Below are 230686 nucleotides of genomic sequence, written 5' to 3' on the forward strand. Positions count from 1 at the left end.
AGGAACCACCAGCTTTTTTGTGTGCCATGGTTGTTCTCCTTTAATCTCTCTTACTTTTCCGACTTTTTAGCGGCTGCCTTTTTCGGCGCTGCTTTTTTTTCGGTTGTTTCTGTTTTGGCTTTCTTTGCAGCCGGTTTTTCAGCCTTTGGTGCTGCCTCTTTGGCGGCTACCGGTTTTGCTGCTTTTTCAGCCGGCTTTGTTGCAGCCTTGGAAGGCTTTGCACCACCTGTAAGAATTTCGGAAATGCGAATTGTGGTGAATTCCTGACGATGACCACGAATGCGCTTCGAATTCTGGCGGCGGCGCTTTTTGAAAGCAATAACTTTGCGTGCACGTGCCTGTTCAACAACCTCTGCTGTTACCAACGCATCGGCAACCACAGGAGTTCCGATTGTTGCTGTTTCACCTTCGCCGACAACGAGAACCTGATTGAACTCCACAATATCGCCGGCATTGCCAGCGACCTTTTCAACTTTCACAAGTTGGCTGGGGGAAACACGGTATTGTTTACCACCCGTCTTGATGACTGCGAACATTTTTTACCCTTTCGTTCCATCCGGATCTTGTCCAACACTTCAAAGCGATAAGACAGCCCGTCTTTTTATCAGTCGTTAAAATTATCAGTCTTTAAAATTTGCCAGCCCTAAAAACCGACCGGCATAATTTTAAACAAGTGCAGATACATTTTTTCACATAAATGTAGACACACTACACCTTTCACCGATTTATGCAGAAGTTTTCTTCACTTGTCAATCGACCAGCTTTAAAAAACCGGAAGGCTTTTTGTGAATTAACCGGCAATCATGGCAAAAAACCGGAAGCTCTCTAAAACAAATAATTTTTTGTCGGGCAAACAGCAATGAACTGGAAAAACTCTGATGCGTTTTTTTAAAATGCGCCTATGGCCCCGCGCAAAAATGAACAAAACAAAGTTGAAATGGTGAGCGGAATTTTCCAAAAAATCAAAAAAGGGGCTTGTGTCAAAGCCAATTGCCAGCTATTTAGCCGCTAACGCGCTCGGATGTTTGTTTAACAAACAAAGTTCGCCTTTTATGGAGAGGTGGCTGAGTGGTTGAAAGCACCGCACTCGAAATGCGGCATAGGGGCAACTCTATCGGGGGTTCAAATCCCTCCCTCTCCGCCATGATTTTGCTTTTCTTTGAAACGACTTCTTTAGTTATGCGCCCGTTCGGAATGGCCGCGCTTGACCGCTTGTTCCAATCTGATAGACTATTAGCTGTTAGTTTATTGACACTTTTAGTTGCGGCTTGACCGCATTTTTTAATCTGTTGTGTTCAGGCTGCAATAATGGCTTTCTTGACCATGCTTGCAGCCTGATCGCGTTTTATATAGGCTGATACATCTGGCCAAGTTCTGATCTCTGAAGTCGTTTGTTGCGGCTTGACCGCATTTTCTAATCTGTTACAACGCTTTCGTGCTTTCGCGTTCATAACGGTTCGTTGCGGCTTGACCGCATTTTCTAATCTGTTACAACTTGATTGTTCTGCAAATGACTCCCGTGTGGTTGCGGCTTGACCGCATTTTCTAATCTGTTACAACAAAAGATAATAATATCAAAGCATTTTACGTGTTGCGGCTTGACCGCATTTTCTAATCTGTTACAACAAAGAAAATATCGTGACGAAATTGTTAGATTGTTGCGGCTTGACCGCATTTTCTAATCTGTTACAACCGATATCCACTTAACCCTTTGTTTTATAAGGTTTAAGTGGATATTTTTTTTAAAAAAATGCTGTTTTTCATTAAAATAACACCGGTAAATTTCGATTTTTTTGACGTGCCTTTCACGTTTTTCCTAAAAATCTAACAAGATTTTCACATAAGCGCACGATCAATTTGCTTGTCCCTTAAGGCAAAAAAATATCGAACTTTCATCGTTCAGGCAAAGGTGTTTTAATCCGTAAACGTAAGCATCATATCAAAGCGACATCGGAAATTTATTCCTCAATCACTGAACACGCAATTCCGGATGCCGACTTTTTAAAAATCAAAATGGCTATGTTTCCGCATTCAATTATTATGGCAGTAAACATTGGCTAAGCGATCTGCAAAAGACACGCTCGGAAGTAATATTTATAACGACTTTACTTCAAGCGATGCCGGAAATTTTGAGAAAGCAAAAAAAGAAAAAATTGACGACACCGTTGGGTCGGAAACCCCCAACACCAAAAAGGTGGCGCTCCGGATGGCTCGGTGTCCAAGAAAAATATAATGGGATTGAAAAGTATAATCAACGAACAACCTAATTAAGGAAGTAAAGATTGAGTATAGCGACGTTTTACCAGCGTTCTATTGCGGCTTGACCGCATTTTCCAATCTGTTACAACCTCTCCTTTATTTTATCCGCGTTGTCCACGGTTGCGGCTTGACCGCATTTTCTAATCTGTTACAACATTTGATTTGGTCGAGCGTTCGCAAGCCTAGTTGCGGCTTGACCGCATTTTCTAATCTGTTACAACTCTTCCGGAGCGCCCATGAGTGCCGCATTAGTTGCGGCTTGACCGCATTTTCTAATCTGTTACAACCGATATCCACTTAACCCTTTGTTTTATAAGGTTTAAGTGGATATTTTTTTTAAAAAAATGCCGTTTTTCATTAAAATAACACTGGTAATTTTCGATTTTTTTGACGTGTCTTTCACGTTTTCCCTGAAAATCTAACCATATTTTCACATTGCTTGGCAATTCTGAAAGGTGGTTAAATCTCTCACCGTTTGAAACACCTTGGAACACCTTTAAAATTAGCATTTGCTAACAACGAACAACCTATAATCAGGCCTTATAGTCTCTGCTGTTCCAGAAGACACTTATATTCCCGATGAAACCGGAAGATTGACGATGATGAGCCAGTATCAAAGCAAAAAACGGGTAACCGATATTCGATAGAGAAAAAACCTGCCGCAAGCCACGACAATTCACGAAGTATAAAACGCACAAATCACGGTAAAGGCAAGCAAAAGAAGTATATCACAGAAAGGAAAGTAACACGCCGGGGGGCCGGAAATGCAATCCCCACATCGCTAAAAGCCATGGCGTTCCTTACTCGGCGCATCTTAAATATAACAGCATAAGAGGAACAAATCGACGAATAACATAATGAGGTAAGTAAAGATTGAGTATAGCGACGTTTTACCAGCGTTCTATTGCGGCTTGACCGCATTTTCCAATCTGTTACAACCTCTCCTTTATTTTATCCGCGTTGTCCACGGTTGCGGCTTGACCGCATTTTCTAATCTGTTACAACTCAGTTGCAAATAGTGTCTTTGTAAAATTCGTTGCGGCTTGACCGCATTTTCTAATCTGTTACAACAAACAATACAACAAAATCGCACGGAAACTTAGTTGCGGCTTGACCACATTTTCTAATCTGTTACAACCGGCCGCGCCACTCAAATGGCTGTTGTTGCGTTGCGGCTTGACCGCATTTTCTAATCTGTTACAACAACTACGACGAACATGTCGCAGGTCTTTTTGTTGCGGCTTGACCGCATTTTCTAATCTGTTACAACTGAGCGAATTTCAATTGCTTGCAAAGCATAGTTGCGGCTTGACCGCATTCTCTAATCTGTTACAACCGATGTCCACTTAACCCTTTGTTTTATAAGGTTTAAGTGGATATTTTTTTTTAAAAAAAATGCTGTTTTTCATTAAAATAACACCAGTTGGGCGGGATTTTTTTGACGTTTCCTACGTGCCTGATCGGAAAATCTTACGATATTTTCATATTGCTTGTCGGTAAATTGGAAAATATAGATGTTCCCTCGTTCAGGCAAGGAGGATTCGATCTTCCTGACATAAGATTCGAATTGTTCTTTTCCATTACAGAAACGCAGATAATTCGAGAACTGGCTCATCTCGAAGCCAATATCCAACAAAAATTGTCTGAATTTCGTTGCGTCGTGGCGCTGTTTTCTTGTCTCTACCGGTAAGTCGAAAGTAACTCATATCCACATTAATCGATACCCGCTTAAATGTTTAGGACCCGATGTTGCACGCTCAAGATAGGCTGTCATAATTGTCATTTTCTCCCCATGCGTCATCAATTTGGACCGGATCGTTTTGCAAAGAAAAAATTGAACGTTCATCGGGTAAAGCCAACTTGACCTTTCCCGTTTCAAAACTTTCCGCAACCGAATGTACAAATTATTGAACTTGCTGGCTGACAGGCGACGTTCCCACATGACTTTTCAAATCAAGTGTTGAAAGTGAAGCAAGATAAGTTTTTACCTCGGCATCAACTTTTGTTTTTCCTTTAAGTAAGCAGGCGGAAGACCATGCGGTCAACGAAAGGACGATAAGGTTCCATCAAATCATCAGCAAGCGCGAAGGCATTGGCACGATGTGAATGAAAAACGCCCAATGTTGGATGGAGACCACCAGCACAAATGGCGCGTGAAACAAGTGCACGTAGAACGATGTAACCATAATTTAAAAGGCTGTTGATACCTTCATGTGCTATGTCACGCTTGAAGGCGGTTCCGAACAATGCTTTCCAATATTTGCGGGCGGCCTGTGCTTCCTTATTTTCAGGGTCACCGCTACGCACCTGACGGGCAATGGAGACAAAATCCGCCCCCTCTTTGCCACAAGCTTTGAGCACTGCGCCTTGTAGCCTGATTTTACAACGAACGATTTCTGCCCAAATCTGTTTTTGTATCGGCTTTGGTGCCGATGCCTGCGCTTTCATCCGCACAGCTTGAACAGAAGGCCTTCTACTGGCCAAACAATAGCAACCGGACGGTGGTTATTTCCACATAAACGATTGGAATAGAGCGTTCGGACAATTCGATAAAGACGTGATTTGTTGAGCTCAAACCATAAGAATGAGTAATTAAGGCTCCAATATCATCAAGCGCAACCCGCCCCACTTCCGCTTCTCGACCGGAAATGGTTAAAAAACCTCTTTTTATGGCAAGGTGCTTTTTATGGCAAGGTGTAAGCCATCAGCAGGTATGTCAACTATTCTTTCCATGAAAAGAGCATGCCGCAAAACGGCATGCTCTCAACAGTTTTTTATAAACAGGGTTAATTTCCTATGACCTTGCCTGTTTGGACTCTCTGTCCTGCGCACCGGGGTCGAAAACGCGCCCCATTTCATCCACACGAATTTGCCGGAATTGCATTTTTTTCAACCCTGATGCTTTTCTGGAGGTCAATTTAAAGGGGTCATTTTTGTCTGAATCCCTACCCGATACATCCGCTTCATTATGGGGAGCAAAAAATATCTGGCCGTTTTGACCGAATTTGACAATGCGGGCAATCACATACCCTTTTTCCGGATCATTATAAGCGACCATATCATTTTGTTGCAGGCTCAACACTTTGCGCGCTGTCGGGTTATTTTTATGAAATTGCGAACGCCATTTTGGTTGGTGCGCGTCAAACGTTGAAATAACTTCGCTATTCCATTTGCCATCCAAAGTTTCCCAAACATCATAGCGATAGTTTGAATTACCCTTATAAGCTTTATAAGCTTTTCCATTTTTGTCTTTTATTTCAATGACATGAAGTAAATCAAGTACTCTGACATGGCGGATACCCTTATAAAGCTTATGGTCACGTGCGAAACTAACTAGCACTTTCTGAAATTCTTTCTTTTTCTGCGCTTTCGTCATTTTACCGAAATCTGGCGGCAAACTCTGTTTCGCTGCACTATCAAGCTCGGCTCGTAAATTCTTGTCACGAATTTTTGGAATATCTGTACTTTCAAGCGACAAGAAATTCTCTCTCGTGACAACAAATTTTTTGCCCTCGTCATCCGTTTCACCGGTTAAGCCTAAAGCTGTTGCATCATGCAATTGTCCGGCGGTTTTACCCTTGCCTTGAGCGTAACCGGCACGGCTTATTGTGCCATGGTCCTGCTTATGGCTTATGATGATTTTATCAATCGCATCTTTAACCGCCTTTCTAAAATCCTCGAATGGGAATTCTTCAGAAAATGCTCGCTTTAAAATCGTCTCAATATCGTCCAACTCTCCTTTGCCATATTTCTTAGCTATCTTATTTAACAGAGAACGTGTTGTCATGCCGATCACGATGGCATCAATGGCATGATGACGGTGATCCTTACGGTTTTTAGGACTGTTTGAGCTTTTATCTCCAGCAGGAGAGAGTAACTCGTTCAAGCCCCAATTGCGGCGAAGAAGTTCTGTTAATTTGCCGGGAATCGCCCACACATGTTGAACTTTTTTGAACTCGTCATCCGCATTCACCTCTTCCCCCGGATAAAGGCTATCAAAATATTCGCGAGCAAGCTTTGCCAGATATTGGGTATCTGTCAATTGACGGGCAATAAATTCACTCTTGTCCTCGAACTTATCCATTGCACCGAGTGCAAAACGCCATTGCTTATTTTTTGGCAATATTTTTGCCCGCTCAAGGATTTCATTATAGTGATCTTGCCACTTTCCGACATCTGCCGGCGCAAAGTTGCTTTTCAATCTGTTTTCTTCACGCAGACAGAGAATTTTATTAGCATAACTATCATCAAGCGTACTTGAAAAAGGCAAGATATGATCGATTTCAACTTCGCCGTTAAATAGTTGATCTTGTTCGATCACTTTTCCCGAATAGATGGACTTTCTATCGTTCGGGTCATCTCCGAGTTCTTCCCAAAGTTTCAGTAATAGCCGGTTATAACCATTGTCTCTTTTGCCGATTTCCCCAAGTTGTTCGGACCGTCTTATAGCTGCATCAGTATTATTTTTGATCGTTTTATTAACTTTACGTTTTTGCTCTTGCGACAAGGGTAGATCGCGCGCAAGCTCCACCACAATTTGCCACGGCTTGCCATAAGCCTTGATGAGCCGGTTGGTGAGGCGACGAACCTGATTGAGCCCGATATGAACTGTGGGATTGGTGAGCCTGCCCTTATAAATGTCATAAATATCATTCTTGTCGCCGGTTCCAGGAACGATATGGCGTTCCAGAACCTCCTGATAGCGTGGCAACTCGTCCAATCCCTTCCAATTGCGATTTGCCAATGAATGATCGAAACCGCAACGATGGGCGGCTTCGGCTTCGCTAATTACATCCTTCTTCAATTGTTCCAGAATTTTCGATGTTGCTGTAATGCCAAAACGCCCATAACCGTCAGGCAGATTGGCATTGATAATTTCAGCCCGCTGTTCATCCGACAATTTCGAGAATTTGTTCTTCAACCATTCTTCGAGTTTATCGGGATTTTCTTCATTCTCCAGTTGGTCAATAACTTCGCACTGTTGCTTTATTGAAAATTTGGCCCAATCACCCCCGAAAAGTTCCGGTTTTGAAAAGACCGAATAGACTTCGTCACCCGTTAGCTGCTTGCGATTTTCGGTTTCTTTATTGAAACGCCCGCCAGCGGGAATTTTCAACGCTTTGCGAAGTGCCGCAAATGTTTTTGTTTTGGCCGGTCGCATCAATGTGATGAGCGTATCGCGCTCTTCCATGGTCAATTTGCGTTGTGACAAATCGGGAAGGATAATCGCCAATTCATTGATTTCTTTATAGAGGCGGAATTGTTGAAAAAGCGGGTCGGATTTGGGAAGTCTCAATTCGCCTTCAACCAAGGTGCAGAAGCCCACCTTCTGTTCTTTAAGCGGGCGCTGGAAGAACATGACATGGAACAATTCTTCTTCCCGTTCTTTTGTTAAAACATCGGGATAATATTCTGCCTGCGCTTGCCAGATTTTGCGGAACTCGTCTTCAAGCATGGAACGTTCGGGATAAAAGGCGTAAGCCTTATCCGTTAACGCTTCGGAATTGGCCCGAAGGCGCACAACATGCCCCTCATCCCGCCGTTTGGCAAGATAAGCGCCCAAAGTCGATGCGTGGCTTTGGTGCATCAAGCCTGACAATTCTTCAATACCGACAGCAATTTTGCCTTTTTCATTGCTTTTACGGTCGGCTTTACGGTTGGATTTGAAGCCGCGCCTTTGCCCGATATGGAAAAGCGCGCGCGCCACATAGGCCAAGGGTAATTTTTCTTCAAGTGCCCGTGCTCTTAACGAATAGGGGTCGGTCTTTTTATCTCTAGAACCGGATGGTTTGTCATTTGTTTCAAGGAGTATTTTATCACGTGCGGCTTTATCTTCAGGCAAAAGGCCATAGCCTATCAATTTATCCAATGTTCTTTTCCTGCGACGAAGATAACGGTCGCGCATGCGGGAAGCCGAACGAACGGTACGCCGCCTTACCGCCAACGGGTCGCCACTTTGCGGATCCCGACCATCGCTAAAAATACGTGCACCGGCATTGAGAATTTTTACCGCTTCCTGCTTGTTATTTAATTGAAAAACGGCCCAGCCGATAGAATTGGTGCCGATATCGAAAGAAAAACGAACATTGGAATAATTTTCTGCAGTCATAACCGCTCCCCTCACGCAAAATTCTTGAAAAATTTAAACAAGAGGAAAAAATAAGCAAGAATAAAAAAATATTGACAACTGGTTATTTTCATATAATTTAATGTTCACAGATTAGAAAATGCGGTCTGGCTGTTAACAAGCTAGATATGCACCAAATAAGACAGCTCCTGCGGGAGCTGTTTTTTATTGTACTTTCATTTATTTTCCCGGATTTATCCTCGCACGGGTTTCGTGCTTATTGGTGTATTATTCGTTTAGAAGACCTGTCATCATTCCGGCCACTTTGTGCTTGGTGGAAAAGAAAAAAGATGCGATTTTTTAAAAGCATAATGTGTTTTTGCTGAAATAGCGGCGGGAAATATTCGGCTTGTTTTTGCGTTTTTCCTGTCAAAAAAGCGCGTAATGACTATTTGTGAAATTGACGACATTCTTTCGAGAGGAACGACGATTTTTGAAGCCGGAGCTTGAAGGCGATTAGCACATGAAAAAATCAACCGACATGTCTATTGCGACAATCCGTTTTTTGCGGGTTCAAATATGCCGCTTGATGGCGGTTTTCATTGTCGTTCTGTTGTTGAGTTTGTCTATATCAAAGCCGGAGGCGATAGCCGGTGATGATTTTTCCGATTACACATTGGACAAGGTGGTGATTTTGATGCGCCATGGCGTGCGCCCGCAAAACGACACCGCAAAACTCGATCAAGCAACCGGCAAGAAATGGCCGCAATGGTTAGTTCCCGACGGCAATTTGAGCGGCCATGGCTATGCGGGAATTGTTGACCAATCCCGCTATATGTTTGAAAACTGGAAAAGCGAAGGCCTTGCACTCTCCTCCCCTTGCCCGAAAAAAAATGAAGTCTTCATCTGGGCAAGCCCTATCGAGCGGACTGTTGCAACAGCGCAAGCTTTAACCGACGGTATGTTTGCCGGATGCGATATAACGCCAAGCCATTTGCCGCTTCAAAAAAAAGACCCGCTTTTTCAATCTGTGGAAATGGGGCTGGCGCACCCCGACCCGAAAAAGGTTGACAATGAAGTGCTGGAAGCTATGGGGGGCTCGCCTGAAAAAGCCGCACAAAAATATGCCGATGATGTGGAGTGGTTGCGCCAAACCGTGTGTGGCAAAAACCCGAAAGACTGCAAATTTCTGGATGAAAAATGGGGCTTCAAAAAAGCAAAATCCGGAAAATACAAATTGACCGGCCCTGTCTCGTCTGCCAGTGCAATTTCGGAAACAATCCGCTTGCAATATAGTGAAGGATTACCCCTTCAGAATGTGGCATTCGGGCACGTAAAAAATGCGGACGACGTGTTGAAGCTAATGAGCCTTCATGCAGCAAAATATGATCTTCTCGACAATACAATGGAAATTGCAAGAACCGGCGGCAATATTTTAATGCATGAAATAACCGATAGCCTCCTTGCTAATAGAACGTCGGGAGGCGAACCGAGCTTTCCGGAACTGGGCGCACCCCTTGTTATATTTGTCGGCCATGACACCAATATTTCACAAATCAAAACCATATTGGATTTTCATTGGAAACTTGCTTCCTATCCGGCAGATGATATTCCCCCCGGTGGTATGCTGATATTCAAGCGTTATAAGAATAACAAAACCGGCCGCTTGGCCGTGCAATTGTCATTTGCTGCCCGAACACTTGACGAATGGCGGTTTTTAACGCCACTTTCAGAGGAAAAACCGATTGCCCGCGAAATTTATACCAATCCGGAATGCAGTTTATCCGGAAAAGACGAAAACAGCAGAAGGGACGAGAAAGGGGATAAAACGCCGGAAAAAGCAAAGAATGCTGAAACGCCCGAAAAACAGGATGGCACCAAAACAACGCAAAAAAAGGATAGAGCAAAAACAGCAGAAAAAAATGAAAGCGCGAAAAGTGGTGCTTATGATCTTGGAACGCTTTGTGACCTTGAAACTTTTATCAGTCTCTATCGTGATAAACTTGACGATATTCCCGATAATCTTCCGCTATTCAAATGAGGCTTGATTAGTTTGAAGATAGTTTTACAATTTTTTTTGAAGAGTCATTGCACGCTTGGCAAAAAGGAGCGGATATGGCTCACGGTCATTTTGGTTTCAGATTTTCTAGATTAAATCAATCAAAACAATCGCAAAACAATTGACAGTGTTTGAAAGACTTTTGCAGTGCAATTTTCCAGTGGCTTTTCCGGAAAGATTTTGCCCCCCCAATCAAAAAGATTGGATTGTTCTGACTAACATTTCCCGCTTTCAAAATTGGCGGGGTTGGCAGAATTTCGGGCTCTTGAAAAGAGGTGACTATTGATTACTCTTATTTGCACGGGCTTTTCGCGGTTGTTTTTTATGATAGAGCAGATTTTTAAGGGCAGAGCGTGCGGCTACAACATCAATATTTGCCTTGATCACCTCTTCAAGTTTGCTGCCTTCGGAATAATTTGCCGGTAAGACACATTGGACACGACCATCCGCTATATATTTCGATGCCGTTTCGTGTGCACCATTTTTATTGGCTTTATAAACCGCTACCGAGAGCCCGCCCTGATCTTTGACAAGGCGAAAACAGGGAACATCTGTTGTTCCGTCGCCAATATAGACCATATTTTCAAAGGGAACGGGACGGTCTGCCTTGTTCACATATTGATTGACCTTGACATCGTCGCTCAGATCGAACGCGCCTTTATTGATGCGAAAAAGATATTGTGTTTTGGTTGTGTAATTGACAGCCAAGGCCGGAGAAAAAGCAACACCATTTGCGTCGAACAAGAATTTGGATGCGTAAATTTCAGTAAACTCTTTTGCGATCGGTGTTCCGGCAATAATTTCATAATTTCCTGAAGAAAGCAGGTAATGTTTGACATCCACACCTTTTGATTTTCCGTAAATGTTGATGCGTTGAAACCAGCTTTCCACGCCTTTGAACAATTTGACTGCTTCGCCAAGTTTCTTGAAATCTTCGCGCCGCACCGGAACTTCGGCGGCATCGGCTTTGCGGAGCATCCGGCTCATATAGATGAGCACGTTATCGCCCTGATTTTCCTTTGCCAGTTGATTGACCTCTTCCCAGAAATCTTTCGGTTTCATACCGATATTGGGCAAAAATTGCGCTTCTTGCATGTTACCGTCGGCCAATGTGCCATCAAAGTCATAGGCGATTGCCATTTCTGTGTTTTTATTTGTCATCGACCTTGCCTTTCAGATTGCCTTTATGGCTAGCGTTTTGAGAAGCGTTTAAAAAAGCCCGCCACGGTGCGCGCCAATTAATAAAATCTCTCACCGGAAAAAAAGCAAGTAAAGGCAATGTATTTATTGCACGTCTTTATCGAACAGCGTTTCCACAATTCAAGATTATAAAATCAACAGCGTTGTCACCGCTCAAGATAAAGACCGGATATTTTTAATGCCGGTCATAAACGCTCGCATCCCAATTTTAAAAAACAAAATGAATTGGGGGGAGCGCGTATTTTTGGCTTACCAAATGAAAGTTTTGAAACTTTTTTCTGATAAGCTGTTCTACTTGATTAGCGCCGAAATGCCAGATTTCATTGTGGCCAATTGAAAGCAAGTTTGAAGGGGGCAAGGGCAATGAGCGTCGCACCGGCGAGGCGTTTTTTCCCAACAAAGCTTTTCCGGTTTTGTGACCTCAAACCCCAAGCGAAATTTTGCAAAACTCACTTCATTTTGAAAAGCTCGTTTTAGTCAATCACTTTCCGCATGAAATCACTTTCCGCATGAAATCGCTTTCTGCATGAAACCACTTTCCGCCATAAAATCCTATGGCGGAAAGGAATGCGTGCCGTTCAGGCCTTTTTTTCTGCCGCAACAAGCGGTTGTTTCAAAAGCCCGAGAACAATTGTGGTAACAATTGTACCAATAATAAGGGCTGCAAAATAACCGATATAATTGATAACGACACCCGGAATAAAGGCAAGGAATACGCCGCCATGGGGAGCGCGGAGACCCGTGCCGAGCCCCATAGCAATGGAACCGGCAACAGCAGACCCCACAACAAGTGCGGGAATGACACGGAACGGGTCGCGTGCGGCAAAAGGAATGGACCCTTCGCTGATGAAAGCAAGCCCCAGAATGAAGGTTGAAACTTTCGAGGAGCGTTCGTCGGTTGTAAAGCGGTTGGGAAAAATCCATGCGGCAAGTGCCAAGGCCATAGGCGGTGTCATACCGGCAATCATAGTTGCAGCAATCGGCCCGTAAACGCCAGATGAAATGAGTGCAACCGAAGTTGCATAGGCTGCCTTGTTGACCGGCCCGCCCATATCAACCGCCATCATGCCGCCGATAATGGCGCCAAGGAGATAGGCATTGGTGCCTTGCAAGCCTTTGAGCCATTCGGTGAGGAAATTAAGCAGTGCTGCGACCGGCGTTCCGATAGCAAACATCATCAACAGGCCGGTTATCAATGTGGCAATGAGTGGCAAAACTAGAACCGGCATCAAGCCTTGCAAGCTTTTCGGCAATTTGATCCATTTGATGGCAAGGCGAACCGAATAACCGGCAATGAAACCGGCAAAAATGCCGCCAATGAAACCGGCGCCGATATTTTGCGACAATAACCCGCCGATCATCCCCGGTGCAATGCCCGGCCGGTCGGCAATCGAATAGGCAATAAAGCCCGCAAGTGCCGGCACCATCAGCGCAAAACCGCCCTTGGAGCCGATGACAAAAAGCACATTGGCAAATGTGCCTTCCTGACTGGTGACACCAACGCCGCCAATGGCAAAGGACAACGCAATCAAAAGCCCGCCCGCAACAACAAAGGGAAGCATGAAAGAAACACCGGTCATCAAATGTTTGTAGACACCACCGGCAGTTTCACTCATTTCAGCACTTTCCCCGTCCTGAGCCGCTTTCTGCTTTTGCACTTCAGCACTTTCAATGGCTTTCTGTATCAAAGCTTGGCCATTATTGATAGCCGGTTTTGTCGGGCAGGAATAAACGCGTTTTCCGGCAAAACGGGTGCGGTCAACCTCACGGTCTGCGGCAATAATGACAAGATCGGCTGCGGCTATTTCGGCCGCCGTCAAAGGTGTGCCGGCACCGACCGACCCTTGCGTTTCAACCCTGATTTCATGACCTAAAGCTTTGGCCGCTTCTGTAAGCCCTTCGGCCGCCATGAATGTGTGGGCAATGCCGGTCGGGCAGGATGTAACGGCAACAATTTTAAGACTGCGATTGGCGCCATTCAAATCCTGATGAAGTTGATCGGAACCGGCTGTTTTTTCTGTCCCGTTTTTTGCCGGAATATTTTCGCTTGCTCCCCCGAAAATAATAGCAGAAGGGTTTTTGAGAAGCTCTTCAAATGTGACCCTTTGCAATTGCCCTTTGAAGCTTTTCACATGATCGCTTTGCCAATCATGATTGTTGCTGACAAGCAGCAAACTGTCGGCACCGGCATCTTTGGGAATGCGCGGCAAAGTTCCCGTCTCGACGATTTCAAGGCTTAAAAGTACGCCCCTTTCGCTTGCGGCTTTTTGAAGAACTTCACGGGCAAGCAAACTATGCACACCACCGCCCGCACCATCTATCAAGGCTATCAAAGTCATGTTCTTCTCCTCGTTCAAATGCGGCGATCAACCGACCCGCCGACATTCTACCTTTTGAGCCAAATTTTCGATTATCGTCTTTTCCGGCAAAGCCGGTCCGAATTTTTGAAGTTTGCCAACCGCAAAGGCTGTGCCAAGGCGTGCAATATCTTCAAGTTTTGCATTGTCGGAAATGCTTTTTGCAATGCCTGCAACCATGGCATCGCCCGCCCCGACAGTGCTTTTGACACCCGAAAGCAAATATTGCGCGTGAATAGCTCCTTCACGAGAAACAAAAAGCCCGCCTTTTTCGCCCATAGAGACGGCAACAAGCTTCATTCCACGGTCAATCAACGAGCGGGCAATGTTTAAAACCTCGCCTTCATTTTCAAGCTTTTGACCTGAAAAGGCCGAAAGCTCGTCAATATTGGGTTTGATAGCAAGGGGAAGTTTTTCCGCTTTCAACACTTCCTGAAGCGCTTTTCCGCTGCAATCGACAATAATTTTTGCGCTTCTCCCCGCCCTTTCAACCTCGTTTCTATAAAAACGCGGATCCATTTTCGGGGGAAGGCTGCCGCTCATAACAATAAGCGCGCCTTCGGCGACAAAATCATCGACAATATTTTGCAATTTTGCGATTTCTTCCACCGTCGGGCTGACCCCTTGCAAATTGATGTCGGTGGTTTCGCCCTCGTCAACGATTTTGATATTGGTGCGCGTTTCCCCCTCATAGCGGATAAAGCGGTCTTCGATATGATGGCTTTGAAAGAGCTCTTCAAAAAGCCGGCTATTGGCATTTCCAAGAAACCCTGTGACCGCCGTTTCAACAGAAAAATCGGCAAGGCAGGCCGCCACATTGATACCCTTGCCGCCCGCATTGAAACGCGCCTCTTCTGCACGGTGGACATGCCCGCGTTCAAGCTTTTTTAAATGGATTGTTTCATCAATTGCCGGATTGACGGTGAGTGTTGCAATTTTCATGACTTGGCCTCGTCAAGAGCGCGAACCTCTTCGGCTGTTTCACATTGCAAAGCCTTGTTGGCAAGCTTGCGCATATCGGCAAGGCTTTTTGCCCTGAGCCTTGCCTTGACGGTTGCAATATCGCGCGGGGTCATCGACAATTCATTGACACCAAGGCCGGAAAGCAGCATCGCGCCAAACGGGTCACCGGCAATGCCGCCACAAACGCCCACCCATTTTCCTGCTTTTTCAGCCCCTGCAACCGTTCTTTCCACCATCCGCAAAACCGCCGGGTCGAGGCTGTCAGCCTCGGCTGCAAGGTCGGGATTTTGCCGGTCAACCGCCATAGTATATTGGGTGAGATCATTGGTGCCGATTGAAAAGAAATCGACATGGGGGGCAAAAATATCGGCCATAATGGCAGCCGCCGGTACTTCGATCATAATGCCGATTTTCAAAACCGGCGCGGCAAGATCTTTGCGGATTTCTTCGGCAAGCGTTTTCAATTCTCTAATTTCGTTCACCGACATGATCATCGGAAACATAATCCACGGATCCCCGCCTTCTTTGGCGGCGCGATAAATTGCGCGCATTTGCGGCACCAGCAGGTCTTTTCTGCGCAATAGGAGCCGCGCACCTCTGACGCCTAAAAACGGATTATCTTCTTTCGGTAAATCAAGATGGGCAACCTGTTTATCGCCACCAATGTCGAGCGCCCTGATAATAAGCGATTTGCCATTTAATGCCGAAAGCATATCGCGATAGACTTTATATTGCGTCTCCTCGTCGGGCGTTTCTGTGCTTTCCAGAAACAAAAATTCCGTGCGCATCAGCCCCACACCTTCACCCCCTTCATCCAATGCAAAGGCAACCTGATCGGGCCGGTTGATATTGGCGGCAATGTCGATTACATGGCCATCGGTGGTTTTTGCGGGCTTGGCACGTTCGGCAACTTCCTTTTCACGCTCTTCTGCCAATTTGACGATTTGCTTTTGTGCAGCCTCGACATCTTCTTTCGTGGGCGAAAGATATAAAATGCCGTTATAGCCGTCGACAATTGCGCTCTCGCCATTCTTTGCTTCAAAAACCTTGTTTCCTGCTGCAACCAGCGCAGGAATTCCCAAAGTGCGTGCAAGAATGGCGGTGTGCGAGGTTGGCCCGCCCGATGCGGTGATGAGACCGTGGACTTTTTCAGGGTCAAGATTGGCGGTGTCGGAGGGTGTTAAATCTTCCGCAACAATAATTGCCCCGTTACCAATATTCTCGAAGGAGCCTTTGGCATAAAGCGGGTCGATCTCGGCAAGGACACGCCCGCCGACATCGCGCAAATCCACTGCGCGGGCGGCAAGCAAAGGATTATCCATATGTTGAAGGGCATTGGCCGCCTCTTCGACCGCCTTGTTCCAGCTCCATGCCACGCCATGGCCTTCCGCCATCAAATGGCAGGCAGAAGCGATAAGGTTATCATCATCAAGAAGGGTGGCCTGTGCCTTGAAAATGGCAGCATCCGACGCGCCGATGCGACGGGTTACATCATCAACAATCGCTTTCATCTTGTCTTTGGTGCGCCCCAAAGCGTTTTCAAGCCGTGCGGCATCTTCAGAAAGTTTCTCCGGCTTATCTTCGACTTCACCCGCACCGTTTTCCAGAATAAAAATTGTACCGACAGAAAGACCGGGGCTTGCCGAAAGGCCGCCAATTCCCGCTTTTCCTGAAGGTGGCCGGAAGCCATAGATTTTCTTCGGTTTTACGTCCGCTTTTTCGGCCGCTTCCCGCTCGCTTAACGTGATTTTTCTTGCCATTAAAACCGCTTCACCCAGAAGCTGTTCACCATTTTCCGCATCGGTTGAAAAAATGAGCGTGTCACCATTTTTCCCGCCCAGTTGCAAGAGGCCGGCAAGGCTTGTCATATCGGCCTGACTATTGCCATTACGAACCAGAATTTTCTGCCCGCTTTTTTTGGCAAATTCCACCCAGATCGACGCCGGACGCGCATGAAGACCGGACGGATAATCAAGAACCCATTCCTTGGTCACTCGAAGATCGGCAGCCTCACTTTGCGGTGCATCGTCATTTTCGACAAGGGCTGCCATAATGACCGATTTGTCGCCCGTGGTTTCAAGTTTTTGCAAAGCATCGGGATGACCAAGAAGGCGTGTCAATCTTTTTAAAATTTCGATATGTCCATCGGAATTGGCGGCGATGGCAAAAATCAGTTTTGCCTTTTCGCCATTTTGCCAATCCACCCCGTTTGGAACCTGAATAACCGAAATGGCATCACGATTGACAAGGTTGCGGTCTTCCACCATGCCATGGGGAATGACAACGCCTGAACCAAGCCACGTATTGGCAACCTTTTCACGCGCCAACATGCTTTTTCCATAAGCCGGTTCAATTGCGCCTTCATCAACGAGAAGTTGAGCGGCGGCAAGAATGGCCGACTCCTTGTCGGGAAAATCCGCATTCAACAAAATTGCATTTTCGGAAAGAATTGCTGTCTTTTCAGATGCTGCTGCCACGGGTTTCCTCCCTCGGGCTTTTTCAAAATGAATTGAAAACGTTTTCTTGAAAAATATCAAGCAAACGTTTAATTCTGTCATATAATTTTACAGCAAATTCTGGAAACGTTTTCAAGGAAAAAACGCCTATTTATCGTGTTCAGGCACGAAGAAAGAAAGAAAAATCGAATGGCTGCCACAATTAAGGATGTTGCAAAACTTGCCGGTGTTTCGGTTGCCACCGTTTCGCGTGCTGTTTCCGGCAAAGTTGTGAGCCATGAATTGAAAAGCAAAGTGGAAGAGGCAATCCTTGCCACCGGTTACCGGCCGAACCTTGCCGCCCGCCGGTTGCGCGGACATAGCAATGATATGATAGGCCTTATCATTGCCGACATCAGAAACCCGTTTTTTACCCGCTTTGCCCGCGCAATCGACGACATTGCAAAAACGAAAAACCAGCATGTGATCTTATGCAATACGGATGAAAATTTCGAGCAGGAAAAGGCCTATCTCGACCTGATGGAGGAAGAAAACGTTGCCGGCATCATTCTTTCTCCCACGCTTTTAAGAAGCCGCAAACACGTAACAAGCCGCAAAGAAAAGCCGGCAAAACTCCAACGCCCGCTTGTTCTTGTTGATCGCACGCCCGATGAAATGATTTATGATTCAGTGCTGATCGATAATCATGCTGCTGCCAAAAAACTTGTGCACCACCTTTATGAAAACGGCAGAAAACACATTCTTTGCCTTTACGGAGCGGATAGCCGAACCGGTTTTGAACGGCAAAAAGGCTTTGATGAAGCAATCAAGGCGCTTCACCTTTCCGGTCAAAGTGTGGCCGTAAAACACGGAAAAGATAATTTGGCGAAATCTTTAAAAAATGCGCTTGCAAAAAATCCCGATAGCGATGCGCTCATCCTCACCAACGGGGTTCTCGCTTTAAAAGCGGCGGCATTTTTAAAAAAAGCCGGTATTGTTGTGCCCGATCAACTGGCTTTTGCCGCCTTTGATGACGAACCATGGATGGAACTTGTCTTTAACGGCATTACAACCATTGCCCAGCCGGTTGGCGACATTGCCCGCGAAGCCTATCATTGTTTGATGGAAAGACTTGAAAACCCGTTAAAACCTGTGCGGCAAACCGTTTTGAAAAGCAAATTGATTGTTCGCGGTTCAACTTTGAAAGCCCGCACACCCCCGATATAAAATAAGGCACGAGTTTTCTTGTTTTGGCACATTTGGAGCTTCCGGAATTGGGTTCACGCCCCGGATTCTTCTCTTCGACCCACGCTTTCAATGAACTACGCATGGGTGTTGAACCGGCCGATTTTGCCGCGCGGGTTCAAACGGCGAATAAAGCCGCCGCTTGCAAGAATGGTTCAGAGAAAGCAGGCGGCTTGTTATTTGACCGGCAATGAAAGCGCAGCGCATTCACCGGAATGCCTCGCAGCCAATTGCAGCAGATGAATGACTGTCACGAGACTATTGCGGGAGCCGCTTGATAAGGCTTGATGTATCAAGATTATTGCGGGAGCCGTTTGATAAGGCTTGACGTATCAAGCCGGCCGCCATTTTCTGCCTGAATATCGGCATAAAACTGGTCGATCAGAGCGGTGACGGGCAAAACCGCGCCGTTAGCGCGCGCTTCATCAAGGCAGATGCCGAGATCTTTTCTCATCCAGTCGACAGCAAAACCGAAATCGAATTTGCCTTCAACCATCGTGGTGCCGCGGTTCGACATTTGCCATGAACCGGCCGCCCCCTTGGAAATGACATCAAGAACCTCGTTCATATCAAGACCGGCCTTTTTACCGAAAGCAAGCCCTTCGGCAAGCCCCTGAACAGCACCGGCAAGGCAAATCTGGTTGACCATTTTGCACAATTGCCCGCTACCGCTTTTTCCCAGCCGCTTTACCGAAATACCATAGGCTTTCATAACATCGGCAATTTTTTCAAATATATCCTTCTCACCACCGCACATAATGGTGAGTTTGCCGTTTTCTGCACCGGCCTGACCACCTGAAACCGGCGCGTCGATAAAACCGATGCCGCATTTTTTGGCTTCCTCTTCAAGCTCGCGGGCAACCTTTGCCGAATCTGTCGTATGGTCGACAAAAACGCTTCCCCTTGCCATTGTCTTGAATGCGCCATTTTTGCCGGTTGTGACTTCTCTTATGTCATTGTCATTGCCGACACAGGCAAAAACAATATCCTGCCCCTTTGCTGCTTCGGCCGGTGTATCGGCTTTTTTACCGTGAAATTCCTCTACCCATTTTTCCGCCTTTTTTGCCGTGCGGTTATAAACCGTTACATCATGACCGGCTTTTTTCAAATGCCCTGCCATAGGATAGCCCATTACACCCAAACCGATAAAAGCCACTTTTGCCATTTTTCCACTTTCTGTTTTGCCGCACGATCGTTTTCTATTTGTCGGCTTTTATGAAAAAAATTCATAAGCCCAATGATCTTGATAGAGTTTATCAAAATCGTCTTGAAGAATATAGTTGTTATTAACAGGAAAAAGAATTGAACCCGAAACAACCGGAAATAGAATTGACGCTTTCTATTTGCGGTTAGACCGTTTCATTCTTGACCGTCATTTTCTTGGGGAAACCGGATTTAAAAAGAGCGGAATTTTTTAAACAAGAATTGCGCTTATAAAACCGCTAGAAAAAGCGAATAATTGCTTGAGCAAGGAAAGAGGATAAAACCGGATGATTTCAATTTCGGATGAAATACCGCCGCTTGAGCTTTTTAAAAAACCGGAGAAGTAAAAAACGATATTAAAAACCGGAAAACAAAAAAGTAAAAAAACAAAAAAGCAACATGAAGAAAAACCGATAGTAAAACGACTATTCAAAAGGAAATTCCCTATATGTTTACATGTGATGCATTTGCCGTTGACGGCCCTGATAAGACATTCCACCCTTTCACATTCGAGCGGCGTGACCCGCTTGACCATGATGTAGATATTGAAATTCTCTATTGCGGCGTTTGCCATTCCGACCTTCACACCGCGCGCAGTGACTGGGCGGGCACACTTTATCCTTGTGTGCCAGGTCATGAAATTATCGGTAAGGTGCGCCGCGTGGGCAAAAAAGTAACCCGTTTCAAAGAAGGTGACACGGTGGGTGTGGGCTGCATGGTCAATTCCTGCGGGACGTGCGATTGCTGCCGTGCGGGACTTGAACAATATTGCGAAAAGGGCAACACCCTTACCTATAACAGCCCAGACCCTGAGACCGGAAAAGACCGTTATACTTTCGGCGGCTATTCCAAACGCATTGTGGTGAACGACAACTTTGTTTTGTCGGTACCGGAAAATCTTGATCTTGCAGGAGCAGCACCGCTTCTTTGCGCAGGCATTACCACCTATTCGCCCTTGCGCCACTGGAAAGCGGGAAAAGGTATGAAAGTGGGTGTTGCCGGTCTTGGCGGTTTGGGGCATATGGCGGTGAAACTTGCCCACGCTATGGGGGCTGACGTGACGATGCTCACCACCTCGCCTTCCAAAGAAGCCGATGCGCGTCGTCTTGGTGCCCATCATGTGGTTTTGACACGCGACAGCGAAAACCTCGCAAAAGCTGCAAAAACGCTTGATTTGATTATCGACACCATTGCGGCCAAGCACAATATCGACGCTTATCTCGACCTTCTTAAAGTCAATGGCACATTGGTGCAGGTCGGTGCACCGGCCGAACCTTTGCCGGTTGGCGTTTTCAACCTCATTATGGCACGTCGTTCGTTTGCCGGTTCGTGCATTGGCGGCATTGCCGAAACACAGGAAATGCTCGATTTTTGTGGCAAACACAACATTACCGCCGATATCGAGCTCATCAAAGCTCAGGAAATCGACAAGGCTTATGAACGCATGCTCAAAAGCGATGTGAAATACCGCTTTGTCATCGACATGGCCTCATTCTGAAAAACGCTTGTGTTCTAAAAATTTTATTCCGGAAAACGGTTTTAAGTCGAGAAAGCGGGGCGAGCAACAAGCCCCGCTCACAACAAGCAACGCTCACAACAAACCCCTTTTCACAACAAACCCCGTTGGCGCTTGGCTTGACCGAGCGAGCAAAAGCGCGAACCGGCAAAGCCCCTGCTCTTTCAGCCAATCATGTTTATGCGCTTTCAAAGACTGTTTGGAAGAGTGTTTTTGCAAGTACTGTTTATGCGCTTTCAAAGAGCGTTCGGGAAAAATGTTTGGGAGAATGTTTTTGTTGGCAGCGCGCTGAAACAACCATTCCAAAGCAAAGCCGGAATTCATAACCAACCACATTTCAGGGAAGAAAAACAATGGAAATCAAAAGAAGTGGCAGCCGCCCTTCCGGCAAAGTTCCGGAAGAGTTTTTTACCGGTCGGGTGAGACTTGATCCGGCAATCGACCCGCATCAAGGGTCAAACCTTCTTGCCGGTCATGTCACCTTCGAGCCGGGAGCACGCACACATTGGCACACGCACCCGAAGGGGCAGGCTCTGATTATCACTTTCGGGCGCGGGTTTATCGGCCGCGAAGGTGGAGAAGTCAAGGAAGTTTTTGCCGGCGATATTGTCTGGTTTGAAGCGGGTGAAAAACATTGGCATGGTGCTTCCCCTGACACCGCAATGTCACATTATGCAATACAGGAAACAGTTGATGGCAAAAGTGCCGACTGGATGGAAGAAGTGACCGATGAGCAATATAAGGGAAAGTAAAGAAAGCTGAATTCCAAAACCTTGCACGTCATCACACCTCTGCATTTCATAAAGTGCTGAAATTATAAAATGCTAAAAAGACCGGCAAGAAACTTGATTGCTCCCTTTGGGCAAATGGTGGGCAAGTTTTGTTGAAAAGTGTGACAAAGTTTCTTGTTTTCCTTGGAAACTGTTACAAAGTTTCTTGCCGAAAATGAAAATCACCCATCAAGAGCCTATTGCCTTCAACGTGGCGCACCCCGAACCAAAGTCGGTTTTTTGAACGCGTTTTTTTGAAAATTCGGGGTTTTTGAAAATTCGGGCTTTTTGGAAATTCAAACTTTGAAAAGCCGCTTTCCATTTTGTTTTTCTGCCTGTTTTTTTAAAGCCAAATCGTAGCCGGTTCAATCAATTGTCGTGTTGCAAACTTGCGGCAAGCAAAGCCCTGATTTTTGGCTGACAAGAACGGGAAAGAACGGATCATGCCGGATTATAGAGGTTTAAATTCTTCGGCTCTTTTCATGGACTTTCTTTAAATTTATCTCCGATTTTCTCGCCCTTTTTTGCTATTTTTCCTGATTGTCGTTCATAATATTTCAACAAGATAACAGTTATTCTGTCGACTGAATTTCGTGTCTGATCAAAATTATAACGATCGTTCCCTTAGCGATTCGAAAATATATTTTATTTCACCCCTATAAATAAATAGTAGAACGATAAATGAAAAACTATCCACATGCCGATAGTTGCATTCTATATTTTAGAATTTTATTTTTTTTCGTTTCTAAGTGATTATTATTCAACACGTTTTACTGAAATTTTGAACTATTCTAAAACTTGAGTGTTGACATTAGGTTTAAATATTTTTTTAACTGTTTCTCAATTCTATACCTTTTTTATCAACTTTAAAAATTCGAGGGATTGCGTATGTCGATCGGGTACGGTGAAGGAGAACATTTTTCAAATGATCAGGAATTTTTGGCCTGTCAGAATGCGATGACGGCCGGAAAAATTTTGAAAAGCCACCGAGACATGGCTGCCCAAAGTTTCAGAGCGGAAAACGAAAGCGGTCGGGGGAAAGAATTCAGTGCGAGTGAAAGCCTCTCGGGGGCAAAAGGTTTCAGCGCAAGCCGGAAAATGTTGGTTGCACTTGCTTGCAGCAGTTTTTTTCAACGAGCCTATTTTTTAATGGCACAGCCTTTGCCGAGACCGTCAATAACGAAGTAAAAATTGCCAAAAATGGCAAACAGAGCAAACCCTCTCTTGCGAAAAAAAAGCAAAACGTGACGGGGGAAAAGGCGGAAAGTGAAAATAGTGAAGCCACTTCGAATTCTGCCGCTCCGGCTTCAGCTGATAATCAGGCGCCACTTGCCGATGAAGGTACAATGTTACGCCAAGTGGTGGTGAGTGCGACCGGCTTCGAGCAGAATGTGAAAGATGCACCGGCCAGTATTTCGGTGATCCCGCGCGAGGAAATCGAAAAAGGTTCGTTCCGTGATTTGACCGATGCCTTGAGGAATGTTCAAGGTGTTGCTGTGACGGGGACAGCGGCCGAACAGGATATCTTCATTCGCGGGCTTCCCGGTGCCTATACGCTTATTCTGGTTGACGGCAAACGTCAGAGTACGCGTGAAGCACGCACCAATGGCAATTCCGGTTTCGAGCAAAGTTTCATTCCGCCGGCTGCCGCAATCGAGCGGATTGAAGTTGTGCGCGGGCCGATGTCGTCGCTTTACGGTTCGGATGCAATGGGTGGTGTTATCAATATTATCACCCGCAAAGTGCCGCACAAATGGACCGGTTCCTTTACCATTGACGGTACGGCAAACCAGTACAGCAAATTTGGTAATACCGCTCAAGGAAGCTATTATGTCGGCGGCCCTCTGGCGCCCGATGTTGTGGGAATGCAGCTTTGGGGAAGAGGTTTGGGACGCGAGGAAGATGATATTATTTCCGGTACGCCGAAGAAAAAGGAAATCGACATTACCGGCAAAGTTACCGTAACACCGGACGAAAACAATGATCTCACCTTTGAAGCCGGTCACACAAGGCTGCGCCGCTATAGTTCGGTGGGCCACAATATCGAGAGAACCGAAAATATCAGCCGCGCACCTGTTGACACCTATAACAAGAATGATCGTGACCATTGGGTTGTCGGCTATACCGGCCGTTACGGCTTTACCACTGCCGATTTTTCGGTGTTGCAGGAAACCGCAAGCCGCACCAATTACACATGGGACAGCCCGACCCATGATTATGTTGCCAATTTGCGTTCGCCGGAAATACGAAACACCGTTGTCGATGGCAAATTTACCACCCCGTTCGACATTTTTGGCCGCCACACATTGGTAACCGGCGGGCAATTCAACCGAGGGGCATTGACCGACCAGAACCCCGGTATGCGCACCGGACTTGATGAAGAATTTACCATCGAACAATGGGCCGGTTTTGCCGAAGATGAATGGTGGCTCACCGATACATTCTCGCTAACCGGCGGGGTGCGTATGGACCACCACCAGATTTATGGCGAACATTGGAGCCCGCGCGGTTATGCTGTTTGGCATGCCACCGACAATCTGGTTTTCAAAGGCGGTGTTTCAACCGGCTTCAAAGCACCGGAAATTCGTGAAATTGCACCCGGATATGCTTATACAACCGGAGGTGGTAATTGCTTTTACGGGCGCAATCCCCCGAAAGGGCGCAACCGCTGCGGTGTGATTGTCGGTGCCGACAATCTGGAAGCGGAAAAAAGTACCTCTTATGAATTTTCTGCCATTTGGGACAATCTTGATAATCTCGAACTGGGGGCAACCTATTTCTACACCGATTTCAAAGACAAAATCACCAACCGGCAGGTTCTGGATAGCAATGGCAAGCCGGTTGAATGGTCGGTTGACCCGAATTATGTGCTTTATGAAAACCTCAATATCGACGATGCTGTGATGCAAGGGGTGGAGCTTACCGGTTCGTGGAAACCGATTGATGTTTTGACCTTCCGTTCCAACTACACCTACACCCATTCCGAACAAAAGAGCGGCGATTATGAGGGGCTGCCTTTGGCAAGAACGCCAAAACACATAGCCAATCTGCGCGCCGAATGGCAAACACCGATTGAAAAGCTCGAAAGTTTTGCTGCCGCAACCTATCACGGCAAGGAAACCAATGCGGGTTTTAGAACCGGTACTGCCGGTAAGGCGGTTTACAAAAACGGCAAAATTGTCGGCCGTGAATATGACGATTATGTCACCTTCGATATTGGCGGTTCTTACGCTTTTTCCGAAAATGTCAAACTGAATGCCGCAATCTACAACCTGTTTGACAAAAGTGTCGGTGTTGACCAGTTCAATGATGTGGTGGAAGGCCGCCGCCTCTGGTTGAGCATGAACTCGCAATTTTAGGGCCAGAATGAATGGCGTGATGAACTCTTGAAGGACAGGATCAATTTTGAAAGTTCGCGTTTGATGAAAAACATCAAAAACATCATGTGCCGGTTTTTTAAAAACCGGCCTTCCCTGTTTCCGGAAAATGGTCTTTTTACAAAGAATGTTTTTGCTCCGGCAAATTCTTTAAATCTGGAAAACTCTCCTTTTCAGGCAATTGTTTTTGTTCGTGAAAAATCTTTGGCTTTGGCAAAACTTGAAAATTTGGCGGAAGCCCGAAGTTTGGAAAGCTGCTTCTCCGGAACACGCCGGTTTATTTCAAGCCCCCGCTTTGTGAGGGAAAAACAGGGGGTAAATGTTCGGGTAGAAAGAATGGGAATTGTTCCGGCTGAACGGGCAGGAGATATTCGGGCAGAACAGGCAGAAAATGTTCCGGCTGAACGGGCGGGAATTGTTACGGTTGAAAGGACGGGAATTGTTCCGGCTGAAAGGACAGGAATTGTTACGGCTGAAAAGGCAGGAGATATTCGGGCAGAACAGGCGGGCGTTTGCCGCTTGCAAGCCCCGCCATTTTCCCGCTTTTCATTTTCCCGCTTGAAGATGTCTGCTCTTTTTGTTGCCAGTCTTTTTTTCGGCCTTTTTTTCGGCCTTTCCTGTGGTTTTGCAAATGCGGAAGACGACAATACAGAAAAAATGCGCATCCTCACCAAAGATATAGACGTTTCTTTTGTGGATGGACATATTGCTTTGTTAGTACCTGAAGAAGCGCAAAATTCGGCTGGCAACCAAGAAGATGAAAAGAAAAACAAAGCAGAAAGCCCGACAAAAACCGGCGGGGAAAATTCGGGTAAAATGAATCCAAGCGTCGGGTTTCATGGCGCCGGGAGTAACGGTTCTGAGAGCGCCGTGCTTGAAAATGCTGATGAAAAAAGTGATCAAGGGATAAACACCGCACAGCCAAGAAACGAAGAAACAATCAAGGCCGGAAAGAGGCACGAAAACGGCGAGATAAGGCGCTATCGCCTGTTTATTGCTGTGCCGGAAAAGCCGGCACCAAGAGAGGGCTTTCCGCTTGTTTTACTCCTTGATGGCAACACGACATTCAAGCCCGCAATCAGGCAAGCACCCGATGCCGTAATTGTGGCAATCGGCTATTCCACCGACGAGAAAAAAGAGATTGTAAAACGCCGCTTTTATGACCTCACCTCTTATGCACCTGCCGATAAAATTCCGCTTCGAGAAGGCATGGAAGCGCCAAAAACCGGCGGTGAAGAAGAATTTCGCAGCCTTATCGAAAAAAAGATTTTACCAGAAATACTGATGGAATTGCCGGTCAATCGCGCCAATGTCACGCTCTTTGGCCATTCGCTTGGCGGGCTTTTTGTGATGAAGAGTTTTTTATCAGCCGAAAGTCACGGTTTTTCTACCTATTGCGCTGCCGACCCGTCAATCTGGTGGAACGGCCATGAATTTATGGAAAAACTTGCCGCCTATCATAAGCCGGAGGGTTTTAAATCACGACTATTGATTGAAACATCGGGCATTAAAACCCATCATAAGAATGTGACTGAATCGAATAAAAAGCCGGTTAAGGATTTACATTCCGGCCCGAATGGCAAAGATGTTTCAGAGATTTTGAGAAAGGCAAAGGCAGTTGACAACACGTTTTACAGCTTTTCCGATAAAAACCACGGCACAATGCTTGCGCCTGCGATCAAAGACTGTCTGCACTTCGCGTTGAATGCAAAAAATTTCAAACAACAAAAATTTCCCCACAAACTCCCTTCAACCAGTCGAAAAGAAATGAGGTAAAAATGATTAATAGACGTAATACTCTCGCCGCACTGCTCTTTGGTGCACTGGCTTCCGTTTTGTCATTTCAATCACCGGCAAGTGCCGATGTTGTCATCAAACATGCCGCCGGTGAAACCTCTATTCCCGATAGTCCGAAACGGGTTGTGGTGTTCGACCTTGCCACGCTCGACAATATGAACCGGTTAAAAATTGATAATATTGTGGGTGTGCCGGAAGGGATAAAGCCGAAATATCTCGAGCAATATAATGATGCAAAATACACCAAGGTCGGAACCTTGTTTGAACCCAATTACGAGACAGTGGCAAGCCTGAAACCTGATCTTATCATTATTGCCGACCGTTCGGCAGCGAAATTCAACGATCTTGCAAAAATTGCTCCGACAATCGATTTGTCCGTCAACAACAATCATTATCTTGCCGATGTTGACCGCAATGTGACAATTTTGGGCCAGATTTTTAATAAGCAGAAAGAAGCAAAAGACGAAATCGACAGCCTTAACAAAAAGCTTGAAGAGGTAAGGAAAGTTTCGGCTGACAAAGGAACAGGCCTTCTTGTTCTGACCACCGGTGGCAAAATTTCGGCCTTCGGGCCGGGATCGCGTTTCGGCCTGTTGCACTCCGGTTTTGGTGTCAAACCGGCGAACGACAAACTGGAAGTGGGCAATCACGGGCAGATGATTTCACCCGAATTCATTTTGGAAACCAATCCGGACTGGCTCTTTGTGATTGACCGTGATGCAGCCATTGGCCGCGAAGGGGAATCGGCTGCAAAATTGCTTGATAATGCCCTTATCAACAAAACCAAAGCGGCCGAGAACAAGCATATCGTTTATCTCGACCCGCAAAACTGGTATCTTATCGGTGGTGGGCTTTCGGGTCTTCATGAGACAGCCGATCAACTTGATGACGTATTTTCAAAAGCAAAATAAGCATTTAGCCTGTTGTTGACTGAAAAAGTCATGAAACGGGTTGATTGTTTTCAGCTTTAACGCTTAAACATCGGAAGCAGCAGATTGGTCTGCCGGCTTCTGATGTTTTTTAATCGGGTAAAGATTGAAGTGCGCTCTCTTATTATTGGCATAACGGTTATTATCGTCCTGTCGATTATCAGTATGTTTCTGGGGTTTTCCAGTGTTACCCTCTCCGGCCTTCTTGCCGGTGACGAGCACAGCTTCCTTGTATTTTTCCAAACCCGTGTTCCGCGCACCATTGCGCTTATTCTTTCAGGCGCTTCTCTTGCCCTTGCCGGCATGATTATGCAAATGCTAACAAGGAACCGTTTTGTTGAACCTTCAACAGCGGGAACCGTTGAATCGGCCTCGCTCGGCATCCTTGTGGTGATGATATTTGCCCCCGGTCTTGATGTGATTTTGAAAATGCTGGTGGCCGCCTTGTTTGCTCTTTTCGGCTCGCTCATTTTCATGTTTTTGTTGCGGCAAATCCCGCTTAAATCCGTACTGATTGTGCCCTTGACGGGTATCATGCTCGGCTATGTGATTGGCGCGCTCACAAATGGCATTGCCGATCAGGAAATGCTGTTGCCTTCGCTGCAATCCTACCTTTTCGGCAGCTTTTCCATGGTGGTTGAAGGCAAATATGAATTATTATGGCTGTCGCTGCCACTTTGCCTTGTTGCCTATCTTGCGGCCGACCGTTTTACCGTTGCCGGTTTTGGAGAGGATTTTTCCAGTAATCTCGGCCTTGATTATAAAAAAGTGATGCTTTTCGGCCTTGTCATTATTTCCATGATAACGGCAACCGTTATCTGCACCGTCGGGCGGATTCCCTTTATCGGCCTTGTTGTGCCCAATATCGTTTCCATTGTCATGGGCGACAATATGCGCCGCACAGCACCTTTTGTCATGATAACAGGTGCGGGACTGGTTTTGACCTGCGACATTCTCGGCCGGTTGATGAGCAAATCGGCAGAAATACCGGTTGGAACCATTATGGGCGTGCTTGGTAGTGTGCTTTTTATCGCACTTCTCTTGAAATGGAGAAAGCGCCTTGGTTAGAAAAACACCGAAAAATAACAAGCCCGCTTTAAAAGGTGAGAAGCCAGAAAATGCGGCCGGAAAAGACGTTGCCGGAACAAATGCGGTTGAGCCCGGCATTGCTACAGCCGGCCTTCTTGAAACCGATAATATCGAAACTGCAATTGGCGAGGATAATTTTACAAAAACAGAAATTATCGAAACGGATGCCAGCACGCCGGATGAACAAAAAAATGCTTCTGTTCAAGCAGATATTGTCGAAGCAGAAATTGACGAAAAAGATATTGGCGAAGCCGGAATTGGCGAGGCAGGCCTTGACGAAGTCAACATCCTGAACAAGAAAGCCGAAGTCAAAATCCCGACCGAGAATTTAGACAAGGAAACCGACAGGGATTTAGGCAAGAATTTAGAAAAAGACGCGGGCAAGGAAACAGACGGGCAAGCAAGAAAGAAAGCAAATAGGGAAAATGCCGCAGCTCTATCCGGCTTTATCAGCACGGATGACGCAAATTCTTTCAAAACGGCTATTACCGGCAGTGGCTCCGCAGATTTGAGCTTCAGCAAGCCCGAACAATCAAAAAAAATCCGCTCGACACTGCCTCTTCTTATCGGCCTTGGTGTTGTTGCTGCCATTTTTATTGCGCTTTATCTTTCATGGAATATGTCGGTTGTGATCTGGCCGTTCCGTTTGGGAAAACTCGTTTCGCTTATTCTGATTGCCTATACCATTGCTGTCTCGACGGTGCTTTTCCAGACGGTTTCCAACAACCGCATTCTTACCCCCTCGATTATGGGCTTTGACCAGCTTTATATTCTCATCCAGACGGTGGTGGTTTATTTTGTCGGCTCGACCGTTATTTACGGGGTAAGCGACGAGGTGCGCTTCATCGCTGTGGCACTTATTCTCACACTGTTTTCGACAAGCCTTTTCACATGGCTCTTTTCTGGAACCATCAAGGGACTGCACATGACGCTTTTGATCGGCGTTGTGTTTGGCGGCCTGTTTTTCAGCTTGCGCATGTTGTTGCAATTGCAATTGAACCCCGACGAGGCGGTCAATCTCACCGATGTAATGTTTGCCAATTTCAACCGCTTCAACACCAATCTCATTGGCATTGCAGTGATTATTGTTGTGATTGTTTCCCTGATCGGCTGGCGTATGCGCTATCTTTTCGATGTGCTGGCACTGGGGCGCGATATGGCAATTAATCTCGGTGTCGATTATAAACAGGCCGTCTCACGCATTCTTGTGCTGGTTTCGATTATGGTTGCCGTTTCAACTGCACTTGTGGGGCCGGTCACCTTTTTCGGCCTTCTGGTTGCAAGCCTTGCCTACCAGTTTACGCCGACAGCCAAACATATGAGCGTGTTACCGGTTGCCATTCTGCTTTCGATTATTTTCCTTGTCGGCGGCCAATTCATTCTCGAACAGCTTTTCAATATGGCAAGCCGGTTGAGCTTTATTATCGAATTTGTCGGCGGCATTGTGTTTTTGACCCTGCTCATCAAGGGGAAATTGAGATGATTGAAATTAGCCATGTATCCAAAAGCTATGACGACAATAGCATTATCGAGGATTTGTCGCTTCAAATCCCGAAAGGCGGAATGGTTTCGATTATCGGCCCCAATGGTGCGGGTAAATCCACACTTCTAACTATGATAAGCCGCCTGCTGCCGATCACAAAGGGGAAAATTACGGTTGACGGGATTGATGTGACAAAGGCAAAAGGAGCCGATTTTGCCAAACGGCTTTCTATTTTGCGACAGGAAAACACGCTTACAGCGCGCATTACCGTGGAAGATCTTGTAAGCTTCGGCCGCTACCCCTATTCGCATGGTGTCTTGACAAAAGAAGACAAGACATTTGTCGATAATGCCATAAGCTATCTGGGGCTTGACCCTTATCGCAAACGTTTTCTTGATGAATTGTCGGGCGGGCAGAGACAACGCGCTTTTGTTGCCATGGTGATTTCGCAAAACACCGATTATATCCTGCTTGACGAGCCATTGAACAATCTTGATATGCGCCATGCCGTTTCAATGATGAAGCGGCTTCGTAATGCTGCCGACGAATTGGGAAAAACCATTATTATGGTGATGCATGATCTCAATTTCGCCTCCTGCTATTCCGATCTCATCATTGCTTTGAAAGAAGGAAAACTCGTTTATTCCGGTGCACCCGAAAATATCATGAAAGATGAAATCCTTTCGGCAATTTATGACATCGACATCAAGGTCAAAGATATAGACGGGCAGAAAATCGCCGTTTATTACCGCTAGATCGACCTCAAAAAACTCTGCCCCCGAAAACTTTTAAGGGTGAAAAAGATCAAAAATCTTTAAAAAGCGACCGGTCAAACAATTCAGAAACATTGTAGGCGAAAAGACGGGTAAAAAAGAATAAATAGGGAAAAATCAATAAAACGGTCGAAGAACAATAAAACGTAAGAAAATAAGGGCAAAAAACAATTGCCTGAAAAATGTGTTGGAATGATTTTCTTCACAAAAATATTCTTATGCTTTTAGAGCCTATTCATGTTTATAGTCGTGGGGGGCAAAAAGCTTGGCCGGAAAGACGGCTGACACAAGGTTGAAGTTCGCATTGTTAAAGAGACATGGCACGTGAATAGAAATGCAGACATAACGAAATCCTATAAATTGGCCGCTATTTTTGCGATTTGCCTCGGCGTTATTATGGCAATGATCGACACCGGCATTACCAATACCGCCCTTCCCACAATTGCACAGGAATTCAAAACCAGCGAAGCTTCAACTGTTTGGGCGGTGACAGCCTATCTTCTCGCCATGGTTGCAATGACTCTTCCCTTCGCAAGCCTTGGCGAAGTGACCGGTTTTCGCATTATTTTCATTGTCGGGCTCATGGTTTTCACCCTTGCTTCGCTTCTTTGCGGGCTTTCATGGTCGCTTCCAACGCTGGTTGGTGCACGCATTTTGCAAGGTATTGGTGCGGCCGGAATATTGAGTACCAACCTTCCTCTTATCCGCTTTACCTTTCCGCCGCAGAAACTGGGTGTCGGGCTTGGTATCAATGCCATTTGCATGGGGGTGGGCTTTTCTTTGGGGCCGACACTCGCCTCGCTTATTTTGTGGTTTACCACCTGGCACTGGTTGTTTTTGATGAATGTTCCGCTTGGCCTTGTGGCGCTTGCTATTTCCTTCCATTCACTCCCTAAAACGCCTTTGAGCCACTATCGTTTTGACAATCTTGCCGCCTGTTTTTGCGGTATCGGTTTTGCCGCTCTCATTTTCGGCATTGGTGAATGTGCGCACCGCCAGCCGCTTTCCATGATTATTCCAACCTTTGTCATTTCATTTGTGGCAATTGCCGCCCTTATCATCCGCCAGAAAAACCACCCTGCCCCGTTTCTCGCCTTTGATCTTTTTTCCTCGCGGATTTTTACCCTTTCCATTCTTGCCGTCCTTTTTGCCTTTATCGCGCAAGGGATTGCTTTTGTAGCGCTTCCCTTTTCGTTCCAGATGTTGATGCATAAAAGCCAGTTTGCCACCGGCTTTCTCATTGCGCCGTGGCCTGCTTGTGCGGCACTCACTTCAACCTTTACCGGCCGGCTTTCCGACCATTTTTCACCGGTTCTGCTTGTGGCTATCGGTATGCTCTTATGTGCAAGCGGCATGTTTTCGTTAAGCCTTCTTGGCGAGGGAACGCCGGTTCTTGTGATTGTGATCTGCATGATGGTGTGTGGTTGCGGCATGGGCTTTTTCAATGCGCCGAACCAGCGCGTTATCATGCTTTCCGCCCCTGCCGACAGAAGTGGCGCTGCCGGTGGTATTATGGGCATAGCAAGGCTTATTGGCCAATCGGTGGGAAGTACACTTGTTGCATTCTTCCTGATTGTCTCTTCCCATTACGGCTCGCGCTATGCTTTGTGGTGCGGCACAATCTGTTTTTTACTCGCTGTGTTGACAGGCGGCTTGCGGCTAACAAGCGGAAAAGCCAAAAAATCTTAAACGCTGCTATCTGTTTTTGGCTGTTCTTTTTTGGCTAGTCTTTTCTACCATTTAGGCCGCACACTTCCGCCCTACCGGTTTGGAGAGGCCGGGCAATAAGCCGGTTCCAAAATGTGTTCCTTAGCCATTTGAAAAACGTGTTTCCAGAAGATCGACTTCGCGGATCAATTTTGCGGTTGTTTCTTCCGAAAGCTGGTGACGACGGCCAAAAGCAAAATAGGTTTGGCGTTCGGCTTTCAAAGCTTCGAGGCGCAAACGCCGTTCGATTTCGGCAATCTTGTGCGTGTTGATCGCATCGGCATCCGAAATATTCTGGTCGGCCAATCTATCACGATAGTTCGCCATGACACGCGCACCCGCACTTGTATAAAGGTCGGCATCGCTGCGGCCTTCACCCCAATTGTGCACCGCCTGTTCAACCGCTTTGATAGCCGCTTCGGCAGCCGCAATATGGGCGCGCTCTTCTTCCTTCTGATGGGAAGGTTCGGGCGGCAATTCCAGACCTTTGAGGAGGAATGGCAAAGACACACTTGCCATGACAAGCGAAATCAGAATAACGCCGGTGGCAAGGAATATTGCAAGGTCGCGGGCGGGAAAAGGCGAACCGTCGGGGAGAAAAAGCGGCAAGGTCAAAACACCGGCAAGGGTTACCGTGCCGCGAACACCGGCAAGCGATGTCACAGCAACGAGCCGCCAGCTTGGCACGAAAGGTTTGAAACCGCGCCGATAGGCACGGGCAAGCGTAAAACGCAGAGAAACCCAAACCCAGATAAATCTGAGTACGGCGAGTGCCAGATTGATTAAAATGACATAGGCCACAAGCCAGACCGGTTCATGGTGTCCGGTTTCCTGAACCACGATTGCCGCGCCGCTTACAATATGGGGAAGCTGTTCACCCAAAATGACGAAAATGACACCATTGGCAACAAATTGCACTGTGTCCCAGACAGCAAGCCTGCGAATGCGCGTCAAAGCAAGATTGCGCAGACTGTCTTCGGTAAAGCTCATGGAAATACCGGCAGCAACGGCGGCAAGGATTCCCGATGCATCCACCTGTTCGGCGGCAAGATAGGCGGCAAAAGGAATAAGCAGGCTTATGAGAATATGTGAACCTGTTTCCTCGCCGAATTTATTGTTCCAGAAATTGCTCACCCAAGTGACGCAGAAGGTGGTTGCCGCCCCGATAATAAGACCGGCAACGGCGGTCCACAAAAAGGTTCCGAAAGCCGCAATGAGCGAAAAGGAGCCGGTCATGGCGGCTGCCACAGCAAAGCGCATACTGACAAGACCGGACGCATCATTCAACAGGGATTCACCTTCCAGAATATGCATCAGGCGCTTCGGGATAGGAGAGCGTTTGGCAATTGCTGTAACGGCCACAGGGTCGGTTGGCGAAACAATGGCAGCAAGCGCAAAAGCGACCGAAAGCGGCATGGCCGGAATCATCCAATAGGTGAAAAAGCCGACTCCCAGAACGGTAAAGACAACAAGCCCCAGTGCCATTTCAAGCACTGTCCAGCGGTCGCGCTTCAAACCATCTTTCGGGATGCGCCAACCGTCAAGAAATAAAAGCGGCGGTAAAAACAGCAGGAAAAACATTTCCGGCCGCAATTTTACGCCCATGTCGCCAGCAAGAGAAACCACTGCACCGACAGCAATCTGGATAAGCGGTAGCGGAATGGGCAATGGAAGCGCGCGCGATATTGCGCCGCTGATGATAACAGCGACCAGCAATATCAATATCACGACAACCGATTCCACTCTTGATAACCCTTCAGAGAAAACTATGCCATGCCATTTAAGCAATGAACAGTTTCAATAAGATAAACAAAAAACGAACTTCTGAAAAATTCCTGCCAAATTTATGACGATCGACTTCTGCTCATGTCATGTGCGGTAAAAATGGTAAATTGTGGGCAGTTTTTCTTCTATTCAATGAAAAATAATTGTGCTCCATCAAAATTGTGTAACCGGATGAAATCTGCCCGTGAGCTGACACGGTTTCGCCCATAAAACTGTGCTCTGGAAGCCTATCTCTCCTTTGAAGACCGCTCCGGCTTTCACAAAAAGGACTTCCCTTTAAAGCGCAAGTATTACCTAACATTTTGTTTTTAGTTGATATTCTCGAAATTATCCTATTGCTTTTGAAAAGCGGCTTTTTGGCTGCCTGCTTTTATTCAAAATAAATAGTGTCATTTGGAATTTTGGCAAAATAGATTTTCGCAATCTTCCAACAGAGTTAAACATTTCTCTCGATATGTTGTTTTTAACTTCAATGCCGGCGCAGGAATTTCATGTTTTATATTGAAACTTTACTTTCAAAAAATTAACGTGTAAAATAATAATCTAATAATACATGATCTATTAAGAGATTGATGTAGCCCGACTACTGTAACACGAGTAAATTGTGGGAGAGACTATCATGGCACTGACGCCGGTCCAGAATTTGAAATTCGCTTCTGTCAAAATCTTGCAAGAGAGAATTGATCAGGTCGAACAACAGGCCAAACGCGCTCCCACGACCACGGAACAGATTTTTAAAGCCAAAGAAACAGGCTCTCCTTTGAAAGCGGAAGAAAAATCGACCTATGACAAAATCCGCAGCAAGATAGCAGGCGCTACGGTATTTGATAATAGCCGTATGAGCAAAACCGAATTCAAAGCAAAAATACTGAGAGAAATAGCAAGGAGCGTTGGCGTTGATCTTGATAAAGGTGGAGCAGATCTCAAACGTCTGGCCAATTTTATCCGCGGCAAATTGGCTTACATGAAATCTCAAGACCCGGTAGGTTATGAAGAATTTATGGAAGGCATCACTAAAAGGCTCGGCCTTGATAAATTAGGCTTGAAGGCGGAAGACATTGTCGAGGCAATGGCTGACCCATCTTCAAAAAAGGCGGAAGAAGTTGACCAAAAGCTTGATGTCTATTTCGGGAAAGATGGTGAAGCCTCTTCCGAGGTTGACAGTGAACTCAACGATATCAAAGAAATTCTGAACCGGAACGGCGGCACTTCCACAAACGGAAAAGCTGCCGAACAACTTGCCACTGCTCAATCCAATGCTTCACGGCAAAACGAGATTTTGACCGATCAGCCGACTGCCACTTATATGCCGAAAAGCTTCCCGCCAGCGCGGAGATAATTGCTTCTGGCATAGACCGCACGACTGCTTATTTTTCTAAAAACTGCATTTTCCGAATGCTTGTGTTTTCGGATGAGAAATCGGAGTGAGGAATGGCAGCAGCTCTGCGTTTAACATGAAGCGCAATGGCCGAAACCTATAAAGTCGGAAAACGGTGGGAGTGAACTTTTAAAACGGATTTGGGGAATAGCGGCAGCTCGGCATTCAAGACAAAGCGGATTAGCCGAAACAGGTAAAACCGGAAACCAGTGGAAACGAACTTTTAAAACCGGAACACAAAACGTTAAAAGCAGCAAACCATCAGCATCATGGGAAACCGGTACGGGTTTGAACGACAGAGTTTTTATGCAAGCTCTATGACCTTTTCTGCCCAAGAATGGTTCTTCAGACTTTTCAAAAAAGGCTTTACCCCCTCAAGCAAAACGATTTTCCGGAAACATTGGCAGATTTTGTGAAGCTTCTCATGGCGCTAACAAATAACTCATTGTCTCCGTTCATTGCATATATTCTCATCGCCCAAGTAATGACGGATCGGCTCTTGCTTCTTCGTGACATTCAATCAAGTTTACGTAAACTATGTGCACATTCAAACTGTTCATCAACCAAAAGCAAAAATTATTTTTCGGATATTTTTTCTTGTAGGATAGCTCTTACAATGCGGCGACGGTTGTATTTTGATGACAGGGAAATGAATTGGATACTCAAAATAAAATGGATTTGGAAAATAAAATAAAATCGTGGGTGAAAGACCAATTAGTTACTATGCCCCGAGGCGCCAAGAAAAAGCTGGCAGATTATTTAAAGATAACCCCTACCCAATTAACGCGCTTGTTGAACCTGGAGGCTGGCAAAGAACCCCGTTCAATGCGGGTGGAAGAGTTTTTGAAGATAGTCGATTTTTTTGGTAAATGGCCAGACAATATGATGCCGTCGATTTTCCCTGATAGCAGGAAACAGCATTTAATAACTATGTTTGACGCTGTTTCGCCCGAATGGCAACGAGCGATCATTGCGATGGTTGAGGCGTTAGTCCAGAGCCACAAAAGCCCTGAGAACTGACCACAACCGCCTCGTTCATTCTTCGATCGTTTTTTACAGAAAAGTGCCGAAGAGAGACCAGATATTTTATTCATTTTGCGCCGGTTATTGCGCGCAAAAGCGTCAAGATTGCAGCTCGCATGTCAGGTGAGGCCTGTGAAAAAAGCTTGATGAATTTCTCATCCTCGGCAGAAATATCGAAGCCATATAACACAAAAGACAAGCTTGTGCCGACTTCTGTACATATTTCCGCGAGTGTCTCGGCCGTAGGGTTCTTCCTGTCTTTCATAATTGTAAAGACATAGCCGGGACCTCTGCCGATAGCGAGAGAAATCGCGCGCATCGATTTGCCGCTCTCTTCGATTTTTTGTGCCAAACGCACACGCCAGTCGTCCAAAGTTTGTGGTTGTGACAAAATTTCCTCCTACACATTCATAACAGAGTGTCGGCAAGGGTTGTGCTCTACACCCATTTTTTAAACCGCCCTGTAGCCTACATTTTTATCAACATGGCGCAACGCCGCGCGCATTAGCGACCGAATAATTCCCTCATTTCCAATATTTTATGAATAGACACAATATTCGCATTATCAAAACTGATGATTTTTTCGGAGTTGTATTTCTTTAGAAACACTTCGTGCGATGTTCGTTTCGCCAAAACGGCAATCATGGCCTTGATTGGTTCATCTATAGTTTTGGCAATCTGCACCACAACTGAATCGCCAATACGCACCGGTTTATGCGGGTGGACAAAAACCAGATCACCAGCATTAAAACGTGGTTCCATAGTGTCCCCTTCGACGTATAAGGCATATAGACCCTTGGTCATCAACAGAGCGGGGGGCCTATGAACGTAATCAATGATTGATGAATCGAGTTTGAATGAACCGTTGTCAGTGTTACAAGCGGCAGTTCCCATCACCGGAACGTCCTGCAGCATGTATTGGCGCGGCGGTAAAGTACTATTATTGAACTTCACATCGCTCATTTTGCTATTTGTTCGGGTCGTTTCAATTCCAGCAACATTCGGAGTGTTACCGGTAAGAAGCCAATCAATTGAGACATTAAGTGCTCCGGCAATATCTTCTAGGGTATTCGGGCGCGGGTGAGCCGCCCCAGACTCCCATTGGGCTACAGCGTTACGTGTCTTGCCAACGGCTCTTGCTAACTCTTCTTGCGTCATCTTCGCTGCAATGCGCGAATTTTTTATACGTTCTTTCAAATCCATAGTTTTGTTTAGAAAAAGTACATTTTGCACCATCAGTTTTATTTATATCGTGTAGAATGTCATTACACTACTAAAATATCCATTGAAAGCGATTGGCGTTGTTGGCTTTTATAAAAGCAATCAAGCAAAATGACGTTGTTGGTCATCATTCGATAAAATCGGTACCCCCCCCTTCGCGAGTAACGAAGCGTTAGGTGATTAAGATACCGGTAGAACGCATAATAAACCTATGATAGAAGTCGGGAGACTATATATATTTCATTCATTTTTAAGCCGGTTCAGGGTGGCTTTATCAGTGAACCTACTATGCGATGAAACAATGCAATCTCTTTAGAGAAGTCTATTTAACGCTATTTTGCTTCATCCGTTGAGAAAAAAGAAAGGCGCTGCCAATTAGCATTCGTCCGGTCTGGTGGCGCAGTCGGAACCGATAAAGAGGATTTCTTCACGGCTCATGGTAATTGGCGGGTCGTTTTCGTGGTCTACTTCTACTTGAGCCGTGCGCATGAAAAGAGCAAACCGCAACTGGTCGAATGTCTCATCCGTCATCGGGCTTGAACGATAAAGTTTCCATGCCAGTGCCATGACTTTTTCTGCCCGCGAATGGTTTTTCAGGCTTTTCAAAAAAGGCTTTATATCACCCCACGAGAAGTGTTCTTTTTCCTTGCGCTTTTTTCCTGCATTTTCGGCTTGGTTAACCCGATTTTTTTGATGTAGCCCTGCGGATTTTAGACCATTCAAAGTTTTACTTGTTACATTGACAAGTTTGCTTTTCTCTTGATCTATTTCTGCGCGACTTGTTTCTTTGCAAGAAAGGTCAGTTTTACCGAATGGCGGTTGTATTTCTTCGTCAGTGCTTGAACCATTGTCGGGCGAGCCTTTTTGGTCATCAGCGGGTCGAAGAAATCCGGTTTGCGGCTTTAGAGTTTTTCGATGATTTTTAGGCTTTTTCATCCCGCCCACCCCTCGCCTGTTTTGACAGAAACGCCATAAGCTTCAACACACTTAATGAGGAATCGTAAAAAAATGACATGAATAATGTCAACACTTTTCATGTTGACATATACGGGATTTATGAGGATAGCGAATCGTTTGATGATTAAGAGTTGGTTGTTTTAATGGTTTTTCTTTGGACTTTTATATTTTTTAAAAAAACCGGATGGTTGCCGCATAACATGAAAGTTGAACCGGACAATTAATTGGAAAAGACGAAAAATACCGCCGAAATTCCCCGCGAAATAATGGATTTTTAAATGAAAGTTACTTCCAATTGGAGCGACAAGCCAATCAGAACAACAAAAAGTCTTATAGGCTCTGTTGTTTTGGAGTTGATCGAAAATGAACTGCATATGGGGAGAAGTGAAAATAGCGGTCAACAAAGCATTTTAAACATAAGTCTTCCGGTTTATCCGGCAACGGAAGCTCGAACATCTACAAGTTGAGCGTGAAAGCAACCGATGTTTAAAAAAATCGGGAGATAAAAATAAAGCGTGATGCCATTGACAAAGGATAATTTATCACCCCGTTTTCAATAACGTGATCGAGCAAAAGCAATTTTGACAACGGCAATATGGATTTAAAATTATTGCGCTTCGAACGATCGCATTGCCAATTTGACATTGGAAAATTATGCGCCCGACCGGCTCCATCCGGTGTGAGGGAATCCGGCGGACTTTTGTTTGACTTTTTCCGACAGCAATAAATAGCGCATCAAGAAACACGATGTTGGAAAATCAGATATTGAAAAATCAGACTGGGGAAAATCTGCCAATGGAAAGCTGTGTTTGAAATAATCTGGTAGCTTCAAAACTCACATCAAGACATGCAGTGTGAGAAAATCGACTTGTTAAAAATTCTGCCTCATCAGATGAAGCCCGACAATTATCGCACCGTTAAATCGGGTGCTAAAATATCGGGCTTAAAAATATCGGCCTTTAAATGAATGATCGGGTGCACGAAAACTTTTGGTCTTGGATATGTTCTTGTGACGATATTTCCTCGACTATAAGGCTCGGATGCCAGCCTTGGATAAACATAAGCTTTGACATGCCGATGCTTTTGGCGCCAATTTTATGCCAATTTTTTTAGCGCGTAAAACGGCCGATATAGCGGCCAAGAATGGTGATTTCGCTTAAATTCAGAATGCGCGGTTTGTGGTGGGGATTATCCGATATGACCTCGACCTCGATTTCATCCGCACCGGGACGGGAGACAATTTCCAGCCGCTTGATAATAACGCCGCCAAGCTCGTCTGCCAGTGCATAAATTCCCGGAGGTGACGGAACACGGTGCGATATGTCGATAAACACCGCATCGCCATCATGAATGGTGGGCGACATGCTATCGCCATAAGCGGGAAGGACTGCAACATTCGACGCAACAACATTGAGTTTTGCCAAGAGGCTTTCCGGCAAACGCCAAAAATCCCTTATTACTTCAGTTGAAATTTGAACAGCATTCTTGGCACCGTTGACGATCATAATTTCCCCGCCGGCCCCCATGCCCGCCTTGACATCAATTTCGGGAATTTCACCATCTTTCAATTGCAACCTTGTTTTAACATCACTATCAATCCGGTCAGGAATATCAGGGTCAAAACTCGATACAATCTTGTGTTTTGCGGCATTCTCACCTGTCAAAAGATAAGAAGCGCTTACGCCGAATTTTCGGCCATAAATTGCCGCGTCCTCAGGGCTAAAATCATTCTGCCCGTTTTCGTGTGCCCGATAGGTCGAATGGCTCACGCCAATTGCATCCGCAGCTTTCGTCGCAGATGAAAAGCCCGCTTTCAGCCGTGCTTCTCGCAATCTTTGTCCCATCGTGTCCATAACATACATTATGTCAGAATAATAAACATAAATCATGTTGACAATCTGCTATAAATGATGTTGTTATACAACTATCCGCTACTTTTGGGTGTATTATAACATTATTAGTGTTTAAAAGTGGCGGGTAAGAGATCGAAGGTGCAGTGTGCGCTTTCCTACAAGTTTTTTAGACGGCGTATTTGCCATGTTTCGGGGTGGAACAAATGGACAAATCAGATATTTGCGTGTTGTCAGATATTGGCGTGTCGCGATTATTCGACACTGATGTTTTGCATGAAAAACAGCTGGTGAACTGCTTTAGCCGCAAGACCGCCTTGTTGACTTGGCCTTTAGAAGCTTCAACCGAGAATAAAGTGGCAGACAATGAAGCCGCATGGAAAAGTGTTCTTAAAAGCGAAGAGGCCTTGAAGTGCGGCTTTTGCGTTGCGCTTTTTTCCCACAAGCTTCAAAGCGTATTTAAACTTCAAAGCGTATTTCAAACTGCTAGGGGAAGCACTTGTTGCGGGCTGACGATGCTTGCGCCCCGTTCATTATGCCGAACGCTTTTATGCAGCTCGTCTTCTTTAGCCCGATTTCTTCTCCCAAAAAGCAAATTATGCTTATTCGGCTTTGTCACTCCCGGAAACACTGTCTGGCGAGCCTGCACCTTCTGCGGGCGTTTTTCTGGCATTGGTGTTTTCGAGTGTCACATCATATTTCTGCGGCTCGGCAAGGATATTTTCCGGTTTGCCGACAGCAATCATACATTTGGCAAAAAGCGGCAGAACATCCTTGCTATCAATCGTATTTTCGGAAGCACCGGCAATAATACTGAACAAACGGAATGCGACTTCTTCCGGTGTGGCTGCTGCATTGACAGTTGCAGATCGTATCGGGTTAATAACGGGCATTCTCTTTCCTTTGTCTTTCATCAATCACTTGATGAAATAGTTAAACAACTTGTTGTTTTTATCAAGGCAATAGCAACCGCCATTTTTAAACCGGTGAGCCTTTCCATTTTTGTCAAAAGGCTTTGTTTCAACGCGCCAATTTTTGCCCGCGCAGGAAAACAAAAATCAAACCGAATTTTTGAGAGCACTGTTTTAAGCGCAGCAAAAGTCTGCTGGTCAGCAAAAAGCGTACACGAAAAAATCAAATCTGTGACACGAAAAAGCAAGGCTTTGGCACTTCATGGTGGAAGCGTTTTCAAAACCGTTTTTTCTCCGGAATTATCAGAATTTTTTGCGCGTCAATTGTGCGGCCGACCAACATTTTTCAAGGCAGAGAAGAGAGTTTTATAAAATGGATTCGTCAACATTACGCCGCCTTGCCGGTTTGAACCTTTCTACCGAACAAATGTCGGCTATTCTTGAACTTCTTGCCGATATAGACGAGCGGGAAGACCAGCGCCGTGCCCGTACACGCGAGCGTGTGCGCCGTTTCAGGCTGACACGGAAAAACAATGTAACGTTACAAGAGGAAAATTGTAACGGCGAGGAAACGTTACCCCTTTCCCCTAAAAGAAAGGTTCCCCCACACCCCCTTAAAGAAAATAACCCCTTTCCCGCTTTCTCTGAAACATCGTCTGATGCGCTTGTCGAAGAGCAAACAGACAAAAAAGGCGGGCACGGTTTTCCTCTTTGCGGGATTAAAAATTTACCGGAAATCCCTACGGGGTGCGAGCAGAACAAAGCTTGTTCTTTTGCCGTGAGTTGGCCTAAAGCCAAGGCTTGCTCCTTTTCTGAAAATTCCGCTTTGCCGCAAGCGGAAAGTGCACCACTTTCGGAAATCACGGGAACGATGTCTGCGGCTGAAAACGGCACGGCTTCGGGCGCAATGTCAGCTTCCAGCGAAAGCGGAGGCGTGCCGCTTTTGCCTTCACCTTCGGGAATTTTTTCAAGCCGGAATTTTGGAAAAAACGAAGTTTCAGAGCTTGCAACGAGCCACCCTGACAAAAGGGGTTTTGAAGCCGAATTTCATGAAATTTTCTGGCCTGCTTTCCCGAACAAATGTGGCAAGCCGAAGGCACTAACGGCGTTTTTGAAAGCGCGCAAAAAAGACAGTCTTGCCGCCATTATGGCGGGGCTTCAACGCTATATCGCAGACAAACCGCCCGACCGCCCCTGGCTTAACCCGACGACGTTTCTCAATCAGGAACGCTGGAATGACCAACCTGCCCCCGTTCTGGAGCGAAAAAATGCAAAATTTAAATATGATAAAAGATCAACTGCCAGAAAAGTTACCGATGCGATGGCCCGCCTCGCACCTCGATTTGACGCTTACCAAACTCGTTTCCCTCACGACAGGTGAAGGCTTTCCACCCCGCTTCAAAGCGGGAAAGAAACCGACAAACGCCCAAATCGCAACAATCAGGCACACGCTTGAGGACGCAAAAAACACACTTTTAAAAAAAGCACGAAGCGACGAAATCATGGACCAGTTTTTGCTGCTTTCGGGCGGTATGCGACTGCCGCGCGATATAGACGGGGAAAGTGCTGCCAAATCCTATATGATTGCGCTTTCCGGCTTTTGCAGCTTTGCCATTATGCAATCGGTGCTTTTGATTATTCGCGGCAAGGCGGAAGGCTTCAACAAAACCTTCATGCCGTCAGCGCCGGAACTTGCCGCTTTTTGCGAACATATCGAAAAAACCGAATGGTTGAAAATCGACACTGTGGAGCGGCTTTTAAGAGCCGGTGAAGAAGAACAAAACGACGTTTTAATTCCGGAGGCGCGGGAAGACAAACCGGCTTGTGACCACAAAACCACGACCGCAAGCGAACATGAAACAACAGAACATGAAACAGCGCGACGCGTTTCCCGCCCGCAAAAGAAATGCGCGCTCAATGAAGCTGAATGAAACGGAATGGGACAATGTGGGACGAGATAGGACGAGATGGGACGATGTGAGACAGTGTGGGACGATAAGAGACGACATCGAACATCTATGAAAAGCCCAATGTTTTTTTCAAAAACGCGAACCACAAGATTTCAAACAACAACAGTTCAAACTCAAGACTTCAAACAACAACCCGATAATAAGCGATCATGAAAGGCTTTAACCATGCAGGAAGTTGAAATTATCAGATTGAAAGCCCGTTCAAAGGCAGGCAAACTCCGGCTCAAGCGCGGGCGCGGACGGCCGCGTATCGAAGGTATTGCGCGCGAACCGAATGGCAGGCGCAGCCGAGCAAAAAAACCGCGTGAAGCGATTGACCGTCTTGCTATTTTGATGCGTGCAAAGCACACCGGCCTTTCCGAAAAACAGGCAAAAGACCCGCGCGCTTCCACCTATATCGGCAGACTTTTTTTGGCAGGCCCCGAATGCGGCGGCATTAGCGAAGACCAGTACAATGCGGCGCTGAAATTTATCGAGGTTGATAATAACTATAAAAAGGCATTGCTTTCACCTGCCGCCTATTACGACGATTTTAACAGCACGCCCAATCCCGAACTTTATGAAGCGTTTTGCAAGCGTGCCAAAAAGCAATATCTTGCCGCGAGGGAAGCCATTCAGGAAGCGCAATTTGATAACAGAATTGATAACCTTTACGCCGCCTTGCAATATATCGTGCTGGAAGATCTCGAATTGCCGCACCTTGTCGGCGCAACAAGGCTCGTGCTCAATGCGTTAAACAGGCATTTTTTCCTTGCCAATAAAGGTCATTAAATTTTTAATGACCCTTATGGCGCAACGGGAATTCTATTTTCCAAAAAGATTTTCTTTGAGTGGCGGGAAATTTATATTGCGAGAAGGAATTTAATATTTGATTTTAATTCTGTTACACCGGCAGAAAGACCATTTTTAGAGAAGATTATTTGTAGCAAGGACTATCGCTTGAAAGAGCAAACTCGGCTTGCAATTTATGAGAGGGGTTACCCCCGTAAATTTATAAAAGAGGTCACCCCCGTAAAGCGGAAGTCCAGCCCGCCGCTTTTATTCCGACCAAAAACACAATTTCTAAAAGGCAGGCACTCCCCTGCCTTTTCTTTTACACCTCGCACAATTTATCATCGGACAATGACGGGGAAAGCTAAAATAGACAAGATAACTGCCCCACTTGGGTTGATAGAGATAGCAGAGATTTAAAAGTTAAAGGATAATCATTTATTTTTACGCGCACGTGATTGTTTGCTCTTATTTTTTATTGGCAGGTAGATGAATAAAGCGTGAATTTTTTGTTTCAACCTGCCTGTAAAACTATTTTTTTAATTTTAGTTATAATTTTAAAAATATAAATAAAATTAATTATCATTTAAAATGTTATTTTTCCTCACTTTTTTATTCTAACCATAATATCAGGATCATATGTCTTCGGTCTTTTTTCGGCAGGTAATTTTATAAGGACCCCTTTATCCATTGTTTCTTCATCATACCCAGTAGGCGGTCTATCGGCAAAAAAATAACAATTTGAAAAGCTCTCTTTTTTTCTATGACTATTACGCAAATGGCTCCAATTTGGACAACCACTAAAATCACAATCTTTAAATTTGCATGTTTCTTCTTGTGTATTTTGGATAATTAACGGAATCACGGAAGAGCCTTCTACCTTTGCATATGGCGATATCAAAAAAATTTTACATCTCTCAAAAACACAATTGGATACGTTCAAAATTTTCAAGCAACGATCTTCACTAGAAGAGTCAAAATCAGAAAACCTACAGTTCTTGTAAACATTAGGATTATAAAAAAACCATTCTTTTGATTCGTCTGAAGTAAAAATAGGAAACTTAAAATCACAATATATTGGAGTGAAAAAAAAGTTCTCATAACTAATAAGCAAGTTGTTAAATTGATAACTCATAGTGCATCGTTCTAATTTATTTATATCATTACTTGAACCACTTAGAGAAATGAATTCGTCAATTGTAAATTTATGACATTTGTTGCCAATTTGATCATCTAAATACATTAACGCGCGCATTCGAACTTTATTTTCTGTTGTGATGTCGCTGGCACTGGTTATGAAATCTGCGATTAAATCGAATGCTTCTTTTCTGAAAGGACCTTCAGGGTCACTAGCAACTGCATTCAAAAAGGAAAGGCCTGCATATTTTTGCGCATCGCTTTCACTGCTTAAAAGTTTCGATGCTTCTGCGATAAGCTGGGCGGTATCACGCTGTTTTGCCATAGCAATTTCATCGTCATGACGTTTGCCATCCCGCTTCTTTTCTTCAAACTCAAGCTTCTTTTGTTCAAATTCTTGCTTTTTTTGTACAAACTCTTTTTTCTTTTGCTCAAGGTCGATTGATTTGTTTTTTGTCGCTTTGGCAGCCCAGAAGAAGGTAACAAGACCGGCAGTGGCCAGCGCTACATTTTTTATGTCAATGCCGCCGAAAAAGGTTGAATTGTCTTGACCCGGATAAAAATACAGAAAAGCAATTGTCCCGAACAGTGTGCCGAGAATTAAAGTGACGTTCAAAACATCAACGGCAAAACGGTTGCTGGCAAAATCGACACTTTGGCGAGTATACGCATTCTTCGACGGGAAAAAGGCTGCATTAATCCAGCCATTCAAAAGCACAAATAAAAGCGTTGCAACAATCGCAACCAAGGAAATAACTTTCAATCTATATTGAAAGTGCTGAAAGGGGTAAAAAACAGATAGACAAAGGAAAACAATACATAGAATAGTCGAGCCGAGAAGCGCAGGCCAGCTTGTTTCTTTCGTAATGATTGCGGGAAGCAAGATCAGTATGTCTGCCGCAACGACAAATAAGAAAATGACCGCACCAACAACATTGTCACCTTTTTCACACGCAAAATAATTCAGGAGAGAGAGAGCTATCGCCGCAATTAAGGGGACAACACCAGACCTGAACATGCACTTTTTAAAAGCAATGAATTTTTTATCTGCTTCAGTTGCTTGTTCAAGATTATCAATCTGTTTATCGGTATTGGTATCTGAAGGCATTCTTCGCTTCTTCCCCCTCTCTTTCACCCTAGCGATTTATGCCAAGAATTCAGATAAAAGCAATGTTAGGATGTGGTTTTCCCCTTTTTACAACCACTATTTGTGTGATGTGTTTGCTTGTCTATTGTTTCAAGGTTCATCAAGAATGACGAAGGGAATAACTGACGGCTATTTACGGCATTATTTCGTGGCACGAGTTTTTCATGGTCAAAGCCGGAATTGTCGGTTCCGTTTAGGATGTCGTTTAAGTGCAAGAAAAAAGCGGTATATTTTGTGAAGTGATAAAAGGCGAAGCTATTTTTGAACCACAGAATCTGTTAATCTTTGGATATTTCTTCGGCATTATATTTTCACAATTCAAAAGAACGTATGACCTTTTAATTATGAGTGATTCTACTGACGATCTTCCGTTTTCCCAGCGCTACGGCTATGCGCCGGTTGTTCAACAGCTTGCTTTGGGAGAAATAACAACACCTTTTAAAGAAGAATTAAAAGCACTTCTGGACTGGGCTATTCCGGATTACGGTGATGAAATTATTGATATTTCCTGCACAGACATGTTTAAAGATATTTTCATAAATATTTGCGGAGGTAGTTATCAGGAGTATTACGTAAACAATGATGAGTTTTCATTAAAAAAGAGTTTTGTAAATAAATCTTTTTCCAGTTTTATTAATAATTGTGAATTTTTTAAATTATTTGATTTATTAGAAGAACTGATGAAAAATAATAAAAAATTAAATAAAGATAATATTGATCATAAAAAAAATAATAAAAATTTTGAATTTAAATTAAAGAAACTCTTTAAAAAGCACCACTTAGCCTACACTATTTACAATGGGAAGATCGAACCTATCAGTAGTGAATTTGAAGGCAAGACCTATGTTGCTGCACTCGATGAGACCAAGGACACAGGCCAGCTTGGTGCCCATAGTCATTTGATTAAAGCCGGAGAACAGATAAATCACGAGAAGTGGGCAGATAGTGTTCGGGAAAGCATCAGCGCTGTGGAAGCAGTTTGCCGCCAAATTGTCGGGGGGGAAAAAAGTAACTCTCGGTTCGGCACTAAAGGAAATTGAAAAGAACTATCCTCTACATCCGGCTTTTAAAAAAGCGTTGAGCGAACTTTACGGCTTTACCTCTGATGAAAACGGAATTCGGCATTCACTTTTGGACAAGTCGAATGCAGCAGTTGACGAGGCGGATGCACTTTTCATGTTGGGGGCTTGCGCATCCTTTGTTTCTTATTTGCTTTCCCGAACAAGGTCGAAAGACGATAAATAAATTTGTTCAAAATGGTTGAGATAAACCTTCGGGTGTCCATAAATGCAAAGGACTTTGCCACAACATAGATGTACCCAGACGTAAGATGGCAATTCCTTGTCGACTTACCAAAAAAATCCGGCAACGTGCGTTCATTTTCAAGAGGGATAGAAAATGCGGGAAAGGTGTTTTGCTTTTCAGTTGACGGAAGAAATTCCAAGAAACACCAGAACGATAGTTAATTAAAAAGCTGGCATAGCGCGATGCCGCCAGCTTTTAAACTTTAAACTAACCGATTAGGGAATTTGATAAATGTGCCTGCGAAACGGCAGGCGAATATTCAGGCTTTCAGATTTCCTCAACCGGTGCGTGAGATGAGGATTTCACCAGATCAATTGCATGAAGAGCATCAGCCTTGTTTTTATAGCCTTCGCCGCTAGTTGCGATCTTTTCGTGGTTAGCTGCTTTCAAATGCCAACGCCATTCGCCGTTTTTATCTTTATAAATTTCAAATTTCATGATTTTTTCCTGTTTTAAGTGGATTATTCATAATTCAGAAACATTACGCCAAACACTTTAGACGAATTGGGGATTTTATTTTATTATTTCAAGATAATTAGTAGATATAATCATGTTTATTTATGAATTTTATTTTGACGAGTAAAACTCTTTTACACTAAAAGAGAACTTCCCCCTCTTTATTAAAAATTCTCTTTTTAAGTTTAAAGGCATCTGCATTTTTCAAAATGGAAATGATCTATTCGGCAATTGAAAAACATGTGTCGATTGGTTTTGAACAGAAGCGACCAATAAAAATTCACGCGTCTTCCGACCACCTGATTTTTAGAAAAATAATTTTTTAAAATTTCCGATAATTTTTTTCTTGCAAAAATGTGTCACTAAATATTAACTGACAAATACGGCACAACAAGAATTGTAGCTATGGTTTGGTTGACGTTTATAAATATAAAAAATGGTTTGTTCTTTTTTATATTTTGAATATTCGATTGTTTGTTGAATTGAGTTGATATTTAAAAATATATTATTTGGAATTATCGAATTTTATCCATGAATATTGACATTTGCTGTTCATAGCGGTTTCTGAATGCTTTTAAAAAACTGGATGAAAGAGTTCGAGCTACAAAAAAGAGTAGCCGATGCGTTCAAGCTCATGGCGCATTTGGCAGTTAAAATTTTTATCCTTGAAAAGGAAAAGGGACGTGGTCGGAACCAAAAAGCGAACATCCCTCAAAACAGAAAAATCCCCGAAAAAAACACCGTTAAAAAGGTGTGCCAACAGAAAAAAGCCACGCCTTTAACGGAAAAAATTGAAAAAGAAACTGTACGGGTTGCTGATGGATTTTTGGAAAAAGCTGCACGTTCAAGTGTGAAGCATGAAAAGGAAGTTGAGCGGCAAGTGCTTGGCAATGAGGGGATGGCCGCACGTTCAAGCGCAGAGTTCAAAAAAGAAACGCTGGAAAATGTGCCTAAAGGCAAGGAAAAGGCAGTAACTCTATCCGCAGGGTTTGGAAAGCAGGCGTTACAAAAAGTGACTGATCTCAAGGAAAAGGCAGCACGTTCGAGAGTGAGGCGTGTAAAGGAAGTTGAGCAGCAATTACTCGGCAATGAGAAAATGGCCGCACGTTCAAGCGTAGAGTTCAAAAAAGAAATGCTGGAAAATGTGTCTGGAGACAAGGAAAAGGCTGCAACTCTATCCGCAGGGTTTGGAAAGCAGGCGTTACAAAAAGTGACTGATCTCAAGGAAAAGGCAGCACGTTCGAGAGTGAGGCGTGTAAAGGAAGTTGAGCAGCAAGTGCTTGGCAATGAGAAAATGGCCGCACGTTCAAGCATAGAGTTCAAAAAAGAAACGCTGGAAAATGTGTCTTGAAGCAAGGAAAAAGAGATAACTCTAACCACGGGAATTCGAAAGCAGACGCTGCAAAAAATGCTTGGCAACGAGACAATGGCAGCGCCTTTAATAGAAGAGGTTAAAAAGAAAACTGTGCAGGATGAGTGCAAGGGAAAATTGCCGCTAGAGAGTAATGCAGTTTTGAAAACAATTCCGACTGTAGCAAAAACGACAAAGAAAGCCGCGCAAAAAAAGCGGGAAGCTGTGCGAGAAAAGAAAGCTTCCGGAATTTTGAAAGAGGCTATTTTAAAAGCTGCAATAAAAGCCGGTAATCAATTGGGAGAAGACGGGCTTGTTTCCTATCTTGAAGCACAGGCTTTAAAAAATGCTTCTTCCTTTTTGACACTGCTTGGCAAGGTGCTGCCTGCCGAACTTAATTCAGACGGACAAGAATTCAAAACCGTGACAAAAATCGAACTGGTTGCATTATCACCCTCACCGAAAGATTTGACAGTTGCAAAATCACCGACCGGAAAAAAGCGTACGACTTCTAAAAAACGCATGAGCCGAAATCAACAACTTGGCATAAATCAGGAACTTTCGGAAATCCTTAAAAAAGACAATTGACGAGCTTTGCGATAAAAAAGGTTTGCAAAGAAGTGAACCGATTTTGCAATTGTTCAACGAATTTGTTTGCCATGCGAAATGAAGAGAGAGTTTCACTGTTTTTCGTGTCTTAAAAGTTTTTCAAAAAACGTCGTGCCGTTTTGAAATGGTGGGCTTTTTGAAATGACGGGCTTTTTAAAAAGCTTGACGTGCTGTTTCTCTTATATTGGCCTTATCGTGATGGGATATATTATTTTCCGACAACATAGTTCTTTGCGGGTGGCGATGCTTGTTTAAAACAAGTGTTTTCCTTGCATATCTGTCAAGGTAGTGAGAGCGGCTTTCAGAATAGTTTTTCAAGCTTTTTTAGGCTTCCGGATTTGGTTTGGAACGTCATAAACGTCTTGTCCGGTCGTTTTGTTTCGGTGGTTTTGTGGTGGTTCATGACAACAGAAAAAATAGAATTGCCGGAAAAGCTGATTAGCCTTTTCGATGGGCCTGCCGATATCAGGGCGGCCTATGGCGGGCGCGGTTCGGGAAAAACCCGCTCTTTTGCCACAATGAGCGCAGTGGTCGGCTATTGTTTAGGAAAAAGAGGAATTCGCGGCATTATTCTTTGTGCCCGCCAGTTCCAGAATTCTTTGGCTGACAGCTCACTGGAGGAAATCAAAAGGGCTATTGCCGATTACCCGTTTTTACAAAATTATTATACCATTGGTGAAACCTATATTCGCTCGAAAGACGGGCGCATTACTTATGCCTTTTCCGGACTTGACCGGAATATTGCCAGTATCAAATCGAAGGGGCGGTTGCTTCTCTGTTGGGTGGATGAAGCCGAACCTGTGACTTCTCACGCATGGAACACATTGATACCGACTTTGCGCGAAGAAGGTGACGGTTGGAACACCGAACTCTGGGTAACATGGAACCCGCTCAGAAAAGAGGCAGCCGTTGAAAAGCGTTTTCGCGACAGTAAAAATGCGCGTATCAAATCTGTTCAACTGAATTGGCGTGATAATCCGAGATTTCCCGATCTGTTAAACCGCGCCCGCCTTGATGATTTGAAGAACCGGCCAGAAAGTTATGACCATATATGGGAAGGGGGATTTCTTTCCCGGATGGAGGGAGCCTATTTTGCAACGGGTCTTGCAATTGCCAAAGAAGAAGGGCGCATTTCCAACGTTCCGGCCGACCCGTTAATGACATTTCAAGCTTTTTTCGACATTGGGGGAACAGGCGCCAAAGCCGATGCAACCGCTATCTGGATTGCGCAATTTATCGGAAAAGAAATCCGCGTTCTTGATTATTATGAAGCGCAAGGGCAGCCTTTGAGCGCCCATATCAACTGGTTGCGCGAAAAAGGTTATGGGCGGGCAAAAATTACATTGCCGCATGATGGTGCAACCAAAGATCGCGTGCGGGATGTGAGTTTTGAAAGTGCGCTTCAAGAAGCCGGTTTCGAGGTGGACATTATTCCCAATCAGGGAAAAGGGGCAGCACGCGCCCGCATTGAAGCGGCAAGACGGCTTTTCCCCTCTATCTGGTTTAATGAAAAAACTACAGAAGCAGGACGCGATGCTTTGGGCTGGTATCACGAAAAACGTGACGACAAACGCGATATAGGACTTGGGCCGGAACATGACTGGGCAAGCCACGGGGCTGATGCTTTCGGCCTGATGTGTATTGCCTATGAAGCACCGAAAATCTTTAAAAACCGGCAGCGCAATTTCATGAGACATGATTTCAATACGTCATGGATGGCAGGATAAAAAAAAGCAAAATTGTCGACTATTGAACCAATATTCAAGTGAAAGAACCGCGCGTGTCCAAATTAAAGCGGATAGCAATTGCATTTTGCTTTTCTTTCAAAGCTTGAAAGCGACGTTTCAAAAACAAAAGACGCTGCCAAGGGTGCGGCACAATATGCGAAACCGCAGACTTTCTTGGACGAGAGCTTCCAAAACGGGCAAAAGAGCAAGAAAACGAGGGGCGAAGCTCAAACAAGCTTTATGCGCGGCAGGCGTGAATTTGGCGGCGTTCGCAATGTTTGCGATAAGAGCTTTCAAAACGGGCAAAAGAGCGAGAAAAACCCGGTGCGAAGCTCAAACAAGCTTTATGCGCGGCAGGCGTGAATTTGGCGACGTTCGTAATGTTTGCGATGTTTGCATCGTTTAAGGCATGGGAAATGTTTGCGGGACGCATAATATTGGCGGCGTTCGCCGCATGAGTGATATTCGCTGTGTTTGCAGGCTTTCCACGAGGAGCACTATTCGGAACAATAGAACCGGATGCGCAACAAGTCGGCTTTTGTTTTTCCGGCAAAGGCCTTTGCTTTATGTGACCTGACCTTTTTGTTTCTTTATGATGATTGCCTTGTGCTTGCCCGCCTGCCCGCTTGCGCGTTTTGCTTGTGTTTTTTTTCGGGGCTTTTCGGCTTTTCAGAAATGAACTTTCAAGTTGTGCGGGCTGCGGCACGACCAATTTTAACCAATAATTTTACGGGCTGATGATGATGCAAGAAAACGAGAGTTTAGACCATGGGGCTTCGGATGACTTTGACAGTGCAAAAAGAGATATTTTGTTCCAGTCATTGTTAAAGCTTTTCCGGCAGGATATGGCGCATGTTGCCGAATGGCGCAAAAATGCCCGCGAAGATTATGCCTTTTATAATGGCGAACAGTGGGAAGCCCAAGACAAGGCGGCGCTTTTCGAGCAAAAACGCCCTGTCATGACGTTCAATCGCATTGCGCCGCTTGTCAATGCTGTTATCGGCTCGGAGCGCAACAACAAACGCGAAGTGCAATTTATTCCGCGTGAAATCGGAGATGCGAGAGCCAATGAAATATTGACCGGTGCGGCGGAATGGTTTCGCGATCAGGCCGAAGCGGAATATGAGGATTCGGAAGCTTTTACCGATACCGTCATTTGCGGCATGGGGTGGACAGATACACGCCTTGACTTTGACGATGATGAAGCGGGTAAACCTGTTGTGTGCCGCCTTGACCCGTTAAAAATGGTGTGGGATGCCTCGGCGGTGAAAGCCAATCTGGTAGATGCGGAGCGCCTCTGGTATATCGACGAAAAGCCGCTTGCCGAAGCGCGCCGCATGTTTCCCGATATTGACCCGTCACTGCTTGATGCGCGTTGGGCAAAAAATGGTGTTTTTGATAGTGGCGACCCTCTTTCCCATGTGAATTCCGACACATTCTATGGTGAAGACCTGACGGATGCTTCGGAGAGGCAAGGCTTGGGGCTTTCTTCCGCTTCCAGCTCTCTGGTGACACTTGTCGAATGCCGCTGGTTCGAGCGTGAGGCTTTTTACAAGGTTTTTGACCCGCTGACAGGTGAAACGCAGGATTATTCGCTTCGCGACTATGAAGAGAAAAAGAAAATTTCGCCTGAAATACAATCGGTAAGGCTTACAAGAAAGATTGTGAAAAGGGCTTTTCTAGGAGAGGTTTTGCTTGCTGAACCGGATCAGCCGATGGTGCCGAACGGGCAACTTGGCTGGGAATGCATTACCGGCTATTTCGACAAGATGAAAAAGCATTATTATGGCATTGTGCGCCCCACAAAAGACCCGCAGCGTTGGGCGAACAAATTTTTCAGCCAGGTGATGTATCTTTTAAACAGCCAATCGAAGGGCGGCATTCTTGCCGAACGCGGTGCTTTTGATGATGACAGGCAGGCAGAAGAAAGCTGGGCGCGCGCCGATGCCATTACCTGGACAAAACAGAATGCGCTCGCCGGACAAAATGCCCGCATTCAACCCAAACCCGTGGCACAATTTCCTGTTGGTTTTTTTCAGCTTTTCAACGAAGCCAAAGAAGCAATTTCGGACGTGACGGGCTTATCTTCAGAATTTATCGGCACGAGAGAAGTAAACCAGCCCGGTGTTTTGGAAAGCCAGCGCCGGCAATCTTCTTTGAATTTGCTTGCCTCGCTTTTTGATGCGCTGCGCCGTTATCGGAAAAGACAGGGGCAAATTATGCTTTACCTCATACAGAACTATCTTTCCGATGGAAGGCTTATCCGTATTGTGGGGGATGACAACAAAAAATATGTGCCATTGACACATGAAGCGGTCGCCAACCGCCAATATGACATTATTGTTGATGATGCGCCGACAAGCCCCAATGAAAAAGAACGGACATTTGCGATTATTCAACAGATGCTGCCGATGTTGAAAGATTATCTCACACCGGAAATAGGACTGGAAATTCTGCGCTATTCGCCGCTTCCTGCCTCGCTTGTTGAAAAATGGACGGCCAAGGCACAAGAAGCGGCTCAACAAAAAGCAGAACAGGAAATAGCCAGAGAACAGATGGCCAGAGAACAGATGGCCAGAGAACAGATGACGAGCCAAGAAGCGGCAATGGAAAGAAATGCATTGCCGGAACAGTCTACAGGGCAACAGGCCGACCAATTGAAGTTGCAAGCTCTGGCAAACGAGCTTGATATGAAAGCCAAAGCCCGTGAACTCGACCTTAATGCCAAAGCGGCCGATCTTTTTTTAAAAAATCAGAAAGCAAGGCTTGAGACCGAAACAGCCAAAAACCGCGCGCTCATTGAACAATTGAAAATTGAACAATCGCAAACGGGGCGAACCAATTCCTGAAACAAGCGCCCCGAAAGCTTGGACGGAATGGGTTTTAAATTTGGCAAAGCGGCATTTCAGATTGTCGCCGCTTTTCAACTCCCGCAATTGCAACTTTTGTTTTTCCTGCCGGATGAACCGGCTTCGCCTCAAGCATCGGCGTTTTGATGCTCTGCTGCCCGTTTTTTTCAAAGGGCATGTTTAAAGGATAAATTTATGGATATTGCACCCGATTTTTCACCGGAAGAACAGGATGTTCTCGGCCACCAAAACACCGACAATGAAAGCTTTGACGATGAGACAGCCTTACCGGAAAATTTTTCCGACAGTAATACTATGACCGGGCCTTCTTTTAGCCAAGAAGGGGAACATGAAAAAAAGGCGGGCGAAGAAGACGAAAGAACAGCAAAAGCGCGAAATCATATGGTTCCGCATGGTGCACTTCACGCTGAAAGGGAAGAACGCAAAAAAGCGCAAGCCGAGGCAGCGGAAGCAAAAGCCAAACTTGCCCGCATTGAAGAACGTTTCAAAATTGCACGCGAATTCACAGAAAATCATGCCGGAAACGAAAGCTTTTCACTGTTAAAACAGCAGCAGCAGATGGAAGCGCCTGATCCGGAAAAAGATTTTGTCGGCTATGTCAAATGGATTGGCGCCAGATTGCAAAACGAGGAAACCGAAAGACAAAAAAGAGAAGCCGAAGAGCGGCAATCTATCAAAGCCGCAAGAGAACAGGAAGCGGTGAAGGATTATTTTGCCACGTCTGTAACGGCACTTAAAGCCGAACTGCCGGATTTCGACGAAGCGGCCGATTTTCTTTATGAAGCACGGGTGAACCAGTTGAAGGCGCTCGCCGATGCTTACCCTGCTTTTAAAAATGCCGATGCGATCAACGCGCAGATTGGAAACGAGCTTGCAGCCATTGTCAAAGGTGCTTTGGAAAGCGGCACCAATCCTGCGCAAACAATTTATAATTATGCAAAAAATATCGGCTTCAAGGCGAAATCTATAGCGGGGGGTGACATTGCCGCAATGCGCGCCAAAAAAAACGCTGCGCGGACACTCACCGCATCGAACGGGCGCGCTATTGCCGACCCTATTAGCCTTGAAGCCATAGATGCCATGAGCGATCGGCAATTTGCCGAGTGGATTTCCAATCCGAGAAATGAAAGAGCCTTCAACATTCTGATGAAAGGGGAATAAGGCTTTTTGCACAAGCCTGTTTTTTAAAGCTGATTTGAGAGACTTCTGTTTCAGAAGCTTGAACTTTAAAAACCACCGCTTGCAAAAGATGGGGCTTCTAAAACTTTGAAGTAGGTTCGTGTAGGTTCGTTTTAAAACTTTCACCTTTTTCTTTTGCGGATTTTCGTTTGAAATGGACGTTATCATTTTCACCCACCGGAGGTTTTCCGGTTTCGTTGGTTCGCTCGCGTTAAAGCGACAAAAAGCTTGAAAATCAATTGAATTTTAGGAGGCCATAATGGCTATTACATCCATCGGGGTGAACGACCCTCTGGCTGTTCGTGCCTGGTCGAAGAAACTTGCCGTCGAAGTATCGAAAGCTACCGAGATTGCGCCTTTGATCGGAACCGACACCAACAGCATTATCCAGCTTAAAGACGAAACCCAGAAAGGCGCGGGTGATACTGTCCGTTTCGGCTTGCGCACCCAGCTGATCGGCGAAGGCGTTTCGGAAGGGGTTAAACTGGAGGGCAATGAAGAAGCCCTTTCAACCTTGAATGATGCTGTTATCATCAATGAACTTGCCCATGCTGTGAGGGTAAAAAACGAGGGCACAATCGACCAGCAGCGCGTGCTTTTCGATTTGCGCAGCGAAGCCAAGGACGGTTTGACCGACTGGTATGCCGACCGTTTGTCGCTTATGTTTTTTACCCATGTTTGCGGCTATACCGCTAAACAAATGAACTTTGAAGGGCGCACCATTTCATTGTCGCCGGTGCATTACGGTTTCAATGAGCCGACAGCCCCGACCGACAAGCGCGTTATTCGCCCGAATGGCAAAACCACTGACGAAAGCCTTGACGAAAAAGATGTGTTCAATCTTTCTCTGGTTGATAAAGCGGTGGAGCGGGCAAAACTTGCCAATCCGCGTTTGCGCCCTGTGCGTGTCGAGGGCGATAGTGTTTATGTGCTTTACCTTCACCCGACACAGGTGACGGCGCTGCGCACCAACACGGCAACCGGCCAATGGCTTGATATACAAAAAGCGGCCTATCAGGGCTCGCGCGCCAAAAACCCGATTTTTGACGGCTCGCTCGGCATGTATAACGGGGTGGTTCTGCGTGAAGCCGAACATATTACCGAAGGTGTCAATTCTGCCGACCCGACCACGCCTGTTTCAAACACCCGCCGTGCGGTGCTTTTGGGTGCACAGGCTTCCATTGTGGCTTTCGGCAAGGACCGCGGACCAACGCGCTACAAACTGGTTGAAGAATTCTTTGACTATGAACGCGAACTCGGTGTTGCGGCAAAAACCCTGATCGGTATGAAGAAAACAAATTTCAAACTGAAAGACAGCACGATCGGCGAACAGGATTTCGCAACCATCGTTATTTCAACCTATGCCGAGCCGCTTTAAAACGGCATTTCAAACAACAGGAAAAGGGGCAAGTGCTCCTTTTTCTTTTTATGCGACGAGCTGTCTAAGGCGCAATTTTCCCCTTTCCCGATTTTTTAAAAAACCGGTGATTTTGCCAGAGATGAAAAAAATGACCCATGCTTATTCTATAGACATGCCTTCAAGCGATGATACCGACTGGATACTTCTCGATTTTGAGGAGCCTGCGGCAGAAAAACCGAATGTGCGAGATAAAAAGACCACACCCCTTTCCCGAAAACCGGTGAAGAAAGCGAAAGTGAAAAAACCGCAATCGGAAACCGGAAAGACATCTCGAAACACTGCCGAAAAAGCCGGAAAGTTGAAAGCCGCCAATTTGAAGACCGCAAGCGGAAAGAAGCGGCAAAGAACACGCAACCCGAACTCAAAGCAAAACCGGAAAACAAAGGTTTAATACCATGGCCATTATCATTTCCACGACAGGGCCGATTACAAGTCTTCCCACGCCTCTCCAGCCGAAAAACAAAACCTTTTCGGATATGATTGCCGTTATTCAGGATGAAATTGACGACACGACAAATGAATATTTCAGCCAGATTCAGGAAGCAATCTATTCGGCCATCCGCTTTTCGGCACGTGAGCCGCTTTATTTCAATGAAACGCGCGATATTACCTTTTTGACGACTAAAAATCAGGACTGGTATGGCGCAACAACCGAAAAGGCGATTGCAAGTGCGGCCGGTATACGCTTTGTTTTTCTTGAAAAATCTCACGGAAACGCAAAACGGCTTCATCTCAATTCCCCGCAGGAACTTGAAAGCGCAGGTTCAGCCCATGGCGAACCTTATGCCTATTGTTATTTCGGGAAAAAACTGCGGCTTTTTCCCTGCCCTGACAAGGTTTACAAAATAAGGCTGATGATCGAGCCCTACCGGCTTGAAGAAGTTTTGAAAGCCGACGAGGAATCCCCTTGGTTTCTCGATGCGTTCGACCTCATCAAAGCGCGGGCAAAATACGAGCTTTATAAAGATATTTTAAAAGATGCCGATAGCGCTCGAACAGCCTTTAACGATTTTAACGAGCAGCTTTCAGCGTTAAAAGTGGAAACCTCGCGGCGCAATGGTAGCGGCAAAATCAAAGCGACGGTGTTTTAAATGACATTTTTATCGATAGCCGAATATCGCCCCGACATTGCCGACATCAATAGCGACTATAGCGATGATATATTGAACGTTTTGCCGGCAGACGGCAGTTATATTCCAATGCCCGGCTTCAAAGCCTTTTCCAAGCCGTTTCCGGAAAAGCCTTATGGAGCCTATGCCGCGCGGTCGCTTGACGGAACAACCTCGGTTTTTGCGGGAACTGCAACCAAACTTTTTGTCCTCGACAATACCGATCTTTCCTGGCGCGACATTACTCAAACCGGAAAAATCTATTCCGCTTCCGATGAGGCACGCTGGTCTTTTGCTTCTTTCGGCAATTATATTATTGCGGTCAACAAAAACGACCCGCCGCAGGTTTTCGAGCTCAACCGTTCGGCAAAATTCCGCAATCTTGGCGGCAATCCGCCACGGGCGGGAGCTGTCAAAGTGTGGGGCGATTTTGTTTGCCTCATGCAATTGCCGGATAATCCCAACCGTGTTTACTGGTCGGGCCTTAATGATGCGGAATTCTGGACGGTGGGCGAAAAGTCCTGCGACTATCAGGATTTTCCGGATGGGGGCAGTGTTCAAGGCTCGAGCGAAGCAACCAACCCGATTATTTTTCTGCAATCGGCGATTTATCGCGGCACATTCATTCCCGGTTCCGACATTATATTTTCTTTCCAGAAAATTCATGACAAACGCGGTGCAAAATCATCAAACGCAATCAGCAGTCGCGGTGAATTTTCCTTTTATGCCGATGAAGGCGGATTTTTCCAGATTACCAGCGATGGCGCGGTGACACCTATCGGCTTTGAAAAAATCGACCGCTCGGTCTTTACCCGTATGAATGCCAATAACCTTGCCGAAATGTTCTGCGCGATCGACCCTTTCTATAACCGCGTTTATTGGGCGATGGATTATAACGGTTCGGGCGTGATGAACGAATTGATGGTTTATGACTGGGGCCTGCAGAAATGGACGGTTATCAACATTGCGGCAAGCAGCATCATGCCGATTTATACAAGCGGTTACACGCTGGACGGGCTTGATAATATTTCCACTATTCTGGAAAATTTGCCGTTTTCGCTGGATAGCAAAATCTGGCAAGGTGGTGCGCCCATTCTCGGCGCTTTTTCCATGGATTACCGTTTGGGCTCCTTTTCGGGAGAGGCGATGGAAGCAATCGTTTCCTCGCAGGAAATTGCAGCCACCAATGGTGATATAAACCGGCTGGAAAATGTTATTGCACAAATAGACACGAATGAAGCCTTGCTTGCCATCGGTGCAAGAATGCGAAGAAACCCGCAAGAACCGGTAAAATGGTCAGGTGAAAAAAGCCCCTCTTATAATACCGGCCGTTACCATGGCCGCTCGCGGGCGCGGTTTCACAAATTCCGCCTGCGTGTTCCGGCGGGTGCAAAATGGTCGCATATTGCAGGCTTCAATGTCGATTTTACAAGAGCCGGAAAAAGATGAACTATCAAATCTATCTCACCGAAAATTGGCCTTATGAACGGATGAAACGCTATAGCGGCGATCTTACAGAGGCGATGAAAAAAATCGCCCGTCGTTTTCCCGATGACATTTCGTTTCAAACAATGGCCGAAGAAATTGCAAGTGGCGAGCGGCAATTGTGGATCATTGTTGACGAGAAAGAAAACTTTGTCGCCTTCGTTACCTCGCATATCGAAATTCTGGCGAGCGGGAAAAAACGTGTCGAACTCCTCGAACTTGCCGGTCACGGCGGCGAAAAAATAGCCGATATGATCGAACCGATAGAAGAATGGGCAAAAACCATCGGCGCATCCGAAATTTGCCCGATCGGTCGCATCGGCTGGTCAAAAATCATGCGCGCACATGGCTATCGGCCAAGCGTGGTCAAATATCGAAAGGAATTGAACAATGGGCGGAAGTAGCGGAAAAGGCGGAAAAACCACACAAACGAAGACCGAGACATCAGCCCCGCCGGAATGGGCAGCACCACTCTTCAAGCGCTCGGCAAAGGATGCCATGGACCTTTATAATTCCGGTCAGGGTGGCAATGTTTATCAAGGCTCGCGGGTGGCCGATTTAAGTGACACAACAAAAAATGCCATTAGCGGGCTTGGAAACGCCACCGCCAATTATGGCAACAGCTATTTGCAAGGCCTTGCAGGCGGCAAAAATGCAAGTGGCCAGAACCTTGCCGATATGGCTTCGGGAAAAATGGTGGGGGCAAACACAGCCTATAATCAGGCTTTACAAAACACACTTGATAACACCGCCAATACCATCAACAGTCAAATGAGCGGGGCTGGCCGTTACGGTTCGGGCGCCCATAGCGGTGTTTTGTCTCGACAATTGGGACAGGCTGCAACAACTGCCCTTTCCAACCAGTATAATCAGGATGTTGGAAATATGCTCAATGCCAATGAACTTATCGACAGGGCAAACAATAACCAGCTTTCGGCCGCAAGCAATTATTTTCAAGGGCAAGGCAATAATCTTCTTAATGCTTTGAAAGGCGGCACAATCCTTGACCAGAACAACCAGCAAAAGCTTGATGCAGCGCGTGACCAATGGAATGAAGAAGATAATCGTGGCTGGAACCGGCTTGCCATGCTTTTAAGTGCGGCTCAAGGTGCGGCCGGAAATTACGGAACGTCAAGCGGAACGCAAACAACAAAACAACAGAATGGTGCGCTCACCACAATAGGAAACGGTTTGGGTGCGCTCTCATCGCTTTTTGGCTTGTCGGACCAACGCACAAAAGAAAATATCCGCTATGCGGGCAAACGCAACGGCTACAATGTCTATGATTTCAACTATATCGGAAGAGCTGAACGCTATCGCGGTGTTATCGCGCAAGAAATCCTTAAAACCGACCCCGATAAAGTTGTGATCCACCCCGAAAGCGGGTTGTTAATGGTCAATTACAACAAGCTCGGATTTCCTATGGAAAGGCTTCTGTGAAGAAAAGCCATTCGGCTGTTTCAAACGCCTTTCCGTGACATGGGAGGCCAAATAGCTTAACGCCCTGCCGCTTGAGCATGAGCCTCATAAATTTAACGACAAATCAGTCAAAAGACATTGCGTGACCATTCCAGAAAAAACCGGAAGCGCGAAGGAAAAATTGCACCCGAATGGAGGCCAATTCATGAATTCACATTCTTTTTTTAATTTTTGGGCTAACCGCCCATCCAATAACAATGCGCCTGTGTTCGGCTCGATTGGCCCCTTGGGTTTTGCCGGCCAAAACTTTAAAACCGGCCTATCTGCCCCTTCCCCCATTGAGGGGGATAACAATAGAGGAACCCCTTCCAGCCCCACCACCGCTTACGGATTACTGGAAGACGGGCAAACGCAAAAAGGCCTTGAAAAAGGCGCTGCTTCACTTGCCAATGCATTGATCGCTTTAGGCAATGTTGACGCACCACAGACAAGCTCGATGCAACTAAAACCGGTGCGCGGCCCCTCGGCCGAGCAATCGCAGGCACTTTTACGGCTTCTTCAAAACATGCAGCAGAAAACCAATAACGGGGGCACATTATGAGTTCTATTTATGATTGGTCACTTTCGGCGGCAAGCAATGCCAATGCCGACAATATTATCAACTGGACAGAGGGGCAGCCGCCAAGCACGGTCAATAATTCCGCCCGTTCGATGATGCAGCGTGTGCGCGAATATATGTGCGATATTGGCGGCGATGTTATTGTTGAAGGGTCTTCTTCACGCATTGCCATACAGTCGAAAACACCGGTAACTGCTTATATCAACGGCATAACATTGCGGTTTCGCGCGCTCGGTATGAATGTCGAGCAACCGATGATCAGCCTCAACAATATTGATTATAAGCCGGTTTTCAAGGCAACCTATCAGGGGGTAAAACCCTTGGAAAGCGGGGACATTCAGGCTGGCGCTCTCTATGAAATCGTCTTTTGCAGTTTATTGAACAACGGGAGCGGAGGCTGGTTTTTGTCGTCACCCACTCCTCAACAATCAACACCGCCCGGTGTTATTTCAATGTTCGGTGCGCCGACAGCGCCTTCCGGATGGATACCCTGCGACGGACGCTTATTATCAAGAACACAATATGGCGCACTTTTTTCGGCTATCGGCGAATGGTGGGGAAAAGGCGACGGGCAAACAACCTTTGCCGTGCCGGATTTGCGCGGTGTGTTTCTGCGCGGCTCCGATGCCGGTAAGAATATCGACCCCAACCGTGCTTTTGCCTCTTTTCAGGATAGCCAGAACAAATCGCACAGCCATTCGGGCTCGGTCGGTGAAGCTGGCGAACATAACCACAGCTATACCCGTTGGGTGCATAGAGGCGAAGGGCCAGACGGCAAAAATGGCTGGGACTGGTTTGCAGAAACAACCGATTTTACCTCGATGGCCGGAAAACACAGCCATAGTCTCAACATCAATGCCGATGGCGGCAATGAAGCGCGCCCGGTCAATATTGCCATTCAATATATTATCAAGGCTTGAACAATGGATGAACACCCTTTTGCAATATCCGGCATAAAAGAGCCGGAGAAAATCCGCATATTGATTTACGCGAATAATCAAATGGCGCATGTTGCCCTTTCCGCACTTCTTATGCCGTTACAGAACAAAATTACCGAACTTGACAACCGTTTGAAGAAACTGGGGGTTTAAATGGCTGTACCCTATCATACACACACTTTCGAAATTCCGACTGCAACGCCGCAGGATATGGCAGCACGTGCTTCCAATGACAAAGCCGTAACGCCTTCGGTTCTGGGCACGGCTGCAACAGCCGATAGAAGCGAATTTGCAACGGCCGAACAGGGCAAACGAGCCGATAGTGCCGTTCAACCGGAAACGCTCGGCACTTTGGCCAGAAAAGACAAAGTCGTTTTAACTGAAATTGAAACAAATGGCGCGCCTTCAAACACGACTTTTCTATCCGGCAATGGTTGGCAGACCCTTACCGGTGGCGGCGACATGACAGTTGCACTCTATGACCCGTCGGGTAAGCGAACCGACGCGTTCGATATGGGCAATATGAGAGAAGCGTCAAATGCCAAAATTATGACAGCCGACGAACGCGACAAAATTGCAAAACTGGACAAGACCTATCTTCCCAAAACCGGCGGCACGATTACCGGCAATCTCGATGTCAGCCAGGATTTGAAGGGGTCTCGATCACTTAAAACCAACGGATGGGTTTTGATAGAAAATGATGGAACAGACGATGTCAATCATTACGGCATAAGGCTGACTGTTCCCGAAAAAAAATCCGATCATACTGCGGAAATAACCTTGGGAGCGGCAGGAGAACTCCGCTTCGGAATGGCAAGTTCGCCTTCGGATTATGTGCTTCAATGTTATCAAAATGGTTACGTCCGTGTTCAAAGCGGTTTGATTGTTGGTGACAAGACAAATGTGAGGACTGATGGCAACATCCTTGGTTCAACCTGGACAAACGGAGACCTCTCCAGTCATATCGAAAGCCGCTGCGCTGCGTTTCAAAACGCATGTGTCACCAACAGCCGGATTTCGGCTGGGGTAATGCTGCGAACCTCAACAAATGTATTGGCGGAGATGCCGTCCGGATACTTTGTTACAACCGGTTATTGGATTAACGGGCAATTATGCATGAGCGGCAGGCAGCCGCAGCTTTATATCAAAGATATCGGTTGGTTTCCTTTAGGGGCGTGGTAAAAAAATGAAAAATTTTGGTAAACTTTCAATAACTCTGGAAGAAATCAAGCTTGGTGAAGATATCAAGGATGAAAAAGGTAATATTATCCAGAAAGCCGCAACTGTCATCATTCACGTGTTGAAAGATAAAGACGGAATTGAGTGGCACGATCTTTTCGAAAAATATCCGCATAAATTCTATATCGCTATCGACGACACAAAACACATTATTTCCATGGCGGATGACCCGGAACAGTCGCAAATTGCAGGTTTTGATATTATCGGCATTGACGGGAATTATGGCGAAACTTTCGGTCCGGGCGGCAGTGTCTATGGCAAGCTATGGGACGGAGAAAAGATTGTTGCAGCTCCCCCTGTATTTCCGCCTTTAACAGCGCGGCAATTCTGGCAGGCAGCTCTTGTCATCGGTGTCAGAGAAGAAAACCTCACCACCGGTATAGCCAATAAGGATAGCCCTTTTTACATTGAAGATGAAGAGGAACGCGAAAGCGTACTCATTGATATTACCAAAGCGACAAGCTTTACCCGTGATTTTCCGCTTTTGAAAAAAATGGCCGAAGTCAACAAAATTCCGGATACGCAGCTCGATACTTTATGGAATTGGGCTGCCAATATCCGGTAAATGCTGCCGTAAAACCGACTAAAAACCCCGCATCTTTTGCTTCGGTTTTATGGCCTCTTGGAAATAAGCGGAGATGTTTTATGATTGAAGCCGTGCTTTGGCTTTATTTATTTCTTCCCGGTTAAAAAGCGGATGCCATTTTTCGTTGTTTGCAACAAGCGATTCAACCGTCAAATCAAGCCGGTTCTTCTCGAATAGCTTAAAATAACCGGAAGGAATAGTTTTGGCGTTGATCAACTTTTTAGCAGCGACAACGCCACCTTCCCGATCAACCATTTGTCTGAAGATGGGAAATTTTATTCCAACTTCATGAAGAGCTTTATCATAAATAGCCAGCATTTCTTTATGAAATTCATCTTCCAGACTTGCCATTAAATTCCCCTCCCGAATGAAACTGAACCAAAGCTTACAATATCATAAGCTGCCACCTTTTTTAAAAGAAAAACGTGAACAATTTTCGTGTTTTTCACAAGCGATTGCGGTTTAAAGCAAACGGAACACGCTTCTAAATGAATTTATGGTTGCAGCGCATGAGCCGCGCCCACCTTATCCGGTTTTTTAACAAAAGCAAAAATTTACTTCATTGAATATTGAACCACCACCCCGCTTTGCGCGGGGTTTTTTATTGCCTTCATTTATCATTGATAGGAAACACCATGACACGACAAATAAGCCCCCACGGCCTTGAAAAACTGAAACAATGGGAAGGCCTCAAAACCAAAGCTTATAAGGATGCTGGCGGGGTGTGGACTATCGGCTATGGGCATACGGCCATGGCCGGTTCTCCAGTGCCATATCAGGGCCAAGTTATTACCGCAGCAGAAGCGGAAAGCATTCTTTTGAAAGATCTTGTACAGTATGAAGCGGCGGTCGAGAACAACGTAAAAGTCAAGCTCAACGACAACCAGTTTGCCGCTCTCGTATCTTTTGCTTTCAATGTCGGCATTGGTGCTTTCAAAAATTCGACACTGCTCAAGAAATTGAACCAAGGCAATTTCAACGCGGTTCCGACCGAATTGATGAAATGGACAAAAGCGGGGGGCAAAAAAATTCAAGGCCTTGTCAACCGGCGGCGGGCCGAAGGGTATCTGTGGATGGAAGGCGCGTTCGTGACGTCCAAAGATGTCGTGCCCGAACAAAACACTGTTCATCCGGTGTTGAAACCGGAAGTCATCGGGCCGGTTATCAGTGCCGCTTCCGGCTTGACCGGTTTTGTTACCGGTTCGGGACCGTTCCAATGGGCGTTAGCAGCCGTCATGGTGATCGGCGTTGCAATTGGCAGTTTCTATTTTCTCAAACGATTTAGAGAGGCGGAATTATGACAACATTCGAACGCCTGACTATCACCATTGCCATCATCATTGTCGTCATTTTTGCCGCCGTGTCCGGCGGTATTTTTATCGGTCAAGAGTTGCAAAAACAAAAGTCGCTAAAGGCTGCGATCACAGCTTTTGAAAATTCTCACGAGGTTGAAAATGAAGTTGAAGCTCTTACTCCCTATCAGCGCTGCCTTGCTGTTGGCGGGGTGCCAGACCAATGCAAAATTCTCCTGCGCGGGTTGGACAAAACCACCCAAGGTAAATGATGCCGCACGCCTTGTCGAAAATGAGCCGGCAATCACCAAATGGATTATCTCGACCGACCGGTTTGGACAGAAACAGAAATGCTGGAAATGAAAAAGCTGATTATCACAATGCCAAGTGGCATTTATTAAAAGTCGATAAATTGGCGGCGCGTTGACGCCAATGTTTTAGGCGAATTTTCTGAACAATCGGCAAGAAACACTGTGACAGAAAACCGAATGCCGTTTTCCGGCCAAGCCCTATCACCTGTTTTATAACATATGAAATGTGGTGGTCTTCCAATAAATATCATTGTTAAAAAATCCTGCCGGCATCCTATCTCTCGCAAAATTACAAACATTTTCGACTTATCAATGTTCTTCTTAGCCTTCCTGTCGACACAGCTTTCGCCCGCTTGTCGTAACATTAGCCGATCAACTTATGAGAGCAAATAATATTTTAATAGCGGCTCGCGCTTATCATGGACTAATCAAATGTCAGAAAACAATCCCTCACCCGACTGGCTTGCCTATCTTGTCAGGTTAGGGCTTCTTGCTCTTGCCGGTGCTTGCGGCAGTTTTTTAAGCCAGCTTAACGACGCTCCAAAAAAATGGCCGCAACGCGTAATGGAATGGGTTGGCGGTGCTTTATGTGCCATTTACGGAGCCGAGCTTGCCGCCAACACCCTTTCTCATCTGCTTGATAAATTCGACCTGATCGATGGTTCCTATGTTGTGCCGGAAAAATTTCTCGGCCTTGCCGGTTTTTTATGTGGTGCCTTGGGTGTCGCAATTATCGATAGTGTCATAAGCCTCTTGAGAAGAAAATTCAGTTCATAACCAAGTCTTCGCAACCAATCCTCATGCACTCGCTAAACCTGCTTTTTTGCACATCAGATCAATAAAGGAAGGAACATGTTGACGCACGGACAAAAAGAACTTTCAAACTTTGTCACAACCGGTTTGCTACCCTATTGAATATCGCTTATTGATTGGCGGCAGAAAAAGGCAAACAGAAACCAATTTCATCTAAATTACCGCCGCTTTACCCCCTCATGAAACTTTGAATTATCGAATGGTAACCCTACTATCTCCTATTTTGCCTTTATAAAGCTACGAAACCCATTCTTACAGAAATATGCTCGAACACAGGTAGCGTCGGTTTAGATTACGTTCAATTTTCTTCCCATCCCTTGCTTGAGAAACTTATAAGCAAAGCTATCGCTTTGAGCTCCAAGCCTTGGGTGTTCAACATTAAAATCCCGCTTAAACCTTAAATTGGCAGGTTTGCAGCAAAGGTCTCATCGGTTTTTAAGTTCGTTTGACCGGCCCTTGAAACAAACCCGAAACAGAATGAAAGGCGAAACTCCAAAGCGGGGCTTAAGCGCCGTGGAGATGAAAAACAGCCGATCTATTCAATCGGCAATTTCGGCTTCCACCCCCGACCATAGCCAACAGACATAGCAGAAGCCGCAACTGCGATTTGGTGGATGAGCATTTTCCGTTCTTCAAGCAAAGCTCTAATGAGGGCTTTTGCATCCCCATCATAGGCTGCAATGAGGCCATCAATATCGTCTTCACAACTATCGTTTGAAACAGCTTTGCTCACTTTGCGCGACTCCATTTTTGTTCTCGTATTGTTCTTATTTTTCTAAAAAGAGTCAATTAAAAAATTGTTCAGGCTAATGGCCTAAACGAACCCCTTACCCAAATTATATGCGGTTGGCAAACTGCCTTTTCAAGCAGCACTTCCTTTTCTGTGCAATTGCAAAGTCCGCTTTCCTCGGAGCAAATTGATTTCTGATTATCAAGAATTTTTGCACTTATTTTTCAAGAACTTGCCGGCCTAAAGACCACCGAAATCACGAAATATAATACTGGCTCACGCTTGGTTCCGGTTTGCTTAAAACCGCTTTGTTTTCCCGATTTTTCAGATAACCAAATGTGGAAAAAGAAAAATAATTAAACCTATTTTCCGTTACGAAAGGCATGAAGCAATTAGCTAACAGCAATCTCTGTCATGACAAGCTTCCACGGATGATTTTAGAATATCGGCGATAGAAAGAACAAGTTTCATGTCCATTCCTTTTATTTGAATAAATCCGGAATGTTCATAAAACCTCTTGGCGTTTTCACCCATCCCCGCAACGACAACAGCACGGAAAGCAACAAGCCCTGAAGCGGAGATGACCAAAAGAAGGGCATTGCGCAAAAGCGCAGCCCTTACCTTGGTGATTTCTATCAACCGCCATGTATACCAAGAAGTGCTATCGGAATTTCATCCAGGCGCGTGAGCCTCTTTGGTTTTACGCGAGCGCAATAAAAGTTTTTAATTAACAGATTAGCCGTGTTTTGAGCCAGAGGTTTGGAAGCGCCTCCGAAAAAAGAGGCGCTTCCGGTTTTTTAGTGTTCTACGGGAAAATCAACAGGAAGTGACTTTGCCATTTCAACTCCCTTTCCAATTCTCCCCTTTGTCACGTCCGATATTCGCCCCTGATTTATTTTAAAATAGGAGGAAATAATATGACATTTTATGCCTTTTGAACGTGCCAACTTAATTACTGAAGCCATATGGTCATTTACTAAGTTCATAGGAATGTCCTGTTGAAAGAACCGTCGCAAAGGAAGAAAATCTACGATTACGCGTTTCTTCTCATTTCACACATTGATATTTTCAAAAATGAAAGATAAAATGTGTGATGACCAATAAGAATAACCCGTAATCGTGAATCTCCAATTCGCAATGGTTTATTTTATTTTCAAATCAAGCCTTGGCGCTACCCAAGGCTTGATTGTTAATGGCGGAATTGTCATTAACAGTTTTAGTGTAAATTATAATCTGTAAAAGTGTCAATTACCAATATTAAACGGGTTCTATTCTTTAAATTTAGTAAACCGGCTAACTATTACTTTTTGTACTATTGAAGGAATAATAAATATTTGAAAATGCTATAGAAACTTCATTTTTAAAAAAACGAAAAAGAGTTTGATTACTCGAAAACAATGTATTCTTTCGCTGAAATTTTTGAAATTTAAAAACATTAATTTTTAAGAAAAATAGAATGAATTCTATATTTTTACCGAATCACTTCTTTTTTAGGCTGTAAGTGCAACTAACCGGAAACATTTTATTATAAGCTCCGCGTGTCGCCTTCAGCCTGTGTTTTTCCGTCAAAGATATAGATAAAATATCCGGTTGTTCTGGCAATCTTTTCATTGAACGGGGGCATTTCATTTGAACGGGGACATTTCATTCGAGCGCGAGCATTTCGTTCACGCGCGGGCATTTTAATTGACACGATTGAGACTTATGAACCCTAACTTTTCAAACAATGATAGACGATAAAATCCGGCGCAAAACAGCATTGCTTTTTCGATGTTTTGAACTTTGGAAATTGGGCGGTTTGCCGCTTAAATAACAAATTTTGATGAAAAATGGTCGGAGTGAGAGGATTTGAACCTCCGACCCCCTCGTCCCGAACGAGGTGCGCTACCAGTCTGCGCTACACTCCGACTAACTGGTGTTGGCGGGCTTATACCGTTATGACAGACTTCTCGCAAGTGTTTTTTAAAAAAACCCGCTCAACAATTATTCATTTCCTGTCTGTTTCCCCCTTCTTCCTTCAATTACAATCGCCTTCTCCGGATTTGTTTCCCCTATATTGGCTCCCTTCCCCTCGTACAACAGAGCCTTTGTTATAGTTTGCTTGAATTTTTTCACCGAAGCACGAGATTTTGCTGGTAGTGCGGGAGGTTGTTGCCGCTTCAAAATGCTTTTCCCACCTCTCGACATTTCTGTTACAAGTTTGGCCTATTTTTTCTTTCTTGACGTTTTTTTCTTTTCCTGTTTTGTGAGCGTTCAGACGCTTTTCCCGTTTATCCAATCTGGCAAAGATCACGCCGACAAGTTGTCCCCAAAGACCAGTTTAAAATTATCTGCCGGTTCTCACAGCCATAAAACAATCGCTTGGAGAAGCGCTCAACTATTATCGGTCTTCATTCTATTGGTTTTATTATTTTTTATGCGGCGGGCGGCATTGACTTGACCTAAGCCAATGAAAAGCGATAGCAAGAATATGCTTTTTAAGTTCAAGCCGGAAAAGAAAAAATGGCCGAAAAAATCATCAGTTTTATCATGAGTGGCGGCGTTGGCACCCGCCTTTGGCCATTATCGCGTGAAGATTTTCCAAAACAGTTTCATGACCTTTCCGGCAAAGGCTCGATGGTCTCCGGCACTGTCAAGCGCATGAATGCCCGGCCAAGCGGCCACGGGCCGATTTTTCTGATTGCTTCGGAAGCTCATGAATACCGTTTGCGCCATGATATTGCCGGTTTGCCATTAAATGGCGGGCGCCCGATTTTTGAACCTTTGGGGCGAAATACGGCGGCGGCTGTTGCTTTGGCAACAGCCATCACCCTTGCCGAATATGGCGACAGTCTCATTCTGGTTGCCCCGTCAGACCATGAAATTTCAACCGATGACGATTTTTGGAAAACCATTCACGAAGGGGAAGAAGCCGCAAGAAGCGGGCGCATTGTGGTTTTCGGAATTCATCCGGATAAGCCGGAAACCGGCTATGGCTATGTCGAAACAGGACAGGAAAAAAACGGCGTTTATGACGTTATCCGCTTTGTTGAAAAGCCGGATGTTGAAACGGCCAAAAAATATTTGCAATCGGGCAATTTTTTATGGAATTCGGGAATATTCCTTTTTTCTGCGGAAACCATGAAAAAAGCCTTTCTCGAGTTCCAGCCGGAAATCTGGAAGAAGACAGTCGAGGCACTTAAAAGCGCTCATACCGATATATCGGGCACATGGCTAAATTACGAGCATTATGCGGCTATTCCTTCCGATTCAGTCGATTATGCCATTATGGAGCATGTCAAGGACATTGCGCTTGTGCCCGCCCGCTTTCACTGGAATGATCTCGGCTCGTGGCAATCGCTTTTGAACCAGCAATCAAGCCCCACACCGCCTGATGAAAATGGTAATGTGATTATGGGCGATGTTGTGGCGATTAATTGCCATGGCAGCTATCTGCGCTCGGAAGCGGGGTTACTATCGGCTGTCGGGCTTCACAATATGGCGGTTGTCGCAACGACAGACGCAACTTTTGTGGCTCCCGTCAAAGAAAGCCAGAATGTGCGCGACGTGGTGGCAACACTTGAAAAAGCCGGAAGGCTTGAAACCAAATTCACCCCTGCCGCCGATAAAATACCGCAAAGCGGTGCCTATCTCACCCGTGTCGAGCATTGGCTTTTTGACGAGGCGCTGCCGCTTTGGTCAACCCGCGGGGTTGATGAAAAAGGCGGCTTTTATGAAGCCTTGGGTTTTGGCGGAATGCCGGTATTGCGCGCCAAACGCATGCGCACAATGGCACGCCAGATTTATGCTTTTGCCATGGCCGGTGAAATGGGCTGGGACGGCCCTTATAAAGAGCTGATCGACCACGGCCTCGAATTTATCGGCAAAAATGGCAGAACAGACCGTGGCGGGTGGGTTTTGCAGCTTTCACAAGATGGCAACGTTCTCAACGCAACCGAAGACAGTTACGATCAGGCTTGTGTGTTGTTGGCACTTGCGCACGCCCATCGTGTCGGCAATAAAAAAGCCTTGCCGCTTGCTATGGAAACCTTTTCTTTTATCGACCTTCATCTTGCCGATAAAGAAGGCAAGGGCTTTTTTGAAAATGCCAAAGCCGACGGAGAGAAAACATTCCGCCGTTCCAACCCGCATATGCATTTGTTTGAAAGTTTCATGGCCTGGTATGACGTGACAGGTGACAGAGATTATCTTGAACGGGCAGAACGCATTGTCGACCTGTTCAAGGAACATTTCTTTGATGAAGATAGCTGGACCCTTGCCGAATATTATGACAAGGACTGGCAGAGAGCTCCCGCTCCCGATGGTGACATTTGCGAACCCGGTCACCATTTTGAATGGTCGTCGCTGCTTGTCGATTTTTCCCAAAAAACCAATGACCGCAGCGTTATAAAACTTGCCAAAAAGCTTTATGCCTCGGCCATTGCCAACGGTTTGAACCGCAAGACGGGACTTGCCTATAACACGATTTCGCGCCACGGTATGCCAATCGACACCAATTCGAGAAGCTGGCCGCAAACCGAAGCGATCAAAGCAGCCCTTGCGCTTGATGGCAATGACGGGCCGGATTTGAAACCTGAAATCGAAGCGCGTGTGGGAAGGCTTTTCCGGTGGCATATCGACGCCGCCCCCAAAGGTTTATGGATTGACCTTATATCGGAAAACGGCCGCGCCATTGCCGAAGATGTTCCGGCTTCCATTTTTTATCATATGATAACGGCTTTAACGCAATATCGGAAATTTGCCCAACATTGGAAGGTAGCTTGAAACCTCGCCGGTCATTTCATTTAAATCTGCCCTGCCCCATTCAATCACCCGCACGGTCTTTTCATGTCACCCTTCAAAACAGGGACAAGAATTGCCACGTTTAAAACCGGACGATCCGGGCTCACGCGGAAAAGTGTAAGATGCAAAATTCAGGAAAACAATAAAAAACCCGTCCGGCATGTGTTGCCAAACGGGCTTTTATCGGGGTTCCGGTTTATGATTATCTTACGACAACCTATCAATACCAATGAGGATGCGGATGCCAGGGCCGCGGACCATAATGGGGACCATGTGGTCCGAAATGCGGGCCATAATAGGGCGGCGGTGGCGGCGGAGCCGGATAGAAGTGCCGGTGCTCGAAATAGCGCCGATGCGGCGGATAGTGGTGATGATAGCGGTCATAATGATGACGATGGCCGTTATCGATGATGATGACAGGATAAACATCAGCCTTAGCAGAAAGTGCACCAAAAAGCGGCACTGTCATTGCAAGGCTTAAAAGAAGAACAATCAGTTTTCTCATGTGAGATACCCTTTTAACGATTCTTGAGAATCATCTTATGCTTTGTTAGCTGAACTTATCCTGAACTTTTTGTTAATCTTCTGTTCATCTTCGCTTTGATGAGAATCGACCGACAACCAGCTTCCCGAAAAATGCTATAAGCGACTGCCCCAAAAAGTGTCTCGAGCGGCCACCCCGAAAAGGCACATTACTTCCCGAAAAGTGGCTCAAGCGGCCACCCCGAAAAGGCACATATGCTTCCCGAAAAGTGGTTCAAGCGGTTGCCCCAAAAAGTTCCACATGCTTCCCGAAAAGTGTGAAACGGTTTTTGGTGAAGAAGCATGTGATAAAGAAGTATGGTTTTCGGTAAAGAGCTGCGATAATGAAAGACCACGATTTTCGATGGAGAGCCATAGCAAACAACCGGTAATACCTTTTTAAAACCGGTTTCAACAACCGGCCAACTTTCGGACAAACACTTAAAGAACAAATGATTGCGGCCAAAAAAATTTAAAAAAACCGGAACGGGTAAATAGTCCAGATAGCATTTGATAGCCACAACTATCTCGCGCACTATTGAAAAACTTCTGGCGATAGTCCCGCTTTTCTCCCGTCAAACTCGAAATTGATTGTAAAAAAATTATTTCGAGTATTACGATGATCGCACGGGGAATCTCGATATGAGATATATTTTGCTGATTTTCATTTTTTTCACAGCCTCATTTCCGGAACTTGCTGCGGCAAATACACCTTGTTCAGGCCGGAAAGGCGGCATTTCCCATTGTGTTGGCAGAACCTTTATCTGTAATGACGGTTCAACCAGCGCATCGACCAAAGATTGTTCGGCCTATATGGGCGGCCGTGCAACAAACCGCCAATCTTTGGAAAGCAGCCCGTCTTTTATGGAACCATCATCGGGAAATTGTTCTTGCCGGTCGGGAACCTATTGCGTTGGCCCCAGAGGCGGACATTATTGTTATTCCGATAGCGGGCAGAAAAACTACCTTCCCCACTGAAAGCAATTCCTGAAAATGTAATCAATCCCGAAAACCGGTCGCAAAAATTGCGGATACGTCAAACCAAATGCTTTTTAAAAAGGTCGTCCGGCAACCAAGCCGATTGTTTTAGATTATTCACCGACCGCATCCGATATGTTCGAGGTTTTCTCACGCCGTCATTGCTTTGAAGCTTTGCAACCCTCCCGAACCGCGCAAATTTTCTGTCAGGTGCCCGACCGCCTTTTCTATGCCCGCAGAGTTTTATTGCTCGGGTATTGTTGATTTAAAACCGTTCACAAATGGCGCGCGATCGGTTGCAAGCACCTCCCTTGCCTTTTCTATGCCCGCGAGGCTTTAACGCACTGGCATTGTTATGAACCTGCTTTCGCACAGAAACGGAGCTTGATTGCTTTTAAGCGCCTCACTCGCCCTTGATACGTTTGAACGCTTCATCAAGGCCGCCGGTGAGCGCTTCTCTGCCGCCATGATCGGTAAAATATTCCGAGACCAGCTCGTTTGTGCCCTTCTTGGTCGAATATTCGGCTTCCAAAGCGGTAAAATCGGGCTTATTGGCTTTCCTTGCCTCGTCGGCAAGATTGCCAAACATAGAGGCAAGAAACGGTGCCGACTGGCTTTCATCAAGCCCGTTTTTCTCTAACCACCGGTTTGCTGTTTCGATGAAATTGAAATAGACGCCCATCAGAGAACCGGCCGTCATCATCAAGGCAAACTGGCTTTCAGCCTTGACAGCAATTGCCCCACCCATCGCATTGAAAATTTTCTTCAATTCCGGATTATCGGGATAAATTGCTGTCATCCCTTTGGCTTCCGCAACAAAGGGAAGCGGCACGGCGCGAAAAACCTTTTTGCCAATCCATTTTTCAGTTTCACTTGCCGTTGCCATGGCAATAACCGAAATAACTGTTTTTGCTTTAGTAAAATCGAGTTTTTTCAATTCTTCCTCGGCAATCTGGCTTCTTAAACAAATGAAAACATCATCGCTCTGGTCGATTACATCCTGATTGTCTTTGCCGATTTTGACCTTGTCAAAACGCTTTGAAAGCTCTGCCGCGCGGTTTGCATTTCGGGGAGAAATCGTAATTTGTTCCACCGGAAGATTGCTCTTCATCAAGCCTGCCACCATGGCCGAGGCAATGGTTCCCGTACCGATAAAACCTAGTTTCATTTGTCTCTTTTAACCTCGTAATTCAAGATCGGGCCAAGCCAGCGTTCGACTTCGCTCACCGGCATTGCTTTTCTTTCGGCATAATCTTCAACCTGATCGCGTTCGACCTTGGCAACGCCGAAATAATAGCTGTCGGGATGGGAAAAATAAAGTCCGGCAACCGACGAGCCGGGCCACATGGCGTAACTTTCGGTCAGTTTCACACCGGTATTTTTTGTCGCATCGAGAAGCTCGAACAATGTGCCTTTTTCGGTATGATCGGGCTGTGCGGGATAGCCGGGAGCCGGACGTATGCCGCGATAATGTTCAACAATCAGATCTTCTTTTGTCGAATTTTCATCGGCTGCATAACCCCAATAGACTTTGCGAACGCGTTCATGCAGACATTCGGCAAAAGCTTCGGCAAAACGGTCGGCCAAAGCTTTGACCAGAATGGAAGAATAATCGTCGTTTTCGCGTTTGAAACGCTCGGCAATTTTTTCCTCTCCAAAGCCACTTGTCACCACAAAACCGCCAAGATAATCGGGCGTGCCGACAGGAGCAACAAAATCGGCAAGAGCAAGATTGGGCTTTCCCTCGCGCCGCTGCAATTGCTGGCGCAAAGTGAAGAAGGTTGCCCGCTCGTGTTTTCTTGTTTCATCAGTGTAAATGCGGATGTCGTCACCAACGCGATTTGCCGGCCAAAAGCCGATTACCGCCTTTGGATGGAACCATTTTTCGGCAATGATTTTTTTCAGCATTTTTTGCGCGTCGTCATAAAGCTGGCGGGCCGTTGCCCCCTGCTTTTCATCATCAAGAATTGCCGGAAAACGCCCGCGCAATTCCCAGCTCTGGAAAAACGGTGTCCAGTCAAAATAGGTCGAAAGTTCGGCAAGATCCCAATCGTCGAATTTTTTGACACCAAGAAATGTCGGCTTGACCGGTTTATAATTCTTGAAATCGAGTTTCAGTGCATTTGCGCGCGCTTCACTTAATGAAACGCGGGTCTTTTGTTGTTCGCCCCTTTCATGGGCGGCGGCAAGTTTCGCATATTCCTGACGGATTTTTTTGATTGTTTCGGTTTTTGTTTGCGGGGAAAGGAGCGATGAAACAACCCCCACCGCCCGACTTGCATCAAGCACATAGACACTCTGCCCGCGGTGATATTGCGGGTTGATCTTGACGGCCGTGTGAACGCGGCTTGTCGTTGCCCCGCCGATCAACAAGGGAATGTCGAAGCCCTGACTTTCCATTTCGTGGGCAACATTGACCATTTCATCAAGTGAAGGTGTAATGAGGCCGGAAAGACCGATTGCATCGGCTTTTTCACGCCGTGCCGCATCAAGAATGGTTTGTGCCGGAACCATCACACCAAGGTCGATAATCTCGTAATTATTGCAGGCAAGCACAACGCCGACAATGTTTTTGCCAATATCGTGAACATCGCCTTTGACTGTTGCGAGAATAATTTTACCTGCACTCTGATGGCCTTCGCCACCATTTTTACGCTTTTCCTCTTCCATATAGGGAAGAAGAATGGCGACAGCCTGCTTCATCACGCGGGCGGATTTGACCACCTGCGGCAAAAACATTTTGCCGGATCCGAAAAGGTCGCCCACCACATTCATGCCGGCCATAAGCGGCCCTTCAATGACATCAAGCGGGCGTTCGGCTTTTTGGCGTGCTTCTTCCGTATCGGCGTCGATATATTCGGTAATGCCGTTCACAAGAGCATGTTCAAGGCGCTTTTCCACCGGCAATTGTCGCCAGCTCAGGTCTTTTTCTTTCTTCACGCCGCCACCGGCCTTGCCGCGATATTCTTCCGCTAGTGCAAGCAGGCGCTCGGTTGCGCCAGCGTCTTTATTCAGGATCACATCTTCACATGCTTTTTTAAGCTTGGGTTCAATTGTATCGTAAACGGCCAATTGTCCGGCATTGACAATGCCCATATCCATACCGGCGGCAATTGCCCGATAAAGGAAGACCGAATGCATCGCCTCGCGAACTGGCTCATTGCCACGGAACGAGAATGACAGATTGGAGACCCCGCCGGAAATATGGCAATAAGGCAATTTTTTGCGAATTTCCTTGGTCGCTTCGATAAAATCGACGGCGTAATTGTTGTGCTCGTCAATACCGGTGGCAATGGCAAAAATATTGGGGTCGAAAATAATATCTTCAGGCGGGAAACCGACCTTGTCGACAAGAATTCTATAAGCCCGCTCGCAGATTGAAACCTTGCGTTGTTCGGTGTCGGCCTGGCCTTTTTCATCAAAAGCCATCACCACAACCGCCGCCCCGTAACGGGAGGCAAGTTTTGCGTGTTCGATAAACTTTTCCTCGCCCTCTTTCAAGGAAATGGAATTGACGATGGATTTACCCTGCACACATTGAAGACCGGCTTCAATAACTTCCCATTTGGATGAATCAATCATGACGGGGACACGGGAAATATCAGGCTCGGCGGCAAGAAGATTTAAAAATTTGCGCATGGCCGCAATGGAATCAATCAAGCCTTCATCCATATTGATGTCGATGACCTGCGCACCGTTTTCCACCTGATTGCGCGCAACATCAAGAGCGGCGGTATAATCATTATTGGTTATGAGTTTGCGAAACCGTGCCGACCCTGTGACGTTGGTACGCTCGCCAATATTGACGAAAGGAATGTCGTGGGTGAGTGTAAACGGTTCAAGACCCGACAAATGCAAAAGCTTTTCCTGCGGCTTGGGCTTCCTCGGTTTGAACGGTTTGACCGCCTCGGCAATGGCGCGAATATGGTCGGGCGTGGTCCCGCAACAACCGCCGACAATATTGATGACACCTTCACGCGCATATTCTCCAAGCTCTTTTGCCATAATTTCCGGCGTTTCATCATAACCGCCAAAAGCATTGGGCAAACCGGCATTGGGATAAACACAAATCAGTTCTTCTGTATTGGCGGCCATTTCCTTGACGAGTGGCAGCATGGCTTTTGCGCCTAACGCACAATTAAGCCCGACGGAAAACGGCTTGGCATGGGCAACCGAATAAAGAAAGGCAGTCGGCGTTTGTCCGGAAAGTGTGCGCCCCGACATATCGGTAATTGTGCCGGAAATCATAATCGGCAATTCGATATTTTTTTTGGCAAAAACTTCTTTTGCGGCAAAAATAGCCGCTTTGGCATTGAGCGTATCGAAGATCGTTTCAATGAGAAGCAGGTCAACACCGCCATCAATCAGTGCATTGATCTGCTCGCCATAGGCAATGCGCAATTCATCAAAGGTAATGGCACGAAAACCGGGATTGTTGACATCGGGCGAAATCGACGCGGTCTTATTGGTCGGGCCAATGGAACCGGCAACAAAGCGCGGCTTGCCATCTTTCTCTTCTGCCCGTAAAGCCGCACGGCGCGCAAGACGGGCGCCGTCACGGTTAAGCTCGTAAACCATATTTTCCATGCCATAATCGGCCTGTGCAATGGTGGTTGAGGAAAATGTGTTGGTTTCCAGAATGTCGGCACCAGCCAAAGCATAGCGCAAATGGATGTCTTCAATGGCTTTCGGCTGGGTCAATGTCAAAAGGTCGTTATTGCCTTGAAGAGCACAGCTACAGGCCACAAACCGTTCACCACGAAAATGTTCTTCGTCAAAATGGAAAGACTGGATTTGCGTTCCCATCGCGCCATCAAGAATAAGAATGCGCTCGCGTGCCAATTGGCGCAATTCTTCCGTGCGGTTTTTCGGCTTTTCTGTTTGACCGAACAATTGTTCTACAGGATTTTGCGTTTTGCCCGAGGCTTTCTCTTCACCGGAAGATGACTTTTCGACAATATGTGACATAGCAGGGGAACCTTTCATATCAGCCGGTCATGAGTGACATAAAGATTTCTTTATGTCAATAAATTGCAAGAATAGAAATAAAAAACGCCGGTATAAACCGGCGCCTTTTTAATAAAACTTTTTGTGATCGTCACCGGACAAAAATACCGATTGAACATGCGACACACAAAACTGACAGAATTATCAAAATAAGATAGGCTTTTTTCTTGTCGAACAGAATTGCGAAAGCAGAAAACCAGCCCATAATACCGGCGCTTAATGCAAACATAAAACCGGCGCGGTTCATGGCGACAAGATGGGCAGCCAAGAGGCCACCGATAATCAGCGCACCAAAAACTATTATAAGACCGGTTGCGAACTTCTCATAATCGTCCATAATCAATCCTCTTCAAGCGGGCTTGCAATTCTTCATAAATCAAAGTCCGGCTACTTGATGTTACTTTTCCTTCTAGCGCATGAAAGACAAAAACGAAATGTTTTTTTCGTTCAGGCGGGAAAGAAGGTTGACACGGACGGTTTTTGGTTTTCGTTGATGCGCTTTAAAGCAACAACACCCCGCGATGATTGGCAACCATTCGCCTTTTGTAGAGACATCCGCCTTATGGCACTCGTCCGCTTTTGTCAAAGCATTTGCCCTTTAGCACTCTTCGCCTCCAAAAACACATCCGCGTTACGAGCGTCTTTGCCTTCCGTTACAGCATCTGCACCAGTTGCTCCACTTGCAAAGAGCCGGACGATGAAACATAATCATTGTCGCTTTGACAACCTGACATCACCAAATTGCTCTTTTTCAAAAATTTTCAGGATGAAAAAACCCCTCTATATGGCGGGGCAATTTCCACGGGCTGATCGCAATCAAATCATAGCGCAGTCGCAATTTTTTGCGGTCAGGCTGACGCGCGAGAAATATATTGGCTGCATTGTCAAAACGTTTTTCACTTGGCTGTTTAACCGCTTCCATCGCCTCTTCAATGGTGGGGCGCGCTTTCACTTCAACAATGGCAATAACATGCCCACGCCGCGCTATAATATCAATTTCGCCGAAACGGGTTTCAAACCGGCGTGCCGCAATATGATAGCCCTTCATTTGCAGCCATAAGCCCGCAAGCCTTTCAGCATAAATGCCGCGTGAATAGGTTTTCTGCTTGCGTTTTTTGTTCATGATCTCTCTTCATGAAAGGGGAAGACAAATGACACATCTATCTACTCATAAGAATAAAGATTTATACAGAAATATTTTTGAAAAAACACAATGCTTTGACCGTACCTCCCGAATATTTCAAAGGCGAGAGGGCCGAAAATTTAAAAATTGACGGAAAAGAAATTTAACGGATTTGTTGAGCCCCTCATCTTTTTCAGTTACTTGGGCTTTTTTAGCCACCTTAAGCTTTTTCATCCTCTTATCTTTTTCGGTTAGGCGGGCTTCTTATCCTCTGGCCTTCTTGAGCCCCTCATCTTTTTCAGTTACTTGAACCTTTCGAGCCACCTTAACCTTTTTTTTAAAGCCCCTGATCCGCTTCAAAAAGCTTAATCCTTCAGCGATAAAAGGCGTTTGTAGAGTTCCGGTTTTTTGTGTCCTGTGATTTTCGCCGCTTCTGCGGCGGCTTTTGCTGCGGGAAAATCTTTCGCAAGGTCGATCAGAAGCTTGTCGATTTCTTCCGCACTGAATTTTTCTTCCTGTTTTGACGGTGGTTCAACAATGATAACAATTTCGCCGCGTATCTTTTCGCTATCATTATAGCGTTCTTTCAATTCCAAAAGTGGCGCGACATCGACTGTCTCGAATTTTTTGGTCATTTCGCGACAAATTGCGCCACGGCGGTCTTTCCCGAAAACATCAACCATATCGGCCAAAGTTGTAGACACGCGATGCGGGGATTCGTAAAAAATCAATGAAGCAGGAATTGAGCCCAGTTCTTCAAGGCGGGCTTTTCTTTGCATGGACTTTGTTGGAAGGAAGCCGGAAAAGAAAAAGCTGTCGGTCGGTAGCCCCGTTGCGATCAATGCTGTCAAAGCGGCCGAAGCACCCGGCACCGGCACGATTTTGATTTTTTTTTCGCGCGCTTCGGCAACCAGCCGGAAACCGGGGTCAGAAATTAGCGGCATACCGGCATCACTCACCAGTGCGACCGACTGGTTATCTTCGAGAGCGCCGAGAAGTTTTCTGCCTGCTTCCTCGACATTATGTTCCTGATAGACAATTGCCTTCTGGTGAATGCCATAGCGATCAAGCAATATGCGAGTCACTCTGGTATCTTCGCAGGCAAGCAAATCGGCAGCGGCAATTGTTTCTATTGCCCGCAAGGTGATATCGCCAAGATTTCCTATCGGTGTTGCCACAAGGTAGAGCGCCGGTTCAAGTGCCGGTGCTTCATAAGCATTCGCCCCGATGATATATTTCCTGTCTGCCAAAACTCATCCTAACATTGAACCCGTTTTCTTGAACTTTTCATGCAATGAAAAGGCTTCTTCAAGAATATGCGGGGTCTGGCCGCCAACCGTTTTGCAAGCACGATCGAAATAATCGCGCAATACATCGTGATAATCGGGATGGGCACATTTTTCAATGATAAGCGGTGCACGTTCACGTGGTGCAAGACCGCGCAAATCGGCATAACCCAATTCTGTCACCAGAACATCGACATCATGCTCTGTATGGTCGACATGGGCAACCATCGGCACAACGGAAGAAATCTTGCCACCTTTGGCAACCGATTTCGTTACAAAAACCGAAATATAGGCATTTCTCGCAAAATCGCCCGAACCGCCAATGCCGTTCATCATATGGGTGCCACCGACATGGGTCGAGTTGACATTGCCGTAAATGTCGCATTCAAGCGCGGTATTGATTGCAATAATACCGAGGCGGCGGATAATTTCCGGATAATTCGAAATTTCCTGCGGCCGCAGGATCAACCGGTCCTTATAGCGTCCGATATTCGGGAAAACACGTGCAGCACAGGCTTCACTCAAAGTAATGGACGAGGCCGATGCAAAATCGAGCTTGCCGGCATCAAAAAGTTCGAAGGTCGAATCCTGCAACACTTCGCTATACATCTGCAAATTATGGAACGGACTATTCACAAAGCCTGTCAGAACCGCATTGGCAATGGTGCCGATACCGGCCTGAATGGGGCTTAATGTCATATCCATACGCCCTTTATCGACCTCTTTTAAGAAAAATTCGGTCAAATGGCGGGCAATGGCATTGGTTGCATCATCGGCTGGCGAAATCAATGACGGGCTATCCGGCACATCCGAAATGACAATGGCCGCAATTTTGTTTTTATCCACCTTGATTGATGTCGTGCCGATGCGCGTATCGGGTTTTACAACCCCGACGGGCTTGCGGTTTGGCCGTGCTTCGGGAATATAGATATCATGTATGCCTTCAAAATCCGGATTGATACTGGTATTGAGTTCGATAATAATTTTATCTGCCCCCAAGGCAAAGCTTGCCGAATTGCCGACAGATGTCGTCGGCACGATCGAACCATCTTCATGAATCATCATCGCTTCGATAATGGCAATATTGACCGGCGGTAATTGGTGGGCGCGCAATTGCTCGACCATTTCCGACAAATGTTCGTCAATAAACATAACCTCGCCGCGATTGATTGCCGCTCTTAAAGCAGTGTCAACCTGAAACGGCATACGGCGGGCAAGAACACCCGCCTCGCTCAATATCTTGTCGGTGTCATGACCAAGAGAAGCGCCCGTCAACAGGCTGATTTTAAAGGGGTGTTTTTTCGCCCGTTTTGCCATTGCATGAGGAACAAGTTTGGCATCGCCCGCACGGGTAAAACCGCTCATGCCGACAACCATACCATCTTTTACCAGACTTGCCGCCTCGTCCGCCGAGACGATTTTTGCTCTCAATTCCTCACTTTGAATTCGATCTTCAAACATTCCATACTCCCATTCTCAACAACATTTCAGCCAGCCTCCCTGCGAAACTTTTGAAAATCCAGGTAACGTTTGCTGGGCTTATGCTATCAAGCCTCTTCCATTTCAGTTAAAATCAGCTTGGCCGCCTGTAACGGATTGTCCGCTTTGACAATCGGTCGGGCGACAACAAGATGACTTGCACCGGCTTGAATCGCTTCTTTCGGGCTCATAACACGTTTCTGGTCGCCTTTATCTGCCCCTTTGGGGCGAATACCGGGGGTGACCAGAGCCATATCAGGGCCAATAACATTTCTTAATGCTTGGGCTTCCGCAGCCGAAGCGACAATTCCACCCATTCCTGCCAAACGCGCGTCTTTCGCCCGCTTTAGCACCAATGTTTTGGCATCGTCTGAATAACCTGCCGCTTTAAGATCAGCGTCATCCATAGAGGTGAGCACCGTCACACCGAGGAGACAAAGATTGCTCCCTTTGGCCGCTTCTACCGCTGCCCGCATGGCTTTCGGATAGGCATGAACAGTCAACATATCGACACCGAGCTTGACGACATTTTGAACCGCACTCGCAATCGTATTGTCGATATCGAGGAGTTTCATATCAAGGAAAACTTTTTTGTTTGCCGCTTTGAGTTCACGGGCAAATTCAAGCCCGCCTGCAAACAATAATTGATAGCCAATTTTATAAAAGCCGACTGTATCACCTAATTGTTCAACCAGCTTTTCTGCCTGCCGAATATCAGCCACGTCCAATCCGACGATTAACCGATCTCGCATAACACTTGCCATCAATCAAACTCCATTCCCATGACCCTTTTAACAAACCTCAACCCTTTTAACAATCCTGACCTATTTTAACGATCTGGAATTGACTCCAAGTGGTATAAATCCTGTTCCGGTCCTGTTCCGACTTCCTTAATTTTTGAAATCAAACTGTTCTTGAACAGAATAGGTTCCATTAAAAAGCTCATTATCAGGCATAGGCCGAAAGTACAACTTTCCACTCATCCTTATCATGCAATTGTACCCTGTTATCAAGCAATTATCGTCTCTTATCAAGTAATTGTGCTTCAAGACCAAACAATTGTGCACCTTTTGTCCGACAATTTTGACGAGGCTCAAAACAATCAGGCTTAAACCGGTTCACGTCTGTCAGTTACGGGCAAAAACTTTCAAAACAGCATTCACTTCTTCGGGGCGCTTATTCTCATTGTTGGACAAACAGTGCTCTTTGAAATGACAATCGGGAAATTGTAACAAAACGACAATCAAGAAACTGTATCAAAACCTGTTTTTGTGAAAAAACTTAAGTGCTGTTTTTAGAAAGCTGGTCAATGTATTCCGGTCTTCGATGCTATCGGTTTCCCATGATGGTCAGATCATCACCAAAGCGAAGCACCAAGGCCAGATCATCAAAGTCAGATCATGATGGCCGGATTATTATGGATAGATTATTATGATGAGATCACTCGACCTTGGAGCGCAGTGAACATATGCAACCGGTCAGTTTTTTCCGGAAAGCCACTCTGTTACACTCGATGAAATCTCTATTATTGTTGAACAGCTTGTCGAGTGACACGCCAAACAGCATTCATTCACCGGCATTTTTTTTGAAAGCTTGAATGGATTATGCTTAATCTTGCTTTGCTTAATAGTGCTTGCTTCGCTTGATACCGGTTTTAATATTGGTAAGTGTCGCGCCCCATAAAACCGGCCGCTTGCCCGTAAGTGATCTTTATGTGCTTTTCTTTTGGCAAAAGCATAACAATCAAAGAGGTGAACCCGACTTTTTTAAAAATCAGGTCCCGCTACTTTTCATTTGTGGTATCGGAATATTGACCGTGCCGTTACCGGTGCTGGCATCGGTTTTCGGTCTGGTAACCGATTCGACAGCATTTCTTGCGTCATCCGAAATGCCGGAATTGTCGCCAAGCCCTGTCTCGCCTAAAAGTCCTTTAGCCTTGGCATCATAATAATAACCGCGGGCATAAAGACGCACGGCCTGCGTCTCGTCGCCTTCTGCCACTTTATAGGCTCCTGCCAGATATTTCACGGCAAAACGCAAATTCGTTTCTGCGTCAAGAAGCCCTTTCGGATCTCCTTGGTAGCCCATACCTTTGGCGGTCGGATGACTGATTTGCATGAGACCGAGATAGGGCCCGTTACGACTATTGGGGTTACCATTGCTTTCGCGTTTGACAACGCGTCTTACGAGACTTTCCGGCACATTATAGGCCATTGAATATTTGGAAATGAGCTGTTCGACTTCCGGGCTTGCATGGGCAAGTTCAACGGGCCCCGACGAGGATTTGAGGGCATCGGGATTGGCGGCATTTTCTCTAGCGAGAGCTGCAGGATTGGCTTCTTTTCCATTATATGCCAATTCCTTGAACACCGGAACCGGAATTTTTTTGTCAATCAGATAACCGTATGATAACGGCGTTGTCATTGTTCCGACACGTGCAAACGACGCGGTTTCATCAGCGAGTTCGGCTTTGGGCTTATTTTGCTGGGTACATGCTCCCAGAAAACCCGTTAGTACGACAATACTGCCACTGACTATCAAACGTCGTTTAGTCATACACCACCCGTTTTTAATACAAACTTTTTCTTAAAACCTGTCCAAGCCCCATTCAACTTGTTCAGGCTTTCATAAAATATTCAGGAAAGCCAAATATTTTGGCCATCAAAAACGCACATACGCTGTACTCTTTGCCGCTGTACACTTTGCCGCCGTACTCTTTGCGCGACAACTCCCGATGAGCCAATTTCATGGCAATCCTGTGACCAAAATGTCATTTTTCAGTCATTTATGTGGATAACCTCGTGAAAAACCGATGTTCGACATGAAAGCGCACCACACTCAATGAAGCTCCGGAACGTTATCCAATGTTGTGAAAAGGCATTGAACAGCGTTCGAAAACGACATTTAGGCACCTAAGTTGCAAAGTCAACCTAACACAACTTTTAAAGAATCGCAAAACATGGTTTACAAAGGGTTAAATTTCGCCTTTTCGTTTACAAAAGGTTACTTTTTAGCCGATCGGCTATTTCGCTATAAAGTTTGGCAAAAGTGCTTTGCGGTTTGGCAATATAGACCGGTGTACCGGCATCCGACAAAGCGCGCACATCCGGATCAAGCGGAATTTCGCCCAAAAAAGGCACCTGCCGGTGGTGGGCTTCATTGCGTGCCCCGCCATGGCCGAATATGTCATAGCGCTTGCCTGTGTCGGGAGCGATAAAATAGCTCATATTCTCTATCACGCCCAGAATCGGCACGCCGACCTTGGTAAACATCTCTATGCCCTTGCGCGCATCAACCAACGCCAAATCCTGAGGGGTGGACACAATCACCGCGCCGGTCATCGGCACTTGCTGGGCAAGTGTCAATTGTGCGTCACCGGTGCCGGGCGGCATATCGACAACCAATACATCAAGCGGCCCCCATAAAACATCGCGCAAAAATTGGGTGACAGCCGACATCACCATGGGACCACGCCAAACCATTGGCCGGTCTTCATCCACGAGAAAGCCCATCGACATCAATTTCAGGCCGAATTTTTCCAGCGTTTCAAGCTTGTTGCCTTCAACCGCACGCGGGCGCTGGTTGATAAGGCCGGTGAGCCTTGGCAAGGACGGCCCGTAAATATCGGCATCCAAGAGCCCAACTTTAAGCCCCTTGTCGGCAAGTGCCAAAGCCAGATTGATTGCAGTTGTCGATTTGCCAACGCCACCCTTTCCGGATGCAACAGCAATAATATGTTTAACCCCGTCAATCGGCTTTTTTTCACCAATGCCATGGCTTGCACGCGCAATTTTCGGGTTCGCGTGCCCCGGTTCGACAACAATTCTTTTTGCCGGTCCCTTATGGGGCGCAGCGTTATTTGCCGTTTCAGTAGCATTGGCCGAACCCTTTTTCTCGGCAGTCAATGTGACAATTGCGGCTTTAACGCCATCCATTGCCTCGACAACCTTCTGCGCGGCCTGTCGCAACGGCTCCAGTTCTTGTGCCCTTTCATCCGGCACAGTTATCGAAAAAAATACCTTGCCATCGGAAATAAATATTTCCGAAACAAGCCCGAGCGAAACAATATCGCTTTCAAAATCGGGCCCTTTGACCTTACGCAATTCATCAACAACATCATCGCTTGTGATATTGGACACGAAATTTTCCTTCCTGCAAATTTGCTGGATTTTTTTCCTTTCCTATCGCGGTGACAAGCCGTTGGTCAACCGGCTAATGAGCAGTTTTTCCGGTTTTTGTATTGGCCAAAATGCGGCTTGAATTTTGGTTGCCCAACCATTTCACAATCATCTCGCGATCTTTTTCACCAATCATATGGTCACTGTTCACGATTTCACTATCGACCTTGGCACCGTTTTTAGTAAGCATCGCCGACAAAGCCGGTTGAAAAGGCGAATAAAGGGAATCTTTTTTCCCCGAAATAATCAGCACATTGGTTTTTGACAAATTTTTATGCGGGTAAGTATCCAGAACCGGCATGGAACGCAAAAGAACTGCACGCCGGACAAGTTCGGGATGGCGCATCATAATGACCGCCAGCAAATTGGCGCCGTTCGAATAACCGACAAAGGTCGCCCGTGACAAATCATATTGATCCTCTTTACCAGAATTGGTCAAAAACTCGACAAAGGCTTCCGCCTCGTCAACCGCATCTTTCTGATCGAATTTTGTCGGTGTAATTTTTTTAAACCAGCGCGTTTCGCCATTTTGCACAATGCGCCCGCGAATGCCCAAAAGTGTTGCCTGTGGCCAAATCGGGCGGGCAAAGGATAACAATGTGGTTTCATCACCCCCCGACCCATGCAAGAGAATAATGACTTCGCCTGACGGGTTGGCAGCGCGGTCAATGCGATAACGGAAATTATCAAGACGAACAATATCGGCACGGTCATCATTATTTTTTTGCATAAAAATTCCTTTATCCGGAGTTTTGTTGGCGGTGTCGGCTTCAGGATTGGCCCTCAAATTTCCCGGCAATTTTGCCAAACCGGATTTAAGCGGCACAACGCTGTTTTGAACTGTGCCGTTCGCCATGGTTGCATTGATCTTCATGACATTGTCAGGGCTTTTTACACCATCGTTTATATTTTTATTGGCGTTTATTTTTATATCGGCGTTTATTTTTATATTGGCGCGGCTTTTTACAATTTCGCGGCTTTTTATAAGATTACCGCTTTCGGTGAAATTGCGTGCTATGCTTGAACGCTTGGCTCCGGCGTCGGCTTTCAACACATTGGCGGCGCGATAATTGGCGCTGTCCGGCACTATCAACGGCCGGATAGCGGATGTGCCCTCGTTTTCTTCCGCTCCGGTTGTTTTACCCGCAAAATCGTCATTCATGAAATGGCCGCACATATCCTTGACAGATGGCTGAGTGAAAGCCACGGCATCACAAACAAAATTTGCCAATGCCAGAACAATAAACGCAAGAAAAAAAACGGACTTTTTTGTCATAACTCCATTATGCCGATGAACCTTTTAACAATTCTTCAATATAAGGGTTAAAGGCTGTTTAACCAAAACAATTCGCAGTGAAGAGCCGATAGCGCCTCCCTTAAGCTGTCAGAAAAACTTAAAGACAAACACATCGAAAAACGGCACATGGAAAAACGGCACATGAAAAAACAGCACATGAAAAAACAACACATGAAAAAACAGCGAGGGGCTTTTGCCACCCGTCATCAAATGAAATATCCAATATCGAAATAGAATATCGACTTTCAATGAGCAAATTTGCCGAAACGGAAAATCCGATTTGCTTGTTGGCGATATGCTTGTTGGCCATGCGCTTATTGCCGATGTGCTTGTTGCAAAGATTTGCAGCAGACCCGTACGCCCCTCTCTCCTCGCACATTTTCGCATAAGTTTTGGGGTAAGGCGGCGCTTTTTCCCAAAAACATTTTTAAACAAGCGTTTTTAAACAAGCGTTTTCGGAAAAGCCCTTATCTTTTTGCGAAATTCCGGTAATCATCGCCGAAATACAAAATCATCCCCAGTCTCAAAGCCTCGATACACAATAGCCGACGCAGAATTTCATCGGGAGTAGTACAGCTGTTATCAAAGGAACGAAATTCTCTCAACGATCGTTCAACCTCGAAAACACTGTTGACCGGCTCTTCGATCGAACGATTTTGCTTTGAAAGATATTGACGAATCATCAAGATCAGTCGTTGCATATCTGTGCAATGTTCGTTCATCTTTCCACCCGATACACTTACGCTACAATTAACAATCATAGGTTGTTTTCTGGTTGAATACAACATTATTCTTTGAAAGGACTACATCAGGCCAATATTTTTTAATAAAAAGGCATTTTCTGATTGATCGGGTCATTATGAATTCGGGTAGTTATGAATAAAGTTATTTTACATCGGGAAAGCACTCTGTCACATTTTCTATTGCGTATTCTTGCAAAAATTGCGCGTATAGTGTGGGTCTGTTTTGCCTTTTTCATGCTGGTATGGAGCCTCTTTGCGTTTTTCTACCAGTTACCGTTCAATATGGCGGGCTTTGTCTTTATTGCCGCTTTATGGGTGGTCGTCGGCATTTATGCGCTTATCCTCGAATTCAAAGCCCCATGGAAATCGCGTATTCTTTTAGCACTTATGTTTATCGGCGTGATCACATGGTGGTCGACAATCAGGCCGACACTGCACCGTGATTGGGCACCCGAGCTTGCGCGCAGTGTGGAAGCCACATTCGACCCGATCAATCCCGATATTGTCCATCTTCAAAACATTCGCAATTTCGAATGGATCGCGCCTTACGAGGGAAAGGAAAACTGGGAAAACGGGACTTATAATATCAATGATCTTATCGGGCTTGATGTCTATTTATCCTACTGGATGGGTCCCTATATTGCCCACACACTTGTGGGCTTTACCTTCAAGGACGGGCGCCATCTGGTGTTTTCTGCCGAAATCCGGCGCACAAAAGAACAAAGCTTTTCGGCTATTGGCGGTTTTTTCAAAGAATTCGAATTGATCATGATAGCCGCACCTGAAGAAGACATCATAAAATTGCGCACCGATATCAGGCATGAAGACGTTTATCGCTATCCGATCAATGTGCGTCAGGAAAAGATAAAAGAACTCTTTGTGAACTATCTCGAAACAGCCGATAAACTTGCCCATAAAGCACGCTTTTATAACACGGTTACGGCTAATTGCACGACAGTCGTTTTCGATATGGCTCGCGTACTCGACCCCGGTATTCCGCTTGACTGGCGCATTCTCTTTTCAGGACAGCTCCCCTCCTATCTTTATGACCTCAAAGTGGTCGATACGAAAAAAACGTTAAAAGAGCTTGTTGACGAAGCCCATATAAAGCCCCAGATAAAAGGCCGCCGCGACCAATATTCTGTTGAAATTAGACAGGGGCGAAATACGAACGGCAATTGACTCGATGAAAACTAAACCGTATAAGCGCAAAAATTGCCTTGTGCTTTATTTAAAAAGGTACAGGGTTTGAAAACTGTTCAACCGGCGGAAAACCGCACATAGAACCAAGAAGGGCCGCACGCCGCGGTATGTTAAATAAATGAAACGTACATATCAACCGTCCAAACTCGTCCGTAAACGCCGCCACGGCTTCCGTGCGCGCATGGCAACCCTTGGTGGCCGCAAAGTCGTCGCTGCTCGCCGCAACCGCGGTCGCAAGCGCCTTTCAGCCTGATTTTTCGGTTTTTTCCGGCTTTCCAATTTTTCCGGTTTTCTTTTTCCGGTTTTTCAGGGATTTTACAACCACGGGAAAGATAGGCATTATGACCGGTTTTCCCATTTTTGTTGTAAAAAGGCCAGTGTCGAGACGTCCGTTAAAACCCGCTCTTTCAAGGCAGAGTTTTGTCAGAGGTTTTTCCGATGAGTGACAAATCCTTCCTCCGCCTTCGTAAAAGGGCGGATTTTTTGGCATTAAGAAACGGCGAAAAACGGCGCGGTCCGTTTTTTCTTCTCGAATCGAAAAGCCGGAATTTGCCGGAAGAAATCAGGGCAATAACGCCGCCGCGTGTCGGTTTTACTGTCACACGCAAAAATGGTAATGCAGTCAAGCGTAATCGCATCAAACGGCGTTTACGCGAGGCTTTCCGGCTTTCATTAAAGCGTGACATTGCCGCCGGGACAGATTATGTCATTATTGCGCGGCCCGATGCGCTTCTAGCATCATTCGACAGTCTGACCGGAGAAATGGAACGCCGGTTCAGGCAAAAATTACAAAACTCGAAACGGTAACAGGACAATCGCTCATGGAATATAATCGTAATTTTTTCATTGCTATTGGATTGTCGCTCCTTATCATTCTTGCATGGCAGTATTTTTATGTTGCGCCGAAAAATGCCGACCAGCAAAAGGCTCAAGAAATTGCCCGCCAGATCGAGAAAGATGAAAACGCGCAAAATCAGGCCGTTCCGACTGCCGAAAATGGCACTGTAACACCGCCGCAAAACAAAGAAGAAACAAACCCCGCCGGTTTCGAAATGACACCGGACGCACGGGATGCGGCGCTTAAAAAATCCAAACGTGTTGCAATCGACACGCCCGAGCTTCAAGGGTCGATCAATCTTGTCGGTGCCCAGTTCGATGACCTGTTTTTGAAAAATTACCGCTTGACGGTTGACAAAAATTCGCCGGAAATTGCCCTTCTTAACCCGAACGGTTTCAACACAACCTATATTGCCGAATTCGGTTTTACCGGCAAGGGATTGCCTGCCGGAAGCCTGCCGCAATTCAATACCGAATGGAAGGTTGATGGCGAAAACACAACCTTGACCCCCAAGACACCTGTCCATCTTGTCTATGATAATGGTCAGGGTCAGGTCTTCCACCGTGTCATCTCGGTTGACGAAAATTATATGTTCACCATTTCCGACAGTGTCACCAATAATGCCTCTTCGGTTGTAAGCCTTCTGCCTTATGCGCGCGTTGCCCGCGCTGCTCCTCCCGAACACGCAAGTGCCACCTATCTTCTTCATGAAGGCATGATCGGCGTTGCCGGTGATGACGGCCTCAAGGAAGAAAAATATTCCGCATTGAAAGATTTGAAACCCGATGCGTCGAACGAAAAGAAAATGGTTTTCGACAAGGTCAAAGGCGGCTTTATCGGCATCACCGACAAATATTGGGCCGTTGCTGCCATTCCTCCGCAGGATGAGGAATATACCAGCCGTTTTGTCTATTTCGACCGTCTTTCCACCCATTATCAGTCAGATTTGACCGGCAAGGTCATCACCGTTGCTTCCGGTGCAACCGAAACTGTTACCAATCATTTGTTTGCCGGTGCAAAACGCGTTGAAACCATCAATGCCTATCAGGACAATCTCAAAATTTTAAAATTCGAATTGTTGATTGACTGGGGCTGGTTCTCGATCATCACCAAGCCGATGTTTGCTTTGATCGACATTCTCTTTAAGCTCACCAACAATTTCGGCGTTGCCATTCTGCTTGTCACTGTCATTTTGAAGGCAGTTCTGTTCCCGCTTGCCAACAAGTCGTACAAGTCCATGGCCCGCATGAAGGTCGTACAACCGGCAATGATGGAAATCCGCACCAAATATGCCGATGACAAGGTCAAGCAGCAACAAGCCATTATGGAGCTTTACAGAACCGAGAAAATCAATCCGCTCGCCGGTTGCTGGCCGCTACTTGTGCAGTTCCCGATTTTCTTTGCCCTTTATAAGGTCCTCTACATCACCATTGAAATGCGCCATGCGCCGTTCTTTGGCTGGATTCAGGACCTTGCAGCTCCCGACCCGACCTCGCTCTTTAACCTGTTCGGTTGGCTTCCCTATAATGTTCCGGCATTTTTGATGATTGGCGCGTGGCCAGTCATTATGGGTATCACCATGTTCTTGCAAATGCGCATGAACCCGACACCGCCCGACCCGACACAGGCCATGATTTTCACATGGATGCCGATTGTCTTTACCTTCATGCTCGCCTCGTTTCCTGCCGGTCTTGTTATTTACTGGGCATGGAACAACACGCTGTCGATCTGCCAGCAGGCAATCATCATGAAAAGTCAGGGTGCAAAGATCGAACTTTGGGACAATCTCAAAGCCATCTTCAAAAAGAAACCGAAGAAAGAGACCAAATAAGTGACAGACAGTCCTGCATTGGCGGGACTTTTTGCCCGTAACTGGATTTTTATCCGCGGTGTACCGGCAATGAAGTTTCTGCCGCCCGAAGGGCCCGCCGAAATTGCCTTTGCCGGCCGTTCCAATGTCGGCAAATCCTCGCTCATCAATGCGTTGGTCGGACATAAAAGTCTCGCCCGCACGTCGAACACCCCCGGCCGCACACAGGAGCTCAATTATTTTGTGCCTGATGGCTTTGCCGGCACTGTGGACGATTTGCCGCCACTCGCACTTGTCGATATGCCGGGCTATGGCTTTGCCGAAGCACCGAAAGCACAGGTCGACCAATGGACAAAGCTCATTTTCGACTATCTGCGCGGCCGCACCACTTTAAAACGCGTTTATGTGCTGATTGATTCCCGCCATGGCATTAAAAAGAATGACGGGGATGTGTTGACGCTTCTTGATAAAGCTGCTGTTTCCTATCAGATTGTTCTCACCAAGATCGACAAAATCAAACCGGCCGAGCTTCAAAAATTGATTGATAATACCCATAAGGTGATCGTCAAACGCCCTGCCGCTTTTCCCCATATCATCGCCACCTCTTCGGAAAAAGGCATTGGCCTTGATGATTTGAGGGAAACGATTTTAGAGGCCGCCAATCCGCTTGCCCGATAAGTTTTTGCCCGATAAATTTTTGTTCATTGAATTTTGCCCCGTTCAAGTTTTGCCCCGTCAAATTTTACGCGGTTGAAGTTTCGCCCCTTCCAAGTTAAGCCCCTTCCAAGTTAAGCCCCTCCAAGTTTTGACCCGTTCAAGTTGTGCCCGATTTCGTTTTCAAAACTGGCGGCTGAAAATGCGCGCCACAACGAACAAACAAAACCGTTTTGGCACGCCCGACACCGTTTGCACTCAAGGGCTCATCATTGAAACACTGTTGGCAAAGACCGGCTTTTGGAAAATCACTTCCTGTTTTTTAAAAAATCCTGCCTGCATTTTTAAGAATTCTCCCTTTTCGAGAGCTATCTTTTTAAAAACAGGCTCTGGTACTTCTCCGAAAAACGTCTTCACGGGAAAGCCATCGGTTTACAATTGAACTCTCAAGTGAATTCTCAAGGAAATTTTGAAGGGGGAAGATGAAACAACCCGAACGTCAAAACAATGGATGAATACATCTTTTCAACGTCACCGGTTTATACATTCCGTTTTCAAATTATTAACGTTGAGAGACAATTTTTTGCCGCGTTTTACAATTGGTTAAGCATGAGTGTTGCAACAGGGGAAGCACCGTGGTTCCCTTTCTTGTTCTTCGGGCGAATGGGTTCTATAAGGTCTTTTGAAGTTTTTTAAAAACCAGAGTAGTCATGCTAACGCTTTTTCATCATCCGATGTCTTCTTCGTCCCGTTTTGTAAGGCTCATCCTTAATGAATATGATGTTGCCACCAATCTTATCGAAGAGCATGAATGGGCACGCCGGCGCGAATTTCTTGCGCTCAATCCGGCCGGCAGCGTGCCGGTATTGTTAGCCGAGCGGGAAGTGCCGCTTTGCGGTGCCTATGTCATTTATGAATATCTTGATGAAACGCGCGGCGGCTTGCGTCGTGACCAGCGCTTCTTTCCCGAAAACCCGCTTGAACGCGCAGAGGTTCGCCGCTTGACCGAATGGTTTTTATCGAAGCTTGAAAGCGAAGTAACCCGTCACATTGTGCGCGAACGTATTTATAAACGCGAAATACCGCTCGCTCAGGGTGGTGGAGCACCCGATTCACAAACTTTGCGCTATGCCCGTGCCAATATCCGCCCGCACATGAAATATCTCGAATGGCTTGCCGCCTCGCGTGACTGGCTTGCCGGAACGTCCATTTCTTATGCCGATCTTGCCGCTGCTGCGGCTCTTTCTGTTCTTGATTTTATGGGAGAAATCGACTGGAAAACTTTTCCTGCCTCGCGCGACTGGTATATGCGCATCAAATCGAGACCCTCGTTCCGTCCGCTTTTGAATGACCGCATAAGAGGCATTGCTCCGAGCACGCATTATGCCGATCTCGACTTCTAAGGACAAAGCAAAACTCAAGGATTTTCTGGTCCTCAGGGAATTTCTTGTCAAAGAAGCCGCAGCGCAAGGTTTCGATGCGATAGCCATCACCGGTTGTAACAATCAAAAAGCTGCCCATCACCTTGTCGAAGCCTTGCACCAAGGCTATCACGGCACCATGGAATGGATGGTTGAAACCGCCAAACGGCGTATGGAACCTGTGAATTTATGGCCGGACGTCAAGTCGGTCATTATGCTTGCAATGAATTACGGGCCGGACGCGCATGAATTCCACCAGAGACCCGACAAAAGCTCCGGCAATATTTCCTATTATGCGCGCCATCGTGATTATCATGAATTGATAAAGGGGCGTCTCAAGCAGATGGCCTCGCGCTTTGTTTCGCGTTTCGGTGGTGATGTCAAAGTGTTTGTCGATACCGCACCCGTTATGGAAAAGCCGCTTGCCCAACTTGCCGGACTTGGCTGGCAGGGGAAGCACACAAATCTTGTAAGCCGCGAATTCGGCTCATGGCTTTTTCTCGGTTCCATTTTTACCGATGTGGAACTTCCCTTTAATGAGCCTGAAGTCGACCATTGCGGTTCCTGCCACGCCTGTCTTTCCGCCTGCCCTACCCATGCCTTTCCTGCCCCTTATCAGCTTGATGCACGCCGCTGCATTTCCTATCTGACCATCGAACTTAAAGAGCAAATCCCGCTTTCATTCCGTAAAGCCATCGGCAATCGTATTTATGGCTGTGATGATTGCCTTTCCGCCTGCCCGTGGAACAAATTTGCCCGAACGACACGAGAAATCAAACTCAAAGCACGAGAAGATCTGATTGCTCCGAAACTCGATTTTCTTTTGAAACTCGATGATGCAGCCTTCCGCTCATTTTTCACCGCTTCTCCGGTCAAACGCATCGGGCGCAACCGCTTCATCCGCAATTGTCTGATTGCTGCGGGAAACAGCGCCGACCGAAAACTCGTCAGTGTGGTCAAGCCGCATTTGAAGGATCCCGACCCGCTTGTTGCCGGTATGGCCGTCTGGGCCTTGAAACAACTCCTCACAAAAGCCGAATTTGATGAATTGGCAAAGCGTTCTATAACATTCTCTTCAAACCCCGATGTATTAAAGGAATGGGAAGATTGAAACAGGATAGAGCAAAGGGAAAAGCAGCGGAACAATTCATGATGCTTGGAGCGGGCTTCTCTGCTCGCGCCTTTGGTTTGCTTTACGGCAACCCCGTTGCCAACACATCAGACACCGCGCCTTCTGCCACAAAAAGCCGGATTTGCGGCACCACACGCACAAAAGAAAAATTCGCCACTCTCGAAAGCGCCAATATCGAACCATTTCTTTTTGACGAGCCGAGCCGAACTTTTTTTGAAAGGCTTCAAACAACAACACATCTTGTTATTTCGGTTTCACCCGATGATAAAATGAGCGACGCGGTTTTGAACCGGCCCGACATTCTTGGATCTATGCCGGAGTTAAAATGGATAGGCTATCTTTCCACCATTGGCGTTTATGGCAATCATGATGGCCGGTGGATTGACGAGGAAGCCCCCTGTCACCCCTCGCTTAAACGCAATATTTCCCGCCTTGAAGTGGAAAAGAAATGGCAGGCTTTCGGGGAAAAACGCAATATTCCCGTTGCCATTTTGCGCCTTGGCGGCATTTATGGCCCTTCGCGCAATCCTTTCATGAAATTGAGTCAGGGCAACAAAACGCTTGTTATCAAAAAGGGGCAGTTTTTCAACCGCATTCATGTTGATGATATTGCCGGTGTCATCAAGGCATTTTCTTCGGCAAAATGTGAAGGCATTTTCAATATTGTCGATAATGAACCGGCAGCGCCTGAAGCCGTCATGCATTATGCCGCAAAATTGATGGGGGTAATGGATCTTGAAGAAGTTCCCTTTGAAAAAGCCGATATGTCGCCCATGGCACGTTCTTTTTATGGTGATAATAAAAGAATATTGAATCATAAACTTTTAAAAACAGGATATAATCTGAAATATCCCGATTATCGAACCGCATTGGAGGCAATGTGGAAAGATAAACTTTGGGATAAAAAGATCTAAGCTCGCACGCAAATCCGAAAGGCGGGCGGGTGCTTGCGACGAGTGACAAGTTTTTAAATTGTGACAAGTTTTTAAATTATTGTGCTTTTGAAAAAAGTTTGCGCGTTCGAAAGGCGTTAGGGATGTCTTCAAAGTTCAAGTCATTCAACCGGATTTTGGCAACAACATTGGCAGCGGTTTTTTTGCCTATCGCGGCTGCCCATGCTGACGAACCGGCAAAACAGGCTTTTGGCGCCGTCAAATTGCCCTCGACCGGTCAAGCGCAATCCATCGGTTTTTATTCCAAAGGCTGTCTTAATGGCGCGGTAGCGCTACCGATTGACGGGCCGAACTGGCAAGTCATGCGGCTTTCGCGTAACCGCAATTGGGGGCATCCGGCAACCATACGCTTTATCGAGCAATTGTCGCGGCAGGCCGCCAAAGATGGCTGGTCGGGCCTCCTCATTGGCGACATTTCGCAACCACGCGGCGGGCCGATGCTGAACGGGCACGCCTCCCACCAGATCGGGCTTGATGCGGATATCTGGCTCACCCCCATGCCCGACCACCGTTTAAGTCGGGAAGAAAGAGAAAATATGCAAGGCGTATCTATGCTTAAAAAAGATTCGCTTTATGCCGACCCGAAAAAATGGACACCCGAGCGCACCGCACTTATTCGCGACGCAGCTGAAAGCCCTGAAGTCGAGCGCATTTTTGTGCATCCGGGCATAAAAAAACAATTATGCGATACAGTGACCGGCGACCGTTCGTGGCTCCAAAAAGTGCGCCCCTATTGGGGGCATTTCTGGCACTTCCATGTCCGGCTAAAATGCCAGGCGGGTTCTGAAAATTGCAAACCACAACCAAAAGTGACAGGTGGTGACGGTTGCGACAAATCGCTTGCCTGGTGGTTTACCGACGAGCCATGGGCCGATAAAAAGCCGAAGAAACCCGTAACCACCACACCGCCGAAGCCGCATATCATGATGGTTTCGGAATTGCCGAAGGAATGCACGGCGGTTTTGGACGCACCGGAAAAATCGGCTAAATAAACTATATTTTGCAATTTTTCATCAATGATATAATTGCAATGAAATACCCAACCACCAAACCGGGGAATGGTTCATGCAAAATCAAAATCTGGAATTTCCTGTTCTTATCGGCGATATTGGTGGCACCAATATGCGGTTTTCGCTCATCCTCAATCAGGCCGGCGAACAAATGGCCATTGCCACCCGCAAAGTGAATGATTTTCCAACTATTGAAGAAGCCATTCACCAGACCATTCTGCCATTGATAAAAGCGCCCTTAAAATCGCTCTTTCTCGCCATTGCCGGTCCGGTAACGGGAGAGGTTATCAAGCTTACCAATTGCAACTGGGTCATCAATCCTCGCCACCTCATGGAAGAATTCGGCTTCAATGAAGTTTTCATTATCAACGATTTCGAGGCGCAGGCACTTTCCACGATTGTATTGCCGCAAAAATATCTTGAGCCAATCGGCCCGATAAACACCGCCACAGATGATACAAAAGTTATCATCGGTGCCGGTTCGGGGCTTGGCATTGCCGGTCTTACCTATCTGAACGGGCACTATATCCCGATTGAAGGTGAAGGCGGGCATATCGACTTTGCCCCGCAAAGCGAAGAAGACTTTGCGCTCTACCCGTTTTTGAAAAAGATCGTCGGGCGTGTGAGTGCCGAGGAATTGTTGAGCGGGCGCGGACTTTTAAATATCTATCGTGCCATTTGCGATATGCGCGGCGCAACACCCACCATCGAAGTCCCCGAAGTCATCACCTCCGAAGCTTTAACTGCCCATGAACAACAAGCTTATGACACGGTACAATTTTTTATCAATTATCTGGCGCGTTTGGCGGGTGATTTTGCCCTCGTTTTCAAGGCCGAAGGCGGTGTTTATATCGGTGGCGGCATTCTGCCGGAACTTTTACCTCTCATTGACGAGGATGCATTCCGCCAAAATTTCATCCATAAACAACCACATGAAAAACTGCTTGAAAAAATCCCCACATTTGTCATCACCCATCCCCGGGCCGCACTCGTCGGTATGGAATCCTATGTTCATCAACCCGAGCGTTTCATGCTTGATATGAAAGGCCGTTTCTGGGTGCACAGCCATAAGTAACTTTTCCTCCGGCATTTTTTCAAATCAAGGTTTTGCGGCGGCCGATTGTGCCAGTTCAAGTCTTTTTCAGACGGGCATTATTTCATCATTCTGTCGGATGGGAGCACAATACTGTGAATGAACGCCAAGAAGGAGCCAAGTGTTTGGCGCACTCTTCTTTAGCCTCTCTCGATCGCCGATCTTATAAACGTAAATTTGCCAATCTTTAACTCATAAATTCGCCAATCTTGAACACAGGTCAAGCTCCGTTCCGGAAATGATCGGAGCCTTGCGAAACGAAACGGAATTGTTGGCATTTGGCATAACCACGCAAAAAATAAGTGTGGAATAATACCGGATAAAAAAACACCTTTTTCGTTACTTTCTTGCCAAACTTTCCGGTTTTATTTTGCCGTCTTATTATTCTCTATCGCTTTCCATGATAATTATCTCATTTATTTTGAATAAATTATTCGAATTGTATTGAAAACTACAATTTTAAATAAATTATTATTATATATTAAAATTTATTTTATGTATTAATTTTTTATATATAATTTTTAATTAAATATTTTATTTTATAGAAGCAAAAATCCGTTCCGTATAACTTTTATTCTAACCTTTGTATGTGAAACTAACTCATATTTTTTATTTTTTAATACGATAATATAGTTTTTGCGCGATTCATGGATCAGCACCCGATCATATAATTCTTATAAAAAGACTTTTTATTATTTCAAGAATATCGGCTTTAACTATCTGAAAGTCATAAACTGCAATGCACCATTCTTCTAATCATACCAAATTTTCCGGTATTTTTTCATTACTGCTTCCCGAATTGTACTTGCCTGCATTGTACTTTTGACCGTTGCACTTTCGGGGCTTATGATAGTGGCTCTTCAAGCAGAAGAGATTGTCTATGACGGGACAGACCTCAGCATTTTAAAGGCCGACCCCACAGAGTTTCACTCCCCGCATTCAAGCCTTCTTCCTCACAGTTCCGATATAACCAACACTGTTACCATTCAAGGGCCGGTCTCGGGGCAAAGAACACTTTGGGAAAGCTCTGTTGCGCCTTATAATGTCTATGGTTTTGCTTCGATACAGACTGAAGTCGGACTTGGCCGGGAAAACAACGGCATTGACGGAGCCTCCACCAAAGATAGCGTTGTTACGATCAAAGACGTGCAATATGACTGGAGCGGAGTGGAAAATCCTTTATGACACAAAATAACCAACCTGTTTTGTGACATTTTTTCAAACTTTGTCAAAAAGCATAGTGTTGCAATCCCGACCGGCTTTTAAACTATTCCGCCATAGTGCCAGACATTTCTTCCAGAAGGTTAAAGAAAAACGAAGGATGAAATTCCATTATTCCCTTTTTAGCGCCGCTAAAACCAGAGTTTTTCGACTAGAATTCACTGTTTTTCCTTCCTGAAAATATATTATATGAAAACGATTTACACTTTTATTCACTTTGAGAATTATTGTTAAAATATCGTTATTATGCCGGCTAATTTATTATCGTTAAAATACTATTTTTTAATATTTGAATATAAAAATATATATATTAATTTTATTAAGTTATTTTGTTTTATAAAAAATTAATTTAAAATACATTTTATTTTATTTTATGAATTAAAATTTTTTTGTGTTATTTTCTATTTATTATTGATTACATAATTTTGTGTTTTTCTCCTTTTAAATTTCAACATAGCAAGATAGACTATAGCTGATTCATGCGCCATCAATTAATCAGCTACCTGCCGATAAAGAGCGCTTCTTGTTTTTTGCGACGCTGGCCTTGGCCATGAAAGAGCGAGGAAATTTTATGCACCTTTCTTCTAATCTGAGCCGCCTCTCGAAGGGCTTGTTAAATGCGGCCTCAAGCATTGTTCTTTCAACTGTGGCTCTTTCAGCCATGACAATGCAGGAGCTGAAAGCTGACGAGCTTACCTATGACGGCACTGATCAGAGTGTTTTAACCGCAGATCCGACAGATATAAATGCGTCCCGCATGAGCCTTCTTCCGCGCACGAGTGATGAAACCAATAACATTACCGTTAAAGGGGCAGTCGCGGGGCAAAGAACGCTTTGGGAAAACACTATTGCTCCCTATAATGTCTACGGCTTTGCTTCTGTGCAATATGATGTCACTGGCAATAATGGCATTGACGGAGCCTCTAACACTGGGGCGATCGTATCGGTCAAAGATGTTGAATATGACTGGAGCGGTGCCACAAACAAAGCAACAAATGCCGAACAAGCCGGTCGGCTTGGTGGCATGGGAGGCGGCTCGGTTTTTGGTGGCCTCAGTGCAGGCGCCCCGGGGAGTACTGCCTATGATGGTACGAATGTGGCCTTGGGAGGAAATGGCGGTTACATCAAGGGTGTTCATGTTACCCTTGATAATGTCGCCATTCATGGAGCCGATGCGGGTGAGGGAAATAGTTCACCCGATAACAACCATCGTGGAAGCACTGTTGGCGGCATGGGGGGTGGTTCGGTTTTTGGCGCTATCAGTATCGGTGGTGCCGGAGCCTGGTCAACACGTTCAACCGCCGATGGTTCAAATGGTGGCAACGGAGGCGACATAAGCGGCAATTATGTTACTTTGAAAAAAACCGACCTTTATGGTGGCAAAGGCGGCAATGGTGGTTCGAAAGCCGGTGGAAGTGCCGCCGGCTTTGGCGGTGCAAGTGTTTTGGGCGGTGTTTCTATCGGCGGTGCCGGTGGCACCAGCTATAACGGAACCCGACATAATAGTCAGGGTGGATCAACGGGTGTCATCTCCGATAACCACGTTATTTTAACGGATGTAACTTTGACCGGAGCCGATGGCGGTAATGGCGGCTCGACCTTAAGCGATAACGGGAGTGGCGGAACGGCTGGCTTTGGCGGCGGTATAATCGGAGGTGGCCTGGCAATTGCCGGCGGAGGTGGTTTTGCCGGAGGTAGCGGCGCCTCGAATTCTGATGGCGGTCATAGTGGCGCCATCCATGACAACGAACTCATCCTGACCCATGTAACAATCAAAGGCGGAAATGCCGGTAAAGGCGGTGACGGCGCCCCCAATAGCGGCGGTGGCGTTGGTGGCATGGGCGGTGGTCTGATTTTTGGCGGCATGACCATCGGTGGTGCCGGTGGCTCTGGCTATGCCGCTGATACGTCGAGCGGTAACGGAGGTATCGCCGATTATGTAAAATCCAATAGCATTACATTGGTGGATGTCACGATTGACGGAGGTGCTGGCGGTGCTGGCGGCTCGAGCACAACAAGTGGTGGTGGTGCCGGCGGCGCTGGCGGCGCTACGGTCTTTGGCGGTCTTTCCATGGGGGGTGCCGGTGGTGCAGGTGACGCAGCATTAAACACAGAAAATAGCGAGAGTAGAGGCGGTAATGGCGGCGCGAGCGGAGTTGTGAGCAACAATATTATTTCTCTTGATCACACAACACTGAATGGTGGCATTGGCGGCAATGGCGGTCAAGGCGGAGGAATTGGCGGCATAGGCGGCGGCAGTGTTATCGGCGGTTTGAGTACCGGCGGCGGCGGTGGTAACGGTTCGAATTCAAAAAAATATAATGGCAATGGCGGCGATAGCGGCGATGTCATCAATAACCGGATAAAAATTGTCGATTCCACATTGAATGGCAATGCGGGTGGTACCGGTGGGTCAATTTCCCATACGATTACAATCTTGGACGAAGAAGGCGATAAGAGCGTCAGTATGGGGGGAAGCGGTGCCGGCGGCACTGGCGGCGGCAGCGTTTTTGGCGGGATCAGCCTTGGTGGGGCCGGTGGCTATGGCTCGCAAGGGGGATTGATAAATGGCATTGGTGGCAATGCCGGTACTGTGAGTGGCAATATCATTATCCTTGAACGGGTAGAACTTCACGGTGGTGCTGGCGGCGCTGCCGGAAAAATCGAAGGCGAAAACAATAGCAATGAAGGGTCCGGCATTCGCGGTTCGGACGGCGGAAGTATCTATGGTGGTGCAAGTGTCGGTGGCGCTGGCGGAATAGGATATGACGCGACACAAACCAATGGTAATGGTGGCAAAGGTGGCAATGTCACCAATAACCGTATCAGTTTGACCGACGTGACACTTTATGGCACGAAAGCAACCACTAATGGCGAAAATAAATCCGGCGTTTATGGCGGCATCAGCATTGGCGGCGACGGTGGCTTTGGCGACATTAGCAAAAGCATTGACAAAAACGGCGGCAAAGGTGGTGATGCCGGCGATGTCAGTAGCAATAGAATTGAGATTTCCGGAAAATCCGCAATCAATAAAGATATTTATGGCGGTCTTTCACAAGGTGGAAAAGCTGGCACTCACTTTGACGACAAAAATAAGCTCGTCAACAGCGAGGTCGGGTTCGGCGGCGATGCCAACCACAATAGTGTAACTCTTAACGGTGACCAGATCGTCATTGGCGAACGCGATGAGAGAGGAAATGTCATAAAATACGGCTCGATATGGGGTGGACGCAGCCTTAATGGTGATGGTCAAGACAGCCTTACAGCCGATGTTTTTTCCGGCAATACTCTCAATCTCAACGGTTACCGCGGAACGGTTGCCGGTATCCATAATTTTGAAAATTATAACTGGACTTTGCCGACGGATGTAAAAAATGGCGATACGGTGATAAAAATTGCCGAAGGCGGTACACCGGTTGATCTAACCAATACCAAACACACTATTGCCGGTCTTGACCCGAATGGTCCGCGATTTATGGCTGGCGATATGGTGACCATGATTGATAAATCTGCCGGCAGTTGGTCACCTGCTTCCTATACACTCAAACAAGGACAATTTATCTTTTACGATACAACGCTTAAACAAAATAAGGCCGGAGACAACACCGCTTTCATTCTGCAAATTAACAAGAAAACCGACAAAACTCCCGATCACGATCATGGTGAAGATCACGATCACACCGGTGATATTACCGGAGGTGGTGGCAATACCGGCGGCGGAGATACCGGCGGTGATAATACCGGTGACAATAATGGCGGCGGAAACAATCACCAAGGGGATCAATCGGCGGCACAATTAAACCCGCAGTCAAAGGCTTATTCGGAAGGGCGTGCAGCAAGCCTCGCCTTTGTTTCGCAAGGCTCCGATGTTATTGCCAACAGCATGGGCACAATCAGCAGTATGGCAACAAGAACGGATAACCGCTTCAATCATCCGCTCTATGTTCCCTTTATCATCACCGGCGGTTCTTCCTCCCGTTATCAGACAGGAAGCCATGTCAGTATTGACGGTTTCAATATGATTGCCGGTCTTGCTTTCGGCTTTAACCTTGAAGCCGGTCATAAAGTCACAACCGGCGCATTTTTCGAATATGGTCGCGGCACTTATGACACCTATAACAGTTTCGACCGTTTCGCTTCCGTCCATGGTGATGGTGACAGCGATTATAAGGGCGGCGGCATTCTCGCCCGTATCGAATTTGCCGGCACCGGCCTCGGATTGGTCAAAAACCTGAAACCCGACGAAACGGACGGGCTTTATGCCGATGCATCCTTGCGTTTCGGCCAGTCGGACGGGAAGTTTACTGCCGGTCGCCAATTCGGTCTTGAGGAACAGGTGGTCGACTATCACGGTTCTTATAACAGCACGGTCAATTATTTCGGTGGTCATGTTACCGGCGGCTATGTCTTCAACTTTGATGATCAACGTGCCCTTGATGTCTATGGCCGCTATTTATGGACACATATGGAAAGCGACACGGTTAAAATCAACGCTGAACGATTGCATTTCGACAGTTCGACGAGTTCACGTGTCGAGCTTGGCGCACGGTATTCCTATCAATATAATGACTGGTTCAAGCCTTATATCGGCGCAACCTATGATTACGAGTTTGATGGCGATGTCGGGGCACAAGCTTATGAATTCGATTTGCACAAACCGTCACTTGAAGGTTCGACCGGCATTTTTGAAGCAGGCTTCAAGATGAACCCGTTGAAAGACAACAAGGCTTTGACAATCAATGTCGATGGTCAAGGCTATGTCGGCGCCCGCCAGGGTGGCGGTGGCGGTGTCAAACTCAAATACGAGTTCTGATAAAACACGCTTTGGCAGAGAAACATCTCGAGCTTTGGCAAAGCAAAATTTCAAACTCCGGCAAAGCTTTGCATTTTGCAACAATTACGCTTAGCCAATCTCGAAAAGACGCGCTTTGCCGAATTGATTTTGACTGACGGGAAATTCGTGCCTTATAGATTTTAACCGGTAACGAATTAAGGCCTTACGGAAAACACACCGTAAGGCCTTTTATTTATGAAACAAAATCCCTGTGAAGGACGGCAAGCACGGAAAACATGAAAAACCAAGAAATGCGAAACTCTTTGAGCTATTCAAAGCCGATGTTTTATCGGCAAAGCTTCTAGAGGATTTCATCTCTACAATCAGGGCTCAAAACTGTTCCGGTAAATTATCCGGACAATGTCGCATCAATGAAATGGCAAAGCAGGATTGTTTCAATTAATTTCCGAACCGAATGAAATCTCTAAAATACATAAGAAAAATCGCGCCAGCAAATCACCGCTCGTTTGCAATCATCCTGACTTTCCGATTTCTCGATAACATCCCGCCTCTCGCCGACAATTAAACCGGAAAATACACAACAGAGCATGAGACAATCAAAACAATTACAACTTCTGCTGATGAAGACGTGAAACCGGCTCACACGGTAAATTTGAAGCCCGTTCTGTTTTCCGCATAAAAATCCGATTTTATCTTTTTATATTCCGGATCACCGTAAAGGTCGGGCATTTCGCGACCAGCGAGGAAAGCTACAGAACTTTCGTTAGACATGCGAATATAGAAAGCTTTCAACTTTTTATAGAGACTGTTTCCGATGTCATAATCCTTGGCAATAACACCATCGCTTCGAGCATAGTTCTCGTAAATGACAACCGCATTCGCACGCCTTTTTGCCCATTGAAACGTCTGCTTTTCTAAGGGACCAGCTTGATCTTCAAACTTTATCAACGCCTCGAAACCGGCTCTATGACTACCAGTCGCCTGATAGACCCTCGTATATTCATCCATGCCCATCTCATAAATGAAGAACTCTGCTGTATCCTGCTGGTCTTCTGTATAGAGGCCATCTTTATTGGCCATAATTTCAGCAAGTTGACTGCGTGATAGTCCTTTGAAACTTTCAGCATCATCTGTCACGTTGATACGGGCAGGTTTCAACTTTTCGGCCGCAACCGATGTTGCAGTATCACTCCCCTTGGGGCCGGACGTTGTCGTCGTATTCTGAGTGGAAAATTGATTAATGCCATAAGCGGAATAGGATGTGTTTATCATTTGACTCACCTCTTATGCACCACCCCACCTGATGCATAAATAAATGGGAAATGACAGCCATCATGTCTGCCTTTATGGACCCGATTGACATTATTCATTAACGTCATTTTGAATATAATATATTTTACATATAAATTCAAATTTTAGAAAAATTTCCAATTTTAATATCAATATATTCCAATATCATTCATTCGATAAATCTAAAAATCACGTTTATCCTGCTTAGATATGATCAACATAAATAATATTCCATTCATTTCAATTTACCAGTGTGATTGAACGCTTTAGAATTTTAAACTATAAGTTTATTTTTATTGTTCACTGGTCAGGAAATATTATTCTTTATAAAACCGAACGCTCTTACTCCTGGGCGAAAAACAAAAGCGCGGCGTTTTTTGAATAAAACATCCGGCTCGGCCACCCGTTTTACTCAAGAAAACATTCCGCAAATTTTTCTAATTTCCAAATCTCCCTATCTCAAAAGAAGAAAGCAAAAAAGAAAACCGGAATTGTAGCCAAGACAAATCGACATGACGAAAACCAGCGTTCAAAATTCGGCAACCAAATGTTTTTTAAAAAACGGGATGCCGCTTTATTCACCGGTTAAAGCTCTTCTCATTTTCTTGCCGATCAGATAAAACGGAAGAAAATGATTTTCCGATGATGATGGACAGGAGAAAACGATGCGTTTGGCTGTGGTTGGTGCTGATGGTAGAATGGGAAGAGAGCTGCTTTCGGCAATCGGTCGGATTGACGGTGTCGAACTTCAAGGTGCCATTGTCAAATCGGGTTCTCCGTTTATCGGAAAGGATGCAGGCATTCTTGTTGGTCAGGCAAATCTTGGCGTCACCATTACCGATGATCCTTTGCCGGTTTTCGCCAAGGTCGAAGGTGTTCTTGATTTTACCAGTCCGGTGGCAAGTGTGCTTTATGCCGGCTATGCGGCACAGGCGCGCATTGTCCATGTAATCGGCACGACCGGTTTTTCCGAAGAAGATGAAAAGAAAATCAAAGCGGCTGCAGCTCATGCAACAATTGTCAAATCGGGCAATATGAGCCTTGGCGTAAACCTGCTTGCGGAGCTCGTCAAAAAAGCGGCCAAAGCCCTGGATATGGAAGATTACGATATTGAAATTGCCGAAATGCACCACCGCAAAAAGGTTGATGCTCCTTCCGGCACAGCGCTGCTTTTGGGCAAAGCAGCCGCAGAGGCCCGCAACCAGAATTTGGCAGATGTGAGTGTGCGCGGTCGTGACGGGCATACAGGCGAAAGAAAAACCGGTACAATAGGCTTTTCATCCTTGCGCGGTGGCACTGTGGTCGGTGACCATTCGGTTATTTTTGCCGGTGATAACGAGCGCATTGTTCTTTCGCACCTTGCACAGGATCGCTCGATTTTTGCCGATGGCGCGGTGAAAGCTGCGCTCTGGGCGCACAAACAAAAGCATGGACTTTATTCCATGGCCGATGTTTTGGGCCTTAATGATTAATTGACTTGAGTAAACCCCTATCAAGGAGGAAAGAATGTCGCGAATATTGGTTTTGGTTCGACACGGACAAAGCGAGTGGAACCTGAAAAATCTCTTTACCGGATGGAAAGATCCCGATCTTTCTGAAAAAGGATTGGAAGAAGCAATCTCCGCCGGAAAAAAATTGAAGGCAGCAGGATTGAAGTTCGACATTGCCTTCACATCCGCTCTGCAACGTGCTCAACATACCTGCCAGCACATTCTGGATGAAATGGGCCAGCCAAAGCTTGAAACAATCAAAAATCAGGCTTTGAACGAGCGCGACTATGGCGACCTTTCCGGCCTCAACAAAGATGATGCACGCAAGAAATGGGGCGAAGAGCAGGTTCACATCTGGCGCCGCTCTTACGATGTTCCACCTCCGGGTGGCGAAAGCTTGCGCGATACAGGTGCACGCGTTTGGCCTTATTACCTTCACAACATCCAGCCGCATGTATTGCGTGAAGAGACGGTGCTCGTTGCAGCCCACGGCAATTCATTGCGCGCACTCATCATGGCATTGGAAGGCTTGAGCGGCGAAGAAATCGTCAAACGCGAGCTCGCAACAGGTGTTCCGATGATTTACGAACTTAATGCCGATTCAACAATCGCTTCCAAAAAAGTGCTTGAATAGATCAACCTCAATTTAAACTTGAGCCATGCCGGAACAGATCTGTTCCGGCATTTTTTATGATCACTGCTTTCTATCAGTCAGCATTGTGAAAATTTTATATAAAGCTGAAGCCACAAATCCTGAAGCTCGCGCACGCAAAAATGCAACGCAAGATATTAAAGGCGGGATTAAAGGCGGGGGCGGCGTTGAAATGGTCAATGCCGCACCGCAAGATATGACACTACGTGACATTGCGCTGCTCGGCGTTGCACCGCCTGACATCACACTGCCTTACATTACCTTGCTCAAGACTTCATACTATTCGACATTCCACCGCCTGACATGACATTGCGCGACATTGTATTGCTCTGCGTTACACCGCCTGACATCACACTTCTCAACTTACTCTTCGTGACGTTGCTCTCTGTGACGTTACACTGCCTGAGATCACACTACCCGACATTTTACTTCGTTGCATTGCTGATAGAAAAACTACGTTATTTCCGTTCCGGCTGAATTTTCGTCAATCGGCGAAAGTGTCTTCGAGATAAATTTCATGTTGGCTTGTGGGCTACATAAAATTCGGGTTGACAGTTAAAGATTGCCAGCTTAGATGGAACGCAATGCCCAGATGGCGGAATTGGTAGACGCGCAGGTTTCAGGTATCTGTGCTGCAAGGCGTGGAGGTTCGAGTCCTCTTCTGGGCACCATTCCCATTTTTAAAAGCCCTCCCCCACATGTGAGTTACTGCACTCGCCGCTTTGAACGTAGCGACGACCGCTGAATAAAGTCCAACAAGCACGTTAGTCGATTTTTCCTCGGTGAAAATTGGCTATGAAAAAGGCCACGTTATACTAAGACCGGTTAGCTATATTTTATCGAGGTAAAAGGCTGATTTGTTGATACCTATTTAGTAATGATATAATCCGTTAAATCACTATTTTAATTAATGAAATTAATCGTTTTAAATGTATTTATAATTTCTGATGACTTTTATAAAAAACCAAAATATATTAAAAAATATATTTTCGAATTTGCGTCACGTTTCGTCCAAAATGCCATTCAATCTCATCTTGAAAAATTACTCAGCAAAGCAAATGGTTCAAAATAGCTTGGAGAAATAAAAATGGATCCGTCTATTAATGTCTTCCCTCAAAAAACTTTCCCAAGTATTGTAAATCATCCGATCTCCGCATCGCTGCTCGTTATAAAAGGTGAAAATGTATACCGTTTACTGCAGGACCGGATTATGAAATGGGCTTTTACACGTGAGCGAGGTGTCAAAAATATACCTGAAGAAGCTTGGAAGGGTGAAACATTTGAAATTGATACCGACTATTCTGAATTTGCTGGCGCTATAAAAATAGATGAACCAAAATACTGGGCATTTCGGCTACGTGAGCAATTGAAAGACAGTCAAAACCGGGTATGGATTACAGATATCGGGATTGCTGAAAAGCAGCCTAAAGAAGTACTTTTTGGCTTTCGTTTAAGTGCTACTCAGAAGGGTGATGGGGGATTTATACCTCGTACAGTCCCAAGCCTTGTTAGAAGTGTATGTTATAAAATGGATACATTTCTTGACGGCAAAAAACATCGCCAGACCCTTTAAAAGTCTGTACCAAGGAAGATGTCATTGATTTAGTGGATTTTTTGACTGACGAATCAAGACGTTGCCCTGTAGTTGTTTTTTCGCTACCTTATGGTGAAGATGATATAAGTAAAACTCCAATTGATATCAAAAAATTTATTCGCCGTACCGTAGGGTGCGTTCACTCTGTTGTTATTACCTCAACCGCCAGTTATTATTTAACCGATGAAGTTACAAAATATTTTTCGACATTCAACGGGGCAGTACGCACTTACAATCCTAAATTCCATTCTGACTATAGTTCACCATTTGAACATCCAATTACCACATTAACAAGCATTCAAAATTGGTCGGCACCTACAGAAGGTGGTGACTATATGGATTTTCTAATTAATCGTGTTTTGAAACCAATGCGTTCAGGAGAAGAACTGGAACGTGATATTCCCTCTTATCAGACAGTCAAACAATTTTCGTTTGCCAAATTACGATCCGAGAAAAATAACGACGATACCGATGCTCTACTCAAATATGCAGATAACGAAATAAAAATTGCGGAACAACGAATTGCAGAATATCAAGAGCTCCTTGTGACTGCGGAGACACAGAGAGATCAACTTGAACAAGACTGCAATCGATGGAAGGCCCAGTACTTTTCGCTTCACGACTATGTTAATAAATTAATACGTCAAAATACAGAAACAAAAATTAATATTCCAACCGATTTGAAAAATTTTGAAGATTGGGTTGAAAATAACCTTCAAGGACAAGTTGTGGTTCATAACCGTGCAATCAAAGCTGTGAAGGATACCGATTTCGAGAATAAGCAATTAATTTACGAAGCATTGCTTCTATTAAGAGATTATTACGTTCCAATGAAACATGGAGAAATCCCCCAAAAAAATACTTTGATAGATGTGCGGAATTGGGATTGGACGATCAACAATGTTTTAGTCAACCCAATAAGGCAAAACAATTTGGCCACGAATATTTTCGTCCAATATGATGGGCGCAATTGCGAATTAAATCGCCATTTAAAGGGTAGTAGCAGCCGTAAAAGACAACTCTCATTTCGATTGTATTATTTTTGGGATTCTCCCACAAATCAAGTTGTTGTCGGTTACATGCCCGGACATCTAAAAAATGACAAAAGCTAGAGTTCATTGTGAAAAAGCTTATTAAAATTGCATTTCCGCCGAGAGCGTTTGGAAATGCAGTTGTCCTAGAAAATCGATGGGGCACGCAAATCCTCCAACCGTATATCTGTGGTAAGTTTTTCGGCCACTTATTGCTTTGAGAGCAAACCACTTTGCGCAACTTGTCGATAATCCTTGTTATCATACCGAATTTTTTGCAATGAAGAAGTGACGGATAAGGAGGGGCATAGTTTTCTGCAATCAGTAAAGATTTTACGTAGGAAAAACTCCGCCAATGAACCAATACCCAAAAATGCGCAAAACGAATTTTTGAAAATCTGTAATCATTTTTGTGTTATTTAATCCGTTATGAAAGTTCCATACTTATTTGTATTTCAGGATACTCATCATAGCTTATTTAACCCCCTGTTATCAAACGTGGATAAATTTCACTCCGAGCCAACTAATTAGAGCGGCTGGAGCATTATCGCAATTGGAACAAAAAGGCGTTACGGAATTATTCTGCGTATTACTTCCAACAATAAAGAGACTTGAAATACAAACAGGTGTATTATCTACTGAGCCGTGACCAAGTGGGGTATCGCAATTTGTAAATAGCAGCTCAGAGCTCCAGTCTCTTGAAAACGGTGGGTTTATTAAAGGTGAAAGCGAGGTAATTAAATGATTGATAAAAATCTAACCTCAGCGGCTGCCGATAAAATCAGAAAACGGGCAACAGCGTTAGAACAGTTTGATTGTACAAAGCTTATACCTTTACACATTGAAATTCCTTTTGCAGACATAGCAAACGGCGAAATTAAGTCACTATTTGAACATGAAAAAAATACTTTAATTAAAAAATATAAAAACAATCCTTCAATTTACGTCATATCTATCGATGAATCTCATTATAGTTATATTATAAATTTATTCAGCAATTTAGATAGATATAAGGGAATTAGTTTTTCTGAGCATAATAAAAACAATACTTCAAAATCTGTGTTGTATGTTGGAAAAACTATGAAAGACATAGACATACGATTAAAGTATCATTTAACAGAAAATTCTAAGTCTACCTATAGTCTTCATATGCAGTGTTGGGATTGGATGAATCCACCATCTGGTAAAGTTTATATCGATATTTCTTTCTTTCCTGTCGGGACAGAAGAACCGCTCGTACAGGATATAGAAGATGCATTGTGGGACAGGGAAAAACCAATGTGTGGTAAACAAGGTAAAAAATAGCTCGGTGTCTCCAGCCTTTATATCCTTTTTTCTTGACAGTTTCAGTCCTGCCCAGCTTGGTGAATGTCAGACATCTCTCTTCATGCAATTGGTCTTTCGCATTCGCTGCACGAGTACCACGTCAGCCCAACACACGCATAGCCATCCCATATGACACATTCCTATAACAGGGCATCATGAAGATGAAGAGCTTTGAGATAGGCTCATCGTCATCCGGCTTGGCTTTCCCGTCATACAGAGTTTCAAGATAAGGCTGTAGTTGTTTAGGTCCCTTAAGGGGATCGATATTCTTCAATTGGGTAGCGCTGATCGCAACGTTAAAAATGTTAACATTTGTCAACATGGATGCGCTAGTTGAAATGATAAAATAACTCAAGCCTCGCTTTACCTATCTTATTGATTTCATTGCTTTGGCTTCTTTTTTCGCTTTTGTTTCGCTACGTCTAAGTTGCGGGATATGCCTGTTGTCATAGTGCTGGAAAGGTGTTGCCATAATAGCAATGCCTTAATGCGCCCATCAAACATATTTACATTTCATGAGTTCGCGAGAGAATACAATCAAATCAATGGCACATTTCAACACATATTTCGAGGTTATATTCATGCGAGACACATCGGCGAATTTAAATAGTCGCTATTTGCCATTTAAAGGCGTTTATAGACGTAGTAAGTAATTTTTATGTAAGTACAAAACCAAAAAAGATTGCGCCTGTGGGGACTTTAAATTGATTTTATAAAACGAGGCTTCAAAGGGTTAAGCTCGTTGTTTGCTTGCATGATAATGGTACTATAGTACCAAATAAATAACCAGCGGATTTCTACGCTCGTAAAAGTGTTTCCGGAAATTTTAGCATCAAACATTCGAAGTTAATCTGTCAGTGTCTTGATGTTAAACTGCTTACCAGATACCTAATTAAATCTTTATGAACATTAGAGGGACGATGATCATGTTACGATATTTAATGCTTTCTGCGACTTTCTTAAGTGTCTGCGGCTGCACTCTGTTAACGACAACACCTTCCGAACATGAAAGCTATGTTAATAAATTAAATGCTATAGGCGTTGACCTAAAAACAGCTCGCAATATAGCGACGCAACATGGATATAAGTGTGACTCAGTTTATACATCACTGTACGGAAAGCCAACAAATACAGCCAGACTTAACTGTAACAAGATTGCAGTAAGACCTATTTGCCCACAGCTGAGAACTATAACTTTCGTGGCTGATGTGAAAAGTGAGATAGTATACTATGTAGGTAGTGAGGTTACAGAACATTCCTGCTTTTGAAGGGTTTAAGCAATAACAACTAGACTTTGACTTTGCCGAAACTGTAAAAGGCAAGTGCTTGAAATAAATAACCAGCGCATGTGAATGGTTACGCGCCGGTTACCTTATCCTTGAATTGGATAACTTCACCATTTTGACTGCTAACATAGCTTGCCCAACTTTCTATCAATGTACGACGTTGGTCTATGAAGTTTGTATGCCTCTAAGCGCGTTCCACACTGCTTTCTAAAACATGCCCTAAAATCGTCTCTGCTACATCATGGGGGGCATCTGTTGCCTCTGCCAGCCAATCCCTTAAACTTGATCTAAAACCATGTGAACGGGCTTCCATTCCAGCCTGTTCCATATGGCTGGTGATCGCCATATCGGAAATCACGCCACGACGGGCACCGACGAATAAAAAACCGTCCCTGGAAATTCGTCGCGCCTCATCAATCACTTTTAAAGCTTCTTTGGATAATGGCACACGAAAATCACTGGTTGCATCCTTGCGTCCTTTCATGGCCTCGGCTGGTATCGTCCACACATCACCATCAATCTGATCTTCATGGATATGCCTTAAGGGATTAGAACGCACACCGGTCAGAATTAAAAGCTTCAAAGCCAGTTGCGTTGCGCTCCCATCATCAAGGCTTGAATAGAAAGCTGGCACATCTTTCCAATTCATTGCAGGGATATTCTGGGGCTTGTGTCTACTTTTACCCAATAATGCACGCGCTTTCATTGTGGCTTGCAAATCTACATCAAGCCCCAAAGCCGCAGCATGCTTCAAACAGATATTCAGGCGGTTCATTTCAGGCGGTTCAGGGCTTTGCGCACTGTGTCGGCTTTATCATGCCAGATAGGGGCTAATGTATCCCGTATATCCGTTTGATCTATATCAGACACAGGCACATTGCCCAACCTTGGCAAAACGTGAAGTTCAAGAGGTGTAAACCAGCGCCCCGCCTTGCCATCGCCTTTTAATTCGGCTTTGCGACTTTCAAAGGCATCACGTGCGATATCTTTTAACAGGTGAAGATTGCCGGCGGCCTCTCGCTTTTCTTTTTCGCGCTGTTTGATAGGGTCATTGCCATTCCGCAATTCCGCACGCCAACGCCCAGTTGTCTGTCTTACCTCTTTCAATGACACAGACTGGATAGTGCCAAGCCCCATTTCTCGCCGCTTTCCGTGTACAGTATAATAGAAGACCCACTTGCCTATCAGCATTGGATTTGACAAGCCATAGACCAGCTCCATCACTATATTTACCAGCTCCCGGTGCAGATACCGCTTTTGCACTTAAACGATTTATCGCTCGCATGCCCCGCTCCACCTTTAAAGATGTTTTTCAGTCCACCCTACAGCCTCCCCTTTCGGCGTGCGCTAGGATGAAATTCAATGATAAATCGTGATAGTGAACGAAACAAGAACATAAAGCAATATCAATTTGTTTGATACAAACAGATAATCATTGATTTATCATTAAATATCAATGTGTTGCCTCTTCTGGGCACCATTCTCAAAAACATAACTCGTTGTTTCCGAATGGTTTTGCAACTTGCTTTCGTTCTAGCATACGGAAATCAGCCGGAATTTAAAGGCTCCGCCAAATATGGTTACCAGGCTAAACTGTAAAACTGCAATTAGGAGCTCACTTCAGACCTGTTATCCCTAAAATATAATATCAGCAAATGAAGATTTATTACTTGTTTTAAGAGCAAAACCGACAGGCAAAAAAAAGAAAAACAGAGCTTGTTTTGACTGTTGATGAAGACTGGACAAGGGGTAACACGCTGCTGTGGTAAGGTTTTATAGGAGGATATGCATTTTGTAGCTAAAGGCTTTGCTTTGCTACAAAATACTAGCTGCTCTATGCGCGGTTTTAATGATTGCTAGATACAAACAAAAAATGGTGACTTGAGATATAGAAACTCGTTACAGCAAATTGATTTTTCACGATGCAAACGGTAAGAAGGCAACTGTTTTTTGAATATTGATTTAACTAAACCACTTAATAGGGAAGAGGCATACGAGCGTGATTGGAAATTCACCACCACCAAAAGTAGGCCTAATATTGGATCAACAGCAGCTAAATAATGCTCAGCTAATGTCGGGTTTTGATAAAGTGGTTTTTTTAGCTGGACCATATATTGACACTAATAAAACCCCCCGAAAAAATTCAAAAGAGTTTGGAAAAGTATTAAGATACCATTTGTATCATCAGCTAACGGAAGCAGGCTGGAATGTAACTATGGGGGAATATACAAAGCTAATAGACACTACAGCAGATGTCTTAGGAAGACGTAATAATGCCTTATTAGCCGAACTTAATCATGCTAAAGATAAAAAAACTAATGCTATTGTAATGTTACCAAGCAGCCCGGGTTCTTTTCTCGAGCTAGGATCATTTTGTACAAACAGTAAGATATGTAATAAAATGCTTATAATAGTGGATCAACAATATGAACATCACAAAAACTATATGAATACAGGCCCTATTCCGCAAGCTAAAAATAACGGAGCAACAATCGAATACAAAGAGTATTCAAATATACCCTCATGCTGGGAAGTTGTTGAAAATTTTGTTAACTTACAAGCACAGAAATTTGTAGAAGAACGGATAATAACTGAATGAGACATATTGACCCACTCTTTGCATATCTTTCAATTCTCTCCATAATTCAACCCGCTCGAATTCAGGATATTGAAAAATATTCTGCTACTTATTTAGGAGAAGAATTAACAGAATGGTTAAATAAGAACAGTAAACTTCGTGAAGCACATGAAGTTGCCCGAGCTAGTAAGTTAGTGACGGACGTTCGAAAAGGAGTATATTTTTTAACTCCCTCAGGCAGGCAGATTCCACGCCATGCAGGATTGGAGCGGTCAGTCGATAACCGTCGTTTGTTCTTGATGAAAGCACAAAGAAAGGTATATAAGTGAAGCGCGAGTTGGCATCATGTTCAGTTTGTTCGCTGTTTCGGCGAGCTGACAATCAGGTTAGGCTTGAAAGGGCTCGCGGAATAGGCTCGAGAGGCATTATGCCGGGCCTTGCCGCCAAAATTCCTCTCAAGCCTATTCCGCGTGCTCATGGCAGTCTCATTTATCAAGGCTGGAAGTTACTGTAGATGCCAACTCGTTCCTATTATTTTCCAGATGACTTTCAACATCTAGAGCGTATCTTGTTTGAAGAGTACGGGAATAAATACGAAGACGAACTGAGCTTCTATAGGAAGAGACGAATTCCTCCCATAACAAATACCGGAATTTTTCCTATTTTTATGGGTATTAGTCCTAAAATAATTTTTTCAATTCTAAAACGCCCTGAAAAATATTATAGGTCATTTTCAATTCAAAAAAAAGATAAGACAAAACGCCTAATTGATACGCCTAGAACTTATTTGAAAGTTATACAGTGGTGGATCTTAGATAATATATTGAACCACATTGACGTTGCACCCAATGTCTTTGGATTTGTGATAGGACGAAACGTATTTCAAAATGCTGAATTCCATTTAGGTGCAAAACATATTTTGAATGTAGATATAAAACAATTTTTTCCATCAATTACTAATGAACAAGTTAAAAATATATTTTCATCAGCAGGATACAAAGAAGACGTAGCAGATATGCTTACCTGCCTTTGTTGCTATAAAGGACGTGTTCCTCAAGGAGCTCCTACAAGCCCCGCATTAGCAAATTTAGTTTTGCGTCAATTAGATAAGTCATTGTCATCAATAGCAGAAGAAAATAATTTTAAATACTCCCGCTATGCTGATGATTTAACCTTTAGCTCGTTAGAACAAATAAACGTTAATTTTTTAAATGATGTAAAAGAAATAATCGAAAGAGAAGGTTTCAACCTCAAACCGGAAAAAACCCGCTTTGTTGGCTCTGGAGGCCGTATGGAAATAACTGGAATAGTAATAAATAAAAAAATGCAACCCGACAGAATATGGCGCAAAAAAACACGAGCGACATTACACCAATTTAAATACAAAACGAGACTTACACGTCGAGATATTTCCTATCTATTTGGAATAAAAGGCGTTACGAAACAGTTTCCTGATAGTCCACAAATGCAATTGTTTCTTAAAGAAGCAGATAATATTATACAAGAAAAATCAGAAACAATAATCGGTCGCAGTAATAATCCGATTCTTCCACATGGATTAACACTTCGCCAAGCTCAAGTTTTAGTTGAGTTGCGACCTCAAATCAAAAACATAGAAATCGCTAAACGTTTAAATATTTCTGAAGCAGCTGTAAAAAAACGTTTACAGGAAGCCTTCAAAAAAATTGGAGTAACAAATCGGCGCGATGCAGAAATATGGGCTAAATCAAACTTGTAATCATATCATTTGCACCACAAGCCTGCCTCTTGTTGTACAAGAGAGGAATGCTATAAAATATTTCTTATATTAATAACAGTTAGAACGGAGTGAAAAATGTCGGTAAAACCTGCTTCTTATGGGCATTATTTCATTCATAATAAATAAAGCAAAAACAATAAGTTAAGAAAAGTTATTTTCTTTCAATCCACCCCATAGCCCATCTTTCGGCTGGCGCTTGTATTGGTGTTAAATATCCTGTTTCGGCAGATTGCGGATAATTTTGACCGTTTTCACAGAAACGCTGATCACCCTTAACAAGAGTTCCAGCGGATAGGCTGGATTATGCATTGTCTCGCGTGCAAAATCATTGGCATCATTGATAATTCCACTTGTTTTATCAATGCGTATACTTTGCCTTTCCATAACCCAGTCAATCGCGGTTTTATTGTTGACGATATAGTCATAAGCGGCGAGTGGTATTCCTGTAAGAGTAATTTTGTCATTGTAATGGATGACCGAGCGGTCTTTGTTTTTACCCGTTCCGCCATAGCGCATTTTTGTCACATAAAAATCGGACGCGCCAAGTTTCTTCTTTTTTGTTACAAGTTTGACCGGATATTTTTCAAAGCTTTCATAGTTCACATGCAAATACCCCAATGCGCGACCGGCGCTTGCAAAAGCCTTGAAGTCTTCAAGTGTTTTGACAGGCAGAATATGGGGCAATTCTTTAACGAGATTGTCGGAAAAACGGGCTCGATAGTCCGGTGAATGCAAAATCCCGTAAATATAATAAAACAGATCTTCTTTACTGATGTGATTATCGGAATAGGTGGTTTGATAATATTTTAGTGCCTCGTCGGTGATGGCATGAGAACGCTTGAAACCGCCCTGTTTAGCGCCGTCTTTTCCCCCTTCACGCACATCGCTTTTTTCATAATAGTAAAGCGGAAAACATTGGCCATTATCCTCGAACTGGAAATCTGTAATCCTGTTTGACATGATGACTGAAAAACCGCCGCGCTTGCCATTTCCGGACACACAAATAGCAAGGTTTTCCGAAGCCCCCGCCGGAAATATATCTTTCATCGAATAGGAGCTGTGATTGAAACGTGTTGCGCTATAATGCCATGATTTTGTAAACGGCCGGACACTGCAAATTTCGGTCAAATCTTCCGAAAATGTTTCTTTGATCTGTTTTTTAAAACTTGCCTGCCAGTTACCCCCGCCCCAACTGAATTTTTTGACGTCTTTTTTGACGAAATCTCTCACATTGACAGCTTTGTTAGGGAAACGTTGTCTGTAGCGGGAATATCGGTCAATTTCCTGATTATAAAATTCTGTCATTCGCTGGACATTTTGCAAGAGCTTACTTTTCGAAGCGTTATAGACCCAGGCATCCCGCCCCGAAACAACGCCGCTCGAATAGAGTTTGAAAATGGTGAGGCGCTGTTTATTCTTTTTGTCGCCCATTGCAGGAAAATGGCTGAAACACCCATCGCGTTGATTAAGCCAATCGTGATAACTGTCGGGAATGATTTTTTGCCATTTATCTTTTAGACCGGCAATGCTTTTGAGCTTTTTAATTTTTTCAAGCTTTTGAGTAATGTCGAGATAATCGCCAATATCGTAGAAAAAAATCTGCCCTGATTGTTTGGCTAAAGGATTTTTGACAAGAAGCGAAATGGCAACAGGTGCGCGTGAACCGACGCCGAATATATTGCCTCCCTCTTTTTGTCGCAATGTGCCGGATGTGCGCGCATTGCCGCGCAAATGAAAAATGTAGATATTGGAAAATTCTTCGGCAAGACATTTGCGCATACCGTCGGCTGAAGCGGATTGGACAAAACCGGCATTGGTCACAAAGCCGATAATGCCACAATTGCCAATATAATCGGACGCCCAACGAATTGCACGGATGTAGCTGTCATAAGAAGAGCGCTTGCCGCCTTTTGTCAGTGTCGAAGCAAGGTAGGTTTCGGCAATCCTCCGGTCAATTTCCGGATATTTCTGATTGGCCGCATCATCATTGGCGCTCTCCTGCCCCGTTGAATAAGGCGGATTGCCGATAATAATCCGGATATCCGGCAGATCACTCCCGTTCTCATAATTGAGCTTCCTATGATCCTGTTGGCGATCTTGGCTGTTGGCAGAGTCCACCAATCGGGATTTGTCTTTTTCACTGGTCACGAATGTATCGCAAAAATGGACACCTGAAAAAGCCCGATAGGGCGTGCCGTTTTTCACTTGATAGGCTGTTTCGATATTGAGCTTGGCGATAAAATAGGCAAGTAAAACGACCTCATTGGCGTGAAGGTCGTTGTTATAAACTTGTTCTAAATCTTGCGGTTTGATCAACCCGCACTCGATCAGACGGGCAATAAAAATGCCTGTTCCGGTGAAAGGATCAAGGATTTGCACGCCTTGACTTCCCCACGACCGGTTGAACTCGGTTCGCAAAATGTCATCGACGCTGTGAAGAATGAAGTCCACAACTTCGACAGGCGTATAAACAATCCCTAAACGATCGGTGATTTTCGGAAAAGCTCTACTGAAAAAGCGGTCATACAGTCCGGCAATAAATTTTTGCCTTGCTTCCGGTTTTTGTTTTAATCCTTTTGCGCGTTCTGCAACAGCTTGATAGAATTGTTCGAGGCTTTGCTTTGGCAAACTGCTGTGAATATCGGCAAAATTATTGAAAATTTTGCGAATTGCTTTTACCGACAGCGGGTTATGTTCGGCAACACTGGCACTTGAAAATAAAATATCTAAAACGGGCTTGCTAACGACATATTGTGCCAGCAGTTCAGCGATGTCATCCTGGTTAGGAAGGTTGTCAATGTCTTTGCCGAGAAACTCTGAAAACTCGTCGAAAACAGCACCTATATCCGCTTTGTCGGCATTTTTAAGACGTTCCGCAATTTGCCTGATGTCACTTTGTACTATCTTTGCTATATCACTTGCCCGTTCCTGCCAAAAACGGGCAGTGACAAGCTTCGCCGCCGGCTTTGTTGTTTCCAGAAAATCCAATTTCATCCCGCAAAAAATTTATCAATGGTAAAGATTTACCGATTTCGAAGAAACATTTCTATGTCTGAACTCCGGTCGGGACATAATCTTATCCTCCCTCGGGTAAGTATATTTTATTGCTTCCTATCATAGAGATAGGCGATATTCAAATTGGCGCTATAGAAGAATTATTCATTTTGTTTGAAAAGCCTGCCCGACAATCTTTCAAAATACGTTTCTCAAACAGTGATTTTCGGTTTTTGCATCTGTTAAAATCCTGTTTCAAAAGCAATTAACCGTTTGTCAGCATGTGAAAGAGTGACATGTGGGGAATTATATCTGCCATAGCAAAACCGTATATTTTTGACGCAAGCATAATTTATTTCAATTATAACTCTTAATAACAACATTGTGCTTTACAATGTATTTTTCGGTAATTCCATATATACTTTTTATCTTATATTTACACTATTATACATAACAATTCATCTTTTCAACTTTTTTATTTTTTATATTTTGAAATCACTTCAAACACAGAATACAGAACGAATAGGGTCATAGCACCTACAAGGATACTCATTACCATTCCCGCCAATTTAATAGACAATATTCCCGTGATGAGAGCTGTCATATTCCATAAAAAACTGACTATAAGGATATTCGACATATAATGTTGTAAAACTTTCGGGCCGGTCACGCTTACGCGCAATTTTAAAAATGTTGAATAATCGGAAAATCCCCCTCCTTGTCGGGTAACTTTCTATTGATAGCTGATTATAGAGTTCGCTATGCCGCATGACACATAATCATACCAGTCAGTTTTGTCCAATAGATCGTTTTTGCACCAAGGAAAGCTGCAACTCGAAATGTCGGGATCAATCGACAATATGGCCGAAAACGTTGCCGTAACAATATTAACCTTTTCATTTTCTTCCTTAGTTTGAATTCTACGGCCGATCGAAAGGGAAAGTGCCAATTTATCGTTAAAATGAAAATCGACACATTCTCTGGCCTCGAAAGCTCCCTGAAAGTTCCGTCAAAGTGGTCGCACCTCATAGAGAAGCGAACCGGTAGAATTTCGGTCAAGATAGACTCTAAGTGCGAAATAAACCTGACCATCAGCGTCTATATCTTCACTCGCCGATCGTATGGTCTTACTTTTGATAGATAATAATGTTCCCGTCGAATCCGGAAATGTTTCCAATTCCAAAGCCGATTTATCGATTTGTTGCTGTTCATCCAGCATAAACCGGCTAATTCTGCATAACGAACGTTGATTGTCGGAATCTGCAATCTCGAGCCGTTTTTCGTCTGCTTTTACCTCGGAGGTGTTTTGATCCCCGCCAATTCCGTTTGCAGACGCAAATCCGACTGCTTTGTCCCCAAAATCTTCGATCGATGCTGGATTAACGGCAAAAGGCAAATATAAATTGATCTCTTCCATGGTTTGAGGATTTTTTATATTCAGACCTATATCCAGAAAGGTTTTTACCTGGAATTTCTCTTTTCTTTTGTACCTGGACGATTTGGTCAAATGCCAAAAATCCAAATGAACATCTATTGATGTGTGTTCGGCATTTTGAAAATGCTTTCGCCCAAACTGTTATACTTCCATCCTCTTTAATTCTTTCTCGACGAACATAATTCCCAACAGATTACACACTTCGGATAGATCAGATTTGATTTTATATGATAAATTATCAACAATTTTTAAAAATTTATTTTATAAAATGAGAATAATATTTCATATGTATTATCTTCAAGTGAAGTTAAAACAACTTGATGTTGTCAATCAACAGGAAAAAGCTAAAAAACTTTTAAAATGGCTTTCAAAACGATGAGTGTGCTTGTTCTCTTTCGATGATACCAAACGGATAATTGCAGAAAAACCTTTGTAAGTAATAAACGACGGATATTTATTTTTATAATGAGGCTTTGCCACACCGCAAAGCCTTAAAAGCCCGCTGGCAACTATTACCCCAACCGGCAACGTGATATTGCAACAAGCCTCTCCTTTCGTAGCTTTGTTTAACAATTCCGCTCACATATTCGAGCAGAGCGCTAGCTAAAAGAGAGAAGTGTCGTACCGAACCATATGCAACATTTTGCATCCAAATTTCGCCAATAAGCAGGCAATGAAAGAACCGGAACGCCACTTCAAGCACTTCCCGAACCGTAAGGCTCGTATCACTTTATATTATATCGTCAGGTCATATCCAATTTGCTGATAGCGAACGACCTTCGCCGTGTTGACGAAACAACAATCAACGTTTAGCGGAGTTCAAGTAGATAGACAGAATCACTTACCATCAATTTTTGAAAAATTTTTTCAGCACTTCATTATTTCTAACGTTATCGGTACGACGTTCACATCGGTAAACAGACTCAACATGTTCATGTAAAACACCATTACAGAATAAGAACGAAAAACAATTCTCTCCCGTTCGTATTCGGGACGTTAGTTGGCTAAAACTTATTTTTATAAATTGGAATTGCCTAAATTCTAATTTGCAAAATTGCGCTTCATTTCAAGAGTTTAGTCAACAGAGCAATAACTTACTGCCCTGATAAAAACAAATGTTTTAATTGTGAATAAGCATTTTTATATTTATTGAAAAACATCATTCCATAAGATATTTTGAGAATATTGAATCCAACTACCGCATTTCCAATGTCCAAGTTATTTAAATTGTAAAGATTATGGAAATTTTCTTAAGTTTGATCGGTCTTTTAGGTGTCGTTGGTTTTTTAGTTGGCATTGTAATGCTCTTTAAAAAACAATGGCGTAAAAATGGTCTCCGTTTTTTCGTCGGTGGGATTATATTATTTGTTTTAGCTACGGGTTTTCTACCAGACAAAGATGAAACCGCGCGCAAAGCGGGATTTGATAACGCCGCTGATGAAAACAAAGCTCAGAGCTACGGAATAGTCGACTCTAATACGTGGCACAACCAAAAAGCTGCACTTATTGAAAAAGAAAGCCAGAAGAAGAAAAAAGAGCTCGAGACACGGCAAAAAAAGGACCTTTTTTATTTGATCCCGGAAGATGAGAGCAGTTTTATTAGTTCGTTGCAATCAGCTCGGGAAAAATACACTCATTCTACCAACGATCTTGCAAAAGGCGGTGTTAGACGAGAAAGAGCAAAAGCTGTTTGTAAAGCTGTGCCAATTCCAATGGTTAAAAACTGGGTGGGAACGATAACCGAGTTGACAACAAATGGGGATGGTTTGGGAGTTGTTTCAGTTCAATTGTCATCTGATGTGTTCGTAAAAACCTGGAATAACGCACTATCTGATGTATTTGATAAAACGTTACTGGATCCCGATTCCCAAGTATTCAAAAACCTTTCAAAATTAAATAAAGGAGAAAAAATCAGGTTCTCCGGACAGTTTTTAAAAGATAGTCAAACCGTGGACTGCTATCGGGAGGCAAGCCTTTCAATGGACGGCAGCATGGAAAAACCTGAATATATTTTCAGATTCAGTTCTGTTTCAGTTTTTCAGGACAACAATAATCAGTCAGAAGGTGAGTGAGGAAAATGGCATCCATTCAAAGAGAATATTACAAACGTGGGGCTTTCGGAAAATTTGTAAAATGGATTTTTATCATATTTAATGTGCTCATGTTAATATGGGTCGTCAGCGGGATGGGAAATGCAGGACACCAATATCAATTAGCAGCAAGCGACGCGGAACGAGCTGGTACAGCCATTGGCGCATCACTCGGTTTCGGACTATTGATGTTTATTTGGATTACCGGAGCTGTCATTTTGGGGATTGCGACGCTCCTTACACGAGGAACAAAATATATTGTCACTGAAGACAAAGATTCCTGAACAAACGTTGATTTTCGCGATCTACAAGCGATAGACATTGTCTTGAAATAAATGAGCACGTTGGCTGGGTAAAACTGGCCAACGCCGATGAGCTATGAAATCGATTGCTAATGCAAAGAACCTCTCAAAAACTGTTCCCCTCATAACTCAATTCGTTATATTTTTTTGGGTGACGTGAATAATGATTTTAAAGCTGCAACACGTTAATGCTTAAAGTCAGTTTATAGCTATTTTAGCATAGTGTGATGAATAAAGGCACTCAACTCATAAACAATAAAAACGAGAGTGACATTTGCGTAAATCGTTCTGCTTGCTTACTTTCCTACATAAATTAGGTTTTGATAAGCGTTCTCACGCTCAACAGGTTTTAGGCCTACGCATTCATATTTTTCTATCTTCTATCAATATAAACATTATGGTTTTTTCTGTTTAAGAAAAGTAAACTGTATCATTTCCAATGTTATTAAACACTAATCATAATTAGATGAGAAAAAACCATTAATCCCGATTTATCAGTTACATTTTTACGCTCTGTAACTTCCTACCCCCTAATATTTTTCTTGTCAAAACTGCTTTAAAGCTACGCCTCAGTGAAGCAGTTATAAGTTAGTAGCTGATGTTGAACGACTTTTCTGTTTCAAGCATTTTGCGGGTGGTTGGAACGGCGCAGAAATTCGCGTGTTGGCCCGTCAAACTGGATATGCCCCTGATCGAGAACAATAACGCGTTCTGTCAAACTCAGAATATCAAAACGGTCTGTCGACACGACCATTGTTGTATCAGGCTGCAATATGTTTTTAAGCACATTGGCAACGCGTGACTCCTGTTTTTGTGACAATTGCGAGGTCGGCTCGTCCAGAATGAGAATCTTGCGTTTTGTCAGTGCAAGGCGTGCCGAGGCAAGCATCTGGCGATGTGCAGGATTGGGATAAAATCCGGCATCGCGCCATGTTACTTCCAATTTATCGGCAATTTGCATTTCGCCACTTACAAGATCAAGCTGATGGAGAATGTTTTCACATTCTTCACGCGAGAGCCGGCCTTCCAGACACAAAAATTCATAAACCGAGCTTGTCAACATCACATGTTCTTGCCAGGCATAATGGATGAGATGTTTGATCGATTCATCGCCAGCATGGAGCGGACGTTTTGAAAACGTAATTGTACCTTTTTCAAGTGACAGATAGCCGGCCAGCAATTTTAACAAAGTGCTTTTACCGCTCCCGTTGCGCCCGAACAGTGCAACTTTCTGCCCCTTTGGTATAACAAGATCAAGATCATCAAGAATAACCTTTTCACTGTTATAGGCAAAAGTTCCATGTTCAATTAGCCATAATGGCGATTTGAGATTTTCGTATTTTTCAAGATGGATCGGCTGATCCTGATTGTCGGAGCTTTCGCCGATAAGTTTTTTCAACCGCTTGTAACTAAGATGGGCTCCATAAGCCTCATAGACAATACTTGAAACACCGAACAATGGCATCAACATACGGCCGGCAAGCAGAATAACCGCAAAAATCGCCCCCTGATTAAGAGAACCGGCAAGCACCAGATAATAAGCCATAATGACAATGAGCACGAGCTGAATGCCATTGATGGCATAATTCAAACGCTGGAAAGCAGCAGTTCGTTGATAACGCTTTTGCCAGGCTTCAATATCGGTCTCGGAATCGGACATATAGCGATCGCTGACAACATCCGGCCGACCAATAATGGACGCCACCATCATATCGACGGGTGTCGGAGGGTCGCGATGAAGTGGCCGTTCTTTAAACTGCAACGCTGCCTGTCGCCAATAGTAATACATGACGCAAAAAATAATGGCGATGATAAATAACGGAACAACGACAACCCATTGCCCGAGTATGGCAATGACCAAAAGAAAGAGCAGAATGAAGGGAACATCCACGACATTGAGGTTCAAAGTCAAAAGCGCAAAATTGCGCACCATTTTCCAGTCATCAAGTGCCCGGAACTGGGCAGCGCCCCATTCATTCGACTGGCTGGCATTGACACGCAAAAGCCGCCTCACAATGTTGGGTTCGATTGTTGTGTGAATGCGCTGGATCAGCGAAATATTGAGCTTCTGGCGGTCACGACGAAGCAGGAATTCACCGAGCAATGCCAATGCGACTCCAATCGAAAAAGTCCATAACGATGCGGATGCATAGGCCGGTAAAATGCGGCTATAAATTGCATTCAGATAAAGCGGTGTGACCACAATCATCAGATTGATGAAAATCGAGCCGAAAAGCAATTTCCATAAAATAGAAACCGCCACCGGATCGGAAGAAATAAGGCGGCGCAAATCGAAATTGTCAAGAAGGCTTGCTTTGAAAACCTGATATTGCGGAATGCATTGATCAGTAAATTTTTGAGCTTTTTCTTGAGCAGTTTTTGAGCCACCGTTTTCCGCATTGCCCAATTGCGCTATATCGCGCTTGTCATCCGTTTTGGCGAGTGCATCAAGTTTCACAACCTCGGCCGGATGCACAGTTTTTTTGAGAGCCTGCGGCTTTTCGCTTGCCTCGGGAGGCCGTTTTTCCAGTTCAAGGGAAGGTTCGATTTTGCTTTCAACGGTCACCACATCCGCAGCAGAACGGATATTATCAGCTTCGGCTTTGTGGTGGCTTTGCTCTTTATCTTCATCAAGAAAAACGAATGTCCCGTCATTTGCCACTTCCACCGCACGGTAATTACCCGCAGGGGTTAGCACAATATAGACGCCGCCAATCTGCAAAGCCGATTGTTTGTTGACGCGTACAATGTGAACGCCGAGTTGGCGCTCGACGAGCTTGATCAAGGTTTCGTCGCCTGACATTGGCAAAGTACGCAGACGCTGCCAGTGAAAAGGAAGAGAACCGCGTATTTTGTTACACGCGGTTTCCAGAGCGTCGATCAGAGGAGTCATTCGGTTCTTTCCAGATGTTATCGGTCAAGCGTCGCAAGAGAATTGGCAATGCGCATTATCCTCTGTCTTGCGGATGCGAATCCCCAACACTGCCTTTCGCAACGTCGATGGTGTTGCCCGTATCATGCGTGTAATTGCCATCTGAATCTTTCCCGAAAGCAGTCCATTGCTTATCGCCATTCCCGTTATCCGACGTCAGTTTCCATTGCCAATCACCTGTGCCGGAGGAAAAGGCGTTGAACTCGTCCTGACCGTCGACGAAGAAGTGGGCGTGGTAATGACCGTCGGTATCTGCCTTGCCGGTCATAAAGTCCTTGAAAAACTTGTCCATATCAAGGTTGACGGTATCTTTATAGTTATCAATAAAGCCGATGCCTTCGACATTTTTGATGCCACCGGAGATATTATAGATTGAACCAGGATGGCTGTTCGTCGAGTCAATTCTTTTTAGCATGTAGTCCGTGCCATCGCCGCCATCAAACGAAATAAGGTTTGTATTGTCGTTGGTCGGGTGAGTGGTGAATAGAACGCTGTCATCACCGCTCGAACCGATAATGCCGGTGATATTGTTCAGGTGGTCCTCATAAGTCGGATTTCTGTCACGAACGAGCGAACCATTATATTCACCTGCAAGCTTGTAGACAAAAAATTCGTTTGGATTGAGGTGACTGTAATCGACAACGCCATGCGTATAATCGGAACTTACACCACCATGGCTGATGAAAAGGTCATCACCACCGCCGCCGCCGTTAAATTTGTGTCCACCGGCACTGCTGCCTTCAAACACATCGTTACCTTGCGTACCAGTTATGGTTCCGATGCGTTTGAATACGTCGTGGCCTTGGGTACCTTGGGCAACATGGTTTTCGTCGTAACCGTAAAAGCCCTTTACCGTTGTTCCGGAATAGCTCTGCCCGTCATCCATTTTGACATAGACGCCATTTATAAACCGCCCGTTGCTTACATAATTGTAATAGAGGGTATCATTGGAAGCAGTGGAGAGATCATTACCATCAATATAGCTGATGCCATCCTTACTCGAATTTTCTACAGAATAGATCTGGTCGCCTTTGTAACCGCCGACCAATGTTCCGTCGGTACCCCAGCGGCCAATTATCTTATTATTGAAAAAATATGCACCATAAGCATTTTCAAAATCATGAAGCTCGTTTGTATATTGCTTGCCATTCTTATCCTTCCAAAGCGTTGTCGCTTCTCCGGTATCAAGGTTAATGGTCACATCATTCTGAATGCCGATATCCGGTTTGGCTGCCCATGGATCAAGCTGATAAAGATCGCGCTCGTCATCGGGCAACAAGCCATCGACACGCCCACCTAAATTCGGTGCGCCGACGAAATAAGTGTCAGAACCTGCACCACCGTAATAAATGTCGTGTCCTTGCGTTGCCAAGAAATAATTGTCTTTCTCGTTGCCGTAAATCAGATCATCAAATTTACTGCCAATAACATTTTCAACATTGGTTACATGACCCTGAGCGGCACCTTCGGCAAGCACTGCACCATTACTGTCATGGCTGAGTATATTTTGATTATTATTAATGGCATAACCTTTTTCACTGGCCGCCAGGTTTATATAAACCCCCTCGGTGCGTTGGTTCGGATCCATTGGAGCGACGTTTTTGCCGTTGGCATCTGTACTTTCCAGAACATCCTGAAACGAAATCCAGTCATTTTCCTTGCCGCCATCGGTTCGTGTACCACCATCATAGGTGAGTTTACCTTTACCGACATAAACAATATCGGTACCGGTTCCGCCATTGATAATCGTTTCTCCTGTTGAACCGCCAAGATAATATTTGTCATAGCCGCCGCGGTTGTTGATAACCGTACTGCCTGTCGAATATTGGAGGTGATAAACACCGGCCGAATTACCATTATCCTTGTTCAGACCGCTTGCGCTGCTATCAGCGTCATTGACAATACCGTCCGTTATAGTTTTCGAAGCAGATGAATATCTGAAATCGAAGTCGTCCGGATTTTGTGCTGCAAAATTCTCGTGTCTGACAATTGGTTGACTACCAAAGGAAAGCAAATTTCCGTCTTTGTCGGTATAATTGCCGTTTTTGTCCCGATAGTAATCCATATGCCCTTCGGAATCATAGACAATTCTGTCAAAGTTATTGTAACCGTCGTTACCACCCCCGTCAAAAATTGTAACATCGCCTTTGGCTTGTTGAAAATTATAGATATCGGAGTCGCCACCATCACTGATTTTTACAATAGAATCTGCGGTACCGGAATTCGTGAAATTATAATCACTCCTTCCCTGATCATCTACGATTGTGGTTTGAGCGATTGCCGAATCGTTAAAATAATAATTATCTGTGAGACGGAGCGTGCGAGATTCGTTAGAACCATGATCCAGAATCGTTACATTTTTTGTCGTTGAACTAATGAAGTTATATAAGTCGCCAAAATAGGAATCTTCGATCTTTACCGTATCGAAATTACTGTTATTGAAGAAATAATTATCGTCTCCATCATCACCAGCACCTTCAATAGTGGTTGTGGTGATGTTCACATCGCCGCCCTGTCCATACCTAAAGTAAAATTTATTATCACCACCCTGATCAGTAATATCGACCTTGGAATTTACAATTTTTGTATCTTCATCCACGCCGAAATTGTACGTATTATTCCCATTTAGGGTATCTGCGGCAATATCTTTAATTTTGACAATTGAATCATGTATCTTGTTGAAAATGTAAGTATCGCTGCCATCATCCTTTTCATCGCCTTTGGTATTTGTATCTTCGATACTTACTTTTGTTTTTGAACCGGTGAAGTCATAAATATCAGCCCCCAACCCATCTGTGATGGTAATATTATACAAATTATCGGCAGCAAAATTTTCACTTGTGGTATTCTGGAAATTATAAGTATCTTTCCCTGTACCATCAACGATTGTAATTGTATTTACATCACTGTTCGTTGAATTCTGGAAATTATAGTTATCCCAGCCACCACCATCTTCAATGTTTACTTTTGTCTTAACATTATGGAAGTTATAGTTCGAGGTCCCGTCACCCTCGGTTATCTTTACACTACCGCCTTGGGTGCGATCGAAGTTGTAATTATCTCCTCCGCTGCCACCCTTTACACCACCACCATCTCTGATCGTGATGTTCGAATTGTTCGTATCATTGAAGAAATAGTTATCTTGCCAGTTATCACCGTCGATAATACTGATTGTTGAAGCATCTGTGCGGTTGAAATAATAACGATCCTGACCGGTGTCATCCTGAATATTGACAGTCACATTGGATATATGATCCGTATCCGAGTTACCATTACCTGCGAAGTCGTAACTATCATCAGCATCGTTGGCGCCATAGTCATGAATGTCGACTTTCGCGTTCACTGCATTACGGAACGAGTAATTATCAGCCCATCGACCGCTGTCATCGATTTTTACTGACGAAATAACCGAACTGGTCGCATCGCCGAAATTGTTAAAATTATAGTGGTCCGAACCATAATCGTCTGAAATATAAATATGACTTCCACCGGCAACGGCGTCAGATTTCGCTTTCACGTCGTTGAAGTTATAAACATCATCTCCCGAATTAGTACCACCCTGATCTTTGATAGTAACAGTGTTGTCCTGATCAACCAGGATACGGTTGAAGTTATAGTTATCGGAGGCACCACCATCGGTTATTGAAACCTTTGAATAGGAATCATCGAAAAAGTATTGATCCCGATCGTTCGAGCCACTATTGCCGATTGCATAATCCACAATTGTGACCGAGCCGCCTTGCGTGCGGTCGAAATAATATTTGTCGGCACCGCTTTCGTCGGTGATGTTGACGATTGTATTGGAGATAAAATCTGTCGGGTTCTGACCGCCTGATGATGTATTATGGGTAGCAAAATCATAAACATTGTCGAGATTTTGCGATGTGCCACGATTGGAGAAGTGATCATAGATCGTAATATTGGAGTCTTTTGCCTCATGGAATCTATAATCGTCTTGACCTGATCCGTAATCGTCAATGTTCACCTTGCTGGTGATTTTATTAAAATAATAATGGTCTGTGCCACCCGTATCGGAAATAACGATATTTGCAGCCGCCCCTGTGGCAAAACTTGATGCCTGGGTGTTGTTGAAATTATAGGTGTCTGTATAATAGTTGTTACTATTATCGGTAATTTTAATTGTATTTTCAGCCGATGTTGTAGAATCGCTGAAATCATAGCTATCACTGCCATCCTGATCTGTAATATCGACTTTCGTATTAATTTTAGAAAAATGATATTGATCAGCCGCCACTGTTCTGTCGTTTGAATTTCCGACACCTGTATCCTTGATGGTTACAGAACCGCCTGTTGTGCGATCGAAGTTATAAAGATCATTGCCATACTCATCGGCGATAGCAACCGTCGTATCATTAATATGATCTTCAGCGGATTGGTTATTTTCCTTTAGCGTTGCAAAGTCATAAATGTCGTTGCCACCGAGATAAATACCATCATTGAGGTTGTTAATCGTAATGTCGGATTTATCAGCGTTGTGGAATGTAAAGTAGTTGTCGCCCGAGCCAATATCATCAATACGGACTTTGGTCTGAAGCCGGTCAAAGTGATATTCGTCCTTGCCGCCTTTATCCAGAATCGAAACATTCGAAGCCGTACCTTCAGCCCTGCTTTCCGATGTTACATCATTGAAATTATAAATATCATTGGCGGTACCATAATCCTTGACTGTGATTGTGTTATCCGCACTCGTCTTAGCATTTTCAAAGGAATATTTGTCAGCACCATCCTTATCGGTAATATCAACTTTCGTTTCGGCGCCCGAAAAATGGTACTCATCCTTGGCTACATCTTTTGCGCTGATCTTGCCTTCGTCATCAATCGTGACAGAACCACCTTTTGTGCGGTCAAATTGATATTTGTCACTGCCATTTTCATCAAGAATAGTAACAACGGAATTCTCGATATGGTCGTCTGCGTTTGAATTTTCGGCAGTCAAGGTCGCAAAATCATAGATATCGCTTCCGCTTAAACTGTCACCATCATTGCGATCATTGATCGTAACATGATTGTCTTTAATATTGTGGAACTGATACTGATCGTTACCGGCCGCCGAATCATTAATTTCTACACGATTGGTCGCCTTGTTGAAGTGATAGAAATCACTTCCGCCGGCATCTGTAACCTTGTTTTGCCCTGTTGAGGATTCAAAGTTATAGGTATCGTTCGAGTCACCTTTACCACGATCGACAACGGTATTGTTGCCCGAAGAATTGACAAGATTATAAGTGTCTTCCCCTGAGCCGGCAAATAATTGGTTATTACCGCTCGACCCCTTAATAATGGTGCTGTCTTGCGGATCGGTCATCTGCATATCGAAAACGTTATTGCCATCACGTCCGTCGAAATAATAGGAAGTCGCTGTGTCACCGATCAGAAAATGATCATCGCCTTTGGTACCGACAATTTCGGTAAAATTATGCATTTCCGCAACATCGCCATTGCCGGTATCGGTGATCTTGTTATTGGCAACATCGTATACCAGTCCTGGCAGTGCATTTGACCCTTCCTCGGTGGTAATCGGATAATCATCACCAAAGATCAGGCGGTTTGTACCACCCTCGCCATCATATTTGATGTTGTTGTTGAACTGCGAAGCATAAATCGTATCGTTTCCGCTGCCGCCATAAATTTCACGTGCATTCGGCGTTTTCGGCAAAACAATCGCGTGATTACCATTGATAACCGTATCCGGATGATCTCCGTCATACTGGTTGGTAAATTCGGATTTGGCTTTGGTTATCCTGCCCTGAGCATCAACCCAGGTAATGTTGATGTTGTTGCCGTTATAATCGACATTGCCCTTATAGTTAACGAATATCTCGTTATCTTTAAGTTCGATACCGTATTTGGCAACAAAATCATCATATCCGGGTCCTCCCTTCCAGATGATAGTCATACCGTCCGGAATGCCGGTTATGTTCTTGATAGCTTTACCGGCAACAGATTCTCCGCCTACCAATTGGTCGAAAGTGACAATACGCCCTAAACGACGATCCAGATTGTTCGGGCTGTTTTCTGTATTGACCTGACCATATTTGAAGGCCTCGTTATCGGCATGGACAGTAAAACCTTTTTCCTGATCAGCCTCATTGCGCAAATCAAGAATAGCAGGTTCACCATATTGAACACCAAGATCAGGATTTGTACGTGCAGCAGGCGAACCGCCGCCCAGATGCCAAACGGTCGATTGTGTTCCGTCTCCATTGTCAACAACCGTTTTGGTGTTTGTTACCTGATAAAGATTAGCCTGCTCGACAAAAGCCAATCCCGCATTACCAGTGTTATCGCCATCGCCACCGGTATGATCATTGTTGTTATCGTTATTACCGCCATTGTGATCATTGTTGTTATCGTTATTGCCACCATTATGATCACTGCCATGATCAGGATTGCCAGGTGTTGTTGGTGTTGACGGTTCCGACGGTGACGCTGGCATTACCGGAGCAGGCATTGCCTCGGAAGGAGTGTTGGTCGACGGAGGAGTGCCGCCTCCCGCTGAAGTCGATGGAACAAAACTTATCGTATCCTCTACAGATGGCGGATTGCCCAAAAAATCGGCCACAGACAGATGTTCATCGCTGTCGCCTTTACCGCCACCCTGACCACCTGTTACGTCGTCGGAATCCAGATCTGTCGTTTCACTTACCGGTGCCGACTGGACAACGGCAACCAAAGGATCGGCATTGGCATCGCTCTTGATATTGTTTTCACGAATTTCGCTGAGTTCGGGGCCGGGTTCGATCAAATCGGCACGTTGGAACAATTCATTCGACGAAACACTTGTCCCGTCAGCAAAATTCAGGTTGAACAGATTTTCATGCATAGAAGACATCTGCGCAGCCTGAACCAATGTCAGTTCCGAACCGTCCTGGGTGCGAATAACCACATCGCTCCCGCGAATAATAATTTCGACTTGGGAAATAGCTAGCGGTACATCGTTATCCGAATAAGTATCAACCAGAACGGACACGCCGTCCTTCTGCGGAAAAGGTAGTTTCATTTCGATATAACCCCTAAGATAATCCAATACCCCGACATTGAAAAAAATCCCTCGACTAGAATATAGTTATAGCCGATCTTTTTAACAAGCTCAATTGCGACACAGTGCCTCTCTTACTCGCTGAAGACAACCGACATTCCATCAATAAACGGTTTGAAAAGATATTGCAGAAATGTTCTTTGTCCGGCAAGTGCAAATGTCTCGACCGTCATACCCGGAAATATCTTCAAACTTTCATTCTGCTTGGGGTCCATTGTCACGGTAACTTCGTAATAACGTCCCCCCTTGTCTTCCTCGCCAACAGCATCCGCACTGATGACCGAAACTTTCCCTTTCAAAGTGGGGCTGCTGTAATTGGAAATAGCAAGTACTCTTACACGCACATCCTGCCCTACCCACAAGCGGTCACGATCTTGCGGGTTAACTTTGACATCCGCAACCAGCGGCACTTCGCTTGGTGCAATTTCGAACAATTTTTCACCCGGTCGCAAAACCGCCCCCACATGGGGCATCACAACCTGTTGGATAATACCGTCGACAGGCGAAACAACTTCCGAATTTTTTGCTCTCTGCCTACTTGCTTCCCACTGTGCTTTCGCTGTTTCGAGTTTAACCTGAACTTCCGCAAGCTGCTTGTTGGCATCCTCGTTGAATTCGGTTCTATACATCGACATTTTGAGTTTTGCCTCGTCACGCGCGGCGGTCATTCCCGGCACTTTCGAGCGCGCATCGGCAAGTGTGCTCAAAACTTTCTGATATTCGAGACGCCGCTGGACAAGCGTTGCCTCCGGTGCTGCACCTCTCGCGACCAGCGGCTCAAGAAGCTTGATATGTTCATTTGACAATTGCATTTCAGCGCCAAGATTGTCGATTGCAATGGCATTCGATGCAAGCTGGGCTTCTTTTTGTTCATATTGGGTTTTGGCTATAGCAATTGACTCGTCGAGTGCACGGCGACGGGCATTATATAAATCGGTTTCATTCTGGTAGATTTCCGCCAATTTCGGATTTTCCGGTTTCGGAGGCTTGAAGTCCTTGCCGGCAAGCTCCGCACGCAGCCGCTGTTCACGTAATTCATAGGCACGAAGGGCAATAAAATTGCTTTCGTTATCTTCAGCCACTGTCAAATTTTCGACATTTGCCAGAACCTGTCCTGCTTTGACTGTTTCACCATTGGTAACGAGCAATTGTTTCAACACCCCGCCTTCGGGATGTTGTATCTCGATATTATGACCTTCGACACGAATAATTCCGTGCCCGCGCACCAGAACATCGAATGGCCAGAATGCAGCCCACAAAACAGCAGCCAGAATACACAAAGCCAAAGCCCACTTCCCTTTCAGGAGGAGCCAAAGCCCGTCGGTCGTTTTTCTCGGTTTACTGCGTTTTGCCGTTATTTGCATCGGTATTTTCAACACGTAATATAATAAAGTCGTCTGTATTATTAGGCACAATCAGATTATCAAATCTGATGTTTTTGATGATGGCACCTTCTTTTTGCAATACAGCCATCGTTGCCACAGCACGATTGACTTGCAACAATAATGTATCACCTGTCGAAACATTTATACTACGTCCAACCGAATAAATGCGTAATTTTTCAGTCGCCAGAACGCTTTTATTTCTTAATGCCCATGCGCGCACTTCGTTTTGTTGAACACCTGTCAAATAGGTTCTGTTCAATTCGACATTGATACGCAAATCGCCATCGCGTGGTTGCAAGGCTGCGGTATCAACCATCACCAGCGGCAATTTGGTTGCAACCTGCTCCATGCCGTCATCAATATTTCCGTCCGACACCGCTTTATTCGATTGTTTTTCCACCGTCTCACCGAATTTCGAGGCAGCTTGCTTGGCACTCTGCTCGGCTTGCGATTTCTGATTGCCTGCCTGATCCTCCGGTCCGGCTATTTTCGAAGTTGCCACAATCACCTGGAACAACATAGCCAGCAAAAGAAAAACCATCAACAGAACGGTGAGCATATCGGCATATGCAATCCAGATATTCTCGCCACCACGTTTTTGTGCCATTATCAACGCTCCACAAGCTGAAGAGCCACAAGTCCGTCATGAGGCTTGCCAGCAAGATAATAGATACTGAACACAGCGCGCATAAAGCCATAACGGGCGTCAATAGCATCTGTACGGGACGAAAAATATTCGGTCTCTGCCGTGATCAGATCGGAAAGTTTCCGATCACCAAGACGGAACTCTTCAAGGTAAAGACCGCGTGTCTTATCAGCCTCTTTGGACGCCTCTTCACTGATTGTCCATTGCTGCGACGTAATATCAATATCACCAAGCAAAGCCCGCACCTCGTCATTCACTGTCGAGCGCTCCTTGCCAAGCTGTGCCTCGTTGACATTCAATTGTGCATAGGCTTCACGAATTTTAGCCTTTTTCGAAAGGTCAAAAATATCGAATGTCAGTTTGAGCTGAACGCCGCCATCAGTATCCGATACATTATAAAGATTGTCTACGTTTTCGAGCGTGCGCTTATAATCGATTGTCAAATCCAGCCTCGGTTTCAAGCTCGCTTTGGCACCGACAACACTTTTCCGGCTTCCTTCCAGCGCCGCACCACGTGCAAGCACTGCCGGGTTCTGTTCTGCCGCATTGACAGCAACAGCATCAAGATCCCTAACACGGGGAAGCGCCATACGCTTGGCGGGCAATGCCTCGACCTCTATCCCCACAAGAGCATTCAACTTCTGCTGGGCACGCGACAATTTGAGTTCGATATCCTTGCGGCGGTTAATCGCATTGCTTAAAGCGAGACGCCCGCGCACAGCATCCGATTGCGGCGAAATACCACCGGCAACACTTTCGCCGATTGTTTTATTGAGAGATGTAATCTTGTCAACATAGGCCATCGCCGAGCGAAGCTGTTCTGTATAAGACTGGACAGCCATATAGGCATTTGCTGTATTATACATCACCGTCAGATCTTCGGCATGTTTTGCGTGACCGCTCGCACGCAAATTATAACTTGCGGCCTCTTTGTCAGCATCACGCCGCCCGAAATCATAGATACTGTAGCTAACATCAATACCGGCGAAAGCTGTATCATCAAAATCTCTGTCGCGACTGGTGATACCACCATCGTAGCGCAAATTCGGAGCGGTCACTTCGGCACCGACCGTCGGATAATATTTGGCTTTCGCCTGATCAAGTCGGCTTTCAGCAATATCAAGCTGGCTTTTTGCAACTTTGATTGTCCACGAATAATCTGCAGCCTTCTTCAAAGCTTCATCCAGCGTCAGCCTTTGCTTTTCACGCTTGAAAAATTCTTTCGATTTTGCAGTTACCGGGTTGTTGGTGTTTGCAACCTTCGGGTCCTTACTGATTGCAGGCTGGTTATTTTTATCGATAGCCTGCGTTGTCATTGTATCGACGCCAGCACGAACTGTAGGTTTTTTATCGGATGCGCAGCCCGTTGAAACGACGCTACAGCTTACCAACAGGACAGACACCACACGCTTCAGATTGATTGAGCAATTCATTCGAATTAGCCTTTCGTGGGTGGAACTTCACTAACCTTTTGAGCTGCTCGCACAGCCGAGACAATGGAAACACGTGCTTCAGTTAAATCCCGCATCCCCTCCATCACAGCTTTTTGTTGTGCGCGCATAACCTGCGTTGCGCTCTCCAAAGCTTCTTTTTGTTCGTCATTATGAGAAGTCAGCCGTCCGGTCGATTGATCAATCGAAGCAGCAAACCCTTGAATTTGTTTCAATTTTTCAAGAACTGCTTCGATTCCGGTCGTAATTTCGATCCGCATCTGGTTCAAACCGGCAATTGCCTGGGCAATAGTCTGGCTATTGTTTTCCTGAGCCTCGGTACCCCGTGCAATATAAGCACTATTGGTTTTAACCACGTCGCTCAGATGGGTGAGCATCTCGTAGCTATTCTGGATCACTTCGACAATTTGTCTTGTCGCTTCACCATTTGCCGTGACAGTCGACAACATTGCATCGACAGAACGCTTGTTGTTTTCCGATTGTTCGGACACAACCTCCAGCATTTTGTCCATGGTTTGCTGTTGGGCAGCCTGCCCTTCGACGAAGCTACTGGATATTTCAATAAATTTTCCGGTATCTTCATGAGAAAACTCGACATGACGGGAAAGAACTGCTGCCAATCTGTTGATCGCACGTGTTGTCGCGTCGATTGTGCCGGTCTCGCCAGCCATTTTGGAAGCTTCTTCACCGCTTGCAACAAACGACCATTTTTCGATATCGTAAACAATACCTTCTGTTGTACGTCCCATGAAATGGGCAATCAAACCGGTACAAATAGATGACCCCAGACCGAACATGGATGACGAAAACGCGGTTGCCATACCACCGAGAGGTGCTGCCAGCGAATTGACCAGCGACTTCGCCTGGATTTCATCAGCCGACGACAAAACGTTGATAGACCCGCGAATACCTTCCATAGTAAATGTCAGACCGAAAAACGTACCGAGCAAGCCCATGGAAATAACAGCACCGGCTGCATAGAACAGAAAATCCACCCGCCAGTCCAACGCCGAAGAAACCAGTGAGATTGCGGAATTTCTTTCATCTTCATTAAAGCTGATAAGATCGCGCAATCGACCGCGCAACAACCGCATATAGCCTTTTAAAACCGGCTCTTCACTATCGCGCGGAAAATTCCCTTTGAATTCTACCCACTGTTTCACCCCTGATTTGAGGTAGAACATTGTGTAAATTGCATAAACAAGGACGATCGCGTCGAATACAGCAATGATGCTATTAAAAATAATGTTATGCGCCACAAAATCGCCGTGAAACACCACGGTGTAAACAAGCGCAAAGAGCGACAGAAGCGCAAGCACCAATGAAAAATACAGTACAGAACGAGTAGATCTCATAAATAACCCCTTTTGATGCAGCTCCTGCACCGAAAAAACATTCTACCCCCCACCGCTACAAACGGCTTTTCCGCCAATTGACCATATTGACGAAATTTTTCCCATCTGCGCGCCCAAACTCCACAATTCAAGAATCATAGAACGTTTTAATGAGTTAACAAATTTTTGCAAGATATGGTGAATTTTTAGTTAACAACAAAATTAATACGAAATATCAATTTGTTAAAAAGTTTTTCGCTTTATTTACAGTCATTCTAAACTAAAATTGTGATTCACTTTCTGTTACAATCCCCATATCCCTGAACATGTAGGTGAAAATTTTTCTTTAAACATTTAATCGGCTATCTATCTTTATTTGGCAACCCGATCTGTTCACATTTTCGTATGTTAACGAGTTATATCGCACACAATAAATAATTATTTTAGTTGTAAAATATATTATATAAATTTGAATTATTAATTATGAACAGTATTATTTATATTTATTTTATAATAACTTTCGTTTTTTAACTTTTTTATTTTTATATTATAAATTATGTTTCTATAATATCAATTTTTCTACTAATTCGTGAAATGACAACTCGTATTTACATTGATTATTTATTTTACAGTCGCCTAAAGAGCTTTAATATGAAAATTTCATGAATGTATATAACGATTGCCGACTTTGCTTCTGGCTGTTCATGAAGCGAGCTTAAGGGAGCATACGTTACAAAATGCTATGTTTCTTCCTGTCCTAAAAAGACGATTATGTCATTTTGCTATAACACGGGGTTATATGTTTCGCCCCTGAAGTCATCTTTTATCCTGATTAATCCCCTCTGTTCTTAGAGACAAAAGGCGAAAATGAATAAAAAGCGCCGCACCAGTTCGCTTGCGTGAATCAATGCGGTATAACACTTTCAAACCAGACAATTGAAACTTTATAGGCTACTCCGGATTTACTACCTGCGTTTCAGCGCCAGTTCCAAGTCCTTTTTTAGTTCCTGTTCAAAGTCCCGCTTGAGCTGCTGGGACAAATCACGTTCGATTTGCTGTGGCAAATCCCGTTTCAGTTGTTCTGCCAAATCTCTTTTTAACTGCTGTGTCAGGTCCCGTTTGAGTTGCTGTAACAAATCCCGTTCGAGCGGCTGCACCAAATCCCGCTTGAGTTCCTCTGCCAAATCCTTTTTGAGCTGTTGGCTCACGTCCCATTTAAGGTCATGCGCCAAGTCGCGTCTGAGCTGCTCTGCCAAACCCCGCTTCAGTTGCTCGGACAAATCCCGTTCGATCTGCTGCGCCAGATCTTTCTTGAGCTCCTGTGCCAACTCCTTTTTCAGCACTTCCACCAAATCCCTTTTGAGCTGCTGGTCCAAAGTCCCGTCTCCCCTGAATGTTGACTATTCGAATAAATTTTGAATGGCCGGATGATATGTCAACTCAAGGGCTAAATAAAGAACAATAAGGCGAAACGGCTTTGTCTTAAGCGAACAAATCTTTTTTTCATCCATAAAGACAAGAAAACTTGATTTTGCCAATTGTACCGACAGAGAAGAAATATTCACGCTCAGAACGCTTGAATTTTACTACAGAACAAAATGGACAAGACGATCTAGTGAAACCGAAAACGGGAAAATTTCACTGAATTACAAATACAAAATCACTTAAACGCAAATTGTGGAAAAAGCCGGTATCTAGTGGGTATTTTTCTCGTTGAATTTATCAAAGAGTTCTTGGTTTTGTGGACCTTTGTTCAGAACAAACAAGGCTGTTCTACCATCATTGAAAGTGGCCGGAAAACCGAACACTGCCGCATGTCCGAGAAAATTTTCGTTATAGTCTTTATCATCGGGAACGAACCGTAAAGACGCTATGAAATTATTCTCGAAAAGATTGGCAACAGTTGTTGAGGCCTGATTATTGAGGATATTGGTTTTGTCGCCAAAATAAATGCCGCGAACGCCGACAACCGAACTGCTATCCACGCCTTCGAATTGGGTAAAAGACAAATCGATGAGATGCGTCGCATCGAGGTTTTCACGATAATTTTTACGAATGCTCATTCGCACGCCCATTTGGCCATCCGTTGTTGTGAAATCTGCGACGAGAGCGGTTTCGTCATAAGGATTTTCCGCACTATGAGGCGGCCGGAGCGTCCATGCCACTGACCCCTCCAATTTGCGCTCTATGCCGTTTCTGTCTTTCATCAACATACTGGCATCAGCGCGTTTTCTTGTCCGGATTTGCGCATCTTGAGGATTGACACCATTCACGCCTTTTGTTTTCGGCGGTTCCAACATTGCTTGTTGATAAGGACTTTGAACACCATTCGGATTGACAGCCGCCGACGGCAAATCAACGTCTTTTCTTGTTTTCTCGAGCGGGCGGGATGACATGTCAGAACCTGAAGCTTTTGAAAGTGTTTTTCCGGCTTCAGGATTTGCGCCGTCATGATTTGCATCGGCCAAGCTAAGCGCTTGCGCGGCTTGGTTATCCGAAGCTGAAGGATTGATGGCCGAAGTAGCCGACAAATCGAAAGTTCGGCTATCACCACCAATATTTACGGATGAGAAAACCGGTACATTGCCCCGCCAGAAATAATAGACCCCGCTCGATAATACACACGCAGCCAGAATACCGGCAGCAAAACTCCCTTTGCCCCTGATATTTTCGCGTATCGCATGCGATAGAGCTTTGTAAGTCGGTTGTCTCCAGAACCTTTTTTGGCGGCGGGCATCAAAAGACAAGTCCTTCGGAAAAAGATCCTGTTCGAATTGCTTGGACCGCGTTTGACCTAACGCTATCGATTGCGACCGGGTTTCTGACAGAGCCTTGAGGTTCGAGTTTTCGTCTGATGTGGCTGTGTTATTCGTCTGTTGCTCGAAGAGTTCGGCGTCCCGCTTGTCATATTTGACAATAAAATCCGGAATTGGCGGTACATTTTCCAGCTCATCCCTGTTATTTTCAGGGAAACTCTGTCTTGTCTCCTCGTCAGGAATTTTGCTCGCAAATTCTATCTCGTTTAAAGTAAAAAGATTTCCGTTATCGAAAACGGTTTGTGGATATGTTGTCCGGTTGCGATCGGTGTTACTTCCAACACCATTGGAGAAAACATTTTTTGCGTCATTTTTCAAAGGCGCGACAAATATTTTCTGTTCCGGAGATCTGCCGTTCATACCGGTAGCGGAGGCAGCAGTGTTTGATAGTCCTCTCCCTGACGGCGCCGATATTATCGGCCGCGGCAGAGGTGAGGCAGTAACCACGGTTTCTCTTTTGAACAAACGCCGTTCCAATTCCTTCATTTGCTCATCCACCGATATTTTCCGGCCTTCCGCAGGATCGGGCTGATTTGACACGCTGAATTGTTCCACCGCGACCGTTTCATCAAGAAAACAAATGTCGGGGGTGGCAGCGTAACCGCCAAGATTGCCATATCCGGCTTGTTGAGATTGTTGACCGGATGGCGCGCGCTTGCCATCATTCTTCTTAACGCCGGATGTTGCTTGATAAGACTGTGACCGAGCGGCATTTTCCCACGGCCTTTCAGGCTGTCTTTTTGAAAACGCCCCATCCGGTAGGAACGATCTTGCAGCGTTCATCGGCGCCTCACCATTCCCTATTGACTGTCTGTGCCGGTCACGACCTGCTTGGAAACCGGCTTGAGGAAACCGGTTTATATTATTGACCGAAGGTCTGTTACCACGCTCGCCATTCAATGGAAAAAATTGTCCCCCTTGGATTGCGGCCTGACGGTTTGCGGTTGGGGCGTTGCCGGTATTAAATGAAGACTGTCTAAAACCATTCGTGATCGAACCGGAAAGACTATAATAAGGCCTATTTTCCTTTTGGAAATTTTGCTGCCATGGCATATTTTGCGGGAGTTCGCCTTGGGAAATTTGCTGTGCTCCGGTGTCGGAAAATAGAGCATTATTGCGGGCATTAACCGATTGTAAATTCGCCTGCCGGCCCAGAGAGGGGGTTACTTTTCTTTCTCTACCTTCGATAAATGCTTCGATTTCATTATCATCTTCTGCATATAAATTCCGTTCACGGGACAAATCATTATTATTGAGAGCTGCCGATTGATTACTGTCGCTTTGACGTGAAGCTCTGCGGGCGGCAAAATCGATCAAATGCGGATTATCGGTTAAGCCTTGTGCGCCATTTGCCGCTGCGTTACGGTCTTTGAAATTGAAAAGGCCGATAACATCGGTCATTGACGGTTCATCGTTTTTGAACGACCAATATCTGAACATATTTTGGCTGGAAGCCAATTGCCGCAAGCGGCCGTGATCAACCGCCACCTCGCGTTTTGTACCGAAATAATCCGGTAAATATGCCTGATAGGCGAAATGGCAGGGAACCCCATTTTCCTCCAACACGAAATATTCCGGCCGTAAAAGATAAGAAGCCTCGACCTCGCATATCGCAGCCTCCAGGCTCAACATATATGAATGCTGGACAATATCGGGCGCGTTCATTTCATTCAGCTTCGATTTGATAGCCAAACGCGTTTTTTCATAAATAAGCTGCCGACCGTCCGAATTCGGACGCGATTTTTGTCGTTCAATCGAATGCCTGAGCAGCTTTGGAATGTTGATCATTGTAGCGCGCTATTTCCATCTGGATAACAATAGAAGCCGAATAATTTGCACTATAGCTGTTTTTCATTACCCCATAATTCGATAATTTAAACTAAAACCATCGTCTACTCTATATTTTTCACATAGAAAATTATGAAAAATTACCATCCAACCCTCTTATTATGTTGCGATTACAGTATAATAACTCGTTGTTTTTATAAAAATATTTAGTCGGCTTATTATTAATATCAAATTTTTAATTCACACGTCACCGTTCCCGCAACGCTTCTTTTGCGCGATTGAGCGGCTTTATCAAATAATCCATTACGGTTTTTTGACCGGTACTGATTTCAGCAGTCGCAACCATTCCCGGAATAATCTGATGGCGTTTTCCGTCCTTGGTTTCGAGATAGCTATGATCGGTCAGAATATAGGCCCGATAATAATAAATCCGCTTGTCGACATCATCTTCGATTGAATCGGGCGAAACCATCTGCACATGACCGGGGAGCGAACCATAAATTGCTGAATCATAGGCAGTGATTTTGACATTTGCCGGCTGGTCTTTGTGAATGAAAGCGATATCGCGCGGGTTCAATTTTGCCTCTATGAGAAGCTGGTCACCCAAAGGCACAATTTCCATCAATGTTCCGCCAGGGGCAACAACCCCGCCAATCGTTGTAACGCGGATATCTTTGACAATTCCATTGGTCGGAGAACGGATGACTGTGCGCGTCAACTGGTCGGCTAATCCTTCTCTGGTTTTCAATAGCGGCTCGAGATCGGCCATTGTTTTGGTATAATCACCGCGTAAAGCGACAAAATATTCATTTTTTGTCGCCGCAAGTTTTGATGACAATTCGGCCGCATTCTGCTGCAATTTCAACACCTCGACCTCGCTTGCAGCACCTGTTTTCAGCAAAGGTTTGGCAATTTCCACTTCGTCTTGCGCAAGTTTCAACTGCTCCGTCAGATTAAGTACATTTTCCTTGAAGGCCTGACGATTGGTGAAAAAAAGCTCGGTTTCGCGGTCAATAACATCTTTTTTATCGCGAATTTCCTCGGGATAATTGACACTGTTCTGATAATTCATTTCGGCAAAAAGACGTGCAGCCCGCGCCTGAAGGGCAACAATCTTGGCCAGAGTTTCATCGACATTGGACTTTGCCTTTGCCGGATCAAGAGCGGCAAGAACCTGCCCTTCGCGAACCTCGTCGCCCTCTCTCACCGAAAGTTCGGCAAGAATGCCACCCTCGAGATTCTGGATAATCTGGCCTTTGGAAGCGGGCATCACTTTGCCCTCGCCGATTGCGACTTCATTCAAAACGGCGAAATAGGACCAGATCATGAAAATGACAATCATCGCGATGATGATCCAGAGGATCAATCTTGCTCTCTCATTGATACCATGGACTTTTACCAGTGAATCGACATTCATCGTCAGCCCCTCGCCTGATTATCATTGGGAGCACTTGCGGTCGCAAAAGCGGTTCGGTCGAGACCGAGCATCTCGTCCTTCGAGCCGTCTCTGACAATGCGGCCATTGTCGACAACGATGATGCGGTCAACGAGCTTCAAAACCGGATAGCGGTGGGTTGCCACAATGAATGTCTTATTGCCAATCCAGGATTTCATGCGTTCAAGAACTGCAACCTCTGTTGCTTCATCAAGCGAAGCAGTCGGTTCGTCAAGCAACATAATATGTGGCGAGCGTAGAAATAAACGGGCAAGCATCAATGTCTGTTTTTGCCCGCCAGAGAGGCCCACCCCGCTTTCGCGTAATTTGAGATCAAGCCCGTGCGGCTGGTTGAGCAACAACTGGTCGGCACAGGAAAGATGCATGGCTTTCAAAATATCTTCGTCTGTTGCCAAAGGATTGGCCGCCAGAAGATTATCCCGCAATGTGCCGTAAAACAGACTGGACTCCTGAAACATTGCCCCGACATCCCGTCTTATATCGGCAATGTCGATCATCCCGACCGGGGTATCATCAAGGAGAACACGCCCCTGAACAGGTGCCGAAAGGCCGGCAAAGAGGCGAAGAAGCGTTGATTTTCCAGCCCCCACACGCCCGAGGATCGCTATTTTTTCTCCCGGTTTTATATGAAGACGCGGTATGATCAGAGCCGGTTTTTCTTGCGGCCCGTAAAGATAGACCAAATCCTGCAAGTCGTATTTTCCCCGCAAGACAGGTTTATGATAATAGTCTTTGTCGCTGTCGTGGTCGACCGGCAAAGTGAGTAAACCATCAAGCCCTTTTTTCCCCACACGGGCATTTTGTAATTTGCTCAAAATTGCCGGTATCTGTGAAAGAGGTGCAATTGTCCGGCTTGTGAGAATGGAACAGGCAAGAACCGCACCGAAAGACAATTTGGCGTCGAGTATGCCGTAAACGCCGGCAATAACCACACCGACATAGGCAATTTGCTGCATCGTTTGTGAAAAATTCATCAGCATGGAAGCAATTTCACGTTGTTTCAGGCTGATATTGCCGCTTACTTTATTGACCTCGCCCCATAAACGACGAAAACGCGGTTCTGCCTGAAGCAATTTGATATCTTCGGCACGATAAATCGACTCCATCAAAATAGCGTTGCGCATGGCGGATTCTTCCAACCCTTGATTGGAAAGTTTCGCAAGCGGGATCTGGGCAAAAATTCCAGGCAGTACAATGAAAGGAATAGCCGCAATGGGAACAAACACGACATAGCTGCCGATGAGCCAGATAATGAAGAGAAATGATACAACAAAAGGAAGGTCGATGAGCACACCCAGCGTTGTCGAAGTTAAAAGTTCCCGCATCTGGTCAAGATCGCGCAATTGCGAAATCAAGGTTCCCGGAGACCGCGGTCTTGCATCATTGCGAATATTCAAAACACGCGCGTAAAACATAGCCGACAATTTGAGATCGGCCTGTTTGCCGAAATGGTCGGTCACGGCTACACGTGTTGTCTTCAAAATGAATTCGAGAAGCAAGGCCAAGGCCACACCGGAAGCCAGAACCCACAATGTATTGGTCGACCTTCCCGGCACAACGCGGTCCCAAACCTGCATAGCAAACAAGGATGTTCCGATTGCAAGCAAATTACCGACGAGCGAACCGAGACCCAATTGCAGAAATATCGGCCAATTGGCCACAAATAACCCTTTGAACCATGATTTTGGTTTTTTTTGCAGATATTCGTCAAGCCGGTCGTCATGGGCACTCAAATGGCGTTCGAGAACGAGAAGCTTTATCTTTTGTTTGCCATGTGTGAGCGTATCAAAAGCAATGCGTTTTCTGAAAACATTGTTGTCGATAACAAAATCGACAATGCCGGATGCCCCCTCTTTGGCCGTGAGCAAACCGAGCTCGCCATCAATTTGAAGAATAGCGGGCATCATAACCGAAGAAATTGCTGTTGGCTCGACTTCGACAAATGTTGCAGCCAAACCACAGCTAAGGGCAATATCGATAATTGTTTCGTCTTTTTGTGCACCACCACTCCATTTTGCAGCATTCCGTACAAGTTCGTTCGAAACCGGTATATTGAGTTGGCGGGCAGCAAGCAGCAGCACATCGACCCATTTCCCCATGAACAAGACACTGTTTCTGTTTTCATTATTTTTGCGGGCAGAATTTGCGGCCTTTCTTTGTTTTTGCGATGTATCGCGTTCCGCATGGGATGGCTTCGGGCCTTTATTCCTGCCTTCATCTTTGGCTTTGAGAGCTTCGCCAGCACCATTCAATTTCTGCTGTTTTCCGGCATTTTCAGCCGATATTTTTCCGCTATTTTCGAGCGGTGTCCCATATAGTTCGCGGCGTCCGTTTTCGAGTTTGTCATTGATTGCAGCTTGCGCCGACCTTCCGTTTGCAATTGTGTTTTTCTCTTCGTCATTTTCTTCGTCGGCGGACGAAAACGCATTTGTTCCACGAGGAGTAAAAGCAAATTTACCGGTGAAATGATCGAAACTTGTCATGGCAAAACTCTCAACTATGCTCACGCAAACGACTGACCAATTGCCCCACCGCATAATAGGCTTTGATTTTTGCATAGAGGCGATCGGATAAAGCTGTAATCTGGTCACTTTCAGCAACGAACGCATCACGTTCGGCATTGATGACATCGGTTAATGGACGCTTGTTCAACGTATATTGCTGCCAATAGAGATCGCGCGAAGAAAGCGATAAATTCATCATCTGGCGGGCATTATCCATACGCTCGGTGGCTCCCCTTTCTTCCGTTTCAGCCGCACCTCTGGTTGTGCGCGATACAAGCTTTTCGTTTTCGGCTGCCTGACGGGCAGCCCGCAATTCTGCTTCGGCCGCTTCTATCTGGTATTTTTCGCGCTTTCCGGAAGAAAATTGCCCACTCAATTGCAGGCCGACAAAAGTGCTATCATTCGTCGCATTACGCTGTCCGGTAGCGCCGGACTGGCTCACGCCGAGACTGACTGCGGGAAACCGTTCGGCCTTGGCCAAACGTAGCCGCTGTTGGGATGCTTTGACTTCCGCCTCTGCGGCAAGCACTGCCGGCGTATGGTCAATGTCGTTTTCGCCATTGCTCAGACTGTCCATAAAGCGCGTTGTTTCTGCGAGAGTTTTCACTTTTTGCGGACGGAAACCGGTAATTTGCGAAAATTTTCCGGCTGCCACATCAAAGCGCGTTGTTGCCTGTAAAAGATCGGACTTTGCCCGTTGCATCCCGACCTCCGCCTGATTGAGATCGGAGGCATCCGACAGGCCTGCACGCACGCGTTGGCTAATCTTGTTATGGGTATCACTCAAAAGGCGGGTTTCACGTTCTGCTGCTGCGATCAATTCCTGTGCGGCAGAAAGTTCAACGAAAATATTGGCAATATTCTGAGCCACATCTTCCATTGTACTATTCAATTGATGGGTCTGTTTTTCGTTTGTGGCCTGGGCTGCACCTATGCGACTTGACGTTCTGCCAAAATCATAGATGAGTTGCGAAGCGCCAACAGTGCCGCGCACATTGCCGGCATCATTATTATTGTTACCGGAATTATAATAACGGTTATAACCGGGATTGAGGCTATATTGGAAGGTCGGATACCAGGCCGCCTTTTCAATGGCAATTTGCGCTTTGCTTTGCGCAACAATTGCATTTGCCCTTCCGATATCCGGATGACGGGCCAAAGCAATACCGACAGCATCTTTCATGCCTATCCGGTCAGTCGAAATTGTTGTCACAGCATCATCGGCCTTTGTCGATGATGGCACATGTGGCAAGTTCCGATTGTCGGAACCCGATTCCTTATAACCTGTTTTTTGCGCCTTTTGATAATCGGTGAGAGGTGCTGTTCCTGCTCCCTGATGACGCACAATACGGGATTGGTGAGAACGTGGTGTCGTGCAACCGGCAACAGCAATCAACACAAAACATAAAAGCGCACCGCTTGCCAAAGCCATTTTCCGCTGCACATCGGAATGATGATCGTGATAGAGGCTAACCGGCATGAACACCCCCCTTTTCCTGTTCCGTTTGCGCTTGGGAAAACCGCGCATGATAGGCAAATTGGAACTGGTAACCGACCGTTTGCCGATTTTGTCCGCCCGCTTCATTTCCCTCACCCTCATGAAGCGGCTCCTGCCCGAAAGAGTGTCCGGAAACAGGCGGCAAGTTTTTCTGTGCGTTTAATTTACTTTGTGCACTTGACCCGTTTTGCGGGCTTAATTCACTTTCTGCCCCCAATTCACTTTGTGCCCCCAATTCATTTTGTACATTGCCGCGTGCTAAAACGCCCCGTCCATAATGTTCCATTTTGTCGCGGATATTGGGAGGAAGTCCCTCGAGCTCGTTCAAAGCAGCGGCTTTACTCACAATTCCAAGTGAAGACGCAATAAAAAGCCAATCAAGCACATGATATAAAGGAGGAAAACCGGCGCCATAATTTTCAAAATCAATGACACGCGGCAAGCGTTCGGCAAAACAGGCAAGCATTTCCTGATAGTGTGAAGAACGCCGTGCCGATGCAGCATCGCGCCAGAACTCTGTGTCGCGTCGCCCGCCATCGAAATGCATCCTTAAAAAATCGGCATTGGCTTTGAAAGCCCCGTCATTGGATTTGTTGTAATCTTCAATAATATGCTCGCCAATAACGCCGTTACATTCCAATAATATGCGTTCCAGTCGGGCAATTTGGTGAATTGTGGTTTCTGTTGCACTTGCTTGCAAAGGTCCGAGATAACCCGAAGAAACACCGATGGCGATAGTATTTCCCATCCATGCTTTTTCAAAATTTCCCGGATCGAATGTAATGACCGGCCGCGCTGCGACAGGTGATCCGAAAAGCAATTCCACCTCTCTTTTCGCGCGTAACCAGTCGGTATGATTATTTGAAAAAACATGAATTCCGCTATAATGGTCGCTTAACGGTATCTGGCAGATATATCCGGCCGGAGTTGCAAAATATTCGCTAACAAGGTCAACTCTAGCCCCGTTATTTGCAAGCCTGAAATCAATTGCGCTATTGGTGAGCAGACTATCGGAAAAAGAATGCCATTTTCCATTCAGTTTTTGCCCGACGAGCAAATGTCTGAGACCTGAAGCGTCGATAACGAAATCGACATTGAAAATATCTCCGCCAGAAAGTTTGAGGGCATCTACATGACCATCCGGAGAAATCTCGAAGTCGATGACTTTTCTGGCGAATGTGCGGATCTTCCGTTCCATGCCGATTTTTTTGAGATAGTCGACAACCAGACGACAATCAAAATGCAAGGTAGGTTCCACACCGCTTCTATGTGTATTGAAAACCGCATTGGCTTCAAGCCGGTTAGCCTTCTGTTCAATCAATGCGAAAGCCGGAAAAATTGTTTCGAGCGGAACGCCCAAAGCAATGGCAGTGGCAAGATAAGGCCAAAAACCGTAGAGGGAAAAATCAAGTTCTTCAAGATGATCGTTCATGCCCGGATGAAGATTGTAGAAAATGTCGCTCGCACTGCCATTGCGGAAACCGCGAAAGGCATTGCCCATCTTGAATGTCGGCTTTGTCGTTTGGACAAAATGCTGAAGATCAATATTCAAGCGACGAACCATTGCGATAAAATGGTGAAGCCCGCCTTCGCCGCCTTTGAAACAGGGTAAATTCGGGTCCTCAAAAACGGCAATATCAACATTGGCACTGAATACGCGCCGCAACATCAGAGCGGAGAGCCAGCCGGATAGCCCCCCACCGATTATTGCAATTTTTTTCACGCGTCTCACATCCAGCACTTTTTCTCTCCACGCTATAGAGCGATTTTTGAAGACCCGAGCTTGGTTTCGGAAAAGATGGCGGAGTTGATCCGCCATCAATGGGGATCATCCGATGATGATCTGATGGTTGGCCAACAATGTTTCGAGATCGGTATTGACGCCATTCAGGGTGAGAATATCCGCCGACTGGAAGGCGTTCCCCTTGCCATCACGGTCAATACTCAAAATCGTATTGCCGTTTTCGACACGGGTTGAAAGGAAGTCCTTGATATTATCACCCCAGTCGATCTGGGCTTTGCCATTGTTGTCAAAATGGGCAGCGCCATCGGCATCGGCACGGTAGCCTTGCAACAGGTCGGCGACATCAATGCGGTCGGCATTGGCATCAATCTTGGTTTTGTCGGCATCAATATAGGTACCAACCTTGAAGCCATAGACTGTGTCATGGCCGTTGCCACCGGTTGCATCATCCTGCTGGAGGAGGCGATAAAGCAGAAGATCATGACCACCGGATTCAAGGTGATAGGTGTCGTCACCACCACGACCATCAAAGAAATTGTCGCCTTTACTACCGGTGAAGGTATCGTTGAATTTACTGCCGTAAATACCTTCAATGTCATTGAACTTGGCGTTGTTGAAGCCCGTCGACTGATAGCCGCTATTACTCAAATCAACAGTGACACCGACAGTCGATTTGCCAAAGTCGACAATGTCTTCACCACCGCTCGCCTGCCAATATTTTTCACCGGCATCATTCCGCCAGCCACCACCACCGGAATAACTCTGGCTACCGGCTTCGGCGGTGAAGACATCATTATAACCGGTGCCGACAAGTCCCGGACGATAGCCTTGGGTTGCCGGATCATTGTTTCCTGCACCGGTTGTCACCGTGTCGCCATCCTTATTGGCGTTCAGAATATAGGCATGGTCGGCTTCAACAGCTTTAAGACCTGTCCACGAGGTGTTGACATTTTCTATCGTATTGTCTTTGCCGTAACCGTTTGCATCTTTCGTATGAGTGTGGGCAATACCGCCAATATCGTTCGATTGCCCTTCGGTATTGCGCAAGACGACAACCGAATAGGTTTCATCTTCTTTCAAGCCATAGAAATGGACAAGGCCGGTATTATCGGACGCACCAATGCCTCCTTGCGCATTGATAACCTGCACGGCAACCAGATTACCGGCAGAGTCAAAAAGCTGGACGGTATTGTTATAGAACACATTGGCACCATCCTTGTCGGTGATGCGAAGATGTAACGACGTTCCATAACCGACCTTGTTTTTGTTCGACAAAATGAGCGATGAATGGGCGTTGTCACGCTGCATGGTGACATCAAGCGCGCCATCCCAGTCATAGTCTACAAGCCCGATACCATAAATGAAGTTAATGCCACTGCCATCAATTGTCCTCGGGTCGACATCGCCGTTGGCACTGGAAAGACGGCCACCCTGCGAACCGAAGATATCCCAATTATCCCATTTGACAGAACCATCAAGACCAACGCCGCCATTATGCCAGAGCTTCGTGTTAGCAGCACTCCCGCCGAAGCCTGGAACCTCCAGAATATCCATTTTGCCATCGTGATCCCAGTCGATAGCAACCGACCAGCGACCGTCAAGGTTGTCGCCCAAGCCAACAGCATTACGCAATTGCCCGGTTCCGTCAGCTTTATTATAAAAGATCTGACTTTCCTTGTTGCCATGCCAATTGTGATGATTTTTGGCAAGGAACAGATCCATATAACCATCACCATTATAGTCGGCCCAGGTCATGGAAATGGTATTTTTATAGTTGTCAGGACCAATTCCCTCATCAGTGCCATTACCGAAACTCGGCAACGAATCGTCAAAATGCTGGTTGACTGACCAGTTGGTGCCATAAACACCGTTAACAGGGGCAGATTTGCCGCTGTTCAAGAGTGTCATCAATTGATACCAGTTGTTTGCATAGCCGGAAACGCCTGTCGTATCATTAATCCTCCCGTTACCGGCAAAATCGATCGTCCCGTTATTATCAAGGTCGATTGCCGACACATGGTGATCGGTCATAAAATTGCTCGTGAGTGCGGACTGGTTACCGCCGAATTGCCGCCCCATACCGATAAACTGGTTACCGTTCAGGCTTGACGAAGTCGCTCCCTTGTTCAAGAAGATAGAGCCGGAATCCGCGCCGGAATCGCCCTGAATGACATCGAGATACCCGTCACCATTCATATCGAAAGTAGCAATGCCGCCGAGGTGGTTTTCAATAGAAGCCCCATTGAACATGTCGCCATATTTCACATCGACATAATTCCATTGATTATCACCCGTCCCGACATAGGCAGCGGTTGTAAACCAGGAATAGGAGGTTTTTGTTGACCATACATCAATGTAACCATCATGGTTGTAATCGGCCATAGTATAGGAACCGAACAAAACATTTTCCGGCCCCCATCCCCAAACATCAACCGTCCCGTTATTAATTCCTGTCTGATAATTCAAATAGTGGGCTTCGGCCTTGCCGTTACTGTTGAAAACCCAGACATTCGAATTGGAAATAACCTGCCACTCGCCATTATTGTTGAGAGCGACAGCCTGCGTATAACTTAAATCTCCACTACCTCTTAGAGTATTGTTGTTTGAAATTCCATAATCAGGAACATTTGCAGCGCCGGTTGTGTCAACGCGCACTTCGACATCATGCGCTTCGCCGACATAACCGGATTTCGAAACAATCGCCGTTGTGAAGATATAGCTGTGGCGGTCGGTCAAGCTGCCATCAGGCAGTTTGAAACTGAATGTACCATCCGGTTTGATCTGGCTTTTGTCGACATAGCCCAACAGCACGTGATCGCGATAAATGCCGATTTTCGCGCCATCTTCAAGGTCGGCAAGATTGCCGCTGATTTTACCCTTCAGAACGGGATTTGTAACATCGACATATTCACCATTCTGGAAGACTTTGCCGCCTTTACCGGTAAAGCCCGTAAATTCGGAATGTTGAGTTGAGCCGTCAGTATCAATAACAACAGTTTTTGCCGACTTGTCGGTTGCATCATCATCATAAATTCCGGTACTCGAAATAACGCGCGTCTTGATGACATAACTTCCGTCAGCAAGAGCAGGCTTGTTTCGCCAATCAAGTTCCCACTTTCCATTGGCCGAATTATAGGTAAGGTCGTACCATTGATTATTGATGAGGGCTTGAACCTTGTCGGTATCCTTTAGCGTTCCATCCACTTTGAAGCTGAAGAGGAGTGTATTATCCTGTGTCGTGAAGTCGCTGCTCTCGAACCCCGTATCGTCGGTAATACTGTCGAGTGTGGCCTTGGCGCCGGGAACCGTTTTATCGACAATAAATGAATGCGCTTCTGATGCCGGTCCTTCATTGCCGGCAGCGTCCACCGGACGGGCTGTCAGCGAGTGTGAACCATTGGCAAGCTTGGCGTCGGAGTTTCTGTTACCCGCTTCCCAGAACCATGTATGATCGCTATCCACATCCACTTCGGCAATTAATTTGTTATTGTCATAAATGCGCACTTTCTTCGCGTCACTTGGTGCCGTTCCGCTGAAGATCGGGCTATCATCATTGGTGTGATCATTTTGATTGACAGTAATGATGGCCGGGCCTTCTTCACCATTGGCACTATTCGGCAAAACATTATCCTGAACAGTCTCGCCGGTTATCTGCTTTGGCGCGGTAATGTCGACCGTAACAACATATTCGTTTGAAACGCCGCTGGTCTTTCCCTCGGCATTTTGCGAAACGGCCGTAAACTTGTGGTCATTTTCGGTGAGCATTGCTCCGGTTGTATAAGACCAGTTGCCATTGCCATCGGCATAAACGCGGCCAAGTTCCTTGCCATCATCATAGATGATCACAAGGCTGTTCTTCGGTGCCGTGCCTTTAATCGTCGGGTTGGTATCGTCGGTAGTGCCATTGTCGACACGGGAACCACCATTTGCGACTGTACCCTGAATAAGGCCGACATCATCAGTAACCCCGGTAATGGTCGGCCGATCAGGTTCACCATTATCAATATTCAGCTTGAAATCTTGTCCGCCAAGAACAGTGCCATCGGCACCTGTTGCCTCGACATAATAATTATGTTCACCGGCGGTCTGTTCCGTCAAACCGATAGACCATGTGCCATCCGAACCGACATTGAACGGGCCGCCAACTTTCGTTTGTTTTGAAGAATCGGTATAAACGTTGACAGTCGAGCCTGCCGGTGCCGTGCCGTAAAGTTCGGGCGTTGTATCATCGGTATGACCGCCATTGGCAATCGGGCCTTTAATCGGATCCTCATTGTCAAAAGCATAATCAACCGTTACGGTATTTCCATTATCGGCTATTGTAATATCGGTTCCAAAACCGCGATCGCTTTCATTACCGGCCGCATCTTTTACCGTGGTGGTAAAATGATGTTTGCCTTTATCAAGCGGTGTTGTCGGAGTGAACGACCACGAACCACTATCCGGATCAACTTTCGCCTCGCCGATTGCTTTGTCGCCATCATAAATGGTCACAACATCACCCGGTTGCGGTTTATCTAACTTGCCCGAGAAGGTGGGCGTTGTGTCGTTTGTTGTTCCGTGATCGATGTTGGCATTGGAGATCTCGCCCTTATCAGGAGCAACGTCGCTTGTAATTGTCGGACGTCCGGGTTTATCCGGTGCAGTTGTATCCACTACGAACGGATAAGGTGCGGTTGCCGCACTCGTGTTGCCACCGGCATCTGTTGCCTGAACCCAGATATTATGGGTCCCGTCGTCAAGTTCCCGCAAACTCGTTTCCCAATGGCCGTCATTATCGACTTTTACGGTGTCGAGCAACCTGTCCTCACCATTTACGCGGTCGTAAATTTTAACATAAGAGCCTTTTGTACCGGTTCCTTTGATAAACGGCGTATCATCGCGTGTGATCCCGTTTTGCTGGATCTGGTTATCCGGAAACAAAACATTCGGATCATCATCATGTCCAATCTGGGTAATTGACGGGGTACCGGGCGCATGCCCGATAAGATCGAACTCGACAACATCGGATTTTATATTGCCCACCACGCCGGCATGGTTGACCGGAACCACCCAGAAACGGTGATGTCCCGGCATCAACGGACTATCCGGTTCAACCTCCCACGAACCGTCAGACTTGATATCTGCCCTGCCGATCGGCTTGGCATTCGGGTCTGACGGGTCGCAATCATAAAGAAGCACAGAAGCAACCTTGGCAGGGTCAAGCGAACCCGCTTTGCCTTTGACTGTCGGCCTGTTATCATCGGTGACGCCGTTATTCGCGATATTTCCTGTTTCAAGACCCTGATCGTCATAGACGTCAAAATCCTTCGAGCCGGACCAATCAGGTCCTTCAGTTGTCAGAGACAAGCCCAAAGGTGATGATTTCGGTCCCTGATTACCGGCCTTATCCTCAAGCACAGCAACAAAATAATAATCATTATCCGGATAATGGGCTGCATCAAGATTGGCGGTGAATGTCCAATTGGTGCCATTGGGATGGACAGAACCAAGCTTGATCGGCTTGCCATTTTCGTCTTTTAGAATATTGCCGTCTTTATCGGCGAGATAAATGACAACATAGTCACCGGACTTGGCACCCGAAACTGTTCCGTGCAATTCGGGTGTGCGATCATCGGTATAATTTTTCTTGGTATGACTGCTTAATTCGGCTTCAACCCCGACATTATCAACGAATTTATCAAGCGTTATTGTGCCATCCGGACCTTGATTATCGAGCGTCATTGTTTTTTCGTCGATATCCGATGTCCGGCCGGCATTGTCGATAATGCGGGTTTTGATGCTATAATTTGTGCCATCGGCACTCGCCGGCAAAGCTGTTACCGGACGGAAGAAATACCGGTCGTTTGCTGCGTCATATTCTGTGTCGTACCACTGCCCGCCAATATTGATCTGGACTTTTTCACCATTTGCGGCATTGAGCGGATAGTTGGTCTTAATGTAGATTGTCGGCTGTGTATCGCTGGTAACATAGTCGTTCGTATCAAAACCGGTATCCTGTGAAATACCGACAATTTTCGGTTTGGTGGCAATCGTTCCGGTAAGAACCTTAAAATTCCATGCACCGGTTGGAATACCGATATTGCCAACAGCATCAACGGGCTTGGCCTGAAACGAATGGTCGCCATTTGCCAAGGCAGTATCGGGTGTATAGCTCCATGTATATTGCCCGTTATTTTCAACAACCTTGGCTTCGCCGATTTTGACGCCATGGTCATAAATAAAGACCTTGTCGATGTCCGCTGTGGCCGAACCGCTATAGGTCGGCCTGTCGTCATTCGTCATGCCATTATTGCTGATCGTACCGGTAGTTTCCGGTACGTCGTCAGTCAAGTTGACAGACTGCAAAGCATCCGGCGCAGTCAAATCGATCGTATATTTGAACTCGGATGATTTATCACTTTCATTGCCGGCTGCATCAACAGATGTTGCCTGAAAGTGATGTTCTCCTTCCGGTAACGGGCTTTGAACAGAATATTCCCAATTACCGTTGGAATCGGCTTTCACGCTATCAACAAGATGCGTCTCGCCATTCACCGTATCATAAATATTGACCATGCCATTGGGTTCTGCGCCATGGCCTTTCAAAGTCGGCGTGGTGTCGTCACTTGCCGCACCGGAGGCAAGATTATCCGACTGGTTTGCACCGACATCATCGCTGACACTGACAATCTCCGGAACATGGTTATTTTGCGTGTCGACAACAAGCGTGAAGCTGTCAGACTTCGTCGAATTATTCGGAAGCGTTGCCTCCGCAACAATCGTATGACTACCATCGGGAAGTAGCTTCTCTTTCGGCCACACAAATGTCCAGTCGCCATTGCCATCGGCATAGACTGTGCCGATTTCTGTTCTCACTCCACCAACATCAGTATAGATAGTGACAGTCGAATTGGCTGTTGCACGTCCATGCAATTCCGGCGTTGCGTCATTGGTGAGCCCTCCGTCGGAAATCTTTCCGGTGTAATCTCCGGTGGAATCCTTTTCGTCATCAACAGCGTAAAGGATGCTGACATCGACACTTGTCGGATCGATTGTCACCGATGTTGATTGGCTTTTTGCACTTTCATTTCCTGCCGCATCGGTGACCGATATTGCAAATTCGTAATCACCTTTATCAAGCGGATTTTCCGGTGTCCATGACCATTTGCCCGAGGACGGGTCGACCGTTGTCTCGCCAAGCTTGACATAGGAACCGTCGACTTTTTTGAAAATGGTAACCTTGTCTCCCACTTGCGGGTTTTGAACAGTACCACTGAATGTCGGGGTCTGGTCGGGTGTCGTGCCATTATTTTCAATCGTACCAATACCGGGTTCCTGATCGGATTGAAGAGAAGGAATATCCGGCTGGTTTGGCGCATGATTATCATAAACAATCGGATAATTACCGGTTTTTGAACTCGGCGCACCCGTCTGGTCAACTGCTTGAACGGCAAAGTTATAGTGCGTTCCAAGACCATTGGTCGAGGTATCTTTCAAGGCATAAGCGGCCGGAAGCTTGAAAGTCCATGTTCCATCCTCGCCGACAATAACCGGATTATCATCGGTATTGATTTCCTGGTCGTTTTTATAAATGTGAATGCGTGTGCCTTTGGTTCCCATACCATGAAGGGTCGGCGTCGCATCATCTGTCGACTGGCCTTTTTGCAGGTAAACGGATTTGCCTTCCGGATTGTTATAATCATCAATAATATTGGTGATGGATGGTGTCCCCGGAGCATGTCCGGCAAAATTGAAGTTCCATTCGACATTATCAAGCGGCGTGCGGTTTCCTGCCTGATCTACAGCAACCAGATGGAAACGGTGTTGGCCGGGGGTAATGGCTTTATTCGGAATGATTTTGAATGATCCATCCGCCTCGATAAGTCCCTCGCCGATTTTAGTGTTTCCGTCATAGAGTTCTACGATTCCACCGGCAGCTCCCGTAACAGTTCCCGCTCCCGCCTGAAGTTCCGGATAATTGTCATCGGTGACGCCACCCGAATGCGGTATCACGCCCGTATCGGGTTGCTGGTCGTCTATCAATTTTATAGAATTGGTATCGCCCCATTGAGGGCCTGTCACATCGACAGTCAAAAAGAAGTCGTTGCTTGAAGCGCCTTCATTTCCGGCAGCATCCTTGACAATTGCAACATATTGGTAATTGCCATCGGCAAGTTCGGGAAGCTGGTACTGCCAGCTATAAGTGCCATTGCCGTTTGATGTGAGGTGAATATTGTCGGCAACACTATGGAGATTGCCTTGGGAATCACGATAATAGAGATGAACAACATCGCCCTCATGTGCACCTCTCACCGTGCCTTTAAGAAGTGGCGTCTTGTCATTGGTTGCCGTTCCTGACGGATAATCGCCAACATTGTTTTCGACATCGTCATGGAATGTGTCGATCGTGACCGTATAACCGTCTAACGGCGGAGTATTGTCAATTGTCAAATCCCGCGTTGTGTTCTGGCCGACATTGCCTGCCGCATCGACCACACGTGCCCTGACGTGATAGACCTGATCGGTCAGTTCATGCCCAACCGCATAATAATATTTTCCGGTTCTCTCATTATAGCTTGCTGTAAACCATGTCAGCCCGTCATCAAGCGAAATTTCGACATGTTCGTTATCGGCAAGTGGCTGATTGACACGCACAAAAATCGTCGGATTTCTGTCCTGCGTTATAAGGTCGTCGTCTTTTGGACCGGTATCGTTCGACACGCTGTCGATTGTCGGTATTGCGCTTGGTGCAATTGTATCGACAATAAATTTCGAACCCTGGCAATCTGTGCCTTCATTGCCGGCACTATCCACCGGACGGGCAGTCAATGTATGTTGACCTTCAGAAAGCTTGTGGGTTTCGTCAGGTGTAAACGACCATGTCCCGTCTTCCTTGACTTTTGTTGAACCGATCAGCTTGCCATTATCATAAATATTGACAGTTTTTGCGTCCGAAGGTGCTTTTCCGGAATATTCGGGCCGATTGTCATTGGTATACTGGTCTTTTGCAAGTTTACCGACAAAATCATTTTTATCATTTTGGACATCGTCGGTCACTGAAACTGTATCATTTTTGATCGGTTCAGGCGCTGCAACATCGACAATCACGTTATAATCGGGAGAGTGCCCACTCTCGTTGCCAACCTCGTCGACAGTGGTTGCGCTTAAATGGTGTGTTGTGTCTCCTCCAAGCGGAGAAGGTGGTGTGAAACTCCATTTTCCTTGGCCATCGGCTATGACAGAACCGATAAGCTTGCTTTCGCCTTTTTCGCCATTACTATTTTCTTCCTGATCATAGATATTGACTTTCTGATATGGCTTTGCACCACTTCCGATAATTGTCGGGGTTGTATCATCCGTGCTGCCGCCATTTACAACATCATTCTGAATAGCGCCGACGTCATCGGTTACTCTATCAATCGACGGCTGTTGATTGTTCGTTATATCAACGTCAAAATTGAAATCGGCAGTCGATTTGCCCCCTGAGGCATCCGTGGTTTCAGCATGAATGACGTAATGTCCTTCGCCGAATTTTTCACTATCCTTGACCTGATAGGACCAATTGCCTTCACCATCGGTTCTAACCTTTGCAAGCTGATGAACCTGATTATTGGCATCGGTATATGTCAGAACAACATCAGAGTTCGGTGTTGCTTTACCGACAATAAGCGGCGTTCTGTCATCGGTCTTACTATTGTTTGTAATGTGTGATTCAAGCGGTGCCTGATCATCAACAAGATAATCAATGCTCACCTTGACCGTGCTTGTGTCAACCGTGATATTGGTCGCCGTCCCCTTGGCGCTTTCATTACCGGCCGCATCACTGACAGATGTCTGGTACTGGTGACCCCCTTTCCCTAACGGATCCTTCGGTGTCCATGACCAATCCCCTTGGTCGCTAACCTTTGCCTCCCCGACTTTCACACCATCCTGATAGATGTTGACCTTGTCACCGGGTTGATTCCCGTTGACCTTGCCGCTCAAAGTCGGTGTTGAATCGGCTGTTGTTCCGGTAATTGTATTGCCCTGATCATCTTTGGCCGTCGGTGCATCGGGTGCATCCGGCGCTTGTCTGTCAACAATAACCGGATAGCCGCCTGTTTCATGGCTCCATGTCGTGCCTTCCTTATCAAGCGCTATGGCTTTAATGACATGGCGGGTACCATTCCGGTCTGTTGCCGGATTGGCAAGCGTCGGAAGCGTGGTTTCCCAGGTTCCATCGTCCTTCACTTTGGCTGTCGCAACTTGCTTCCCGTCAACATAAATATAAACAGTCGAACCGGTAGTGCCTGTGCCCTTGATAAGCGGTGTGGAATCTCTTGTAACCGCATCTTTCTGGATTGTATCACCATTGTCATCAAGAACATTGATGATGGAGGGTGTTGCCGGTGCATGGCCGACAAAGTTGAAATCCCATGCCGTTGTTCCCTGCGGTTGCTCGTTTCCGGCGTAATCGACCGGTTTTGCAACAAAGCTGTGATTACCCTGACGCAGTGGTACTGTCGGCTCGACACTCCATGACCCGTCACTATTGACTTTACCCGTTCCGACAAGCTCGCCATTGTCATAAAGGTTGATTGAACCAACTTTTGTCGGGTCAACCGAATGGGCAGCACCCTTCAGTGTCGGGCGGCTGTCATCGGTGGTTGTACCCTTAAAAATTGTGCCGGTTTTCGGCAACTGGTCGTCAAAAAGATCAAGGCCGCTTTCGTTGATTAAAGGTGGCGGTGTTGTTGCAACAGTCAGGCCGAAACCGGAAGAAGCTTGACCAAGATTTCCCGCTTCATCGGTGATAACACCTCTGAATTCGTGATAGCCGTCATTAAGATGGTCTGTTGCGGTGCCTCCGGGAATGCCTTTGACATCAAACTTCCAATTGCCTGACGCGTCAACTTTTGCTGTGCCGATTGTTACCCAATCGTCACCGATTTTGACCTGCACAGTGACATAGTCGCCAGGCTTCATACCCGATGTATGACCGTTCAAAGTCGGCGTATTATCATTGGTTGCCTCACCGCTACCACGGCTCTTCGACCCGCCTTCCTCATTGACATCATCGGTAAAGCTGTCAATCACAATCTGATAGTCGCCACCGATCGGCGCAGTTTTGTCGATAGTGACGTCCTGCGCCGGACCGTCTTTGGCATTGCCCGCATCGTCGACAACGCGTCCATAAACCTTGTGGACACCTTCAGCGAGATGAATGTTCGAATGGTCATAATACCAATAACCGTCGTTCTCGTCATAGGTGGCATCATACCATTTGCCGTCAACATTGACCTGAACCTTGTAGCCGGCCGGCAATTTTTCATTAACACCGAATTTGAAAACAAGACTGTCGTCGCCGGTCTTGAAATCGCTGTCGCTCAAACCCCGATCTTCCGTAATCGAAACAAGGCTTGTCGTCTCAGTCGGCGCATCTGTTTTCACCGTCAGATCATATTCGGTATATTTTTCGCTATCGACACCAAGCTTGTTGGTTGTCTGCAGCTTGAAATGATGGGCACCGGGGGCAAGCTCGTCAACCGTGCATACCCATTTATGATCATTACCAATATTGGCCGTGCCGATCTTGACCAGTTTGCCATCAATCTCGTCATAAATGGTCACTGTATCGCCGGGATTACCCTCGCCATAGAATGTCGGCTTGGTATCATTGGTTTTGCCACCCGAAACAAGATCATCGGTGTTTAGCGGCACGTCATCCTGAACACGCGTAATGTCCGGTGATGCAGGCGGCGTATTATCAATATCAAGGGCAAAATCGGAATGGGCATTGTTGCCGTTTTGAGCTGTCACAGAAGCGGTATAAACATGGTGCCCGTTTGTTTGTTCGGGAAGTTCAAACGACCAGTTACCATGCTCGTCGGAGGTAACCGTGCCAATAACTTTTTCACCTTCTTTGATGGTTACAACTGTGTTGGAAGTGGTTGTACCGAAAAGCGTCGGTGTCGTGTCATCCGTTGTTGCGCCATTTGCAAGATCTTTGACAATATGGCCTTCATTATCGGCAGCATAATTGATCGAAACGAGAATTGCCGAACTATCAATGTTAAAGTCGAATGCCGGGCTCTTGTCACTGATATTGCCAGCCTTATCGGTGTAAGTCGTGGTAATCGAATGTTTGCCCTGTCCGAGGTCAGTTGGCGTATAGCTCCAGTTTCCTTCACTATCGGAGGTAACGGTTTGAACATGTTTTGTCTTGCCATCAACAGTATCATAAATATCGACAACAACATTACCCTCACCAGCTTTTCCGTGAATTGTGGGTGCTTTGTCATCAATCGTGCTGTTTTGTTCTACATCTCCCTTTTTATCACCGACATGGTCGTCCAACTTCGGCAGATCCGGTGTTGTCGGCTTCAACGTATCGACATTGATCGGCCAGAACCCTGTCTTGTCGGATTCCTGTCCGGCACTGTCACTTGCCGAAGCACGGATTTGCCAGCTCTCGCCATTCGGCAAAATACCGACCAATGAAGGATCAATTGCAACCGACCAATGGCCGTCACCTCCGACCTTAACACCCTTGGCAACAAGTTTATCGCCAATATAGATATTGATAAACGAACCGGCATCACCGGTTCCTTTGATGAGCGGTGTGGCATCATTGGTAAACTGGTTTTTATCAATGAACTTGCCATCCGGATGGGATGCATCAATCTCTTTTGCATCATTGTTGTAAATGCCGGTAATGGCCGGCATTCCCGGAGCTGCTCCGGCAATGTCGAAATTCCAGGTCTTCGCCTGCCCTTCATTACCCGCATCATCGGCCGGACGGGCTTCGATTGTATGCGTACCCGAACTCAAATGCGGCGTATAGGACCATGTGCCATCAGCTGCAACATCGGCAATACCGGAAAGTGTACCATCAACATAGATGTGAACCTTTGTCACATCGCTTCCTGCTGGAAGTTTGCCTTTGATCTCAGGTGTTTTATCGTCGGTTACTTTATGATTGGCATCGTTCAGGCTCCATGCCGTGGTGCCATTGGCGCCATCAAATTCGCCAGTCTGTGGTCCTTCGTCATCCCACAAGCCGATGTCACTGCCAAGTGTTCCGGTTGGCCCCTTTGTATCAACCTCGAATTTATAGGCCGGTGTTGGCTGACCTTCATTACCCGCTTTATCAACCGGACGGGCTATCCATTCATGCACGCCATCGGCAAGCCCGTGTCCGGTTGACGGCGTGAAACTCCAGTCGCCATTTTTGTCAATTTCGGCAGAACCAATCAACTTGCCATTGTCATAAATATTTACCGATTGCGTGTCACCTGAAATCGCGCGCCCGCTCATTGTCGGCGTATCATCATTGGTAAGCTTGATCTTTCCACCCTTACCGTCATCCTTCTCGATCCAGTTCGGGAAGTCACCGACATTCGTTTCCTTGTCATCAACAAGCTTGATGGTCTTGTCGTCAAGAACCGGTGGATCGCGGTCAATGAAAAGATTATAGCCGTCTGTCGGGTTGCTTTCATTGCCGACACTATCCGTCTCTGTCACAATAAATGTATATTTTGTCGGGCTATGCTTCGGATCATCGGTCAAAGCGACCGTCGGCGTGACAGACCATGTTCCATCATCATTCACTTTTGTCTGGCCGATAAGCGTGCGCTCACCAAGTTCGTTAACCGTATAAAGCTTGATAATATCTCCCGCGACACCTTTACCATTAAAGGTCGGCGTGGTGTCATCGGTAATATCATTGTCGTTCAATGGACGGTTGCCATTCGGATATTTTACCGGATCGTTGCCGACATTGTCGATAACCTCGACAAGCTGAGGGGTTGCCGGTGCCTTTGTATCAATATGCAGGTTGAAATGATGTTCGACTTTATTACCTGCATTATTTGTCAAAGAGGCAATATATTCATGTGTCTTGTCTTCACCGGCATTTTGTTGGACCGGCAACTGGTATTCCCATGTCCCATCCTCCTTGACCGTCGTTTCATAGGTAGAACCGGTTGTCTTATCAAGAATCGTCACCTTTTGTCCGGCTGTGCCACGCCCGACAAGCTTCGGCGTTGCATCATTGGTTGCTCCACCATTGACAATTGTTTTTGCATCTTTCTGGTAGTCATCAACAGCGTGATCGATTTTGACTTCCGGTGGTGTCAAATCAAGATTGAAACCCAACGGGTCACTTTTATCACTCACATTGCCGGCAGCATCGGTCAAGGTGGTTGTTATACTGTGCGCACCGCCTTTAAGCGGCGTGGTGGGCGTCCATGACCATGTGCCATCCTCATGGACGGTCGTCTCTCCTATAACCTTGTCGCCATCATAAATGGTAACAATGGAATTCTTTTCACCTTTTCCGGAAAGGAGTGGCATATCCTCGTCATAAGTCTTGCCTTCTTCAATGCTTCCATGCTGATCGCCGGAATTATCTTCCGCTTTGACAATATCGGGCTTTGCCGGTGCTGTCGTATCACGATTGACCCAGCTATCGCCGGATTTGGCACCAACCGTTCCTGCATCATTTCTGGCATCGGCTACAAAACTATAGCGTCCGTCGGCAATGGCTTTGCGTGTCTCCACTGAAACAGTGCTCAAATCCACAGTCTGCGACCAGCTACCGGAACCATTGCTTGTCGTGGTTTCAAATGTATGGATGACATTGCCGCTACCATCTTTCAGATAAACAGTAATGATCGAATTGGCCGGGCCACTTCCCTGTAGATGGAATACGTTTTCCTTCGTCGGATTATCCCATGTATAGGGTGCATTATTTGTACCCGTTGTGGCTGAATCGATCGACGTCTGGCCAACGGTTGCCATATCAAGAACAAACGGGAAGGATGTATGTGCTCCCTCGACACCTGCCTTGTTTTCATAAGCAACTTCGAAATTATGATTATTGCCGGCGTTGAGTGTCGGCGTATATTCCCAACTCCCGTCTCCTTTCACCGGAATTTTGGTCAATAATTTGCCATTGTCATAGATGTTGACCGTCGAAATCCGGCCGGAATTCAACAAATCTGTCGGCAAACGCCCTTTAAGGGTCGGCGTTGTATCGTCGGTGATAATAACTTTTTCGCCATGTTGGCCTTGCCGTGTCGCCCACTCGCCATCACGATAGGAGCCGACAATCGACCCCGCATCGTCAATAAGATCGACTTCATCCTTGCTGTTGCCCATCGTCGGAACCGGCTCGGTATCGAAACCTAACAGGAACTTGCCGGAATGATTGCTTTCATTACCCGCCGGATCGGTTGCCGTCGTGGTAAATTCATGCGTTCCTTTTGTGTTGCTAATCGGACTTGTTGGCGAAACACTCCATGTACCATCGTCTTTTACTGTCGTTTGGCCGACAAGTTTATCGCCATCATATAATTTTATAACGTCTCCGACAGTGCCTTTGCCGGAAAATGTCGGCGTTGTATCGTCTGTCGTATCACCACTATGAAGTTCCTTGTCGCCATTCGTATGGTTGGTGGCATTGTCTTTATTACCAACATTGTCGATGACTTTATCAATGGCCGGTGCGTCCGGTGCTTTGGTATCAATCGTCAAATGGAAATCGGCAGTCTGGGTATTGCCTGCCGCATTGGTGATTTTAGCGTGATAGGTATGGGTGACTTCCTGATTATCGCCTGCCTGACTTGGAAGCTCGAACTGCCAATTTCCCGCGCCGTCGACTTTTGTTTTGCCAATTTCCTTGCCGTTTTCGTCGGTGATGACGACTGTCCCATTGGGCGTGCCACGTCCGTAAAGGGTCGGCGTGCGATCATCTGTGACACCATTATCATGGACATCCTTACGGATAGCCCCTTCATTATCATGAGCACCATCGGCAAAAATCTCGACACCCGATTTGTCAACAGTCACTTTGACTGCGCCACTCTTTTCACTTTCATTTCCGGCCGCATCGGTCAATGTTGTCGTGAGGCTATGGTCGCCACCTTTAAGCGGCGGATTGGGCGTAAAACTCCACGTGCCATCCTCACCGACAACTGTTTCGCCAATCGGTGTTTTCCCGTCATTGTCATAAATCTTGACAACTTCGCCCTTTTTCCCCTTGCCCGATAAAGTCGGCGTATCATCATCTGTTGTCGCGCCGGAAGTGATTTCACCCCGCTTTTCGCCAACATTATCCATCGCCTTCGGCGCATCCGGCGCATCAGGTGCTGTCGTATCGCGTTCCAGCCAATGCGAGCCCGATGCATCGGTCGAAGCACCTTTACTGTCTACAGCACTTGCTTTGAAACTATAGTTTCCGTCTTTCAAAGGCGGATTGAGATGTGACAGATCTCCCGTATTGACCGACCATGACCCGTCTTTCGAAACGTCTGCCGTCCATTCCAACGGCTCGCCTTTGTAATTTTTGACTGGATTGCCATCCTTGTCATAAAGTCTCAGCGTTACTTTCCCTGAAGACGGCCCGCCACCTGTCACAAAGAAACTGTTGGAATTGGTCGGATAACCGGATTCATGATAATGCCCCTGATCATCCTGTACCTGCTGGATAGACGGCGGCCCTGCACGGTTCAGATCAACCCAGAAATCATAATCATCGGGCTTCGACTGTTCACCAACTGTGCCGTATTTATTGACAATAGCAGCACTTAAACGATGCTCACCCTGTAACCATTCCTGCTTATATTCGAAACTACCGTCACTATTGACCTTGGCTTCGCCAATCTTCTTGCCATTGTCATAAATATTGATGTGATCGACTTTTGTAACATCATAACCACTCGGAATCTTGCCTTTGAAAACCGCATGGTTATCGTCAGTCACTTTCTTATGGTCGCTGTCGCGCTGTGCCCAGTCTTTGTAAGATCCGGTAACCGACCCGACATTATCAATGACATCAAGATTTTCGTTGCCAATTGCAGGAGGAAGTGTCCGGTCAAAAGCGAAATTGCCGTTGATATGATCGCTTTCATTGCCAACTTTGTTCTTGGCGTAAACCTCGTAATTATAATTGCCTTTGGTGAGCTTATAAGCTTCAGGCAAACGAAACGCGAATGTGCCATCATCACGGATAACTTTTTCGCCTGCCCCTCTCTGAACCCCCGCTTCATTCAACGTATTGCGATCAATGACAAATTCATGACCGTTCAATTTGATGATAATATGGGTAACATCCTTGCCGATTTTGCCAGAAAAAACCGGCGTCTCGTCATCAGTCGTGCCGCCCATCAATGGCAGCGCACCGGTTATTTCGGGATAATTGTCCTCGACACGGAAATCTTCTATTCGGCCCGGTTTGCTTGAATCGATATTGATATTGAAATCGGTTCCCGCACTTTCATTACCGGCCGGATCTGTCAAAGTCGTAGTAAGTTTATGGTGACCTTCACTTAAAGCTTTATTCGTCTCGACAGACCAGTTACCATCTTTATCGACAGTGCCCTGCCCCACAAGCGTTTTGTTGCCTTTGTCATCGGTATCATAAATTTTGACCGTGCTTCCAGGCTCCCCTTTACCTGCCAAAGCGGGCGTGTTGTCATTGGTATAATCACCATCCTTCAATGTCCCGTCGGAGCCGACCGGATTAGGCGAGACATCGTCAATACCACGAGAAACACTCGGCGCATCGGGTGCATGAGTATCCACATTGAACTCGTAATTTGCCTCTGTACTGACGTTACCGTTGGCGTCGATCTGCGTTACTTTGGCGATGTATTTTCCATCGTCAAGCTTCGGTAATTCGAAACTCCACGTGCCATCGGAATTGACCTTTGTGGTCATATCCGGAAAACCGTCAATGTGAATCCTGATTGTGTTGCCAGGCGTGCCCTTACCCGACAAGAGCGGCGTGGTATCATTCAGATATCCGCCATTCCTCACAGCCAGAAGATTTTTCGGATCATTATTGTTTACAACAAAATAGGTCGGTGCTGCCGGTGTTGTTTTGTTGCCTTCCTCAACATGATTATTATCATCATTGCTATTCTGCGCCGCAATACCGCTACCCGCTCCAACAGCCCCCAGAATCCCGAGAAGAACAGCGTTCGAATAACCGCTCTTGTCGGTTATTTCTTCATAGAGCACATTGCTATCAACAACGCCGTCACCATTCGCGCTTAAAGCCTGACTGAAGTCGGTCAGCCAGGTTGCCCCGTCATCGATGAAAATGAGATTGCAGATCGGATGGCCCGCATTGAAGAAATTCTTGATGCGAACAGTTTTCCCGTCCGCAAAATTGATAATCAGGTCATTGCCGGCACGGCTATAATTGGAAATGCTTTCCTTATCTGCCGTAAGAACGAAATTCAGCGGCTTGCCACCACTGTCAACCGCACCACTCTTTTCTGTCAATTTAACAACGGGATGTTGTTTTATTATATCCGACTTCGTCATATCTCGCTACCTGGGTCACTCATAGAAATATCGATGTGGTTTCAATCACCACATGCTCAGCACCCAATAGTCGCGATTTCCCCCAAAGACATTCACCAAAGCATGTGCTTGCGAACGACACATTGTCTTTTAGCTAACGCGGGAAAGACAATAAACAATACTACTTATAGTTGTTTTATATATTTTTGCAACTTAAAAATATATTTTTACAGTGCGGATACCGGCCATACATCATCAAAAACGGATTTTAATTCTAATAAAACAAAATATGAAAAAAATTTTTTTATCAATATTCCTTCATACAGTTTTTACGAGTTTATTTTTTGTTTTTGTCCGTCAATAGTTTGCAAATTAATATTTGCTTAACGCATTGAATAACTGACAGTTTTTCTAAAAAAACCACAATTGGAAGAGGCTTTAATAAATTTCATATTGTTGTTTTGTAAATATATATTTATAAATATTAAAAATTATAATATGGTTAATTTTCGGTTAATTATGAATTTATACATATAATTTGTTTTCAATAAATAAATTTCATTAAGTATATTAAATTGAACAACAATTATAATAAAAATTTAATTCCTACTATTCATAACCGTTTCATTTTGAAAAACAAAAAGGCCGTTTTAAAAACGGCCTTAATGCTCGAAAATAATATAAAAAGTTCTTTTTTATCAACGATAAACCATACCGCCATCAGTTAAAATGGATTGACCGGTAATGTAATCGGAAGCCGGACTTGCAAGGAACGAAACGAGATTTGCCACATCATCCGGTGTTTCGGCGCGGCCAAGCGCAATGCCGCCGACAAATTTCTTATAGGTTTCACCGAGCGGCGCACCTGTGGTCTCGTGGAAGCGTTTGTCAATTTCCACCCACATATCTGTCCCCACAACACCCGGGCAATAGGCATTGACTGTAATCCCTTGAGAAGCATATTCCTTGGCAGCAGCTTGTGTTAAAGCGCGCACGGCAAATTTTGTTGCCGAATAGATGCCAAGCATTGCATAACCTTCATGTCCGGCAATTGAACAAGCACTGACAATCTTGCCTTTTTGTTTTCTGGCAATGAATTTCTTGGCAGCAGCCTGAATCCCCCACAATGCGCCCTGAACATTGATCTTGAAAATTTTCTCGACTTCTTCAGGTGTTACATCAGCCAAAGCGTTGACCTGCGCAATGCCGGCATTATTGACCATAACGTCAAAACCGCCCAAATCTTTTTCCGCTTTATCAATGGCGCTGTAAACCTCGTCACGCAGCGAAATATCACCGGTGATTGTTGTGGCTTTTTGCCCCAAAGCTTCGATTTCCTTCGCCACAGCAGCAATCTTGTCTTTCTTGACATCGACAAGACCGATATTGAAGCCGTCTTTTGCCAGATGCAAAGCAATAGCGCGGCCAATTCCCTGACCTGAACCCGTGACTACAGCTACTTTATTCGTCATGAAAATTCTCCTTTTCAACAGAGGTGTTTTTTTGAGTTAGTGTTTACAATGAAACAAAACAAGAGGCAAAAATGACGCAGTAAAAGGAACAATAATTTTGTTATAAAGGTGTTTTTATTCAATAAATTACATGCTTGCCAAAGAAGTACCATTGCAAGTTCATAATATAAATTTCATTTAATCCGTTCAAAAAACTTGAACATCAATATTCCTATCATAAATCGCTTCAAAAGCAAAGCCGGAACATAATTTGTTTTACTCTTTTATCCGTTTAAACCACCATTTTTGTGAAACAACAGGTCATTTGCTTGCATGAGCCAAAAAGGGCGCCAGAAAGTCCAACCAAACTTTCTTGCTTTTTAATTATCACCCGCGGAAACGACACTCGGATGCGGATTCATAAGCACATGAACGAAAAATTAAAAAAACCGGAAACGCTATTATGCCATGTCCGGTTTTCTTTAACGATTGCGCCTGTCTTTCAATCAATTCTTTTAAAAAAGATAAAGGCAAATTTTCTTCAAAGGGCAAAACATTATCCGATTTTGCCGCAGAAGTCAGGAAAAGCAATTTTCTATAACTCTCTTCACTGCATAACTGTCCAAGGCGATGCCTTTATTGTTTGGCACTTTTATATTTGAAAATATTTCGGCAGAAATTAGTTTGAGGGCCGAATTGTCGAGCCTTGGCTTGAAACGCAACCGGACGTTCTTCAATGAACAATTCCGGTTGCACCCAATCGACCTCTCAAATCTCGCATCCGCAATCAATGGCTGACGGGAATGCCGTAAAGCTCGGCCAAAGCTGCCAATATCGGTTTTGCGCCCGCTACGAGCTGATGACCGTTATAGTCACCGGTTTTATGTTCTGTTTTACGCCCTTCACCAAGGATCAGAAGTGGCAATGATTGATTGTCTTCACCGGCAAGCGCAATAACGTTTTGGCGCGGACGGGTGAATTCGGCATAGCGCACATCAAGATCTTTAAGCTGATCTTTAAAGGAAGCAAGTGCCCCTTCGATCGGCAAGCAGTGAGGGCAATAAAACAATTTATCAGGCTGGTTCGGATCTTTAAAAGCCTTTGGCAATAGAAAAAGAATATCTTTGGCCATCGTTACCTCTTCTTTGAATGATGCTGGTTTAAAATTCTCTGAACGATACAGGTTCGAAATTTTATACGCCTTTCCGACGCTCATTGACCATCAATCCAATTTAAAAATTTAAGAAAAACGGGAAATGTTTTTCAACATTTCAAAAAACTATAGAATGGATAGGCTATCAAAATCCAAATTCTCCGCCGATTATAAAAAAACGAGACGGTGTCCGGAAGGAATAAGGACAGAACAACCGTTTAACCGGCAGGAGATTATATAATGGTCTATGACTTGAGCCTTTTGGATAAATGCCCGCTTGATATCAACCGCAATGCCGGGCAAGCATTACGCAACGCAGTAGAAACAGCTCGTGCAGCAGAAGCGGCCGGTTTCCGTCGTTTTTGGGTAGCCGAACATCATCATTCCAAAGAATTTGCGTCGAGCGCACCGGAAATACTTGTTGCCTATCTGTTGGCAGCAACACGCAGAATACGCGTTGGCTCGGGTGGCGTCATGTTGCAACATTATAGTCCGTATAAAATAGCCGAAGTCTTCAATGTGCTCTCGGCTATCGAACCGGGACGCGTAGACCTCGGAATCGGCAAAACACCGGGTGGTTTGCCACATACAACAGCAGCACTTCAGGCCGAATTTTCCGACGAGAACCGCATCGGTTTCGAAGAGAAACTGGAACTTCTCGACAAGCTCCTCGGCGGCGAGGAAATAAAGGAAGGGCGTTTTGCCGGATTGGCCGCAACGCCCAAGCCGGAAGTCCGTGCAAGTACCTTCCTGCTTGGAGCAAGTGCCGAGAGCGCAAAACTCGCTGCACGCCTCGGCTGGCAATTCAGCTATGCCGGTCATCTGAACGGAAGCGAAGAAAAATTGAAAAATACTGTTTCCACTTTTCGTCGGGCAACTTCCGGTGGCGTTCCGCAATTGGCGCTTGCCGCCGTCATTGATAAATCCGACAAGCGGGCAAAAGAACGCGCCAATGCAATTGCCATTTATAAAATCCATTTTTCCGATGGCAAAACATTTTCGCTCACCACTTTGGAAGCAGCAGAAGATTTCGGCCGTCTTTCCGGTCGTTCCGATTACACCATCGAAGAACATCGCACACAAATTATTGCTGGCACTGCTGCAACGGTCAACAAGGAGCTGCAAGCTCTTCATCACCAGTACGGAATTGGTGAATTCATGTTGGAATTGCCTGCAAGCAGTGTCGAAGAACGTATCAACGCAATTGGCGCTCTTGCTTTCGAGCAAGAAAAACTCGCCGCCTGACCCATATTGAGGAGATTTAAGATGACGCATAATAAAATCAATTTCGGCATCATGCTTCATGGTGCAGGCGGCCATATGAATTCATGGCGCCATCCTTCTGTTCCGGCAGATGCGAGTGTCAACATTGCTTACAATGTCAATCTTGCCAAACGTGCTGAAGCCGAAGGGCTCGCTTTCGTTTTTGTTGCCGACGGGCTTTACATCAATGAAAAATCGATTCCGCATTTTCTGAACCGTTTCGAACCGCTCACTCTTCTATCGTTTCTCGCCGCACATACGTCGAAAATCGGTCTTGGCGGCACGGTTTCAACCTCTTACAGCGACCCGTTCACGGTTGCGCGCCAATTTGCGTCCCTTGACCTTTTAAGTGGCGGACGGGCTGCATGGAACATTGTCACAACCCCGCTTGAAGGGACCGCCAAAAATTATGGCCGTCCTCATCCCGACCATACATTGCGTTATGAAATCGCCAGCGAATATATCGACGTGGTCAAAGGGCTATGGTCTTCATGGGAAGAAGATGCATTCGTTCGTAACCGCGAAACCGGCCAGTTTTTCGATCCGAAAAAAATGCACCGCGTCAATCATCACGGCAAGTTTTTCTCGGTAGAAGGGCCGCTCAATATCCAGCGTTCCCTACAAGGCGAACCGGTCATTTTCCAGGCTGGCGCATCCGAATCCGGCATTCATTTCGCCTCCAAATATGCCGAGGCGGTCTTTACCCATATCAGAGATATTGACGAAGCTAGAAACTATGCCAAGCGCATCAGAGATGGAGCGGTTGCACATGGTCGCTCGCTCAATGATGTGAAGATTTTTCCGGGTATCAGCCCGATTGTAGGGCGCACCAAAGAAGAGGCGGAAGAAAAATTCCGCGAAATCCGCAATCTCGTCAATATCGAAGATGCGCTTGCCTATCTTGGCCGCTATTTCGATCATCACGACTTTGCACAATATGATCTCGACAAACCTTTCCCCGAAATTGGCGACATCGGGAAAAACAGTTTCCGTTCAACGAGCGACCACATCAAGCAAGAGGCGAAAGAAAAAGGCCTGACTTTACGTGAAGTGGCACTCAAGGTAACCACCCAACGTGGCGATTTTATCGGCAGTTATGACGACGTTACCAATCGCATTATCGAATGGTTTGACAGCGGCGCTGCCGACGGTTTCATCCTCACTATGCAGGTAAGCGGCCAAGGCTTCGACGATTTTTCTGCCGAAATCTTGCCTCGCCTTGAAGAACGCGGCTATTTCGATCGCAAGCTCCATCACAACACTTTGCGTGAAAATCTTGGCCTTGCCATTCCCTCGAACCGTTATGCCGAAAAACAGCAAATTGTTGCTGCTTGAAGCCGAAAGGACAAAACATGAGCAAAGTGATCGCTTTTTCCGGCAGTTTCAACCGGCCATCAAAAACCAGCGCTCTCGTCAATTACATAGGCAAGGAAGTTGCCCGAAAATTCGGTACCGAGGTTCAGAGCTATGATCTTCTGGATGTCGGAACCTCGCTGGGACTTGCCCAGCGTGCCGACAAGCTTGAGCCGAAAGGCCAACAAATTATTGAAGAGCTGACTTTGGCAGACGCCATTATTATCGGCAGTCCGGTCTATAAAGGCAGTTATCCGGGATTATTCAAACATTTCATCGATCTCATCGAGCCTGAAAGACTTTACGGAAAACCTGTTCTTCTTTCCGCAACCGGTGGCGGCGACCGTCATGCTTTGATGGTCGAACATCAATTACGCCCGCTTTTCGGTTTCTTCATGGCGCATAGCCTGCCAACCGCTATTTATGCTTCATCACGTGATTTCGGGCCGGATAATGAAATCCAGTCGCAAGATCTTATTTCCCGCATTGATAAGGCTGTCGACCAATTCCTTCCCTTCCTCAAAAGCCAACCGGTCGATGCTGCCAGTCAAAAAACGACCATTCAACTGACAAGGGAAAATAACGACGTTCTTCCTCTTGCGGCTAATTCCTGAGGGAGAAAAGGCAATGAAACAATTTGTTTTTACGAGCCTCAAGGATCCGCGAGCCGCGCGGCTGCGCGCCGCCTTGATAGAAGAATATGATAGCCGCTACGGTACCTTCTATGATGAAGAAGGTGCCAAAGCCGAGCTCGACCGCTATCCGGCTGAAGACTTCGCCCCGCCAAGGGGAAATTTTCTTCTTTTGATTGACGGAAATGAGACGATCGGTGGCGGTGCTTTCAAATTTTTCGATGACACAACAGCCGAATTCAAACGCATCTGGATTGATAATGGTTATCGCCGTCAGGGCCTTGCGGCGCTCATTCTCGACAAACTCGAACGGCAAGCGCAATTACAAGGGTATAAACGCGTTTATCTCACCACCGGCTTTCGCCAGCCGGAGGCTGTCAATCTCTATCTGAAAAATGGCTATACCAATCTTTTTGATTTGAATGGCGATTGGGAAGCTTATCGCCATTTGCCTTTTGAAAAAGACATCCGCAACAAAAATCACGAACACAATCTTGATCGGGATCATGGTCTCGATCATCATTTGCAGTCATTCTCACCTGTCAAAGCCGAAAGCGCATTGCCGCCGACAAGCCTTTGAAAAGGAGCCCCCATGTCATCACTAACAGATATTCACACTCCCGAATTGTCCGCAAAATTTGACCCTGAAACAAATCAATACTCGGATTGCAAGGTCGTCCCCGCGCGCTATCCGTTGCGAATGTTCGGCACGGTTTTTTCTGTTCTTGTGATCGCGGTTATTCTATATTCGGTTTTAACAAATGAAAAATGGGGTTGGCCGGTTTTCGCAACATGGTTTTTCTCCGAGCCGGTTCTTGCAGGCCTTGGCCGCACAATCTTGCTCACCATCCTTGCAACGATATCCGGTTCATTGCTGGGAACATGTCTGGCATTGGCCCGTGTTTCGAAATCGCCGCTGCTTGCCGGCCTGTCATGGAGCTATATCTGGTTATTGCGCTCCGTGCCGCTCATTGTGCTTTTGCTCATTCTCAACAATCTGGGCTATCTTTATGAGAGTATCCGCCTCACCAATCCGTTGAATGGCGAAATACTCGTCAATTACCCGATGGTATCTTTGCTGACACCTTTTCTGGCCGCTTTCATCGGCTTGACACTCAACCAGTCTGCATTTTTTGCCGAAATCGTTCGCGGCGGCATTTTGTCTGTCGATAACGGCCAGCATGAGGCCGCCGCTTCGCTCGGTCTATCGAAAAAACGGCAAGTCTTGCGCATCGTCTTGCCGCAAGCCATGCGCACTATTCTTCCTACCGGTTTTAACGAAATTATCGGTTTGGCCAAAGGAACCTCTATGGTTTACGTTTTGGCCTTGCCGGAATTGTTTTATACCGTTCAGGTTATCTATCGGCGCAATCTTGAAGTAATACCGCTCTTGATGGTTGCAACCGTCTGGTATCTGGTCATTATGACGGTGCTTTCGATTGTTCAGTATTATATTGAAAGCATCTATGCAAAAGGCGCCGTGCGCAATCCTTCGGAACTGGCTTTTTCACGGATTGAACGTGGCCTTGGTAACCTTGCCCGTCATGTCCCGTTTTTAAAAATACCGTCGGCATCGACAGCGGAAGACAAATTGACGTTAAGCGATCAAATTGAAGACTTGGCAGAGGGCGAGGATCCATCGCTTGACGAGTGCCAGCATCCGGCCTTTGGCAATCTTTATTCGGGTGAAGGTGCAGAAGTCAATGTTCACAATGTGTCGAAATATTTCGGCGCTAACAAAGTGTTGGACAATGTCAGTCTTACAGTGCCGGCAGGGAGTGTAACCGTTATTCTTGGACCATCCGGTTCCGGAAAATCGACGTTGCTCAGAACAATCAACCATCTTGAACGCGTTGATAGCGGCTTTATTGATGTTGATGGCGAATTGATCGGCTATCGCAGAGAAGCAAATACGCTTTATGAACTGAAAGAAAAAGACATTCTGAAACAACGCGCCGATATTGCCATGGTGTTCCAGAATTTCAATTTGTTTCCGCATTTGACTGTTCTCGAAAACATTATCGAAGCACCGACGCAAGTTAAAAAACTTCCCCATAAAAAGGCGGTTGAAGAAGCGCTTGATTTGCTGTCCCGCGTTGGTTTGAAAGACAAAGCCAATGTTTATCCGCGGCAGCTTTCGGGTGGGCAACAACAACGTGTTGCCATTGCCCGTGCATTGGCGCTTCGCCCAAAAGTTCTGCTGTTTGATGAACCGACTTCCGCCCTTGATCCCGAGCTTGTCGAAGAAGTGCTCGATGTCATCAAAGAGCTCGCCCGTACAGGTTCGACACTTATCGTCGTCACCCACGAAATCGGGTTTGCCCGCGAAGTCGCTGATACGATCGTCTTCATGGAAAGCGGAAAAATAGTTGAAACAGGAAGTCCCGAAGAGGTCTTCAACCACACGAAACAGGCAAGAACAAAAGCCTTTTTAAACAAGGTTTTAAAATAATACGCCACTTTGAAAAATCGGCAATTTGCCAAATATTATGAGGTTTTTTATGAGTTTATTCGGTAATAATTTCGGCGTCAAAACACTGCTTATCGCGGCAAGTTTGGCATTTTCGCAAGCATCGTGGTCTGAAACTGTGCCACTTGATCTATCGGTAGAACAGCCCGGTCGCCCGCATACGACTTTCAGTCAGGAACGCGCCAACGAAGTTGCCAATGTGCCTTTCGTGAAAAAGGATACATTGACAATCGCATTCAGCACGAACAGCAGCCTTCCCTTGCACGACTATGCAAGCGACGCAAAAACATGGATAGGATCGGATGCCGATATTATTTCAGCCATCGCCGAACGTATGGGCAAAAAACTCGAATTCATCAATATCAATTGGGAAGATTGGCCGTTGGGTCTATCAAGCGGCAAATATGACGGTGTCATTGCCAATCTGACAGTGACTGAAGAGCGCAAAGAAAAATTCGATTTTGCTACCTACCGCCACGATGTCATCGGCATCTATGTCAAGAAATCGAGCCCCATCAAAGAAATTAAAGAAGCAAAGGATATTGCCGGTTTGCGGGTAATTACCGATGCCGGTACAAATCAGGAAAAACTTCTGCTTCAGTGGAATGATGAAAATGTCAAAAACGGTTTGAAACCGGTAGAAGTTCAATATTATGATGACCGTGCATTGCAAACGCTGGCTTTGGACAGCGACCGCGCCGATGCCATTTTCAGTGTCAACGCCATGCAATCGCTTGTAGCCGCCACAACCGGTAAAACAAGACTGGTTGGCACCATCAACGGGGGTTGGCCACTAACCGCCGATATCGGTATCGGTTTGCCTAAAAATAGCCCGCTCACCAAACCCGTTTCGGATTGTATCAATGATATAATTGCCGATGGAACATATGAAAAAATCCTCAAACGTTGGAATTTGACGGAAGAAGCCATTTCGCAATCGCAAATCAATCCTCCCGGCTTGCCGAAACCTAAAGCTAAATAAAAATCAAGCCAAATAACAGTCCGGCCAAAAAGAGTTCGGCGCAAGTCGAACTCCGGTCAAAGAACTATAAAGTTGTCACGCTAACCGTGAGGCCCCCCATGAAGAAGACCAAAATTTTCGTTCCATTATTTTTCATCGTCTTCCTTGCGGAAACGGTGCTCAACGCTTACGGGCTTGACCAGAAACCCTTTTTTGACACCACTGCCGAACAGAGGGGACGCATTCACGTAGGCAAAAATGACGACGCAATCAAAGCAATTCCGCCAGACTATCATTTTGTCAAACCGGACACATTTACTGTTGCTGTTGCCCCGAGCGACCCGCCATTATTGTTTTATGCAAATGATGCCAAAACGCCCATCGGTTCGGAAGCGGACTTTGCCTCCGCAATCGCCGAAAGTTTAGGTAAAAAGCTCGAGCTCGTTCCCATTCCGTGGGTCGACTGGCCACTCGGTTTATCTTCCGGCAAATATGACGCGGTGCTTGCAAATGTCGGCGTTACCGAAGCACGCAAAAAGAAGTTCGATTTTTCCAGCTATCGTCAGGGTATCCATGGATTTTACGTAAGAACCGACAGCCCGATCAAAAAGGTCGAAAAACCCGAAGACCTCGCCGGATATCGGGTTGTTGTCGGCAGCGGAACCAATCAGGAACGCATTATGTTGCGTTGGAATGATATTGTTACTCGTGAAAATCTGAAGCCGATAGCACTTCAGGACTATGACGATAGTGCTGCAAGACTTCTTGCCATACAGTCAGGGCGGGCTGATGTGATTGTCGCTCCACATGCAAAACTGGCTTACATGGCATTGCGTGATGGCAATTTGCGCAAAGTCGGGACACTTCTTGCCGGTTGGCCCGATCGTTCCGACGTTTCGGTCGCGACGAGAAAATCGAGTGGTCTTGCCGAACCGGTTACAATTGCAATCAACGGACTTATAAAGTCGGGAGTTTACAGAAAAATTCTCGAGAAATGGCATCAGGAAGATGAAGCACTCGACGTTTCAGAAACCAATCCCCAAGGCATGGCAGAAGAATAGCGGAGAATTATCCCCATGAAAATCCATAACAATATTACTGAACTCGTCGGCAAGACCCCGCTTGTCGAGCTTCATCATTACGGCAAAAAACATCATTTGAAATCAAGAATTATTGCCAAACTGGAATATCTCAATCCGGCAGGCAGTATCAAAGACCGTGCCGCTTTGAATATGATTAATGAAGCGGAAAAATCCGGTAAGCTGAAAAAGGGCGATACTATTGTCGACATTACAAGCGGCAATACAGGCATTGCGCTTGCCGCTGTGGCGGCTGCCAAAGGCTATGCAACGAAATTCTATGTAAGCGATAATATCAGCGCCGACAAAATAAAACTTCTCAAGCTTTATGGTGCGGAAGTGGTTCCGGTTGAAAATTCTTTTTTCATGGATCCGGAAGCATTGGAAAAAATGGCTGCCCGCATCGTTTCGGAAAACCCGAACGCCTTTTTTATCGACCAATTGGCCAACCCCGATAATCCGAAGGTTCATATTGTCTCGACCGGCCCTGAAATCTGGGAAGATACAGACGGTCAGGTGGATATTCTGGTCTGTGCCATGGGTACAGGCGGAACGGTTTCGGGAACCGGAAAATATTTGAAATCGAAAAATCCCAAAATCAAAGTTGTTATTGCAGAACCGGCAGAAACCTCGCTTCCAAGTGAAGAAAATCCCTATCCGGATGAAATCGACGGGGTGCACAAGGTAAGCGAAGTACCCGCAGAGTCTCTGCCAAAGAACTATGCGGCAGAAGTGGTTGATGAAATTTTTTCACTCGACACCGCGGATGCTCTTAATGTTCAACGTGATCTCTTAACGACAGAGGGAATATTCCCAGGTGTTTCGGCCGCTGCCATTTTATGGACAGCAACCCGCCTTGCCGAACGGGAAGAAAATAAAGGCAAAATGATTGTTGCAATTTTCCCTGATAGTGGCGAACGTTATTTGAGTGCTGCAACAAAGAATTGAAGCAATTGCATATTTGCGGGCAGAAGCCGATCTGCCCGTAAATTTTTTAGGAACATTTGCAGTTTCAAGTTTTTCATTCCCCGTAATGACTTTTTGCAAAAACTCAAAACAGAACGGAAAAGCTTTTATTCTGTCAACGCCGAAGACCAAAAACTTTTTATTTTCGATTTTAACCACGTCATTCGGTTAAACAAAATCAGACCATACAACCAGAAACAGGATTTTTATAATCTGCCTCGCGCTGGAATCAAACAGGAACGATCAAACGAACGGCAATAAACTTCAGACATGAATTGGCATTTTAAGCCACGCATTTTCCAGCTCTGCATATTTGCAGGTAACACGCGCATTGGCTTTTAAGATTTAAACAACTAGCCGTTCAGTTTGAAAAAACAAATGCCTAAAGAAAGCGCGAGTAAGCTGGTTTAAAAAGCGCCAAGCTTTTGGCGTTGTTTCTCTACCAATACAATGAACCGTTTATTTGCCGTTACAAAATTGTTTGGTAATTTCCGCCACATGATGACCGAGATATTTGGCTGTGTTCAGATCTTCTATTTTCGGCGTGACATCCGGTGACGCATTGTCCGACTGCGCCATAGCACCGAGCCAGCTTCCAATACCATTAAGATCATTGCGTGTTTTACCGGAAAGCAGACCGAGATTGACCCATATCATCGCATGTTGGGCGGCAAAAAGGCTCATTGTCATCAAACTGTTGAGCTTGTCGCCATGTTCGGCTCCCGAATTGGTAAAACCTGCCGCAATCTTGTTGCGCCATTTCTGTTCAACAAAAGCCGGACCGGTTGAATCTTCCATGAATTGTTTGAAACGTGCACTCACGGTTCCATTATAGGTAGGCGAGCCGAAAATGATCGCATCGACATTTTCAAGCAGGTTCCAATCGACCGGTTTTTCATCAAGCCCGATCAAAAATGTTTCAGCATTTTGTACTTCTTTCGCTCCCTCTTCGACATAATGCGCCAATTTTTCCGTGTGCCCGAAGCCACTATGATAAACAATTGCTATTTTCATCTTCACCAAAACCTCTAAAAAACCGTGACTGATCGGGAAAGAAAAACTCTATCTTCCGGTCATCGAAAATCCACTTTTAACAATATTTTATCGTTCTGTTTTCTTCGATTTTTTTATTAAAGCTATGATTGATATTCATGAATAGTAAAACCAAGCACACTGGCATTATTTCAAACAAAATGGTCGCAAAACGATTTGAATAAAATTTGTGCCACACGTTTTCACTTTCGCTTTTTCGCCTCAGGCTTTCATTTTGTATTCCGGTTAATATTCCTTTTTTCATGAATTCTATTCATCACTTCAAACAATTCTACCTCGCTAAACATTCCTCTTCCCATGACGTAAATTTAAAGGAGTTGAGGGAGGGAATAAAATTAGAAGGAATGGAACACGATGGAACAACTAAAAAACATGCATTCGTTGAATGGCAACCGTCGGCAGGTTCTCACCGCTTTGGCTCTATTGATGGCAGCGCCGCTTTTCACAGCACTGCCGCAAGCTGCACGAGCACAAGAATTGCAGTCGCATAAGAATTTTAAAGGGACAACAACAATGATAAGCAAAAAACGTGTTCTGGGTTCCGGTGCAAATAGTCTTGAAGTCTCTGCTATGGGGCTTGGATGCATGGTCATGACCGGTGCACACGGGCCGATTGCCGACCATCAGGAAATGGTCAAGCTCATCCGCACTGCTTTCGATCAGGGCGTGACACTTTTTGACACGGCGGAAGTTTATGGACCGCTTTTGAACGAAACACTTGTTGGCGAAGCTGTTGAACCTTTCCGCAATGAAGTGGTGATCGAAACGAAATTCGGTTTCAACATTGTAGACGGAAAACAATTACCGGGTTTCAACAGCAAACCGGATCATATCCGCGCTGTTGTTGAAGGTTCATTAAAACGGTTGCGCACCGATCATATCGATCTTCTTTATCAACATCGTGTCGATCCGGATGTACCGATCGAAGATGTGGCAGGAACTGTCAAAGACCTTATCAGGCAAGGAAAAGTTTTGCATTTCGGCCTTTCGGAAGCGAGTGTCAAAACAATCAAGCGCGCTCATGCCGTGCAGCCGGTCACAGCTTTACAAAGCGAATATTCGTTAATGTGGCGCGAACCCGAAAAACGCATTTTCCCGGCAATTGAAGAAATGGGCATCGGTTTTGTGCCATTCAGCCCATTGGGGCGCGGCTATCTCACAGGTGTCCTCAACGAAAATACCAAATTCATGAAAACCGATTTGCGTTATGGCAAGCCGCGTTATTCGGCAGAAAACATGAAAGCGAACCGCCCCTTTGTGGATGCACTTGATAAACTTGCTTTGGATAAAGGTGTCACCGGACCACAACTTGCACTGGCCTGGTTACTAAAACAACATCCGTGGATTGTGCCAATACCGGGCACAACGAAGCTTGCCCATCTTAATGAAAATCTCGCAGCCGTGGATATTACATTGGATGATGCGGATGTTGAAAAAATCAACCGCACTTTGTCGGCAATTCCAATTCATGGCGACCGTTACGGGCCGGAAGAAGCCAAAGCCATCGACCATGATGACGATTAATTAACGGTAAGAAAAGGTGATCTCTGATGAGCCAGATTGGCAAAGGCAAGGATGAAACTATTATCGAACCGCTTCAGCCGATCATTGATGCCCATCATCACCTTTTCGACCGTCCTCCGCTTACCTATCTTTTGAAGGATTATCTCGAAGATGCCCGCTCTGGCCATAATATTATCGCTTCGGTTTATGTAGAAACACAGGCTTTCATATCTCATTCAGGGCCGGAAGTTATGCGCCCTGTTGGTGAAGTAGAATTTGCAAACGGTGTAGCGGCAATGTCCGACAGCGGCGTTTATGGCAAAATCAAAGTAGCGGATGGAATTGTCGGATATGCCGACTTGCGTTTTGGCGAAAAAATTGCACCGCTCCTTGATACATGTCTTGAACGGGCAGGCACTCGCTTTAAAGGTGTCAGACAAAATATCATTGATGATAAAAGCCCGTTGCCATTCAAATTTGTGACCAATAGGCCACCGCATGACCTTGTAAACCACCCCGATTTTACAAAAGGTCTTGCCGAAGTTGAAAAGCGCCATCTCACATTCGACATTGGCGCTTTTCACCACCAATTGCTACAAATTGCGAAGCTTGCCGATACTTTTCCCGACCTTGTTATTGTGTTGAACAATATGGGGCACGTTATGGCTTTGGGTCTTGACGAGAGAGAAAAGAAAGAAGCGCTTCAAACATGGCGAAACAATCTTCGAGAGCTTGCAAAACGACAAAATGTCGTCTGTAAAATTGGCGGGCTAGGTCTGCCGTTTTTCGGTTTCAATTTGCACGAGCGTAAAGATGTCGTCACCAGTAAAGAGCTTGTCACACTCTGGCGGCCTTATATTGAAACAGCAATAGAAGCTTTTGGCGTTGAACGCGCGATGATGGAAAGCGATTATCCGATGGACGGGCGTTCATGCGGATATGTGCCGCTATGGAACGCGTTAAAATTATGCGTTTCGGGCGCATCAAAAGAAGAAAAAGACAATCTGTTTTATAAAGTTGCAGCCAAGACCTATCGCATCAACATTGAGGGGCTTGTTTGAATGGCAGGTTTTCATAAACAATTGGTGAGGCGACTTGCCACCGGTTTCTTCGGTTTATTTTCAGGTCTTTTCCTTTCAATTCTCGCATTTCTAGCTGTTTCAAGTGAAGAAGCGCAAAGCCAAACTTTGAAAGGTGAAAATGACATGAACCAGATCGATATTGTTTTTAACGATACCGGAAAAACCTGCACGATCAAGCTTGATGACAGCGATGAAGCGCGTGATTTAATAAGTGAGTTGCCGCTCGAACTCACACTTGAAGATTTTAACAAAACCGAAAAAATTGCCACCTTGCCGAAAAAGCTTGATGTCAAAACACAGCCAAAAGGATTTAATCCCAAAAAAGGTGACGTTACCTATTATATTCCTTGGGGTAATCTTGCCATTTTTACACGCGATTTCCGCTTTTCGGAAAATCTTGTGCATCTGGGAACGCTTTCCGGTTGCATGGAAAATTTTGACCAACAGAAGACTATTCCCATAAGACTTGAAAAAAGCACAATCTCGAACGCCCGCTAGCCTTCAGAACTCGGGACAGTAACAAATCTCGCCCGTTCGGTCGTGAAAAAAGCGTGTTGAAACTCGTGTTTCTGGTTAAAGCGACGGCTTTATTGATCTGTCAGTCATTTCATATTCGAGGGGAACAATGAAATTTTTGAATGATCGTGACGTTTCACAAATTTTATAGATGTGAGTGGAGCAATATCAATTTTAAACAAAGATGAAAGTGGCGCTTTCAACACATCAATCATAACCATTCGCAAAAAATTGGCGTCGGCGACAATTAATGTCGGTTCGGCATAATTGACTTGTTCAAGCCATTCTGCGGTCTTGTCATAAAGGGTTTTGAAAGAGGTTCCCCCATGCGGGGCTGAATAAGGGTCACTCAACCATTGTTCAAGTTCGTCTTCCTCTTCATTTGCGAGTTCTTTCAAGGCTTTCGCGTGCCAATGCCCGTAATCGATAACAGGAATTAAGAAATCTATTTTGAATTCCAGCCCCAATAATTCGACCGTGCGGATAGATGAGGTAAGATTGGCGCAAACAATATTCATGCCCTTTTGAACCGAAAATTTTTCGGGCAAAAGAACATCGCTATCAAGACTTTCATTACCGGGAAAAATGCCACGCTGTTCGGCGCGTGTCATGCCATGAGTCATAATAATAATTTCCGCCATTTGCTTCCCGATCTTTTTTGTTTTTTCCAAACACGATCAATTTCTAAATTGTCACAGACAGTAATCTAGTAGTTTCAAACAGAATTTGACAGGGATTTTGCTTGAGACTATGGTGAGCCTCACATTCAATTTCGTGGAACCCGGTGCCAATCCGGGGCGGTCGCGCCACTGTGACTGTCTACCAATCATGGGACAGAAGCCAGAACTTCGATTTGATTGCATTTTCCTTAAACTCAAGGACGCGTTATCCTGAAGGAGGTTTCATGTCTATTAAAACGGCGCATGCGCCGCAAACCATATTTGTTCCGACCAAAACCATTCCGGTCAAAGCCATTTTGCCATGGGCTATATTTGGCGGTCTTATTTGCCTCATCGCACTTTATTTCATCACTACAGAGCAAGGTGCATTGTCGCTTTTCAGCGGCACCACCATTCATGAATTCGTTCATGATGGACGCCATCTTCTCGGCTTTCCATGTCACTGAGGAGATAGAATAATGGGTTCACTCCTTTATCGGGGCATGCTTGTCGGCCTCGTTGCCGGTCTTATTGCGTTCGGATTTGCCCGCCTTTACGGCGAGCCTTATGTTGATCGTGCCATTGCTTTTGAAGAATCCCATGAAGCGGCAGAGGAAGCACAAAGCGACCATTCCCATGAAGCTGAAGAAGAAGTTGTCAGCCGAAAAACACAGGCCGGTTTTGGCCTTTTGACTGCACTTGTGGTTTTTGGTGCCGGTGCAGGCGGGCTTTTTTCCTGTTTTTGCAGCTATGCCTTTGGCCGTTTGGGAAAATTGAACATCATGGCCACAAGTCTACTGATTTCGGCTTCTGCCTTTATTTCAGTGGTACTGGTGCCGCAGTTGAAATATCCATCCAACCCGCCAGCGGTCGGGCAACCTGAAACCATTGTTTCGCGTACCGAAGACTATTTCGCCCTTATTCTGGTGTCACTCCTTGCCATGGTTCTGGTTTATGTTGTGGCAAACCGGCTTAAAGCCAAATTCGGCGGGCTTAATGCGGCGATTATTGCCATGATCGGCTATGCCGTATTCATGGGTATCGTCTATTTCATTATGCCGGTTGTCAACGAAGTTCCGGCCGACTTTTCGGCTGATGTCTTGTGGCATTTCCGCATGGCGACTTTCGGTATTCAGGCCATATTGTGGCTGATACTCGGTGTCGGTTTCGGTTATCTTGCCGAAAGACATATGAAAAAACTTTAGCGGGGGATCGCAAGGAATAGTTAAAGCGGAAATTTCACGAAAAACTTTTTGTCTTCGACAAGTTAGCTTCTGTCTTCGACGGGGAATTTGTGCAACTTTCCGCTTCTATTCCTTGCATCACCAATTCACTTTCTGTCATACTCTTTGTCTTCATAACAGAAGGGTTTAGCCTTTTGTTTGTTTTGGCGCGGCTTTCGACCGGTCGCGGATTTTTAAAAAACAGGACAACGAGAATTTTATGAAAATTTACATTTCAGCCGATATAGAGGGGGTGGCCGGTGTGGTTATCCCTCAGCAATGTTCATCCGGCAATGCCGAATATGAACGGGCGCGCCGCCTGATGACCAATGAAGTCAATGCTGCAGTTACCGGCGCATTTGAAGCCGGTGCGAAAGAAGTTGTTGTGAACGATTCCCATGGTGCAATGGTCAATCTCGTTCCCGAACTCCTTCATCCCGATGCCGAACTTATTCAGGGAAAACCGAAACCGCAAAATATGGCTTGCGGGCTTGCCGATGGCGATTTCGATATGGTTTTTCTTGTTGGCCACCATGCCGGAGCAAGCCTTGAAGGTGTGCTTGCCCACACCACCAACAGTCGCGCTTTCCGTGCTGTCTATCTTGGCGACAAACGATTGGGTGAACCCGGCATTTATGGCGCTTATGCGGGCGAACTCGGTATTCCTGTCGGGCTTTTAACCGGCGACAATTGCCTTGAAGAACAAAACAGGGAATTCTTCCCCAAAGCGAGATTTGCAACAGTCAAACACGCTTATGCCAATCGTGCCGCGCGTTCTCTTTCGCCCACAAAATCTTGCGAAAAAATAAAAACAGCCGCCTTTGAAGCCGTCAAGAACCGGCATGAAATGAAGCCCTTTATTATACGCCCTCCTTTTATGGTGAAATTCGAGGTTCTTTTACCGGCCCTTGCCGATCAGGCCGCACATCTACCTCCTGCCAAGCGTATTGATGCGGTAACAATCGGCTTTGACTGCAATTCGGTTCGTGATGCAATCGGCTGGATGAGCGCTGTTTCTGCACTTGCCGCTTCGGTCATGTGAGAGAAAGCTTGAACTTTGCTTGAACCATGAAAGCGGGCGAAAGCCCGCTTTTTCTTCTTTTTGAGGCGACCGGTTTCCCATTCAAACAATATGGGATATGACCCGCTTTCAATGGTAGAATATGACCGGCTTTTCGATTGTGACGCTTCAAATTTCCGCGCTGATCTTGGAACATTTTACAAAAGCGGGCTTATGATTTTTCCGGCTTAAAAATGTTCCCGAAAAGAAAGCTTACAAACCGGTATGGAAATAAAATTCTGAAACCGACTTCAAAGCAGAGATGCCAAGCAAAGGGAAACAGTTTCCCCTTCGCTTGACAAACTTAACGAACAATCACCAATTGCCGGAAAATCAATAAATGCCGGTATGGATTTCACCATCCTGCCCCATCCATGCGCGATACATTCCCTCGCTATTGAAAGGCAGACACACTTCGCCCTTGGCATTGACGGCAATAAGCCCGCCCTCGCCGCCGATTTTTGCGAGATCTTTGACAACCGATTGCGCGGCTTCTTCAAGTGTTTCTTTTCCCCAGCGGATACGGGCGTCGATTTCGTGCGCAGCGGCATAGCGGATAAAATATTCGCCATGTCCGGTTGCCGAAACTGCACAGGTTTTGTCATCTGCCCATGTACCGGCACCGATAACCGGACTATCGCCGACACGACCGGGGAACTTGGCAGTCATTCCGCCAGTGGATGTTGCCGACGCCACATGGCCGAAAACGTCGCAGGCAACCGCGCCGACTGTGCCGTGGCGCCGTGACGGGTCATTTTCTTCCCCACCATTGCGGCGCCGTTCCATTTCCTGCTCAAGCGCTTTCATGCGCCGTTCGGTGTAAAACCATTCGGCCGGCTTGATCTCGAGCCCGATCTCGCGGCAAAATTCATTTGCACCTTCACCGGCAAGAAAAACATGTTCGGTTTTTTCCATAACAGCGCGGGCTGCAAGAACCGGATGACGCGGCCCGAAAATTCCGGCAACGGCTCCGGCATTCCTGTCGCGGCCATCCATAATGGCCGCATCCATTTCCTGCGTGCGTTTGGTGGTATAAACGGCACCACGACCGGCATTGAAAAGCGGATCGTCTTCCAGTGCCATAACGGAAGCGGTGACCGCGTCAATGGCCGAGCCATTCGCCTTCAGTACAGCGCGCCCTGCCTCGAGTGCCAATGTCAATCCATGACGATAGGCTTTTTCCTTTTCTTCCGTCATATCTTTCGAGCGCATTGTGCCGGCGCCACCATGAATGGCGATAACCGGTTTTACAGGAGACGACATTTCAAAGTCCTTTCAAAAAACCATTTCAGGCTATTTTAAAAAAATAGCATTTCGACGCCGGTCAATTGACGTCGATTTTGGGATCTAGCGCGTCACGCAAGCCATCGCCGAAAACATTGAAGGCCAAAACCGTAACGAAAATTGCAATACCCGGATAAAGGGTGAGGTGGTCGGCAACGCCCATATAGCTGCGCCCTGCGGCAAGCATTGCGCCCCATTCGGAGCTTGGTGGTTGTGCCCCAAGGCCGATAAAGGAAAGGCTTGCAGCGGTTAAAATTGACGTGCCGATACGCATGGAAAAATAGACAATCACATTAGGCAAGGTTCCGGGCAGCAAATGGCGCAAGACAATCATATGATCGGAAACACCGATGGCACGCGCCGCGTCAATATAGACAGCCTTTTTCATCGAAAGCGTTGTACCGCGCGAAAGGCGGGCAAAAACCGGTACAGAAAACACGGCAACCGCATAAATCACATTATCAATTCCCGGCCCCAGAATGGCAATGACGGCAATGGCAAGCAAAATGCCGGGGAAGGCAAACAGCACATCGGAAATGCGCATAATAAGCGAGTCAAGAAAGCCGCCATAAAAGCCTGCAAGAATTCCCAGAAACACCCCGATAAGACCGCCAAGCGTAACCGACAGAAAACCGACAGCCAGAGAAATACGCCCACCATAAATGATGCGGGTAAATATATCGCGGCCATATTCATCGGTTCCTGCCCAGTGGGCGGCAGATGACCCCTGCAAAATGGCATTATAATCGGCACTATTGGGATCAAGCGTCATGAATAAGGGAGCGAAAATAGCCGAGCCGATCAACAAAAGCAGAAAAACAAGCGCCACAATTGCCGCTTTCTGGCGCGCGAAACGACGCAAAAATTCGCCGAAGGGCTTGCGCGTTGCCTCGGCAACAAGTGTATCGGATGAAGTGTTCGCACTCATGAGTAACGGATCTCCGGATTAACAAAAGCATAGAGAACATCAACCAGAAGATTGATGAGGATGAACTCTAGTGAAAAGAGCAATATCAGCGCTTGAAGAACCGGATAGTCGCGATAGGAGACTGAATCGATCAACAGTCTTCCAAGCCCCGGCCATGAAAACACTGTTTCGACAACAATCGAACCACCAAGCAAAAAGCCGAATTGCAGACCCACCATGGTGATGACCGGAATAAGCGCATTGCGCAATGTGTGTTTCCATGTCACCAGACGTTCGGGAACCCCCTTGGCGCGCGCTGTGCGGATATAATCCTCACGCGATATTTCGATAAAGGCCGAACGTGAAAAGCGCGCCATCACGGCGGCAACCCCGACGCCGAGTGTAAACGATGGCATGATAAAATGAAGTGCCGTTCCATAACCGCCGGTTGGAAGAAGGCCAAGGCGCACAGAAAAGAGATTGATCAAGAGAAGACCAAGCCAGAACACCGGAAAGGAAATACCTGAAACGGCCACAACCATACCGGTATAATCCTGCCAACGCCCTCTTTTGACCGCCGAAAAAACACCGATGAGTAGCCCCAATATGGTTGACCAGATCATCGAAAAGACGGTGAGCCAGACAGTTGGCATAAAACGTTCGCCGATTTCTGTTGAAACGGGTTTGCGGGTTTTCAAGGATTCGCCAAAATCACCATGAACAGCGTTTTCCACAAAGGTCACATATTGCGCCCATACCGGCCGATCAAGACCAAGTTGCGAGCGCATGGCTTCCACTGTTTCCGCATCGGCATCAACACCGGCCGCAAGGCGGGCAGGATCGCCCGGCAAAAGCCGGACAAAACCGAATACGATGAGTGATATAACAAATATCACCGGTATGATGGAAAGCAGGCGTTTGATAATAAAAGCAAACATCGAAAATCCCGAACTTTAGAGTGAACGGCGCGAACACGCGCCTATTCTCCGTTATTATCCAGTTTAAAAACCCGTGTTCCAATTGCTAACCACAGGTTCAATTCAAAAAACTCCGTTTCAATCGGTAAACTTTGCATCTTTCAAAAGAAAACCGCCATCCGGCAATGCATAAACACCTTCAAGGTTCTTTGTTTTGCCGGAAAGCACATCTTTCTGGCCAAGGAATATCCACGGTGCATCCTGAAAGATGATCTTTTGCGCTTTGCCGTAAAGCTCGGCGCGTTTCGTGTCATCTGCCGTTTTAACGGCATCTGAAAGATCCTTGTCGACTTCGGCATTTTTATAATAGGCAACGTTGAAGAGATTGGGCGGGAAGCTTTCGCTGGAAAAAAGCGGGCGCATTCCATAATCGGCATCGGCAGTTGATGCCGACCAGCCGCCAAACTGCATTTGCACTGTCGATTCTTCGGGTGTTCTTGCCCCCCAGACGCGGTCAGCCTCGACACCGGCTTCAAGTGGTGTAACATTCACTTTGATATTTACCGCCGCCAATTGTTGTTGCAAAAACTGCAAACCACGAATGACCATAGTGCTGTTTTTGCCAAAAATTTCGGTGTTGAAACCATTCGGATAACCGGCGTCTGTCAAAAGCTGTTTGGCTTTTTCGATATTATATTCATACTCTCCGACATTGGTGTAATATTTCAGAAGTGGCGGAATAGGTGATGTGGCCGGTTCACAAAAACCGTTCATCACCACTTTGCAGAAGGCATTTTTATCAACTGCATAATTCATAGCCTGACGTACACGCACATCGTCAAACGGCTTTTTCATTGTGTTGATTGCCACATAATATTCCGAAATCGACGGTTCTTTCGTCACAACCAGATTGGGCATCTTCTGCGCAACGGCAAAAAGTTCCGGCGGAAAATCGGGAACAAATTGCACTTCTTGCGCCTGCAACATGGCAAAACGTGCACCATTTTCCGGTACCGAACGGATGGTGACACCATCTACGCCGACAGTGCCATTCCAGTAATGGTCGTTTTTTATGACTTCAAGCGTGTCGCTTGAACGGTTTTTGAAAATAAACGGGCCGGTGCCAACGGGGTGGCGGTCAATATCGCGACCATATTTTTCAAGAGCCGCCGGAGAAATCATCATGGTGCCGGTATGCGCCATGGAAGATGGAAAAGCCCCATAGGGTTCTTTGAGGATAACCTTGACCGTATAATCATCCACAACTTCGACATGGTCGAGCATGGAGACAAGAACGCGACGCGACAATTTGTTGTCGGGATTTGCGAGCCGTTCAAGATTGATTTTGACTGCTTGTGCATTAAAGTCTGCCCCGTCATGGAACTTCACGCCTTTGCGCAAATAAAAGGTAAATTCTTTGGCGTCGCTTGAAGCTTCATAACGTTCCGCAAGAAGCGGTATAATTTTCAAATCCTTGTCGAACCCCAACAAGCCTTCATAAATTGTCCGGAGCGAAGTCATGGTCAATGTATCATTGATATTGGTCGGGTCGAGCTTTGTCAGATTGACAGGAACGGCAACCGTCAACGTTTTGGCTTCTGACAGAGCCGGCATCAACATGGTGGTACAGACGAGCCCCGCAGCAAGCAATCGTTTCAAATTCAACATCAATCATCCATTTCGTTGGTTTGTCGAGATTTATCGGTTTGTTGATAAAAGTTTTCAAAAAGTGGCAGCAAGGCTGCCACCCTTATTGTCATTCACCGGTAAATTTGGCGCCATCAACCGAGAAACCGCCATCCGGCAACATGTAAACGCCTGTCAATTTCTTGGTTTTTACATAAATATTCTGCTTTTCACCGAGGAAAATCCACGGAGCATCTTCAAACACCGTTTGCTGGACAATTTTATAAGCTTCCGCACGTTTTGTATCATCGGCCGTCTTTACCCCTTCGGCGAGAGCCTGATCGACCTTTTCATTTTTGTAATAGGAGGTGTTATAGAGATTGGGCGGAAAGCTTTCGCTGGCAAAAAGCGGACGAAGACCATAATCGGCGTCACCCGTTGAAGCCGACCAGCCGCTATAAAGCAATTGCACATCGGATTTTTCAGGTGTCTCGGCACCCCAGACGCGGTCAGCCTCCACACCGGCTTCAAGCGGCGTTACCGTAACCTTGACATTGACCTTGGCAAGTTCCTGTTGCAAAAACTGCATGGCACGAATAACGGCCGTGCTGTTTCTTGAAAAAACCTCTGTTTCAAAACCGTTTGCATAGCCTGCCTCGGTCAGCAATTGTTTGGCTTTTTCAGGGTTATATTCATATTGCCCGACATTGGTATAAAAGCGCAATAGCGGCGGAATCGACGATGTTGCCGGTTCACAATAGCCGTTCAGGACAACCTTGCAGAAAGCTTCCTTGTTGACGGCATAGTTCAGGGCTTTGCGAACCCTGATGTCGTCAAAAGGTTTTTTCATGACATTCATCGACGTATAGAATTCATAAATCGACGGGGCTGTTGTTACGTCAAGCGTCGGTATTTTTTTGGCAACTTCGACAAGTTCGGAAGGAAAATCGGGAACAAATTGCAATTCGCCTGCCTGCAACATGGCAAAACGGGCGCCACTTTCGGGAACCGAGCGGATGACAACGCCATCGACATCGGCAACTTTACCCCAATAATTTTCGTTCTTTGTTACCTCGAAAATATCACCGCTCCAGCTTTTGAATTTGAACGGTCCGGTTCCGACAGGATGACGATCAATATCCTTGCCATATTTCTTGATTGCTGCCGGAGAAATCATCATTGTGCCGGGGTGGGCAAGCGAGGAAGGCAGCGCACCATAAGGCTCTTTGAGATAAATTTTGATTGTATAATCATCGACAATGTCGACATGGTCGAGCATCGAGATCAACACACGCCGCGACAATTTGTTTTCCGGATTGGCCAAACGGTCAAGATTGAATTTCACTGCTTCGGCGTTAAAATCCGTGCCATCATGGAATTTGACGCCTTTACGCAAATAAAAGGTAAATTCCTTGGCGTCGCTCGAGGCTTCATAACGTTCGGCCAGAAGCGGAATAATCTTGTAATCCTTATCGAAACCCAACAGCCCCTGATAGACTGTGCGCAGCGATGTCATTGTCAATGTGTCATTGATATTGGTGGGGTCAAGTTTGGTGAGGTTGAATTCGACACCGACAGCCAACGGTTTGGCTTCTGCCCAAATCGGCATTGCTGCCAATACCGAAACCAGTCCTGCTGCAAAATATCGTTTAACAAGCTTCATTTTCCCTCTCCTTCAAACAATAGACCCGATTGTTCAACGCGTTCAAAAATGCCCACCGGATGACAGGCAACAAAATGTTCCGGCTCTACTTCAATGAGCGGCTCGACCAAAGGTTCATTACCCGGTTCCCTTACAGGGCTTGGAACTTCCCCTTCAATGAGCGGCCGCTCGATAAAACGGCGCGCCGGATCGGCTATCGGTACGGCGGCAAGCAAACGCTGCGTATAAGGGTGAAGCGGATGATTGAACACTGCCTGCCTTGGACCGATTTCGACAATCTGGCCAAGATACATCACCGCCACACGGTGACTAATGCGCTCCACCACAGCCATATCATGGCTGATGAAAAGATAGGATAGACCCAATTTTCTTTGCAAGTCCATCAATAGATTGACGATTTGCGCCTGAATGGAAACATCAAGGGCTGCCACTGCCTCGTCGGCAATGAGGAGTTCCGGCCCGCAGGCCAATGCGCGGGCAATACACAGGCGTTGACGCTGGCCACCGGAAAATTCATGCGGGTAACGGCGTGCCACATGTGGCGGAAGGCCGACCGCCTGCAACAATTCCTGCACGCGCTCGTCAACCTTGTTTGAGGGAACGAGTTTATGCGTCAATAAAGGTTCGGCAATGGAAAAGCCGACAGTCAGTCGTGGATCAAGCGAGGCAAACGGATCCTGAAACACATATTGGATGTTCTGGCGTATCTTGTGGCGCTCGGCATTATCCATTTTTAATATGTCGCGCCCGTGAAGCAGAATTTCGCCGCTCCTCGGTTCGGTCAATTGCATGATCGTGCGCCCGACAGTGGATTTGCCGCAACCGCTTTCACCGACAAGTGCCAGCGTTTCACCGGCTTTAATGGAAAAGCTCACCTGCTCGGCAGCATGCACCCGCCCTGTTACTTTACCGAAAAAGTTCTTTTTGACATCGTAACGGGTTACAAGTTTCTTGACATCAAGCACAACGTCATCAAGCTTCACTGTATCCTGCGGCAGTGCTTCGACCTTATCTTTACCGGGTGAGCGTATATCGAAAGGACGGGGCAATTTTTCATTGGCAAGTGCACCGAGTTGCGGAACTGCCGCAAGCAAAGCTTGCGTATAAGGTGCTTGCGGGTGCTTGAAAATTTCGTTCGATGTGCCTTCTTCGATCTTGTCGCCACGGCACATCACAAGCACGCGGTCGGCAACCTCGGCAACCACCCCCATATCATGGGTGATAAAGACTACGCCCATGCCAAGCTCGTCTTGCAACATGCGGATAAGGCGCAAAATCTGCGCCTGAATTGTTACATCAAGGGCAGTTGTCGGTTCGTCGGCAATAAGAAGTTGCGGGCGACAGGCAAGCGCCATCGCAATCATCACCCTTTGACGCATACCACCGGAGAGCTGGTGCGGGTGGCGATCAAGGAGCCCTTTGGCGTCGGGAATACGCACCTTTTCAAGCATGGCAAGCGCTTCCTGACGCACTTCCTTGTGCGTACCTCCCTGATGAAGGCGGATTGCCTCGCCAATCTGGTCACCTATGGTGAAAACGGGATTGAGCGATGTCATCGGTTCCTGAAAAATCATCGCAATATTTTTGCCGCGAACGCTATTCATTTGCGATTGGGTGAGCTTTGTAAGATCGCGCACAGCACTCTTGTCGTTAAAGAGCACCTCGCCGGAAGAAATCTTGCCACCACCGAATTCGATAAGACGCATAATGGAAAGCGACGTCACCGATTTTCCGGAGCCGCTTTCGCCAACGATCGCCAATGTTTCGCCAGCATTGACCGAAAAATCAAGCGACTTCACCGCACGGAAATTGCCGTCTTCGGTTTTGAAATCGACATCAAGGCCTTTTACGTTTAATAGCGGTGCATCCAAATTGACCAACCTCTTTTCTTCCGACATTTCAACCGCTTTCCGGAACGCGTTTGAAAAAGCTAACTCCACCCGCTTTTTTAACGTACTCAAAATTCAACGAAAGGTTTTTTCTCAAATTCTTTCTACCCACTATGGTTGTTTTAGGCAAAACCAAGGACAGAGCGACCCATTGTCACGGACAACGCCTTTAAACTGTCTTGCTATGAAACAATCATCAGACTCTTGTTGTCTTGACCCTTCGGACACAAGAAAAGATTGCTCACAATTAAAAATGCCGCCGAATATATCTTTTGCGGGCGCATTCCTGCTTTACCTTTTTTTAAAACCGTCAAAGCCGGTTTTATTCACTAAATCGTGCTTGTCGTTCAAGTGTTTTTTTCAAAAACTTTTAAAACTGGCATATAAATTGCTTTAGTGCCCGTTATTTTCCCTTAAAAATCAGTCTGTTGGGGCATTGTTGATAAGTGTGGCAAGAGAGGTAAAATGCGAAGGTTTCATGGTTGCGGCATTAACGCCCGACATATCATCAGCCATCCATAAAGACCGTAAAATGCTTTCTTCGGTTGCTTCTATGACCGCCTCGAACATGGGCGAGAGGGCGCGATCGTCGACATAGGGAACATTAGCCATGTGCGATTCTGCTTCCCTATGGCGAAGTTCTTTTGCTGTAGAAAAAGCAAGGGCAAAATCGCCCGAGCCATTACTCAAAGCTGCTCCACTTTTGGAGAGCCCCCCGAATGTCCGGTTGGCCAACCGCTTCAATTGTCTTGAATCAAGCGGTGCATCGGTTGCAACAATCATAATAATCGACCCGTCTTTATCGGCACTCGGTACGGGATAATTTATGTCGCTCTTTTCGAGAATTCCAAGATGCCCGCCAAAATTCGACTGCACAAGAATGCCGATTGTATAGGTTTTGTCACCCATTTCGATAAGCCGCGAGGCCGTGCCGATACCGCCTTTAAGACCGAAGGCCACTGTGCCGGTACCTGCCCCTACTGCCCCTTCGTCAAAACGGCCGGTTTGGGCAATTTTCAAAGCTTCGAGCATTTCATCAAAGCTCGGGCGCAAAGCCCGTATATTATTCAGCCGTGAATCATTGGTTTCGCCAACAACAGCATTGATGGAGGTTGCTTTTTCATTGCCCTTTTCGTGCAAAGTATAATAAATCAGTGCTTCAATCGCGCGGCCAGTTGCAAGCGTATTGGTGAGCAATATCGGTGTTTCAAGCTCGCCAAGTTCTTCCACCTGAACGGAGCCCGCAAATTTTCCATAACCGTTAAATGCACTGAAACCGGCCGGTATTTTGTTTTGAAAAATATTGTCGGAATGCGGCACAATTGCTGTGACACCGGTGCGGGTTGTGTCCCCTTCCTTAATCGTGACATGGCCTACTTTGACACCGGCAACATCTGTCAATGCATTGAGCGGACCACTTTTATAATGACGGGTCACATAATGTTCCGGCAAAGGTTTCGAACAATCATTTTGGAACGACAATGCTAACCCTTTCATTTTTTTCCTCAAGCATGCGAGCCCGAAGGATTTACGAATTATATAACAATTTCAATGACGAGTGAGCGTAAACATTATCCCGCGTCGCGTCCGGCTTTCTCGCAGTCACGAGATAATCAATATCTTCCACGGGTGCAACGGCGAATGTACCCTGTTTTTCGAATTTTGAATAATCGGCAAGAACGATTAGCTTTTCTCGAGTTTGCAATCATAGCGCGCGGATTTAATCATTGCCCGATAAAAATATCGGCAACATTGCTTGAATTTTAACCAATCAACATTCTTGAAGAAAACCGGCCTCTTTCAGCACGTTTGTTTCACGTGCCAAACCGGCAGGTTTTCTGTTCTTGGCTTCTCCGGTTTAAAAACGGTTTTAAATTCCCGATGGCGATTTTTTAAAGCGTCCGATTTCTAGCGGATACGGGCAATCACTTCCCCGACATTGGCGATACTGCCAGCCGGTTTTACAATTTCCAATTTGCCGCTTGTTTCTGCAACAATATTGGTTTCCATCTTCATGGCTTCCATAACGGCTAAAGTCGAACCTTCTTCGACTTTTTCCCCGTCCTCGACGAGCCAGGCTTTGATCGTTCCGGGAATGGGTGCAGCAATATCACCAGCGCCCTTATCAGCCTTTACTTGTTTCCCACCTTCGGAACGCGGATTTTGTGCTCCATTGAGTGTACCCCCCGCGCTATTCATGAGTTTCAAAAGGCTTAAAGGCAAACCGAGTTCGACACGTTTTCCGTCAATTTCGACATCAAAACGCTCGATCTGCGGATCAATTTTATCGCCTTTGGTTTCCATAGCCAGTTTTTCGGCAAAATCGGTCTCGATCCAGCGTGTATAAACTTTAAAGCCGTTTTCTCCAATAAAATCCGGATGTTGAATAACAAGCCGGTCAAACGGCAAGACGGTTGCAACCCCTTCGATTTCAAATTCGCTCAAAGCCCGTGCAGCACGTTTTAACGCTTCTTCGCGTGTTCTTCCGGTAATAACGAGTTTCGCGATCATCGAGTCAAATTGCGGGGCAACAATGCCGCCTTCACGAACACCGCTATCAAGCCGCACCCCGGGGCCAGACGGCGGCGTAAACTTTGTAATTTTTCCAGGACACGGCAAAAACCCGCGTCCGACATCCTCGGCATTGATACGAAATTCAATGGCGTGGCCAATGGGTGAAGGCGTTTTATCAATTGTCAAGGGTAAACCTTCGGCAATACGGAATTGTTCAACAACGACATCAATCCCGCTTGTTTCTTCTGTGACGGGATGCTCGACCTGCAACCGCGTATTGACTTCGAGAAACGAAACAACGTCATTGCGCCCCAACAGGAATTCGACAGTCCCGACGCCGCTATAATTGACATGGCGACAAATATTTGTAGCCGCTTCCTTCAAACGTTTTTCAACTGCATCGGAAATAAAAGGTGCCGGTGCTTCCTCGACAAGTTTCTGGTTGCGCCTTTGTAATGAACAATCGCGGGTGCCAAGCACCACGACATGCCCCAGTTTGTCGGCAATCACCTGCGCTTCGACATGGCGGGGGCGATCAAGAAATTGTTCGACATAACATTCGCCACGGCCAAAAGCCTGAACCGCTTCACGGACAGCCGATTGAAAAAGCTCTTCTGCCTCTTCCCGTTTCCATACAACTTTCATGCCGCGCCCGCCGCCGCCATGCGCTGCCTTGATTGCAACGGGAAAGCCATATTTTTCGGCAAAAGCGATAACATCCTTGCCGCTTGTAATCATACCGTTGCTACCGGCAACAAGCGGCGCTCCCACCTTTTTTGCAACTGCACGGGCTTTGAGCTTGTCGCCCAAAAGATCGATCACGTCCGGATCCGGCCCGATCCAGATAAGACCTGCATCAATCACTGCTTTGGCAAATTCGGCACTTTCCGACAAAAAGCCATAGCCCGGATGAATGGCATCAGCCCCCGAACGTTTGGCAATTTCAATAATCTTCGTACCATCAAGATAGGTTTCTTCCGGCCGATTACCGTTGAGGCTATAAGCTTCGTCGGCTTCTTTGACAAAAAGCGCCGAACTATCAATATCGGCATAAATCGCCACCGAAGAAACACCATAATCGCGGGCTGCACGAATAATGCGCAATGCTATTTCTCCGCGATTGGCAATCAGTATTTTTTTCATGAACGTCCCCATCACTCCGAATTTATAATTTTCTCAAATCAAGCCTGTGTGCTTGTTTCTTCCAAAACCGGTCTTTGACCTTGTTGATTTTTAGCTCTCGCCAATTCCTTCCAATCTCATGATTTTGTTGAAGTTTTATTGGCACCGCTCTTCAAGCTTTTCTGCTCGCTATCATAAAAGTTTTTGACAGCGCGAAAGCTTATAGAAGCCCCTATCGGAATTTGTGCCGCAAGGTCGATCTGGTCTTCAACGAGATTGGCAATAACCGGATAACCGCCGGTAACAGGCCGATCACGCAAAAACAAAACCGGCTCGCCATTTGCAGGAACTTCTATTGCACCGGTTACTGTGCCTTCACTCGGCAATTCATCACTTCGCGAGCGCTCGAGACGGGCGTCACTTTGTAATCTTATGCCAATTCTGTTGGAGGCTGGCGTCACTTGCCAGTGTTTTTCAAGAAACATCGCAATCGAATGCTCTGTAAACCAGTCGGTCCGCGGCCCCAAAACCACATCAAGCACCACATTATCGCTCGCTTCCGGCAAGACGTAAGGATCATCAAGTGACAATAAAACCGGCTGCAAAGGGCTATCATTGTCTATAAAGATCTTGTCACCCGCCACGAGCGGTTTCGGCCCCAAATTGGAAAGACTGTCAAAGGACGCACTTTTTAAAACCGGTTCAACTTTAAAGCCGCCACGCAAAGCCATATAACTGCGAAAGCCTGCCAAGGGTGCCCCGAGAATGATTTCATCGCCTTCATCAATGGCAAGCGGCGTGTTTTTTTCAAAAACAAAAACTGTGCCTTTTGCCGATTTGATGGTAATTGGCAGGTTAGCACCGGTAAAAGCAATAACCGATGCTTGCAATGCTTTCATACGTGCATTCCCATAGGTAAATTCCAGCACCGGTTGTTCACGTGGATTGCCGACAAGCCGGTTGGCATTCTCCATTGCTTTCTGGTCAAGCGCACCTGAGGGGGAAAGCCCTTGCGAGGATTGGAACAAGCGCCCGCGATCCTGAAACGTCACCGGCATCAATGTTGTTACCAATTTGAAAACCGCATCTTCTTCAGGCTTTAGATTTTTTTTGCTGGGTAATAATTCGGCGTTGTCATAACTGCCCGTTTTCCCGTTACCTACTGTTTTCCCGATTTTTGGTGCTTCGTTTTCATCACCCGTTTTTGCTAAACCGGCTTTTTCATTTCGGGATAAGGAAAAGTTTGTCGTCCCTTTGGAATGTGCCGAATAATCTTTTGTCACATCGACAAAATGCACCCTGTCACCGGGTTTTAAAAGTGAAGGCGGGTCGCGGTCGAGATCAAACATTTTAACATCTGTCCGCCCGATCAATTGCCAGCCACCGGGGCTCGGTTGCGGATAGACACCACCGAATTTTCCTGCAAGTGCAACAGAACCGGCAGGAATAGATTTTCGTGGTGACGCACGTCTTGGAACATTAAAAAGTGGATCGCCGCCCGTCAAATAGGCAAAACCGGGAGCAAAGCCACAAAAAGCAACCTGATAATGACTTTCCACATGACGACGGATAACCTCTTCACGGTCAATTTTTAAAAGAGCGGCAACATCGTCAAGATCTTCCCCGTCATAGACAACCGGTATCTCGACAAGTTTGCCGCTTTTTTGTTGGCCTTTTTCAAGTTTCAATCCCGCAATTTTTGTCTCCAACGTGTTTTCATCGGAGAGAGACGGGTCAAAAGTGACGAGCAAAGTCCGCGCTGCCGGAATAATTTCGACAATAGCTTGCAGATCTTTCTCTTCGCGCCGGATTTCTTGTTGCAAGCGGTCAAACAAAGCCAATGTTTCTTCAAGATCGGCAAGCTCGATCAGAAAGGCAGAATTATTGACACCGAGAAAGCGCATGGGAAAAAGACACTCCCTCAATCAACAAATGGCTTTAAGGAAACACCGGCTTTTTCAAGACCGGCTTTGACAGCTCTAGCCATTAATACAGCACTCGGACTATCGCCGTGAAGGCAAATCGACTGTGCATCAAGGCTAATCTCTTTGCCATCAATCGCGGTAATTTTGCCTGTCTCGACAAATTTTACCATACGTTCGGCAACGACAGCCGGGTCACTCAGCACAGCACCTTTTTCGCGGCGGGATAGAAGTGTTCCATCGCTCTTATAGGCACGGTCGGCAAAAGCTTCTGCCACCACAACAAGTCCGGCTTCACGGGCAAAAGGAATAAGAGTCGAGCCTGCCAAGGCCATAAGAATGAGCGACGGCTCGACCGCTTTGATCGCATTGATAACAGCTTTCGCCTGACGCATATCATGGGCAATTGTATTATAGAGTGCGCCATGCGGCTTCACATAGACAACTTTGATCCCCGCCGCTTTGGCAAGCCCCATAAGCGCACCGATCTGATAAATGGCGTCACCTGTCAATTCGCTATCGGTCGGGTCCATATTGCGGCGCCCGAAGCCCACAAGGTCACGATAACCGATATGGGCACCAACGCGCACATTATTCTTCTTGGCTGCTTCCAGTGTTCTTAAAATACCGGCAGGGTCGCCAGCATGAAAACCACAAGCAACATTGGCACTGGTAACAATAGACAACATTTCTCTATCTTCGCCCATTTTCCAGGGACCAAAACTTTCACCCAGATCGCTGTTCAAATCAATCGACTTCATATGAACCTCCCCTTTTCGAATATAAATTATTGGCTGCTTTTAAATTGTTGAACAATCTAACTTTGATTGTCAGGCATTGCAATCATCTTCTTTCTCAAATAAACTTGTAAATATATTTGGAGGATATTGAACCGGGGAGGTTTTCGGCTTTGCATTTTGTTTCCAATTATTTTTGTGAAAAAGGCTCCGTAATTTATATCGACGGAACCGCCAACCAAGGGGGCAAACGGTCGAATGAAAAAAACGAACGATGAACTATCACTTGCAGATCAGACTGTAAAAGCCATCGAAGCCGCCATTATCAACGGCCATTACCATCCTGGCGAGCATTTGAGCGAAGCGATACTGGCAAAAAAATTGTCGGTCTCGCGTAATACATTGCGTGAAGCATTCAGGATGCTCACAAAAAACGGACTTATCGAATACCGTGCGAACCGTGGTGTCTTCGTAACTATTCCCGATTTCAACACGATTATCGACGTTTACCGCTTACGTAAAATTATCGAAGTTGGCTCCGTTCGCAATGTGCATTTTCCCCATTCAGCTATTTTCATGATGGATAAAGTTGTAGGAAAAGCGGAAAAGCTCTGCGAAGAAAAAAAATGGCAGGATGTCGGTACTGCCGATATGGAATTTCACCAATTGCTGGTAAGCCTTGGCAACAGCCCGCGACTTGACCGGCTTTTTGCCGAGCTGACAGTCGAACTCAGATTAATCTTCGGTCTGATTTCCGACTTGCGTTCGCTTCACCAGCCTTTTGTAGCCATGAACCGCAATATCGTTAACTGCCTCAAAAAAGAAAAAGCGAAAAAAGCAGCCAAACTTCTCGGCGATTATTTGAAACAATCCGAAAAGATGATTATAGAGGCCTATAGCGCACTTCACAAATAATCGTCTTTCTTGGCATAAACAAAAAATACGGACTGGTGATAAACCGGTCCGTTGCAACAACCGATATGATAATACCAACTTCTTTCATATATGTCGTTCTATGAAGTAAGTCCTTGCATGGCGAATTAATTAAACATACCCGCCCGTTCAAGCGGATTATTTCGGCTTTTGTTCAAATAGTATAATTCCAAACGGTTTTGCGTTTTTTCTGAACTCCATGATAGACTATGTCCGTTTAAAAAATTGAAGGCACAGTCATGCTTCGAGAAAATATCGCCGATCTTATGGCCTTTATGGTTGTTGCCGAGGAAAAAAGCTTTACCAAAGCAGCTCACAAGCTCAATATATCCCAATCGGCTTTGAGCCATTCGATAAAAAATCTGGAAGATCGTCTCCATTTACAATTGTTGCGCCGCACCACTCGTTCGGTAGCACCGACCGATATTGGCGAACGGCTTCTCGAACTTTACACGCCTCACCTTGTGGCGATGGAAAGCGAGCTTAAAAACCTTTGCGAGACAATCGATCATCCATCCGGCACAATCCGCATAACCTCACCCGATTATGCAGCAAAAGCCATTTTACGGCCAAAGCTTTACCCGCTTCTTGCAAAATATCCCGATATTCATCTTGAAATCTCGATTGATTATGCCTTGACCGACATTGTGGCTGAACGTTTCGACGCCGGTGTGCGACTTGGTGAACAGGTCGAAAAAGATATGATCGCGCTCAAAATCGGGCCGGATCTCCGCATGGCGGCTGTCGCCTCACCACAATATCTTGGAAAACATTCTGTTCCCGAAACGCCGCGCGATCTTCTTGAACATCAGTGCATCAATCTTCGATTGCCGACATCCGGCGGCTTTTATGTATGGGAATTTGAAGAAAATGGCCATGAATGCAAAATAAGGGTCGAAGGGCAATTGAGCTTCAACACGATCGACCAGGCATTGGATGCTGCCGAAGCCGGTTTCGGTATTGCCTACACAACCGAAGATGCAGTGGTGGAACGGGTGGCAAGCGGGCGGCTTAAACGCATTCTTGAAAATTATTGTCCGCCATTTCCGGGATATTATCTCTATTATCCGACACGACGCCAACATACCGCCGCTTTTCAATTGGTTATCGATTGTTTGCGCTATAAGGCTTTATGATAGCACGCCATGTTCCCCCGCGCATTTTACATCTCAATTTCCGATAAGGCTTAAAAAAAGGGGACTATCTGCCATTCCGGTTTTCTCCATCGCGCTTTTCTATTCTCGCTGCTTAACCCTGTCATTCTCCCATTGTCGCCTGGAAGAGTTTTTCGAGAACCAAACATTGCCAAGACAGCTTGTTTTATGAAAATTTTGCATAAAGCCTAGTTTCGCGCCCTTCTTTTAGAAGACGTGCTCTTCGGATTAATCTCGATAATAATAAGCAGCCGCGCATAGTCGATAAAAGACTGTACGCATTTGAAAATGCATCTTGTCAAAGGGTTTCAAAAAATGGTCAAACGCAACTGGGTGATAACCGGTGTCTCGAGCGGTTTCGGCTATGAAATGGTCAAACAGGTTTTAAGCCGCGGCGATAACGTATTGGGGACTGTGCGCAAAACTCAACCTGTCGAAGAGCTGATTGCCCGCTATCCTGATAATTTCCATGTCGAAATTGTCGATATGAGAGACCGGAAAGCAGTGACACAACTCGGGCAAAAAGCCGAAGAATTGTTTTCAACAATCGATGTGATTGTGAGCAATGCCGGATATGGATTGTTCGGCGCGGCCGAAGAATTGTCGGATGAAGAGATTGATGACATTATCGCAACCAATCTCACCGGCTCGATCGACTTTATCCGCGCCTTCTTGCCCGTTATGAGAAAAAGACGACAAGGGCGTATCATCCAGATTTCCTCCTATGGGGGCGAAGTCGCCTTTGCCGGAAATTCGCTTTATCACGCGACCAAATGGGGCATAGAAGGATTTTGTGACTCGCTTTCACAAGAAATGGCGCCATTCAATATTGGCGTGACGATTGTCGAACCCGGTGGGGCAAGAACCGAATTCCGCTATAAAAGCGCAAAAATTGCAAAGCCTATAAAAGCTTATGACAACACGCCCGCCCATGCTTTTCAAAAAATGCTTGATCGGAAAAACGGCTTGGCTGCAGGGGATCCGAAGCGTATGGCTGCCCGCATTATCGAAAGTGTCGATATAACGCCGGCACCGTTACGCATGGTGCTCGGCTCAGGTGCTTTAAAAACCACCATCGAGGTTTTAGAAAAACGGCTTGAAGACTTTAAAGGGCAAGAACAACTTGCCGCTTCAACCGATTTTTAAAAGAGATGAAACAACGCCTTTTCTTAAATCTCCGGCAAAGTCGAATATAAAAAACCATATTCCGGTCAAAAGAAGTATTTTTAACCAAAAGATCAATTGCGTCCGGCTGAATTATCGGGTTCGCTCCTTCAGGCTGTAATGGTTAAATTGCTGCGTTTTTTCATCGGCAACTGTTAAACCTTTGGCAAAAAACCCGATCTATTGCTTTTAACGCTTATTATTCCCGATTTTTCTCACGGTGTATTTTATAGCGCAGTGCAATAACACCCTGACCGGCATTTTTTACGTCCAGCAATTCGAGTGACTGTCCGGCGGCAGGATTTGCTTTCACCAAAACCTTTTCTCCCGTTGCACTATTATCCGTGCGAGGTGACCAATCAAATAAGGAAGGTGCAGCTTTGCGCCCGTCAATACCGGGATAGATCATCACACTCAATTCATCGATAAGCCCGTTTTCCAGAAATGCTCCGTTAATCGTGCCGCCACCTTGCAAAACAATTCGCTTCATATTGAAAAAATGCCCAAGACTTTCCATGGCTGCCACAAGATCATTTCCATCCTCACCGGCGAAGACATAGGAAATTCCCAAGCTACGGAGATGTTCCAGATAAGCTTGCGATATTTTTTTGCCCAAAACGACGATGATGTTTTCATCGCAAATTTTGTCGCCCTCATATTTTATGCGCCCATGACGATCCACAACAATGCATAGTCGTTTTGTTTCGCGCTTACCGATAAAAGGTTGCGGGTCAATCACTCTTACAGGATGAGGGTCATTGAATTCCTGTTTTGCAAAATGCCTTTGCACGGTAACCCGCCCCAACATTTCCGCGTCGCAATTGAAACTGTCGCTAAGGTCATAATAGGAAATTGTCGTCTCATCATTTTTCGTCCCGTCATAAGGCGCGGTCCAATGATCTTCCACAATTTTTCCGTCAATCGATGTCATCATATGGCAAATTATAAAAGGGCGCATGATTTCTCCTTGAACAATAAAATCATGAAAGAGCAATGAGATAAGCGAAGGCTCTTTGAAATGTCTTCTTCACCTATAAACGCTTGAAGCCCGCTCATAAACCGGCCTCTTTTCACAAGGCCTATTAGAAAAATTCATTAATGGAAAAATGGGAATGGAAAAGCGGGCTTTGCCTGAAACACGTCTTCTTTAAACAATTCGAAAAAACAATATGCGAACGGAGATATGGGGAAAAAGCACGTCATCAGCTTAAAATCCGAAGGATGAGCCTCTCTCTTTCCTCAAAAGCCTGCCTTTCTCGTTCCCTTTCATCTTGCTAGTTCCTCACCGTCTCCTTACCGATTTTCCCGATGGTCTTCTATTCCCCTCTTCTTTGACAATTTTTTTAAAAAATCCTGTTGGTTATTTTGACCTATCTTGCAAAAAAAACCGAACTGGAGAATAGTTTCCTTAAAAGGGAAAGTTTTTTTGGAAATGATCGGGACGAGCAAACCATTTTCCGTGGTTATCAGAGTGTTGTGCATTTTCGCACTGCTCAATCTCGCCTTTGCCCATAATCGCAATTTTCCGGTTGCACCGAACAGTTTTGCAAGCAACTCATCTCACCATCATGAAAGCGTTCGGCAGAACCATTCCCATATGATTGCTGATGGCGAGATTTGCTCGAAAAACGTATCTTCAAAACCGCAAAAATTAAGCAAAAAACACCATAATGACAATTCATGTCATGAATTGGGGGCGTGTCATGCCTGCCGCATCGGCGCCTCAATGCTTACCCCGCCCGATAGTGTTGAAATCGGCGAGCATAGCCTCTTCCTCGTCGAGATTTTACTGCCCTATGACGCGGTAACCTTCGGCACCTTTTTTGTAAAATCCAACGCCTCGCCGCGTTCACCTCCATTGTCACTTATTAGCTGACAGGTTCAACATATCAGAACATCGAATTTTTAAAAAAATGGCCGCGTCTTTTTAACGACGTGGCGCAAGTCATTGCTGCCATTTTTGTGTTTTCGATCGTTAAAGCGAAACCTGTCAGCCTTTTTTTCACCTGTCAAAACGCATGGGTTAAAGCCTCACGAAAAACATGGTTCGGAGAATGCCATCAATGGCAATTCCCGTTTGTTTTCCATGCCTGACAAAGTTTCAATCCACTTTTCTTCACGGATTTTTAAAAAAATGGATTCTCTCTTTCAAACCGATAGGCGGTTTAGTGTGCACTCGGACGCACTAAAATCATCGTCTACCGCAATTGGTGCCATTGCTGCCCTTTCCACCCTGCTCATGATAATGCCGACGGGCGCAAAAGCCGAAACGGTTGCAAATAACGAGCACAGCACGATAACGCCGGTTCAAAACCCGCCAATAAATTCCTCACAAAAAGAGGCAGCAAAGGCCGAGAACCAAGGAAACATGGTTCTAAAACCCGTGATCGTTACATCGGCAGCTATGTCTTCACCGGTCACTGTTGTTACCAATCCGAAAGACCCACGCCAACCTATTCCCGCTTCGGACGGCGCCGATTATCTTAAAACCATTCCCGGTTTTGCAACCATTCGCAATGGCGGCACCAATGGCGATCCCGTTTTTAGAGGCCAATTCGGCTCGCGTCTTAATATTGTCAATGACGGCAGCACGATTATGGGCGCCTGTCCGGGGCGGATGGATAATCCGACATCCTATATCTCGCCTGAAAGCTATGACAGGCTGACGGTAGTGAAGGGGCCCGAAACTGTGCGCTATGGCCCCACCGGTTCGGCGGCAACGATTTTGTTTGAACGCGACCCGCAACATTTTGACAAACCGACCGTCAAAGGCGATTCCAGTATTGTCATCGGTTCCAATAGCCGCTTTGAATCCCGCCTTGATGGAACTGTCGGGGCACGCCCCGGCTATGTCCGGATTATCGGCAACAAGGCACTTTCCCATGATTATCATGATGGCGATGGCAATAGTGTTCCCTCAAAATGGGATAAATGGAATGGCGATATGTTTTTGGGGTTCACTCCGGACGAAAATACATTGTTCGAGCTTTCGGGCGGCGGTGGTGATGGCGAAGCCCGCTATGCAGGCCGCGCAATGGATGGCAGCCAATTCAAGCGGGAATCGCTTGGAGCCAAATTCATCAAGGAAAATATCAATGACCGGCTTACCAAGATCGACGCGCAATTTTACTATAATTATGCCGATCACATTATGGATAATTTCCGTTTGCGCCACCTTGCGACCAGCGCTTCCCCACTGCCAATCGGTATCACCCGCACAGGCAAAACGGGCACCGGTCATATGGGACATATGTCGGATATGGGAGCCATGGATATGAACCATATGATGGGAAGCGGAAATCCGATGACCGGCATGGGTGGCATGAATGGCATGAACGGCATGGGAGGAATGGGTGGCATGGGTGGTATGGGTGGTATGGGTGGCACGATGGATATGTCGTCCATGCCGATGGAATCGCGCCTTGACCGGCGCACTATGGGCGGCCACTTTACCACCATTTGGGATTTTGGCGATTTATCGCTCGTGAGCGGAGTTGATATTCAAACCAACACCCACCGTAAAAGAAAAAGCCGCAATATGATGAGCATTAACGGTTGGGATAAGGATGCGGTTTTTTTCAATTACGGACTGTTCAGCGAAGCCACATGGAGCTTTTCCGAAAATCAACGTCTTGTTTTTGGCGGCAGACTTGATTGGGCTTCTGCGAAGGATGAGCGAAACACAAGTCCGACAGATGGCGACAAGCGCGACAGAACATTGCCAAGCGGTTTTCTCCGTTATGAGCGCGACCTCGATCAAATACCGCTTACAACCTATATCGGGCTTGGCCATGCCGAGCGTTTTCCCGATTATTGGGAACTGTTTTCCCCCAAACAATCCGACGCTAACTCACTCAATGCATTTGACGGCATAAAGCCCGAAAAAACCACCCAGCTTGATTTCGGTGCGCAATATAGCGGGGAAAACAGCAATATCTGGGCATCCGCTTATGTCGGCCGGATTGATGATTATATTCTCTTCGACTATTCAAGCGGGCAGTCAAAAGCATCGAATGTCGATGCCACCATTATGGGGGGGGAATTGGGGCTTTCCCATATGTTCTTCAATGTCTGGAAGTTTGATTCAAGCCTTGCCTATTCGTGGGGAAAAAACACCACAGACAACGAGGCTTTGCCGCAAATTCCTCCTTTGGAGGGAAGGCTTGGCCTCACTTATCAAAAAGAAAAATGGAGCATTGGCGGCCTTTTGAGGCTTGTTGCCGATCAACCGCGCATTGCCGAAAACAAAGGCAATGTTGTGGGAAAAGACTTTGATAAAAGTGCGGGCTTCGGTGTTTTTTCTTTAAATGGCAGCTACAAGATTTCAAAAAATGTGGCTTTAACCGGCGGGGTCGATAACCTCTTTAACAAGGATTATTTTGAACATCTGAACCGCGATGGCGATGCCGGTTTCGGTTTTCCCGCACATTATCAAGTGCGAGAACCCGGGCGCACCTTCTGGGCAAAAGCCGATTTCAAGTTCTGAAATCCATTTGTCAAGTTAAGGCAAAGACTATCAAACTTTGCCCTATGTTTAAGCTTATGTTGTGAGGCATAATTTTTAAAAATTATGCCTCACAAAACAACGGAATTGGGAGCCACGGGGCATCAAAACCGTCAAATACCTTGCAGGCTTGACATAAACCTTTTTAACGACCGAAACGGCGATTTATAGCCTTTCACCTGTCCGATAATTCTTCAAAGCTTTCTCATGCAAAACATTTTTCTGAACTCAAGAACATGGATGAAAAGAATAATTCTGGTCTAATATTTGCGATTGATCGTGATACAGGTTTGAAAAGCCTGATGGAAAGCGCATAAAATTTATGCGCGTTTTTTCCAAAAATTATCCTGTTTGGAAACCGGTTTTCTGCACGGAACACTGAAATTTATACAAGAAAAATTTACGACAATAAAAACGGATAAGAAAAGTTTTTCAAGGATAAAGCAAATAAAACTATACCAAAATTATCAAAAATAAGTCATAGTCCATTTTTAACAATTTTTACGGTAGCCGTAATGAGCCAACAACCATCCATCAATCCGGCAGTTTATGACAGTGAAAAGCCTGCCACTTTTCTGGGGCTTTTGCGCTATTCGCGTTTTTTTACCGGCTCCGCTATCATCACGGCCATTATCGCTGCGGCTTTGAGCATTGCGCCCTTCTATGTGATTTCGCTTATTGCCGGCGAGCTTTTGAAACCGACGGTGAACACGACTAGAATTTGGTATCTTGCAGGTGTTGCAACCGGCCTTGTTCTGCTTAGATGGATATTCGTATCTTTAAGTGACATGCTTGCCCATAAAGGGGCCTTCACCATTCTCTTCACACTCAGAAAAAGAGCAGCGCAAAAACTGGGCGAAGTTCCACTGTCGTTTTTTGCAAGCCAGTCTTCGGGAAAACTCAGGCGCACGCTTTACGATGATATTGACAGTCTCGAAAGCCTTTATGCCCATATTTTGCCAAGCCTGAGTTCCGCTCCCATTGTATCGCTCTCGGCTCTTATCCTGTTGTTTTTTGCCGATTGGCGGCTTGCCATTATTGTTTTGATCCCGTTGCCGATTGCCTTTTTTGCCCAATGGTGGATGACGCGCGGCATGGGTGATGACATGCGTGAATGGATCGGTTTGCAGCAAAAAATTTCAGGCGAAATCAGCGAATTTATCCGTGGTGTACATGTTATCAAAAGTTTTGGTCTCGACACGCGTTCTTTCGGCAATCTCTCAAAGACAATCCATAATGCGGTGGACTGGGCGCATAGTTTTGCTGCCAGAGTAACCCGCTCCTTTATGACATTTGCTATTCTACTGCGCGGTAATCTTGTTCTGGTAGCGCCAATCGGAGCCATATTCTATGTGAACGGTTCCCTTGACGCAGCTACCTTTGTGTTATTTTTGCTTCTTTCGCCACTGGTGCTTGAACCTCTTCTGACCCTTTCAGGGGCACTTCATGAGAAAATGAACCATATCGAAGCGATGGATCATATCAATGAGGTTTTAACTGCAAAACCGCTTATCGAAAATCACAATAGCAAAACGCCTGATGGCCCCTATGAAATTGTTTTTGACGATGTCTCTTATAGTTACGGCAAAAGGCTCGCTATCGACCATGTCAGTTTTAGCGCAAAAGCCGATAAAGTGACGGCATTGGTGGGTCCAAGCGGTTCGGGCAAAAGTACACTTCTGAAACTTGTTGCACGACTTTATGAATTCGACCACGGACATTTAACCATAGGTGGTCTTGATGTGCGCGACTGGCGACTTGACGACCTTCTCGACAAAACCAGCATTGTTTTTCAGGATGTTGTTCTCCTTTATGGCACTGTTGCCGATAATTTGCGTATTGCCAAACCCGATGCGAGTGATGAAGAACTTAAGGAAGCTTGCCGCCTTGCCAAAGCAGACGGTTTTATCGAAGCCCTGCCGCAAGGTTATGATACGCTCCTTCAGGAACGCGGCTCGCAACTTTCCGGCGGTGAACGCCAGAGGCTTTCGATTGCCCGCGCTTTTTTGAAAAATGCGCCAATCCTGCTTCTTGATGAACCGACTTCAAGTCTTGATCCGGAAAATGAAAACCTCATCCACGAAGCCCTTGAAACACTTTATAAAAATCGTACGGTTCTCATCGTCGGCCATCATTTGCAAAATCTCGTTTCTGCCGACAAAATTATAGTGATGGATCATGGCAGGCTAGCGGGCGAAGGCCGTCATGAAGAACTTTTGAAAAACTGTCCGACCTACCGAATTTTATGGCAAGACCAGCTTTCGGCCGGCGCGTGGTCGCTCGGAGAAGAGGCGGGAGAAGCCCAAGAAAAAACCGACACCAAGGGGCAAGACAATAAAACCTTTTCAAAAAAACAGGATAATTTGGCAGAAAAAGGCGGGCAGTCATGATAATCGATATTTTAACGTCCGGTTTCCGGCTGTCGAAAACGCGCGACAAACAACTCGTTCACGGCATTTTATGGACGATTGTCGAAGGTTTTTTTGCAGCACTCCCCTTTGTCTTCCTTTTTATGATGTTGACACAGGCCTTTGCCAAAGAGTTGACAATCAAAGCCGCTATTTTCTTCGGGGGCGGCATGGTTTTTAGCTTTTTATTGCGCATCGGTGCAAGTGCAATAGGCGCGCCGAAAATATATAATGGTGCTTTCACCATGATGGGAGAGGCACGCCTTAATGTGGCAGAACATTTGCGCAAACTCCCCATGGGGTGGTTCAACAAACAAAGAAGCGGCGACCTTGCAGGAAGACTGACTTCCGATATTACTTTTGTCGAACATATGTGGTCGCATTTTATCCAGCCATTTGTTGCCGGTTTTTCAATGCCGGTTTTTCTGACCATTTTTCTTTTCTTTGTCGACTTTCGTCTGGCAATTGTCATGCTTTGCGGCTTTCCTTTGACTTTGCTTGCCTTGTTATGGACGCTCGCTATGGGAAAAAGCGCAGGCGTGAAACTTGGAAAAGCCAATAGTGCCGTGCAATCGGCTTTGCTTGAATATGTACAGAGCATCACTGTTATTCGCAGCTTCGGGCGTTTCGGCAATAGCTGGAAGAGACTTGTAAAAATCCTCGACGACCAGCGCAATGCATGGTTCCACGCCGAAACAAGAACCTCGCCTTTCCTGTCATGCTTCGGTTTTGTGCTGGAAATGAGCTATATCAGTCTGGTTATTTTCGGCATTTATTGGTTGGCAAACGACAAGCTCACAGTCGCTCAATTGTTGATTTTCCTTATCATTGCATTGCCCGTCTACCGCCAATTATATGAAGTCGGTCAGGCAATGCTGATGTTGCGTCTGGCAAACCGTTCTCTCATGCGCATTGAGGCGCTGCTTCATGAACCGACCTTGACCGAGCCGCAACATCCAAAAATGCCGGAAAACTATGAAATCCGTTTCGACCATGTGGGTTTCAGCTATGATAAAAAAGAAACAAATAACAAAGAAGAGAGGGGCAATAAAAAAGCGGTGGGCAACACAAAAATGGCCGGACACAAAGTCCTTGATGATATTTCATGCACGATCAGGCCGCAGGAATTAACGGCAATAGTTGGGCCGAGTGGTGCCGGAAAGACAAGTTTTGTCCACCTTATCGCCCGTCTTTGGGAAAGAACCGAAGGTAAAATCACAATCGGCGATATCGACCTTAAAGACATAGGGACCGAAAATCTTCATCGGTTGATCGGCATGGTATTTCAGGATGTGCTTCTCTTTTCGGGAACGGTCTATGACAATATCAAAATCGGCAAGGAAGATGCGAGCCGTGAAGAAATCATAGAAGCGGCAAAACAGGCCGAAGCCCATCAATTCATCATGGCATTGCCGGAAGGTTATGACACAGTGCTTGACGAGCATGGAAGCTCGCTTTCAGGGGGCGAACAGCAGCGCATATCCATTGCCCGCGCTTTTTTGAAGAACGCCCCGATATTGCTTCTTGATGAAGCAACCGCAAGCCTTGACCCGTCGGCGGAGGCAGAGATCCAACGCGCCATGAATGCATTGACCAGAACCCGCACAGTCGTGGTCATTGCACACCGGCTGAACAGCATTCGTCGCGCCGACCACATCATCGTTCTGAAAAATGGAAAAATCGTCGAAGAAGGAACCCATGATACATTGGTAAAAGCCGATGGCCTTTATCAAAAATTATGGAATAACCAGAATAAAGCGCGTGGCGTATTCCCTCCAACCGAAGCCATTCTGAATTGATCCACGGGCGAAGAAAAGCGAAGTACTCGCCGCCAGTTAAGCTTGAAATTTCAAGCTTTTCGGAGCTGGAAAAGCTGATCTTCAAGCTTTGTTCCCGAGAATTGCCATGCGCCATTGAGGGAAAGAATTAGACAGCACAGCCTTTATAGGAAAAATTGGACAGAAAGCATTTGTCAGAAAAATTACTCGTCACCTTGTCCGCAACATGTGCAATTTGAAGGAACTTGCTATTTTCTGGAATGGCCGGTCATCAATGAATAAGCACTGTTCATTCTGGCAAACTTCCGGCAAGCCGATAAACGACATGAAAACGCGATTGACAGACATGAATATTTCTTCAATACCGGTTTACTAAAAACTTGACTATTATATTCATTATTATTCGTCTATACTTTTTATGACCCAAAAAACAATCGGCGCGGGAGCTTAAGAGATGGAAAAGACAGAAAACAGGAATGCGGCTGAACTCACACCGGAAAACCACATGGACGGGATGGAACGTCTCGAACTAACGGTCAGCCGGATTTATGAACCTTTTCCCCACCTCATCCGCCTGACCGGAACAATCAATCCGACGAACCCGATTGAATGGCAACAGGCAAATGTTGCGGTGCGCTTCGAGATTGGCGAAACAGGACAAGGCCGCAAGGTTTACCGGATTTATACAATCCGTTCTTTTAATCCCGCGACACATGAAATCGAAGTCGATTTTGTCAAACATGAAGGGGAAAGCCCCGCTATCAACTGGCTTCAAACTTTGAAAGCCGGTGCGCATGCTTATTTGATTGGTCCGCGCCCACAATTTTCAACGGAAGAATATAAAAATAAAAAGCTGAAGCTCTTTGCCGATGAAACCGCCATTCCGGCCATTTTTTCCATTCTTTCACATTGGCCGGAAAACACCGAAGCCGAAATCTATATCGAATCCGCAACGGCAGAAGCAGCCGGTGAACTCCCCGATAGAAAGGGAGTCAAAAAACATATCTATGTGCGAAAGGAAAAAGAACATCCGGGGCAAACCGGTTTTCTTGTTCATTCGGCTGAAAAGATTACAGATGCCGAAGATTGCTCCATCTGGATTGCCTGCGAACGGGAAGAAGCCCGTGCAATCAGGAAACATTTCATGGCGAACTGCAATGTGAAAAAGCAAAATATCAAAGCCATCGGATATTGGCGTATCGGGCTTGCCAGTTCGGAAATAGAGAAAATTCGCGGCAAATATTATAACGAGCTTATTGCTCAGGGAAAAACCGAAAAAGATTTTGATGAATTCGACATTCCGGCTTGATAGGTGACCGGCTCGAAAACGGAACATCAATATTTACGAGATTTCCCTCACCCATAGCCGGTGATAGATACCTGACCCGTGAGCAGAGACCGATGAGCGGTAGTAAATAACTGAGCGTTGAGCCGTGATAAATGCCGGACGCGTGGCCAGTGGCCGGTGATGAATATAATGAATGAAAAGCCGGTATGGGCGACATGCAGGCTTCAACAAGTGGTGGCATAGTTTTAAAAAAATGCCGAGTTTTGGCTCTCAAAGAGGTGAAAGAAGTCAGATTTTCCTTGTCCCCTTTTCTTCTATAAAGGTGAAAAAATAGCCCTCGTCAAAACCGGCCTCTATCAATTTTCAAGAGACAACTTTTTTCAAGAACATACTCCTTCTTTGTTATATCGGTATTTTATTAAATAGTCGACATTTCAGTGAGCGACTTCGGCTCACCCGAACGGGCGAAAACAAAACACCGATAGCTACTCACCTGTTTGTGAAAGCTTGGGCGTATAGCTGCAAAAAAATCATGAAACACTATGGCACAACGTCTTAAATAACGGCTTTGCTTTTAAAAAAGTCCATTTTTATAATTTTTATAATAAACATTCGCATATTTTCCTAAAAAAAACTATTTTTGGTTCATATATGAAAATTTTAACCTCAAATAAATTGACGTTTTAGTTTTCTTCAGCATTACTACTTACCAGCCAACATTTATCGCACACGTATTGGGAGGAGAAAACAATGACGTGGATGCAGAATTATATTCCGGTTGGAAATATTTGGCTTTCGGCATTAATTGCCGCAATACCGATTATTTTCTTTTTTCTGGCCTTAACTCTTCTTCGCATGAAAGGGCATGTGGCTGGTACAATCACTGTTATCTTGTCATTCCTGATTGCCGTTTTTGTCTATGGCATGCCGATCGGACCTGCGGTTTCATCTGCGATATATGGCTTTTTCTACGGTCTTTGGCCGATCGCATGGATTATCGTTGGCGCGGTGTTCCTTTATAAAATTTCGGTTGTCACCGGTGACTTCAACATTGTTCGTCATTCCATTCTAGGAATTACCGAGGACCAGCGCCTGCAGCTCATTCTGGTAGGTTTTGCTTTCGGCGCTTTTCTTGAAGGTGCTGCCGGTTTCGGTGCACCGGTTGCAATTACCGCAGCGCTCCTTGCCGGATTGGGCTTTCGCCCGCTTTATGCGGCAGGGCTCTGTCTTATTGCCAATACCGCTCCGGTTGCCTTCGGCGCCATGGGTATTCCGATTATTGTTGCCGGACAGGTTTCAAATCTCGACCCGTTTTTATTAAGCCAGATGGCAGGACGCCAATTGCCTTTTCTTTCGGTGTTTGTTCCTTTCCTGCTTGTCATTATCATGGATGGTTGGCGCGGCGTCCGCGAAACCTGGCCGGCTGTACTTGTCGGGGGTGGTACATTTGCGATTGTCCAATTCCTGACTTCCAATTATTTCGGGCCGGAATTGCCTGATATTACAGCCGCTATTGCAACACTCGTTGTTTTGCCGCTATTCTTGCGCTTCTGGCAACCAAAACGCATTTTCCGCTTTGATGAAAGTGAAGCTGCCCCCAAAGAAGATGTTCCCCATTATTCAATGGGAGAAATTATCAAGGCATGGTCGCCTTTTATCATATTGACCATTTTTGTTATGGTTTGGAGCATTGCGCCTTTCAAAAAACTTTTTGCCAAAGGCGGCGCCTTGGAAAGCTGGGTATTGAGTTTCGACGTATCATTCCTCAATAATATCATTGTCAAAACGGCGCCCATTGTTGCAACGGATGCCAAAATCAGCGCTGTTTATAAATTCGACTGGTTTTCAGCCACCGGAACTGCAATTATCCTTGCCGCAATCGTCAGTACTTTTGTTTTGAAAATGCGCCCTGCTCGCGCTATTGGCGTTTTCGGCATGACGCTGAAAGAACTTGCCCTTCCTATTTATTCGATCGGCATTGTTCTTGCTTTTGCTTTCATTGCCAATTATTCGGGCCTTTCATCCACTTTGGCTCTGGCTTTGTCACATACGGGTAAAAGTTTTACGTTCTTCTCGCCATTTCTCGGATGGCTCGGCGTTTTTGTTACCGGTTCGGATACGTCTTCCAATGCGCTGTTCGGTGCCTTGCAGGCAACCACAGCCCATCAGATCGGCGTTTCCGATGTTCTGCTTGTTGCGGTCAATAGTACGGGCGGTGTTACCGGAAAAATGATTTCCCCGCAGTCGATTGCAATTGCCTGTGCGGCGGTGGGACTTGTCGGGAAAGAATCCGACCTCTTCCGCTACACTGTCAAATATTCGCTGGGGCTTTGTGCCGTTGCCGGTATCATGACAACGCTTCAGGGATATGTTCTTCCGTGGATGATCCCGTAATATTGATTTTACTTCCGGTGACTGTTTCTTGTTAATATCGGAGATACTGACAGTCTTTCTGAAACATAGAAATAAAACCGGAATATCAAGCGAATTTTCGGAGGCGTAACAGTTGAATTTTATTACGCCCCTCGAAAAACACTCAATGTTAATATCAACATTTTCAAAGGATAAAATTTTTATTCATCTCTTTGCCGAATTGGCTCCGGCGTTCGAGCCATAAAACAACCAAGACGGGTAATGAAATGATTATATCTTCTATCTCGGATTATCGCGAAGGTGCGCGGCGCAAACTCCCTCCATTTCTTTTTCATTATATTGATGGCGGGGCTTATGCAGAGCGTACTCTGCAACGCAATACAACCGATCTGTCCGATATTGCACTTCGCCAACGCATTTTGAAAAATATGTCGGAGCTTAGTCTTGAAACCGAGCTTTTCGGCGAAAAAATGAAAATGCCGGTGGCACTTTCACCGGTGGGGCTTACCGGCATGTATGCGCGCCGTGGTGAAGTGCAGGCGGCAAAGGCTGCCCAATCACGCGGTATTCCCTTTACACTTTCGACTGTTTCAGTCTGTCCGATTGAAGAAGTCCAGTCGCAAGTTCCAAACCCGATCTGGTTCCAGCTTTATGTTCTCAAAGATCGCGGTTTCATGAAAAATGTTCTTGAACGAGCGGCTGCCCAAGGCATCAAAACGCTGGTTTTCACTGTTGATATGCCGGTTCCCGGTGCCCGTTATCGTGACCGCCATTCGGGCATGTCCGGCCCGTTTGCCAAATTGCGCCAATATACACAAGCTGTTCTTCATCCTGCCTGGGCTTATGATGTCGGCGTCATGGGACGGCCGCATGACCTCGGCAATATTTCCACCTATCGCGGAAAACCGACCAATCTGGAAGATTATATCGGTTGGCTTGGTGCCAATTTCGACCCGTCGATAAGCTGGAAAGATCTTGAATGGATTCGTGAATTCTGGAAAGGACCAATGCTTATCAAAGGCATTCTCGACGTTGAAGATGCTCGCGATGCCGTACGTTTCGGAGCAGACGGCGTTATTGTTTCCAACCATGGCGGGCGCCAGCTTGATGGCGTGCCTTCAACCGTCAAGGCATTGCCGAAAATTGCCGAAGTCTTGAAACCCGATCTCAAAGTTCTCGTTGACGGCGGTGTGCGCTCGGGCCTTGATGTTGTGCGCATGATTGCACTGGGAGCCGATACGGTTATGCTTGGCCGTGCCTTTGCTTATGCCTTGGGAACCGATGGCGAAAAGGGCGTTGCCAATATGCTTGATCTTATCGCCAAGGAAATGCGTGTTGCAATGACGCTGACAGGAGCCAAGAAAATAAGCGACATTAATGCGGATATGCTCGTCAAAGACTGAAACACTGTGTCGGGATTTAAAGCTATATAAATCTCTACATAGCCGATTTTCAGGAATGCATCAGAACCTCATAAATCGCTTTTGGCTTCTATTGAAAATTGTTTTTGAAAAAAGGACTGCCAGAATGGTGATGCCATCTCGCAGTCCCCATTTTGCACTCCCCATTTCGCAGCTCTTGTTTTTATGATAATCATTGCCTGGTTTTTGCTTTATCCAAAACGGGATTGAAGTGATTTTCCGTTTGGAAAATGAATAGTCATTTGCCGGTTGAAAAATTTGTCGGTTTCGCACTTCCCATGAAAAATTATGTCGTTTCCTGTCTTTTTTATCGGCAATTTAAAGAACTATTTTTTTAAAACCCCTTATTTCCAATGAAAAATTGTTCAACGATTTTATCATTCCGTTTTTTTCGGAGCCAAAGATAGCCCCCGCTTGCGCAATAGCCGTGTGATTTCTTGCCTCGGCTCCGATTTTAAACCCTCTTTTTCATTTAAAAATTTTTAAAAATGTATGCGGGTTTTTTGATGGGAAAAAATAAAAGGTTGAACATTTCTAAAAAAAAAGAAATATTAACGGCGTCCATAGCAAGTTTGCGGGGAACTAAAATGTCTCTTCCTTTACAATTTGACGTTTTTCAATCGCGCCTTTCTTCAAAAAGCAGCGAAAAAAAGCGGCGTTTGTCTTTTTCTTCACCCCTCATCAACAGGCTATTTTAAAATGTTTTCCCCTCGTTTGAAGAGCTCCGATAAGCTCTATCCATGGGCTGAAGCCCATGCAGAGGAATGGGACACCGCGTTTCAATCCTCGAAAATTATATTGGAGTGCCTCGCAAAAGAAAAATTGACCGGCATTGGCGTTCCGGAAAAATTCGGTGGTGACGGCAAAACCATTGCTGACGCTATTTTGACGATTTCCGACATTGCCTATTCCTCATTCACTGCTGCCTTCGTTTTATGGGCGCACCGCGCTTATATCGAATGCGTTTTGCAAAGCCCGAATGAAGCGCTCAAAAGCCGTCAATTGCCGCTTTTGACATCGGGTAAAACGGCCGGCTCTGCCGGTCTTTCCAATTTGATGAAGCATCTTTCCGGCTTGGAAAAAATGGAAAATTTTGCTTCGCTCGAGAATGGCATTTATCACCTCACCGGTAAAATGCCGTGGATTACCAATATCGACTGCCAAGGCTTTTTTGCAGCCTGCGCCGCCGAACTTGATAACGGACGCGCTGTGGTTTTCAGCCTTGAAAACAATGACAAAGGGGTAAACGTCCAATCCCTCGATTTACTGGCTTTGCGTTCAAGCGGTACAAAAGCGATCATTATGGATAAAGTCGCTTTGACGGCTGACCGGATTTTGCATGACAATATTGCCGAATGGCTGAAAACACTGCGTCCGGCTTTTATCGCACTTCAATGTGGTCTATTCTCAGGATTGGCAGCGCGCTTTATCGACGAAGCCAAAAAACATTTCAATGCCCGACGAGCATCCCTTGAAAGCAACATAGACGAGACAGAAAAAGAGCTTTCAAGCCTGCGCGACGCACTCATCAAGGGTGTAAACAACAACCATTTTGTCAGTGCTCCGGAAGATCTATTCAAGCTCCGCATCAGTTTAACCGACTGGCTCTGGAAAGCGGTTCTGCTTGAATTGGAAACTCGTGGTGGCGGTGCCTATCTCGTGGAGACTGCCGAAGGATTTCCCCGTCGTTTGCGCGAAGCAAGTTTTGTTCCCATTATTACCCCCAGTGTCACGCAGCTTAAAAAAGCCTTGGCATGATTAACCCGTTTATCCGTTCAAATTCATGACAGAAAAAGTCCCCATTCTTGAAGCAAAAAACATCGTTTTGCGGTATCGCGACGATGCGCCCCCTATTCTTGAAAATTTCAACCTTGCAATCGGAAAAAATGAAACTGTTTCCATTCTGGGGCCAAGTGGTGTCGGAAAATCAAGCCTTTTACGTGTGCTTTCCGGCCTGCAAAAGCCGAATGGCGGCCATATTTTTGTTCACGGCAAAGAGCTTACCCGTGTTGACCCGAATATTGCGGTGGCCTTTCAAAATCCGGGTTTATTGCCGTGGCTGACATTGGAAAAAAATGTGGCCTTTGGCCTTGATTTCAAAAACCGTGAAAAGCTCGAAAAAAGCGAACGGCAAAATCGGGTGAATAAAGCGATCCACGAAGTGGGGCTCGATTATGCGCGGAAACTAAGGCCTTCCGAGCTTTCCGGCGGCATGGCGCAACGGGCAGGACTGGCGCGTTGCTTTGCCAGAAATCCGGAAGTGCTTTTTCTGGATGAGCCATTTGGCGCACTAGATGAATTGACGCGCCAAGATATGCAAAATCTGCTGATTAAACTCGTTAAAGAATTTTCCGCTTCAACGCTTCTTGTTACGCATGACATCGACGAAGCCTTGCTTGTTAGCGAACGCATTATTCTGCTTGGCGGAAAACCGGCAAATATCATCGGCACATGGACAATCGATTTCCCCAAACCGCGCAATCAATTTGTCGAAGAACTCGGCAAAATCCGTATCGAAATTCTTGCAACTTTAAGAGATGCAGGACTTAAAAAAAGAGATGAAATATGAAAGATGAATATTTTTCCCGCCGCGACATTTTGCGGCTATCAGCTTTATTGACGGCAAGTGGCGCTTTGCCGTTTTTAAATATTGGAAGAGCTAAATCACAGGAAAAGGATGAACCGGTCAAAGTCGGCTATTTGCCAATCACCGATGCAACAGCTTTGCTTGTGGCTCACGGTAAAGGTTTTTTTGAAAGCGAAGGTTTGAAAGCTGAAAAACCGGTTCTCTTCCGTAGCTGGTCACAAATTGTGGAAGCTTTTTTTGCCGGCCAGATCAATGTGATGCATGTCCTTTCGCCAATCGCTATCTGGGCACGCTATTCAAGCAAGGCACCGCTTAAAGTCGTTGCATGGAACCATATGAGCGGCTCCGGTTTTTCGGTCGCCAATGACATCAATTCCATTTCCGATCTTGGCGGCAAGAACGTTGCTATTCCATTCTGGTATTCAATCCACACAGTTGTGTTGCAAATGATCTTGCGCAAAAACGGCTTGACGCCAGTTTCGCGAAAAAGCGGCACAATTGAAAAAAATGAAGTCAATATGGTGATTATGGCACCATCGGATATGATACCGGCGGTTGCCAATGGTCAGGTTTCGGGCTTTATCGTTGCAGAACCCTTCAATGCGGCAGGTGAAGCGGCCAAAGTTTCAAAGCTTGCAAGATTTACGGCCGATGTCTGGCGTGACCATGCCTGCTGTCTTGTCTGCATGCAGGAAAACGATTTAAAGGAGCGCCCCGAATGGTCGCAAAAAGTCGTGTCCGCTATGGTCAAAGCGCAATTGTGGACAGCAAAGAACCGCGAGGAAACAGCGCTTCTTCTTTCCAAAGAAAATCCGAATAAATATATGCCTTTCGGTTCCGATGTTCTCAAACGTGTTCTTGTTTCAAGCGAAGACGATAACCGGTTTTATGAAAAATCGGGCGCAATCATCCACCCCGACTGGCTTGAAAAGCGCATAGATTTTCAACCCTATCCTTATCCGAGCTACACGGAAGAACTGGTAAGACGGCTGAAAGACACTTTGATTGAGGGTGATAACGCGTTTCTTCAAACACTTGATCCGGCTTTTGCGGCCAAAGACCTTGTCGATGACCAATTTGTCAAACGCGCATTAAGCGAAGTTGGCGGACTTCCCGCTTTCGGCATGAAAGACAGTTTCGTGCGCAATGAAGAGATTGAAGTTTAACGGGGAGAAAGCGTGATGAAAAGCTGTCTTCGCCATCTGTCCGGTTTGTCGGGACTTGTTCTGCTTCTTTTCCTCTGGTGGCTCGGAACAGATGTTTTGAGCGCCAAAAACAGCTTTGCAAGCCGCTTTTCGGTTGAGGCAACATTACCAACTTTCTGGCACTTGTTGACCGGCTCTGACTTAGCCCTTCACGCTCTCATCAGCCTTAAACGCATTGTCGTCGGATTGGTTTTTGCACTCGTCATCGGTGTGCCTGTCGGGCTTTTGATCGGTGCAAAACCATGGGTGGAAAGAGCAACCGGTCCGGCATTCCAGTTTCTGCGCATGATTTCGCCATTGTCATGGATGCCGATTGCCGTGATGATTTTCGGCATTGGCGACAAGCCGATCTATTTTCTTCTCACCTTTGCAACCGTCTGGCCGATCATGTTCAACACAGCAGCAGGTGTCAAACAACTTGACCGGCATTTTCTGCTCGTTGCAAAAAGCCTTGCTGCAACACAAAGTGAAACATTGCTCTATGTGGTTTTTCCGGGAATTTTGAGCCATATGATGACGGGGATCCGGCTGGCGATCGGCATTTCGTGGATTATCATTGTGCCTTGTGAAATGTTGGGCGTCTCGGCAGGCCTCGGCTATTTCATTCTCGATACACGCGACCGCCTCGCTTATCCGGAACTGATGTCAACCATTCTGCTTATCGGATTAATCGGCTATTTGCTCGATAGCGCGGTTCGTGCGGCCGCCCGCCGCCTTGGCTGATCTCACCCACGGCTTGGTTGATGGAGATAACTTACATAGGATTTTAAACGGATGGGGGCGGAAGTCCCCTTTTTTATCTGAATGTTATTAAAAAACCGGCTATACTGGATGTGGTGTGCATAGCTGCAATAGTTTTAACCGTGAGCATTGCTAGCAGTCGACGTTCCTTGAAAATCCTGATTGTGATGAACGGGAAAGTTAGAAACTTGGAAGCAAATTTTTCCAAGTTTTCAGCATACTCGACGCAATACTTCCCACCGATAAAAGCTAGGGAAAATAGCGCTTTATTTTACAAACGTTACGCGGGTGTTTTTACCTTAGTTTTCCAACGCATTGATGGGTTGGTTCTATTCCGGTTTTGCGTTCTTATTCCGGTTTTTTTCAAATTTTTCCAATGCGTCGCAGTTGCTTTTTCCCCAATCAAACAGCATTTCAACCGGCTCGCAAAATCTTTTTCCGAGCGGAGTAAGCGAATATTCAACCTTTGGAGGAACAACGGTATAGACATGGCGGCGAACGAGCCCGCCTTGTTCCAGATCACGCAATGTCTGAATCATCATTTTTTTGGAAATTCCGGGTAAAGCGCGTTGCAATTCACCAGTGCGACATTTGCCATTCGGCCAATGGAACAATGCGTGGAGGAGCATGCTTTTCCATTTGACCGAAAATAATTCCATAATTCTTCGTGCCGGACAGGTTTCGACAAAGACAAGGTTTTCCTTGGTGTTATTCGGCATAATAGTCACCTTTTGGTATCTATGTCCCTATTAAGTACCTTCTAGCATATTTTTTACTACTAGCCTAGCTGTTTCTTGTATCTAACAAATCAGGGAATACCATTATGCCAGCTGCTTTATGGGCTTTTGCAATCGCCGCGTTCGGTATCGGCACAACAGAATATATTATTTCCGGCCTTTTACCTGCTATTCAGGCAGATTTTCATATTTCGGTCTCGGCTGCCGGTTTTATGGCAACCTCTTATGCATTGGGTGTATTTTTCGGAACACCGATTATCATCATATTGGGAAGCAATCTCGAAAAGAAAAAACTGCTGCTTATTGCATTGACGTTTTTCATTGTCGGAAATTTTCTGACTGCTCTTTCACCCAATTTCACCACCGCCATTTTCGGGCGGGTTATCAATTCGCTTTGCCACGGGGTTTTCATCGGTATTGCTTCTGTGCTTGCCGCCGACCTCGTCCCTCAAGATAAGCGAACCAGCGCAATTGCCTTCATGTTCAGCGGTATGACGGCCGCCAATTTTATCGGCGTTCCTGCCGGTACATGGTTCAGCCATATGACATCATGGCGCACCACTTTTTATCTCATCACTCTTATCGGTGTGCTTGCTTTTATTGCAACGTTGAGACTGGTTCCAAAACAGCCGCAACATCATGAACAATCATTGAAAAATGAACTTTTCGTTTTTGGTGATATTCATGTTCTTCTTGCCATGGGCATTACTATTTTAGGCCCTGCAGCATTTTTCACCTCGATTACCTATATTGCCCCGATGGCCAAAGAGCTTGGTCACTTTTCCGATCAGGGCGTTACATTTCTTCTGTTCATTTTTGGCGGAGGCTTGTTTGTCGGAAATTATTTGGGTGGCAAATTTGCCGACCGTGCGCTCATGCCGGTTCTTTATATTACGCTCTTCGGGCAAGCCGTTGTGATGCTGTTTTTCTATCTTACAATTGGCAACAAAATTGCGGATGTATTTTCTATATTTTTCATGGCCGCTTTCGGTTTTGCGAGCGTCTCGCCAATCCAGCGCCTTGTTATGGATAGAGCGAAAGCTGCTGGCGGTGCCAATCTTGCTTCGGCAGTCAATATTGGCTTTTTCAACCTTGGTAATGCGCTGGGTTCTTGGCTCGGCGGTTTGGTGATTGCCCTTGGCTTTGGCTATGCCTCGCCGAACTGGGCAGGTGCTTGCCTCTCTTTTGCAGCACTTTTCCTCGCTATTCTCTCAAGCCTTTTTGCAAAACGTCAGGCAAAGCAGAAATTAGGGGAATGTTGCCCGTCAAGCTACAAATAAACAATTGACTAAGCGGGGCATTCAAGGCTCCGCTTTTTCCTTCTTTGCGGGACACAAGGAAAATATAAAGCATGACCTAACCACAAGGCCAAAGCTATAAGGCAAGACCAAACAAAATGACATGCTGCATCTGAGGTTTCAAAGTGACAAGCTTTCAAATTGACCAATGTCCATTTCAACACCTATCCCGGTCAATCTGTGTCAAAGTCCACCAATATTCGAGCAGCGTAGACAATGAGCTTAGAAATCAATGAGCGTTCAGCCCGTGTTAAGGTCGGTTATCCTTCAAACAATGTGTAAATCGACTATCCTTCAACCAGTTTGGAAGCAGCCGCAGCGTAGATGGTGGGCTTCAAAGTCAATTAACCTTCAAGCAGTTTCGATGACCACAGAAATCGACCGGCATTTCTTACCCGAAAATCACACTATCCGACCAAGGTTTTCCGCCCTGAAAAGTCCCTTTGGTTTTAAGAATTTATAGATCGTTGCTCTGAACACGCCGTCGGCTCCAGTCACTCTTCAGGTAAAATTTTCTCTATATAGCGCCGAGACGCGATATGATTCACTTGAGATTGATATTTTGGAAAAATATTCCTCTAAAATATGTCTAAAAGTTTGGCCTATTGTAAAAAATCCCAGTTTTACTTACTGTTTTAGGAAATTTTTCAACTTACTGCTCGCAACCGGAATATTTTTTTTCCACGTCGCTTCATAGCGGATTTGTATCGGGCGCTCATCCTGATCGCACAAGATATAACGTTGGCCGGATGTCATAGTGATTGCCGATTTTGGCAAGAGTGCCGCGCCAAGCCCGCAATGTGCCCAGTTTTCCAGTTCCCGGAAGGAAACTGTTTTTCCGGTATATTCTTTCAGCACATGATTATGATGCCCGAACATTTCCCTGATAAACTTCGTCAATCCGGATTCGTCATCGACCATGACAAAAACCTCGTCGGCAATATCTGAAAAATGCACGACATTGACGTTTCTGATCGGCTGTGCCGTGCTCGGTATGAAATAAAGCGGCTCTTCATAAAGAAACTCGCTTGCCCTTATCGGCTTTTTTTCTGCTGCAACATCAAAAACATAATCGATTTCATCCCGTTCCAGCAAGTCGATGAGATCGCCGCTATTGCGCTCGCACAACACAATTTCCGAGTCCGGATTCTCCGTGCGAAAATCATTCATAACGGCTGCCAGATATTGGCAGCTCATCAATGGCGATTTGCCGATCCTGACAACGTTTGTTTCCTGATTATTGAATTTTTTGCTTTCGTCGACGAGATTGAAATTCGCCTCAATCAGCTTTTCGATATAGGGCATAATATGTTGCCCGAAAGCCGTAAGGCCGACACGGCGCGTCGTGCGCGAGAAAATGCGCGCCTGAAACTCGTCCTCAAGCTGGGCAATGCTGTTTGACAAGGTCGGCTGCGTCACATGGCAGTTTTTTGCCGCTACAGTAAAATTGCCGGCCTGTGCAACAGCCAAGACATAATTCAATTGTGCCAAATTCATCAGTCGTTCCCCAAGTGTTCCCTCTCATGATTTATAGCTTAAAGAAATAAATCACATTTGCAAATACAATTTTTAAAACAGGTTTCACCCATGTATAAAAAATTTATGAGCTCATACCTATATAATACTCATTCATACGATAACGCCTAATCTTGAAATATAACGAAGTGAGGACGTAAGTGTTGGCGGCAATAGTGCCGCAACGACCTTATATGTTTTGACTGTGAAAACGGGTCAAATTGATATGGAAAATGAAAGAGCCGGTCTCCAGCCAAGGCTTACCCTATCACAAATCATATTCAGTCTTTTGCCACTCTTCTGGATTGCCGAAGCTGCTTTATTAAGCCTGATTGTTGCCAAAGCAGACGAGGCGTTATCAACCATTATCGTTGCCGGTTTCGCTATAATTATACTTGCTGCAATCAAAGCCTGCCTTGATTATCGTAGCCAACTTGATCTCTTCAAAAATTCCCGCGAGAACCTGAACGGGTGGCGCAGACGCGGCTTGACCCACCTCAATTTTCTTTCTCCTTTGAGTAAAAAACGTATGCCAAGCGGCGAGGCAGCCAATATCCTTGTCGATCAGGGAGAGACACTCGTTTCATGGAACGCGAAATACCGCCCGCTGATGGTGCGCGCTGCTGTCGTTCCGCTTGTCATCCTTTGCCTTATACTCCCGTTTTCATGGCTTGCCTGTTTGCTGCTTTTTATAACCGCACCGATCATTCCATTATTTTGGGCCATTATCGGCGCCAAAGCTCAAAAAGCGGCAAAAGAACAATGGCAGGAAATGGGCGAGATGAACGGCTATCTGCTTGATCGTTTACGCGGCATAAAGACATTGCGCATACTTGACGCTACCTTCTGGAGCGCGAAACGCCTTGCCCGCCAATCCGACGATCTCATTACGCGCACAATGAAGGTGTTACGCATTGCTTTTCTGTCGTCAGCGGTGCTCGAACTTTTTTCGGCTCTCGGTGTCGCTTTGATGGCCGTCTATATCGGTTTTCATCTTTTAGGCGTCATTACCATCGGCTTTTGGGGAAACAAGCTCAGCCTTGCCGAAGGTCTCTTCATTCTTTTGCTTGCTCCGAGTTTTTTTGAACCATTGCGCGAACTTGCAAGCGTCTGGCACGACCGTGTTGCGGGTAAAGCGGCGATGGAAAATTTCACCAAACTGGTCGGCGAAGGCGAAACGATTGTTCATCAATCTTCCGATGTTCGCCAATCGACAATTGTTCAACAATCATATGACAGTAAGCCAAAAGAGACAGCTTCGCCAAAGAATGGCACTGCCATCGAAATTGATAATCTCTCATTCGCCTTTATTCCCGAAAAACCGGTTTTCAAAAACTTTTCGCTCAAAATCGGCAGGCAAGAAAAAGTTGCACTCACTGGAAAAAGTGGCGCCGGAAAATCGGTTCTGCTCGCACTCATTGCCGGTCTCATTCAGGCCGACAAGGGGGTAATCAAAGTCAACGGCTTGACTGTTAATGGCGCAAATATAGATGAAATCC

General features: G+C 45.8%; 157 protein-coding genes, 3 tRNA genes, 2 pseudogenes, 3 CRISPR repeat arrays and 1 riboswitch (2 of these 166 running past the window's edge). Of the genes and pseudogenes, 94 read left to right on the top strand and 68 right to left on the bottom strand.

Features of this window, described 5'->3' with window-relative positions:
* Together rpmA and rplU are read right to left on the bottom strand one after the other, a co-directional pair.
* Positions 1–28, bottom strand: partial view of a 50S ribosomal protein L27 gene (rpmA, locus tag H3S82_RS09645; RefSeq protein WP_075868982.1) — the start only. Its footprint begins 242 nt before the window's first position; 28 of the gene's 270 nt are visible here — the first part of the coding sequence; it begins with the start codon at positions 26–28; its stop codon lies off the left edge, out of view.
* Between the two features lie 22 nt (positions 29–50).
* Positions 51–536 carry a 50S ribosomal protein L21 gene (gene rplU, locus H3S82_RS09650; protein ID WP_075868983.1) on the bottom strand — a complete coding sequence of 162 codons (486 nt, stop codon included), beginning with the start codon at positions 534–536 and terminating at the stop codon, positions 51–53.
* 518 nt (positions 537–1054) lie between these two features.
* On the opposite strand from rplU, the gene H3S82_RS09655 reads away from it, so the two are divergent.
* A tRNA-Ser gene (locus H3S82_RS09655) sits at positions 1055–1144 on the top strand.
* Between the two features lie 249 nt (positions 1145–1393).
* Positions 1394–1693: direct repeats of the CRISPR family, unit length 36 nt; unit sequence GTTGCGGCTTGACCGCATTTTCTAATCTGTTACAAC.
* A 619-nt stretch (positions 1694–2312) separates the two neighbouring features.
* Positions 2313–2546: a CRISPR direct-repeat array (repeat unit 36 nt; unit sequence GTTGCGGCTTGACCGCATTTTCTAATCTGTTACAAC).
* Positions 2547–3162: 616 nt separating this feature from the next.
* Positions 3163–3595: direct repeats of the CRISPR family, unit length 36 nt; unit sequence GTTGCGGCTTGACCGCATTTTCTAATCTGTTACAAC.
* Between the two features lie 72 nt (positions 3596–3667).
* On the opposite strand, the pseudogene cas2 reads toward H3S82_RS09655, so the two are convergent.
* The 3 genes and pseudogenes from cas2 to cas9 all read right to left on the bottom strand — a co-directional run.
* Positions 3668–3949, bottom strand: a pseudogene (gene cas2 / locus H3S82_RS09660) (CRISPR-associated endonuclease Cas2); the annotation flags it as partial.
* 323 nt (positions 3950–4272) lie between these two features.
* Entirely contained in the window at positions 4273–4707 is a 435-nt protein-coding gene (cas1, locus tag H3S82_RS11220; RefSeq protein ID WP_246785266.1) for a type II CRISPR-associated endonuclease Cas1, read from the bottom strand.
* Between the two features lie 346 nt (positions 4708–5053).
* On the bottom strand, positions 5054–8368 hold the full coding sequence (gene cas9, locus H3S82_RS09670; protein ID WP_210326690.1) for a type II CRISPR RNA-guided endonuclease Cas9: 3315 nt from the start codon (positions 8366–8368) through the stop codon (positions 5054–5056).
* A gap of 481 nt (positions 8369–8849) precedes the next feature.
* Between cas9 and H3S82_RS09675 the strand changes: the two genes are divergently transcribed.
* On the top strand, positions 8850–10367 hold the full coding sequence (locus tag H3S82_RS09675; RefSeq protein WP_198233467.1) for a histidine-type phosphatase: 1518 nt from the start codon (positions 8850–8852) through the stop codon (positions 10365–10367).
* A 297-nt stretch (positions 10368–10664) separates the two neighbouring features.
* On the opposite strand, the gene H3S82_RS09680 is transcribed toward H3S82_RS09675, so the two are convergent.
* The 4 genes from H3S82_RS09680 to ptsP all read right to left on the bottom strand — a co-directional run bounded on the left by H3S82_RS09680 (position 10665) and on the right by ptsP (position 17382).
* Positions 10665–11546 carry an HAD family hydrolase gene (locus H3S82_RS09680; protein WP_198233466.1) on the bottom strand — a complete coding sequence of 294 codons (882 nt, stop codon included), beginning with the start codon at positions 11544–11546 and terminating at the stop codon, positions 10665–10667.
* Between the two features lie 617 nt (positions 11547–12163).
* Positions 12164–13924 carry a PTS fructose transporter subunit IIC gene (locus H3S82_RS11305; protein ID WP_198233465.1) on the bottom strand — a complete coding sequence of 587 codons (1761 nt, stop codon included), beginning with the start codon at positions 13922–13924 and terminating at the stop codon, positions 12164–12166.
* Between the two features lie 27 nt (positions 13925–13951).
* Positions 13952–14884: a 1-phosphofructokinase gene (gene pfkB, locus H3S82_RS09690; RefSeq protein WP_198233464.1), complete on the bottom strand. Its 933-nt coding sequence runs from the start codon at positions 14882–14884 to the stop codon at positions 13952–13954.
* On the bottom strand, positions 14881–17382 hold the full coding sequence (gene ptsP / locus H3S82_RS09695; RefSeq protein WP_369458705.1) for a phosphoenolpyruvate--protein phosphotransferase: 2502 nt from the start codon (positions 17380–17382) through the stop codon (positions 14881–14883). Before ptsP ends, pfkB begins: the two co-directional genes overlap by 4 nt.
* 168 nt (positions 17383–17550) lie before the next feature.
* Here ptsP and H3S82_RS09700 point away from each other — a divergent pair, with 168 nt between their 5' ends.
* A complete protein-coding gene (locus H3S82_RS09700; RefSeq protein WP_198233462.1) occupies positions 17551–18567 on the top strand; it encodes a LacI family DNA-binding transcriptional regulator in 1017 nt (338 codons plus the stop codon).
* Between the two features lie 316 nt (positions 18568–18883).
* Here the strand turns inward: H3S82_RS09700 and H3S82_RS09705 are convergent, their stop codons facing one another.
* Positions 18884–19750: an NAD(P)-dependent oxidoreductase gene (locus H3S82_RS09705; RefSeq protein ID WP_198233461.1), complete on the bottom strand. Its 867-nt coding sequence runs from the start codon at positions 19748–19750 to the stop codon at positions 18884–18886.
* Between the two features lie 486 nt (positions 19751–20236).
* Between H3S82_RS09705 and H3S82_RS09710 the strand changes: the two genes are divergently transcribed.
* The 9 genes from H3S82_RS09710 to H3S82_RS09750 all read left to right on the top strand — a co-directional run bounded on the left by H3S82_RS09710 (position 20237) and on the right by H3S82_RS09750 (position 33211).
* Complete coding sequence (locus H3S82_RS09710; RefSeq protein ID WP_198233460.1) at positions 20237–21286, top strand: NAD(P)-dependent alcohol dehydrogenase; 1050 nt, start codon at positions 20237–20239, stop codon at positions 21284–21286.
* 371 nt (positions 21287–21657) lie between these two features.
* Positions 21658–22056 carry a cupin domain-containing protein gene (locus H3S82_RS09715; RefSeq protein WP_198233459.1) on the top strand — a complete coding sequence of 133 codons (399 nt, stop codon included), beginning with the start codon at positions 21658–21660 and terminating at the stop codon, positions 22054–22056.
* A 1262-nt stretch (positions 22057–23318) separates the two neighbouring features.
* Positions 23319–25433 carry a TonB-dependent receptor domain-containing protein gene (locus tag H3S82_RS09720; protein WP_370541285.1) on the top strand — a complete coding sequence of 705 codons (2115 nt, stop codon included), beginning with the start codon at positions 23319–23321 and terminating at the stop codon, positions 25431–25433.
* Between the two features lie 63 nt (positions 25434–25496).
* Positions 25497–27227: an alpha/beta hydrolase gene (locus tag H3S82_RS09725; protein ID WP_198233473.1), complete on the top strand. Its 1731-nt coding sequence runs from the start codon at positions 25497–25499 to the stop codon at positions 27225–27227.
* A 2-nt stretch (positions 27228–27229) separates the two neighbouring features.
* Entirely contained in the window at positions 27230–28159 is a 930-nt protein-coding gene (locus tag H3S82_RS09730) for a siderophore ABC transporter substrate-binding protein (protein ID WP_198233472.1), read from the top strand.
* 102 nt (positions 28160–28261) lie between these two features.
* Positions 28262–29245 (top strand): ABC transporter permease, encoded by a 984-nt coding sequence (locus tag H3S82_RS09735; RefSeq protein WP_210326689.1) that lies wholly within the window; start codon positions 28262–28264, stop codon positions 29243–29245.
* Between the two features lie 640 nt (positions 29246–29885).
* Positions 29886–30749, top strand: coding sequence for an iron chelate uptake ABC transporter family permease subunit (locus tag H3S82_RS09740; protein ID WP_198233475.1), 864 nt, complete (start codon positions 29886–29888; stop codon positions 30747–30749).
* Positions 30746–31504 carry an ABC transporter ATP-binding protein gene (locus H3S82_RS09745; RefSeq protein WP_198233471.1) on the top strand — a complete coding sequence of 253 codons (759 nt, stop codon included), beginning with the start codon at positions 30746–30748 and terminating at the stop codon, positions 31502–31504. Before H3S82_RS09740 ends, H3S82_RS09745 begins: the two co-directional genes overlap by 4 nt.
* 342 nt (positions 31505–31846) lie before the next feature.
* Entirely contained in the window at positions 31847–33211 is a 1365-nt protein-coding gene (locus tag H3S82_RS09750) for an MFS transporter (protein ID WP_198233470.1), read from the top strand.
* A 120-nt stretch (positions 33212–33331) separates the two neighbouring features.
* Here the strand turns inward: H3S82_RS09750 and H3S82_RS09755 are convergent, their stop codons facing one another.
* On the bottom strand, positions 33332–34972 hold the full coding sequence (locus tag H3S82_RS09755) for a Na+/H+ antiporter (protein ID WP_198233469.1): 1641 nt from the start codon (positions 34970–34972) through the stop codon (positions 33332–33334).
* Positions 34973–35633: 661 nt separating this feature from the next.
* On the opposite strand from H3S82_RS09755, the gene H3S82_RS09760 reads away from it, so the two are divergent.
* The gene (locus H3S82_RS09760; protein ID WP_198233468.1) at positions 35634–36353 is read left to right on the top strand and encodes a hypothetical protein; all 720 of its coding nucleotides are present in this window, start codon (positions 35634–35636) and stop codon (positions 36351–36353) included.
* 693 nt (positions 36354–37046) lie between these two features.
* On the top strand, positions 37047–37412 hold the full coding sequence (locus tag H3S82_RS09765; protein ID WP_198237143.1) for a hypothetical protein: 366 nt from the start codon (positions 37047–37049) through the stop codon (positions 37410–37412).
* A 70-nt stretch (positions 37413–37482) separates the two neighbouring features.
* On the opposite strand, the gene H3S82_RS09770 is transcribed toward H3S82_RS09765, so the two are convergent.
* From H3S82_RS09770 to H3S82_RS09780, 3 genes are all read right to left on the bottom strand, one after another.
* Positions 37483–37806, bottom strand: coding sequence for an XRE family transcriptional regulator (locus H3S82_RS09770; protein ID WP_246785267.1), 324 nt, complete (start codon positions 37804–37806; stop codon positions 37483–37485).
* Between the two features lie 113 nt (positions 37807–37919).
* On the bottom strand, positions 37920–38651 hold the full coding sequence (locus H3S82_RS09775; protein WP_198233538.1) for a helix-turn-helix domain-containing protein: 732 nt from the start codon (positions 38649–38651) through the stop codon (positions 37920–37922).
* Positions 38652–39011: 360 nt separating this feature from the next.
* Positions 39012–39572, bottom strand: a complete 561-nt coding sequence (locus H3S82_RS09780; protein ID WP_198233537.1) for a hypothetical protein — start codon at positions 39570–39572, stop codon at positions 39012–39014.
* Positions 39573–39871: 299 nt separating this feature from the next.
* Between H3S82_RS09780 and H3S82_RS09785 the strand changes: the two genes are divergently transcribed.
* Positions 39872–40060, top strand: coding sequence for a hypothetical protein (locus H3S82_RS09785; protein WP_198233536.1), 189 nt, complete (start codon positions 39872–39874; stop codon positions 40058–40060).
* Positions 40061–40702: 642 nt separating this feature from the next.
* On the opposite strand, the gene H3S82_RS09790 is transcribed toward H3S82_RS09785, so the two are convergent.
* Both H3S82_RS09790 and H3S82_RS09795 read right to left on the bottom strand, forming a co-directional pair.
* The gene (locus H3S82_RS09790; protein ID WP_246784674.1) at positions 40703–41437 is read right to left on the bottom strand and encodes a S24 family peptidase; all 735 of its coding nucleotides are present in this window, start codon (positions 41435–41437) and stop codon (positions 40703–40705) included.
* A 608-nt stretch (positions 41438–42045) separates the two neighbouring features.
* On the bottom strand, positions 42046–42336 hold the full coding sequence (locus H3S82_RS09795; RefSeq protein ID WP_198233504.1) for a hypothetical protein: 291 nt from the start codon (positions 42334–42336) through the stop codon (positions 42046–42048).
* 391 nt (positions 42337–42727) lie between these two features.
* Between H3S82_RS09795 and H3S82_RS09800 the strand changes: the two genes are divergently transcribed.
* The 3 genes from H3S82_RS09800 to H3S82_RS09810 all read left to right on the top strand — a co-directional run bounded on the left by H3S82_RS09800 (position 42728) and on the right by H3S82_RS09810 (position 45095).
* Positions 42728–43735: a hypothetical protein gene (locus H3S82_RS09800; RefSeq protein WP_198233505.1), complete on the top strand. Its 1008-nt coding sequence runs from the start codon at positions 42728–42730 to the stop codon at positions 43733–43735.
* Positions 43671–44285, top strand: coding sequence for a hypothetical protein (locus H3S82_RS09805; protein WP_198237144.1), 615 nt, complete (start codon positions 43671–43673; stop codon positions 44283–44285). Before H3S82_RS09800 ends, H3S82_RS09805 begins: the two co-directional genes overlap by 65 nt.
* Before the next feature lie 204 nt (positions 44286–44489).
* Complete coding sequence (locus H3S82_RS09810; RefSeq protein WP_077972416.1) at positions 44490–45095, top strand: hypothetical protein; 606 nt, start codon at positions 44490–44492, stop codon at positions 45093–45095.
* A gap of 604 nt (positions 45096–45699) precedes the next feature.
* On the opposite strand, the gene H3S82_RS09815 is transcribed toward H3S82_RS09810, so the two are convergent.
* Positions 45700–47340: a hypothetical protein gene (locus tag H3S82_RS09815; RefSeq protein WP_198233507.1), complete on the bottom strand. Its 1641-nt coding sequence runs from the start codon at positions 47338–47340 to the stop codon at positions 45700–45702.
* A 248-nt stretch (positions 47341–47588) separates the two neighbouring features.
* On the opposite strand from H3S82_RS09815, the gene H3S82_RS09820 reads away from it, so the two are divergent.
* Complete coding sequence (locus H3S82_RS09820) at positions 47589–48419, top strand: AbiJ-NTD4 domain-containing protein (RefSeq protein WP_198233508.1); 831 nt, start codon at positions 47589–47591, stop codon at positions 48417–48419.
* Between the two features lie 532 nt (positions 48420–48951).
* Here the strand turns inward: H3S82_RS09820 and H3S82_RS09825 are convergent.
* Positions 48952–49122: a DUF1508 domain-containing protein gene (locus H3S82_RS09825; protein ID WP_198233509.1), complete on the bottom strand. Its 171-nt coding sequence runs from the start codon at positions 49120–49122 to the stop codon at positions 48952–48954.
* A 586-nt stretch (positions 49123–49708) separates the two neighbouring features.
* Between H3S82_RS09825 and H3S82_RS09830 the strand changes: the two genes are divergently transcribed.
* The 16 genes from H3S82_RS09830 to H3S82_RS09905 all read left to right on the top strand — a co-directional run bounded on the left by H3S82_RS09830 (position 49709) and on the right by H3S82_RS09905 (position 65670).
* Positions 49709–50491 carry a hypothetical protein gene (locus tag H3S82_RS09830; protein WP_198237162.1) on the top strand — a complete coding sequence of 261 codons (783 nt, stop codon included), beginning with the start codon at positions 49709–49711 and terminating at the stop codon, positions 50489–50491.
* Between the two features lie 75 nt (positions 50492–50566).
* Complete coding sequence (locus H3S82_RS09835; protein ID WP_198233355.1) at positions 50567–51079, top strand: hypothetical protein; 513 nt, start codon at positions 50567–50569, stop codon at positions 51077–51079.
* A gap of 422 nt (positions 51080–51501) precedes the next feature.
* Positions 51502–52827, top strand: a complete 1326-nt coding sequence (locus tag H3S82_RS09840) for a phage terminase large subunit (RefSeq protein ID WP_198233354.1) — start codon at positions 51502–51504, stop codon at positions 52825–52827.
* A 740-nt stretch (positions 52828–53567) separates the two neighbouring features.
* Entirely contained in the window at positions 53568–55676 is a 2109-nt protein-coding gene (locus H3S82_RS09845) for a portal protein (protein WP_198233358.1), read from the top strand.
* A 195-nt stretch (positions 55677–55871) separates the two neighbouring features.
* A complete protein-coding gene (locus H3S82_RS09850; protein WP_198233353.1) occupies positions 55872–56858 on the top strand; it encodes a hypothetical protein in 987 nt (328 codons plus the stop codon).
* Between the two features lie 277 nt (positions 56859–57135).
* Positions 57136–58254: a N4-gp56 family major capsid protein gene (locus H3S82_RS09855; protein WP_198233352.1), complete on the top strand. Its 1119-nt coding sequence runs from the start codon at positions 57136–57138 to the stop codon at positions 58252–58254.
* A gap of 121 nt (positions 58255–58375) precedes the next feature.
* Positions 58376–58687 (top strand): hypothetical protein, encoded by a 312-nt coding sequence (locus H3S82_RS09860; RefSeq protein WP_198233351.1) that lies wholly within the window; start codon positions 58376–58378, stop codon positions 58685–58687.
* Positions 58688–58691: 4 nt separating this feature from the next.
* The gene (locus H3S82_RS09865) at positions 58692–59387 is read left to right on the top strand and encodes a hypothetical protein (protein ID WP_246785268.1); all 696 of its coding nucleotides are present in this window, start codon (positions 58692–58694) and stop codon (positions 59385–59387) included.
* Entirely contained in the window at positions 59388–60854 is a 1467-nt protein-coding gene (locus H3S82_RS09870; RefSeq protein WP_198233350.1) for a hypothetical protein, read from the top strand. It begins immediately after the preceding gene.
* A complete protein-coding gene (locus H3S82_RS09875; RefSeq protein ID WP_198233349.1) occupies positions 60851–61294 on the top strand; it encodes a hypothetical protein in 444 nt (147 codons plus the stop codon). Before H3S82_RS09870 ends, H3S82_RS09875 begins: the two co-directional genes overlap by 4 nt.
* Positions 61281–62330: a tail fiber domain-containing protein gene (locus H3S82_RS09880; RefSeq protein ID WP_198233348.1), complete on the top strand. Its 1050-nt coding sequence runs from the start codon at positions 61281–61283 to the stop codon at positions 62328–62330. The genes H3S82_RS09875 and H3S82_RS09880 overlap by 14 nt, the downstream gene beginning before the upstream one ends.
* A 184-nt stretch (positions 62331–62514) precedes the next feature.
* Positions 62515–62910, top strand: a complete 396-nt coding sequence (locus H3S82_RS09885) for a hypothetical protein (protein WP_198233347.1) — start codon at positions 62515–62517, stop codon at positions 62908–62910.
* Positions 62907–63848, top strand: coding sequence for a phage tail protein (locus H3S82_RS09890; RefSeq protein WP_198233346.1), 942 nt, complete (start codon positions 62907–62909; stop codon positions 63846–63848). The genes H3S82_RS09885 and H3S82_RS09890 overlap by 4 nt, the downstream gene beginning before the upstream one ends.
* A gap of 3 nt (positions 63849–63851) precedes the next feature.
* The gene (locus tag H3S82_RS09895; RefSeq protein WP_178391754.1) at positions 63852–64019 is read left to right on the top strand and encodes a hypothetical protein; all 168 of its coding nucleotides are present in this window, start codon (positions 63852–63854) and stop codon (positions 64017–64019) included.
* A complete protein-coding gene (locus tag H3S82_RS09900) occupies positions 64020–65048 on the top strand; it encodes a hypothetical protein (RefSeq protein ID WP_198233345.1) in 1029 nt (342 codons plus the stop codon).
* A gap of 4 nt (positions 65049–65052) precedes the next feature.
* Entirely contained in the window at positions 65053–65670 is a 618-nt protein-coding gene (locus H3S82_RS09905; protein WP_198233344.1) for a hypothetical protein, read from the top strand.
* 78 nt (positions 65671–65748) lie between these two features.
* Here the strand turns inward: H3S82_RS09905 and H3S82_RS09910 are convergent, their stop codons facing one another.
* The gene (locus tag H3S82_RS09910; RefSeq protein WP_198223877.1) at positions 65749–66042 is read right to left on the bottom strand and encodes a hypothetical protein; all 294 of its coding nucleotides are present in this window, start codon (positions 66040–66042) and stop codon (positions 65749–65751) included.
* A 284-nt stretch (positions 66043–66326) separates the two neighbouring features.
* Here H3S82_RS09910 and H3S82_RS09915 point away from each other — a divergent pair, with 284 nt between their 5' ends.
* The 3 genes from H3S82_RS09915 (at position 66327) to H3S82_RS09925 (ending at position 68071) form a co-directional block, all read left to right on the top strand.
* Positions 66327–66992 carry a lysozyme gene (locus H3S82_RS09915; RefSeq protein ID WP_198233343.1) on the top strand — a complete coding sequence of 222 codons (666 nt, stop codon included), beginning with the start codon at positions 66327–66329 and terminating at the stop codon, positions 66990–66992.
* Complete coding sequence (locus H3S82_RS09920) at positions 66989–67255, top strand: hypothetical protein (protein ID WP_198233342.1); 267 nt, start codon at positions 66989–66991, stop codon at positions 67253–67255. The genes H3S82_RS09915 and H3S82_RS09920 overlap by 4 nt, the downstream gene beginning before the upstream one ends.
* Positions 67256–67726: 471 nt before the next feature.
* A complete protein-coding gene (locus H3S82_RS09925; protein ID WP_198233341.1) occupies positions 67727–68071 on the top strand; it encodes a hypothetical protein in 345 nt (114 codons plus the stop codon).
* Between the two features lie 571 nt (positions 68072–68642).
* Here H3S82_RS09925 and H3S82_RS09930 read toward each other — a convergent pair.
* From H3S82_RS09930 to H3S82_RS09940, 3 genes are all read right to left on the bottom strand, one after another.
* On the bottom strand, positions 68643–68855 hold the full coding sequence (locus H3S82_RS09930; protein WP_198233340.1) for a hypothetical protein: 213 nt from the start codon (positions 68853–68855) through the stop codon (positions 68643–68645).
* A 378-nt stretch (positions 68856–69233) separates the two neighbouring features.
* Positions 69234–69476, bottom strand: coding sequence for a hypothetical protein (locus tag H3S82_RS09935; protein ID WP_198233339.1), 243 nt, complete (start codon positions 69474–69476; stop codon positions 69234–69236).
* A gap of 1191 nt (positions 69477–70667) precedes the next feature.
* A tRNA-Pro gene (locus tag H3S82_RS09940) sits at positions 70668–70744 on the bottom strand.
* 595 nt (positions 70745–71339) lie between these two features.
* On the opposite strand from H3S82_RS09940, the gene H3S82_RS09945 reads away from it, so the two are divergent.
* On the top strand, positions 71340–73601 hold the full coding sequence (locus tag H3S82_RS09945; RefSeq protein WP_198233338.1) for an AGE family epimerase/isomerase: 2262 nt from the start codon (positions 71340–71342) through the stop codon (positions 73599–73601).
* Positions 73602–73839: 238 nt separating this feature from the next.
* Here H3S82_RS09945 and H3S82_RS09950 read toward each other — a convergent pair whose 3' ends face one another.
* Positions 73840–74124 (bottom strand): hypothetical protein, encoded by a 285-nt coding sequence (locus H3S82_RS09950; protein ID WP_198233337.1) that lies wholly within the window; start codon positions 74122–74124, stop codon positions 73840–73842.
* A 659-nt stretch (positions 74125–74783) separates the two neighbouring features.
* Here H3S82_RS09950 and H3S82_RS09955 point away from each other — a divergent pair.
* Positions 74784–75119 carry a hypothetical protein gene (locus H3S82_RS09955; protein ID WP_198233336.1) on the top strand — a complete coding sequence of 112 codons (336 nt, stop codon included), beginning with the start codon at positions 74784–74786 and terminating at the stop codon, positions 75117–75119.
* Between the two features lie 403 nt (positions 75120–75522).
* On the opposite strand, the gene H3S82_RS09960 is transcribed toward H3S82_RS09955, so the two are convergent.
* The 11 genes from H3S82_RS09960 to H3S82_RS11425 all read right to left on the bottom strand — a co-directional run bounded on the left by H3S82_RS09960 (position 75523) and on the right by H3S82_RS11425 (position 89468).
* Positions 75523–76287: a pyrroline-5-carboxylate reductase gene (locus H3S82_RS09960; RefSeq protein ID WP_198233335.1), complete on the bottom strand. Its 765-nt coding sequence runs from the start codon at positions 76285–76287 to the stop codon at positions 75523–75525.
* Positions 76284–80087 (bottom strand): methionine synthase, encoded by a 3804-nt coding sequence (gene metH, locus H3S82_RS09965; RefSeq protein WP_198233334.1) that lies wholly within the window; start codon positions 80085–80087, stop codon positions 76284–76286. The genes H3S82_RS09960 and metH overlap by 4 nt, the downstream gene beginning before the upstream one ends.
* Positions 80088–80217: 130 nt before the next feature.
* Positions 80218–80463 carry a hypothetical protein gene (locus tag H3S82_RS09970; RefSeq protein WP_077972485.1) on the bottom strand — a complete coding sequence of 82 codons (246 nt, stop codon included), beginning with the start codon at positions 80461–80463 and terminating at the stop codon, positions 80218–80220.
* A gap of 414 nt (positions 80464–80877) precedes the next feature.
* Entirely contained in the window at positions 80878–81249 is a 372-nt protein-coding gene (locus H3S82_RS09975) for a YraN family protein (RefSeq protein ID WP_198232341.1), read from the bottom strand.
* A 365-nt stretch (positions 81250–81614) separates the two neighbouring features.
* Positions 81615–82499: a 16S rRNA (cytidine(1402)-2'-O)-methyltransferase gene (gene rsmI / locus H3S82_RS09980; protein ID WP_198232342.1), complete on the bottom strand. Its 885-nt coding sequence runs from the start codon at positions 82497–82499 to the stop codon at positions 81615–81617.
* A 3-nt stretch (positions 82500–82502) separates the two neighbouring features.
* Positions 82503–83996, bottom strand: coding sequence for an acetyl-CoA hydrolase/transferase family protein (locus H3S82_RS09985; protein ID WP_198232343.1), 1494 nt, complete (start codon positions 83994–83996; stop codon positions 82503–82505).
* Positions 83997–84082: 86 nt separating this feature from the next.
* The gene (pyrF, locus tag H3S82_RS09990; RefSeq protein WP_198232344.1) at positions 84083–84778 is read right to left on the bottom strand and encodes an orotidine-5'-phosphate decarboxylase; all 696 of its coding nucleotides are present in this window, start codon (positions 84776–84778) and stop codon (positions 84083–84085) included.
* 1009 nt (positions 84779–85787) lie between these two features.
* Entirely contained in the window at positions 85788–86570 is a 783-nt protein-coding gene (locus tag H3S82_RS11420; RefSeq protein ID WP_198232345.1) for a lytic transglycosylase domain-containing protein, read from the bottom strand.
* A 61-nt stretch (positions 86571–86631) separates the two neighbouring features.
* Positions 86632–86763: a hypothetical protein gene (locus tag H3S82_RS11310; protein ID WP_255519312.1), complete on the bottom strand. Its 132-nt coding sequence runs from the start codon at positions 86761–86763 to the stop codon at positions 86632–86634.
* Between the two features lie 244 nt (positions 86764–87007).
* Positions 87008–88153: a P-loop NTPase gene (locus tag H3S82_RS10000; protein ID WP_198232346.1), complete on the bottom strand. Its 1146-nt coding sequence runs from the start codon at positions 88151–88153 to the stop codon at positions 87008–87010.
* Between the two features lie 73 nt (positions 88154–88226).
* On the bottom strand, positions 88227–89468 hold the full coding sequence (locus H3S82_RS11425) for an alpha/beta hydrolase (protein ID WP_198237147.1): 1242 nt from the start codon (positions 89466–89468) through the stop codon (positions 88227–88229).
* An 896-nt stretch (positions 89469–90364) separates the two neighbouring features.
* Here H3S82_RS11425 and H3S82_RS10010 point away from each other — a divergent pair.
* From H3S82_RS10010 to H3S82_RS11340, 12 genes are all read left to right on the top strand, one after another.
* Positions 90365–91414, top strand: a complete 1050-nt coding sequence (locus H3S82_RS10010) for a DUF4105 domain-containing protein (RefSeq protein WP_198232349.1) — start codon at positions 90365–90367, stop codon at positions 91412–91414.
* Positions 91415–91553: 139 nt separating this feature from the next.
* A complete protein-coding gene (gene rpmH, locus H3S82_RS10015) occupies positions 91554–91688 on the top strand; it encodes a 50S ribosomal protein L34 (RefSeq protein ID WP_075869057.1) in 135 nt (44 codons plus the stop codon).
* Between the two features lie 185 nt (positions 91689–91873).
* A complete protein-coding gene (rnpA, locus tag H3S82_RS10020) occupies positions 91874–92242 on the top strand; it encodes a ribonuclease P protein component (RefSeq protein ID WP_198232350.1) in 369 nt (122 codons plus the stop codon).
* Positions 92243–92256: 14 nt separating this feature from the next.
* Positions 92257–94104 (top strand): membrane protein insertase YidC, encoded by a 1848-nt coding sequence (yidC, locus tag H3S82_RS10025; protein WP_198232351.1) that lies wholly within the window; start codon positions 92257–92259, stop codon positions 94102–94104.
* Positions 94105–94761: a ribosome biogenesis GTP-binding protein YihA/YsxC gene (gene yihA, locus H3S82_RS10030; protein WP_198232352.1), complete on the top strand. Its 657-nt coding sequence runs from the start codon at positions 94105–94107 to the stop codon at positions 94759–94761.
* Between the two features lie 686 nt (positions 94762–95447).
* The gene (locus tag H3S82_RS10035; RefSeq protein WP_198232353.1) at positions 95448–96140 is read left to right on the top strand and encodes a glutathione S-transferase family protein; all 693 of its coding nucleotides are present in this window, start codon (positions 95448–95450) and stop codon (positions 96138–96140) included.
* A complete protein-coding gene (queG, locus tag H3S82_RS10040; protein ID WP_198232354.1) occupies positions 96121–97269 on the top strand; it encodes a tRNA epoxyqueuosine(34) reductase QueG in 1149 nt (382 codons plus the stop codon). Before H3S82_RS10035 ends, queG begins: the two co-directional genes overlap by 20 nt.
* On the top strand, positions 97266–98204 hold the full coding sequence (locus H3S82_RS10045) for an NAD(P)-dependent oxidoreductase (RefSeq protein WP_246785269.1): 939 nt from the start codon (positions 97266–97268) through the stop codon (positions 98202–98204). Before queG ends, H3S82_RS10045 begins: the two co-directional genes overlap by 4 nt.
* Before the next feature lie 122 nt (positions 98205–98326).
* Positions 98327–99235: a penicillin-insensitive murein endopeptidase gene (gene mepA / locus H3S82_RS10050; RefSeq protein ID WP_198232356.1), complete on the top strand. Its 909-nt coding sequence runs from the start codon at positions 98327–98329 to the stop codon at positions 99233–99235.
* Between the two features lie 73 nt (positions 99236–99308).
* Complete coding sequence (locus H3S82_RS10055) at positions 99309–100328, top strand: glucokinase (RefSeq protein ID WP_198232357.1); 1020 nt, start codon at positions 99309–99311, stop codon at positions 100326–100328.
* 870 nt (positions 100329–101198) lie between these two features.
* A complete protein-coding gene (locus H3S82_RS10060) occupies positions 101199–101531 on the top strand; it encodes a hypothetical protein (RefSeq protein WP_198232358.1) in 333 nt (110 codons plus the stop codon).
* Positions 101532–102138: 607 nt separating this feature from the next.
* On the top strand, positions 102139–106380 hold the full coding sequence (locus tag H3S82_RS11340; protein ID WP_198232359.1) for an autotransporter outer membrane beta-barrel domain-containing protein: 4242 nt from the start codon (positions 102139–102141) through the stop codon (positions 106378–106380).
* 621 nt (positions 106381–107001) lie between these two features.
* On the opposite strand, the gene H3S82_RS10070 is transcribed toward H3S82_RS11340, so the two are convergent.
* Positions 107002–107634: a hypothetical protein gene (locus H3S82_RS10070; RefSeq protein ID WP_198232360.1), complete on the bottom strand. Its 633-nt coding sequence runs from the start codon at positions 107632–107634 to the stop codon at positions 107002–107004.
* A 683-nt stretch (positions 107635–108317) separates the two neighbouring features.
* Here H3S82_RS10070 and dapB point away from each other — a divergent pair.
* From dapB to H3S82_RS10110, 7 genes are all read left to right on the top strand, one after another.
* Positions 108318–109124, top strand: a complete 807-nt coding sequence (dapB, locus tag H3S82_RS10075) for a 4-hydroxy-tetrahydrodipicolinate reductase (protein WP_077972525.1) — start codon at positions 108318–108320, stop codon at positions 109122–109124.
* A 34-nt stretch (positions 109125–109158) separates the two neighbouring features.
* On the top strand, positions 109159–109776 hold the full coding sequence (locus H3S82_RS10080; RefSeq protein ID WP_075914011.1) for a 2,3-bisphosphoglycerate-dependent phosphoglycerate mutase: 618 nt from the start codon (positions 109159–109161) through the stop codon (positions 109774–109776).
* Between the two features lie 85 nt (positions 109777–109861).
* Positions 109862–110101, top strand: coding sequence for a hypothetical protein (locus H3S82_RS10085; RefSeq protein WP_198232361.1), 240 nt, complete (start codon positions 109862–109864; stop codon positions 110099–110101).
* Positions 110102–110380: 279 nt separating this feature from the next.
* Positions 110381–110465 (top strand) — tRNA-Leu (locus H3S82_RS10090).
* Between the two features lie 416 nt (positions 110466–110881).
* Positions 110882–111367: a hypothetical protein gene (locus tag H3S82_RS10095; RefSeq protein WP_198232362.1), complete on the top strand. Its 486-nt coding sequence runs from the start codon at positions 110882–110884 to the stop codon at positions 111365–111367.
* Between the two features lie 41 nt (positions 111368–111408).
* Positions 111409–112500, top strand: a complete 1092-nt coding sequence (locus H3S82_RS10100) for a hypothetical protein (RefSeq protein ID WP_198232363.1) — start codon at positions 111409–111411, stop codon at positions 112498–112500.
* Positions 112501–113160: 660 nt separating this feature from the next.
* The gene (locus H3S82_RS10110; RefSeq protein WP_198232364.1) at positions 113161–113724 is read left to right on the top strand and encodes a hypothetical protein; all 564 of its coding nucleotides are present in this window, start codon (positions 113161–113163) and stop codon (positions 113722–113724) included.
* A 1377-nt stretch (positions 113725–115101) separates the two neighbouring features.
* Here the strand turns inward: H3S82_RS10110 and H3S82_RS10115 are convergent.
* A pseudogene (locus tag H3S82_RS10115) lies at positions 115102–116316 on the bottom strand (tyrosine-type recombinase/integrase).
* Between the two features lie 714 nt (positions 116317–117030).
* On the opposite strand from H3S82_RS10115, the gene H3S82_RS10120 reads away from it, so the two are divergent.
* The 3 genes from H3S82_RS10120 (at position 117031) to H3S82_RS10130 (ending at position 119347) form a co-directional block, all read left to right on the top strand.
* On the top strand, positions 117031–117630 hold the full coding sequence (locus H3S82_RS10120) for a hypothetical protein (protein WP_198232365.1): 600 nt from the start codon (positions 117031–117033) through the stop codon (positions 117628–117630).
* Complete coding sequence (locus H3S82_RS10125; RefSeq protein WP_198232366.1) at positions 117627–117938, top strand: hypothetical protein; 312 nt, start codon at positions 117627–117629, stop codon at positions 117936–117938. Before H3S82_RS10120 ends, H3S82_RS10125 begins: the two co-directional genes overlap by 4 nt.
* A 185-nt stretch (positions 117939–118123) precedes the next feature.
* Entirely contained in the window at positions 118124–119347 is a 1224-nt protein-coding gene (locus tag H3S82_RS10130; protein ID WP_198232367.1) for a retron St85 family RNA-directed DNA polymerase, read from the top strand.
* A 228-nt stretch (positions 119348–119575) separates the two neighbouring features.
* On the opposite strand, the gene H3S82_RS10135 is transcribed toward H3S82_RS10130, so the two are convergent.
* Together H3S82_RS10135 and H3S82_RS10140 are read right to left on the bottom strand one after the other, a co-directional pair.
* Complete coding sequence (locus H3S82_RS10135) at positions 119576–122356, bottom strand: DEAD/DEAH box helicase (protein ID WP_198232368.1); 2781 nt, start codon at positions 122354–122356, stop codon at positions 119576–119578.
* Between the two features lie 1015 nt (positions 122357–123371).
* Complete coding sequence (locus tag H3S82_RS10140) at positions 123372–123884, bottom strand: hypothetical protein (protein WP_198237178.1); 513 nt, start codon at positions 123882–123884, stop codon at positions 123372–123374.
* 1151 nt (positions 123885–125035) lie between these two features.
* Between H3S82_RS10140 and H3S82_RS10145 the strand changes: the two genes are divergently transcribed.
* Positions 125036–125869 (top strand): hypothetical protein, encoded by an 834-nt coding sequence (locus tag H3S82_RS10145; RefSeq protein ID WP_198232370.1) that lies wholly within the window; start codon positions 125036–125038, stop codon positions 125867–125869.
* Between the two features lie 5 nt (positions 125870–125874).
* Positions 125875–126171 (top strand): hypothetical protein, encoded by a 297-nt coding sequence (locus tag H3S82_RS10150; protein WP_198232371.1) that lies wholly within the window; start codon positions 125875–125877, stop codon positions 126169–126171.
* 637 nt (positions 126172–126808) lie between these two features.
* Here the strand turns inward: H3S82_RS10150 and H3S82_RS10155 are convergent.
* The 15 genes from H3S82_RS10155 to H3S82_RS10225 all read right to left on the bottom strand — a co-directional run bounded on the left by H3S82_RS10155 (position 126809) and on the right by H3S82_RS10225 (position 173659).
* Positions 126809–129082, bottom strand: a complete 2274-nt coding sequence (locus H3S82_RS10155; protein WP_198232372.1) for an ATP-binding cassette domain-containing protein — start codon at positions 129080–129082, stop codon at positions 126809–126811.
* A gap of 55 nt (positions 129083–129137) precedes the next feature.
* Positions 129138–136142, bottom strand: coding sequence for a hypothetical protein (locus tag H3S82_RS10160; RefSeq protein WP_149867476.1), 7005 nt, complete (start codon positions 136140–136142; stop codon positions 129138–129140).
* A 113-nt stretch (positions 136143–136255) separates the two neighbouring features.
* The gene (locus H3S82_RS10165; RefSeq protein ID WP_078039942.1) at positions 136256–137545 is read right to left on the bottom strand and encodes an HlyD family type I secretion periplasmic adaptor subunit; all 1290 of its coding nucleotides are present in this window, start codon (positions 137543–137545) and stop codon (positions 136256–136258) included.
* Entirely contained in the window at positions 137520–138173 is a 654-nt protein-coding gene (locus H3S82_RS10170) for a hypothetical protein (protein ID WP_198232373.1), read from the bottom strand. Before H3S82_RS10170 ends, H3S82_RS10165 begins: the two co-directional genes overlap by 26 nt.
* Positions 138174–138175: 2 nt before the next feature.
* The gene (locus H3S82_RS10175) at positions 138176–139645 is read right to left on the bottom strand and encodes a TolC family protein (protein WP_078039944.1); all 1470 of its coding nucleotides are present in this window, start codon (positions 139643–139645) and stop codon (positions 138176–138178) included.
* A 5-nt stretch (positions 139646–139650) separates the two neighbouring features.
* Positions 139651–141018 carry a MotA/TolQ/ExbB proton channel family protein gene (locus tag H3S82_RS10180; protein ID WP_149867602.1) on the bottom strand — a complete coding sequence of 456 codons (1368 nt, stop codon included), beginning with the start codon at positions 141016–141018 and terminating at the stop codon, positions 139651–139653.
* A 944-nt stretch (positions 141019–141962) separates the two neighbouring features.
* Complete coding sequence (locus H3S82_RS10185; protein WP_198232374.1) at positions 141963–142373, bottom strand: hypothetical protein; 411 nt, start codon at positions 142371–142373, stop codon at positions 141963–141965.
* Between the two features lie 318 nt (positions 142374–142691).
* Positions 142692–145601, bottom strand: coding sequence for a hypothetical protein (locus tag H3S82_RS10190; RefSeq protein WP_198232375.1), 2910 nt, complete (start codon positions 145599–145601; stop codon positions 142692–142694).
* Positions 145602–145848: 247 nt separating this feature from the next.
* Entirely contained in the window at positions 145849–147018 is a 1170-nt protein-coding gene (locus H3S82_RS10195; protein ID WP_198232376.1) for an HlyD family efflux transporter periplasmic adaptor subunit, read from the bottom strand.
* Positions 147019–147020: 2 nt separating this feature from the next.
* Positions 147021–149540 carry a type I secretion system permease/ATPase gene (locus H3S82_RS10200; RefSeq protein ID WP_246785270.1) on the bottom strand — a complete coding sequence of 840 codons (2520 nt, stop codon included), beginning with the start codon at positions 149538–149540 and terminating at the stop codon, positions 147021–147023.
* A 10-nt stretch (positions 149541–149550) separates the two neighbouring features.
* The gene (locus H3S82_RS10205; protein ID WP_198232377.1) at positions 149551–151041 is read right to left on the bottom strand and encodes a TolC family protein; all 1491 of its coding nucleotides are present in this window, start codon (positions 151039–151041) and stop codon (positions 149551–149553) included.
* Complete coding sequence (locus H3S82_RS10210; protein WP_198232378.1) at positions 151031–152782, bottom strand: tryptophan 7-halogenase; 1752 nt, start codon at positions 152780–152782, stop codon at positions 151031–151033. The genes H3S82_RS10205 and H3S82_RS10210 overlap by 11 nt, the downstream gene beginning before the upstream one ends.
* Before the next feature lie 105 nt (positions 152783–152887).
* Complete coding sequence (locus tag H3S82_RS10215) at positions 152888–171097, bottom strand: Ig-like domain-containing protein (RefSeq protein WP_198232379.1); 18210 nt, start codon at positions 171095–171097, stop codon at positions 152888–152890.
* A gap of 677 nt (positions 171098–171774) precedes the next feature.
* A complete protein-coding gene (locus H3S82_RS10220) occupies positions 171775–172548 on the bottom strand; it encodes an acetoin reductase (protein WP_210326687.1) in 774 nt (257 codons plus the stop codon).
* Between the two features lie 766 nt (positions 172549–173314).
* Entirely contained in the window at positions 173315–173659 is a 345-nt protein-coding gene (locus H3S82_RS10225; protein WP_198232380.1) for a DUF3088 domain-containing protein, read from the bottom strand.
* 261 nt (positions 173660–173920) lie between these two features.
* Here H3S82_RS10225 and H3S82_RS10230 point away from each other — a divergent pair, with 261 nt between their 5' ends.
* The 8 genes from H3S82_RS10230 to H3S82_RS10265 all read left to right on the top strand — a co-directional run bounded on the left by H3S82_RS10230 (position 173921) and on the right by H3S82_RS10265 (position 182386).
* A complete protein-coding gene (locus tag H3S82_RS10230; protein ID WP_198232381.1) occupies positions 173921–174925 on the top strand; it encodes an MsnO8 family LLM class oxidoreductase in 1005 nt (334 codons plus the stop codon).
* A gap of 21 nt (positions 174926–174946) precedes the next feature.
* Positions 174947–176278 carry an LLM class flavin-dependent oxidoreductase gene (locus H3S82_RS10235; RefSeq protein ID WP_198232382.1) on the top strand — a complete coding sequence of 444 codons (1332 nt, stop codon included), beginning with the start codon at positions 174947–174949 and terminating at the stop codon, positions 176276–176278.
* Positions 176279–176295: 17 nt separating this feature from the next.
* A complete protein-coding gene (gene msuE / locus H3S82_RS10240) occupies positions 176296–176910 on the top strand; it encodes an FMN reductase (protein WP_198232383.1) in 615 nt (204 codons plus the stop codon).
* Positions 176911–176923: 13 nt separating this feature from the next.
* Positions 176924–177508, top strand: coding sequence for a GNAT family N-acetyltransferase (locus H3S82_RS10245; protein WP_198232384.1), 585 nt, complete (start codon positions 176924–176926; stop codon positions 177506–177508).
* A 120-nt stretch (positions 177509–177628) separates the two neighbouring features.
* Positions 177629–179380 (top strand): amino acid ABC transporter permease/ATP-binding protein, encoded by a 1752-nt coding sequence (locus tag H3S82_RS11345; RefSeq protein WP_370541286.1) that lies wholly within the window; start codon positions 177629–177631, stop codon positions 179378–179380.
* Positions 179381–179429: 49 nt separating this feature from the next.
* The gene (locus H3S82_RS10255; protein ID WP_198232386.1) at positions 179430–180380 is read left to right on the top strand and encodes an ABC transporter substrate-binding protein; all 951 of its coding nucleotides are present in this window, start codon (positions 179430–179432) and stop codon (positions 180378–180380) included.
* Positions 180381–180478: 98 nt separating this feature from the next.
* Positions 180479–181420, top strand: a complete 942-nt coding sequence (locus H3S82_RS10260; protein ID WP_198232387.1) for an ABC transporter substrate-binding protein — start codon at positions 180479–180481, stop codon at positions 181418–181420.
* A gap of 15 nt (positions 181421–181435) precedes the next feature.
* Complete coding sequence (locus H3S82_RS10265) at positions 181436–182386, top strand: PLP-dependent cysteine synthase family protein (protein ID WP_198232388.1); 951 nt, start codon at positions 181436–181438, stop codon at positions 182384–182386.
* A 477-nt stretch (positions 182387–182863) separates the two neighbouring features.
* On the opposite strand, the gene H3S82_RS10270 is transcribed toward H3S82_RS10265, so the two are convergent.
* Complete coding sequence (locus H3S82_RS10270; protein WP_198232389.1) at positions 182864–183418, bottom strand: flavodoxin family protein; 555 nt, start codon at positions 183416–183418, stop codon at positions 182864–182866.
* A 552-nt stretch (positions 183419–183970) separates the two neighbouring features.
* Between H3S82_RS10270 and H3S82_RS10275 the strand changes: the two genes are divergently transcribed.
* Genes H3S82_RS10275 through H3S82_RS10285 form a run of 3 tightly spaced genes read left to right on the top strand, consistent with a single transcriptional unit; the run spans position 183971 to position 186540 of the window.
* Positions 183971–184981 (top strand): aldo/keto reductase, encoded by a 1011-nt coding sequence (locus tag H3S82_RS10275; RefSeq protein ID WP_077994663.1) that lies wholly within the window; start codon positions 183971–183973, stop codon positions 184979–184981.
* 26 nt (positions 184982–185007) lie between these two features.
* Positions 185008–186021, top strand: a complete 1014-nt coding sequence (locus H3S82_RS10280) for an amidohydrolase (protein WP_198232390.1) — start codon at positions 185008–185010, stop codon at positions 186019–186021.
* Entirely contained in the window at positions 186022–186540 is a 519-nt protein-coding gene (locus H3S82_RS10285; RefSeq protein WP_198232391.1) for a cyclophilin-like fold protein, read from the top strand.
* Positions 186541–186644: 104 nt separating this feature from the next.
* Here the strand turns inward: H3S82_RS10285 and H3S82_RS10290 are convergent, their stop codons facing one another.
* Positions 186645–187199: a histidine phosphatase family protein gene (locus H3S82_RS10290; RefSeq protein WP_198232392.1), complete on the bottom strand. Its 555-nt coding sequence runs from the start codon at positions 187197–187199 to the stop codon at positions 186645–186647.
* 135 nt (positions 187200–187334) lie between these two features.
* Positions 187335–187405, top strand: a riboswitch (cobalamin riboswitch).
* Positions 187406–187462: 57 nt separating this feature from the next.
* On the opposite strand from H3S82_RS10290, the gene H3S82_RS10295 reads away from it, so the two are divergent.
* The 3 genes from H3S82_RS10295 (at position 187463) to H3S82_RS10305 (ending at position 189482) form a co-directional block, all read left to right on the top strand.
* The gene (locus H3S82_RS10295; protein WP_075869109.1) at positions 187463–187684 is read left to right on the top strand and encodes a CbtB-domain containing protein; all 222 of its coding nucleotides are present in this window, start codon (positions 187463–187465) and stop codon (positions 187682–187684) included.
* 9 nt (positions 187685–187693) lie between these two features.
* Positions 187694–188422, top strand: coding sequence for a CbtA family protein (locus H3S82_RS10300; protein WP_198232428.1), 729 nt, complete (start codon positions 187694–187696; stop codon positions 188420–188422).
* A gap of 238 nt (positions 188423–188660) precedes the next feature.
* Positions 188661–189482, top strand: a complete 822-nt coding sequence (locus H3S82_RS10305; RefSeq protein WP_198232393.1) for a M55 family metallopeptidase — start codon at positions 188661–188663, stop codon at positions 189480–189482.
* Between the two features lie 351 nt (positions 189483–189833).
* On the opposite strand, the gene H3S82_RS10310 is transcribed toward H3S82_RS10305, so the two are convergent.
* The 10 genes from H3S82_RS10310 to H3S82_RS10355 all read right to left on the bottom strand — a co-directional run bounded on the left by H3S82_RS10310 (position 189834) and on the right by H3S82_RS10355 (position 204105).
* Positions 189834–190763, bottom strand: a complete 930-nt coding sequence (locus H3S82_RS10310) for an isoaspartyl peptidase/L-asparaginase family protein (protein WP_198232394.1) — start codon at positions 190761–190763, stop codon at positions 189834–189836.
* A gap of 61 nt (positions 190764–190824) precedes the next feature.
* Entirely contained in the window at positions 190825–191712 is an 888-nt protein-coding gene (locus H3S82_RS10315; protein ID WP_075869114.1) for an ABC transporter permease subunit, read from the bottom strand.
* Positions 191709–192629: a glutathione ABC transporter permease GsiC gene (gsiC, locus tag H3S82_RS10320; RefSeq protein ID WP_075869116.1), complete on the bottom strand. Its 921-nt coding sequence runs from the start codon at positions 192627–192629 to the stop codon at positions 191709–191711. Before gsiC ends, H3S82_RS10315 begins: the two co-directional genes overlap by 4 nt.
* A gap of 117 nt (positions 192630–192746) precedes the next feature.
* Positions 192747–194276, bottom strand: coding sequence for a glutathione ABC transporter substrate-binding protein (locus H3S82_RS10325; protein ID WP_198232395.1), 1530 nt, complete (start codon positions 194274–194276; stop codon positions 192747–192749).
* A gap of 88 nt (positions 194277–194364) precedes the next feature.
* The gene (locus H3S82_RS10330) at positions 194365–195897 is read right to left on the bottom strand and encodes a glutathione ABC transporter substrate-binding protein (RefSeq protein ID WP_198232396.1); all 1533 of its coding nucleotides are present in this window, start codon (positions 195895–195897) and stop codon (positions 194365–194367) included.
* On the bottom strand, positions 195894–197795 hold the full coding sequence (locus H3S82_RS10335; RefSeq protein WP_198232397.1) for a dipeptide ABC transporter ATP-binding protein: 1902 nt from the start codon (positions 197793–197795) through the stop codon (positions 195894–195896). The genes H3S82_RS10330 and H3S82_RS10335 overlap by 4 nt, the downstream gene beginning before the upstream one ends.
* 411 nt (positions 197796–198206) lie before the next feature.
* Positions 198207–199283 (bottom strand): P1 family peptidase, encoded by a 1077-nt coding sequence (locus H3S82_RS10340; protein ID WP_198232398.1) that lies wholly within the window; start codon positions 199281–199283, stop codon positions 198207–198209.
* A gap of 411 nt (positions 199284–199694) precedes the next feature.
* Complete coding sequence (locus tag H3S82_RS10345) at positions 199695–201443, bottom strand: biotin carboxylase N-terminal domain-containing protein (RefSeq protein ID WP_198232399.1); 1749 nt, start codon at positions 201441–201443, stop codon at positions 199695–199697.
* Between the two features lie 116 nt (positions 201444–201559).
* Positions 201560–203326 carry a 5-oxoprolinase subunit PxpB gene (pxpB, locus tag H3S82_RS10350; protein WP_198232400.1) on the bottom strand — a complete coding sequence of 589 codons (1767 nt, stop codon included), beginning with the start codon at positions 203324–203326 and terminating at the stop codon, positions 201560–201562.
* A gap of 17 nt (positions 203327–203343) precedes the next feature.
* Positions 203344–204105 (bottom strand): LamB/YcsF family protein, encoded by a 762-nt coding sequence (locus H3S82_RS10355; protein ID WP_198232401.1) that lies wholly within the window; start codon positions 204103–204105, stop codon positions 203344–203346.
* A 234-nt stretch (positions 204106–204339) separates the two neighbouring features.
* Between H3S82_RS10355 and H3S82_RS10360 the strand changes: the two genes are divergently transcribed.
* The 3 genes from H3S82_RS10360 to H3S82_RS10370 all read left to right on the top strand — a co-directional run bounded on the left by H3S82_RS10360 (position 204340) and on the right by H3S82_RS10370 (position 207314).
* Positions 204340–204996 (top strand): GntR family transcriptional regulator, encoded by a 657-nt coding sequence (locus H3S82_RS10360; RefSeq protein WP_198232402.1) that lies wholly within the window; start codon positions 204340–204342, stop codon positions 204994–204996.
* A gap of 257 nt (positions 204997–205253) precedes the next feature.
* The gene (locus H3S82_RS10365; RefSeq protein ID WP_198232403.1) at positions 205254–206150 is read left to right on the top strand and encodes a LysR family transcriptional regulator; all 897 of its coding nucleotides are present in this window, start codon (positions 205254–205256) and stop codon (positions 206148–206150) included.
* A 333-nt stretch (positions 206151–206483) separates the two neighbouring features.
* The gene (locus tag H3S82_RS10370) at positions 206484–207314 is read left to right on the top strand and encodes an SDR family oxidoreductase (RefSeq protein ID WP_198232404.1); all 831 of its coding nucleotides are present in this window, start codon (positions 206484–206486) and stop codon (positions 207312–207314) included.
* Between the two features lie 217 nt (positions 207315–207531).
* Here the strand turns inward: H3S82_RS10370 and H3S82_RS10375 are convergent, their stop codons facing one another.
* Positions 207532–208290: a dihydrofolate reductase family protein gene (locus tag H3S82_RS10375; RefSeq protein ID WP_198232405.1), complete on the bottom strand. Its 759-nt coding sequence runs from the start codon at positions 208288–208290 to the stop codon at positions 207532–207534.
* A 474-nt stretch (positions 208291–208764) separates the two neighbouring features.
* On the opposite strand from H3S82_RS10375, the gene H3S82_RS10380 reads away from it, so the two are divergent.
* The 11 genes from H3S82_RS10380 (at position 208765) to H3S82_RS10430 (ending at position 225619) form a co-directional block, all read left to right on the top strand.
* Complete coding sequence (locus H3S82_RS10380) at positions 208765–209208, top strand: hypothetical protein (RefSeq protein WP_198232406.1); 444 nt, start codon at positions 208765–208767, stop codon at positions 209206–209208.
* Between the two features lie 492 nt (positions 209209–209700).
* The gene (locus tag H3S82_RS10385; RefSeq protein WP_246785312.1) at positions 209701–211818 is read left to right on the top strand and encodes a TonB-dependent copper receptor; all 2118 of its coding nucleotides are present in this window, start codon (positions 209701–209703) and stop codon (positions 211816–211818) included.
* A 533-nt stretch (positions 211819–212351) separates the two neighbouring features.
* Positions 212352–214226 (top strand): ABC transporter ATP-binding protein, encoded by a 1875-nt coding sequence (locus tag H3S82_RS10390; protein ID WP_198232408.1) that lies wholly within the window; start codon positions 212352–212354, stop codon positions 214224–214226.
* Positions 214223–216043, top strand: coding sequence for an ABC transporter ATP-binding protein (locus H3S82_RS10395; RefSeq protein ID WP_198232409.1), 1821 nt, complete (start codon positions 214223–214225; stop codon positions 216041–216043). Before H3S82_RS10390 ends, H3S82_RS10395 begins: the two co-directional genes overlap by 4 nt.
* A 433-nt stretch (positions 216044–216476) precedes the next feature.
* Positions 216477–217331 (top strand): siderophore-interacting protein, encoded by an 855-nt coding sequence (locus H3S82_RS10400; RefSeq protein WP_198232410.1) that lies wholly within the window; start codon positions 216477–216479, stop codon positions 217329–217331.
* Positions 217332–218060: 729 nt separating this feature from the next.
* Positions 218061–219704, top strand: a complete 1644-nt coding sequence (locus tag H3S82_RS10405; RefSeq protein WP_198232411.1) for a lactate permease LctP family transporter — start codon at positions 218061–218063, stop codon at positions 219702–219704.
* 245 nt (positions 219705–219949) lie between these two features.
* Positions 219950–221086 carry an FMN-dependent L-lactate dehydrogenase LldD gene (gene lldD / locus H3S82_RS10410; protein ID WP_198232412.1) on the top strand — a complete coding sequence of 379 codons (1137 nt, stop codon included), beginning with the start codon at positions 219950–219952 and terminating at the stop codon, positions 221084–221086.
* A gap of 717 nt (positions 221087–221803) precedes the next feature.
* Positions 221804–222862, top strand: coding sequence for an acyl-CoA dehydrogenase family protein (locus H3S82_RS10415; RefSeq protein WP_198232413.1), 1059 nt, complete (start codon positions 221804–221806; stop codon positions 222860–222862).
* Positions 222863–222887: 25 nt separating this feature from the next.
* The gene (locus tag H3S82_RS10420; RefSeq protein WP_198232414.1) at positions 222888–223673 is read left to right on the top strand and encodes an ABC transporter ATP-binding protein; all 786 of its coding nucleotides are present in this window, start codon (positions 222888–222890) and stop codon (positions 223671–223673) included.
* On the top strand, positions 223670–224857 hold the full coding sequence (locus H3S82_RS10425) for an ABC transporter substrate-binding protein (protein ID WP_198232415.1): 1188 nt from the start codon (positions 223670–223672) through the stop codon (positions 224855–224857). The genes H3S82_RS10420 and H3S82_RS10425 overlap by 4 nt, the downstream gene beginning before the upstream one ends.
* Before the next feature lie 15 nt (positions 224858–224872).
* The gene (locus H3S82_RS10430) at positions 224873–225619 is read left to right on the top strand and encodes an ABC transporter permease (RefSeq protein ID WP_198232416.1); all 747 of its coding nucleotides are present in this window, start codon (positions 224873–224875) and stop codon (positions 225617–225619) included.
* A 347-nt stretch (positions 225620–225966) separates the two neighbouring features.
* Here H3S82_RS10430 and H3S82_RS10435 read toward each other — a convergent pair whose 3' ends face one another.
* Entirely contained in the window at positions 225967–226356 is a 390-nt protein-coding gene (locus tag H3S82_RS10435; RefSeq protein WP_198232417.1) for a helix-turn-helix domain-containing protein, read from the bottom strand.
* Between the two features lie 104 nt (positions 226357–226460).
* Between H3S82_RS10435 and H3S82_RS10440 the strand changes: the two genes are divergently transcribed.
* The gene (locus H3S82_RS10440) at positions 226461–227654 is read left to right on the top strand and encodes an MFS transporter (protein WP_198232418.1); all 1194 of its coding nucleotides are present in this window, start codon (positions 226461–226463) and stop codon (positions 227652–227654) included.
* A gap of 645 nt (positions 227655–228299) precedes the next feature.
* Here H3S82_RS10440 and H3S82_RS10445 read toward each other — a convergent pair.
* The gene (locus H3S82_RS10445) at positions 228300–229169 is read right to left on the bottom strand and encodes a LysR family transcriptional regulator (RefSeq protein ID WP_198232419.1); all 870 of its coding nucleotides are present in this window, start codon (positions 229167–229169) and stop codon (positions 228300–228302) included.
* Positions 229170–229413: 244 nt separating this feature from the next.
* Between H3S82_RS10445 and cydD the strand changes: the two genes are divergently transcribed.
* On the top strand, positions 229414–230686 hold the 5' portion of the coding sequence (gene cydD / locus H3S82_RS10450; RefSeq protein ID WP_198232420.1) for a thiol reductant ABC exporter subunit CydD. 425 nt of this gene lie beyond the right edge of the window; 1273 of the gene's 1698 nt are visible here — the first part of the coding sequence; the start codon lies at positions 229414–229416; its stop codon lies off the right edge, out of view.

Origin of the sequence: Bartonella sp. M0192, from assembly GCF_016102305.1 — a bacterium.
In the GTDB taxonomy this organism is placed as follows: domain Bacteria; phylum Pseudomonadota; class Alphaproteobacteria; order Rhizobiales; family Rhizobiaceae; genus Bartonella; species Bartonella apihabitans.

Coding starts and splice junctions, on each gene's coding strand:
- H3S82_RS09805 (WP_198237144.1), top strand. CDS start 43,671: ATGCGATGGCCCGCCTCGCACCTCGATTTGACGCTTACCAAACTCGTT.
- H3S82_RS09890 (WP_198233346.1), top strand. CDS start 62,907: ATGAGTTCTATTTATGATTGGTCACTTTCGGCGGCAAGCAATGCCAAT.
- pxpB (WP_198232400.1), bottom strand. CDS start 203,326: ATGCGCTTTCTCGGTGTCAATAATTCTGCCTTTCTGATCGAGCTTGCC.
- H3S82_RS10385 (WP_246785312.1), top strand. CDS start 209,701: ATGGTTCTAAAACCCGTGATCGTTACATCGGCAGCTATGTCTTCACCG.
- H3S82_RS10080 (WP_075914011.1), top strand. CDS start 109,159: ATGTCGCGAATATTGGTTTTGGTTCGACACGGACAAAGCGAGTGGAAC.
- H3S82_RS10310 (WP_198232394.1), bottom strand. CDS start 190,763: ATGTCGTCTCCTGTAAAACCGGTTATCGCCATTCATGGTGGCGCCGGC.
- H3S82_RS09730 (WP_198233472.1), top strand. CDS start 27,230: ATGATTAATAGACGTAATACTCTCGCCGCACTGCTCTTTGGTGCACTG.
- H3S82_RS10155 (WP_198232372.1), bottom strand. CDS start 129,082: ATGACTCCTCTGATCGACGCTCTGGAAACCGCGTGTAACAAAATACGC.
- H3S82_RS10290 (WP_198232392.1), bottom strand. CDS start 187,199: ATGGCGGAAATTATTATTATGACTCATGGCATGACACGCGCCGAACAG.
- H3S82_RS10440 (WP_198232418.1), top strand. CDS start 226,461: ATGCCAGCTGCTTTATGGGCTTTTGCAATCGCCGCGTTCGGTATCGGC.
- dapB (WP_077972525.1), top strand. CDS start 108,318: ATGCGTTTGGCTGTGGTTGGTGCTGATGGTAGAATGGGAAGAGAGCTG.
- H3S82_RS09780 (WP_198233537.1), bottom strand. CDS start 39,572: ATGAAAAAGCCTAAAAATCATCGAAAAACTCTAAAGCCGCAAACCGGA.
- H3S82_RS09800 (WP_198233505.1), top strand. CDS start 42,728: ATGGATTCGTCAACATTACGCCGCCTTGCCGGTTTGAACCTTTCTACC.
- H3S82_RS09870 (WP_198233350.1), top strand. CDS start 59,388: ATGACATTTTTATCGATAGCCGAATATCGCCCCGACATTGCCGACATC.
- H3S82_RS10145 (WP_198232370.1), top strand. CDS start 125,036: ATGGAAATTTTCTTAAGTTTGATCGGTCTTTTAGGTGTCGTTGGTTTT.
- H3S82_RS09885 (WP_198233347.1), top strand. CDS start 62,515: ATGAATTCACATTCTTTTTTTAATTTTTGGGCTAACCGCCCATCCAAT.
- H3S82_RS10340 (WP_198232398.1), bottom strand. CDS start 199,283: ATGAAAGGGTTAGCATTGTCGTTCCAAAATGATTGTTCGAAACCTTTG.
- H3S82_RS11310 (WP_255519312.1), bottom strand. CDS start 86,763: ATGAAATTGGCTCATCGGGAGTTGTCGCGCAAAGAGTACGGCGGCAAA.
- rplU (WP_075868983.1), bottom strand. CDS start 536: ATGTTCGCAGTCATCAAGACGGGTGGTAAACAATACCGTGTTTCCCCC.
- H3S82_RS10330 (WP_198232396.1), bottom strand. CDS start 195,897: ATGAAGCTTGTTAAACGATATTTTGCAGCAGGACTGGTTTCGGTATTG.
- H3S82_RS10305 (WP_198232393.1), top strand. CDS start 188,661: ATGAAAATTTACATTTCAGCCGATATAGAGGGGGTGGCCGGTGTGGTT.
- H3S82_RS09710 (WP_198233460.1), top strand. CDS start 20,237: ATGTTTACATGTGATGCATTTGCCGTTGACGGCCCTGATAAGACATTC.
- H3S82_RS09900 (WP_198233345.1), top strand. CDS start 64,020: ATGGCTGTACCCTATCATACACACACTTTCGAAATTCCGACTGCAACG.
- H3S82_RS10285 (WP_198232391.1), top strand. CDS start 186,022: ATGGCAGGTTTTCATAAACAATTGGTGAGGCGACTTGCCACCGGTTTC.
- H3S82_RS09920 (WP_198233342.1), top strand. CDS start 66,989: ATGACAACATTCGAACGCCTGACTATCACCATTGCCATCATCATTGTC.
- H3S82_RS10175 (WP_078039944.1), bottom strand. CDS start 139,645: ATGAATTGCTCAATCAATCTGAAGCGTGTGGTGTCTGTCCTGTTGGTA.
- msuE (WP_198232383.1), top strand. CDS start 176,296: ATGAGCAAAGTGATCGCTTTTTCCGGCAGTTTCAACCGGCCATCAAAA.
- H3S82_RS10400 (WP_198232410.1), top strand. CDS start 216,477: ATGGAAAAGACAGAAAACAGGAATGCGGCTGAACTCACACCGGAAAAC.
- H3S82_RS11305 (WP_198233465.1), bottom strand. CDS start 13,924: ATGACTTTGATAGCCTTGATAGATGGTGCGGGCGGTGGTGTGCATAGT.
- H3S82_RS10010 (WP_198232349.1), top strand. CDS start 90,365: ATGAATAAAGTTATTTTACATCGGGAAAGCACTCTGTCACATTTTCTA.
- H3S82_RS10415 (WP_198232413.1), top strand. CDS start 221,804: ATGTTTTCCCCTCGTTTGAAGAGCTCCGATAAGCTCTATCCATGGGCT.
- H3S82_RS09910 (WP_198223877.1), bottom strand. CDS start 66,042: ATGGCAAGTCTGGAAGATGAATTTCATAAAGAAATGCTGGCTATTTAT.
- H3S82_RS10180 (WP_149867602.1), bottom strand. CDS start 141,018: ATGAGATCTACTCGTTCTGTACTGTATTTTTCATTGGTGCTTGCGCTT.
- H3S82_RS09975 (WP_198232341.1), bottom strand. CDS start 81,249: ATGAACAAAAAACGCAAGCAGAAAACCTATTCACGCGGCATTTATGCT.
- H3S82_RS09825 (WP_198233509.1), bottom strand. CDS start 49,122: ATGAAATTTGAAATTTATAAAGATAAAAACGGCGAATGGCGTTGGCAT.
- H3S82_RS10430 (WP_198232416.1), top strand. CDS start 224,873: ATGAAAAGCTGTCTTCGCCATCTGTCCGGTTTGTCGGGACTTGTTCTG.
- yidC (WP_198232351.1), top strand. CDS start 92,257: ATGGAATATAATCGTAATTTTTTCATTGCTATTGGATTGTCGCTCCTT.
- H3S82_RS09945 (WP_198233338.1), top strand. CDS start 71,340: ATGGCCGAAAAAATCATCAGTTTTATCATGAGTGGCGGCGTTGGCACC.
- H3S82_RS10230 (WP_198232381.1), top strand. CDS start 173,921: ATGGTCTATGACTTGAGCCTTTTGGATAAATGCCCGCTTGATATCAAC.
- H3S82_RS09735 (WP_210326689.1), top strand. CDS start 28,262: ATGTTTTTTAATCGGGTAAAGATTGAAGTGCGCTCTCTTATTATTGGC.
- H3S82_RS09905 (WP_198233344.1), top strand. CDS start 65,053: ATGAAAAATTTTGGTAAACTTTCAATAACTCTGGAAGAAATCAAGCTT.
- H3S82_RS09775 (WP_198233538.1), bottom strand. CDS start 38,651: ATGGTGCAAAATGTACTTTTTCTAAACAAAACTATGGATTTGAAAGAA.
- H3S82_RS10125 (WP_198232366.1), top strand. CDS start 117,627: ATGAGACATATTGACCCACTCTTTGCATATCTTTCAATTCTCTCCATA.
- H3S82_RS11420 (WP_198232345.1), bottom strand. CDS start 86,570: ATGACTAAACGACGTTTGATAGTCAGTGGCAGTATTGTCGTACTAACG.
- queG (WP_198232354.1), top strand. CDS start 96,121: ATGCCGATCTCGACTTCTAAGGACAAAGCAAAACTCAAGGATTTTCTG.
- H3S82_RS10205 (WP_198232377.1), bottom strand. CDS start 151,041: ATGCCGGTTAGCCTCTATCACGATCATCATTCCGATGTGCAGCGGAAA.
- H3S82_RS10345 (WP_198232399.1), bottom strand. CDS start 201,443: ATGAAAAAAATACTGATTGCCAATCGCGGAGAAATAGCATTGCGCATT.
- H3S82_RS09865 (WP_246785268.1), top strand. CDS start 58,692: ATGGCCATTATCATTTCCACGACAGGGCCGATTACAAGTCTTCCCACG.
- H3S82_RS09925 (WP_198233341.1), top strand. CDS start 67,727: ATGTCAGAAAACAATCCCTCACCCGACTGGCTTGCCTATCTTGTCAGG.
- H3S82_RS09725 (WP_198233473.1), top strand. CDS start 25,497: ATGAAAAACATCAAAAACATCATGTGCCGGTTTTTTAAAAACCGGCCT.
- H3S82_RS10200 (WP_246785270.1), bottom strand. CDS start 149,540: ATGACAAGTTTCGATCATTTCACCGGTAAATTTGCTTTTACTCCTCGT.
- H3S82_RS10245 (WP_198232384.1), top strand. CDS start 176,924: ATGAAACAATTTGTTTTTACGAGCCTCAAGGATCCGCGAGCCGCGCGG.
- H3S82_RS10190 (WP_198232375.1), bottom strand. CDS start 145,601: ATGATCAACATTCCAAAGCTGCTCAGGCATTCGATTGAACGACAAAAA.
- H3S82_RS10160 (WP_149867476.1), bottom strand. CDS start 136,142: ATGAAACTACCTTTTCCGCAGAAGGACGGCGTGTCCGTTCTGGTTGAT.
- pyrF (WP_198232344.1), bottom strand. CDS start 84,778: ATGGCAAGTGTTATGCGAGATCGGTTAATCGTCGGATTGGACGTGGCT.
- H3S82_RS10130 (WP_198232367.1), top strand. CDS start 118,124: ATGCCAACTCGTTCCTATTATTTTCCAGATGACTTTCAACATCTAGAG.
- H3S82_RS09860 (WP_198233351.1), top strand. CDS start 58,376: ATGAAAAAAATGACCCATGCTTATTCTATAGACATGCCTTCAAGCGAT.
- H3S82_RS09850 (WP_198233353.1), top strand. CDS start 55,872: ATGGATATTGCACCCGATTTTTCACCGGAAGAACAGGATGTTCTCGGC.
- H3S82_RS10275 (WP_077994663.1), top strand. CDS start 183,971: ATGATAAGCAAAAAACGTGTTCTGGGTTCCGGTGCAAATAGTCTTGAA.
- H3S82_RS10360 (WP_198232402.1), top strand. CDS start 204,340: ATGAAAAAAACGAACGATGAACTATCACTTGCAGATCAGACTGTAAAA.
- H3S82_RS10270 (WP_198232389.1), bottom strand. CDS start 183,418: ATGAAAATAGCAATTGTTTATCATAGTGGCTTCGGGCACACGGAAAAA.
- cas9 (WP_210326690.1), bottom strand. CDS start 8,368: ATGACTGCAGAAAATTATTCCAATGTTCGTTTTTCTTTCGATATCGGC.
- H3S82_RS09795 (WP_198233504.1), bottom strand. CDS start 42,336: ATGCCCGTTATTAACCCGATACGATCTGCAACTGTCAATGCAGCAGCC.
- H3S82_RS10420 (WP_198232414.1), top strand. CDS start 222,888: ATGACAGAAAAAGTCCCCATTCTTGAAGCAAAAAACATCGTTTTGCGG.
- H3S82_RS09875 (WP_198233349.1), top strand. CDS start 60,851: ATGAACTATCAAATCTATCTCACCGAAAATTGGCCTTATGAACGGATG.
- H3S82_RS09955 (WP_198233336.1), top strand. CDS start 74,784: ATGAGATATATTTTGCTGATTTTCATTTTTTTCACAGCCTCATTTCCG.
- pfkB (WP_198233464.1), bottom strand. CDS start 14,884: ATGAAAATTGCAACACTCACCGTCAATCCGGCAATTGATGAAACAATC.
- H3S82_RS11340 (WP_198232359.1), top strand. CDS start 102,139: ATGCACCTTTCTTCTAATCTGAGCCGCCTCTCGAAGGGCTTGTTAAAT.
- H3S82_RS09895 (WP_178391754.1), top strand. CDS start 63,852: ATGGATGAACACCCTTTTGCAATATCCGGCATAAAAGAGCCGGAGAAA.
- H3S82_RS09950 (WP_198233337.1), bottom strand. CDS start 74,124: ATGAGAAAACTGATTGTTCTTCTTTTAAGCCTTGCAATGACAGTGCCG.
- H3S82_RS09840 (WP_198233354.1), top strand. CDS start 51,502: ATGACAACAGAAAAAATAGAATTGCCGGAAAAGCTGATTAGCCTTTTC.
- H3S82_RS09680 (WP_198233466.1), bottom strand. CDS start 11,546: ATGACAAATAAAAACACAGAAATGGCAATCGCCTATGACTTTGATGGC.
- H3S82_RS10445 (WP_198232419.1), bottom strand. CDS start 229,169: ATGAATTTGGCACAATTGAATTATGTCTTGGCTGTTGCACAGGCCGGC.
- H3S82_RS10375 (WP_198232405.1), bottom strand. CDS start 208,290: ATGCGCCCTTTTATAATTTGCCATATGATGACATCGATTGACGGAAAA.
- gsiC (WP_075869116.1), bottom strand. CDS start 192,629: ATGTTTGCTTTTATTATCAAACGCCTGCTTTCCATCATACCGGTGATA.
- H3S82_RS10255 (WP_198232386.1), top strand. CDS start 179,430: ATGAGTTTATTCGGTAATAATTTCGGCGTCAAAACACTGCTTATCGCG.
- mepA (WP_198232356.1), top strand. CDS start 98,327: ATGTCTTCAAAGTTCAAGTCATTCAACCGGATTTTGGCAACAACATTG.
- H3S82_RS10225 (WP_198232380.1), bottom strand. CDS start 173,659: ATGGCCAAAGATATTCTTTTTCTATTGCCAAAGGCTTTTAAAGATCCG.
- H3S82_RS10370 (WP_198232404.1), top strand. CDS start 206,484: ATGGTCAAACGCAACTGGGTGATAACCGGTGTCTCGAGCGGTTTCGGC.
- H3S82_RS10260 (WP_198232387.1), top strand. CDS start 180,479: ATGAAGAAGACCAAAATTTTCGTTCCATTATTTTTCATCGTCTTCCTT.
- H3S82_RS10435 (WP_198232417.1), bottom strand. CDS start 226,356: ATGCCGAATAACACCAAGGAAAACCTTGTCTTTGTCGAAACCTGTCCG.
- H3S82_RS09960 (WP_198233335.1), bottom strand. CDS start 76,287: ATGAAACTAGGTTTTATCGGTACGGGAACCATTGCCTCGGCCATGGTG.
- H3S82_RS10355 (WP_198232401.1), bottom strand. CDS start 204,105: ATGAAGTCGATTGATTTGAACAGCGATCTGGGTGAAAGTTTTGGTCCC.
- H3S82_RS09830 (WP_198237162.1), top strand. CDS start 49,709: ATGCTTTTAAAAAACTGGATGAAAGAGTTCGAGCTACAAAAAAGAGTA.
- H3S82_RS10390 (WP_198232408.1), top strand. CDS start 212,352: ATGAGCCAACAACCATCCATCAATCCGGCAGTTTATGACAGTGAAAAG.
- H3S82_RS10150 (WP_198232371.1), top strand. CDS start 125,875: ATGGCATCCATTCAAAGAGAATATTACAAACGTGGGGCTTTCGGAAAA.
- H3S82_RS10215 (WP_198232379.1), bottom strand. CDS start 171,097: ATGACGAAGTCGGATATAATAAAACAACATCCCGTTGTTAAATTGACA.
- H3S82_RS10095 (WP_198232362.1), top strand. CDS start 110,882: ATGGATCCGTCTATTAATGTCTTCCCTCAAAAAACTTTCCCAAGTATT.
- H3S82_RS10235 (WP_198232382.1), top strand. CDS start 174,947: ATGACGCATAATAAAATCAATTTCGGCATCATGCTTCATGGTGCAGGC.
- H3S82_RS10110 (WP_198232364.1), top strand. CDS start 113,161: ATGATTGATAAAAATCTAACCTCAGCGGCTGCCGATAAAATCAGAAAA.
- H3S82_RS10070 (WP_198232360.1), bottom strand. CDS start 107,634: ATGATAAACACATCCTATTCCGCTTATGGCATTAATCAATTTTCCACT.
- H3S82_RS10395 (WP_198232409.1), top strand. CDS start 214,223: ATGATAATCGATATTTTAACGTCCGGTTTCCGGCTGTCGAAAACGCGC.
- H3S82_RS10425 (WP_198232415.1), top strand. CDS start 223,670: ATGAAAGATGAATATTTTTCCCGCCGCGACATTTTGCGGCTATCAGCT.
- H3S82_RS10335 (WP_198232397.1), bottom strand. CDS start 197,795: ATGTCGGAAGAAAAGAGGTTGGTCAATTTGGATGCACCGCTATTAAAC.
- H3S82_RS10380 (WP_198232406.1), top strand. CDS start 208,765: ATGATCGGGACGAGCAAACCATTTTCCGTGGTTATCAGAGTGTTGTGC.
- rpmH (WP_075869057.1), top strand. CDS start 91,554: ATGAAACGTACATATCAACCGTCCAAACTCGTCCGTAAACGCCGCCAC.
- H3S82_RS10170 (WP_198232373.1), bottom strand. CDS start 138,173: ATGGCACAAAAACGTGGTGGCGAGAATATCTGGATTGCATATGCCGAT.
- H3S82_RS10325 (WP_198232395.1), bottom strand. CDS start 194,276: ATGTTGAATTTGAAACGATTGCTTGCTGCGGGGCTCGTCTGTACCACC.
- H3S82_RS09785 (WP_198233536.1), top strand. CDS start 39,872: ATGAAAGTTACTTCCAATTGGAGCGACAAGCCAATCAGAACAACAAAA.
- H3S82_RS09705 (WP_198233461.1), bottom strand. CDS start 19,750: ATGGCAAAAGTGGCTTTTATCGGTTTGGGTGTAATGGGCTATCCTATG.
- H3S82_RS09985 (WP_198232343.1), bottom strand. CDS start 83,996: ATGTTTGAAGATCGAATTCAAAGTGAGGAATTGAGAGCAAAAATCGTC.
- H3S82_RS09715 (WP_198233459.1), top strand. CDS start 21,658: ATGGAAATCAAAAGAAGTGGCAGCCGCCCTTCCGGCAAAGTTCCGGAA.
- cas1 (WP_246785266.1), bottom strand. CDS start 4,707: ATGAAAGCGCAGGCATCGGCACCAAAGCCGATACAAAAACAGATTTGG.
- H3S82_RS10405 (WP_198232411.1), top strand. CDS start 218,061: ATGACGTGGATGCAGAATTATATTCCGGTTGGAAATATTTGGCTTTCG.
- lldD (WP_198232412.1), top strand. CDS start 219,950: ATGATTATATCTTCTATCTCGGATTATCGCGAAGGTGCGCGGCGCAAA.
- rnpA (WP_198232350.1), top strand. CDS start 91,874: ATGAGTGACAAATCCTTCCTCCGCCTTCGTAAAAGGGCGGATTTTTTG.
- H3S82_RS10195 (WP_198232376.1), bottom strand. CDS start 147,018: ATGAATGTCGATTCACTGGTAAAAGTCCATGGTATCAATGAGAGAGCA.
- H3S82_RS10280 (WP_198232390.1), top strand. CDS start 185,008: ATGAGCCAGATTGGCAAAGGCAAGGATGAAACTATTATCGAACCGCTT.
- H3S82_RS10295 (WP_075869109.1), top strand. CDS start 187,463: ATGTCTATTAAAACGGCGCATGCGCCGCAAACCATATTTGTTCCGACC.
- H3S82_RS10055 (WP_198232357.1), top strand. CDS start 99,309: ATGCAAAATCAAAATCTGGAATTTCCTGTTCTTATCGGCGATATTGGT.
- H3S82_RS10315 (WP_075869114.1), bottom strand. CDS start 191,712: ATGAGTGCGAACACTTCATCCGATACACTTGTTGCCGAGGCAACGCGC.
- H3S82_RS09675 (WP_198233467.1), top strand. CDS start 8,850: ATGAAAAAATCAACCGACATGTCTATTGCGACAATCCGTTTTTTGCGG.
- H3S82_RS09970 (WP_077972485.1), bottom strand. CDS start 80,463: ATGGACGATTATGAGAAGTTCGCAACCGGTCTTATAATAGTTTTTGGT.
- H3S82_RS10165 (WP_078039942.1), bottom strand. CDS start 137,545: ATGCAAATAACGGCAAAACGCAGTAAACCGAGAAAAACGACCGACGGG.
- H3S82_RS10265 (WP_198232388.1), top strand. CDS start 181,436: ATGAAAATCCATAACAATATTACTGAACTCGTCGGCAAGACCCCGCTT.
- H3S82_RS09845 (WP_198233358.1), top strand. CDS start 53,568: ATGATGCAAGAAAACGAGAGTTTAGACCATGGGGCTTCGGATGACTTT.
- H3S82_RS09835 (WP_198233355.1), top strand. CDS start 50,567: ATGGCAGCGCCTTTAATAGAAGAGGTTAAAAAGAAAACTGTGCAGGAT.
- H3S82_RS09790 (WP_246784674.1), bottom strand. CDS start 41,437: ATGGGACAAAGATTGCGAGAAGCACGGCTGAAAGCGGGCTTTTCATCT.
- H3S82_RS09760 (WP_198233468.1), top strand. CDS start 35,634: ATGGCACTGACGCCGGTCCAGAATTTGAAATTCGCTTCTGTCAAAATC.
- H3S82_RS09855 (WP_198233352.1), top strand. CDS start 57,136: ATGGCTATTACATCCATCGGGGTGAACGACCCTCTGGCTGTTCGTGCC.
- H3S82_RS09930 (WP_198233340.1), bottom strand. CDS start 68,855: ATGGAGTCGCGCAAAGTGAGCAAAGCTGTTTCAAACGATAGTTGTGAA.
- H3S82_RS10365 (WP_198232403.1), top strand. CDS start 205,254: ATGCTTCGAGAAAATATCGCCGATCTTATGGCCTTTATGGTTGTTGCC.
- H3S82_RS09810 (WP_077972416.1), top strand. CDS start 44,490: ATGCAGGAAGTTGAAATTATCAGATTGAAAGCCCGTTCAAAGGCAGGC.
- H3S82_RS11345 (WP_370541286.1), top strand. CDS start 177,629: ATGTTCGGCACGGTTTTTTCTGTTCTTGTGATCGCGGTTATTCTATAT.
- H3S82_RS10035 (WP_198232353.1), top strand. CDS start 95,448: ATGCTAACGCTTTTTCATCATCCGATGTCTTCTTCGTCCCGTTTTGTA.
- H3S82_RS10220 (WP_210326687.1), bottom strand. CDS start 172,548: ATGACGAATAAAGTAGCTGTAGTCACGGGTTCAGGTCAGGGAATTGGC.
- H3S82_RS09815 (WP_198233507.1), bottom strand. CDS start 47,340: ATGCCTTCAGATACCAATACCGATAAACAGATTGATAATCTTGAACAA.
- H3S82_RS09700 (WP_198233462.1), top strand. CDS start 17,551: ATGGCTGCCACAATTAAGGATGTTGCAAAACTTGCCGGTGTTTCGGTT.
- H3S82_RS09740 (WP_198233475.1), top strand. CDS start 29,886: ATGTCGGTTGTGATCTGGCCGTTCCGTTTGGGAAAACTCGTTTCGCTT.
- H3S82_RS09915 (WP_198233343.1), top strand. CDS start 66,327: ATGACACGACAAATAAGCCCCCACGGCCTTGAAAAACTGAAACAATGG.
- H3S82_RS09745 (WP_198233471.1), top strand. CDS start 30,746: ATGATTGAAATTAGCCATGTATCCAAAAGCTATGACGACAATAGCATT.
- metH (WP_198233334.1), bottom strand. CDS start 80,087: ATGTCACATATTGTCGAAAAGTCATCTTCCGGTGAAGAGAAAGCCTCG.
- H3S82_RS11425 (WP_198237147.1), bottom strand. CDS start 89,468: ATGACAAAAAAGTCCGTTTTTTTTCTTGCGTTTATTGTTCTGGCATTG.
- H3S82_RS09880 (WP_198233348.1), top strand. CDS start 61,281: ATGGGCGGAAGTAGCGGAAAAGGCGGAAAAACCACACAAACGAAGACC.